The 221091-nt window shown below is 63.5% G+C and carries 203 protein-coding genes, 2 tRNA genes, 1 pseudogene and 1 riboswitch; of the genes and pseudogenes, 120 read left to right on the top strand and 86 right to left on the bottom strand.

The features are described from left to right. The first annotated feature begins 115 nt into the window (after positions 1 to 115). The 5 genes from rplS to FEZ63_RS14385 all read left to right on the top strand — a co-directional run bounded on the left by rplS (position 116) and on the right by FEZ63_RS14385 (position 3773). Positions 116 to 517, top strand: a complete 402-nt coding sequence (gene rplS / locus FEZ63_RS14405; RefSeq protein WP_150945601.1) for a 50S ribosomal protein L19 — start codon at positions 116 to 118, stop codon at positions 515 to 517. Between the two features lie 223 nt (positions 518 to 740). Beyond that, positions 741 to 2147 carry a 3-isopropylmalate dehydratase large subunit gene (gene leuC, locus FEZ63_RS14400; protein ID WP_150945631.1) on the top strand — a complete coding sequence of 469 codons (1407 nt, stop codon included), beginning with the start codon at positions 741 to 743 and terminating at the stop codon, positions 2145 to 2147. A 94-nt stretch (positions 2148 to 2241) separates the two neighbouring features. Beyond that, complete coding sequence (locus FEZ63_RS14395; RefSeq protein WP_150945600.1) at positions 2242 to 2499, top strand: hypothetical protein; 258 nt, start codon at positions 2242 to 2244, stop codon at positions 2497 to 2499. 14 nt (positions 2500 to 2513) lie between these two features. After that, complete coding sequence (locus FEZ63_RS14390) at positions 2514 to 2921, top strand: metallopeptidase family protein (protein ID WP_150945598.1); 408 nt, start codon at positions 2514 to 2516, stop codon at positions 2919 to 2921. A gap of 318 nt (positions 2922 to 3239) precedes the next feature. Continuing rightward, a complete protein-coding gene (locus tag FEZ63_RS14385) occupies positions 3240 to 3773 on the top strand; it encodes a YdcF family protein (RefSeq protein ID WP_150945595.1) in 534 nt (177 codons plus the stop codon). 15 nt (positions 3774 to 3788) lie between these two features. Here FEZ63_RS14385 and FEZ63_RS14380 read toward each other — a convergent pair whose 3' ends face one another. The 4 genes from FEZ63_RS14380 to FEZ63_RS25195 all read right to left on the bottom strand — a co-directional run bounded on the left by FEZ63_RS14380 (position 3789) and on the right by FEZ63_RS25195 (position 6640). Beyond that, entirely contained in the window at positions 3789 to 5096 is a 1308-nt protein-coding gene (locus tag FEZ63_RS14380) for an MFS transporter (RefSeq protein ID WP_150945593.1), read from the bottom strand. Positions 5097 to 5176: 80 nt separating this feature from the next. After that, on the bottom strand, positions 5177 to 5899 hold the full coding sequence (locus FEZ63_RS14375) for a hypothetical protein (protein WP_150945591.1): 723 nt from the start codon (positions 5897 to 5899) through the stop codon (positions 5177 to 5179). 26 nt (positions 5900 to 5925) lie between these two features. Further along, entirely contained in the window at positions 5926 to 6468 is a 543-nt protein-coding gene (locus tag FEZ63_RS14370; protein WP_150945589.1) for a disulfide bond formation protein B, read from the bottom strand. A gap of 13 nt (positions 6469 to 6481) precedes the next feature. After that, positions 6482 to 6640, bottom strand: coding sequence for a DUF5993 family protein (locus FEZ63_RS25195; RefSeq protein ID WP_201274175.1), 159 nt, complete (start codon positions 6638 to 6640; stop codon positions 6482 to 6484). Positions 6641 to 6950: 310 nt separating this feature from the next. Here FEZ63_RS25195 and leuD point away from each other — a divergent pair, with 310 nt between their 5' ends. The 3 genes from leuD (at position 6951) to leuB (ending at position 10084) form a co-directional block, all read left to right on the top strand. Beyond that, complete coding sequence (leuD, locus tag FEZ63_RS14365) at positions 6951 to 7553, top strand: 3-isopropylmalate dehydratase small subunit (protein ID WP_150945587.1); 603 nt, start codon at positions 6951 to 6953, stop codon at positions 7551 to 7553. Positions 7554 to 7637: 84 nt separating this feature from the next. Next, positions 7638 to 8828: a lytic murein transglycosylase gene (locus FEZ63_RS14360; protein WP_150945584.1), complete on the top strand. Its 1191-nt coding sequence runs from the start codon at positions 7638 to 7640 to the stop codon at positions 8826 to 8828. A gap of 149 nt (positions 8829 to 8977) precedes the next feature. Then, entirely contained in the window at positions 8978 to 10084 is a 1107-nt protein-coding gene (gene leuB, locus FEZ63_RS14355) for a 3-isopropylmalate dehydrogenase (protein WP_150945582.1), read from the top strand. Positions 10085 to 10127: 43 nt separating this feature from the next. Here the strand turns inward: leuB and FEZ63_RS14350 are convergent, their stop codons facing one another. After that, positions 10128 to 10454 (bottom strand): hypothetical protein, encoded by a 327-nt coding sequence (locus FEZ63_RS14350; RefSeq protein WP_150945580.1) that lies wholly within the window; start codon positions 10452 to 10454, stop codon positions 10128 to 10130. Between the two features lie 135 nt (positions 10455 to 10589). Here FEZ63_RS14350 and FEZ63_RS14345 point away from each other — a divergent pair, with 135 nt between their 5' ends. Next, entirely contained in the window at positions 10590 to 11705 is a 1116-nt protein-coding gene (locus tag FEZ63_RS14345; protein ID WP_150945578.1) for a sulfite oxidase, read from the top strand. A gap of 115 nt (positions 11706 to 11820) precedes the next feature. Continuing rightward, positions 11821 to 12198 (top strand): CopM family metallochaperone, encoded by a 378-nt coding sequence (gene copM / locus FEZ63_RS14340; protein ID WP_150945577.1) that lies wholly within the window; start codon positions 11821 to 11823, stop codon positions 12196 to 12198. Positions 12199 to 12225: 27 nt separating this feature from the next. Here copM and FEZ63_RS14335 read toward each other — a convergent pair whose 3' ends face one another. Further along, a complete protein-coding gene (locus tag FEZ63_RS14335) occupies positions 12226 to 13032 on the bottom strand; it encodes a hypothetical protein (RefSeq protein ID WP_150945575.1) in 807 nt (268 codons plus the stop codon). A gap of 382 nt (positions 13033 to 13414) precedes the next feature. Between FEZ63_RS14335 and FEZ63_RS14330 the strand changes: the two genes are divergently transcribed. After that, entirely contained in the window at positions 13415 to 14446 is a 1032-nt protein-coding gene (locus FEZ63_RS14330) for an aspartate-semialdehyde dehydrogenase (protein WP_150945572.1), read from the top strand. 177 nt (positions 14447 to 14623) lie between these two features. Here the strand turns inward: FEZ63_RS14330 and FEZ63_RS14325 are convergent, their stop codons facing one another. The 7 genes from FEZ63_RS14325 to FEZ63_RS14295 all read right to left on the bottom strand — a co-directional run bounded on the left by FEZ63_RS14325 (position 14624) and on the right by FEZ63_RS14295 (position 25130). Then, on the bottom strand, positions 14624 to 17698 hold the full coding sequence (locus FEZ63_RS14325; RefSeq protein WP_162419748.1) for a Calx-beta domain-containing protein: 3075 nt from the start codon (positions 17696 to 17698) through the stop codon (positions 14624 to 14626). Between the two features lie 242 nt (positions 17699 to 17940). Then, positions 17941 to 18912, bottom strand: coding sequence for a threonine/serine dehydratase (locus FEZ63_RS14320; RefSeq protein WP_420846279.1), 972 nt, complete (start codon positions 18910 to 18912; stop codon positions 17941 to 17943). A 59-nt stretch (positions 18913 to 18971) separates the two neighbouring features. Further along, positions 18972 to 21008: a TRAP transporter permease gene (locus tag FEZ63_RS14315; RefSeq protein ID WP_150945569.1), complete on the bottom strand. Its 2037-nt coding sequence runs from the start codon at positions 21006 to 21008 to the stop codon at positions 18972 to 18974. A gap of 108 nt (positions 21009 to 21116) precedes the next feature. Continuing rightward, positions 21117 to 22103 carry a TAXI family TRAP transporter solute-binding subunit gene (locus FEZ63_RS14310; protein WP_150945568.1) on the bottom strand — a complete coding sequence of 329 codons (987 nt, stop codon included), beginning with the start codon at positions 22101 to 22103 and terminating at the stop codon, positions 21117 to 21119. A 203-nt stretch (positions 22104 to 22306) separates the two neighbouring features. Continuing rightward, complete coding sequence (locus FEZ63_RS14305; protein ID WP_150945565.1) at positions 22307 to 22675, bottom strand: DUF488 domain-containing protein; 369 nt, start codon at positions 22673 to 22675, stop codon at positions 22307 to 22309. Between the two features lie 56 nt (positions 22676 to 22731). Beyond that, on the bottom strand, positions 22732 to 23739 hold the full coding sequence (locus FEZ63_RS14300) for a D-cysteine desulfhydrase family protein (RefSeq protein WP_244622801.1): 1008 nt from the start codon (positions 23737 to 23739) through the stop codon (positions 22732 to 22734). Positions 23740 to 23843: 104 nt separating this feature from the next. Then, on the bottom strand, positions 23844 to 25130 hold the full coding sequence (locus FEZ63_RS14295; RefSeq protein WP_150945563.1) for an NAD(P)/FAD-dependent oxidoreductase: 1287 nt from the start codon (positions 25128 to 25130) through the stop codon (positions 23844 to 23846). A gap of 238 nt (positions 25131 to 25368) precedes the next feature. Between FEZ63_RS14295 and dapF the strand changes: the two genes are divergently transcribed. The 14 genes from dapF to FEZ63_RS14225 all read left to right on the top strand — a co-directional run bounded on the left by dapF (position 25369) and on the right by FEZ63_RS14225 (position 39300). Beyond that, positions 25369 to 26175, top strand: a complete 807-nt coding sequence (dapF, locus tag FEZ63_RS14290) for a diaminopimelate epimerase (RefSeq protein ID WP_150945625.1) — start codon at positions 25369 to 25371, stop codon at positions 26173 to 26175. A gap of 9 nt (positions 26176 to 26184) precedes the next feature. Continuing rightward, on the top strand, positions 26185 to 26940 hold the full coding sequence (locus FEZ63_RS14285) for an amino acid ABC transporter ATP-binding protein (protein ID WP_201274174.1): 756 nt from the start codon (positions 26185 to 26187) through the stop codon (positions 26938 to 26940). A gap of 54 nt (positions 26941 to 26994) precedes the next feature. Beyond that, complete coding sequence (locus FEZ63_RS14280; RefSeq protein WP_150945561.1) at positions 26995 to 27786, top strand: ABC transporter substrate-binding protein; 792 nt, start codon at positions 26995 to 26997, stop codon at positions 27784 to 27786. A 60-nt stretch (positions 27787 to 27846) separates the two neighbouring features. Then, complete coding sequence (locus FEZ63_RS14275; protein ID WP_150945559.1) at positions 27847 to 28542, top strand: amino acid ABC transporter permease; 696 nt, start codon at positions 27847 to 27849, stop codon at positions 28540 to 28542. Between the two features lie 4 nt (positions 28543 to 28546). Next, positions 28547 to 29233 carry an amino acid ABC transporter permease gene (locus FEZ63_RS14270; protein ID WP_150945557.1) on the top strand — a complete coding sequence of 229 codons (687 nt, stop codon included), beginning with the start codon at positions 28547 to 28549 and terminating at the stop codon, positions 29231 to 29233. A gap of 4 nt (positions 29234 to 29237) precedes the next feature. Then, a complete protein-coding gene (locus FEZ63_RS14265) occupies positions 29238 to 30203 on the top strand; it encodes a 1-aminocyclopropane-1-carboxylate deaminase/D-cysteine desulfhydrase (protein ID WP_150945555.1) in 966 nt (321 codons plus the stop codon). A 189-nt stretch (positions 30204 to 30392) separates the two neighbouring features. After that, positions 30393 to 31430, top strand: a complete 1038-nt coding sequence (locus tag FEZ63_RS14260; RefSeq protein WP_150945553.1) for a LacI family DNA-binding transcriptional regulator — start codon at positions 30393 to 30395, stop codon at positions 31428 to 31430. A gap of 28 nt (positions 31431 to 31458) precedes the next feature. Further along, positions 31459 to 32229, top strand: a complete 771-nt coding sequence (locus tag FEZ63_RS14255; RefSeq protein WP_150945551.1) for a glucosamine-6-phosphate deaminase — start codon at positions 31459 to 31461, stop codon at positions 32227 to 32229. A gap of 54 nt (positions 32230 to 32283) precedes the next feature. Then, the gene (locus FEZ63_RS14250; RefSeq protein ID WP_150945549.1) at positions 32284 to 33471 is read left to right on the top strand and encodes an extracellular solute-binding protein; all 1188 of its coding nucleotides are present in this window, start codon (positions 32284 to 32286) and stop codon (positions 33469 to 33471) included. Positions 33472 to 33545: 74 nt separating this feature from the next. Further along, positions 33546 to 34604, top strand: a complete 1059-nt coding sequence (locus FEZ63_RS14245; RefSeq protein WP_150945547.1) for an N-acetylglucosamine-6-phosphate deacetylase — start codon at positions 33546 to 33548, stop codon at positions 34602 to 34604. 64 nt (positions 34605 to 34668) lie between these two features. Continuing rightward, positions 34669 to 35862 (top strand): ABC transporter substrate-binding protein, encoded by a 1194-nt coding sequence (locus FEZ63_RS14240; RefSeq protein WP_150945545.1) that lies wholly within the window; start codon positions 34669 to 34671, stop codon positions 35860 to 35862. A gap of 225 nt (positions 35863 to 36087) precedes the next feature. Further along, positions 36088 to 36816, top strand: coding sequence for a hypothetical protein (locus FEZ63_RS14235; RefSeq protein WP_150945543.1), 729 nt, complete (start codon positions 36088 to 36090; stop codon positions 36814 to 36816). 274 nt (positions 36817 to 37090) lie between these two features. After that, a complete protein-coding gene (locus FEZ63_RS14230) occupies positions 37091 to 37528 on the top strand; it encodes a universal stress protein (protein ID WP_150945541.1) in 438 nt (145 codons plus the stop codon). Between the two features lie 122 nt (positions 37529 to 37650). After that, positions 37651 to 39300, top strand: a complete 1650-nt coding sequence (locus tag FEZ63_RS14225) for an acyl-CoA synthetase (protein ID WP_150945539.1) — start codon at positions 37651 to 37653, stop codon at positions 39298 to 39300. Here FEZ63_RS14225 and FEZ63_RS14220 read toward each other — a convergent pair whose 3' ends face one another. Further along, positions 39301 to 40101, bottom strand: coding sequence for an enoyl-CoA hydratase (locus tag FEZ63_RS14220; protein ID WP_150945537.1), 801 nt, complete (start codon positions 40099 to 40101; stop codon positions 39301 to 39303). A 149-nt stretch (positions 40102 to 40250) separates the two neighbouring features. On the opposite strand from FEZ63_RS14220, the gene FEZ63_RS14215 reads away from it, so the two are divergent. Continuing rightward, positions 40251 to 41147 carry an HpcH/HpaI aldolase/citrate lyase family protein gene (locus FEZ63_RS14215; RefSeq protein ID WP_150945535.1) on the top strand — a complete coding sequence of 299 codons (897 nt, stop codon included), beginning with the start codon at positions 40251 to 40253 and terminating at the stop codon, positions 41145 to 41147. A gap of 58 nt (positions 41148 to 41205) precedes the next feature. Here the strand turns inward: FEZ63_RS14215 and FEZ63_RS14210 are convergent, their stop codons facing one another. Genes FEZ63_RS14210 through FEZ63_RS14195 form a run of 4 tightly spaced genes read right to left on the bottom strand, consistent with a single transcriptional unit; the run spans position 41206 to position 43623 of the window. Beyond that, positions 41206 to 41412 carry a Trm112 family protein gene (locus tag FEZ63_RS14210; protein ID WP_150945532.1) on the bottom strand — a complete coding sequence of 69 codons (207 nt, stop codon included), beginning with the start codon at positions 41410 to 41412 and terminating at the stop codon, positions 41206 to 41208. A 10-nt stretch (positions 41413 to 41422) separates the two neighbouring features. Continuing rightward, positions 41423 to 42094, bottom strand: a complete 672-nt coding sequence (locus FEZ63_RS14205; RefSeq protein ID WP_150945530.1) for an LON peptidase substrate-binding domain-containing protein — start codon at positions 42092 to 42094, stop codon at positions 41423 to 41425. 34 nt (positions 42095 to 42128) lie between these two features. Next, complete coding sequence (gene trxA / locus FEZ63_RS14200) at positions 42129 to 43034, bottom strand: thioredoxin (RefSeq protein WP_150945528.1); 906 nt, start codon at positions 43032 to 43034, stop codon at positions 42129 to 42131. Between the two features lie 37 nt (positions 43035 to 43071). After that, positions 43072 to 43623, bottom strand: coding sequence for a prolyl-tRNA synthetase associated domain-containing protein (locus FEZ63_RS14195; RefSeq protein ID WP_150945525.1), 552 nt, complete (start codon positions 43621 to 43623; stop codon positions 43072 to 43074). 170 nt (positions 43624 to 43793) lie between these two features. On the opposite strand from FEZ63_RS14195, the gene FEZ63_RS14190 reads away from it, so the two are divergent. The 6 genes from FEZ63_RS14190 to FEZ63_RS14165 all read left to right on the top strand — a co-directional run bounded on the left by FEZ63_RS14190 (position 43794) and on the right by FEZ63_RS14165 (position 49963). Then, a tRNA-Gly gene (locus FEZ63_RS14190) sits at positions 43794 to 43868 on the top strand. 126 nt (positions 43869 to 43994) lie between these two features. Then, on the top strand, positions 43995 to 45086 hold the full coding sequence (locus FEZ63_RS14185) for a type III polyketide synthase (protein WP_275552350.1): 1092 nt from the start codon (positions 43995 to 43997) through the stop codon (positions 45084 to 45086). Further along, a complete protein-coding gene (locus tag FEZ63_RS14180) occupies positions 45083 to 45625 on the top strand; it encodes an isoprenylcysteine carboxyl methyltransferase family protein (protein WP_150945523.1) in 543 nt (180 codons plus the stop codon). Before FEZ63_RS14185 ends, FEZ63_RS14180 begins: the two co-directional genes overlap by 4 nt. 39 nt (positions 45626 to 45664) lie before the next feature. After that, positions 45665 to 46486: a DUF72 domain-containing protein gene (locus FEZ63_RS14175; RefSeq protein ID WP_150945522.1), complete on the top strand. Its 822-nt coding sequence runs from the start codon at positions 45665 to 45667 to the stop codon at positions 46484 to 46486. A gap of 134 nt (positions 46487 to 46620) precedes the next feature. Continuing rightward, on the top strand, positions 46621 to 48033 hold the full coding sequence (locus FEZ63_RS14170; RefSeq protein WP_150945521.1) for a calcium-binding protein: 1413 nt from the start codon (positions 46621 to 46623) through the stop codon (positions 48031 to 48033). 127 nt (positions 48034 to 48160) lie between these two features. Next, positions 48161 to 49963: an ABC transporter ATP-binding protein gene (locus tag FEZ63_RS14165; RefSeq protein ID WP_150945520.1), complete on the top strand. Its 1803-nt coding sequence runs from the start codon at positions 48161 to 48163 to the stop codon at positions 49961 to 49963. Here FEZ63_RS14165 and FEZ63_RS14160 read toward each other — a convergent pair. Next, positions 49947 to 50669, bottom strand: coding sequence for a fused DSP-PTPase phosphatase/NAD kinase-like protein (locus tag FEZ63_RS14160; protein WP_150945519.1), 723 nt, complete (start codon positions 50667 to 50669; stop codon positions 49947 to 49949). The two genes, FEZ63_RS14165 and FEZ63_RS14160, sit on opposite strands and share 17 nt — an antisense overlap. Before the next feature lie 265 nt (positions 50670 to 50934). On the opposite strand from FEZ63_RS14160, the gene FEZ63_RS14155 reads away from it, so the two are divergent. The 6 genes from FEZ63_RS14155 (at position 50935) to FEZ63_RS14130 (ending at position 55834) form a co-directional block, all read left to right on the top strand. Further along, a complete protein-coding gene (locus FEZ63_RS14155) occupies positions 50935 to 51216 on the top strand; it encodes an acyl carrier protein (RefSeq protein ID WP_150945518.1) in 282 nt (93 codons plus the stop codon). Between the two features lie 149 nt (positions 51217 to 51365). Further along, the gene (locus tag FEZ63_RS14150) at positions 51366 to 51830 is read left to right on the top strand and encodes a 3-hydroxyacyl-ACP dehydratase FabZ family protein (RefSeq protein WP_150945517.1); all 465 of its coding nucleotides are present in this window, start codon (positions 51366 to 51368) and stop codon (positions 51828 to 51830) included. Then, on the top strand, positions 51830 to 52954 hold the full coding sequence (locus FEZ63_RS14145) for a beta-ketoacyl-ACP synthase (protein ID WP_150945516.1): 1125 nt from the start codon (positions 51830 to 51832) through the stop codon (positions 52952 to 52954). The genes FEZ63_RS14150 and FEZ63_RS14145 overlap by 1 nt, the downstream gene beginning before the upstream one ends. Before the next feature lie 11 nt (positions 52955 to 52965). After that, a complete protein-coding gene (locus tag FEZ63_RS14140) occupies positions 52966 to 54240 on the top strand; it encodes a beta-ketoacyl-ACP synthase (RefSeq protein ID WP_150945515.1) in 1275 nt (424 codons plus the stop codon). Further along, complete coding sequence (locus FEZ63_RS14135) at positions 54240 to 54986, top strand: SDR family oxidoreductase (RefSeq protein ID WP_150945513.1); 747 nt, start codon at positions 54240 to 54242, stop codon at positions 54984 to 54986. Before FEZ63_RS14140 ends, FEZ63_RS14135 begins: the two co-directional genes overlap by 1 nt. Before the next feature lie 41 nt (positions 54987 to 55027). Continuing rightward, complete coding sequence (locus FEZ63_RS14130) at positions 55028 to 55834, top strand: MBL fold metallo-hydrolase (RefSeq protein ID WP_150945511.1); 807 nt, start codon at positions 55028 to 55030, stop codon at positions 55832 to 55834. Between the two features lie 62 nt (positions 55835 to 55896). Here the strand turns inward: FEZ63_RS14130 and FEZ63_RS14125 are convergent, their stop codons facing one another. Genes FEZ63_RS14125 through FEZ63_RS14095 form a run of 7 tightly spaced genes read right to left on the bottom strand, consistent with a single transcriptional unit; the run spans position 55897 to position 62520 of the window. Beyond that, complete coding sequence (locus FEZ63_RS14125; RefSeq protein ID WP_150945621.1) at positions 55897 to 56946, bottom strand: ABC transporter substrate-binding protein; 1050 nt, start codon at positions 56944 to 56946, stop codon at positions 55897 to 55899. Further along, positions 56946 to 58118, bottom strand: coding sequence for an NAD(P)/FAD-dependent oxidoreductase (locus FEZ63_RS14120; RefSeq protein WP_150945510.1), 1173 nt, complete (start codon positions 58116 to 58118; stop codon positions 56946 to 56948). Before FEZ63_RS14120 ends, FEZ63_RS14125 begins: the two co-directional genes overlap by 1 nt. Further along, a complete protein-coding gene (locus FEZ63_RS14115; RefSeq protein WP_150945508.1) occupies positions 58115 to 59491 on the bottom strand; it encodes an FAD/NAD(P)-dependent oxidoreductase in 1377 nt (458 codons plus the stop codon). Before FEZ63_RS14115 ends, FEZ63_RS14120 begins: the two co-directional genes overlap by 4 nt. Continuing rightward, positions 59488 to 59778 carry a (2Fe-2S)-binding protein gene (locus tag FEZ63_RS14110; protein WP_150945506.1) on the bottom strand — a complete coding sequence of 97 codons (291 nt, stop codon included), beginning with the start codon at positions 59776 to 59778 and terminating at the stop codon, positions 59488 to 59490. The genes FEZ63_RS14115 and FEZ63_RS14110 overlap by 4 nt, the downstream gene beginning before the upstream one ends. Before the next feature lie 2 nt (positions 59779 to 59780). Then, positions 59781 to 60575: an ABC transporter permease gene (locus FEZ63_RS14105; RefSeq protein WP_150945504.1), complete on the bottom strand. Its 795-nt coding sequence runs from the start codon at positions 60573 to 60575 to the stop codon at positions 59781 to 59783. A gap of 5 nt (positions 60576 to 60580) precedes the next feature. Further along, positions 60581 to 61444 carry an ABC transporter permease gene (locus FEZ63_RS14100; RefSeq protein WP_150945502.1) on the bottom strand — a complete coding sequence of 288 codons (864 nt, stop codon included), beginning with the start codon at positions 61442 to 61444 and terminating at the stop codon, positions 60581 to 60583. Next, the gene (locus tag FEZ63_RS14095; RefSeq protein ID WP_150945500.1) at positions 61441 to 62520 is read right to left on the bottom strand and encodes an ABC transporter ATP-binding protein; all 1080 of its coding nucleotides are present in this window, start codon (positions 62518 to 62520) and stop codon (positions 61441 to 61443) included. The genes FEZ63_RS14100 and FEZ63_RS14095 overlap by 4 nt, the downstream gene beginning before the upstream one ends. 174 nt (positions 62521 to 62694) lie before the next feature. On the opposite strand from FEZ63_RS14095, the gene FEZ63_RS14090 reads away from it, so the two are divergent. From FEZ63_RS14090 to FEZ63_RS14010, 17 genes are all read left to right on the top strand, one after another. Next, positions 62695 to 63507: an IclR family transcriptional regulator gene (locus tag FEZ63_RS14090; protein ID WP_150945499.1), complete on the top strand. Its 813-nt coding sequence runs from the start codon at positions 62695 to 62697 to the stop codon at positions 63505 to 63507. Positions 63508 to 63662: 155 nt separating this feature from the next. Continuing rightward, a complete protein-coding gene (locus tag FEZ63_RS14085) occupies positions 63663 to 64805 on the top strand; it encodes an efflux RND transporter periplasmic adaptor subunit (protein WP_150945498.1) in 1143 nt (380 codons plus the stop codon). 27 nt (positions 64806 to 64832) lie between these two features. Further along, positions 64833 to 68015, top strand: a complete 3183-nt coding sequence (locus FEZ63_RS14080; protein WP_150945497.1) for an efflux RND transporter permease subunit — start codon at positions 64833 to 64835, stop codon at positions 68013 to 68015. Between the two features lie 283 nt (positions 68016 to 68298). Next, on the top strand, positions 68299 to 69054 hold the full coding sequence (locus FEZ63_RS14075; RefSeq protein WP_150945496.1) for a FadR/GntR family transcriptional regulator: 756 nt from the start codon (positions 68299 to 68301) through the stop codon (positions 69052 to 69054). Between the two features lie 26 nt (positions 69055 to 69080). After that, positions 69081 to 69983 carry an NAD(P)-dependent oxidoreductase gene (locus FEZ63_RS14070; protein ID WP_244622805.1) on the top strand — a complete coding sequence of 301 codons (903 nt, stop codon included), beginning with the start codon at positions 69081 to 69083 and terminating at the stop codon, positions 69981 to 69983. Between the two features lie 16 nt (positions 69984 to 69999). Continuing rightward, on the top strand, positions 70000 to 70683 hold the full coding sequence (locus FEZ63_RS14065) for an amino acid ABC transporter permease (RefSeq protein WP_150945495.1): 684 nt from the start codon (positions 70000 to 70002) through the stop codon (positions 70681 to 70683). A 10-nt stretch (positions 70684 to 70693) separates the two neighbouring features. Next, entirely contained in the window at positions 70694 to 71362 is a 669-nt protein-coding gene (locus FEZ63_RS14060; RefSeq protein WP_150945494.1) for an amino acid ABC transporter permease, read from the top strand. A gap of 1 nt (position 71363) precedes the next feature. Further along, positions 71364 to 72119 (top strand): amino acid ABC transporter ATP-binding protein, encoded by a 756-nt coding sequence (locus FEZ63_RS14055; protein ID WP_150945492.1) that lies wholly within the window; start codon positions 71364 to 71366, stop codon positions 72117 to 72119. 84 nt (positions 72120 to 72203) lie between these two features. After that, positions 72204 to 72953, top strand: coding sequence for a transporter substrate-binding domain-containing protein (locus FEZ63_RS14050; protein ID WP_244622804.1), 750 nt, complete (start codon positions 72204 to 72206; stop codon positions 72951 to 72953). Between the two features lie 124 nt (positions 72954 to 73077). Further along, complete coding sequence (rpiB, locus tag FEZ63_RS14045; RefSeq protein WP_150945489.1) at positions 73078 to 73524, top strand: ribose 5-phosphate isomerase B; 447 nt, start codon at positions 73078 to 73080, stop codon at positions 73522 to 73524. Between the two features lie 30 nt (positions 73525 to 73554). Continuing rightward, positions 73555 to 74472, top strand: coding sequence for a ribokinase (locus FEZ63_RS14040; RefSeq protein WP_150945487.1), 918 nt, complete (start codon positions 73555 to 73557; stop codon positions 74470 to 74472). Between the two features lie 119 nt (positions 74473 to 74591). Next, positions 74592 to 75404: an aldo/keto reductase gene (locus FEZ63_RS14035; protein WP_150945485.1), complete on the top strand. Its 813-nt coding sequence runs from the start codon at positions 74592 to 74594 to the stop codon at positions 75402 to 75404. Between the two features lie 146 nt (positions 75405 to 75550). Beyond that, entirely contained in the window at positions 75551 to 76693 is a 1143-nt protein-coding gene (locus FEZ63_RS14030) for a GGDEF domain-containing protein (RefSeq protein WP_150945482.1), read from the top strand. Positions 76694 to 76757: 64 nt separating this feature from the next. Next, a riboswitch (TPP riboswitch) is annotated at positions 76758 to 76869 on the top strand. Further along, a complete protein-coding gene (locus tag FEZ63_RS14025; protein ID WP_150945480.1) occupies positions 76860 to 77468 on the top strand; it encodes a YkoF family thiamine/hydroxymethylpyrimidine-binding protein in 609 nt (202 codons plus the stop codon). It overlaps the preceding riboswitch by 10 nt. A gap of 64 nt (positions 77469 to 77532) precedes the next feature. Beyond that, positions 77533 to 78117 (top strand): ECF transporter S component, encoded by a 585-nt coding sequence (locus FEZ63_RS14020; protein ID WP_150945479.1) that lies wholly within the window; start codon positions 77533 to 77535, stop codon positions 78115 to 78117. After that, entirely contained in the window at positions 78092 to 79780 is a 1689-nt protein-coding gene (locus FEZ63_RS14015; protein WP_150945477.1) for an ABC transporter ATP-binding protein, read from the top strand. Before FEZ63_RS14020 ends, FEZ63_RS14015 begins: the two co-directional genes overlap by 26 nt. Then, positions 79774 to 80508, top strand: coding sequence for an energy-coupling factor transporter transmembrane component T family protein (locus tag FEZ63_RS14010; protein WP_150945475.1), 735 nt, complete (start codon positions 79774 to 79776; stop codon positions 80506 to 80508). The genes FEZ63_RS14015 and FEZ63_RS14010 overlap by 7 nt, the downstream gene beginning before the upstream one ends. 12 nt (positions 80509 to 80520) lie before the next feature. On the opposite strand, the gene FEZ63_RS14005 is transcribed toward FEZ63_RS14010, so the two are convergent. Continuing rightward, positions 80521 to 81096 carry a cupin domain-containing protein gene (locus tag FEZ63_RS14005; protein WP_150945472.1) on the bottom strand — a complete coding sequence of 192 codons (576 nt, stop codon included), beginning with the start codon at positions 81094 to 81096 and terminating at the stop codon, positions 80521 to 80523. Between the two features lie 4 nt (positions 81097 to 81100). Further along, positions 81101 to 82543, bottom strand: a complete 1443-nt coding sequence (locus tag FEZ63_RS14000; RefSeq protein WP_150945470.1) for an FAD-binding oxidoreductase — start codon at positions 82541 to 82543, stop codon at positions 81101 to 81103. A gap of 508 nt (positions 82544 to 83051) precedes the next feature. On the opposite strand from FEZ63_RS14000, the gene FEZ63_RS13995 reads away from it, so the two are divergent. The 11 genes from FEZ63_RS13995 to FEZ63_RS13945 all read left to right on the top strand — a co-directional run bounded on the left by FEZ63_RS13995 (position 83052) and on the right by FEZ63_RS13945 (position 96389). Then, positions 83052 to 84698 (top strand): amidohydrolase, encoded by a 1647-nt coding sequence (locus tag FEZ63_RS13995; protein WP_150945468.1) that lies wholly within the window; start codon positions 83052 to 83054, stop codon positions 84696 to 84698. A 9-nt stretch (positions 84699 to 84707) separates the two neighbouring features. Beyond that, entirely contained in the window at positions 84708 to 85649 is a 942-nt protein-coding gene (locus FEZ63_RS13990) for an ABC transporter permease (RefSeq protein ID WP_150945466.1), read from the top strand. Between the two features lie 14 nt (positions 85650 to 85663). Next, a complete protein-coding gene (locus tag FEZ63_RS13985) occupies positions 85664 to 86545 on the top strand; it encodes an ABC transporter permease (RefSeq protein ID WP_150945464.1) in 882 nt (293 codons plus the stop codon). Positions 86546 to 86579: 34 nt separating this feature from the next. Further along, positions 86580 to 88166, top strand: a complete 1587-nt coding sequence (locus FEZ63_RS13980; RefSeq protein WP_201274173.1) for an ABC transporter substrate-binding protein — start codon at positions 86580 to 86582, stop codon at positions 88164 to 88166. 22 nt (positions 88167 to 88188) lie between these two features. Further along, complete coding sequence (locus FEZ63_RS13975; protein ID WP_150945460.1) at positions 88189 to 89625, top strand: amidohydrolase family protein; 1437 nt, start codon at positions 88189 to 88191, stop codon at positions 89623 to 89625. A 10-nt stretch (positions 89626 to 89635) separates the two neighbouring features. Next, positions 89636 to 90616 carry an ABC transporter ATP-binding protein gene (locus FEZ63_RS13970; RefSeq protein WP_150945458.1) on the top strand — a complete coding sequence of 327 codons (981 nt, stop codon included), beginning with the start codon at positions 89636 to 89638 and terminating at the stop codon, positions 90614 to 90616. Next, positions 90613 to 91695, top strand: a complete 1083-nt coding sequence (locus tag FEZ63_RS13965; RefSeq protein WP_150945456.1) for an ABC transporter ATP-binding protein — start codon at positions 90613 to 90615, stop codon at positions 91693 to 91695. Before FEZ63_RS13970 ends, FEZ63_RS13965 begins: the two co-directional genes overlap by 4 nt. A 28-nt stretch (positions 91696 to 91723) precedes the next feature. Continuing rightward, the gene (locus FEZ63_RS13960; RefSeq protein WP_150945617.1) at positions 91724 to 93277 is read left to right on the top strand and encodes an acetolactate synthase large subunit; all 1554 of its coding nucleotides are present in this window, start codon (positions 91724 to 91726) and stop codon (positions 93275 to 93277) included. Positions 93278 to 93558: 281 nt separating this feature from the next. Next, the gene (locus FEZ63_RS13955) at positions 93559 to 94581 is read left to right on the top strand and encodes a zinc-binding dehydrogenase (protein ID WP_150945455.1); all 1023 of its coding nucleotides are present in this window, start codon (positions 93559 to 93561) and stop codon (positions 94579 to 94581) included. Positions 94582 to 94650: 69 nt separating this feature from the next. Then, positions 94651 to 95610, top strand: a complete 960-nt coding sequence (locus FEZ63_RS13950; protein WP_275552347.1) for a lipid A biosynthesis lauroyl acyltransferase — start codon at positions 94651 to 94653, stop codon at positions 95608 to 95610. Between the two features lie 44 nt (positions 95611 to 95654). Further along, entirely contained in the window at positions 95655 to 96389 is a 735-nt protein-coding gene (locus FEZ63_RS13945) for a DUF1223 domain-containing protein (RefSeq protein ID WP_150945453.1), read from the top strand. 3 nt (positions 96390 to 96392) lie between these two features. On the opposite strand, the gene FEZ63_RS13940 is transcribed toward FEZ63_RS13945, so the two are convergent. The 4 genes from FEZ63_RS13940 to FEZ63_RS13925 are packed head-to-tail and all read right to left on the bottom strand — an operon-like array spanning position 96393 to position 99103. Continuing rightward, positions 96393 to 97022 carry a LysE family translocator gene (locus FEZ63_RS13940; RefSeq protein ID WP_150945451.1) on the bottom strand — a complete coding sequence of 210 codons (630 nt, stop codon included), beginning with the start codon at positions 97020 to 97022 and terminating at the stop codon, positions 96393 to 96395. Positions 97023 to 97072: 50 nt separating this feature from the next. Next, positions 97073 to 97681 (bottom strand): TPM domain-containing protein, encoded by a 609-nt coding sequence (locus FEZ63_RS13935; RefSeq protein WP_150945449.1) that lies wholly within the window; start codon positions 97679 to 97681, stop codon positions 97073 to 97075. A 2-nt stretch (positions 97682 to 97683) separates the two neighbouring features. Next, the gene (locus FEZ63_RS13930) at positions 97684 to 98481 is read right to left on the bottom strand and encodes a TPM domain-containing protein (RefSeq protein ID WP_150945613.1); all 798 of its coding nucleotides are present in this window, start codon (positions 98479 to 98481) and stop codon (positions 97684 to 97686) included. Positions 98482 to 98500: 19 nt separating this feature from the next. After that, positions 98501 to 99103, bottom strand: a complete 603-nt coding sequence (locus FEZ63_RS13925; RefSeq protein ID WP_420846280.1) for a LemA family protein — start codon at positions 99101 to 99103, stop codon at positions 98501 to 98503. Positions 99104 to 99246: 143 nt separating this feature from the next. Here FEZ63_RS13925 and FEZ63_RS13920 point away from each other — a divergent pair, with 143 nt between their 5' ends. After that, positions 99247 to 99888, top strand: coding sequence for a LysE family translocator (locus FEZ63_RS13920; RefSeq protein ID WP_150945445.1), 642 nt, complete (start codon positions 99247 to 99249; stop codon positions 99886 to 99888). Here FEZ63_RS13920 and FEZ63_RS13915 read toward each other — a convergent pair. The 4 genes from FEZ63_RS13915 to FEZ63_RS13900 form a co-directional block, all read right to left on the bottom strand. After that, positions 99860 to 100357 carry a hypothetical protein gene (locus FEZ63_RS13915; RefSeq protein ID WP_150945443.1) on the bottom strand — a complete coding sequence of 166 codons (498 nt, stop codon included), beginning with the start codon at positions 100355 to 100357 and terminating at the stop codon, positions 99860 to 99862. The genes FEZ63_RS13920 and FEZ63_RS13915 overlap by 29 nt on opposite strands. 44 nt (positions 100358 to 100401) lie before the next feature. Further along, complete coding sequence (gene rlmN / locus FEZ63_RS13910) at positions 100402 to 101727, bottom strand: dual-specificity RNA methyltransferase RlmN (RefSeq protein ID WP_150945441.1); 1326 nt, start codon at positions 101725 to 101727, stop codon at positions 100402 to 100404. An 88-nt stretch (positions 101728 to 101815) separates the two neighbouring features. Continuing rightward, positions 101816 to 102475 (bottom strand): invasion associated locus B family protein, encoded by a 660-nt coding sequence (locus FEZ63_RS13905; RefSeq protein ID WP_150945439.1) that lies wholly within the window; start codon positions 102473 to 102475, stop codon positions 101816 to 101818. Positions 102476 to 102882: 407 nt separating this feature from the next. Beyond that, positions 102883 to 103239 carry a YkvA family protein gene (locus FEZ63_RS13900; protein ID WP_150945611.1) on the bottom strand — a complete coding sequence of 119 codons (357 nt, stop codon included), beginning with the start codon at positions 103237 to 103239 and terminating at the stop codon, positions 102883 to 102885. Between the two features lie 131 nt (positions 103240 to 103370). On the opposite strand from FEZ63_RS13900, the gene FEZ63_RS13895 reads away from it, so the two are divergent. Further along, positions 103371 to 104156, top strand: coding sequence for an SDR family NAD(P)-dependent oxidoreductase (locus tag FEZ63_RS13895; RefSeq protein ID WP_150945437.1), 786 nt, complete (start codon positions 103371 to 103373; stop codon positions 104154 to 104156). Position 104157: 1 nt separating this feature from the next. Here the strand turns inward: FEZ63_RS13895 and FEZ63_RS13890 are convergent, their stop codons facing one another. From FEZ63_RS13890 to FEZ63_RS13865, 6 genes are all read right to left on the bottom strand, one after another. Continuing rightward, positions 104158 to 104463, bottom strand: a complete 306-nt coding sequence (locus FEZ63_RS13890; RefSeq protein ID WP_150945435.1) for a 4a-hydroxytetrahydrobiopterin dehydratase — start codon at positions 104461 to 104463, stop codon at positions 104158 to 104160. A gap of 69 nt (positions 104464 to 104532) precedes the next feature. Continuing rightward, on the bottom strand, positions 104533 to 105537 hold the full coding sequence (locus FEZ63_RS13885; RefSeq protein WP_150945433.1) for a YeiH family protein: 1005 nt from the start codon (positions 105535 to 105537) through the stop codon (positions 104533 to 104535). A 96-nt stretch (positions 105538 to 105633) separates the two neighbouring features. Next, positions 105634 to 106236, bottom strand: a complete 603-nt coding sequence (locus FEZ63_RS13880) for a histidine phosphatase family protein (protein WP_150945431.1) — start codon at positions 106234 to 106236, stop codon at positions 105634 to 105636. Positions 106237 to 106274: 38 nt separating this feature from the next. Continuing rightward, positions 106275 to 106811 carry an RNA 2',3'-cyclic phosphodiesterase gene (gene thpR / locus FEZ63_RS13875; protein ID WP_150945429.1) on the bottom strand — a complete coding sequence of 179 codons (537 nt, stop codon included), beginning with the start codon at positions 106809 to 106811 and terminating at the stop codon, positions 106275 to 106277. A 219-nt stretch (positions 106812 to 107030) separates the two neighbouring features. After that, a complete protein-coding gene (locus FEZ63_RS13870; RefSeq protein ID WP_150945427.1) occupies positions 107031 to 108074 on the bottom strand; it encodes an aldo/keto reductase in 1044 nt (347 codons plus the stop codon). Between the two features lie 67 nt (positions 108075 to 108141). Then, positions 108142 to 108804 (bottom strand): arylesterase, encoded by a 663-nt coding sequence (locus FEZ63_RS13865; RefSeq protein WP_150945425.1) that lies wholly within the window; start codon positions 108802 to 108804, stop codon positions 108142 to 108144. Between the two features lie 106 nt (positions 108805 to 108910). Between FEZ63_RS13865 and FEZ63_RS13860 the strand changes: the two genes are divergently transcribed. The 5 genes from FEZ63_RS13860 (at position 108911) to FEZ63_RS13840 (ending at position 114706) form a co-directional block, all read left to right on the top strand. Further along, positions 108911 to 109603, top strand: coding sequence for an ABC transporter ATP-binding protein (locus tag FEZ63_RS13860; RefSeq protein WP_150945423.1), 693 nt, complete (start codon positions 108911 to 108913; stop codon positions 109601 to 109603). An 8-nt stretch (positions 109604 to 109611) separates the two neighbouring features. Further along, complete coding sequence (locus FEZ63_RS13855; RefSeq protein ID WP_150945421.1) at positions 109612 to 112197, top strand: ABC transporter permease; 2586 nt, start codon at positions 109612 to 109614, stop codon at positions 112195 to 112197. Positions 112198 to 112419: 222 nt separating this feature from the next. Beyond that, positions 112420 to 113202: a Bax inhibitor-1/YccA family protein gene (locus FEZ63_RS13850; protein ID WP_150945419.1), complete on the top strand. Its 783-nt coding sequence runs from the start codon at positions 112420 to 112422 to the stop codon at positions 113200 to 113202. A gap of 100 nt (positions 113203 to 113302) precedes the next feature. Then, complete coding sequence (locus FEZ63_RS13845) at positions 113303 to 113833, top strand: GNAT family N-acetyltransferase (RefSeq protein WP_150945417.1); 531 nt, start codon at positions 113303 to 113305, stop codon at positions 113831 to 113833. Between the two features lie 66 nt (positions 113834 to 113899). After that, on the top strand, positions 113900 to 114706 hold the full coding sequence (locus tag FEZ63_RS13840) for a class I SAM-dependent methyltransferase (RefSeq protein ID WP_150945415.1): 807 nt from the start codon (positions 113900 to 113902) through the stop codon (positions 114704 to 114706). A 31-nt stretch (positions 114707 to 114737) separates the two neighbouring features. Here the strand turns inward: FEZ63_RS13840 and FEZ63_RS13835 are convergent, their stop codons facing one another. Continuing rightward, positions 114738 to 115133, bottom strand: coding sequence for a DUF2794 domain-containing protein (locus FEZ63_RS13835; protein ID WP_150945413.1), 396 nt, complete (start codon positions 115131 to 115133; stop codon positions 114738 to 114740). Positions 115134 to 115807: 674 nt separating this feature from the next. On the opposite strand from FEZ63_RS13835, the gene FEZ63_RS13830 reads away from it, so the two are divergent. The 3 genes from FEZ63_RS13830 to FEZ63_RS13820 all read left to right on the top strand — a co-directional run bounded on the left by FEZ63_RS13830 (position 115808) and on the right by FEZ63_RS13820 (position 122648). Continuing rightward, positions 115808 to 120649, top strand: a complete 4842-nt coding sequence (locus FEZ63_RS13830) for an NAD-glutamate dehydrogenase (protein ID WP_150945411.1) — start codon at positions 115808 to 115810, stop codon at positions 120647 to 120649. A gap of 105 nt (positions 120650 to 120754) precedes the next feature. After that, positions 120755 to 122149, top strand: a complete 1395-nt coding sequence (locus FEZ63_RS13825) for an MFS transporter (RefSeq protein ID WP_150945609.1) — start codon at positions 120755 to 120757, stop codon at positions 122147 to 122149. Between the two features lie 67 nt (positions 122150 to 122216). Beyond that, positions 122217 to 122648, top strand: coding sequence for a hypothetical protein (locus FEZ63_RS13820; RefSeq protein ID WP_150945409.1), 432 nt, complete (start codon positions 122217 to 122219; stop codon positions 122646 to 122648). Between the two features lie 7 nt (positions 122649 to 122655). On the opposite strand, the gene purH is transcribed toward FEZ63_RS13820, so the two are convergent. From purH to htpX, 4 genes are all read right to left on the bottom strand, one after another. Beyond that, positions 122656 to 124248, bottom strand: a complete 1593-nt coding sequence (gene purH / locus FEZ63_RS13815) for a bifunctional phosphoribosylaminoimidazolecarboxamide formyltransferase/IMP cyclohydrolase (RefSeq protein ID WP_150945407.1) — start codon at positions 124246 to 124248, stop codon at positions 122656 to 122658. A gap of 102 nt (positions 124249 to 124350) precedes the next feature. Then, entirely contained in the window at positions 124351 to 126111 is a 1761-nt protein-coding gene (locus FEZ63_RS13810; protein WP_150945405.1) for a heparinase II/III family protein, read from the bottom strand. Positions 126112 to 126330: 219 nt separating this feature from the next. Continuing rightward, positions 126331 to 127644, bottom strand: a complete 1314-nt coding sequence (locus FEZ63_RS13805) for an RsmB/NOP family class I SAM-dependent RNA methyltransferase (RefSeq protein WP_244622799.1) — start codon at positions 127642 to 127644, stop codon at positions 126331 to 126333. Between the two features lie 5 nt (positions 127645 to 127649). Continuing rightward, positions 127650 to 128576 (bottom strand): zinc metalloprotease HtpX, encoded by a 927-nt coding sequence (gene htpX, locus FEZ63_RS13800; RefSeq protein ID WP_150945401.1) that lies wholly within the window; start codon positions 128574 to 128576, stop codon positions 127650 to 127652. A 136-nt stretch (positions 128577 to 128712) separates the two neighbouring features. Between htpX and FEZ63_RS13795 the strand changes: the two genes are divergently transcribed. After that, positions 128713 to 128949 (top strand): DUF1674 domain-containing protein, encoded by a 237-nt coding sequence (locus FEZ63_RS13795; protein ID WP_150945399.1) that lies wholly within the window; start codon positions 128713 to 128715, stop codon positions 128947 to 128949. Positions 128950 to 129043: 94 nt separating this feature from the next. Continuing rightward, on the top strand, positions 129044 to 130345 hold the full coding sequence (locus tag FEZ63_RS13790; protein ID WP_150945397.1) for a class I SAM-dependent methyltransferase: 1302 nt from the start codon (positions 129044 to 129046) through the stop codon (positions 130343 to 130345). Between the two features lie 62 nt (positions 130346 to 130407). Here the strand turns inward: FEZ63_RS13790 and FEZ63_RS25940 are convergent, their stop codons facing one another. From FEZ63_RS25940 to tsaD, 9 genes and pseudogenes are all read right to left on the bottom strand, one after another. Then, positions 130408 to 130818, bottom strand: coding sequence for a DUF4166 domain-containing protein (locus FEZ63_RS25940; protein ID WP_275552349.1), 411 nt, complete (start codon positions 130816 to 130818; stop codon positions 130408 to 130410). A 913-nt stretch (positions 130819 to 131731) separates the two neighbouring features. After that, positions 131732 to 132064 (bottom strand): annotated as a pseudogene (locus FEZ63_RS26220) (saccharopine dehydrogenase NADP-binding domain-containing protein); the annotation flags it as partial. 88 nt (positions 132065 to 132152) lie between these two features. Next, complete coding sequence (locus FEZ63_RS13780; protein ID WP_150945395.1) at positions 132153 to 132653, bottom strand: L,D-transpeptidase; 501 nt, start codon at positions 132651 to 132653, stop codon at positions 132153 to 132155. 67 nt (positions 132654 to 132720) lie between these two features. After that, entirely contained in the window at positions 132721 to 132984 is a 264-nt protein-coding gene (locus FEZ63_RS13775; protein ID WP_150945393.1) for a DUF6356 family protein, read from the bottom strand. A gap of 157 nt (positions 132985 to 133141) precedes the next feature. Next, complete coding sequence (gene acs / locus FEZ63_RS13770) at positions 133142 to 135094, bottom strand: acetate--CoA ligase (RefSeq protein ID WP_150945391.1); 1953 nt, start codon at positions 135092 to 135094, stop codon at positions 133142 to 133144. Positions 135095 to 135193: 99 nt separating this feature from the next. Continuing rightward, positions 135194 to 135610, bottom strand: coding sequence for a DUF1761 domain-containing protein (locus tag FEZ63_RS13765; RefSeq protein WP_150945389.1), 417 nt, complete (start codon positions 135608 to 135610; stop codon positions 135194 to 135196). A 2-nt stretch (positions 135611 to 135612) separates the two neighbouring features. Continuing rightward, positions 135613 to 136038: an EVE domain-containing protein gene (locus tag FEZ63_RS13760; protein ID WP_150945387.1), complete on the bottom strand. Its 426-nt coding sequence runs from the start codon at positions 136036 to 136038 to the stop codon at positions 135613 to 135615. Between the two features lie 8 nt (positions 136039 to 136046). Beyond that, positions 136047 to 137033 carry an NAD(P)H-dependent glycerol-3-phosphate dehydrogenase gene (locus tag FEZ63_RS13755; RefSeq protein WP_150945385.1) on the bottom strand — a complete coding sequence of 329 codons (987 nt, stop codon included), beginning with the start codon at positions 137031 to 137033 and terminating at the stop codon, positions 136047 to 136049. Further along, the gene (gene tsaD / locus FEZ63_RS13750) at positions 137033 to 138088 is read right to left on the bottom strand and encodes a tRNA (adenosine(37)-N6)-threonylcarbamoyltransferase complex transferase subunit TsaD (RefSeq protein WP_150945383.1); all 1056 of its coding nucleotides are present in this window, start codon (positions 138086 to 138088) and stop codon (positions 137033 to 137035) included. Before tsaD ends, FEZ63_RS13755 begins: the two co-directional genes overlap by 1 nt. A gap of 125 nt (positions 138089 to 138213) precedes the next feature. Here tsaD and hemC point away from each other — a divergent pair, with 125 nt between their 5' ends. The 12 genes from hemC to FEZ63_RS13690 all read left to right on the top strand — a co-directional run bounded on the left by hemC (position 138214) and on the right by FEZ63_RS13690 (position 149959). Next, positions 138214 to 139140, top strand: a complete 927-nt coding sequence (gene hemC / locus FEZ63_RS13745; protein ID WP_150945381.1) for a hydroxymethylbilane synthase — start codon at positions 138214 to 138216, stop codon at positions 139138 to 139140. Then, positions 139140 to 139832 (top strand): uroporphyrinogen-III synthase, encoded by a 693-nt coding sequence (locus FEZ63_RS13740; RefSeq protein WP_150945379.1) that lies wholly within the window; start codon positions 139140 to 139142, stop codon positions 139830 to 139832. Before hemC ends, FEZ63_RS13740 begins: the two co-directional genes overlap by 1 nt. A 168-nt stretch (positions 139833 to 140000) precedes the next feature. Continuing rightward, positions 140001 to 141257 (top strand): COG4223 family protein, encoded by a 1257-nt coding sequence (locus tag FEZ63_RS13735; protein WP_150945377.1) that lies wholly within the window; start codon positions 140001 to 140003, stop codon positions 141255 to 141257. Positions 141258 to 141370: 113 nt separating this feature from the next. Continuing rightward, positions 141371 to 142912 carry a heme biosynthesis protein HemY gene (locus tag FEZ63_RS13730; RefSeq protein ID WP_150945376.1) on the top strand — a complete coding sequence of 514 codons (1542 nt, stop codon included), beginning with the start codon at positions 141371 to 141373 and terminating at the stop codon, positions 142910 to 142912. Positions 142913 to 143112: 200 nt separating this feature from the next. Then, positions 143113 to 143188 (top strand) — tRNA-Thr (locus tag FEZ63_RS13725). 256 nt (positions 143189 to 143444) lie between these two features. Further along, positions 143445 to 144356: a LysR family transcriptional regulator gene (locus FEZ63_RS13720; protein ID WP_150945373.1), complete on the top strand. Its 912-nt coding sequence runs from the start codon at positions 143445 to 143447 to the stop codon at positions 144354 to 144356. 135 nt (positions 144357 to 144491) lie between these two features. Then, positions 144492 to 145298, top strand: coding sequence for a carbon-nitrogen hydrolase family protein (locus FEZ63_RS13715; RefSeq protein ID WP_201274172.1), 807 nt, complete (start codon positions 144492 to 144494; stop codon positions 145296 to 145298). A 12-nt stretch (positions 145299 to 145310) separates the two neighbouring features. Next, positions 145311 to 145982: an RraA family protein gene (locus FEZ63_RS13710; RefSeq protein WP_150945369.1), complete on the top strand. Its 672-nt coding sequence runs from the start codon at positions 145311 to 145313 to the stop codon at positions 145980 to 145982. A gap of 40 nt (positions 145983 to 146022) precedes the next feature. Next, positions 146023 to 147063, top strand: a complete 1041-nt coding sequence (locus tag FEZ63_RS13705) for an ABC transporter substrate-binding protein (RefSeq protein ID WP_150945367.1) — start codon at positions 146023 to 146025, stop codon at positions 147061 to 147063. Positions 147064 to 147161: 98 nt separating this feature from the next. After that, positions 147162 to 148274, top strand: coding sequence for an ABC transporter ATP-binding protein (locus FEZ63_RS13700; protein ID WP_150945365.1), 1113 nt, complete (start codon positions 147162 to 147164; stop codon positions 148272 to 148274). Positions 148275 to 148306: 32 nt separating this feature from the next. Next, the gene (locus tag FEZ63_RS13695) at positions 148307 to 149155 is read left to right on the top strand and encodes an ABC transporter permease (RefSeq protein WP_150945607.1); all 849 of its coding nucleotides are present in this window, start codon (positions 148307 to 148309) and stop codon (positions 149153 to 149155) included. A 9-nt stretch (positions 149156 to 149164) separates the two neighbouring features. Then, a complete protein-coding gene (locus tag FEZ63_RS13690) occupies positions 149165 to 149959 on the top strand; it encodes an ABC transporter permease (RefSeq protein ID WP_150945363.1) in 795 nt (264 codons plus the stop codon). 33 nt (positions 149960 to 149992) lie between these two features. Here the strand turns inward: FEZ63_RS13690 and FEZ63_RS13685 are convergent, their stop codons facing one another. The 3 genes from FEZ63_RS13685 to FEZ63_RS13675 form a co-directional block, all read right to left on the bottom strand. Further along, positions 149993 to 151576 carry an adenylate/guanylate cyclase domain-containing protein gene (locus tag FEZ63_RS13685; protein ID WP_150945361.1) on the bottom strand — a complete coding sequence of 528 codons (1584 nt, stop codon included), beginning with the start codon at positions 151574 to 151576 and terminating at the stop codon, positions 149993 to 149995. Between the two features lie 189 nt (positions 151577 to 151765). Beyond that, positions 151766 to 152134 (bottom strand): hypothetical protein, encoded by a 369-nt coding sequence (locus FEZ63_RS13680; protein ID WP_150945360.1) that lies wholly within the window; start codon positions 152132 to 152134, stop codon positions 151766 to 151768. A gap of 83 nt (positions 152135 to 152217) precedes the next feature. Next, complete coding sequence (locus FEZ63_RS13675) at positions 152218 to 152595, bottom strand: PRC-barrel domain-containing protein (protein WP_150945357.1); 378 nt, start codon at positions 152593 to 152595, stop codon at positions 152218 to 152220. Between the two features lie 426 nt (positions 152596 to 153021). Between FEZ63_RS13675 and FEZ63_RS13670 the strand changes: the two genes are divergently transcribed. Beyond that, entirely contained in the window at positions 153022 to 153489 is a 468-nt protein-coding gene (locus tag FEZ63_RS13670) for a cupin domain-containing protein (RefSeq protein WP_150945356.1), read from the top strand. Positions 153490 to 153523: 34 nt separating this feature from the next. Then, positions 153524 to 153799 (top strand): DUF4242 domain-containing protein, encoded by a 276-nt coding sequence (locus tag FEZ63_RS13665; RefSeq protein WP_150945353.1) that lies wholly within the window; start codon positions 153524 to 153526, stop codon positions 153797 to 153799. Between the two features lie 13 nt (positions 153800 to 153812). Here the strand turns inward: FEZ63_RS13665 and FEZ63_RS13660 are convergent, their stop codons facing one another. Continuing rightward, complete coding sequence (locus FEZ63_RS13660) at positions 153813 to 154307, bottom strand: c-type cytochrome (protein ID WP_150945351.1); 495 nt, start codon at positions 154305 to 154307, stop codon at positions 153813 to 153815. A gap of 287 nt (positions 154308 to 154594) precedes the next feature. On the opposite strand from FEZ63_RS13660, the gene FEZ63_RS13655 reads away from it, so the two are divergent. Beyond that, the gene (locus FEZ63_RS13655; protein WP_150945349.1) at positions 154595 to 157051 is read left to right on the top strand and encodes a sensor domain-containing protein; all 2457 of its coding nucleotides are present in this window, start codon (positions 154595 to 154597) and stop codon (positions 157049 to 157051) included. Between the two features lie 21 nt (positions 157052 to 157072). Here FEZ63_RS13655 and FEZ63_RS13650 read toward each other — a convergent pair whose 3' ends face one another. From FEZ63_RS13650 to FEZ63_RS13635, 4 genes are all read right to left on the bottom strand, one after another. Continuing rightward, positions 157073 to 157960: a cation diffusion facilitator family transporter gene (locus tag FEZ63_RS13650; protein ID WP_150945346.1), complete on the bottom strand. Its 888-nt coding sequence runs from the start codon at positions 157958 to 157960 to the stop codon at positions 157073 to 157075. Positions 157961 to 158109: 149 nt separating this feature from the next. Continuing rightward, positions 158110 to 160080 (bottom strand): CHASE2 domain-containing protein, encoded by a 1971-nt coding sequence (locus tag FEZ63_RS13645; protein WP_244622797.1) that lies wholly within the window; start codon positions 160078 to 160080, stop codon positions 158110 to 158112. Between the two features lie 2 nt (positions 160081 to 160082). After that, on the bottom strand, positions 160083 to 163721 hold the full coding sequence (locus tag FEZ63_RS13640) for a FecR domain-containing protein (RefSeq protein ID WP_150945344.1): 3639 nt from the start codon (positions 163719 to 163721) through the stop codon (positions 160083 to 160085). A gap of 137 nt (positions 163722 to 163858) precedes the next feature. Beyond that, complete coding sequence (locus tag FEZ63_RS13635; RefSeq protein WP_150945603.1) at positions 163859 to 164233, bottom strand: response regulator; 375 nt, start codon at positions 164231 to 164233, stop codon at positions 163859 to 163861. A gap of 386 nt (positions 164234 to 164619) precedes the next feature. Between FEZ63_RS13635 and FEZ63_RS13630 the strand changes: the two genes are divergently transcribed. Together FEZ63_RS13630 and FEZ63_RS13625 are read left to right on the top strand one after the other, a co-directional pair. Next, the gene (locus FEZ63_RS13630; protein ID WP_162419747.1) at positions 164620 to 165087 is read left to right on the top strand and encodes a tellurite resistance TerB family protein; all 468 of its coding nucleotides are present in this window, start codon (positions 164620 to 164622) and stop codon (positions 165085 to 165087) included. Then, the gene (locus FEZ63_RS13625; protein ID WP_150945340.1) at positions 165080 to 165820 is read left to right on the top strand and encodes a glutamine amidotransferase; all 741 of its coding nucleotides are present in this window, start codon (positions 165080 to 165082) and stop codon (positions 165818 to 165820) included. Before FEZ63_RS13630 ends, FEZ63_RS13625 begins: the two co-directional genes overlap by 8 nt. A 2-nt stretch (positions 165821 to 165822) precedes the next feature. Here FEZ63_RS13625 and FEZ63_RS13620 read toward each other — a convergent pair whose 3' ends face one another. Next, complete coding sequence (locus FEZ63_RS13620) at positions 165823 to 167253, bottom strand: helix-turn-helix domain-containing protein (protein ID WP_150945338.1); 1431 nt, start codon at positions 167251 to 167253, stop codon at positions 165823 to 165825. A gap of 184 nt (positions 167254 to 167437) precedes the next feature. Between FEZ63_RS13620 and aceA the strand changes: the two genes are divergently transcribed. The 6 genes from aceA (at position 167438) to FEZ63_RS13590 (ending at position 173078) form a co-directional block, all read left to right on the top strand. After that, the gene (gene aceA, locus FEZ63_RS13615) at positions 167438 to 168754 is read left to right on the top strand and encodes an isocitrate lyase (protein ID WP_150945336.1); all 1317 of its coding nucleotides are present in this window, start codon (positions 167438 to 167440) and stop codon (positions 168752 to 168754) included. A gap of 28 nt (positions 168755 to 168782) precedes the next feature. Further along, the gene (locus FEZ63_RS13610; protein ID WP_150945334.1) at positions 168783 to 168992 is read left to right on the top strand and encodes a DUF4170 domain-containing protein; all 210 of its coding nucleotides are present in this window, start codon (positions 168783 to 168785) and stop codon (positions 168990 to 168992) included. A 230-nt stretch (positions 168993 to 169222) separates the two neighbouring features. Then, positions 169223 to 170134 (top strand): glycine betaine ABC transporter substrate-binding protein OsmF, encoded by a 912-nt coding sequence (gene osmF, locus FEZ63_RS13605; protein ID WP_150945332.1) that lies wholly within the window; start codon positions 169223 to 169225, stop codon positions 170132 to 170134. A gap of 57 nt (positions 170135 to 170191) precedes the next feature. Continuing rightward, a complete protein-coding gene (locus tag FEZ63_RS13600; RefSeq protein WP_150945330.1) occupies positions 170192 to 171391 on the top strand; it encodes an ABC transporter permease in 1200 nt (399 codons plus the stop codon). Next, entirely contained in the window at positions 171388 to 172326 is a 939-nt protein-coding gene (locus FEZ63_RS13595) for an ABC transporter ATP-binding protein (RefSeq protein WP_150945328.1), read from the top strand. The genes FEZ63_RS13600 and FEZ63_RS13595 overlap by 4 nt, the downstream gene beginning before the upstream one ends. Next, positions 172323 to 173078, top strand: coding sequence for an ABC transporter permease (locus FEZ63_RS13590; protein WP_150945326.1), 756 nt, complete (start codon positions 172323 to 172325; stop codon positions 173076 to 173078). The genes FEZ63_RS13595 and FEZ63_RS13590 overlap by 4 nt, the downstream gene beginning before the upstream one ends. A gap of 51 nt (positions 173079 to 173129) precedes the next feature. Here FEZ63_RS13590 and FEZ63_RS13585 read toward each other — a convergent pair whose 3' ends face one another. The 4 genes from FEZ63_RS13585 to FEZ63_RS13570 are packed head-to-tail and all read right to left on the bottom strand — an operon-like array spanning position 173130 to position 178200. Next, on the bottom strand, positions 173130 to 174248 hold the full coding sequence (locus tag FEZ63_RS13585; RefSeq protein WP_150945323.1) for an ABC transporter permease: 1119 nt from the start codon (positions 174246 to 174248) through the stop codon (positions 173130 to 173132). Positions 174249 to 174251: 3 nt separating this feature from the next. Then, complete coding sequence (locus FEZ63_RS13580) at positions 174252 to 175391, bottom strand: ABC transporter permease (protein WP_150945320.1); 1140 nt, start codon at positions 175389 to 175391, stop codon at positions 174252 to 174254. After that, on the bottom strand, positions 175388 to 177166 hold the full coding sequence (locus tag FEZ63_RS13575; protein WP_150945318.1) for an ATP-binding cassette domain-containing protein: 1779 nt from the start codon (positions 177164 to 177166) through the stop codon (positions 175388 to 175390). Before FEZ63_RS13575 ends, FEZ63_RS13580 begins: the two co-directional genes overlap by 4 nt. Further along, a complete protein-coding gene (locus FEZ63_RS13570) occupies positions 177163 to 178200 on the bottom strand; it encodes an HlyD family secretion protein (RefSeq protein ID WP_150945316.1) in 1038 nt (345 codons plus the stop codon). The genes FEZ63_RS13575 and FEZ63_RS13570 overlap by 4 nt, the downstream gene beginning before the upstream one ends. Before the next feature lie 92 nt (positions 178201 to 178292). On the opposite strand from FEZ63_RS13570, the gene FEZ63_RS13565 reads away from it, so the two are divergent. Next, complete coding sequence (locus tag FEZ63_RS13565; protein ID WP_150945314.1) at positions 178293 to 178991, top strand: TetR/AcrR family transcriptional regulator; 699 nt, start codon at positions 178293 to 178295, stop codon at positions 178989 to 178991. A gap of 180 nt (positions 178992 to 179171) precedes the next feature. Beyond that, entirely contained in the window at positions 179172 to 180860 is a 1689-nt protein-coding gene (locus tag FEZ63_RS13560) for an adenylate/guanylate cyclase domain-containing protein (protein ID WP_150945312.1), read from the top strand. A gap of 34 nt (positions 180861 to 180894) precedes the next feature. On the opposite strand, the gene FEZ63_RS13555 is transcribed toward FEZ63_RS13560, so the two are convergent. Continuing rightward, positions 180895 to 182586 carry an MFS transporter gene (locus FEZ63_RS13555; protein ID WP_150945309.1) on the bottom strand — a complete coding sequence of 564 codons (1692 nt, stop codon included), beginning with the start codon at positions 182584 to 182586 and terminating at the stop codon, positions 180895 to 180897. A 132-nt stretch (positions 182587 to 182718) separates the two neighbouring features. Beyond that, positions 182719 to 184086, bottom strand: coding sequence for an aminotransferase class I/II-fold pyridoxal phosphate-dependent enzyme (locus FEZ63_RS13550; protein ID WP_150945307.1), 1368 nt, complete (start codon positions 184084 to 184086; stop codon positions 182719 to 182721). 99 nt (positions 184087 to 184185) lie between these two features. Here FEZ63_RS13550 and FEZ63_RS13545 point away from each other — a divergent pair, with 99 nt between their 5' ends. The 6 genes from FEZ63_RS13545 (at position 184186) to FEZ63_RS13520 (ending at position 189844) form a co-directional block, all read left to right on the top strand. Beyond that, entirely contained in the window at positions 184186 to 185157 is a 972-nt protein-coding gene (locus FEZ63_RS13545) for a type 2 periplasmic-binding domain-containing protein (RefSeq protein ID WP_150945304.1), read from the top strand. 23 nt (positions 185158 to 185180) lie between these two features. Continuing rightward, the gene (locus tag FEZ63_RS13540; RefSeq protein WP_150945302.1) at positions 185181 to 185981 is read left to right on the top strand and encodes a deaminated glutathione amidase; all 801 of its coding nucleotides are present in this window, start codon (positions 185181 to 185183) and stop codon (positions 185979 to 185981) included. Between the two features lie 32 nt (positions 185982 to 186013). Beyond that, positions 186014 to 186907, top strand: coding sequence for an ABC transporter substrate-binding protein (locus tag FEZ63_RS13535; protein ID WP_150945300.1), 894 nt, complete (start codon positions 186014 to 186016; stop codon positions 186905 to 186907). Beyond that, entirely contained in the window at positions 186904 to 187866 is a 963-nt protein-coding gene (locus FEZ63_RS13530; RefSeq protein ID WP_150945298.1) for an amino acid ABC transporter permease, read from the top strand. Before FEZ63_RS13535 ends, FEZ63_RS13530 begins: the two co-directional genes overlap by 4 nt. Next, a complete protein-coding gene (locus tag FEZ63_RS13525) occupies positions 187863 to 188660 on the top strand; it encodes an amino acid ABC transporter ATP-binding protein (protein WP_150945296.1) in 798 nt (265 codons plus the stop codon). Before FEZ63_RS13530 ends, FEZ63_RS13525 begins: the two co-directional genes overlap by 4 nt. A gap of 293 nt (positions 188661 to 188953) precedes the next feature. Continuing rightward, the gene (locus FEZ63_RS13520) at positions 188954 to 189844 is read left to right on the top strand and encodes a LysR family transcriptional regulator (RefSeq protein WP_150945294.1); all 891 of its coding nucleotides are present in this window, start codon (positions 188954 to 188956) and stop codon (positions 189842 to 189844) included. Positions 189845 to 189852: 8 nt separating this feature from the next. On the opposite strand, the gene FEZ63_RS13515 is transcribed toward FEZ63_RS13520, so the two are convergent. The 7 genes from FEZ63_RS13515 to FEZ63_RS13485 form a co-directional block, all read right to left on the bottom strand. Further along, positions 189853 to 190821: an isoaspartyl peptidase/L-asparaginase family protein gene (locus FEZ63_RS13515; RefSeq protein WP_150945292.1), complete on the bottom strand. Its 969-nt coding sequence runs from the start codon at positions 190819 to 190821 to the stop codon at positions 189853 to 189855. Beyond that, entirely contained in the window at positions 190818 to 191882 is a 1065-nt protein-coding gene (locus FEZ63_RS13510) for a DmpA family aminopeptidase (protein ID WP_150945290.1), read from the bottom strand. The genes FEZ63_RS13515 and FEZ63_RS13510 overlap by 4 nt, the downstream gene beginning before the upstream one ends. Then, positions 191879 to 192769: a polysaccharide deacetylase family protein gene (locus FEZ63_RS13505; RefSeq protein ID WP_150945288.1), complete on the bottom strand. Its 891-nt coding sequence runs from the start codon at positions 192767 to 192769 to the stop codon at positions 191879 to 191881. Before FEZ63_RS13505 ends, FEZ63_RS13510 begins: the two co-directional genes overlap by 4 nt. 68 nt (positions 192770 to 192837) lie before the next feature. Continuing rightward, positions 192838 to 193593 carry an SDR family NAD(P)-dependent oxidoreductase gene (locus FEZ63_RS13500; RefSeq protein ID WP_150945285.1) on the bottom strand — a complete coding sequence of 252 codons (756 nt, stop codon included), beginning with the start codon at positions 193591 to 193593 and terminating at the stop codon, positions 192838 to 192840. Continuing rightward, complete coding sequence (locus FEZ63_RS13495; RefSeq protein WP_150945283.1) at positions 193590 to 194621, bottom strand: ketopantoate reductase family protein; 1032 nt, start codon at positions 194619 to 194621, stop codon at positions 193590 to 193592. Before FEZ63_RS13495 ends, FEZ63_RS13500 begins: the two co-directional genes overlap by 4 nt. After that, positions 194621 to 195316, bottom strand: coding sequence for a creatininase family protein (locus FEZ63_RS13490; RefSeq protein WP_150945281.1), 696 nt, complete (start codon positions 195314 to 195316; stop codon positions 194621 to 194623). Before FEZ63_RS13490 ends, FEZ63_RS13495 begins: the two co-directional genes overlap by 1 nt. Beyond that, positions 195313 to 196380 carry a GntR family transcriptional regulator gene (locus FEZ63_RS13485; RefSeq protein ID WP_150945279.1) on the bottom strand — a complete coding sequence of 356 codons (1068 nt, stop codon included), beginning with the start codon at positions 196378 to 196380 and terminating at the stop codon, positions 195313 to 195315. Before FEZ63_RS13485 ends, FEZ63_RS13490 begins: the two co-directional genes overlap by 4 nt. Positions 196381 to 196482: 102 nt before the next feature. Between FEZ63_RS13485 and FEZ63_RS13480 the strand changes: the two genes are divergently transcribed. The 6 genes from FEZ63_RS13480 (at position 196483) to FEZ63_RS13455 (ending at position 203519) form a co-directional block, all read left to right on the top strand. Next, on the top strand, positions 196483 to 198063 hold the full coding sequence (locus tag FEZ63_RS13480) for an ABC transporter substrate-binding protein (RefSeq protein ID WP_150945277.1): 1581 nt from the start codon (positions 196483 to 196485) through the stop codon (positions 198061 to 198063). A 77-nt stretch (positions 198064 to 198140) separates the two neighbouring features. After that, entirely contained in the window at positions 198141 to 199115 is a 975-nt protein-coding gene (locus tag FEZ63_RS13475) for an ABC transporter permease (RefSeq protein WP_150945275.1), read from the top strand. Then, positions 199112 to 200005 carry an ABC transporter permease gene (locus tag FEZ63_RS13470; protein WP_150945274.1) on the top strand — a complete coding sequence of 298 codons (894 nt, stop codon included), beginning with the start codon at positions 199112 to 199114 and terminating at the stop codon, positions 200003 to 200005. Before FEZ63_RS13475 ends, FEZ63_RS13470 begins: the two co-directional genes overlap by 4 nt. Beyond that, a complete protein-coding gene (locus tag FEZ63_RS13465) occupies positions 200002 to 201021 on the top strand; it encodes an ABC transporter ATP-binding protein (RefSeq protein WP_150945272.1) in 1020 nt (339 codons plus the stop codon). The genes FEZ63_RS13470 and FEZ63_RS13465 overlap by 4 nt, the downstream gene beginning before the upstream one ends. Beyond that, positions 200973 to 201977 (top strand): ABC transporter ATP-binding protein, encoded by a 1005-nt coding sequence (locus FEZ63_RS13460; protein WP_150945268.1) that lies wholly within the window; start codon positions 200973 to 200975, stop codon positions 201975 to 201977. Before FEZ63_RS13465 ends, FEZ63_RS13460 begins: the two co-directional genes overlap by 49 nt. Before the next feature lie 18 nt (positions 201978 to 201995). Continuing rightward, complete coding sequence (locus tag FEZ63_RS13455) at positions 201996 to 203519, top strand: carboxypeptidase M32 (protein WP_150945266.1); 1524 nt, start codon at positions 201996 to 201998, stop codon at positions 203517 to 203519. Positions 203520 to 203826: 307 nt separating this feature from the next. Here FEZ63_RS13455 and FEZ63_RS13450 read toward each other — a convergent pair whose 3' ends face one another. Both FEZ63_RS13450 and FEZ63_RS13445 read right to left on the bottom strand, forming a co-directional pair. After that, complete coding sequence (locus FEZ63_RS13450; protein ID WP_162419746.1) at positions 203827 to 204882, bottom strand: D-2-hydroxyacid dehydrogenase; 1056 nt, start codon at positions 204880 to 204882, stop codon at positions 203827 to 203829. 145 nt (positions 204883 to 205027) lie between these two features. Next, positions 205028 to 205435, bottom strand: coding sequence for a DUF1236 domain-containing protein (locus FEZ63_RS13445; protein WP_150945261.1), 408 nt, complete (start codon positions 205433 to 205435; stop codon positions 205028 to 205030). A 392-nt stretch (positions 205436 to 205827) separates the two neighbouring features. Between FEZ63_RS13445 and FEZ63_RS13440 the strand changes: the two genes are divergently transcribed. Beyond that, on the top strand, positions 205828 to 206526 hold the full coding sequence (locus FEZ63_RS13440; RefSeq protein WP_150945259.1) for a sigma-70 family RNA polymerase sigma factor: 699 nt from the start codon (positions 205828 to 205830) through the stop codon (positions 206524 to 206526). Positions 206527 to 206666: 140 nt separating this feature from the next. On the opposite strand, the gene FEZ63_RS13435 is transcribed toward FEZ63_RS13440, so the two are convergent. Further along, positions 206667 to 207170 carry a Ros/MucR family transcriptional regulator gene (locus tag FEZ63_RS13435; RefSeq protein WP_150945257.1) on the bottom strand — a complete coding sequence of 168 codons (504 nt, stop codon included), beginning with the start codon at positions 207168 to 207170 and terminating at the stop codon, positions 206667 to 206669. 607 nt (positions 207171 to 207777) lie between these two features. Here FEZ63_RS13435 and FEZ63_RS13430 point away from each other — a divergent pair. Beyond that, positions 207778 to 207987, top strand: coding sequence for a cold-shock protein (locus tag FEZ63_RS13430; RefSeq protein WP_150945255.1), 210 nt, complete (start codon positions 207778 to 207780; stop codon positions 207985 to 207987). A 297-nt stretch (positions 207988 to 208284) separates the two neighbouring features. Here the strand turns inward: FEZ63_RS13430 and FEZ63_RS13425 are convergent, their stop codons facing one another. After that, positions 208285 to 208755: an aminoacyl-tRNA deacylase gene (locus tag FEZ63_RS13425; protein WP_150945254.1), complete on the bottom strand. Its 471-nt coding sequence runs from the start codon at positions 208753 to 208755 to the stop codon at positions 208285 to 208287. A gap of 254 nt (positions 208756 to 209009) precedes the next feature. Between FEZ63_RS13425 and FEZ63_RS13420 the strand changes: the two genes are divergently transcribed. Beyond that, positions 209010 to 209828 (top strand): universal stress protein, encoded by an 819-nt coding sequence (locus FEZ63_RS13420; protein WP_150945252.1) that lies wholly within the window; start codon positions 209010 to 209012, stop codon positions 209826 to 209828. A gap of 67 nt (positions 209829 to 209895) precedes the next feature. Here FEZ63_RS13420 and FEZ63_RS13415 read toward each other — a convergent pair whose 3' ends face one another. Both FEZ63_RS13415 and FEZ63_RS13410 read right to left on the bottom strand, forming a co-directional pair. Continuing rightward, entirely contained in the window at positions 209896 to 210228 is a 333-nt protein-coding gene (locus tag FEZ63_RS13415; protein ID WP_150945249.1) for a hypothetical protein, read from the bottom strand. Positions 210229 to 210402: 174 nt separating this feature from the next. Next, positions 210403 to 211698: an amidase gene (locus FEZ63_RS13410; RefSeq protein ID WP_150945248.1), complete on the bottom strand. Its 1296-nt coding sequence runs from the start codon at positions 211696 to 211698 to the stop codon at positions 210403 to 210405. Positions 211699 to 211819: 121 nt separating this feature from the next. Between FEZ63_RS13410 and FEZ63_RS13405 the strand changes: the two genes are divergently transcribed. Next, entirely contained in the window at positions 211820 to 212602 is a 783-nt protein-coding gene (locus FEZ63_RS13405) for a HugZ family pyridoxamine 5'-phosphate oxidase (RefSeq protein ID WP_150945246.1), read from the top strand. 79 nt (positions 212603 to 212681) lie between these two features. Here the strand turns inward: FEZ63_RS13405 and FEZ63_RS13400 are convergent, their stop codons facing one another. Next, positions 212682 to 214466, bottom strand: coding sequence for a calcium-binding protein (locus FEZ63_RS13400; protein ID WP_150945244.1), 1785 nt, complete (start codon positions 214464 to 214466; stop codon positions 212682 to 212684). Between the two features lie 61 nt (positions 214467 to 214527). Continuing rightward, the gene (gspD, locus tag FEZ63_RS13395) at positions 214528 to 216558 is read right to left on the bottom strand and encodes a type II secretion system secretin GspD (RefSeq protein ID WP_150945241.1); all 2031 of its coding nucleotides are present in this window, start codon (positions 216556 to 216558) and stop codon (positions 214528 to 214530) included. A 340-nt stretch (positions 216559 to 216898) separates the two neighbouring features. On the opposite strand from gspD, the gene FEZ63_RS13390 reads away from it, so the two are divergent. Beyond that, positions 216899 to 221091, top strand: a 4193-nt coding sequence (locus tag FEZ63_RS13390) for an FG-GAP-like repeat-containing protein (RefSeq protein ID WP_150945239.1), incomplete at its 3' end; no start/stop codon positions are given.

The following is a 221091-nucleotide window of genomic DNA, read 5'->3' as shown; positions in this document are numbered from 1 at the left end:
CTTCCCAATCCCCCCAAAACCCTGTATAGCCGCCCACAATTCACAACAGGACGCCGAAATCCTGCGGGCATCGGGATCATCCCGAAAGCCACGCCACGGCTTGGAGTATCGACCCATGAACATCATTCAGCAGCTCGACAAAGAGCATATCGAGAAGCTCGGCAAGACCATTCCGGACTTTCAGCCCGGCGACACCGTGATCGTCAACGTGAAGGTCAAGGAAGGCGAACGCAGCCGCGTGCAGGCCTATGAGGGCGTCTGCATCGCCCGCTCCGGCGCCGGCTTCCAGGAAAGCTTCACCGTCCGCAAGATTTCCTACGGCGAAGGCGTGGAGCGCGTGTTCCCGGTCTATTCGCCCAACATCGATTCCATCAAGGTCGTGCGCCGCGGTCTCGTGCGCCGCGCCAAGCTCTATTACCTGCGCGATCGCCGCGGCAAGTCGGCTCGTATCGCCGAGCGCGTCGAGCGGCAGCCGGCCAAGGGCGGCAAGGGCAAGGCCCCGGCAGCCGCCGAGTAATTTTTTCGCGCAAGCTCCTGCGAGATTGAAAAAAAGCGCGGTCACGGCCGCGCTTTTTTGCATTCGCGATCACGGCGCCGCTCAGAATTTTATTGCGCCGGAAAGCCGATCCGCTATGCGATGATGTCCCGGCTCGCCCTGCGCCGCCAAAACATCTTTTCGCGTTGGCGCAGAACCGCTAAAACCTGAGCACAGTGTCCTGCAACGCGTTGGAATGAGAATGATGGCCAAGCCCCGCACCATGTACGACAAAATCTTCGACGAACACGTCGTCGATCGGCAGGATGATGGGACGTGCCTTCTCTATATCGACCGCCATCTCGTCCACGAGGTCACGTCCCCGCAGGCTTTCGAAGGCCTCCGCCTTGCGGGCCGCACGGTCCGCCAGCCGGCAAAGACGCTGGCGGTGGTCGATCACAACGTGCCGACGACCGACCGGACGCACGGGATCGAAGATCCCGAATCCGCCATCCAGATCGAGACGCTGGCGCAGAATGCGCGCGATTTCGGCGTCGAATATTTCGACGAGCTCGACAAGCGCCAGGGCATCGTCCACGTGGTCGGTCCCGAACAGGGCTTCACCCTGCCGGGCATGACCATCGTTTGCGGCGACAGCCACACCTCCACGCATGGCGCCTTCGGCGCGCTGGCGCATGGCATCGGCACGTCGGAGGTCGAGCATGTGCTCGCGACCCAGACGCTGATCCAGCAGAAGGCGAAGAATTTTCGCGTCACCGTTGACGGCAAGCTGCCCGAGGGCGTCACCGCCAAGGACATCATCCTGTCCATCATCGGCGAAACCGGCACCGCGGGCGGCACCGGCCACGTGATGGAATATGCGGGCGAGGCCATCCGGGCGCTGTCGATGGAAGGCCGCATGACGGTCTGCAACATGGCGATCGAAGGCGGCGCCCGCGCCGGCATGATCGCGCCCGACGAAAAGACTTACGCTTATCTGAAGGACCGTCCCAAATCGCCGAAGGGCGAGGCTTGGGATGCGGCCGTGCGCTATTGGGAAACGCTGCGTTCCGATGATGACGCGGTCTTCGATACCGAGCTCCGGCTCGACGCGGCGAGCCTGCCGCCGATCGTCACCTGGGGCACCAGCCCCGAGGATGTGATCTCGGTTGCAGGCGCGGTTCCGGATCCCGACCAGATCCCGCAGGAGAACAAGCGCCTGTCGAAATGGCGCGCGCTCGAATATATGGGCCTGAAGCCCGGCACGAAAATCACCGATATCACGCTCGACCGGGTGTTCATCGGCTCCTGCACCAATGGCCGCATCGAGGATCTTCGGGTCGTTGCCAAAATGGTCGAGGGCAAACGCGTGCACGACGCCGTCAACGCCATGATCGTGCCCGGCTCCGGCATCGTGAAGATGCAGGCGGAGGCCGAAGGGCTCGACGCGATCTTCAAGGCCGCGGGCTTCGACTGGCGCGAACCCGGTTGCTCCATGTGCCTTGCCATGAATGCCGACCGCCTGGCACCGGGCGAGCGCTGCGCCTCCACCTCCAACCGCAACTTCGAGGGCCGTCAGGGCTTCAAGGGGCGCACGCATCTGGTGTCGCCCGCCATGGCGGCGGCGGCGGCGATCGCCGGACGGTTTGTGGATATCCGCACCCGGGGCTGAGGAAGAGTGCATCGTCCTTCGAGACACCGCTCCATCAGGGTAAAGGTTGCGGGGCAAGCTCCACTCGACCAAGGGGGCACGTCAGGAGGCTTCGATGAATGACCCGGAGCGGGAATCCCGCGAGGCGCTGGAGCGTGTGAAACGGGATTCGGAAACCCTTGGCTCGTCGTCCCTCAACCGTATGAGCCGCCGCATGACCGACCATCTTGCGGGGCGGGACGCCGTTGGCGCCGCCGAGGATGGCGGCACCGACCCGATCGAGCTCTGGGGCCGTCGGATCGGCCGCAGCCTTTCGGTGGTGGGATTCGTCGTCCTGGTTTATTGGCTCGCCGTGCAGCTCCGGCTGATCTGATCACGGCAGGCGGCATGACCGATATTGCGAAGTTGCAAGCACCGTCGCTGGCGGATTTCGAGCTCCTGGCGCATGCGGCCTATGAGGGCTTGCCGGAGGCGTTCCGCCAGCTCTGCGACGGCGTCGTAATCCGGGTCGAGGATTTCCCCGACGACGAGACCCTGACCGAGATGGAATGCGAAACGCCGTTCGACCTGCTCGGCCTGTTTCGTGGCGTCGGCCTCGCGCAAGGTGGCGACGTCATGCAGACGGGCCAGTTTCCCAACATGGTCTGGCTTTATCGCCGGCCGCTGCTGGATTACTGGGCCGAGCACGAGGAGACGCTGGGTCACCTCGTCACCCACGTGCTCGTGCATGAAATCGGCCACCATTTCGGCCTTTCCGACGACGACATGGAAGCCATCGAGGCGGCGGCTGGGTAGAGCACAGCGAGAAGGGAGGGATCTCGCAGATGAGATCTGAAATCAAGGCGCTCGACCCGAGCGACGTGGCGGCCATCAACGCGATCGCGGGGTTTCTCGCCCTGAGTGATTTTTCGTCGTCGGCCGGATGCTCGGGGCTACCAACCGAGACGGCCGATAGCATTATCCTTGCTGGAAACAGCGTGTTGCATACCGCTCAAACCGCATTCCGGCTGTTAAACGAGGATCGTTGTCGGAACCTCCTGATCTCGGGCGGCGTCGGGCACTCGACCCACCTGCTTTGCAACGAGGTGAGCGAGCACAAGACCTACAAAAAATATTCCCACTTCCGATCGAACCGAAGCCGCGATCCTAAGGGATATTGCCGTGGAGTTCTGGGACGTGGATCCTGCGCGCATCATCGTCGAACCGGATTCATCGAATTGTGGAGAGAACGCGAGTCTGTCGCGTCGCGCACTTGATGCACAGGGTCTGGAGCCGCAACGGATCCTGTTAATTCAGGATCCGACGATGCAGCGGCGCACCGATGCTGCTTTCCGGCACGTCTGGCGCGACCGGCCCTCGGTTCGCTTCCTAAATTGGCCCACTTTCACACCGCGCGTGAGAGAACAAGGTGATCGCCTTGTCTTCGATGTCGAGAATGTCGCGGGATTATGGGCAATGAACCGCTTCCTGTCCCTGCTGATGGGCGAAATTCCGCGGTTGCGAAACGATCCGCAGGGCTATGGACCCAAAGGCAGGGGATTTATCGTCGCGGTCGACATTCCAGAGGAAATCGAAGGAGCCTATCGGCGGCTCGCGACCGGAGTTTGCGAGAAGTTCGGCGCGCGAGCGCCAGCCTTGGGCGCATGAGGATTCCGTCGACGCTTACGATGTTGCCGGTTCTCGTGGACGCGATGCCCGCCCGGTGGTGTTCGGATGGTCGAGCGTCCCGTGCCCGACTCCATGTTCCGTGATCATGTCCGGCTGCCGGGCAAGCCCGATTGCGGGCGAGGTCCAGATCACCAGCGCCTGGGCGACAAACCCCGCCACCGCCAGCAGCAGGCAAGCTTCGGCGCCGAACAACCCGCCGATGAGCGCGGCCAATGCGGCTCCGAGCGGGCGCGCGCCTTGCGTGAGGACGCTCACGGCCGAGACGCGGCCGAGAAGATCGCGCGGCGTCACTGCCTGCCTCAGCGTGGTGGTGCTGATGACCCACAGGATCGGACCGATTCCGAACAGAAACAGGCTCAACCCGGCCAAGGTCGGCGTCGGGACCCAGATGGTCAGCGCCATGACGAGCGAGGCGACCAGGCCGGCGATGGGGCCGATGCCGATCACGATGCCGAAGGGCAGCCGCCCCATCACGCGTGGTGCCAGGAGCGCGCCCGTCACCATGCCGGCGCCGTAAAGGCCCAGCGTCAGGCCGATACCCGCAGCGCTCAGTCCGAGATGACGCACCGCGTAGGGCACGAATACCGTGAGAACGAGAAAAAACGCGGTGCTGAAGACGAACTGCGTCACCAGAACCGGCCTCAGGAGGGAATGGCGCGCCACGAACCTGACGCCCTCCATCATGTCGCGAAGCGGCTGGCGATGGGTCGGTGCCGGACGGGGCGGCTCACGCAGGCCGGCGAGCAGCACCACGGCGACGATCGAGAGCCCGGTGGCGGCTCCAAAAGCGGGACCGGCGCCCGCCCATCCGATGAGCATGCCCCCAAGGGCAGGCCCTCCGGTGAAGGCGAGCGTACGGGCGAGTTCGATGCGCGCATTGGCGGTCGGGAGGAAGGCGGAGGGCACGAGGCTCGGCACGAACGATGGCGTGGCGACGCTGTAGGCGACGGTCCCGCAGGCGGCGATCGAGCCGAGGAGCGCCAGAAGCGGCCACGTGATGAGGCCTGCCTGCACGAGCGCGACGATCGCCAGCAAGGCTGCCGCGCGCGACACCTCCGCCCACACCATCAATTTCGGCCGGGAAATCCGATCGGCCAGGAGGCCCGCCGGGATGGCAAACAAAAGATAAGGCAGCGTCAATGCCATCTGGAGCAGGCCGATCTCGCCCTCGTTCGCCCCGAGGGCGAGCACGGCGACGATGGCGGCCGCCGCAAGGGCGATCTGTTCGGCGGATTGGGCCGCAAGGTTGGACCAGGCAAGGCGGATGAAGGTCGAGGGCAGGCGCGCGGCGTCCGAGGTCATGTGAGCATTCCGGCAATGGCGGGTTTTCATTGTGGAAGAGCCGGGAGTCCGGGCGCTATCCGTTTCTTGCGATCGCTGTGTCAGGAGCGGTGCCAGATCCGCAGCGATCCGATCCGTGTAAAACCGCACCGAAGGGCCGCAGTGAGATCGGGCTCCTGTTCGTAGCCGACCAGAGGCAGGCCGGGAAATGCCTCTGCGGCGCGCGCGACGAGGCTCCTCCAGACGATCTCGATCTCGATCTCACGGGCAAACAGATTGGAGAGGCCGACCACGCCGGCTCCTTTGTTCAAGACGCCGCCGCCAACGAGGCGTTCTTCCGAGATGATGGCCACGAAGATGATGCCGGGCTCCGACAGAAGGGAAGGTTTGAAGATGCGCCCGTCGCGCTCGCTTTCACCCTTCCAGGCGCATTCCCAGGCTGCCAATTCCGGTTCGTTGCGCATATCGGCGAGGCGGCAATCGGCCGGCAAGGGCGCGAACTCGGGGGCAGGCTTCAGTCCGATCCAGGCGGCATCGAACAAGGGCCGGAACCCGAGTACGCGCAGATCAAGGCTCGAAAAACTGTCCTTGACCGCCCAGCCTCCGTCGCGAGGAAGCTCTACGAGGGCGGACAGCGCGCGCCATTGCTCCGGAACAGCACTGGCACCGGCGAGCGTCACCGCGTCGGGATAGAACGGGGGCGTTCCCGACCGGTTGAACCAGAGCGTATCGTGGAACTCGCCGGGACGTCCATGAGCGCGGCAGACGGCATCGCACCAAAGCGCATTGTTGCGAGCTGCGAGCTCCACCGATGGGTGCGTCATGTGGTTCCTCGAGCGCGGCCCGTCGGCTACGGCAGCAACAGATAGGTCGTCGGATTATCCGGGCAGACATTGCCGCCGCATTCGACGAAGACGTTGAGCGCATTGACTGCAATCACCGCGACGACGAGCCAAAATGCGCCTTTCTCGAAAGGTCCGAGAATCGGCCTCTCGCGGCTGTCGAACTGCCGGTCGGACAAAAGCACCACGGCGATCAGTACGATCGCGACGACGAAACACACGAGCGCCCACGTGTAATAATGATAGCCGAAGATCGCCGAGCCATAGCCGGGATCGCCCGGCATGATGTGAAGCAGCACCTGGCGCATCGCAATTCCGGCGCCCATGACGGCAGCAATCAGCGAAAGCGCGTAATGGCTGGCCCGCGGCCCATAGCGCAGGTTGAGCACCGGCCCCATGGCGAGCGCCGCGAAAGCGACGCGCTGCAGCAGGCAGAGCGGACAGGGAAGTTCGTGCAGCATGAACTGGAACACGAAGGCGGCGAGCAGGAGCAGCGCGATGGCATAAAGGCCGAGCGCATTCAGGGTCACGGCGGAGCGCGGCGTCAGCATGTTCCCCAGGGCCTCAGAACGAGAGATTCAGCGTGTCGGTGGCGTGGTGCAGGTAATCCGCGACCGTGAGCACGACAGCGAGGCAGAAGAGCCCGATGGCCATTCGGCGCAAGCCTATCCAGGCGACCAGCATGGCGGCGCCGAACAACAGAAAGAGTGCCAGTTGATCCATGATGTCCCCCCGGAATCTTGTCTCGTGTAGCACGTTTTTCCGCAAGGGCAGTACCACAGGAGCTTCACCCCAAGCCTCACCTGAGGAGGGCGAAGCCCGCCTCGAAGGGCGGGGCGTTTCCAGGGATTACTGGAGGATCCTTCGAGACGCCGCTTTGCGGCTCCTCAGGACGAGGTGGGGAGTCCAAGAGATGAGGCGAGGAGTGCAAGCGCCGCATCCGACTCGTTTCATCAAACACTAGTGCTCGGCGGAAGGCTTTGATAAGACGCTTCGCGCGGCAGGTTGCGCATCGGTTTGAGGATGTAGGGCGATGGACAAATTTACTGTGCTGGAGAGCGTCGCGGCGCCGATGCGGATCATCAATGTCGATACCGACATGATCATTCCCAAGCAGTACCTGAAGACCATCAAGCGCACCGGCCTCGGCGTCGGTCTTTTCTCCGAAATGCGCTACCGGGACGACGGCTCCGAGAATCCCGATTTCGTGCTCAACCAGCCGGCTTATCGCAAGGCCGAGATTCTGGTGGCGGGCGATAATTTCGGATGCGGCTCGTCGCGCGAGCATGCGCCCTGGGCCCTGCTCGATTTCGGGATCCGCTGCGTGATCTCGACCGGCTTCGCCGACATTTTCTACAATAACTGCTTCCAGAACGGCATTCTGCCCATCGTGGTCTCGCCCGAGGATCTCGAGAAGCTGTTCGACGACGCCGAGCGCGGCGCCAACGCGACCCTGACGGTCGATCTGGAAAAACAGGAAATTCGCGGGCCGGATGGCGGTTCGGTGACGTTCGATATCGATCCGTTCCGCAAGCACTGCCTGCTCAACGGTCTCGACGGCATCGGCCTCACGATGCAGAAGGGCGTCGCCATCGACACGTTCGAGAACAAGCTGAACGAGCGCGCCTGGGTCTGAGGAGAAAGCCCGGCCTGACGACGAAGCGGTTCGATTTTTCGGGCTTTGCCCAATATTAACCAAATTGGTCGCACAATCGGGAGCATGATTCGTCATCTTGCTCTCGCTGTCCTTGCGATGACTGGTGTGGCTGCGGCGTTGCCGGCATCCGCCCAGGCCGATTTCCGTTCCTGCCTCTCCGGACTGCGCAGCCAGGCGGCCGCGAAGGGCATCTCGGGACAGGCCTTCGATACCGCCACCCGCGGCATCCAGCCCGATCTCAAGATCCTCGAACTCATGAACAGCCAGCCGGAGTTCAAGACCGAGATCTGGGATTATCTCTCGGCCCTCGTCGACGACCAGCGCGTGCAGGACGGCGCCGGCGCCATGCGGCAATGGGGCAAGGCCCTGGCCAATGCGGAGGCGCGCTTTGGAGTCGATCGCTACGTGATCGCCGGCGTCTGGGGCGTCGAGTCGGATTTCGGCAAGAATTTCGGTGACCGCCCGCTGGTGCAATCGCTCGCGACGCTCTCCTGCTACGCGCCGCGCCGTCAGGCCTATTTTACCGGCGAGTTGATGGCGACGCTGAAGATCGTGCAGGACGGCGATATCGATCCGGGTCTGCTGCAAGGGTCCTGGGCCGGCGCCTTCGGCCACACCCAGTTCATGCCCTCGACCTTCCAGCGCCTCGCGGTCGATGGCGACGGCGACGGCCGCCGCGATGTGGTCAGCTCCGTGCCGGACGCCGTCGCGTCGACAGCGAATTTCCTGAAGAAGGCCGGTTGGACCAACGGTCTGCCATGGGGCTACGAGGTGCGCCTGCCGTCGGATTTCAGCGCATCGCTCGCCGGCCGCAAAAAAAAGCGGGCGCTCTCATCCTGGGCCGCCATGGGCGTGACCCGCGTCGACGGACGCCCCCTCTCGGGCGATTACGCGGCGGCGGTGCTCATCCCGGCGGGCCTGAACGGGCCCGCCTTCATCGTCACCAAGAATTTCGACGCGGTCTATTCCTATAACGCCGCCGAATCCTACGGCCTCGCCATCGCGCTCCTGGGCGATCGGCTCAAGGGCCTGCCGGGCATCCGCACCGCCTGGCCCACCGACGACCCGCCCCTGTCGCGCGCCGAGCGCCGCGAGTTGCAGCGGCTTCTCACCGCCCGCGGCTACGATGTGGGCGAGCCCGACGGCAAGGTCGGCTCCAAGACTCGCGAGGCCATCAAGGATATCGAACGCCGCATCGGCCTCGAGCAGCGCGGCCGGCCGGGCGGCAAGGTGCTGGAGGCGCTGCGGAGCTGATCGCCCCGGAGTACCCTTTGCCCAACCACAAAGCCTTGCCAAGCATGGGCCCTCGCGCCTAAACCCCTGTCGTCATGGTCGGGCCCGTCCCGACCATCCATGTCTTTGGCGCCATGCGATGGCGCATCCGCGATCAGGGAAATCTTATCATGGCAACGCACAAGCTTCTCCTTCTCCCCGGCGACGGGATCGGTCCCGAGGTCATGCGCGAGGTCGAGAAGATCGTGAGCTGGTTCCGCAAAAGCGGCATCGGTTTCGAGACCGAGACGGATCTCGTCGGCGGCGCGGCCTATGATGCCCACAAGGTTGCGGTGACCGACGCCGCCATGCAGCGCGCGCAGGATGCGGACGCGGTCCTGTTCGGCGCGGTCGGCGGGCCGAAATGGGATGCGGTGCCCTACAACGTGCGGCCCGAGGCTGGCCTGCTGCGCCTGCGCAAGGATCTCGGTCTGTTCGCCAATATCCGCCCGGCGATATGCTATCCGGCGCTGGCCGATGCCTCGTCGCTCAAGCGCGAGATCGTCGAAGGGCTCGACATCGTGATCGTGCGCGAACTCACCGGCGGCGTCTATTTCGGCGAGCCGAAGGAACTGGTGACGCTGGAAGACGGTTCGCAGCGCGCGGTCGATACGCAGGTCTATACCACGGGCGAGATCGAGCGCATCACGCGGGTCGCATTCGAGATGGCGAAGACCCGCCGCAACAAGGTCTCGTCGGCCGAGAAAAGCAACGTCATGAAGACGGGCGTGCTCTGGCGACAGGTGGTGTCGAAAATCCACAAAGCCGAATACGCCGATGTCGAACTCGAGCATGTGCTGGCCGACAACGCCGCCATGCAGCTCGTGCGCAACCCGAAGCAATTCGACGTCATCGTCACCGATAACCTGTTTGGCGACATCCTGTCGGATATCGGCGCGATGCTGACCGGCTCGCTCGGGATGCTGCCGTCAGCCTCGCTCGGCGCCGAGGACCCCAAGACCGGCAAGCGCAAGGCGCTCTATGAGCCCGTCCACGGCTCCGCGCCCGACATTGCCGGCAAGGGCCTGGCCAATCCCATCGCGATGATCGGCTCGTTCGGGATGGCTTTGCGCTATTCGTTCGGCCTCATCGAGGAAGCGGACCGCCTCGACAAGGCGATCGCCAACGTGCTGGCCTCGGGCACGCGCACAAAAGATATCGCGGCTCCCGGCGCGAATGCGGTCGGCACGCAGGATGTGGGCGACGCGATCGTCCGCGAACTGGAGACGCTCCGATAGGAGCGTCAGGGCTACGAAATCGCACTCGCGGCCCTGCTCGTCGCTACCTGACCGAACCAGTCGATTCCACCTCGAAGGGAATCGGCGGGAAGGGATTGCGCGCGCCGACGAACGGGCCGCCGATCGGATCGGGCAGAACGCTCGCTCCGCCGAGACGTTCGTTGTTGTTCCAGGGCGGCGACGATACGATCGACATCTGTCCGGACGTCACGTAGCGATTCATGGACCCGACGGGGGCCACGTTGCCCGGATCGAGGAACGAGCGGGGCTGCACCCGCAGCACGAGCGGGCGGTCCTGCGCCTCGGCCGCGACCGAGAGGGCGGAACACACGGCGAGGGAAGCCACCGTAGTGAGAGCAAGGCGTCGCATGGTTCAAACTCCAGCGCCAGTTGCTGTCGCGAGGGGCCGGATGCCTCCCGAAAGACAGCGGAGTATCGGGACAAAACGGCTTCGCTTAAATTGTTCCGCCGCCACACGTCGCGCTGCCAAAAGGACATGTGACCGATGACAGACCTTCCGCACCCCCTTCTTCGACCCCACGGCAAGGACCGCCTCGCGGTTCTGGGCGAGACGCCGCTGGTTGCTGAGACACCGGAAGACCTGCTCGACGACGAGACGACGCCGGCCGCCCGCTTCTTCATCCGCAATAACGGCCTGCTCCCTCAGCCCGCCGGGGACGCCGAGTCCTGGACCTTCGTCATCGACGGCGAAGTCGAACAGGCGCTTCGTCTCAGCGTGGCCGATCTCAAGAACCGGTTCGAGACCAAGACCTTCCGGATGGTGCTGGAATGCGGCGGCAACGGGCGTTCGTTCTTCGCGCCGCAGGCGGAGGGCAATCCATGGACCAATGGCGGCGTCGGTTGCGCCGAATGGACAGGAATATCGCTTGCCGACGTGCTGACGGCGGCAGGCCTCAAGGCGAGCGCTTCGCACACCGCGCATTACGGCGCCGATCCGGACAAGCACGGCGATGCCGGCAAGCCTTCCATCTCCCGCGGCATGCCCTTGGCCAAGGCCCTGGACGAGCACACGTTGCTGGCATTCGCGATGAACGGCGAGGCGCTGCCGTTTCTGCATGGCGGTCCCTTGCGGCTGGTTGTTCCCGGCTGGCCGGGCTCGCTCAGCCAGAAATGGCTCACCCGCATCTGGATCCGCGACCGCGAACATGACGGGCCGGGCATGACCGGCCTGTCCTACCGCGTCCCCGTTCAGCCGGTCGCGCCGGGCGAGGAGGTCGGCGACATCCCGTCGCAAATTCTCGAATCGATGCCGGTCCGCAGCATCGTGTCCTGCCCGGCCGACGGCGCCGTGTACTCTGCGGGCACACGCTTGCTCGATCTTCGCGGCGCCGCCTGGGCCGGCGACGACGGCGTCAGCAAGGTCGAGGTCACCGTCGATGGCGGCGCGACCTGGATCGCCGCGACACTTACGCCGCCCCGCAACCGTTATGACTGGACGCGGTGGCGCGCCGACCTGCCGCTGGCGAGCGATGGTTTTTATGAGGTTCATGTCCGCGCGACGGATACGCGAGGGCGGTCGCAACCCTTCCGCGCCGCCAATTGGAACCCCAACGGCTATGGCTGCAACGTGATGCATCGGGTGGCGGTCAGGGTTGGCTAGGCGCCAGATCCGGCGAGCGGCCAGCGCTTGACCTTGCCATCGTGGGAAGGATTACACCCTCGCCATGGCACGCGGGGTCGCTGATCCCACCCGCTCGATCCAAAGGAGACAGCTGATGAAAACCCGATCTCTCGCCCTCGCCTTCGCCTTTGCGACCTTTCCCACGCTGGCCCTCGCGCAGGGTGCCGCTTCCGGCGGACATTCCGGTCACGCCGCTTCCGCAGTGACTGCATCCGACACGGCGGCCACCAAGGCCTACCGCGCGGCGAACGCCAAGATGCATCGCGCCATGGACATCCCGTTCTCGGGCGACGCGGATGCCGATTTCGTGCGCGGCATGATCCCCCATCACCAAGGTGCCATCGACATGGCGAAGGTCGCTCTGCAGCACGGCAAGGACGAGCAGATCAACAAATGGGCCGCCGACATTATTCGCGAGCAGGAGCGCGAAATTTCCGAGATGCGGGACTGGCTCAAGAAACGCGGGCTGTGAGACAACGGATGACGGTCGAATGCGCTTCTAGCGGGCGAATGTCCGCCCGCTAGGCGCTTTGGAAGCCTTCGCGCCGATCGAGGCCGTCCGCGCATTGGTGGCGCATTCTTCCGGCGGCGCGCGCCCGGCGCGGGCGAAAAGAGCCGTCAAGGCGGGGTCGCTCGCGCCCGACAGCGTCACCCCGTCGATGAAACAGGCGAGGCGATGGATATCGACGGTATCCGAGCCGCAAAGCCAACCCTGGAATCCGAAGGCCGCCTCGCCATCGTGGAAACGGAAGGCCTGGCAATTCTGCTCGCTCGATCCGGCGAGCGTGACGGCGGCGCTCTCGACCGGGCCGAATTTTGTCGGCAGCATGGCCGTCTGGGCGTTGCGCTCGACCGAGAGGCCTGCTTCTGCCGCGCGGCGCACGATGTCCACGTAGAAGCTGCGTGGCGTCGGCGGAATGCCGTGGCTGAAAACGACACGGACGTAACGCTGCTCCCCCAACGCGCCGACGATCAGCGTATCCTCGCGACCACCGCCGGAATGCTGGCGCGCCTCGGCGATCACCGGATCCAGGGTCTTGTCGAGGCCATAGGCCGTCCGGGCGGGAACCAGGGGAGCCCAGGCCGGCGGCGGCGCGACCAGGATTGTGGCTGGGATTGCTGTCTGCCCGCCCGATCGCTGCTCGGCCAGATCCTGCTGCGCCAGATAGGCAAGCGCCGCGATGCACAGGCCCGAGAACAGCGTCATGCGCAGCCAGGGCAGACGGCGACGCGCACGGGACAGCGGCCGTTCGTCCCTCAGGTCGAACACGTCGTCCTCATCCTCGTCGGCATAGATCGCTCGCATGCCACCCCTGCTCGAACGCGCCCGTCGCGTCGGAACCCATGTTCTACCGTATCATCGGCGCAGGATCGAAGGCTTTTACCCGGCAGCGTGAATCAGTCGTTACCGGGCCGTCCTGAAGAGATCGCTTGACAGGATGCCCGCCTTTGATGTGTTTCTGCCGGACCGGGCTTGAAGCGAGCCCCGGATGGACGCTGGCAATGACGGCTCTCAAACACACGACGAGCAAAACCAAAACCGTCATGGCGGCCGCCAAAACGGCCGCGACGGCTGTGAAAACGGCCGCCTGAGCCTCGTCGTCCCCGGTCCTCTCTCCCCACGGGGCGAGAGGCGATACCCGATCAGGGTTCCGCTATTTCCGGGGAGACACAACAGGAGAAGTTCAATGGGTTACAAGGTCGCCGTAGTCGGCGCGACGGGCAATGTGGGTCGTGAGCTCCTCAACATACTCGCCGAGCGCGCTTTCCCCGCCGATGAGGTCGTGGCTTTGGCCTCGCGCCGCAGCCAGGGCACCGAATTGTCCTTCGGCGACAAGACGCTGAAGACCAAGACGCTCGACCTGTACGACTTTTCCGATGTGGATCTGGTGCTCATGTCGGCGGGCGGCGAAATCTCGAAGGAATGGTCGCCGAAGATCGCCGCCCAGGGCGCGGTGGTGATCGATAACTCGTCCGCCTGGCGCTACGATTCGGATGTGCCGCTGGTGGTGCCGGAAGTGAATGCCGAGGCCGTGCGCGGCATGAAGAAAGGCATCATCGCCAATCCCAATTGTTCGACCGCGCAGCTCGTGGTGGCGCTGAAGCCCCTGCACGATCACGCCACGATCAAGCGCGTGGTGGTGGATACCTACCAATCCGTGTCGGGCGCCGGCAAGGACGGCATGGACGAACTCGATCGGCAGACCAAGGCGCTCTATTCGCTGCAGGACATCAAGGAAGAGAAGTTTCCGAAGCGCATCGCTTTCAACGTGATCCCCCACATCGACGTGTTCATGGAGGATGGCTACACGAAGGAAGAGTGGAAGATGATGGCGGAGACGAAAAAGATCCTCGATCCCAAGATCAAGCTCACTGCCACTTGCGTGCGCGTTCCGGTCTTCATCGGTCATTCGGAAGCCGTCAACGTGGAATTCGAGAATCCGATTTCAGCCGAGGAGGCGCGCACCATCCTGCGCTCCGCTCCCGGCGTCGTCGTGATCGACCGGCGCGAAGCCGGCGGCTACATGACGCCGCACGAGGCTGCGGGCGAAGACGCCACTTACGTGTCGCGCATCCGCGAGGACATCACGGTCGAGAACGGCCTGTCGTTCTGGTGCGTCTCCGACAACCTGCGCAAGGGCGCGGCTTTGAACGCGGTGCAGATCGCCGAAGCGCTGGTGAACCGCGGCTTGCTGCCGGGCAAGAAGCGCGCCGCCTGACATTCCACCGATCGCAGACAAAAAACCCCGCTGGCGACAGCGGGGGTTTCTGATTGTTCTGGTGCCGACCGCGTGGCGCTAGAGCTTGATCCGGCGAAGTGGATGCCGGTTCGCCGAAAGATCATGCGGCAACAAAAAAATGGAGCCGGATCAGATTCGAATAAACTGAATCCGACTCTAGATGACGAAAAAGTCCTTGTAGGTCATTTTCAGGTTCTTCTTGGTGGTGGCGATTTCCACAGCGGCTTTCGCGCCGGAACCGTCGATGTCGTAATACAGCACGCCCTTCTGCTTGTTGTAGACGAGATAGTCGTTGGCATCCTGCGCCTTGTCGCCGACCGTGAAGAACTTCTTGTTCAGCTTGGCGGGCGTCAATTCGGTGCCCTTCTTGCCGAGTTTCTTGAAGATCGCGTTGTCGAGCCAAATCGAATCGTCCCGGACGTTGAAGTCCTTGATGGCGTCCTTGTTGGTCTTCTTGTTCAGCTTGGTGTTGAACACGAACGTATCTTTGCCCAGACCGCCGGTCAGCGTGTCCTTGCCGAGCCCGCCCCAGAGGATGTCGTTGCCAAGGCCGCCGCCGAGTTTGTCGTTGCTCCTGCCGCCTTTGAAAACGTCGTCGAAGGCGCTGCCGAGGGTGTATTCCGGATTGATGTCGATGACCCCGATCGTGAGGGCCTTGTCGAAGACCGCGCCGGAATTGTCGGTCGCCCGAACCACGATCTGGTGGGCGGGGACCTGCTCGAAATCGAGCTTGAAGCCGTTCTTCACCAGCACCTGGTTGCCGACGATTTCAAAACGCTCGTCCGCGCCCAGCAGGGAGTACGAGAACGTGTTTCCGACGTCGGGATCGGACGCCGTCAGGGTGCCGATTGCGGTGCCCGCGCCCGCATATTCGATCGCCGCATTGGGGCCGGAGAGCTGGATGTCCGTCGGCGCCCGATTCGAGAAGGTCGGCTGATCGTCATTGGTGATGGTGCCGGTTGCCTGACCGCCATTGACCTTGATGGTTCCGCCCGACACGTCCTTCAACTTCACCGTGAAGGTCTCGTGTCCTTCGATCGCGAGGTCGCCCTTCACCTGCACGGTCACGGTCTTGGTGGTCTCGGTACCGGTGAACTGGACGGTGCCGGTGAGCAGATCGAAATCCGTCGCCTCGATCGCGCCGCCTGTCACCACCTCCCAATCCACTTCCGTGTCGCCCGCCGCGTTGGCGCGGGTGACCACGAAGGTGAAATCGGTGAGACCCGCATCGCCCTCCGCATGAGTCGCGCTGTCGGGCGCAATCGACAGAACGTTCGGCGTCGGCGGCGTGTCGCCGGGATTGAAGTTGATCAGGAAGTCCTTGTAGTACGAGGTCGCCCCCGGTCCGCCGTTCTTGTCCGTGACCTTGAGAGTCACGGTGTAGGATTCAGGATCCGTTGCCGAAGGAGTGCGGGCGAATTTCAGGGTGCCGCCCTCAAGCTTGAACAGGCCGCCGGCATTGCCCGCGCCGCTCGAGTTGCCGTTGCCGGTGCTATCGAACGAATAGACGAGCTGGGTATCGCCGTCGGGGTCGCTCGCCATCAGCGTGCCGACGATAGTGCCGTTGCCGACGACGCCGTCGATGGTGGCCGTCTGCGTCCCGTTGCTGAAGCTGAGCTCCGCCGGAGCCTCGTTCACGTCGTTGACGTAGACGGTGACGGAAATGCTCGCCGACGACAGGGCGAGGCCCTCCGACGTGACGGCCTTCACCTCCAGCACGTAGAACTTCCGCGTCCCGGCGATCTGAAGGTCCGTGTCGGTGGTCGATTCATAGTCAACCGCGCCGATGAGCGTGATCACGCCCGTATCGGCATCGATCGCGAGCTTGCCGTCCAGATCGTCGACCAGTTGATAGTGCAAGGCCTCGCCCGCGAGCGAACTGCTCTCAATCGTTGCCACGATGGTGTTGGCCGGTGCGTTTTCGTTGATGGGCGACACGCTGCCCTTGACGCTGGGCGTTGCCGGCGGGGCGATCGAGATCGTGCCGTCGGCGAATTCCGCCCATTCCATGTTGCTGAGCGTGTCCGAACCATCCTGGCCGATGAGATCGGTGACCGTGATGCTGCCGTCGCCGTTGTCGGCGAACGCATAATTCGCCTTCGCGCCCGAGAACACGGCGGTGTCGAGGCCGGCGCCGCCATCGAGGACGTCGCTGCCCTGCGCGCCGGCAAGCCGGTTGGCGCCGCGGTTGCCCAGGAGCATGTTGGCGCTCGCATTGCCGGTGCCTGACAGGTCGTCGGCGCCCGTGAGGATGAGCGCTTCCACCTCCGCGCTCAGGGTGAAGTCCACCGAGGCCCGCACTGTATCGGTGCCCGCATTGGCGGCCTCGGCGATCACGTCGCCGACATTGTCGACCACATAGGTGTCGTCATCGCCGCCGCCGTCCATCTGGTCGGCGCCCGCGCCGCCATCGAGCCAATCGGCACCCGTGCCGCCGAGGATCACTTCATCGCCCGCGCCGCCGTATGCGGTGTCGGCGCCATCGCCGAGATCGACCGTGCCGGTCACGCTGCCGCCGCGGCCGTCATAGGTGTCATCGCCCGCCTCAAGGACGACGTTGCCCTGCAGACTACCGGTATTGAGGATGATTTCAGATCCCACCCCGCCGCCGACTGCCGTGGCGGCCGTAATCGTCCCGGAATTGGTCAATCGGGCGACGTCGCCTGCGAGCGTCGAGAGCAACACACCATGTCCGGCAGCCGCGATCGATCCTTCGTTGGTCACGACACTGGAATTCGAGAACCAGACGCCGTGCGTGGTTCCGGAGACCGAGCCGAAATTGGCGAGAACCGTATGGTTTGCTTCATCGCCAACCGTCTGGTTTCCAAGGACGCCGACCGCTCCCGAGATGGATCCCGTATTGTGGATCGTGACGTTCTCAAGCGACGCCAGAACGCCGGCGAGCACACCGGTCACGTTGCCGTCGTTCAGAAGCCGGCTGCCCAGGTTGAGAGCGACCCCGTTCCTGCCCCCGCTCACGGTCCCGGTCGATCCGACGGTGATGACGGAATCGACGGCGCGAATAAAAATTCCATTCCATTGCGCGTGGACCTCGCCATAGACGGTGGCAGTGACGTGCCAGACGGTCGATTCGAGATCGCGGATGCCGTCATCCGGCGCCACAAATTCATCGATCAGAATCTGCCCCGTCTCGGTGACCACGATTTGATCTTGCTCACCGACAAGTTCCACGGATTTGGTTATGCCGCTTATGATTATAGTAGTGTCCATTTGGCGCCCCTTTGCTGGTTCACCAAACGTTATTACATCTCATTTTTTGGTCAACACCTAAACTGTTCAGATGCAGCGGCGAAGACGCGCGGGTGACGCTCTTAGTCAGTTAACCGCCTGGATTATAAACTAAAAATTGTATTGGGACGCCGCTGCAAGACCGTCTTGCATTCCCGCAAACACACACGCGATGCACTTGTGCGTGCTCGTAGTGTGAATACAATCACAAGGTGGGTAACGGTTTACGGATTCACCACGCCGTCGAGCTTCGTCAGCTCCACATTGGCCCCACAGAGCAGCACCCCGACCCGCTCCCCGGGCTCAGGGCGGTAGGCGCCGGAGATCAGAGCCGCCAGCGCGGCCGCGCCGCCCGGCTCGGAGGCGATGCGCCAATCGCGCCAGAGGGTCGCCTGCGCGGCGCGGATGGAGACGTCGCTCACCAGCGCCACGTGATCGACCGTGTCGGAGCAGATCGAGAAGACGAGGTCGCCCGTGTTGCGCGCCCCGAGTGAATCCGCCGCGACCGAGTCGATCTCCACGTCGACCGGCTCGCCGGCTTCGAGCGCCGCATGGAGCGCGCGCGAACCTTCAGGCTCGATGCCCACGACCTTGACCCGTCCGCCCCACCAGCTGCCGATGCCGCTGATCAACCCGCCGCCGCCGACCGCCACCAGCACCGTATCGATGGCAGGACCGTCCTGCTCCCACTCCAATCCGACCGTGCCCTGACCCGCGATGGTCGTGTCCGCGTCGAACGGATGGGCGCGAAGCGCGCCGCTTTCGGCAACATAGAGATCGCAGGCCGCCTGCGCGTCGGCGTAGCGGGCGCCGCCGATCACCACATCGGCCCCATGCGAGCGGATGACCGCCACCTTGGCGGGACTCGAAATCTCGGGCACGAAAATGCGGGCCTTCACCCCGAGCTGCTTGGCCGCGTAGGCGATCGCCGCGCCGTGATTGCCGCCGGACGCTGCCGCTACGCCTGCTGCGGGTATGGGCTGCGACAGGAGCGTGTTGAAGGCGCCGCGCGTCTTGAACGAGCCCGCATGCTGCAGGAATTCGAGCTTGAGGCTGACGGGTCCCTGATGCCCGAAGGCTTGCGGCAGGGTCCAGACCGGCGTGCGCCGGATATGGGGCGCGATGCGCGCATGGGCCTGTTCGATATCGGCGCGGGTGATGAGCATGGGAGCCGGGCAAAAAAGAGGGGAGGCCATCTCTAGCCTCCCCAACCGACACGGCCAACCCCGAATGGCTCGTTACGGGGCCGCGACAATCAAACTGTCGCCGGGACGCTCCCGGCACGCCAGGCCATCAGGTGCCTGATGATGATCGGCAGGATCATCAGTCCGCCGAGCAGCGACGAATAGATTTCCGGAGCGATCAGCAGAAGCGCTGCGATGATCAGCACGATGCGCTCCCAGGCGTGGGTCCGCACGAGGAACCAGCCCGACAGCGAGGCGCTGAGGCAGGTGATGCCGAGCGCGCAGCCGATGAAGGCCAGTGCGAAGTTCGCCCAGGTGAAATCCGACGTGACGAGAAGCAGCGACGGCGAGAACACGAAGACGAACGGGACCAGCACCTTGCCGAGCCCGAGCCGGAATGCGGTGTTGCCGGTCTTGAACGGATCGGCGCCCGCCATGCCGGCCGCCGCATAGGCCGCCAGCGCAACGGGCGGCGTGATATCCGCCAGAACGCCGTAATAGAAGACGAAGAAATGCGCCACGATGGGCTCGACGCCGAGTAGCACCAAGGCGGGCGCGGCGATCGTCACCATGATGATGTAGTTCGCCGTCGTCGGAATGCCGCAACCCATCAGGATGCAGACCGCGCCCGTCATGATGAGGGTGAACAGCAGCGTGAGGGTCGTGGGCGCGGCAAACCACGCCGGAAGGAAAGCTCCGACGCCAGAGGCGAGATCCGCCGCCGTCGAGGTGACGATGAAGGACAGCTTGAAGCCGACGCCCGTGAGCGTGACCACACCGACCACGATGCCGACCGTCGCGGCGGCGGCGCCGACCGCGAGTGCGTATTTCGCTCCGTCGCGGAAGCCTTCGAACAGCTCCCGGATGGACATGCGCCGGCGCGGATTGAGCAAACCGACGACGATGCACAGCGTGATGCCCCAGAACGCCGCCAGATAGGGCGTGTAGCCCGCAACCAGGATTCCGATGAGGGCCACGAGCGGGATGACGGTCGGCCAGTCGCGGCGCCAGGCGTCCTTAAGGTCCGGCATTTCGTCCCGGCGCAGACCGCGAAGTCCATTGCGCTTCGCCTCGAAGTGAACCTGCATGAATACGCCGAAGAAATGCATGAAGGCGGGCACGATGGCGGCCAGGATGATGGTGCTGTAGGGCAGCCCCAGGAACTCGATCATCAGGAAGGCGGCAGCCCCCATGATCGGCGGCGTGATCTGTCCGCCCGTGGACGCGGTCGATTCGACAGCGGCCGCGAAGTGCTTCTTGTAGCCGAGCCGGATCATGGCCGGGATCGTCAGCGATCCGACCGTCACGGTGTTGGCCACCGACGAGCCCGAAATCATGCCGAACAGCGCGGAGCCGAAGATGGAAACTTTTGCGGGGCCTCCCGCATAGCGGCCGGCGATCCAGGCGGCGTTGTCGAGAAAGAGCTGGCCCAACCCCATGCGGGTGGCGAAGACGCCGAAGAGCACGAAGTGGAACACGTAAGTGGCGACGACCCCGAGTGCGATGCCGTAGATGCCCTGGCTCGTCAGGTAGAGATGGTCGATGAGCTGCGAATAGGTTGCCCCCGGATGCACGAGGATGCCCGGCATGGATTGCCCGTAGATCGCATAGGCCATGAACAGGATGGCAATGATCGGCAGCGGCCATCCGACCGACCGGCGCGTGGCCTCGAGCAGGACGACGATCAGCACGCCGCCGAGAATGACGTCCGTCCGAGTGGGATTGCCGACGCGGAATGCGAGGTCGTCGAGAGGGATCAGCGGCACGTGGCAGACGGCGATCACCGCGGCGATCGCCAGCGCCCAATCGACCACCGAGATGCCGAGCGGGCGCAGGAGGGTCGATTTCGTCGGCTGGTCATAGCCGCGCTTGGAGAACGGAAAGACGAGGAAAACCAAGCCGAGGACGAAGGAGAGGTGGATGCCCCGGTGGATCATTTCCGGCAGAAGGCCGAACCCTGCCGTATAGTAATGGAACAGGGAGAGAATTACGAGAAGCCCACCAACGAGCTTCGCGGCGAGCGGCGCAAGCGGCCGGAAACGGATTTCCGAATCGAACTTTTCTTCGAGTTCTCTGGCTTTCGCCTCGTCGAGTTCCATTACGGGCATGAAAGTCCCCTTACGCGTCTGCGCGCGTCTTCAATCGATCAAAATGATGTCAAATAAGCAATGTGATGGGGAGGCGTGCCTCGGCCCGCCTCCCGGTCCGTGATGCTCTTACTTCAAGACGCCCGCTTCGCGGTAGAACTTTTCTGCCCCGGGATGCAGCGGAATGCCAAGGCCGCTGGTGGCGTTCTGAAGCGTGATCAACTTGCCCTTGGCATGGCCGGCATCGAGCAGCTTGCGGGAAGTCTCGTTCCACACCGTCTTGGTGATGTTGTAGACCAGATCTGCCGGCTGCTTGGCGCTGGTGACCCATTGCGCGTTGACCGAAATCGTCGGGGTCTCGCCCACGCCCTGGTAGACGCCGGTCGGCACCGTGTCCTTGGCGAAGAACTTGTAGGTGGAGAGCAGCTTGTCGACCTGCGGTCCGCTGATCGGCACCAGTTCGATGCCCGACGATGTCGCGAGCTCCGAGATGGCGCCGGTCGGATAGCCGCCAACGAAGAAATAGGCGTCGAGGGCGCCGTCCCGGAGGCGATCACCAGCCGGGCCGGGCTTCAGGTATTCGGCGTGAACGTCCTTCTCGGTCAACCCGAAGGCGCTCAGCACCAGGCGCGCATCGACCAGCGTTCCGGAGCCGGGCTCGTCGAGGGAGACGCGCTTGCCCTTGAGATCCGCCACGGACTTGATGTTCGCGCCCTTGCGCGCCACCAGGTGGATCGTCTCGGGATAGAGGGTGGCGATCAGCCGAAGATCCTCGACCTTGCCCTTGCCCTCGTAGAGGCCGGTTCCGGTATAGGCCCAGAACGCCACGTCCGACTGGGTGAAGCCCGATTCGGAGGCGCCGCCCTGAACCGCGTTGATGTTGGCAACCGAGCCGTTCGACGCCACCGCGGTCGCGACGAGACCTGGGACGCCCTTGCCTTCGGAGCCCGAGATTGCGTTGGCGAGCAAGCCGCCGATGGGGAAATAGGTGCCGGCGGTGCCGCCCGTTCCTATGCGGAAGAAGGTGGGTGCCTGCGCGGCGGCGACACCGGCGAAAGTCAGACCGAGTACGGCGGTCGCGCCCAATACCCAGCGCCGAGCGACATTGTTCTTCATGTTTGTTTCCTGATCTTGCAAGCGTGGCGCGGAGCCACCGGGGCGTAGTTCGCCAGACAGTGCATAAGTGCGGGCGCCTTTCAAGGCGACTTTCTCCCTACCGCTTCGATCGGCCAACGGAGGAGAGGCGGGCCCTCGGCACGTCGCCTACCACGTATCGCGATCGCCGTAGCTCCCGAAACGGAGGGTCCCTGGCGCGAATGTCAGCGTTCCAACAGAAAGTCTCTCAGGACGACCGCGTCATTGTGCAATTCGTCGCGCGCTGCATAAACCAGCGTCACCTGACCGCGGCGCGCGAGATCGCGCAACTGACCGACCTCCTCCGGATGGCGACGCAGCTCGTCCGCGTAACGTTTGCGGAATTCATCCCAGCGTGCGGGGTCATGGCCGAACCATTTCCGCAGATCGGTGCTGGGAGCGAGGTCTTTCGCCCATTGCTCGATCGCCGCGTCCTCCTTCTTGACGCCCCGAGGCCAGAGGCGGTCGACCAGAACGCGGACGCCGTCCGCTGGAGCAGGGTCCTCATAGGCCCGCTTCAATTTGACATTCGCCGCCGGAACTTTGTTGCTCACAGGAATTGCCAGTTCGGATCACACCCCCCCGAAGTCTGGCGCAAATGCACCCGGGGTCAACCGCCGGCAAAAACCTCCTCGTAAGCGAACAGGGCCACGCTGCCTCCGGTGTGCCAGAACAGAACCTTGTGCTCCGAGGTCAGCCGCCGCTCAACGATGAGCGCCATAAGCCCCGCCATGGCCTTGCCCGTATAGACCGGATCGAGCAGCAATCCTTCGGTTCGGGCAACCTGCCGTACGGCCGCCGCCATCGCGTCCGTTGGGAGCCCGTAGCCGGCGCCGATGAAACGATCGTCGATCCAGATCTCCGGCATCGGCCGATCGATGCCGAGAAGGACGAACGTGTCGCGGGTGAGATTGCGGACCCGGGTCTCGGCCTCCTCGCGCGCGCGACTGACGCTGATGCCGATGACCGGAATGACGGCGCGGCGGATCGCCAACCCGGCGATGAGCCCCGCATGGGTTCCGCCGCTGCCCGTCGCCAGCACCACGTGGCTGAAATCGGCATGGTGGGCCTTCGCCTGATCGAGCATCTCGCCGGCCGCATCCACATAGGCCTGCGCGCCGACGGCGTTCGATCCTCCGACCGGAATCAGATACGGCTGACCGCCCGTGCGCTCGCATTCGGCTGCGAGATCCAGCATCGCGGCAGCCGGATCCACATCGCCATCGAAGTGGCGGATCTCGGCACCGAAAAGGCGGTCGAGCAGGAGGTTTCCGCCGCGATGATAGGCGGCGCTTCGGTCCGGCACGGAATCCGTGAGAGCAAGAATGCATTTCAGGCCGAGACGGGCCGCTGCCGCTGCCGTCTGGCGTGCGTGGTTGGACTGGATGCCGCCGGCGGTGATGACCGTGTCGGCGCCATTCGCCACTGCGTCATGCATCAGGTATTCGAGTTTGCGCGCCTTGTTGCCGCCGCCCGCCAACCCCGTGCAATCATCCCGCTTGACCCAGATCTCGGGCCCTCCGAGCGACCGACTCAGGACGGTCAGCGCCTCGATCGGGGTCGGCAGGTGCGCGAGACTTGTCTTTCTCCGCATCCCGCTGCGCGCGAAATCTGTCATCGCCAGACCCTCTTGCCAAATTTTGTAAAGACGATTGTTCGAGTGCCTGCCGGCGGAGAGTCAAGCTTTTCCGCCGTCGCGCGGGAGTTCGCGAAAGCGCGCGTCTATTTGCGATGTTCGCGAACGTAGTCGGCCGCCTGATAGGCCCAATAGGTGAGCTGGACAGCCGCCGTACCGAAGATGCCGCCGTTCCACGCGAGTCCGAAGGGGGCAAACAGCTTCAATCTTTCGCTCTCGCCTTTGATCGCCTCGGCGATGACCCTGCCGCCGATCGCCGTGGTGTTCATTCCGTGGCCGCCAAAGGCCGTGCAGTACCAGATGCCGGGTTTGTATTGCCCGATCTGCGGCATCAGGTGGCGCGCGTAGGACATGAGGCCCGACCACGCGATCTCGACCTTGAGGTCGGCCAGTTGCGGAAATGTCGTGACCATCTCTTTTCGGAGTAGCTTGGAGATGTCGCGCGGGTCTGTCGTTCGCGTGGTGATACGGCCACCCCAGAGCAGACGCGAGCCGTCGTCCACGAGCCGGTAATAGTCGCTCGCGCGCCGGTCGTCGCCGACACCGGCTCTCGTCCGGATGGCGCTGCCGATGAGCTCCGGCGCCTTCTCGGTGAGAAGCACATAGGTGCTGATCGGGATGTAGGCTTTCTGCAAAGGCGCGAAGACCTCTCCGGTATAACCGCCCGTGGTGAACAGCACATGGTCCGCCTCGATCGTCGCATCGGACGTCTGCAGGCGCTTGCGTGCTCCCTCGAAGTCGCATGACAGCACGGGCGATCCCTCGCAGACCCGCCCGCCGAGACGGACGATCTCGCGCGCCAGGCCGCGAGCGTAGTTCAACGGATGAAAGTGGAATCCTTCTTCGTCCAGAAGAGCCGCGTGATATTTGTCCGAGAGCAGCAACGCACGCACCTCGTCCTTCGGCAAGTAGCGCAGCCGCCGCCCGAATTTCCGTTCCTGCAGGTCGCGAAAAGCCTCGAGCCCGGCGCCTCCGTCGTAGCGAACGACGCGCATGATGCCGGGTTTCGGCTGGGCCTCGCGGATATTCAGGTCATCGATGTTGCGCCTGACGATCTCCATTCCCTCGATAGAGAGCCGGTAGAGTTCATCGCTCTGTGCGGTCCCCACGGCGCGTTCGATGGCCGACAGGGAGGTGGCGTATCCCGGCGTGACGAAGCCGCCGTTGCGGCCTGAGGCGCCCCACGCCACTCGCCGCGCCTCCACGACCACGACCGATCGGCCGCTCCGCGCGAGCTCGAGAGCTGCGGTCAGCCCCGCAAGCCCGCCGCCGACGATGCAGATCTCGGTCGAGATCGAACCCTGCGCCGCCGGATAGACCTCGGGCGAGGCGAGCGTGCGACTATAGTATGAATCGATGTAGGATTCGGACATGTGATCTCACGCGGCATGACTCGGGAGCGAGACTATTAGGGCAAAGTTGTTACGGGCGCTATTTCCCGGCGAGTTGTCATACACGTTCCGTCCACAATGGAATCCGGCATTGCTTGACTTGCGCTCCGACAACTCCCAGTCTTCGACCCCGCTTGCCGAGGATCCGTTGGCAGGTTCTCTCTTCGCGCGGTCAATTCCTTTGTTTGCTGTCAATCCCGCCGGCCGGTCCTTCCTGAAGATGCATGGCCTGGGTAACGATTTTGTCGTCGTCGACGGGCGTGAGGAACCGTGCAATCCGCAGCCTGATATCATCAGGTGGGTTTGCGACCGGCATGTCGGCGTCGGTGGCGACCAGCTTCTGGTCATCGAACATCCGACGGTTCCGGGTCCTGCGGCGCGGATGCGCATTTACAATGTCGATGGCACCGAGGCGCAGACATGCCTGAACGCGACACGCTGCGTCTCGTGGATTTTGCTGCGCGAGAGCAACGCCGACCGAATCGTTCTCGAAACCCTGGGCGGCCTGATTGAGGCGACACCTTCCGGTCCGCACGGCGTCTCCCTGCGTCTTGCCGCGCCGCGCTGGGATTGGCAAAGCATTCCGCTCGCGTCCGCCGCCGACACGCTGGCGCTGGATCTCTCGTCGGGACCGCTCGCGCAGCCGACTGCGCTCAATCTCGGCAACCCGCACCTCGTGTGTTTCGTCGCCGACAGGGATGCGGTCGATGTGCCGCGTTGGGCGTCTGCGTTACAAGATCACGCGATGCTGCCTGAAGGCGCCAATATCGGCGTGGCGCAACTCGTCGCGCCGGACCGGCTTCGCCTTGTCGTCTGGGAGCGCCCCGGCATTCTGACTCAGGCCTGTGGCAGCGGGGCCTGCGCGGCCGTGCTGGCGGCACGGCGCCGGGGGCTGACGGACGAGACCAGCGTCACCGTTGACATGCCGGGCGGAGTCTTGCACGTGGAGATCCATGAAGACGAGAGCATCACGCTCACCGGGCCTGTCGCCATCGCGTTCTCGGGCAGGTTTCCGACGGATGTATAAGGTGGCTTGATGAGCGCAAATCCCATCGTCGTTGTCGACAAGATCTCGAAGACCTTTCCGTCCGCAGATGGGCGCGGCTCCCATCTCGCCCTCGACGAGGTGTCGCTGACCATCGAGCCCGGCCAGGTTCTCGTCATCATCGGCCCCTCCGGTTCCGGCAAGAGCACGCTTTTGCGCACCCTGAACGCGCTGGAGAAATTCGATACCGGCAACATCGTCGTCAACGGCGTGGCGTTGGCGGACAAGCGGACGGATCTCAACCGCATGCGCGCCGAGATCGGCATGGTGTTCCAGCACTTCAATCTGTTCCAGCACAAGACCGCCCTGGAGAATGTGGTGCTGCCGCAGGTGGTCGTCCGCGGACGACCGCGCAGCGAGGCGCTGGTTCGCGCCCGCGATCTCCTGGAAAAGGTCGGCATCGCCGATCGTGCCAATCATTATCCGAGTCAGCTCTCGGGCGGTCAGCAGCAACGCGTCGCCATTGCCCGCGCGCTCGCGATGGACCCGAAAATCATGCTGTTCGATGAGGCGACCTCCGCTCTCGACCCCGAGATGGTGGGTGGCATTCTCGATCTCATGCGCAAGCTCGCCCGTGACGGCATGACGATGGCGGTGGTGACTCACGAGATGGGCTTTGCCCGCGAAGTGGCGGACCGCATCATTTTCATGGATCAGGGGCGGATCGTGGAAGAAGGGGAGCCGGGCTCCTTCTTCGCTTCGCCGTCTCACGAGAGGACCCGGGCCTTTCTGGACCAAATTCTCTGACGCTTGTCACCGTCAAGGGAATGAAAAATCATCAACCAAGAAGAGGGAAGACCAATGAAGAGACTTCGGAATGCCATCATGGCCGCCGTGACGGCCTGCATGGGTTTTGCCGGCGTGGCGCATGCCGACGAGATGGATGAAATTCTCAAGCGCGGCGAGCTTCGCGTCGCCGTCCAGTCGCAGGGCGCACCCGTCAGCTTCGTCAACAAGAAGGGAGAGCGCACCGGCCTCGCGGTCGAGCTCGCCAAGATGATGGCGACCGATCTCGGCGTGAAGATCGTGTTCCAGGACTACGACTTCAAAGGCCTGATCCCGGCGCTCCTGTCCGGCAAGGTCGACATCATCGCGGCGGATATGACGCCGACCCCGCAGCGCGCCGCACAGCTCCTGTTCTCGCGTCCGATGTTCTACCAGGAAACCGTCGCGGTCTCGCTCAAGGATGCTCCCTACAAGACCTGGGAAGACCTCAACAAGGCGGGTCTCAATATCGGCGCCACCCAAGCCAGCTCCTACGGCGAAGCGATCAAGAAGTTCATGCCCAAGGCGACGCTCAAGGAATTCGCCGGCGGCACGGCGGCGGTCACCCAGGCGCTCTCGGGCGGCCGTCTCGACGCCGCGGTCTCGGACCTCGGCAACGTTTCGAACTTTGTGCGTGAATTCGGCAATCTCAAGATTCTCGACGGCATCATCACCCGCGAGCCTCTCGCTTTCGCCGTTCAGGCCAATGCCTTCCACCTGAAGCTCTGGCTCGACAATTATGTGGAGCTGATCACGGCCGATCGCCGGCTCGAGAACCAGGTGAATTACTGGTGGAACTCCACCGACTGGGAAAAAGACCACAAGTAACAGCATCAGCCGGCCCTCGGGCCGGCTGACTTCCTCCGGCAGGCGACCGATTGGGCAGGGATGAACTGGCTCCTCGACTTCTACAATTATCGGATTGTGGCGCAATATCTCGACCGCTTCGCGGCCGGTCTTGGCAACACGCTCACTGCTGCCGGCATCAGCCTCGTCCTGTCGATCATCTTCGGAACGTTTATCGCCGTCGCGCTGCTCTCTGATCGCCAGGCGCTCTACCGGCCGATCGCCGCCTATGTGGCGTTCATCCGCGCGACGCCGCTTCTGGTCCAGATCTACCTCGTCTATTACGGATTGCCCGCGCTGTTGCCGATCGCCAAGTCCTGGAGCGACATGTATTTCGGGATCGCCGCGCTCGTCCTCAACAGCGCGCCCTACATGGGCGAGATCATTCGCGCGGGCATCGAATCCGTTCCTCGCGGGCAGATCGAAGGCGCCAAGGCGGTGGGCATGACGTTCAACGAGCGGCTGCGCCATATCGTGCTGCCGCAAGCCTTCGCCAATACGTTGCCGCCGCTCATCGGCCAGACGGCGGTGCTCATCAAGGATACGTCGCTCCTGTCCATCATCACGGTGTTCGAGTTCACGAGCGCCGGCATTCTTTTGAACAGCGAGCGCGTCCGGCCTAACGAGAGCTTCATCACCATCGCGCTCGGATATCTGGCGATCTACGTGGTGATCCTTTTGCTCGCCCGGATGGTCAAGCAGCGGCTCGCCGGTCCCGCCTGGAACGCACAGGGCTGATGTAATGCTTGAACGTTATTGGGCCATCACCGTGTCGCTGTTCCCCTTCCTCTGGAAGGGATTCATCGAGACGCTCTACATTTCGCTGGTGGCCATCGTCGTCGGCTCGCTGATCGGATTTTTCATCGGCGTGGTGCGCAGCCAGCGCGTCCCGGTCCTGAATGGGCTGTTCGGGCTCTATATCCACACGCTCCGCGGCACGCCGTTTCTGGTGCAGCTCTATCTGTTCTATTTCGTGCTGCCCAATAGCGGGATCTCCTGGCTGAGCTGGGATTCGATCACGGCCGCTTTCGTGGCATTGTCGGTCTACACGTCAAGCTACGTCGCCGAGATCGTCAAGGCCGCGATCGAAGCCGTGCCGCGCGGGCAGTCGGAAGCCGCCACCGCACTCGGCATGACGCGCCTCGAGCGGCTCTGGTACGTGGTGCTGCCGCAGGCGCTGAAGCTCACGGTTCCGCCCATGAGCGGCGTCTACGTGATGATCATCAAGAGCACGGCGATCCTCTCGGTGATCGGCATCTCCGAGCTGACCCGGCAGGGCGAGATTTCCATTCTGCGCTTCCCCCGCGACGTCCTGTTCATCTACGGGCTGATCGCCGCGATGTATTTCGTCTATTGCTATCCGGTTCTTCGCTTTGCCCGCTGGGCCGAGCGTCGCGTCGGGGCGGCCCGAATCGTGGATCTGGATTGACGTGATGCTGAGCGCATTTCCGCGGGTCGATCTCGTGGGCGGCCCGACGCCGCTGGAGCCTATGCACCGCGTCGGTGCTGTCGCGGGCCATCCGCAGCTCTGGATAAAGCGCGATGATTGCATGCCGCTGGCATTCGGCGGCAACAAGGTCAGAAGCCTGGAATTCTGGATCGGCGAGGCGCTTGCGCAAGGAAGCGACATTCTCGTGGTGGCGGGTGCGCTCCCCTCGAACCAATGCCGTCTAACGGCAGCGGCGGCGGCGAAAACTGGTCTCGACGCGCTGGTGCTTTACGCCGGAGACGCGTCAGCGCCGCTGCGCGGCAACGCCCTGGTGACGGAGCGAATGGGCGCTGAGATCCGCAGGCTCGGTCCCGTCGGCGAAGAAGAGCGCGGGCGCCTGGCAAGACAGGCGGTCGCCGAACTCGCGGCTGCAGGGCGTCGGCCGTATCTGATTGGCGATCCTCTCACCGGAGCGCTTGGGTATGCGCGTGCGGCCGAAGAATTGTCCGAACAGGCATCGGCGCTGAACCTCGACCTCCGGCATATCGTGCTTCCAGGATCGATGGGCGTGACGGAAGCCGGCATGATCTTTGGTGCGGCGCTCCTCGATCTGCCCTGGACCTTCCATCTCATCAGCGTCGAATACGACGCTCCGGTACTTCGGCAGCGCCTCGACGCGATCCTGAAGGGCCTGTGGCGACACACCGGACGAGAGCCGAGACCCGATTTGCTCGACCTTGTCCGGATCGACGTGAGCCAACTCGGCGGAGGCTACGGCATCGCCACCGAAGCATCGCTGCAGGCAGCATCCGACTTCGCACGATATGAGGCGCTGGTGCTGGAGCAAACCTATGTGGCAAAGACGTTCGCCGGCCTCCTGAGTCGGGTGGCGCACCGCAGCATTCCGGTAGATGAAGCCGCGTGCATCCTGCATACCGGCGGCACACCGTCGATTTTCGAGACGGCGTAGACCCCAAGAAGAGCAGGCTTGCGAGCCTGCCTGCCGAACCCGATTGCGACGGGCGGCTCGATCGCTCCAGTTCCCCGTGCTTTCCCTGACCAACCCACGCTTCCTACCCGTGACGTTACGGCACGAATCGCTTGACAACGTCTCTGTGCAACCGGTTACATAGCGTCTCGGACCGGGAGGTAACGTGCCTTGACGACGCCGAAGAACAGAGTGCCGACGATCACCGAGGTGGCGTCCGCCGCCGGCGTGTCGCGTGCCACCGTCTCGCGGACGTTCAGCCGGCCTGAGCTTCTCACGCCGGAAACCACCGAGCGCGTGCGCGCTGTCGCAGCGCGCCTCGGTTATGTTCCCAACCAGGTCGCCAGAGCGTTGAGCACCGGCCGGGCCGGCAACATCGCGCTCATCGTGCCGGATATCGCCAACCCTTTTTTCCCGCCTCTCATCCGCGCGGCGCAAGCCCGTGCAGATGAGGCGGGCTACGCGGTGTTTCTCGGCGATTCGGACGAGAAACCCGAACGGGAGGACATCCTCCTGACGAAGATCGCAGCCCAGGTCGACGGCTTCATCCTGGCCTCGCCCCGTCTCGACGAGCAGCGCGTGCGCGTTCATGCGGCCCGCCGCCCGCTGATCCTCATCAACCGCGACATCGAGGGCCTGCCCCGTGTTCTCATGGATGTGGATGCGGGCATCACGCAGGCGATCGCGCATCTGGCCGAGCTCGGACATCGTCACATCGCCTATGTGAGCGGCCCGCCTGCCTCCTGGGCCAACCAGCAGCGGCAGAAAGCTGCGGTGAAAGCCGCCAAGCGACTTGGCCTCACGCTGGTGGCAATCCCCGCGAACCATCCGACCTATCAGGGCGGCCAGGCGGCCGTGCCTGAATTGCTGCGGACGGACGTCACCGCGACCGTGGCGTTCGACGACCTCGTGGCGCAGGGCATCATGGCGGGTCTCGCCGAACGGGGCGTGCAGGTGCCGCGGGACATGAGCATTGTCGGGTTCGACGATGTGCTCGCGGCCAGAACCTACCCGCCGCTCACCACAGTGGCGGCGCATTGTGCCGAAGCCGGCGCGCGGGCCGTCGAACTCCTGGGCGAGATCCTGCAAAGCGGCCGCCATCCGACCGCGCGCGTCGTCATCCCGACCGAGCTGGTCGTTCGCGCCACCACGTCACAACCCAGGAGGCGACAGGCCGGTCGAGGAAAGCCGCTCGCTGCCGCGTCGTAAAAAACCGATTTCAACAGAAGCGCAGGATATGATGGACGTTCAACTTTTTCACCGCAAGACAGACCTCGGAAAAGCCGCCGCCGCCGCGGGCGCGCAGGCCATCCGGTCCGCGATCGCCGCGACCGGCCACGCCAATGTGGTGGTGGCCACGGGCGCGAGCCAATTCGAGATTCTCGACGCGCTCGTCAACGATCCGGCGATCGACTGGTCGAAGGTCACCGGGTTTCATCTCGATGAATATATCGGAATGCCCGACACTCACCCGGCAAGCTTTCGTCGATATCTGCGCGAACGCTTCACCTCGAAGCTTCCGACCCTCAGTGCCTTTCACTTCATTCACGGCGACGCCGCCGACCTCGGCGCGGAATTGAAGCGCGTCTCGGATGCGATCAAGGCCCATCCGATCGACGTCACCTTCGCGGGCATCGGCGAGAACGGGCACCTCGCCTTCAACGATCCGCCGGCGGATTTCGACACGGAGGAGCCCTACATCGTCGTGTCGCTGGACGAGAAATGCCGCCGGCAGCAATTCGGCGAGGGCTGGTTTCCGACCTTTGAGGATGTGCCGCAGACCGCGATCTCCATGAGCGTGCGGCAGATCATGAAAAGCAAGCTTTTGGTCCTCTCCGTCCCCGATGCGCGCAAGGCCGACGCGGTGCGGGAGGCGCTGGAAGGTCCGGTGAGCAACCTGTGCCCGGCATCCATCGTCCAGCAGCATCCCGCGTGCCGGATTTTCCTCGACGATGAATCGGCCGGAAAGCTGTCGGAGGCCTTTCGCGCCGGGATCGCAAGAGACTGAGGCACGCACTGAAAGTTTCACGGGAAGCCAACAAACCGGAGGAGGAGTCAGATCATGGATGGGACATTCAAGAAGAGTTGCGGCATCGCGGGTTTCGCGGTTGCGGCGGCCTTTGCCACGGGCAGCTTTGCCCAGACCGCTCCGGCGAAACCCAAGGCGCCGCTGACGATCAGCGTCATCGACGTGGCGGGCGACCTCCAGGTGAGCCAGCCGGCGATCGAGAAGTTCAAGAAGGATCATCCGGAACTCGTCAGCCGCTTCGTGTTCACCAAGGCGACGGCGCCGGAGCTCGCCGCCAAACTGAAGGCGCAGCAGGATGCGGGCCGGGTCGACATCGATTTCGTTCTCACCGGCAACGACGCGCTGGCAGGCGGGATGGAGCAGGGCGTCTGGCTCGAGATTCTGCCCAAATATCAGGATCGCTTTCCCGATCTGTCGAAGCTCTACCTTCCGGGCGCCTATGCGATGCAGAAGATGGGGCGCGGCCAGGCCTTCGTGATCGACTGGTATCCGTCGGGCCCTCTGCTTGAATACGCACCGGATCGCGTGAAGGATCTGCCAACCACGGCCGAAGGCCTTCTGGCCTGGTGCAAGGCGCATCCGGGCAAGTTCATGTATGCGCGGCCGTCGAATTCCGGTCCGGGCCGCACCTTCGTAATGGGCTTGCCTTATCTGCTTGGCGACAAGGATCCGATGGATCCGGTGAATGGCTGGGACAAGACCTGGTCGTATCTCAAGGAGCTCGATACCTGCATCGAGTATTATCCGGGCGGCACCACCGCCACGATGAAGGAGCTTGGTGAGGGCACACGCGACATCATCGCGACGACCACCGGCTGGGATATCAACCCGCGCTATCTCGGCATCGTGCCGGAAGAGTTCAAAATCGGGACACTGAAGGGCTTTCACTGGGTTGGCGACGCCAACTACATGGCGATTCCCAAAGGTGTCGCGCAGGAAAAGGTCGATGTGCTGCTGCAACTGATCGCCTACCTGCTCAAGCCCGAGCAGCAGGCCTTCATGTACGATCACGGCTACATGTATCCGGGCCCGGCGATCCATAATGTGCCGCTGGAGATGGCGCCGAAGGACAGCCAGGACACCATCAAGAAGTTCGGGCGGCCGGAATATGCCGACCTGATTGCCAACAACCCGATCGAGCCGCCTCTCGATGCAAAACCGCTCGTCGCCATGTTCGACAAGTGGGATCGCGAGATCGGTGGATCGAAGGCGCGCCAATAACCGCACCGCACGTCAACGACGCGAAGGGCGGCGGCATCCGGCGCCCTTCTTTCCACGTAAAGCAGGACCGGCCGATGCAGAGCCACGGACTTGTCGATCTCCAGGTGAACGGGTTTGCGGGAGTCGATTTCAATACGGCAAGCCTCCAGGCGGACGCCTTCGACAAGGCTGTCGCCGCCATGTTCGCCACCGGCGTGACGACCTTTCTCCCCACCATCATCACGGCATCCACGGATGATCTCTCGAGCCGGTTTGCGGCGCTTGACCGCGCGGTTGCGCAGAGCCGGCTGGGTCGCCTCATGGTGCCGGGCTATCATCTCGAGGGGCCGTTTCTCAATCCGGCGGACGGCTATGCGGGATGTCATCCACCAGCGGTCATGATCGCACCCGATTCCGATCTGGTGTTCCGGCTGGAAGCGGGATTGTCGCGTCCCATTCTGCTGATCACGATCGCGCCCGAACTTCCCGGCAGCGAAGACTTCATCCGCACTATGTCGGCGGCGGGAAAGATCGTGGCGATCGGCCATTCGGCCGCCGATGCGCAGACCATCGAGAGGGCGGTCCAGGCGGGCGCCCGCATGTCGACCCATCTCGGCAACGGCATTCCCCAGATCCTGCCGAAACTCGACAACACCATTTTCGCCCAATTGGCTCACGACGGACTCCACGCCAGTTTCATCGGCGACGGCATTCATCTGCCGCAACCGGCCTTGCGGGCGATGGTCCGCGCCAAGGGGATCGCCCGATCGATCCTCGTCACCGACGCGGTATCGGCGGCAGCGACCGCGCCCGGAACCTATGCGTTTGCCGGAATGGTGATCGAGCACGGCACGGACGGATCGGTACGCAAACCGGGCGGTCGGACGCTGGCGGGATCCGCGCTCACGATGGACCGCGCCGTGCGTAAGATCGTGGAATGGCGGATCGCCAGCGCGAGCGAAGCATTCGCGATGGCGTCGGACAATCCCTTCGACCTGCTCGCGCCCGCTTTGCAGGCACACGGCGTCATGGCGCCGGATCGCGGGCGGGTGCGATGGTCGGAGGACGTGCGGGTTCTCGAGGTTCGCTCCGGCAGCGAAGTCTATTCTTCAAACGACAAGAGGGTCACAATCGCCGAAAGGACAGGTCACTGAATTTCTGAGCGCATCGGACATCACAAGAAAATCGACAAGATCCCTAAACCAGAGAGGAACCAACATGAATCGTGAATCAGGCCATATCCATCGTCGAGCATTCGTCGGCGGAGCAGCCGGCATCGCTGTGCTCGCGGCCACGGGCGCCCGCGCGCAAGGGCTGCCGTTGCCCAAATCGCCGGTCGCGCTGAATGTGATCGATGTGGGCGGCGCTCTCGCGCTGATGCAGAAGGCATTCGAGGAATATCGCAAGGCCAAGCCCGAACTGGTGTCGCGCATCACCTACGTGAAGGCGCCCGCGCCGGAACTCGCCTCGAAGATCAAGGCGCAGCAGGATGCCGGACGCGTCGATATCGACATGGTGCTGACCGGCAGCGACGGGCTGGCGGCCGGCCTCGAGCAGAATCTCTGGGTCAAGCTTCTGCCGACCTACAATGACAAATTCCCCGGGCTCGAGGAAAATTATGAGCCGGCCGCGCTCAACCTGCACAAGGCACAAGGGCAGGGCTTCGGCGTTGTCATCAACTATTATCCGTCCGGGCCGCTGATCGAATATGCGCCGGAACGCGTGAAGGATGTGCCCAAAACCGCCGAGGAGCTTCTCGCCTGGGCGAAGGCGCATCCGAAACGCTTCATGTATGCGAGGCCGGCCAATTCCGGTCCCGGCCGCACCTTCATGATGGGCCTGCCCTACATCCTCGGCGACAAGGACCCGATGGACCCGGTCAAGGGCTGGGACAAGACCTGGGAATACCTGCGCGAGATCAATCCGTTCATCGAATATTATCCGGCCGGCACCGGGGCGACGATGAAGGAATTCGGCGAAGGCTCCCGCGACATCATCATCAGCACGACGGGCTGGGACATCAATCCGCGCGCGCTCGGCATCGTGCCGGCAAGCGCCATGATCGGCACCCTCAAGGGTTTCCATTGGGTGTCGGACGCCTTCTTCATGACCGTGCCGAAAGGCGTGTCGAACGACAAGCTCGCCGTTCTGCTCGACCTGATGGCGTTTCTCCTCAAGCCCGAACAGCAGGCGTTTTCATATGACGAGGGCTATCTCTATCCGGGTCCGGCGGTGAAGAACGTTCCGCTCTCGATGGCGCCGAAAGAGAGTCAGGACGTGATCCGCCAGTTCGGCCGTCCCGAATATGCCGAGCTCATCGCCGGAAACCCGATCGAGTTGCCTCTGACCCCGGACAAGATGGTCCTCGCCTTCCGGCGCTGGGACGAAGAGGTCGGGTCCAAAAAGGGATAGGGCGCAACAACACTCAAACGACGACGACCGTTCGGCCGGTCGTCGTCGTGGCTGCCGGAGATGACCGGACAGATCGCTATCGGCTGGGGCGGCCGCGACAAAAATGGCCGAAACCGCACTTTGCGCGTCACAATGGGTGGCTATTTGGTCGTTTACCGGGCACTTGGACGTTTGCCGCGCCGAGCGCGCCAGTTCAAACATCACCGAGAGCGAGACTAAATTCATATGTCAGAGATTCAGCAGGGCGGCTACATTCGCGTTCCAAAAGGAACCACGGTCTATCCGACCGGAGATGGCGTCCAGTCGCAATCCGCGCGCGAGCAGGTCGTGAAGGTCAAGCGGATCTTCGACGTGGATGTGAAGAGCGACTCTTTCTACCTGCTGCTTCCCGACGACATGCGGCTTAGGTACTTCGAGGCAAGCGGCGGCAATCGCACGATCGATCCCGACATTCTGGAATTTACCGACCGGCTGACCAGGGGCGATTATCGCGCGGTCGAATGGACGGGCAAATGGGCCCTGATCGGCGACGTGCAGCACGCCGAGGCGCCTGCCAGCGCAAAAAACCGGAAGGAAACGGCGAAGGACAAGCCCCTCACCAAGCTGCAGCAGATGGTGCGGGGCTCGGTCTGGCGCTTCACCCAGGACGCCGAGCTTCGCTACAAGGTCGGCAACCCGGCCTATGCGGGCGTGCGCGACGACATCCAGAACAGCTTGCGGCAGCTCCCCTCTCACGCCCGCACGCTTGCGGTCGAGGAAAAGCTGAACGAACTCGGCATCGTCGACTTCATCGACCAGCCCTGGGGACGCGTTAAGGCCGGCGAGACCTTCACGGTCATCGGCAAGCTGACCTCCGGCTATGCAGGCGGACAGGACGTGCCGACGATGTTCCGCGGCGAGCGCTTCACTCTCCCCTACAGCAGCCTAGAACCCTTCATCGAACTGGTTTCATAGGGACTGGCCGACGGCACGACATGGCGACGCCCCTTGGCGTCCGGCTGATGACGAGTGAGCTCGGCAGCGGCGAGAAAGCATCGGGAATCCGGATCGCTCGTCGCAAAGCGAGCGACCGGATGTTCCCCCGGTGGGGCCGTCCTGCGCCATGAGGGCACCGATCGGGACCGCGGGGAGTTTGCGCCCGAAGCGATGTCGTCTAAGCTGAAGCGTTATATCCCAGCCGCCAGCAAGGGCCGGCAGGATAGCGGGGGCTTCGACCACGGAGGATGTCATGTATCAGAACATTCTTATCGCCACCGATGGCTCGTCTTTGGCCGCCCGTGCCGTCGATCACGGCGTCAACCTGGCAAAGACCTTGGGCGCGAAGCTCTTTCTGCTGACCGTCACCGAGCCGTTTCATGTCTTTGCGGTCGATGTCGAGCAAGTGGAGGAAACGCCGGCATCCTTCAAGCAGCATATGAAGAAGCAGGCGGAACGCACCTTGACCGAAGCCTCGGCCGTCGCGGCCGGCGCCGGTATTGAAGCCACCATCATCCACCTGGAGGATTCCGCGCCCTATCAGGCGATCATCCGTACGGCGGAAAACCAGCGCTGCGACCTGATCGTCATGGCGTCCCATGGACGCGGCGGCGTTTCGGCTCTTCTGTTGGGAAGCGAGACCATGAAGGTCCTCTCCCATTCGAAGATCCCGGTCCTCGTGGTCCGCTGACGGCCTCGTGCAGCCTCTTGTCGATTTCCCACGTTGCTGGTGAACGCGTGCGACGATTACTGTGCGGGTTCGCCAGGCGGTCGCCGGAACGCGCGCACGAATGAAAAGTCGGAGAAACCGCTGTGAGCCAGGCCGTCTACGACAAGGATCTCGAGAAAAATCCGGCCAATTTTCAACCGCTGACGCCGCTCGGCTTTCTTGAGCGCGCGGCCAGCGTTCATCCGGGTCAGACGGCCGTCATCCACGGCTCCTTGCAGCGCGACTACCGCGACCTTTATGCCCGCTCGCGGCGCCTCGCCTCGGCATTGGCGCGTCGCGGAATTCGACGTGGCGACACGGTCTCGGTCATGCTCGCCAACACGCCGGCCATGATCGAGTGCCATTACGGTGTGCCGATGGCGGGCGCCGTGCTCAATACGCTCAACACCCGCCTCGATGCGAAGATCGTCGCCTTCTGCCTCGGCCACAGCGACGCGAAGGTGCTGATCACCGACCGCGAGTTCTCGGGCGTGGTGAAGGCGGCGCTCGAACAGGTGGCGGTGAAGCCGCTCGTCATCGACTATGACGATCCGGAATTTGCAGGCGAGGGCGAACGCCTTGGTGCGACGGAATACGAAGAGCTTCTGGCCGAGGGAGATCCAGATTACGCGTGGAGCCCGCCGCAGGACGAATGGGACGCCATCTCGCTCAATTACACATCCGGCACCACAGGGGACCCCAAAGGCGTCGTGTACCACCATCGCGGCGCCTATCTCCTCGCCTTGGGAAACATCCTCACGGCCGGCATGGGTCAGCATCCGGTCTATCTGTGGACGCTGCCCATGTTCCACTGCAACGGCTGGTGCTTTCCATGGTCGCTGTCGATCGTCGCCGGCACTCATGTGTGCCTGCGCGCCGTGCGGGCAAAGCCGATTTACGACGCCATTGCGGATGAGGGCGTGACACATCTGTGCGGCGCGCCGATCGTCATGTCGGTGCTCCTGAATGCGCCCGCTGGCGAGAAGCGGCCCCTGCCGCGCAAGATCACCTTCCTCACGGCAGCGGCCCCGCCACCCGAAGCGGTGCTCGCGGCGATGAAGGAAGCCGGTCTCGACGTCACGCATCTCTACGGCCTGACGGAGGTCTACGGCCCGGCGGTGGTCAATGAATGGCATCAGGACTGGGACAACCGACAGGGAGCTGAATATGCGGCGCTCAAGGCTCGCCAGGGCGTGCGCTATCCGGTGCTGGAAACCCTCGACGTGATCGACCCGGAGACGATGCGCCCGGTGCCGGCGGACGGGACGACGCTGGGCGAAATCATGTTCCGCGGCAACGTGGTGATGAAGGGATATCTGAAGAATCGCGCAGCCACGGCGGCGGCCTTCGAGGGCGGCTGGTTTCATTCCGGCGACCTCGGCGTGAAGCACCCGGACGGCTATATCCAGATCAAGGATCGCTCCAAGGACATCATCATCTCCGGCGGCGAGAACATCTCGTCGATCGAGATCGAGGACACGCTCTACAAGCATCCGTCCGTGCAGGCGGCCGCGGTCGTGGCGATGCCGGACGACAAGTGGGGCGAGACGCCTTGCGCCTTCGTGGAGCTGAAGCCGGGCGAGATGGTTTCGGTCGAAGCCATCATCAGCTGGTGCAAACAGCACCTCGCATCGTTCAAATGCCCGCGCACCATCGTGTTCGCGGAATTGCCGAAGACCTCAACGGGCAAGATCCAGAAGTTCCGCCTGCGCGAAATGGCGCGTGAACGGACCGCCGAGTCCAAAACGGGCTGATCAGCGCCCTTTCCACACGGGCTTGCGCTTGGCGATGAAGGCGTCGATCCCCTCGGCGGCATCTTCGGCCATCATGTTGCAGGCCATGACATCGCCCGCATACGAATAGGCGTCCGCAAGGCTCATCGCGCGTTGACGGTGAAACATCGCTTTTCCGGTTCGCACCGCCACGGGGCTCTTTGCACAGATCTCGGCCGTGAGCGTCGTAACGGCGGCATCCAGATCGACATCCGGTACCATCCTGCTGATGAGCCCGTTCGACAAAGCCTCGGCGGCGCTGATGAAGCGCCCGGTGACCAACATGTCGAAGGCGTGCTTGGGCGCCACGTTGCGCGAGAGCGCCACCGCCGGGGTGGAGCAGAAGAGACCGACATTGATGCCGGAGACGGCAAAGGTCGCGCTCTCGGCCGCCACCGCGAGATCGCACGACGCCACGATCTGGCAACCAGCCGCCGTCGCCATGCCCTGCACCTTCGCCACCACCGGGACCGGCAGATCGACGATGCTCTGCATGACCCGGCTGCACGTCGCGAACAGGTCCTGGTAATACGCCTGATCGGGATTGGCGCGCATTTGCTTGAGGTCGTGTCCCGCGCAGAACGCCCGGCCCGCAGCCCCGAGCACGACACAACGGACGTTCGCATCACCCGCAATATCGTCGAGTGCCGCCTGCAGCGCCGTCAGCATCTCCTCCGACAGGGCATTGAAATGGGCGGGCCGGTTGAGGGTCAGGGTCACGACGCCGTCGGCGTCCTCGCGCAGCAGGATGTCCTCGTTCGCAGGCCCTGTGGACAGGCTCATCGGTTCGCTCCCAAAGGTTCGCCCCATCCGGCGCTGCCCGGCAGCATCGTCGATCCTCGCGGATCGCTCAAGCAAGGTCTCGACAGGCCGGTTTTCGGTTGGCATCGGGGGCGGGCGCGTTATGAAGATTTTACGTAGGCGAGATCGTCATGACCCCCATCACTCCGCGCCGCAGCGCGCTCTACATGCCCGGCTCCAACCTGCGGGCGCTGGAAAAAGCGCGTGGCCTGCCCGCCGATGTGGTGATTCTCGATCTCGAGGATGCGGTCGCGCCCGATGCCAAGGCGGCGGCGCGCGAGCAGGTCTGCGCCGCTGTTCGGCAGGGCGGCTATGGCGCACGCGAGGTGGTGATTCGCATCAATGCGCTGGATACGCCGTGGGGCCAGGACGATCTGGCGGCTGCGGCCGAGGTGGCGCCGGATGCGATCCTCATTCCTAAAGTGTCGAGCCCTGAGGCGCTGGTGGCGGTGGGCACGCGGCTTCGGCGATTGCGAACTCCTGTCCGCACGCGCGTCTGGGCCATGATCGAGACGCCGCTGGCGATCCTCGAGATCAACGCCATCGCGGGGGCGGCGCACGACGTGGATACACGGCTGTCCTGCTTCGTGATGGGCACCAACGACCTGGCGAAAGAGACGCGCAGCCGCGTGGCGCCCGGAAGAACTGCCATGCTGCCGTGGCTGATGACGGCGCTCGCCGCCGCCCGGGCTAACGGCCTCGATATCCTCGACGGTGTTTATAACAGCCTTGAGGGTGATGCGGGCTTTCGCGCCGAATGCGAACAGGGCCGGGATTGCGGCTTCGACGGCAAGACGCTGATCCACCCGAATCAGATCGCGGCCGCGAACGAAATCTTCGCGCCCTCCGTGGGTGATGTGGAGCGCGCCCGCGCCATCGTGGCGGCCTTCGCGCTGCCGGAGAATGCAGGCCGGGGCGCCATCGCCATGGAGGGGCGCATGGTCGAACGGCTTCATGCCGAAATGGCGAAGCGCGTTCTGGATCTGGCGGAGGCGATCAGGAGGCGCGAGAGCGACAGTCAGTCATGAATGCTCGAACGCTTCGCAATGTGCGGTCCTCTCGCACCATTACTCTTTCACCCTTCACCTACTCCCCTAACGGCCGTGCTTCCTCGGGCAGCATGATGGGGATTCCGTCGCGAATCGGATAGGCGAGTTTCGCGCCGCGGCTGATCAGTTCCTGGCGGGCCGCATCGTAATCGAGCGATTCCTTCGTCAGCGGGCAGACCAGCATTTCGAGCAGCTTCGGGTCGATCCGCGTGGCTTCGACGGGTTCGGGGAGAGGGTCGGTCATCGCATGGGTCCTATTGTAAGGTATTGTCGGTGCCGCTGCCGCCGCGCGCAAGCTCGATCTCGGTCAGCGCGATCAGCACCTCGGCGCGAGTCTTGAGATTTTCGGCTTCCAGCAAGGCCTGCTTCTCGCGCACACCAAAGGGGCTCATCATACACAGCGCATTGACCAGCGCTTCGTTGGGGGCGTCTTCGATGCCCTGCCAGTCGACCCGCACATCGGCCGCCTGCACGAAGTCGCGCAGGGCCTTGACGACACCGGCGCGATCCACCTCGTCTTCACCGGCGCGAGCGATGAAATCGGCCCGATAATCGGCAAAGTCGACGCGGCACTGGCGATAGAGCGTCGTGGTCCCCAGCTCTTCCTCGACCCGAAAGCGCGCGACCCCCACCAGCGTGATCAGGTAGCGCCCATCCCCGGTTTCGGCGAACTGGGTGATCCGGCCGGCGCAGCCCACATGATAGAGGCGCGGCACCGTCGCGGCGCCGCCATTGTCCGCATCCGGCTGGATGATGCCGATCATGCGGTCGCCCTTGAGCGCGTCATCCACCAGCGAGAGGTAGCGCGGTTCGAAGATGTTGAGCGGGATTTGGCCGCGGGGCAACAGCAAGGCGCCGGGCAGGGGAAAAACCGGAATCACCGCAGGGCAATCGTCCGGCCCCCGGTAAACCGCGTTCATTCCCATTCCGGTCTCCATTCGCCCAGTGAAAGGATCGGCGTCACGAGAACAGCGTCGACGAGAGCTTTCTCCGGCCGGCAAGCGTCATGTCGTCCGTCGGGCCCCAGGCTTCGAAGAACTGCACGAGCTGCTTTCGCGCGCCGTCATCGTTCCAATTGCGGTCGCGGCGGACGATTTCAAGAAGGTGATCGATGGCCTCATTGCGCTTTCCGTGCGCGTTCAGCCCGATGGCGAGATCGAACCGGGCCTGATGGTCCAGTGGATCGGCGGTGATCCGTTGCTGCAATTCGCTCAGGTCGCCGAGCGACCCTGCCTGCTCGGCAAGCTCGATGGCGGCGCGCGCGCCGGCGACGGCCGGATCGTTCTGCTTGGCGGGCGGCACCATCGTGAGGAAGCGTTTGGCGCCCTCGAGATCGCCGAGTTCGGTGTGAAGCTTCGCCAGGGCGGCAAGAGCGCCCACGTGTTGCGGATCCTGCGTCAGCAAGGCCGCGTAGAGCTCCGCCGCGCCTGCGGCATCGCCCTGATCGGCGAGTGAATCCGCCTCAGCCATGAGTGCATCGGCCGCACTCGGTCCGAGCGGTCCCACGAGACGCTCGATGAAGCCCTTGATCTGGCTTTCCGGCAGCGCGCCCATGAAACCGTCGACGGGTTGTCCCTTCTGAAACGCGAAGACCGCCGGGATCGACTGAACACCGAGCTGGCCTGCAATCTGCGGATGCTCGTCGATGTTCATCTTGACGAGCCTGACCTTGCCGCCCGCCTCGCGGACCGCTTTTTCGAGGACGGGGGTGAGCTGTTTGCACGGCCCGCACCAAGGCGCCCAGAAATCGACCAGCACCGGCTGCTGCATCGACACCGTGATGACGTCTTGGCGGAAATCCTTCGTCGTCGTGTCCTTGATGAGGTCGGAATCAGCAGTGCCGATGGCGGGACTATCGTTGAGCATGGCGGCCTCGAAGAGCGCTTGAGGGATCAGGTTCCAGTCAGATGGGACTTGGCTCGCCTTCTGACAATTCCGGCACGGGCAGGGAAATGGGTTCGGGCAGCCGCAGAATCAGAGGCTCGTGGCCCGTCGAGCGCAGAAAATGCAGCAAATCCTCGCGAGAGATCCCGGTCGTCATGGTGTTGACGAGGGGATGGAAGTTCACCCGCTCGTGCTGCATCAGGTTGGCATCGAGGATCATCGTCACGTCGCCGGCCCGGTCGTTGACGATGGCGAAGGGCGTCACCGAGCCCGGTTCGACGCCGAGGCGCGCGCGCAGCTGATCGGCCGAGCCGAACGAGAGCCGGCCCGAGGCGCCGATCGCCTCATGCACCCGCTTGAGGTCGATCGCGGTCTCGTCCTTGGCGGTGATCAGAAAGAATCGGCCCTTCTTGTCCTTCACGAACAGGTTCTTGGAGTGGGCCCCGGGGATTCGCGCCTTGACGGGCCGCGATTCCTCGACGGTGAAAACGGCCTGATGCTCGACGGTCTCGGCCTCGATTCCGAGTGCGGCGAGATGCTTTAGAAGTGCCTGGGGTGAAAGATGGGTCACGAAAAACTCCGCCTGTCGGGCCGTTCTAGAGGTCGGACCGGTTCGGCTCAAGCCGGTCCGGCGAAAACTCCGGAGCCGCCCGCGAGACAGTCTCTTGCACAGAAAGCCTCTTGCAATGTGAATCGATTTGGGGCAAATGAGCGGCCTCGCAACGGCGCAAGCCGTGGAGCGCGGGTGTAGCTCAGGGGTAGAGCACAACCTTGCCAAGGTTGGGGTCGAGGGTTCGAATCCCTTCGCCCGCTCCAATTTTCTCTCTCCGGAGAGACAGCAAAGGCCGCCTTCGGGGCGGCTTTTTGCGTTTCGGGGCGTCACGGCATTTTGTGCCGTTCTTCCCGTTGAACAAGCGGCCTTCCAGCCCAGATGACTCAGTTATCGACGCATCGGTCGAGGATGCGGCCAGAAGGCTCGCCTTGCAACCATCTGCTCACCTGATGTCGGTCGCGACGGCCGTTCCTCCCCACATCCTGAAGCAGGATGAAGCGGCGGCGTTGGCCCATGAGATTTTTGCCTCGCGCTATGGCGATTTCGTGCGCCTGTCCCGGGTCTTCGAAACCAGCGGAATCCGCCAAAGGCACGCCGTCCGGCCCCTCGAATGGTACGCCACAAGCTTGGGCTGGCCCGAGCGCACGGCGGTGTATCTGGAGGGCGCCGAATCGCTTTTCGTCGATTCCGCCACCAGGGCGCTCGCGGGCGCCGGATGTTCGGCTCAGGCGGTCGACACAGTCGTGACGGTCTCGTCAACCGGGATTGCGACGCCGAGCCTGGATGCGCGCGTCATGGGGCGGATGGGCTTTCGTCCCGACGTCTCCCGCGTCCCGGTCTTCGGTCTCGGCTGTGCCGGAGGCGTCACCGGATTGTCGATTGCGGCGCGGCTTGCCACCGCCCGGCCCGGCACAAACGTGCTGCTCGTGGTGGTCGAGCTCTGCACGCTCGCATTCCGCATGGACGAATTGACCAAGGCCAATGTGGTGGCCTCGGCCCTGTTCGGCGACGGCGCCGCGGCTTGCATTTTGAGAGCCGGAGAAGGCGGCCTGGCGCGCATTGACGGGGCGGGCGAATATACTTGGCCGGATACGCTCGACATCATGGGCTGGAACGTCGATCCGCAAGGCTTCGGCGTGGTCTTTGCCCAAGCCATCCCGCCCTTCGCGAAAGAAAACGTCGGTCCGGCTATCACGGCGATCCTGGCCCGCTCCGGCCGCAGGCTCAGTGACATCGACCGCTTCGTCTGCCATCCCGGCGGCCGCAAGGTGATTATGGCGCTGGAGAGTGCTTTGCGCCTGGACGCCGGCTCGCTCGACCATGAACGCGACGTGCTGGACAGCCACGGCAACATGTCGGCGCCGACGGTGCTTTTCGTGCTCGAGCGGGTCATCGCGAGCGGATTGCCGGAACTTTCCGCCGTCAACGCCATGGGCCCCGGCTTTTCGACGAGTTGCGTGGTGTTGACGAGGGTGCCGTGACGCTTGGCCTTGCCTGCCTTGTCGCCGTCACCCTGCAGCGCGCTGCCGAACTCCTGCTCGCGAGCCGCAATACCACCCGCCTGCTGGCGTGCGGCGGCGTCGAGGCCGCACCGGGCCACTACCCGCTCGTCGGTCTCCTGCACGCGTGCTGGCTCGCCGGGCTCTGGGGGCTGGGCTGGAACCAGCCGGTTCACCTCGGCTGGCTCGCGCTCTACGCGCTGCTGCAAGGTTTTCGCATCTGGATTCTGGTGACGCTCGGCGATCGGTGGACCACGCGGATCATCGTGCTGCCAGCCGAAAAACCGATCCGACGGGGTCCCTACCGGTTTTTCTCCCATCCGAATTACGCGGTGGTGGCGGGCGAGATCGCGGTCCTGCCGCTGGTCTTCGGCCTGCCGTGGTTCGCGCTCGTATTCTCCGTCCTCAATGGCGCGTTGCTGACCATCCGTATCCGGGCGGAAAACCGCGCGTGGTCGGACAACCTTGTCGGGGATGACAGCAAAGAACGGGATGCGAAGGCCGGCTTGCGGCGGCTATGATGAGGGCGTTGGAGTCGCCCCTGCGAAAGGATCTGCCGCATGCCAGCAACGAAAGCAAAGATCCGCGTCGGAATCGGCGGCTGGACCTTCGAGCCGTGGCGCGGGACGTTCTATCCCGACGGCCTGACACAGAAGAAAGAGCTCGAATTTGCGAGCCGACAGGTGACGTCCATCGAGATCAACGGCACCTATTACGGCAGCCAGAAGCCCGAAAGCTTCGCCCGCTGGCGGGAGGAAACGCCCGAGGAGTTCATCTTTTCGGTCAAGGGCCCGCGCTTTGCAACCAACCGGCGCGTGCTGGCCGAGGCGGGTCAGTCCATCGAGCGGTTCTTTGCCAGCGGGGTTCTCGAGCTGAAAGAGAAGCTTGGGCCGGTCAACTGGCAGTTCCTTCCGACCAAGCAGTTCGATTTGGCCGATTTCGAGGCATTCCTGAAGCTGCTGCCGCACGAGGTGGACGGCCGTGGCATCCGCCATGTGGTCGAGGTGCGTCACGAGAGCTTTCGTGTCCCCGAATTCGTCGACCTGCTCCGCACCTATCAGGTGGCGGTGGTGTTGACCGACAAGGAGAGTTTCCCGGAAATCCCCGATGTGACCGCGCCCTTCGTCTATGCGCGCCTGCAGCGGGCGTCGGAGACGGTCGAAACCGGCTACCAGCCCAAGGACCTCGACCGGTGGGGGAAGCGAGCACAAGCTTGGGCAGGAGGCAAGCACCCGGCTGATCTGGAGCCCGTCGGGAGCGCCGAAAAGAAAGCGCCCAAATCCCGCGACGTCTTCATCTACATGATCAACGGCTTCAAACCGAAGGCCCCCGCCGCCGCAATGGCCCTGATGGAGAGGCTGGCGAACGGCGCAGCCGGATAGTCGGCATCGACGCGATTCAAAAAAGCCTTCGCGAGGCGGAACTTTTGCAATGTTATTGCATTAAGCCCCTCGTTAGCCTTTTGATTCATCGCGTGGGCGCTCCTCAACGGCGGCTTCACGCTCAGGGAGCTTCCATGTCAACGTATTCTGCAGCCGACAATACCTTCCATCTCGATGCCGCCGAAGACAATTTCACCATCCCGGACACTCTGCCGAACGGCGACCCGACGCCTGACGATGCCGGCATCATGGGCAATGCGCGCGCCAATATTCTGACCGGCGACGAGACCGACAACGTCTTCTTCGGCGGCCTGGGCCTTGATCGGCTCATCGGCGGTCATGGCAGCGATACCTACGTTCTGGACGAGGATGCTGGGGATCAGATCGTGGAGGAGGCCAATGGTGGCTATGACTACGTCGAGTCCAACTTCACCCATATCCTCGCGGCAAATGTCGAAGGGCTGCAATTGTTGGGAACGGCCAACATCAATGGCTTCGGAAACGCAGGCAGCAACGCCATAGACGGCAATTCGGGCAACAACCTCCTCGATGGCGGTGAGGGGAACGATGACCTTTATGGCGGTGCGGGAGATGATGTTCTGATCGGTGGCGCAGGCGACGATCATTTGTCCGCATCGAGTGGCAACGATATGGCCACTGGCGGTTCCGGTGACGATTATATGACCGGATCGAGCGGCGACGATACGATCGATGGAGGCGCAGGTGCCGATGAACTCCACGGCGGCGATGGAAACGACACGCTGTCGTTCGTCTCGGCGGCAACCGGGGTGACCGTCTCTCTCATGGAGGAACATGGCGGCGAGAACGCTGGCGATTCCTACTTCGATTTCGAAAATGTCACCGGATCGGCATTCGCCGATAAGCTGACGGGGAATGCCGACAACAACATGCTCCAGGGCGGTGGCGGAAATGATACGCTCGACGGCGGCGCCAACTGGGACTTCCTCGAAGGCGGTGCCGGAGACGACACCTATATGGTCGATCACTATGCCGATTCCATCATCGATACCGCCGGCATCGACACCGTCAAGACAACGCTGGCCGGATACGTGCTGGCGGACGGTCTTGAAAACCTGATTGTTTCGGGCGTCAAAAACTACTCCCTCACCGGCAACGGAGTGAACAACGCGATCGTGGGCGGTGCCGGGGCGGACATCCTTTTTGGCAAGCTCGGCAACGACATGCTGACCGGCGGCCAGGGCCAGGACCAGTTCTGGTTCAACACCAAGCTGAACAAGAGAACGAACGTCGACAAGATCGTCGATTTTAACGTGACCGACGACACGATCTATCTGGATCGGGGGATCTTCAGCGCGCTCTACAAGATTTCAAAGAACGGTGACATCAAGTCTTCGAGCGTGAAGTTCGGCACCAAAGCGACCGACGCCAATGACCGCATCATCGTCAACAAGGACAATGGCGCGCTATTCTATGATTCAGACGGCAATGGCAAAGGAGCTGCCATCTGCTTCGCCAAGGTCGAGAAGAAGACTGCGCTCACTTTCAGGGATTTCGACTTTCTCTGAGAAACCTGGCCGCCGCACGGCCTGCTGCCAGAAGGGGAGCCAGCTCCTATCGAGCAGCCCCCTTTTTTGCTCGATTGCCGCTTGATCGGCACCATGCTACCGGGGCGGCTCATTTGGAAAGCTGCCGATGGCGCGAAAAGGCCTCTTTGCCCGGGGCGATACCCTTCCGCTGATCCGCCGGCTCTGGCGCGACTGGATGCGGCCGCATGCGCGGACGCTGGCGCTCGTGCTGCTTCTCGTGCTTCTCGTTGCCGGCGCCACCGGGCTCTATCCGGTGCTGATCAAGGCGGCGTTCGACGCCTTTGCGGCCAAGGACGAGACCGCGATCCTGCTCGCACCGCTCTTCGTCATCGGCGTCACGTCTGTCAAAGGCTTTTCCCTGCTGGCCCTGACGGTGCTCACCAACAAGGTGGTGACGCGGATCGAGGCCGACATGCAGACGGCGCTCTACGGCCACCTGATCGAGGCCGATCTGGCGCAGGTCGGGCGGGAGAGCCCGGCCGCGCTGACCCAACGCTTCACCACCGATTTCCTGTTCATCAAGGAGGCGCTGACCCGTCTCTCGACCGTGTTCCTGCGCGAGGTTGCCACCATCATCGCGTTGATCGGCGCCATGCTGTGGATCGATCCCGTCCTGACGCTGGTCGCCGGCGTTACCGTGCCGTTCATCGCCCAGCCGATCGGCAAGATCGGCAAGAAACTGCGGCGCGTGGCGATCTCGACGCAGGAGCAGACCGGCCAGATGGCGAGCCTCATCACCGAGAGCCTCGCGGGGACGCGAATCGCCAAAACCTACGGTCTCGAAGGTTACCTGAAGGCCAAGGCGGCCCGGACCTTCGACGAGGTGCGCAAGCTCAAGATGAAATCAGCCAATGCGCGCGGGCGGCTTGATCCGCTGCTCGAGGCCGGCGGCGGCTTCGCGGTGGCGGCGGTGCTGGTGCTGATCGGCCAGCGCATTGCCTCCGGCGGCTCGACCGTAGGTGATTTTACCGGCTTCGTCAGTGCGCTGATCCTTGCAGCGCAGCCGATCCGCGCGCTCGGAAATCTCAATGCCATCGTGCAGGAGGCCGCATCCGCCCTGCAGCGGACATTCGCCGTCATGGACGACACGCCCCACATCAACGACAAGCCGGACGCCAGGTCGCTCATGGTGTCGGACGGCGAGATCCGGTTTTCGAACGTCGAATTCTCCTATAACGCCGATCAGACCGCGCTTCATCACGTGGATTTCACGGCCGAGGGCGGGCGCACCACCGCTCTCGTAGGGCGGTCGGGCTCCGGCAAATCGACCCTGCTGTCGCTCGTGCCGCGCCTTTACGATGTGACCGCGGGGGGCGTGCTGATCGACGGGCAGGACGTGCGCCACGTGACGCTGAAATCCCTGCGCGCCGCCATCGCGGTGGTGAGCCAGGACGTGGTTCTGTTCGACGACACCGTGCGGGCCAACATCGCCTTCGGGCGCAGCAACGCGACGGACGAGGAGATCATGCAGGCCGGCAGGGCTGCGGCAGCACACGAATTCATCATGCGGCTGCCGCAAGGCTATGACACCGTCGTGGGCCCCGCCGGCGGGCGGTTGTCAGGCGGCGAGCGGCAGCGCGTGTCGCTGGCGCGAGCGTTTTTGAAGGATGCGCCGATTCTGCTGCTCGACGAGGCCACCAGCGCGCTGGATTCGGAATCGGAGCGGCTGGTGCAGCAGGCGATCAAGAAACTGATGCGGGGGCGCACCACGCTGGTGATCGCTCATCGCCTCTCGACGGTCCGCGATGCGGACCGGATCGTCGTGATGGAGGCGGGTCGCGTGATCGAGATGGGGTCGCACGATGCGCTGATCGCCGCAGCAGGCGCTTATGCGCGCCTCCACCGGCTGCAATTGTCGCACGACGCGGAGCCGAGTCCGGCGCCGCCGGCTGCTACTCCCGCCGCATGATCCGGTCGACCAGGACGTGGGACCAGAAGCCGGGGCGGAAATCGCGCTCGAGCGCTTCGGGGTCGTAAATCGTCTCGACCCAGGTGATGAACGGAATTCCCACGGCCTCCCCCTCGCGGCGGTAGCGCTCGAAGAACGCGTCGAGAATGCCGGTCTTCGAGAAGCGGAAATGGCCGAAACGGGCCGAAAGCTGGCGCATCGCCGCGTCGACGCTGCGGCCCTCATGCACGATGAGGTAGAGCACGGCGACGAAACCGGCCCGGTCGGCGCCCGATTTGCAATGCATGATGGCCGGATAGGCGAGATCGTCGAAAAACGCCTTTGCCGACAGGATCGTCTCGCGGTCCGGCGCACCGCGCGAGCGCACCACGAATTCGGCGAGCGTAATGCCGAGCCGGTCGCAGATGTCCTTCTGCAACTGCCACGATCCGTGTTCGCGTCCGCCGCGCAGATTGACGATAGTGCGGATGCCCTGGGCCTTCAGCCGGGCGATCTGGTGCGGAGCGGGCTGCGCCGACCGCCAGAGCTTCTCCGAGACCCGATGCTTGTTGAGGTAGAGAACCCGAAAAACCCCGTGATCGGCCAGCAGCATATGCAGCCACGCCCGCAGGCGATCGGCCCCGCTTGCAAGGGGTTTGTCCCAGCGGGCAATCCGCGCCATGCGTCGCGCATAGCGCGTTTCAGGCTTGAGATAACGGTTGATCACAGGAATCCCCGGGTGCGGCTTTGAGCCGAAACGACATTACGGCCGGAATTTTTCGGGTTATCGGCCATGGGGCTCGATTAATCAATGCGGGCAGTGCAGCCCCGCTGTCGCGCCCGCGCCGGGAGGGACCGGTTGCCGCCCCGCAATCGGTCGTGTAAGGGGTGCGTTTCGATACAACCCTCCTTGCCGTACGAGCCGCTGGGGACCGGGCCTTGGCCCGACAGCATCGCACGCCAAGGCCAACGCATTTCAGGAGAGCGGCGTCATGTCGTCCACTTTCGAGACCGTCGCCGGCATCATTTCCGAAACCGCCGACATTCCGCGCGACCAAATCACGCCGGAGAGCCATGCCATCGACGATCTCGGCATCGATTCGCTGGCGTTCCTCGATATCGCCTTCGCGATCGACAAGGCTTTCGGCATCAAGTTGCCGCTGGAGCAGTGGACGCAGGAAGTGAACGAGGGCAAGGCGCCCGCAGAAGAATACTTCGTGCTCAAGAACCTCTGCGCCCACATCGACACTCTGGTGGCGGCCAAGAAGGCGTAAAAAGCGACGACGACAGAAGCTTGAATCCCGGTGGGCTGACTTTTTCAAAGCCGGCTCGGGGAGGCGAACGGCGACAGATTGAGCCGCCCGGATCTCCTCCCCAGCGCCCGATCCCTCCGGGAACGACATGAGAATGGTTCGGACCCGGGATGCGCCTCGAATATTTTGAAATGATCGACAAGGTGACGCTCCTCGACCGCGACGCGCAGCGGATCGAGGCGACGTCCACGGTGCCGATGGAAAGCCCGGTCTTCGAGGGGCATTTCCCCGGCCACCCCCTTGTTCCGGGCGTGCTGCTCACCGAAGCCATGGCGCAGGCCTCGGGCTATCTTGTGCTCGGGATGATGAATTTCACCCACATGCCGTTTCTGATGGCGGTCGACAAGGCGCGCTTTCGCACCTTCGTCGGTCCCGGTACGGTTTTGACGGTAACCGCCCAACTGGAGCACGAAGGCTCCGGCTACGCGGTCACCAAGGCGAAGATTCTCGTCGAGGGCAAGCCGATCTGCGACGCGGAACTGCGCTTCCGCATCATGCCTTTCCCCCCGGGGATGGACGAGCAATTGCGGGCCCGGGGGCGCCAGATCGGGCTCCTTGCGGCGGAGGCTGTTTGATGCACGATGTTGTCATTACGGGTTTGGGGATCGTGTCCGCGGCCGGCGAGGGCGCCGAGGCGCATCTGGCGGGCCTGACCAGCGCCTCGCCGCGCACCGATATCGAGACTTTTGCGCCATATCCCGTGCATCCGGTCATGCCTCTCGACTATGACCGGCAGATCGCTAAGAAATCCGACCAGCGCCAGATGGAGCCATGGCAGAAGCTCGGCTGCTACGCGGCGGGCCTCGCCCTCGATGCGGCCGGCGTGAAGGACGATGCGGAGCTGAAAAGCCGCATGCACCTGATCGTGGCGGCAGGCGGCGGCGAGCGCGACTATGGGGTCGATGGCCAGATCCTCACCGGGCTCCGGCAGGCGGACAATCCCGGCGTTTTCCTCAACGAACACCTGATGGGCGATCTCCGGCCGACGCTGTTTCTGGCGCAGCTCTCCAATCTGCTCGCGGGCAATATCTCGATCGTCCACGGCGTGACGGGTGCGTCGCGCACCTTCATGGGCGAGGAATCGAGCGGCATCGACGCGATCCGCATCGCGCAGGCGCGTATCGCCTCCGGGCAGAACGACATTTTCCTGGTTGGCGGCTCCTACAATGCCGAGCGTCCGGATGTGCTGCTCATCTACGAGATGGGCGGTTTTCTCTGGAAGCAGCCGTTTCGTCCGGTCTGGAACCGCCCCGCTGAGGGTGGCGGCATGATCTTGGGCAGCGGCGCTGCCTTCCTGGTGCTCGAATCCAGGGAGCATGCGGTCGCGCGGGGCGCAAAAATTCTTGCGAGGATTGCCGGCGTGACCTCGGATCGGGGGCGACGTCAGCCCGGCGGCGTCACGCAAGCCTTGAAGGCCCAAGCGGACCAGCTCGGGGCGAAACCCGACGTGATCATCTCCGGCGCGACGGGCGTCGAAGGAATCACGGAGGACGAGCAGGCGGCCCTCACGGCGATTGCGCCCAATGCGGCCATTTACGCCACCGGCGACGTGATCGGCCACACGATGGAGGCCCAGGCCCCGGCCGGCATCGCCATCGCGGCCGCGCTGATCGCCAAGGGACAATCCAACGAGGCGCTCGTGACTTCCGTCGGCCATCGGCGCGGCGAGGGCTCGGTGCGCCTGACCAGGGCTTCGTGAGGAAAAACGGCATGGCGCTTCGCGACAATAAAGGCCGCCCACTCGTCGCCGTCACCGGCATGGGCGTGGTCACCTCCATCGGGCTCGGCAAGGACGAGACCTGGGGCGCGGTGACATCGGGAAAATCCGGCATCAAGCGAATCTCGCGGTTTCCCACCGAGGGATTGCGCACGACGATTGCCGGCACCATCGACACATTGGACGTCGAACCCATGAGCGCACCGCTGCTCTCCGAACGGTTGGCGATGCTGGCGGCCGACGAGGCCGTCGGCCAATCGGGGCTGCCGGAATCGGATTTCCCCGGTGCCCTGTTCATCGCGGTGCCGCCGGTCGAAATGGAATGGCCGCAACGCGAGGCGCTGGCCGAAGCGTCCGGACAAGATGGGGACATCACCTATCGGGACCTTCTCAAGGCCGCGTCGACGGGCAAGTTCAAGGCCTGGCACGACCTCTTCATCTTCGGCACGGTGGCTGACCGGGTTGCCGACAAGTTCGGCACCCGGGGCTCGCCGATCTCGCTTTCCACCGCCTGCTCGTCCGGCGCCACGGCGATCCAGCTCGGCGTCGAGGCGATCCGCCGGGGCGAGACCGACGCGGCGCTCTGCATTGGCACCGACGGATCGGTGAACCCGGAATCGCTCGTGCGCTTCTCGCTGCTTTCGGCCCTGTCGACGCAGAACGAAAACCCCGAAACCGCCTCGAAGCCGTTCTCGAAGAACCGGGACGGATTCGTGATGGGTGAGGGCGGCGCGGCTTTGGTGCTCGAAAACGCCGATGCGGCGCGGGCGCGGGGCGCAAAAATCCTCGGCTACGTGCTCGGTTGCGGCGAAAAGGGCGACGGCTTCCACCGGACCCGCTCAAGCCCGGACGGCGCTCAGGGGATCGCGGCGATCCGGGCGGCCCTCGACGATGCCGGTCTCGCGCCGGATGCCATTGACTACATCAACGCCCACGGGACATCGACACCCGAAAACGACAAGATGGAAGCGATGAGCTGCACCGCCGTCTTCGGCGAGCGCATGCAAAAGGTGCCGATCTCGTCCAACAAGTCGATGATCGGCCACACACTGACGGCCGCCGGTGCCGTCGAGGCCGTGCTGTCGCTGCTCACGATTGCGACGGGTCGCATTCCCCCCACCATCAACCATACGCTGCCTGATCCGACGATCCCGCTCGACGTGGTGCCGAACGTGGCGCGCGACGCCAACGTCCGGTACGTTCTGTCGAATTCCTTCGGCTTCGGCGGTCAGAATACCTGTCTGGTCTTCGGCGCGGAACCGAAGTGATGACGCGCATTCTCGTCACCGGGGGCGGCAAGGGTGTGGGCGCGGCGATCGTGCGCGCGCTTGTCGCCCAAGGCCACGATGTGGACTTCACCTACCGATCGTCAGGTGCGGCAGCGGCCGCCATCGCTGCCGAATTGACGAGCGCGCATCCGGGTCGGACCGTCACGGCGCATGCGCTTGACGTGGGCGACAAACAGGCTCTCGAGACCTTCTGCGACGCCATCGAGCAGGAAGCGTTTTTTGGCTTCGTGCACAATGCCGGCCAGTCCTACGACGCCCTTGCGGCCATGATGCAGCAGGACAAGGCGGAGGCGGCCATGCAGGTGAATTTCTGGTCGCTGACGCGCATCGCCAAATCGCTCATGCGCGGCATGATCCGTGCCAGGGCGGGACGCATTGTCGCCATCGGGTCGGTCGCGGCGCTGCAGGGCAATCCCGGCAATGCCGCCTATGCGGCCTCGAAAGGCGCACTGATCTCCTATTGCCGAACGCTCGCCATCGAGACTGCCAAGCGCGGCGTGACCGTGAACGTGATCGCGCCCGGCTTCATCGATACGGAGATGATGGCGCCCTACGCGGCTTATCGCGACAGCATGGAAAAGCAGATTCCCGCCGGACGCTTCGCCCAGCCGGAAGACATCGCCGGATTGGCGGCCTTCCTGATGAGCGCGCCGGCAGCCTACATGACCGGTACGGTGCTGCCCGTCGATGGCGGACTGACGGCGATGATGGGCGTGCATCGGTAGAGATTCGAGACCGGATCGCGAATTCGTTTGGAGGGCTCTTCATGTCGCGCTTTATCTGCGTGCAATGCGGTACGCAATTTTCCGAAACTCGCGAGCCGCCGGCTGCGTGTCCGATCTGCGAGGACGAGCGGCAATATGTGCGCTGGTCGGGCCAGGAATGGACGACGCTCGAAGCGCTCAGGGCGTCGCATCAAAATGCCTTCACCGAGGAAGACGGCCTGACGGGGATCGGCATCGAACCCTCATTCGCCATCGGCCAGCGGGCGATCGTGGTGCCGACGAGCGACGGCGCGATCCTGTGGGATTGCGTGTCGCTCGTGACGCCGGAGGCGGTGGCGCGGATCAATCGGATCGGTGGGCTTCGCGCCATCGCGATCTCCCATCCGCATTACTACACGTCGATGGTCACATGGAGCGAAGCGTTCGGCGGCATCCCCATTCATCTTCACGCGGATGACCGCCAATGGGTGATGCATCCGAACGATGCGATCCGGTTTTGGTCCGGCGAAACCCTTGAAATCGGCCCCGGCCTGACGCTCATCCGCAGCGGCGGCCATTTCGAAGGCAGCACGCTTCTGCACGATGCCAATGGCGCAGGCGGCGAGGGCATTCTCTATGTGGGCGACAACCTGCAGGTCTGTCAGGACCGCCGGTATGTCAGTTTCATGCGCAGCTATCCGAACTACATCCCGCTGAACGCTGCGGCCGTCGAGCACATCGCCGCCGTGGTGGCGCCGCTTTCGGTCGAGCGGATCTACGGCGCGTTCGCGCATCGAAACGTGCGCAGTGATGGGAAGGCCGCCGTCAAGCGTTCCATTCAACGCTATCTCGCGGCGATCCGGTCGTAAGAGCCGTCGACAATGGCGACGGACGCAATCTCCGCGTCCGCCGTTGCTATTGGATCGTCAGACTAGCGCTCGATCATCTTGTTCCAGCGGCTGTTCCATTCCGGCCGCTTCTCGTTGATGGCATCCCAGTCCAGCGTCACGGCTGTCTTCATGTAGCCGTGAAACTTGGCGAGCTTGGCCTCGGCCTCAGGTGTGGCGGCCTTGGCCTTGGTGTTGGACGGGACGATATTGCCGTGTTGCAACGCCTTGCTTTGCGCCTCCGGGGACAGCAGATAGGCGGCGAGCTTCTGGGACAGGTCCGGTTCGCTGTTATTGGCGATGACGCACTCGGCGACCATGAGCACGACGGAGCCTTCCTTCGGCTGCGCGTATTCGACCGGAATGCTCTTTTCCTGCAATGCCGCAACAGCAGTCGGCGTCAGCGGGAAGATGGCGGCCTCGCCGGTCTGCACCATCTCGGAGATCTTGGCGGAGCTCGGAATGAATTCGAGCACGTTCGGCCCGATGGTGGCGCGGAACTTGGAAAATCCCGGCTCGACGTCCTTCTCGGTCCCGCCCTGGATGCGGTTGAACATCAGGAAAGCATGCAATCCGAAGGATGACGCTGACGCGGATTGGAAGACGACCTTTTCCTTGTATTTCGGATCGGCCAGATCCATCCAGGAGGTTGGCGGCGCCCAGCCCTTCTCGTCGAACATCTTCTTGTTGTAGGCGAGCCCGGTCATTCCGAGATCGATGCCGACGGCCATGTCGCCCTTCATGCGCGTGCCGGGCGCCAGATCGGCCAGAGCCGGAGTGTCCTTCAGCTTCTGGCAGAGGCCGGCGCCGATGGCGCGCACCATCACGCCATCGTCCAGAAACATGACGTGCATCTGCGGATTGTCTTTTGCCGCGGTGGCTTTGGCGAGGATGTCGGACGAGGTGCCCGGCACGATGACGACCTTAACGTCATTGGCCTTTTCGAAATCGGGCAGGACATGCTGCGTAAAGGTCTTCTCGAAATTGCCGCCGTTCATGCCGACGTAGAGCGTCTTGGTCTGCGCGTGCGCAGCGCCGGCGGTCGCAAGCGCCGCGGTTGCAACGGCGCTCATCCAGAAATGTCGGTTCTTCATCATTGCGATGTCTCCCTCTGTTGTGGCTCGGTCATCAAGTCCGCACCTGAGCCTTCGTTGGTGCGGACAAATCGATCGATGGCGAATGCGTCGATCGGAGTCGTGCTGCGGCCGTCGCGGATGAGGTCGGCCACCACCTCGCCAACGCCGGGGGCGATCTGGAAACCGGCGCCGGAGAAGCCGAAGGCGTGGATCAATCCCGGCGTCGTGGCCGAAAAGCCAATGACAGGGTTGCGGTCGGGCATGTCGCCCTCGGTGCCGGTCCAGAAGCGGATGGCATGAGCGTGACGCAATGCCGGAAACAGCTTTGCGGCGCGATTCATGACGGAGATAGCCGGTGCGCCGACAGGCCGCGAAAAATCCGCGTCCGGAAGCGGCGCGCCGCGAACCCCGCCGACGATGCAGTTCCCGCGCTCCACCTGGCGCGCGTAGATGCCGCCACCTTCGGCGCCGATATTGACCGTCATGGCGGGCGCCACAGGCTCCGTGACGATCAGGCACGGATAGATGCGGCCGAGGGGCACCGGCTCGCCGAAAGCGGCGGCGAACGGCGCCGCCCAGGCGCCTGCGCTGTTCACCACATGGCGTGCCTTGATGTCGATCCCGGCACCGGTCGAAAGATGAAAACCATCGGGCATTCTCTCGACGTGATGGACGGGCGTATGTTCCATGACGTGAGCGCCAGCGCGCTCCGCAGCGCGCGCGAACGCGGCGGAGACAAGGCGGGGATTGGCGTGGCCGTCGCCCGGACAGAGCGACGCGCCCGCCACATGGCCGGCAATCCAGGGATAGCGCTCACGCAGCCCGTTATGCCCCATGAGTTCCAGATCGAGTCCGAGATCGGCCACGCGTGCGGCGTAAGTTTCAAGCGCCGCCATCTCGGCTTCCGTTCGCGCCAGCTTGAGGTGGCCGGAACGCAGGAATTCGCCATCAATGCCGATCAGTTCCTTGAGGCGCGGCCAGATGGCATGGGCGCGCTGCGAAAGGGGGATCTGCGCCAGTGGGCGGCCTTGCCGCCGCACGCCGCCGTAATTCACGCCGCTCGCCTGAGCGCCGCAATAACCCTTATCGAGGACGACAACGGATAATCCGCTACGCCGCAGCGCGAGCGCCGCCGACGTGCCGACGAGGCCGCCGCCGATGATCGCCACATCGGTCGCGAGCGTGCTCATGCGGCGTCCTCCTCGCCTGTGAGATCGAGGGGCAGCGGCTTGATGGGTGCCTGGGAGCGCAGGCGTCCCACGGCCTCCAGGGAGCGTCCGCAGGAAGAAGCCAGCACCTCCGCCGCCGCCGTGCCGCACATGCGGCCTTGGCACCGCCCCATGCCGATGCGTGTCAGCGCCTTGAGGCGGTTGATCTCGACGACGCTTTGCTGTCGCGCCGCGAGACGTGCATCCGCCACCGCGATCTCCTCGCAACGGCACAACACCACATCATCGGGGAGCCCCGCCGCCCACGCGGTCGGGAAGGGAAAGGCGCGCTCGAGAATCGAACGGAAGCGATCGATCGCGCCGAGTTTTTTCTCGAGCAGGCGGATGCGCATCGTGTCGACCGGAAGGTTCGCATCTTGAAGAATAGCCCAACCGGTCCGCTCGCCCGCAAGTTCGGCAGCGTCGGCCCCGGCCACACCGGCGCCATCGCCTGCCGCATACACGCCCGGAACGCTCGTGCGCCCGGCTGCGTCCCGCTCCGGCCGCCATGCGCGATCGCGTTCATCGAAGATGAAGTGACAGCCGGCGAGATCGGCGAGCTGCGTTTCCGATCGCAATCCAAGCCCGAATCCCACGGCATCGCAGGCGAGCCGGGATTCCTTGCCGGCCTCGCGCCACGCGATGCCAGTGACGCGGGCGCCGCCTTCGACACGAATGGGTGCAACGCCGTAGTGAACGGGAATACCGCGGGCCACGAGTTCAGCCGCGTAGCGGATCCCCCGCAAGACCACGCCTGGCTGAGACGGCAATCCAAGCAGCAGATTGAGTTTGGCGGCGAACGGCGCGGTGTCGAGGACCGCCGCGACCTGCGCGCCGGCTTTCAGGTATTGCCATGCAACGAGATAAAGCAGCGGCCCCGTGCCCATGAACACGACGCTGTCGCCGATCGCGCAGCCTTGCGACTTCAGCGCAACCTGTGCGCCCCCAAGGGTAAAGACGCCCGGAATCGTCCAGCCGTCGAATGGCAGCACGCGGTCGGTCGCGCCGGTTGCGAGCACGAGATGCGTGAAGTCTGCACGCCTGCTGCGGCCGTCGACCGCGATGTCGGCCACGGTGGGGCCGATGTTCCACACGAGCGCCTGCGGCCGATAATCGATGCAATCCGCAAGGGCCGCGAACGTCTGGTGCAACGCCGTCGCCTTGCTGGCTTCCGAGCCGTATAGATCACGCGGCGTGCGTTCGTCGGGAACGAAGCGCTGCCGATAGATCTGGCCTCCGCCGAGGGGGGCTTCGTCCACGACGAGCGGCCGTATCCCGGCATTCGCCAAAACTTCGGCCGCGCGAATCCCGGCGGGACCGGCACCGACGATCAGCGGGCGCAACTTTTTGCTCATGACTGGCCCTCCGGCCGGGTGCGAAGGTCCATACCCGGCACGAGAAGCGTCGTGCAGGCGCGCAATCGACGGCCGTCGGCCGTAACAACCCAGCAATCCTGACAGGCGCCCATCTGGCAGAAGCCGGCTCTGGGCCCGCCGGAGAACTCACTATGCCGGAGTTGTTCGGTGAGCGTGAGAGCGGCCGTCAGAATGGTATCGCCGGCGCGGCCCTCGCGGGGCACGCCGTCGAGCGTGAAAGGGATGATGGCGAGGTCGCGCCGGGCGAGACGTTTGAGGAGGGCCATGCTCAGCGTTGTCCGACGAGGATCTTGTCCAGCCCGAAGGCGCGGTCGAGCACCAGCATGGCCGCCGCCGTGAGGGCGATCATCAGGGCAGAGACGGCGGCCATCATCGGATCGATGGATTCGGTCGCGTACATGTACATGCGCACCGGCAATGTCACTGTCGCGGGCGCGGTCACGAAAATCGACATCGTCAGCTCATCGAAACTGTTGATGAAGGCTAGCAGCCAACCGCCGGTAATGCCGGGCAGGATCATTGGTGCGGTGATGCGCCGGAACGTGGTCCAGCTGCTGGCGCCGAGCGTCAACGCCGCCTGTTCGGCGCTGCGGTCAAGCCCTGACAATGCCGCCAGCACGAGGCGGAGCACGTATGGCGTGACGATGACGATATGCGTCGCGACGAGCCACGAGAAGCTGCCGGTGGCGCCGACGAGAGCAAAGAGCCGCAGAAACGCGACGCCCAGCACCAGATGCGGAATGATGAGCGGCGAGAGAAACAGCGCGTTGAGTGCATCGCGCCCTGCGAAAGTGAAGCGGCTGATGGCGAGCCCGGCCGGTACGGCAAACGCCACCGCCAATGTGGCCGACAGCGTCGCCAGCCAGATGCTGTTCCAGAACGACGCGACGAAATCGGGATGTGCGAAGACCGCCTTGAACCAACGCAACGACACTCCGCCCGTCGGAAGCGACAACGTGTTCTCGGGCGTGAATGCCACGAGGCAGATGATGACGAGCGGCGCGAGGACGAACGCGACGACGAGGCCATGGAAGAGGAGGGCGAGCGGTCCGTTTTTCTGCATCGCGACTACCCGAGCATCCGGCGCGCCCTGGTCTCGACCATGCGGTTGTAGGCCAGCATGATCAGAAGGTTCGCGACGAGAACGATGATGGCGATGGCGGCGCCGAGCGGCCAGTTCAGCTCGTGCAGGTATTCGTCATAGACGAGGGTCGCCGCCATCTTCAGCCGACGTCCACCGAGGAGGCCCGGGATGGCGAACGCACTGGCGGACAATCCGAAAACGATGAGGCATCCTGAAAGCATCCCGAGCGACACCTGTGGCAGGACGACTCGGCGGAGCGCGGTAAAACGCGACGCACCAAGGCTCCAGGCGGCTGCTTCCACCATGGGGTCGAGCTTCTGCAGCGCCGTCCAGATCGGGATGACCATGAAGGGCAGCATGACGTGGACGAGAGCGATGACGATCGCCGTCTCCGTGTAGAGGAGCCTGACCGGAGAAAGGCCGACGAGTTGCAGTGCCTGGTTCACCAGCCCTTGCGAGCCGAGGAGCATGCTCCAGCCGAAGGCGCGCACGACGACAGAGACCAGCAGCGGACCGATGATGACGAGCAGGAAGATCGAGCGCCAGGGATTGCGCATCCGCGCAAGGATATAGGCTTCGGGCGCGCCGATCACGGCGCAGATCAGCGTCGTCATTGCGGCGACGCGCAGCGTTCGCCAGAAGATGCCGAGATAATATTCGTCGGTGACGACGGCGATGTAATGCGACAGCGTATAGGCGTCCTTGATGCCTGTCGCATGGTCGTAGACGCGAAACGAGAGGATGACCGTCAGCGCCAATGGCAGCAGGATCATGCCGGCAAAAAACAACGCGCCGGGCCCCGCCAGAAGCCACGGAGAGGAAGATCGGGACGAGGGGCGTGAAATCATGCCGTCCCGCCTCCCGGATGCGCCATCGCAGATGCGATGACCCGCAAACTGGCCGGCGACCAGTCGAGGCCCACTGTTGCTCCCTCGGCCGGCGGTTCTTCGCCCTGGTTCGGGATCGAGACCGTTATCGTGCCGATCGGCGTTTCAAGCGTGAAAAGCCATTGGCTGCCAAGAAAGAAGCGGCTGGCGATGCGACCGTCGAGCTGGCCTTCGCCGGCTTTGCGCAGAAGGATTTTTTCAGGCCGGATCGAGAGGGTCACGGGCGTGCCGGCAGGAAAGTCGGCGGAGGGTGCCTCAAGACGGATACCGCCGATATCGACCGCACCGGCCATGCCATCGCGCCGCCATACGCCGGCGATGAGATTGGTCTTGCCGACGAAGGACGCGATGAACGCATTCGATGGCTGCTCGTAGAGCCGGTAGGGGGCGTCGACCTGGGTCATCCGTCCCTGTTCCATCACGACGACGCGGTCACTGATCGAGAGCGCCTCTGCCTGGTCGTGCGTCACCATGATGGTGGTTGTGCCGACCTTGCGTTGGATACGGCGGAGCTCGAATTGCATTTCCTCACGCAGCTTTGCGTCGAGATTCGACAGCGGCTCGTCGAGCAGCAGAACCGGCGGCGCGATCACCAACGCCCGAGCAATGGCCACGCGCTGGCGCTGGCCGCCCGACATTTCTCGTGGATATCGATCCGCGAAGACGGAGAGTTGGACCAGCGCCAGCATCTCCCGAACGCGCTCGATCCGCTCGGAGCGCGGCACCCTGCGCATTTCGAGCCCGAACGTCACATTCTCGGCAACCGTCATGTGCGGAAAAAGCGCGTAGCTCTGAAACACGACGCCCAAGCCGCGTCGGTTGGGCTTTTCGTTCGTGATGTCGCGGCCATCGAGCACGATGCGGCCCGCTGACGGCTCAACCAATCCGGCGATCATCTGCAACGTCGTGGTCTTGCCGCAACCCGATGGGCCGAGAAGCGAGACGAATTCACCCTTCTCGATGGTCAGGGCCGCATCGTCGACAGCCGCCATGGCGCCGTAATGTTTCGAAACGCGCTCGAGTGCCAGAAACGCCACGCGATCCTCCGATGCAATCAGGGCTGAACCGAGGGTTCGAGAAGCCCTTGGCGCAAACCTGATGACGAACCGAACGACCTGTAGAGTCAACGACTGACTTCCAGTATGAGGAATTTTTTTGATTTTTCTTCCGGTCAGTGGAATAACAAACGCGAAGAAGGGAGACGAATTCAGATGAATGACGCAGACAGCTCCGGAATTCGGCGGGTGCTGGCCGTTTTGAAGATCCTTGGAAGAGGCGATGGCGGCGGGATGCGTCTGACGGACGTGGCGGCTGCCATTGGCCTCAACCAGCCGAGCACGCATCGCGCCCTGAAGGCGCTGATCGCCGAAGGCTTTGTGGAACAGGTCGCCGGCAGCCGGAAATATCGGCTGGCTCTGGAGTTCTTTGTCCTCGCCGCCCGTGCCGGCCAATCGGACGGACTCAGGAATATGGCGCGACCCGCCCTGCTGCGATTGTCGGCGACGCTGGGCGACACCGTCTTCCTGCTCGTCAGGAACGGGTTCGACGCTGTCTGCCTCGACCGGGTCGAAGGCCCCTTTCCCATCCGATCGTTTACGGGAGATATCGGCGGCAAAGTGCCGCTCGGAATTGGCCAGGGCAGCCTCGCCATACTGGCCAATCTTCCCGATGACGAGCGCGAAGCGGTGATTCGGTTCAACATTCCCCGCCTGCTGGATCGCGGCTTCCTCGATGAGGTTGGGCTGCGCATGCAGGTCGATCACGTCCGGCAACTCGGGTGGGCAAGCCTCAATACCGGGCTCATTCCCGGAATGGCAGGGGTCGGCGTTCCCATCATCGACGCCGAGGGGCGGGCCGTTGCCGCACTGAGCATCGGAACCTTGGCCGAGCGCCTGCGGGAAGATCGTCTGCCGATCGTCGTGAAACTCCTGCAGAAAGAAGCGCAGGACATTGCTCGGCTTCTCAATCCGTTCGATGCCACTTTGCGCTACCCCGCGCGGAGCCTGAGCGGGGGCGCAGCCTGACGCGAGACAGCGTAGGGGACAAACTCGACGATCTTCGAACATCGTTTCAGATGTCGGCGCGTTCCTCCACGGGGTCGCAATCACGGGCGACCGCATTTCGCAGATGCGAAAATCGCCTATTATGCGATGCTGAGATTTTGGAGGGCGACATGGGCATGGTCCGGCTTTCTGGCATCGCGACTTGTTTTGCAGTCTTCGTCGGTCTTTGCGACGCTGTCGCGCTTGCACAAGCACCGCTTCCCCCGGCGGTGACGGTTGCCAAGCCGGTCGTGAAGGAAATCACCGAATGGGACGACTTCATCGGTCGTTTTGAAGCGATCAATCAGGTGGATATCAGGGCCCGCGTATCGGGCTATCTGGACAAGGTTCATTTCCAGGATGGCTCCATGGTCGCGGCCGGCGCCCCGCTCTTTACGATCGACCAGAGGCCCTATCAGGCAGCGCTCGAGCAAGCGGAAGCGACCGTTGCTTCCGGGCAGGTGGGCGTGGATTTCTCGTCCAGCGATCTGGAACGGGCCGAATCGTTGCGCCGTACGGGCAACATTTCCGAGCAGCTGCTCGACCAGCGACGTTCGACCTATCGCACGGCGCGCGCGGAGCTCGATCGCGCCCGGGCGGCGCTGCGGCAGGCGCGGCTCGACCTTGAGTTCACGAGCATCAAGGCGCCCATCGCCGGCCGCATCTCGCGCAAGCTGGTCTCCGAGGGCAATCTTATCAACGCCAATCAGACGGTGCTGACGAACATCGTCTCGCTCGATCCCATCCATTTCTACTTCGATGTCGATGAGCGATCCTATCTCGCCTATTCGCGCCAGGCAGCAGGCGGAACGCAGACGTCGACGGAGACCGCGCCGAACAAGGTCCAGTTGACGATGACGGATGAGGGCGAAGCCCGTCGCGAGGGCCGCCTCGATTTCCTCGACAACCGGCTCGACGCGGCAAGCGGCACCATCCGCGCACGGGCGATCTTCGACAACAAGGATCTGTTCCTCAAACCCGGCCTCTTCGGTCGGGTCAGCCTCAGCGGCTCGAATCCTTACCAGGGTGTGCTCATTCCTGACGAGGCGGTCGGAAATGATCAGGATCGGCGAGTGGTCTACGTAGTGGGCGCAGACAACTCCGTGTCGATCCGTCCGGTGCGTCCGGGCCCCAAGATCGATGGCTACCGCGTCATCCGGACAGGTCTCAAGGGCGACGAAACCATCGTCGTCAATGGCATCGTCCGCGTACGTCCCGGCATCAAGGTTGCTCCCCAGATGACGACTTTGCCGCCCATTCGAGAACGCAACGGCTCCTGAAACCCGTCCCGTCACCGGAGTGTTCTGATGCGATTTGCTCACTTCTTTGTGGACAGGCCGATCTTTGCCACTGTCCTGTCGATCGTGCTTCTGCTGGTCGGCGGCATCGCCTATACGACGCTGCCCGTCGCTCAATATCCCGAGATCGCGCCGCCGACGATCGTCGTGCGCGCCAGTTATCCCGGCGCCGACGCGCAGACAGTGGCGGCCACGGTCGCGACACCGCTCGAACAGCAGATCAACGGCGTCGAGAACATGCTCTATATGTCGTCCTACTCGACGTCGGACGGTTCGATGGCGCTGACGGTGACGTTCAAGCTCGGCACCGATCTCGATCAGGCGCAGGTGCTGGTGCAGAACCGGGTCGCGGTCGCGACTCCGCGGCTGCCGCAAGAGGTGCGGACCCTCGGCGTGACGACCCTGAAGAGCTCGCCCGATCTGATGATGGTCGTGCATATGCTGTCGTCGGACGAGACCTACGATCAGCTCTATGTGTCGAATTATGCGCGCAACAACTTGCGTGACGTTCTCCTGCGGCTGGAGGGAGTCGGCGATCTCATCATCTTCGGCGAACGGCAATATTCTCTCCGGGTCTGGCTCGACCCGGAGAAGCTCGCAGCGTTCGGCATGACGTCCGGAGATGTGGTGCGGGCCGTGCAGGAGCAGAACGTGCAGGTCTCGGGCGGCTCATTGGGCGCGCAGCCGGCCCCGAGCGACAATGCCTTTCAGCTCGTGGTGAAAACCCAGGGCCGCTTCGAGGATCCGCGGCAGTTCCGCCAGATCATCGTGCGCTCGACCGGCGACGGCAGACTGGTTCGATTGCAGGACGTGGCGCGGGTCGAACTCGGCGCTCAGGATTACGTCACGAACTCGTATCTCAATGGCAAGCCGGCCGTCGCATTGGCGATTTTCCAGCGCCCCGGCACCAATGCGCTCGCGGCCGCCGATGCCATCATCAAGACGATGGGCGACCTCAAACAGAGCTTTCCACCCGGTCTCGATTACGAAATCGTCTATAATCCGACGGAATTCATCGCGGACAGCGTCAGCGCCGTTTACACGACCTTGTTTGAAGCCGTGCTCCTCGTTGTCCTGGTAATCGTCGTCTTCCTGCAATCCTGGCGTACGGCGATCATTCCGATCATCGCGATTCCGGTCTCGCTGATCGGAAGCTTCGCGGTGATGGCGGCGCTCGGTTTCTCGATCAACACGCTGACGTTGTTCGGCATGGTGCTGGCGATCGGAATCGTGGTCGACGACGCTATCGTGGTGGTGGAAAACGTCGAGCGCAATATCGCGCTCGGGCTCAGTCCCTACGACGCCGCGCATAAGACGATGGACGAGGTCGGAGGCGCGGTCGTGGCCATCGCCCTGGTGCTCGCAGCTGTGTTCATTCCAACGGCTTTCATTCCGGGCATTACCGGCCAGTTCTACCGGCAATTTGCGCTGACGGTCGCGGTTTCAACCCTCATTTCGGCATTCAATTCCCTGACGCTTTCGCCCGCCTTGGCCGCCATTCTGCTGAAACCGCATTCAAGCGAGAGGCCACGCAACCGTCTGACGCGGGCTGGCAACTGGGCGGCCAACCGCTTCAACCGCGGCTTCGATTCCATGGCGCGGGGCTACGCCCGCTCGGTCGGGGTGGTGGTGCGGCACAAGCTTATCGTGTGGCCGATTTATCTTGGTCTCATCGGCGGTACCATATGGATCGCGAACGCCGTGCCTCGCGGTTTCATTCCCATCCTCGACCAGGGTTATGCCATCGTGGTCGTGCAGCTTCCCGATGGCTCCTCGTTGTCGCGCACAGATGCGGTGGTCCAGCGGGCCTCCCAGATCATGCGTGAAACACCGGGCGTGCAGGACGCGGTGGCGTTCGCAGGGTTCTCCGGCGCGACCTTCACCAATGCGCCAAATGCTGCTGCCATCTTCGCGCGGTTCCGACCGTTCGACGAGCGGATCGCCAACAATCAACCCGCTGACGCGATCATCGGCCAGTTGTTCGGCCGAATGCAGGAAATCGAGGAGGCATTCATCATCGCCATTCCGCCGCCGCCGGTGAGAGGCCTCGGCAATTCGGGCGGTTTCAGGATCCAGCTGCAGGAACGCACCGGGGACGACCTCGACCGCGTACTCGCCGCGACTTTCGAGTTGATGGGACGGGCACGACAGAACCCGAATCTCGCCGGCGTGTTCACGACGTTCTCGGCGAATTCTCCCCAGATCTATCTTGAAATCGATCGCGTCAAGGCTCGCATTCTCAACGTTCCCATCGCCAATATCTTCGAGACGCTGCAGGTCAATCTGGGCACCGCCTATGTGAACGATTTCAATTTTCTCGGCCGGATCTGGCAGGTTCGCGCGCAGGCCGACCAGCGCTTCCGGGTCGACCAGACCGATATCAACCGCCTTCGCGTTCGGTCATCGACAGGCGCATTGGTGCCGCTCGGAACGCTGGTGGAGATGCGGGACGTCACGGGGCCTGACCTCGTCCAGCGCTACAACATGTTCACGTCGGTTCCACTGCAGGGAAATGCCGCGCCGGGCGTTTCCTCCGGTACGGCACTCGACACGATGGAGACCTTGGCGCGCGACGTTCTTCCGCAAGGGGCGAGTTTCGAATGGACCGAACTGGCGTTTCAGGAGCGGCAGACCGGCAATACCGCCACGTTGATCTTCGCGCTCTCCGTCCTCTTCGTGTTCCTCGTTCTCGCCGCGCAGTATGAGAGCTGGTCGCTGCCAATCGCCATCATCCTTGTGGTTCCGATGGCGGTGCTCTCCGCTCTCATCGGCGTCATGATCCGCGGCATGGACAACAATATCCTGACGCAGATCGGGCTTGTGGTGCTTGTGGGCCTGGCGGCCAAGAACGCGATCCTGATCGTCGAATTCGCAAGGCAGGCGGAGGAGGAGCACGGTCTCGATCCCGCGGCCGCGGTCGTGGAGGCGTGCCGCCTTCGGTTGCGCCCGATTCTCATGACGGCGTTCGCGTTCATCCTCGGCGTGCTGCCGCTCGTCATCGCCACAGGACCCGGCGCCGAAATGCGGCAGGCCCTGGGTACGGCGGTCTTCGCCGGCATGCTGGGCGTGACGGTCTTCGGATTGTTCCTGACGCCGGTCTTCTATGTGACCATCCGAAAGCTCGCCATCTGGCTGAGTCGCAAGACGAAGCAGCCGATCGGCCACCTCAAGGAGCGAGAAGCCGGCGAGTAGTGCACAGCCTCATCCTGAGGGCCGCGCAGCGGCGTCTCGAAGGATGATCCGGCGGTCTCTGGAGACGCCTCGTCCTTCGAGACAGCGCTGTCGCGCTTCCTCAGGATGAGGCTGGGGCCCGGCTGATCCAACAGGGCCGCCGCTACCGTCGGTCAGACAATTCCGGCCGGACGCCCGCACAAGCCCCGGACCGCTGGTCTCGCATGACGAGAGCCCTCAAAAGCGATCCGCTCTTGACCGGTTTGGCGTGGTATGTATTCTGGTATGACCAAGGTATGAATAAATGACCGCTGATCTTGAAATCACGCGGCTTGGGGAGAGTGGCGGCAAGGGGTTCGAGAAGGTGTTTGCCTTCTTGCGCGAGCGTTTGCTCGCAGGCTCATTGCGTCCGGGCGACCGGCTTATCCCTGAACGCGATCTTGCCGCGCAGCTCGGCGTCAGCCGACCGATTCTGCGCGAGGCGTTGCGCGCCCTCACCGTGCTTGGGGTCGTGGAGATCCGCGACCGGGTCGGCACGATCGTGCGCCGGCCGGATCCGTCCGTCCTCAATGATTTCTTCACATTCGCCTTCGCGCAGCAGGCCGAGGTCATCGACGACGTGATGCAGGCACGCATCGCCATCGAATGCCAGGCGGTCCGCCTTGCGGCCGAGCGCGCGACCGTGTCCGATTTCGAGAAGTTGCAGCAGGCGCTCGCGCGCATCGTCGAGACGATCGACGATGCGGATGCCGGCGGCGTGGCGGATTTCGAGTTTCATCGCGCCGTCGTGACTGCGGGAAAATCCGAAACGTTGATCGTCCTGCATCAGTCCCTGTCCGGCATTCTGATGCGCTCGCATCGCGGCCGGCGCGAGCTGCTTCAGGTCTTCGACACGATGAAGACCTACCTGATCGATGACCACCGCCGGATTTTCGATGCCATCATCGGACGCGATCCGGAGCATGCCGAGAAGGTTCTGCGAGAGCATTTCGCGATCGGCGACGACTTCCGCCGTCGCGCCGCGATTGGCGAACCGGGGCGCCGGAGCGCCTCGTCGTGACCAAAATTCAGGAACAAGAGAATATGATGGGACGTGGCGATCAAAGGGGAAAAGTCGGCTTCATCGGGCTGGGAACGATGGGTCGCGAAATGGCAATCAACCTGCTCAAGGCAGGTCACGCTGTGTACGCCTATGACGTGCGCAAGGACGCCATTGGCGATCTTCTCCCCCACGGCGCCTCCGCCGCCGCGCATCCCGCCGATGCTGCGCGGGAGGCTGACATCGTCATCTCGATGCTTCCCGATACCCCGCAGGTCGAAGAGATCGTCTACGGCGAAAACGGACTCCTGGCGTCGCCGCCGCGCGGCCGCCTCGTCGTCGACATGAGCACGATCTCGCCCGTCGCGGTGCGGCGGATGCATGCGGATCTCAAGGCAGCAGGCGTCGATTTTCTCGACGCGCCCGTCTCCGGAGGACCGGTCGGTGCGAAGAACGCTTCGCTTTCCATCATGACCGGCGGCGACGCGGATGCGTTCGCGCGTGCCGAGCCCTATTTCGGCGCGATGGGAACGACGATCACCCATGTGGGCGAGGCGGGGGCCGGGCAGACGGTCAAATTGTGCAACCAACTCGTCTGCGCCATCAATCTCCAGGCGATCTGCGAGGCGCTGGCACTCGGCCGGGCATCGGGGGTCGATCTCGACCAGCTCCGCAACGTGCTGCTCGGCGGATCCGCCGCATCCTGGATGCTCGAGAAGCTCGGCCCGGCGATGATCGCCGGTGATCCTTCGGCCGGCTTTCGCATCGATCTGATGCTGAAGGACCTGCGCCTCGTGCAGGAGCAGGCGCTGTCGCTCTGCGTCCCGCTGCCGGCGACCGCGCTCGTGACAAGCCAGTATGTCGAGGCACGCGCCCATGGCGAAGGTACGAACGGCAATCAGGCGCTCTTCCGGGTCTATGACCGCATGACCAATCAGGCGGCGGCCTGACAGTGGACGGGCGCGCATGAACCTCAATCTGGATTTCGCCGCCATCCTCGAACGATGGCCGGTCTTCCTCGATGGAGCGCTGCTCACGCTTGAACTCGCCTTCATCGCCACGGTGCTGGGCGCGTTGATCGGCGCTCTCGGCGCCATCGGCCGGCGCAGCAGCCATCCGCTCATCGCACGGATCTGCGGCATCTATGTCGAGTCGATCCGCAACACGCCGCTGCTGGTGCAGATCTTCCTCGTCTATTTCGGTCTCGCCAGTCTCGGCATGAAGTTCTCCGCCTTCACGGTGGCGGCGGCGGCCCTGACCATCAATGTGGGCGCCTACACGACCGAGATCATGCGGGCAGGCTTCGATTCCATTCCCCGTGGCCAGATCGAAGCGGCCGAAGGCCTCGCGCTTTCACGCCCCCAGATCTACTGGCACGTCGTCCTGTGGCCGGCGATCGAGAAGGTCTACCCGGCGCTCACCAGTCAATTCGTTCTGTTGATGCTCGCCTCGTCGGTGACGTCGCAGATCTCGGCCGAAGAGCTGACGGCCGTCGCGAATTATGTGCAATCCGACACCTACCGCGCCTTCGAGACCTACATCCTGGTGGCCATCGCGTACGTTTTTCTCTCGTTGATCATGCGCGCAGGATTCTGGTTGCTCGGACTTGTCCTTTTTCCGCGCCGGCGGCGCCTCGGCACCCCGTTGTGAGGAGGCGAAGTTGGGCGGTTCGCTAAACATCAACCATCTCATGTTTCTCGGCCAAGGTGCGCTGTGGACGATCGGCCTATCGCTGATCGGGCTGATCGGCGGCGGCATCGCGGGCTTCATCATCGCGCTCTGCCGCATCTCGCCAAGCCGCGTGGTGCGCCTTCTCAGTGCCGGCTATGTCCAGCTCATCCAAGGCACGCCGCTCCTCGTCATCATGTTCCTGACCTATTTCGGCCTGCCGACTCTCGGCTTGACGGTCTCGCCGCTGACCGCGGCGGGCGCATCGCTCACGATCTATGTCGCAGCCTATCTCGGCGAGATCTGGCGCGGCTGCATCCAGTCCGTCCCCCGGCCGCAATGGGAGGCGGCCGAGGGGCTTGCGCTCAGCCGCGTCCAGCGGATGACGAAAGTGATCCTGCCGCAGGCGGTCCGCATCGCGACGCCGCCGACGGTGGGTTTCATGGTGCAGATCATCAAGAACACCTCGCTCGCATCCGTGGTCGGATTCGTGGAGCTCGCGCGGTCCGGACAGATCATCAACAACTCGCTCTTCGAGCCCTTCCTGATCTACGCGATCATCGCCGTCATCTATTTCGCCCTTTGCTATCCGGTCTCGCGCATCAGCCGTCGGCTCGAGGCGCGCGACGGCCCGGTTCGCCCCATCATCGAGACCGCCTGACATGCGCAAGATATCGAACCCGCCGACCAATTCGCCCGTCGTCTCGCTCAAGGACGTGCACAAGAGCTTCGATAAGTTGAAGGTGCTCGACGGCGTCGATTTCGAGGTCGATCGCGGCGAAGTCCTCGCCATTATCGGCCGCAGCGGCTCCGGCAAGAGCACCGCTCTTCGCTGCATCGACCGCTTCGAGACCATCGACAGCGGCGAGATCGTCGTGTGCGGCCACCGCGTCAACGATCCGAAGCTCAACCTGCGGGCGCTGCGCCAGGATGTCGGGATCGTCTTCCAAAGCTACAATCTGTTTCCTCACCTGACCATCGAGGAGAACATCATCCTCGCCCCCTGTTCGGTGAAGCGTGTCGGCAAGGCACAGGCGAAGGAACAGGCGCAGCAGGTCCTCGCTCAGGTCGGGCTGGAGGACAAACTTCACCAATATCCCGAGCAGCTCTCCGGCGGCCAGCAGCAGCGCGCGGCGATCGCCCGTTCGCTCGCCATGCAGCCCAAGGTGATGCTGTTCGACGAGGTGACCTCGGCGCTTGATCCGGAACTGACCGGCGAGGTGCTGAAGGTCATCGAGGCACTCGCTGCGAACGGCATGACCATGGTGATGGTTACGCACGAGATGGGATTTGCCAGGGGCATCGCCGACCGGGTGGTGTTCATGCATCGCGGCAGGGTTCACGAAATCGGATCCGCCGCGATCCTGACATCGCCGGCGACACCGGAACTTGCTCAGTTCGTGGGCACCGGGCTCTGATTAGACCAAGCAACAAACCAATCTAGGGAGAAAACGAAGATGATGAAGCGCTCGTTCTACACCGTCGCGGTCGCGACGGTCTGCATGGCCGCCCTCGGCTCCGTGGCCGCGCGTGCCGACCTGCTCGACGATGTCATGAAAGCCAGGAAGGTCCGCATCGCGACCGACCTCGCCATCCCGCCTTCCGGCATGGTGGACGGCAACATGAAGCCGACCGGCTCCGACGTCGAGACCGCTCAGCTGCTCGCGAAGGATTGGGGTCTTGAGCTCGAATTCGTGCAGACCACCGGCGCGACCCGCATCCCGAACGTTCAGACCAACAAGGCCGACATCATCATCTCGACCCTGTCGGTGACCCCCGAGCGCGCGAAGGTGATCGATTTCACGAAAGCCTATGCGGCCCTGCAATCGGTCGTGGGTTGCCTGAAGTCGCTCGAGGTGAAGAACTGGGAAGACCTGAAGGGCAAGACCATCGCGGTCTCCCGCGGCACGACGCAGGATACCGAACTGACGAACATGAAGGATCGGAACCTGACCCTCGCCCGCTTCGACGATGACGCCACGATGGTGACCGCCGCGCTCTCCGGCCAGGCCGATTGCGTCGCAACATCCGCAACGATCGTCAATCAGATCGGTGTCAAGAACGCGGCTCGCGCCTTCGAGCCAAAGGTTGTGATCCGCAATTTCGACCTCGCCATCGGCCTGCGCAAGGGCGAGCCGCGGCTCACCGAGAAGCTCAACGAGTGGATCACCACCAACCTGAAGAACGGCAAGCTGAACGAGATCTACAAGAAATTCCACGGCAGCGAACTGCCGGCGGACATGCGCGGATAAGCGTGTCATGACATGTGTCCTGCCGAAGCTCTTTTCGGCTCGGCGGGACACCCATGACGACAGCATTCGAGTGGTGCCCAGTGGCACCACTCTCCTGGAACCACTGCAACAAAGGTATACTACAATGCGTCTCGTGATCGGGTCGGACCATGCTGGATGGACCCTCAAGAAGACAGTTATCGAGCATGTACGCTCCCTCGGACACGAGGTTGTCGATGCCGGATCGTTCGATGAAAAACCCGTCGATTTCCCCGACATCGCCCGGGCGGTCGCGCAAAAGGTAACCTCGGGCGAAGCTGAACGCGGCATCATGGTTTGCGGTACCGGCGTCGGCGCATCGATTGCCGCCAACAAGATGAAAGGTATCCGTGCCGCCGTCTGCCATGACGTTCACTCGGCGCATCAATCGGTCGAGCATGACGACGTGAACGTGATGTGCATCGGTGCCCAGATCGTCGGGCCTTGGCTCGCACAGGATCTCATCTCGTCCTATCTCGAGGCTACCTTCTCGACTGACGAGGATTTCCGCCGCCGCGTGGAAAAGCTCCATGCCATGGACGCCGAAGGTTAGCGCACGACCGCGCGAAGAGGCACATGAGCCATGATCCTTGTCTTCGGATCGATTAACATCGACCTGGTCGCCCGCGTCGCGGCAATTCCCCGGCCCGGCGAGACGGTGCTGTCGCCGCGCTGCGACACGTTGTTCGGCGGCAAGGGCGCGAATCAAGCTGTCGCGGCCGCGCGCGCATCCCTGCCAGGGAGGGTCGCGATCGCGGCCTGCGTCGGCGACGATGCGTTCGGCCAGACCGCTCGCGACAACCTTCGTCGCAACGGGGTTGCGGTGGATTTCGTCGCTGCCAGCAGCGAGCCCACCGGTTGCGCCTTCATCACGGTAGATGAGCGCGGCGAGAACGCCATTACGGTTGCGAGCGGCGCAAACGCTGCGCTGACGGAAGCGGCGGTTCCCGCCTCGGCGATCGACGCCACCACGGTTTCGGTCTTCCAGATGGAGGTTCCCTTCGCGGCCGCCCTCAGCGTCGCCCGGCGCGTCCGCAACGCAGGGGGCCGCGTCATCTGGAATTTCGCGCCGGCACCGGCGGCATTTCGGGCAAGCGATCTCTCCGATCTTATCGGCACAACCGATGTGTTTGTCGTGAACGAACACGAGGCCGTCATGGCGGCGGCGATCCTCGGGCGCGCTACCACCGATATCGAGGAGGCGGGCGCCTTTCTGTCACGGACGGGCGGCGGCATCTGTGTGGTCACTGCGGGTGCGCGCGGCGGGTTCGCGTTCCATCCCGACGGACGGCACGAAACTGCCGCGGTCGCGCCGATCCAACCCGTGGACACAACGGGGGCCGGAGACACCTTCGTGGGCATCTTGGCGAGCAGCCTCGATGAGGATCTTGCGTTCAGCGCAGCTCTCGGAAGGGCCTGTCGTGGAGCTTCGCTGGCTTGCCTTGCGCATGGTGCGCAAACAGGGATGCCGACACGCAGGCAACTCGATCATAGCGCATGAGTTTTGAGCCCGCCGGACCGGCCGCGCAGATTTGCGGCAGACCCGCGTTTCGGCCATAAAAGCCCAACAGTGCTCTGACCCGCCAACGTCCTCCCATCGCCCCTGTTTGGAGTTCCGTCATGGTGCCTTCCATCACGCTCAATCAATCCATCGCCATTCCACAACTCGGCTTTGGCGTTTGGCAAATGGATAACGTCGATGTGGTTCGCCTGGTGAAGATCGCGCTGGATGCCGGATATCGCAGCATCGACACGGCAGCCGTCTACGGCAACGAGGAGGGCGTCGGGCGGGCAATCGCCGAGAGTGCGGTGCCTCGCGACCAGATTTTTGTGACCTCGAAGCTCGCCAATGACAGCCATGGCGCCGACAAGGCGCGCCGCGCCTTCGACGACACGATGCGGAAACTTGGTCTCGATATTCTCGACCTCTACCTGATCCATTGGCCGATGCCGAAACTCGACCGTTACATCGAAACATGGAAAGTTCTCGAGGCATTGCGCTCCGAAGGACGGATCAGGGCCATCGGGGTTTCCAACTTCCAGATTGCGTATCTCGAGCGGCTACTCGCCGAAACGGGAACGGTTCCGGCCGTCAACCAGATCGAGCTGCACCCGACGTTCCAGCAGAAGGATCTCGTCGCGTTTCATCAGGAGCACGGGATCGCGACCGAAGCCTGGAGCCCGCTGGCCAAGGGCGCGGTCGATGAACCCGCGATCCGGGTGATCGCCGGGAAACACAAAAAAAGCCCGGCGCAGATAATCCTTCGCTGGCACATGCAGAAAGGAAATATTGCGATTCCCAAATCGGCGACGCCGGCGCGGATCGTGGAGAATATTTCGATCTTCGACTTTGCGCTGGATCATTCCGACATGGCGGCCATCGAAGGCCTCGACCGTGGCAATCGCCTTGGACCGCATCCGGACCTGCGCTGAAGCGTCAGGCGTTGCGGAAATACCGGCCATCGCGATCGTGAAGTGGACTGACACCAAAATCACCGTGACAGCATCGTCATTCCTTGTATAGGAATTGACTGTAACCTTGCTATTCCAGCCTCTAAACGGGGCACAAAGCTCGCCCCATGCAGCTCAGTTTGGACGGCCCGACCATCGTCTTCACCACCACAATGACGTTGGTGACGCTTGGTCTCATGCTGATCTACAACAGCACTCCACGGCGTGGAGACCCTTCAGTTCGGTTCTGGGGTCTCGCCCTGTTGCTGGGAGCCATGGCGTCGTGGGGCTTCCACAAACGCGGCGAATGGGCAGACATCTGGACCATCGACGCAGCAAATGCGCTGGTCATATTTGCGTATGGGCTGCTTTGGTGCGGCATCCGGCTGTTCGCGAACCGACGAATTTTATATGGAATCGCCTTGGCCGGCCCTGTGCTATGGCTTGCGGCCTGTCAGATTGCCCCGTTTTACGATTCCGCCACCGCCCGCATCACGCTCTCATCGACCTTGAATGCCGGATATCTGATCGCCGCCTCGTGGGAACTCATTCGATTGAGAGAGGCGCTATCCTCCAAGATACCGCTTGTCGGCTTCTTTCTTCTTCACGCGGCGATCACTTTGGCGCGACTTCCCGCGGCGGCCTTTCGGCCTCTCGACGCGGACACAAACTTATTTCACACGCCATGGGTGATGGCCTCCGCGTTGGAATCGAGCGTGTTCCATATCGCTTCCTGCTTTCTTCTGCTCTCACTCGCCAAGGAGCGCTCGGAACACCGATTGCAAAGGCTTGCGGCTCTGGATTCGCTGACCGAGATTTCCAATCGGCGTGATTTCATGGGTGAGGCTGCCCGCCTCCTGCGCAAAGCACGCCGTGCGGGAAAGCCATGCGCCGTCCTGATGATCGACCTCGATCACTTCAAGAAGATCAATGACGAGAGCGGCCATCAGGCTGGCGACGAAGTCCTGAAGTCTGTTGCCATGGTGATGAAGGCAAATGTCAAACCCACGGACCTGTGTGGCAGGATTGGCGGTGAAGAATTCGCCTGTTTGTTGATGGATTGCACGCTCGACGAAGCCTTAGGCGTGGCCGAGCGGTTGCGCGGTGCCGTCAGCGACATGATACCGCGCGTGACCATCAGCATCGGGTGCGCATCAACCGATCACCATCCGCTCGCCGATCTCGAGATCTTGATCGGCGTGAGCGATCGGGCGCTGTACGCCTCCAAGAATGCCGGCCGCAATCGGGTGACCGCCGCTCTGGCGGCTTAAAGCGGCGCTGCGCCGTTCCTGGACATCCCGCTTGCATGGTAAAACAGAAGAGTGCTAAGCGTTGAGCCTTCCACAGGGGTGCTCCGTATTGCCGGGGCTGAGATGATGGCGCGACGCCATCGGACCCTAAAGCTGATCTGGGTAATGCCAGCGGAGCGAGGTGACGATGTTTTCCGGTGCACAGATTTCCCTTTACCCTATGACGGACGATTTCGTCGGGGTGATCCTCGGCGCGATCGAGGCGCTTGAGCCGTACAGACCGTCGTTCCGGATCGAGACTGACGATATCTCGACCCTGATCGTCGGGCCGCCCGAACAACTCTTTCCCGCCATGCGCGATTTGTTTGTCAAAGCTGCCGGCAGCGGCGTCCATTGCGTTCTCGCCGCCACCGTGTCGCGCGGCTGCCCGGGGGAACCGGACGATCCGATTTGCGCGCCGCTCGGGCCATCCGCCCATCAGCTGCCGCTTGCCGCACGCATCGACGCCGCGGTTGCCCACGTTTCGGCGGCTAACCGGACGGGCCAGGACGTTGCTGCCCAATTCTCGCTCTATCCGCTCGGCAACGGGCATCACATGGACGAGATCTACGGCTGTATCGCGTTCCTGAAACAATCGGGCGTGTTCGACCGCTCGAAGAATTTCTGCACCCGATTGCGCGGAGATGCGGGCCTGGTTTTCGCGACGTTGAGCGAGGCGTTCCTGCGGTTTGGCGCGCCCGAAGGCCATGTGGCGCTGGACCTGAAAGTGTCCGCAAACAGCCCAAGCGCCGCTTGAAGCGCAACGCGGATCGCCAGCGATCCCTTTCTGCCATCTTTTCCTCCAAAACCGGAAAATCGATATGTCTGACAAGCAAGGCTGGAGCCTACGTGAAACGCTCATCATCACGGTTCTGGGGGCGGTCTTCGCCGTCCTCTATCTCGGCTGGGTGCAGGTGTGGCTGATCGCTCAGGCGTTGTTCGGCTCGCTCACCATGGATGTCGTCATGGGTTTCTGGTTCGTCGTCTCGATCGTCGCGGCGGCGATCATCCGAAAGCCAGGTGTCGCCTTCACGGCGGAAGTCCTGGCATCGCTCGTCCAGATTCTCCTCGGAAGCCCTGCCGGGCTGCTGCTCCTCGTCACGGGCGCGGTGCAAGGCGCCGGCGCGGAAGTCGTGTTCGCCGCCACGAGATGGCGCAACTATTCGCTGCCGGTTCTGATGGCGGCGGGCGTCGGCGCGGCAATTTTCTCCTTCGCCTATACGTGGATCCGCTTCGATTACGGCGCGCTGCAACCCACGATTCTGATCGCCATGTTCGTGCTGCGGTGCCTGAGTGGCGCGTTGCTGGGGGGCCTTCTCGGTCATCTCATCGTGCGCGCCCTCTACAAGACCGGCGTGTTGGCGGGACTTGCGATCGATCATGACATTCGATCTGTCCACGCCTGAGGCCAGTTCGGCCGCGGAGTGGCGCGGCGTCGACGTGCGATATCCGTTCGCCGGGCGCAATGCGGTCGGGCCCCTCGATTTGCAACTCCGACCGGGCGAGCGGGTGCTTCTGCTCGGCGCCTCGGGGTCGGGCAAGTCGACATTGCTGCTCACGCTGACGGGACTGCTCCCCAACAGCATACCCGCGGAGGTCGGCGGCGAGATCACCATCGGGGGGATCGACGTCGGATCGCGGGAGCCGGCCGGATGGGCACCCGAGGTCGCGCAATATTTTCAGGACGCCGACCAGACGCTTTGCGGAATGCGGGTCGAGGACGAGATCGCCTTCGCGCTCGAAAATCGTGCGATGCCGGAGGCCGAGATCGCGGCGGTGATCGGGGATGCCATGCGTGAGGTCCGGTTGCCGGAGAGTTGGCGCCAGCGCCGCTCGTCGTCTCTCTCGGGGGGCGAACGGCAATTGGTGGCCCTGGCCGCGACGCTTGTGCAGGACGCTGGCATTTTCGTTGCCGATGAACCCACCGCACATCTGGCGCCCGAGGCGGCGAATCGCCTTCACGCCCTACTCGCGAAGGCGCCCGCAACCCAGACGATGCTGATCGTGGATCACCGGCTCGACGGCCTGATCGAGACCATTGATCGAATGGTCGTACTGGGAGCCGACGGCACCATCATCGCCGATGGTGTTCCGCGCACGATCTTTCGCGACAAGCGCGCGGTGCTGGCGACACTCGGCATCTGGCGTCCTGCGGCCGCGGAACTCGATGGAGAACTCACCAGGATAGGCCTCGCGCCGCCGATCGCGCCCCTGTCGATCGAGGAGGCACTGGCCCATCTCGATCCATCGCATGCGCCGCAATCTGCCATTGCACGGGCAAAGCCCGTCGTTGCAGCGTTCGTTGCCGCATGTGCGGCGCCTGCGGATGCGGCCGTCACCGACGCTCCCGTGGCGGCTGAATTGCTCGACGCCGCCTGCGCGCCGTTCCTCGGACCCGTCGTGTTGCGCAACGTCGATTTCAGGATTCGCGAAGGGGAAACCGTCGGCATTCTCGGCGCGAATGGCGCCGGCAAATCAACGCTTGGTTTGTGCCTTGCCGGATTGCTCCCGGTGAAAAGCGGAAAGCGGCAGGGTGCCACCGGCGGGGTCGCGTTTCAGCGTTCGGAGAACCAGTTCGTCGGCGGAACCGTCAGCGATGAATTGCGCGCCGCATTGCCACCGCGGATCGGTGACGCCGAACAAGCCCGGCTCGTCGCCGAGACGTTGGAGAAGTGGGGTCTTGGCGGATTGGGTCGGCAACACCCGTTCGAATTGTCACAAGGGCAGAAGCGCCGCCTTGCGCTGGCGACGCTCACCATCACGGATCGCTGGCCCTTGCTCGTTCTCGATGAGCCGATGGCCGGGCTCGATGCCGCCGGCGCGGCTGCTTTGACGGCGCAAATAGCCGGCTTGTGCCGACAGGGCCGCGCTGTGGCGGTGATCACTCACGACATGGATCTCGCATTGCGCCTTTGCCCGCGCTCCATCGTGGTGGGCGAAGGGCGCATCCTCGCGGACGGACCCACCGGCGAGCTATTGCGGGATGCCGACCTGCTCCGCCGAGCCGATCTGGCCGAACCGTCGTCAGCCGCCGCCAGGCGATGGCTGGACCGGGTCGCCGCGTGTTGAACGCGCTTAACCCTTTGAGCAAGCTCGCGGTCTGCGCGATCTGGCTCGCGGCGTCGGTGCTGATCTTCGACGCATGGTTTCAGATTGCCGCCATCCTTCTGGTGTGGCTCGTTCTGATCGTCTTCCAGCGCACATCGCCGTTGGTTCTGCTCGCTCTGATGGTGCCATTCTGCCTGTTCGGCCTTGGCTTTCTGACCACGAGCGTCCTCTTCCGCCAGGAGAGCGACTTCGCCGTGCAGGTCGCGAGCGAGACCCCATTCGGGTCGCGCGCCTTCTCCGCAGGCGTCAACTTGTTCCTGAGAGCCATCGCCTGCGGGATGATTTCCACCTTCTTTGCTCTGACGACCGATCCAGGTGCTTTTGTGAGGGCATTGATGGCCTATGCGAAGCTGCCGCCACGGATTGGCTACTCGCTCTTTGCGGTCATGCAACTGGTGCCCGATCTGGCAGCCGAGGCGCAGCAGATGCGATTTGCCCGAGCGATGAAATCAGGGCGCGCGCCGCGGCGTATCCCGGGACCGTTCGAGGCGGTCAGCCTCGTCATCCCGCTTCTGGCGTTCGGGATCCGGCGGGCCGGGCGAACCGCCATCGCCATGGAAGCGCGCGGCCTCGCAACGGGAACGCCACGCACGCTCACCAACGTGCCGAAATTCTCGGTCCGCGACGCCGCCTTCGTCGCCATTGCGCTTGCGATACTCGGTTCGCTTACGGTGGCGACCGGCCGGTGATCTGTCGTCCGGTCAAAGGTAAGGCGGAGTGCAGGCGCTGACGACTTCGCAAGGCTCGTCTCCGACATTGCAGAAACGATGGGGAATCCGGCTGTCGAACAAATAGGCATCACCCGAGCGGAGGATCTGGACCTGATCCCCGACGGTGATTTTCAACGATCCGGTGATGACGATGCCGCCCTCATGGGAGTTGTGTTCGAGCATCATCGGCCCGGTATCGGCGCCGGGCTCATAGCGCTCGTGCAGGATCTGCAATCCGTGCTCGCGCGAATTGCCGACCTGCCGAAGTGTCATCCGCTTGTTGTTCTGCTTGTTGATGTCGCTGAGCTTCGACGTCAGATCGATCAACTCGTGCGGGCTGAAGAAGACCTTGCTCTGCTCCTTCGTTTCCTCCTGGAAAAAGTCTGCCATCGTCATGGAGACGCCCCCCAGAATCTTGCGCAAGGACGCGACCGACGGACTGTTCCTGTTCTGCTCGACCATTGAAATCAAGCCGTGCGTGACCCCGGCGCGGATCGCCAGCTCCCTCTGGGAAAGGCGCGCCGCCGTCCTGATCTCCTTCAGTCGCGCTCCAACGTTGAAGTCCATCTGATTATCCAATGATTGCGGGTGCCGGTGCGCTCAAGATCGACGTCACATTGCTTCGATCACTCTCGGGCAGGATGCGCCCTCGATTGAGAATGTTCAGGGGGTCGACCGCCTGCTTGATCGAGCGCATGAAGGCGAGTTCCGACGGCGAACGACTGAGCGGCAGGTAGGGCCGCTTGAGGACACCGATTCCGTGCTCGGCCGAGACGCTGCCGCCGACCTCTGCCACGATGCCATACACGACCTCGTTGATCGCCTGCCCGATCATGTCGTCGAAGCCGGGCTTGTAGACGGCGATATGGATGTTGCTGTCGGCGATGTGACCAAACACGATCGGAATCGCGTCCGGCCATTGGGCGGCGACGCCTTCGCGGAGCAACGCGACGGCGTCAGACATACGGCCGAGCGGAATGCTGACGTCGAAATGCGAGCCTTTCGGCAGCACCCGCCCGAACTCGTAATTGGCCTCGCGATAGGACCAGAACCGTCGTCGGTCATTCTCGGATCGGGCGATGATGGCAGTCGGAAGAGTGCCGTCTTCCATGAACGACGCAAGCGTTTCGGCGAATGCCTCCTCGCCAGAAGGATCGTCGCCCATGGCGGCCTCCAGCAGGAGCGTCAATTCGAAGCCGTCTTCGAAAGGTTGCGCCAGCCCGAATTGGCCGGTGGCGACCTCCATATACTCCCGCCACATGGCCTCGAAGACGAGAAGGCGACCCGGCATCAGGGCGTCGAACCGGCGCAGAACCGCCAGGGCGTCGGAAAAGCTTGCGACGCCGCAGAGCGCCGACTGGATCCCGCGCGGGCGGGGGTACAAGGCGACGACCACCCGCGTGATGATCCCGAGGGTCCCTTCGCTGCCGATAAATAACTGTGTCCAATCGTAGCCGGCATTGTTCTTCAGCATCTTGTTGAGCGACCGCAACACCTGTCCATCCGGCAGCACCACTTCGAGGCCGAGCACGTTGCGCCGGGTCATGCCGTAGCGAAGAACCTGGTTGCCGCCGGCATTCGTCGCGACGTTCCCGCCGATGGTGCACGTTCCGCGCGCTCCGAGATCGATGCCGCACATGAGGTTCGCGTTTTCGGCTGCTGCCTGGATCGTCGCCAGCGGCGTCCCGGCGAGTGCCGTCAACGTGCCGCTTTCAACGTCGACCTCCTCGATCCCCACCAGGCGTTCGAGCGACAGGGCGATTTCACCGTGGCGGGGATGTGCACCGCCCGCGAGGCCCGTCATTCCACCCTGGGGAACCACCGGACAGGCAAAGGAATGACAGATCCGCAGGCAGGTGGAGACCTCATCGGTATTACGCGGGAGGAGAAGAGCATCTGGCGGCACAGGAACTTGCCCGCCGGCATCCGCATGATTTCGCGCCGGAATATTCCCGCCCGTCCTCACGACGTCGGCGCCAAGCGCGGTAACAAGGGCTGCGATCACGTTGCTCATGAGATGGTCCTTGACGGGCACTGCCGGTCCCTGAAGGCGGTGCCGCCCGCGTCCCGCGGTTAGTAACGGAAGTCTATTCTGCTTAAAATTCTATACAAGACGAGATCGGCTTTGTCAGCGCCGTGCCCATTGATGCCTGTCGATGAGGCAGTCATATGCCCTTGCCTTGGGCCAAAAGGCCAATCGGCGTGCAGTCCGCACGAAGGCCCGCGAAAGACCGTAAATTCTACCGCCGGTTGATTGCGCCGCTTAAAATCTTGAGCAAAGCTGACGCAAGGGAATAATCAATACCAAAAGCACAGGGAAGCTCCAATGAGGCAACTCCGATTGTCGACGTCCCGATCGCGGAGCGGTCGATTGCGCGCCTGATTGCCCCTCCGCTCAGGTCGGAACGCGCCACCGGAGCGCGCCCGCTTGTTTGAACCATTCGGCCGCACTGGCCTGGGCCAAAATTCCACGAAGCACAATGAAGCCTGTCGCGGGCGTCAGAGGAACGGAAACAGCCACCATGTCTAACGCCGACATCATCATTTCCGGAGGGCGCATCTTCTCCGGACTCGCGGAAGGTTTCGTGGCGGCGCTGGCCATCAGTGACGGTCGTGTGCTGGCGGCCGGAAAGGAAGCCGATATCGCGGCTCTTCGCGGGCCGCAAACCCGGATGATCGATCTCGCCGGCCGCGTCGCCATTCCGGGATTGAACGACGCTCATATGCACCTTCTGCCGGTCGGCATTGCGATGACCGAGGTGAATCTGCGGGTCGAAGAAGGCGTGCGAAGCATCGACGAGATTCTCCGGCGTCTTGCCGCAGAGGCAAAGAACAAGGGGCCCGGCGAATGGGTCGTGGGTCGCGGTTATGACCACAACGAGCTCGCCGAACGCCGCCACCCGACAATCGAGGAGCTCGATCGGATCGCTCCCGACAACCCGGTTTACATCAAGCGCACCTGCGGCCATGTGGGCGTCGCCAATTCACAGGCTTTGCGCGCTGCCGGGATCGGACACGACACGCCCAGCCCTGACGGCGGTCTGATTGAAAGACGCGACAACAAGCTGACCGGCCTCCTGGCCGAACTGGCGATGCGTCCCATCGTCAATGCGATGCCGAAGCCGTCCAAGGCCGAACTCATCCGCGCGATCGAGAAAGCCGGCCAGTTCATGCTCTCGCAAGGCTTCACCAGCGTCATGGACGCGGGCGTCGGCATGCTTGCGGGCATGGATGAGATTGCGGCGTACGAAGAGGCTGCCGAATCCGGCCGGCTTCCGGTGCGCACCTGGGTTTGCATCTATGGAAATCCGGACGGCATCGGCGATGAAGCGCATGCTGCCGGCTACCGGTTCGGCCGCGAGGTCGGGATCCTGCGCTACGGCGCGATGAAAGTCTTCGGCGATGGCAGTGCGGGCGGCCTGACGGCCGCGATGAGCGAGCCGTATCTCGTCGGCGATCCGGACAATCGGGGCATTTTCTGCTTTACCGACGAGGAGATGCACGGATACCTCGCGCATTATCACGCCCTCGGCTACCAGCTCGCGATCCACGCTATCGGCGATGCGGCGATCGAGCAGGTTCTGTCGGGGATTGAGAAAGCCGGCAGCCCGGAAAACCCGATCACCGGCCGCCGTCATCGCATCGAGCATTGCGGGTTTCTCTCCGACGATCAGCTCGCACGCATGGTCGCCGCGGGGATCGATCCCGTGCCGCAACCGCTCTTCATCTATGAATTCGGCGACCTCTACATTCGCAACGTCGGGCAGGAGCGCACCGACGCATCCTATCCCATGCGCAAGTGGCTCGATGCCGGCCTTCATCCGGCGGCAAGTTCCGACGCGCCGGTATGCAACACCGATCCGTTCAAGAACCTCTTCACCATGGTGACGCGCCAGTCCAAAAACCACACGGTGCTCGGCGAAGGCGAACGTCTCACCATGAAGGAGGCGGTCCACGCCTACACGTTCTGCGGCGCCTATACCCAATTCGCCGAGGACCGCATGGGCCGGCTCGTGCCGGGCCAGTTCGCCGATATCGCGATCCTGTCGGAAGACATCTTTGCCTGTGACCCGCAGACGCTCGAGACTGACGTGCGCTGCGACATGACGATTTTAGGCGGTGAGGTGGTGTTCGACCGAGCAGGCCAGCTCGTGCGCGCAGCGGAATAGGCCGGATCGATGCTACGCCACACTGCGGAGCGCTTGCTGCTCGCCATTCCTGTCCTGTTCGGGGTGCTTCTGCTCGGATTCGTCCTGATGCAGGTCGTCCCCACGGATCCTGCCATCGTGCGCGCGGGACCGACCGCCACCATGGACATCATCGAGGCGATCAGGCGCGACCTCGGACTCGATCAGCCTCTCTGGCGACAATTTCTGATCTATATCGGAAAACTCGTGCAGGGGGACCTTGGCGTTTCCATCATCAACAACGTGCCGGTGACGCAGGAACTCGGCGCCACCATCGGGCCGACGCTCGAATTGATGCTTGCCTCGCTGATCTGGGCGATCCCGCTCGGCATCCTGATGGGAACCATCGGGGGCTATTATCGCGGCACGTTCCTCGATCGGGCCATCATGGCGGTGTCAGTTGCGGGCGTATCGGTTCCGGTCTTCTTCCTCGGCCTCGTGCTGATCTGGTTGCTCGGTTTCCAGTACCAGATCTTTCCGTTTACCGGGCGCGGCGGGCCGCTTTGGACCTGGGAAGGCATCAAGGCGATCGTCCTGCCGGCATTGACACTCGGCGGCGTCTTTGTCGGCCCGGTCGCGCGCATGACGCGTTCGTCGGTGCTTGACGTGCTTGGCGCAGATCATGTTCGCACGGCGCGCGCCAAAGGTCTTCCCGAGCGCCAGGTGGTTTCGCGTCACGCCTTGCGCAATGCCCTTGTCCCGGTTGTGACGCTCATCGGCCTGCAGATCGGGTTCCTGCTTGGCGGCGCCGTCGTCACCGAGACCGTCTTCAGCTGGCCGGGGATCGGTCGCCTCGCGGTGGGAGCCATCCTGTCGAGCGATCTGCCGATGGCGCAAGGAACGATCATCGTCCTCTCCCTCGGCTTCATCATCGTGAACCTCGCCGTCGATGTTCTCTACGCCGTGCTTGATCCGAGAGTGAGGAACGCGTGAGCAAGAGCGCCACAATGCCACAAGCGGATGTTGCCGTTGCTGTCGCTCACCCGGAGGACGATGCGCGTCGCCCGTCCGTCCTGCTGCTGCTTGCCCGCGAGCCGAGCGCCTGTTTCGCGCTCGTGACCGTGGTGGCGGTGTTGCTGGCGGGGCTTTTCGCGCCCTGGCTTGCGCCCGGCGATCCCTATGGCGGCGACCTCGCCAATATGCTGAAACCGCCCGACACAACGGATCTTCTCGGGACCGACGGTCAGGGAAGGGACATGATCACGCGGCTGCTCTACGGCCTGCGGACGACCCTCTTCATGGGGTTCACATCGGTCATCTTCGGGTGCGGCATCGGCGGCGTCATCGGGTTTGCGGCCGCCTATTACACGCGCGTCTCCGGGATCCTGATGCGGTTGATGGACGTGCTCCTCTCGTTTCCGGCGATTCTCTTCGGCCTTGCGATCGCTGCCATTTTCGGCCCCGGGCTCACATCCGTGATCATCGCTCTCTCGATCGCGAGCGTTCCGCTGATGGCGCGGGTCGTGCGTGGTGCCGCGATCGTGGTGTTGCAGCAGGATTATGTGGAAAGCGCCCGCTCGCTCGGAATGAGCGACGCACGGCTGATCCTGAAGCATCTCTTGCCGAACTCGCTGTCGTCGATCTTCGTTTTCGTCACTCTGCGCTTCGGCCAGGTGATTCTGCTCGGGGCGGCCTTGTCGTTCATCGGGCTTGGCGCGCAGCCACCCACGGCCGAACTCGGCGCGATGGCCTCGGAAGGCCGCGACTTCCTGTTCTTCGCGCCGCATGTGTCGGTCCTGCCGAGCCTGCTCATCTTCATCGTCGTTCTCGCGTTCAACGTCCTTGGGGACGCGTTGCGCGACGCGCTCGATCCGAAGCTCCACAAATAATCAACTCAAAGAGGGAAAACAGAGAGTCATGCACATGTCATTGAGGACCGCGCTCATCGCCGGAACAGCAGCCCTTTGCGTTGGCGCCGTGCCCGCAATCGCGCAGCAGAAGAACCCGCTCGTGATCCTGCGCGTCATCGACGCCGACAATTACGATCCGATCAGATCGACATCAACCGCCGCCGCCGAAGTCGCCTACATGCTCGCCGACACTCTGGTGAGCATCGATTTCGACATGAAGACGATTCGCCCGCTTCTAGCCGAATCATGGGAGATCTCGCCGGACGGCAAGACCTATACGTTCAAGTTGCGCAAGGATGTGAAATTCTGCGACGGGCGGCCGATGAAGGCGGAGGACGTGGTCTATTCGGTCAAGCGCTGGACCAATCCGGCGAGCCGCTCGCCTGTCGCCAACCGCGCCGGTCCGCTCAAGGACGTCCGGGCCACCGATGATTACACGGTCGTCTACGAGCTGAAGGAACCCTACAGCGATTTGCTGGCCCAGCTGGGTCTCTCCTTTGCGTCGATCGTCGACAAGAACACAGTTGAAAAGCTCGGCGAAAATTTCGGCGTGCAAGGCTTCAACGCTACCGGCCCCTATTGCTGGGTAAGCTGGACGCCGCGCCAGGAAGTCGTGCTGAAGAAGAACCCCCACTACACATGGGGTCCGGACATCTACAAGGATCCCAAGCCGCAGATCGACCAGATCGTGTGGCGCGTCATCCCCGAGCAGAATACGCTGATGGCGGCCATGCAGGCGAAGCAAGCCGACATCACCTATTACATGCCCTACATCGCGCTCGATACGATGCAGCGCGTTCCCGGCACGCAGGTGCAGCAGCAAAAGAACTACGTCTATGACGCGTTCATGGGCTTCAAGGTCGACAAACCGGTCGTCAGCGACGAGGCTATTCGCCGTGCCGCCAACATGGCGATCAACCGGGACGCCATCGCAAAGGCGGTTTATTTCGGCAAGGGTACGGCGCTGCATTCGCTGCTGAACCCGAATGTTCTCGATTTCGATAAGAAATCCGCCGAGCTGATGCCGAAATTCGATCCCGCGGCCGCAGCGAAACTTCTCGACGACGCTGGCTGGAAGGTCGGTGCAGGCGGCATTCGTGAGAAGGACGGCAAGAAGGCGGCCTTCCTCGTCTACGGTCTGCGCAATGCGGTGAATCCAAGGATCTCCGAAGCGATGCAGGCCGACCTTCGCAAGGTCGGAATCGACATGAGCATCCAGCTTTGGGATGCGACTGTCGGCTGGGGCAAGCTTGCAACGCAGGAATTCGACGCCTTCCTCATGTCCTATCCGGCGGTGACGGCCAACGAGGCTCTGAACCTCTATTTCAGAAGCACGCAGGCTCCGACCCCGAACCGGATGAACTGGAAGAACGAAAGCACCGATTCGCTGATCGCCAAGTCGACGACTTCCACGGATGATGCGACGCGGACGCAGGCCAACGGCGCCGTGCAGCGCCAGCTGACCGAGGCGAACGTTTGGGTTCCGCTTGTGTCGGAACCCATGTGGCTGGTCTCGGGTGATCGTGTCGAAGGGGCCAAGCCGCACGGCCTCTATGGTGCCGGGCTCTACAAGGGCCTCGACATCAAGCTGAAGCGCTAAATCCATCATTCACGAGGCCATCATGACAAAAACCACCGTTATCCGGAACGCGTCCTTTGTTGTCGGTTGGGATGCTGACGAGAGCCGGCATACCTACATTCCCGACGGAGATGTCGCGTTCCGGGACGGAGCCATCGTGTTCGCGGGGCGGGGCTATGCCGGCCCCGCCGACGAGACGATCGACGGTCGTGGTTTTATGGTCATGCCCGGCCTCGTGAATATTCACTCCCATCCGTCGAGCGAGCCCCTCAACAAGGGGTTCCTCGATGAGTTGGGGTCGCCGGCGCTCTACAACTCGTCTCTCTACGAATATATGACGATCCTCGTCCCCGACGAGGATGCTGTCGCGGATTGCGTGCGAGTCGCCTATTCGGAGCTGATGCTCTCGGGCGTCACCACGTTGACGGACATGTCGGGTGCTCATCCGGCATGGCTCGATCTTGCTGCCGAGAGCGGATTGCGAATCTGCATGGCGCCGATGTTCCGCTCGGCTCGGTGGCTCACCCGGAACGGCTATGTGGTCGAATATGAGTGGGATGCGAAGGCAGGCGAAAAGGCGATGGCCGATGCGCTCTCGCTGATAGAGAAGGCGCAGGCTCATCCGAGCGGGCGGCTCACCGGCATGGTCAGCCCCTCGCAGATCGACACCTGCACGCCGGAACTGATCCAGCAGAGCCATGCGGAAGCCGAACGACGGGGATTGCCGTGGCAAATCCACGCCGCGCAATCGACGGTCGAATTTCACGAGATCACGCGCCGGCACGGGGTCACGCCGATCCAGTGGCTCGAGAAGCTCGGGGTGCTGGGTGATACCAGCATCGTCGGCCACGGGATTTTTCTCGACGATTACCCGCGGAATGCGTGGCATAGCCGAAGCGATCTCGCGCTGCTCGCCGAAACCGGTACCACCGTCGCCCATTGCCCGACGGTCTTCATGCGCCGCGGCATCGCGCTCAAGGACTTTGGCCGCTATCTGCGCGCCGGCGTCAAAATGGGGATCGGCACCGATACCTATCCGCACAACATGCTTGAGGAGATGCGCTCGGTCGCCTACGTGGCGCGGCTGATGGCGGAAAATCCGCGCACCCTGACCACCACGGACATCTTCAACGCCGCGACCATCGGCGGCGCCCGCGCCTTGTTGCGGGACGATATCGGACGTCTCGCCGCAGGCTGCAAGGCCGACATGGTGATGGTCGACGTCAAGCATCCGATGATGCAGCCTGGCCGCGATCCGGTCCGCAGCCTGATCTACGCTGCGGCGGAGCGCGCGGTCCACACCGTCTTCATCGACGGGCGCCGCGTCGTCGAAGACGGACAGGTGGTGGCATTCGACTATCCCGCCGCCGCGAGAAGATTGCATGAGGCGCAGAAGCGGACCGAGGCGGCAGCGCCCTCCCGCGACTGGCGCGGTCGTGCGGTCACCGAATACTCGCCGCTGACCTTCCCCGTTGTTTGACGGATACAGCATGTCCGCACCGATTCTCGATATTCGCGGCCTCACCACCGCCTTCAAGACCCGCAATGGGCCCATCAAGGCGGTGGACGGCATTTCGCTGACGGTTGAGCGAGGCAAGACGCTTGGCATCGTCGGCGAGAGCGGGAGCGGCAAGAGCATGCTGTCGCTCTCCATCATGGGATTGGTGCCGCCGCCGGGCCGGATCGCCACCGGCGAGATCGTCTTCCAGGGCTCCGACGTTCTCAAATATTCGCCCGCCGAAATCCGCGACATGCGCGGCAATCGCATCTCGATGATCTTCCAGGAGCCGATGACGAGCCTGAACCCCGTTCATACAGTCGGGTTTCAGATCATCGAGGCGATACGCGCCCACCGCAAAGGCTCGGAGCGCGAGTTGCGCAAGGAGGCGATCGAAGCCCTCCGGAGGGTGCAGATACCGTCTCCCGAGCGCCGCTTCGACGAGTTCCCCCATCAACTGTCCGGCGGCATGCGCCAGCGCGTGATGATCGCCATGGCGCTGGTCTGCGAGCCGGATCTTCTGATCGCCGACGAGCCGACGACGGCTCTCGATGTGACGATTCAGGCGCAAATTCTCGATCTCCTGCGCGAGTTGCAGGCCGAGACCGGCATGGCGATCATCCTCATCACGCATGATCTCGGCGTGGTGGCGCAGGTCGCCGACGACGTCGCGGTCATGTATGCGGGCAAGATCGTCGAGCGCGCGCCTGTCGGCGCCATCTTCGACGATCCGCAGCATCCTTATACGATCGGCCTCATCGGTTCGATGCCGCGCATGGAAGACGATGTCGAGCGCCTGGTCGCGATCTCGGGCGTCGTGCCGCCGCCGTTTCGGTTGCCTGTCGGCTGCCGGTTCAACCCACGCTGCCCCTTCGCCGATGATGAATGCCGCGCCAGCCAGCCTGCGCTTGTCGAAATCTCCAGCTCGCACGCCGTCGCGTGCTGGAACGCCCCGCTGGAGGAGCACGCATGACCAAGCCGCTGTTGGAGCTCAAGGGCATCAAGAAGCTCTATCCGGTCCGCAAGGGCTTGATCATCCAGAAGCAGATCGGAACAGTCCGTGCCGTCGACGGCGTCAGCTTCCGCCTGATGCCCGGCGAGACGCTTTCGGTCGTGGGAGAAAGCGGCTGCGGGAAATCGACGACGGCACGTCTGGCCATGCGGCTGATTGAGCCCTCGGAAGGGACGATCCACTATGACGGGCAGGACATCACCCACGCGCCCCGCGCCGAGTTGCGTCGGTTGCGCCGCGAGATGCAGATCATTTTCCAGGATCCTTACGCGAGCCTGAATCCGCGCATGACGGTGGAAGAGATCATCGCGGAACCGATGGTGGTGCACAATGTGGGCGACAACGCTTCCCGCCGCGACCGGGTCCGCGAGCTGCTTCGGCTCGTCGATCTCGCGCCCTACCACGCCTCGCGCTATCCGCACGAGTTCTCCGGCGGTCAACGTCAGCGCATCGGCATTGCGCGCGCGCTTTCGGTATCGCCGCGTCTCATCGTCTGCGACGAGCCGGTCTCGGCTCTCGATGTGTCGATCCAGGCGCAGATCATCAACCTCTTGAAGGATCTGCAGCAGGAATTCGGGCTGACCTACCTGTTCATTTCCCACGGCCTGGCGGTCGTGAAGCACGTATCCGACCGGGTCGCGGTGATGTATCTGGGCCAGGTCGTCGAGACGGCCGACAAGGCAACCCTCTACGCCAATCCGCGCCATCCCTACACCCAGGCGCTTCTGGCCGCCGCGCCCGAGCCCGATCCGACCCGACGGAGCGCCGGACGCACGCTGGGAGGCGATATTCCAAGCCCGTTGAACCCACCGAGCGGCTGCCGCTTCCATACCCGTTGCCCGTTGGCGCAGCCCCGGTGCAGCGCGGAAATTCCGGCCCTTCGCGAAATCGGCGCCGGTCATCTCGCAGCCTGCCACTTTGCCGAAACCGTGCCGGACTTCACCCGCTTCCGCGATGGCTACGGCATCAGGCCGCGCCTTCAGGCGAGACTTGACCTTTATGCGCGCAAGCGCGATGCGGTCGCGTCCGCGATCCAATGATCCTTCCCGACGACGAAACGAGAACATGATGAACGGTGCAGATCGCCTCTGCGACGAGTTGCTGGCTAACGACGTCGACGTATGCTTCGCCAACCCTGGCACGTCCGAGATGCATTTCGTCGCGGCGCTTGATCGCAAGCCCCGCATGCGGTGCGTGCTCGGCTTGTTCGAGGGCGTGGTGACGGCGGCGGCGGACGGCTACGCACGCATGGCCGACAAGCCGGCGGCGACCTTGCTGCATCTCGGTCCAGGTCTTGCGAACGGTCTTGCCAACCTCCACAACGCCCGGCGCGCGCGCACGCCGATGATCAACGTGGTGGGCGACCATGCGACCTATCACCTGGAACACGATGCGCCGCTGACGAGCGATATCGAGAGCCTTGCGCGGCCCATGTCGCAATGGGTGAAGAGAATCGACAATTCCGAGAGCGTCGGGCCGGATACGGCCGCGGCCTATCGGGCCGCCATGTCCATGCCGGGCGTTGCGACGCTGATCCTTCCCGCCAACGCCGCATGGGGCGAGATTTCCGCTTCGCCGGTGACTCGCGCGGAGTTGCCGGCACCGGATCCGATCGTGGCCGGGACGGTGCGCGCCGCGGGCGACGCGATAAGGTCCGGACGGCGCGTCGGGCTTCTCCTGACGGGCCGCGCGTTGCGGGCCGACGCTCTGGCGATTGCCGGGCGCATTGCCGAATCGCACGGAATCCGGCTGCTGGCCCAGACCTCCAACGGACGCATCGAACGCGGTGCCGGCCGAGTCCCGGTGACGCGGGTTCCTTATCCGGTCGATCAGGCGCTCGCGACCCTGCGCGACATCGACGTGCTCGTGCTCGTGGGCTCCAAGGTGCCGGTTGCCTTCTTCGCTTATCCGGGCAAGCCCGGGCTGCTCGTGCGCGAGGATTGCGACATCATCGAGCTGGCGCGCGCGGGCCAGGATCTGAAACAGGCGCTCGCCTGGCTTTCGGACGAAATTGGCACAAAGGCCGGAGGATCGACGTACAGGCCGAAATTGTCCGCCAAGGACGAAATCTTGCCGACCGGGACATTGACCGAGGACGCCATTTCGATCGCGGTCGCCAGAATGATGCCCGAGAATGCGATCATCTGCGACGAATCGCTGACCTCGGCGCGCCGGTTCTTCGAACTTTCGGAGACCGCCCCGCAGCACGATTACCTCGCGCTGACCGGTGGCGCGATCGGCATCGGCACCCCGCTTGCCGCCGGCGCGGCGGTGGCGTGCCCCGACCGGAAGGTCATCGGCCTCCAGGCCGACGGCAGCGGCATGTATACGGTGCAGGGGTTGTGGACGCAGGCGCGCGAGAATCTCGATGTCGTCACCATCGTGTTCGCCAACCGGACCTACGCGATCCTGCACGGCGAAATGCGCAACGTTGGTGTCAACGAGTTCGGCCGCAATGCCCAGCGGATGCTCAACATCGACGATCCGGCGCTCGACTGGGTCAGCCTTGCCAAGGGCCTGGGGGTCGAAGGCGGGCGCGCGACGACGGTGGAAGAGTTCGTCAAGCTCTTCGAAGGCGCGCTGGCACGCCGGGGTCCGTTCCTGATCGAGGCGGTCATCTGAGCGATTCGACGGCCGGACCACCTTCAAGCCGCCGCCTAGCCCCTAAGACGGCCTCGCCGGACGCAGCATCCCCGGCGGGGGTACCGCGCCCTCTGATGTCTCGCCGGAAAAGTGGCGAGGGCGGCCGGAGCTTGTCATTCTCCGGCCAGCCCATTAAGTCGCCGCAATCAGCTTTTCTCCGTCATGGCCGGGTTCGACCCCGGCCACCCGCGCTCCCGGCACGCTGCCGGGGCAGGGGCTCCGGACCAGATCCCGGCATGGCGCTCATCGTGGATTCTCTCATGCGTGCCCTTCAGCTCTTCGGCGACCGCGATCTTCGCCTCACCGAGATGGATGCCCCTCCGCCTCCCGCCGCGGGTGAAGTGCAGGTGAAGGTACGGGCGCTGGCGCTCAACTACCTCGATGTCTGGGGCTTTCGCGGCATGGCGTTCGCCAAGCGCAAGATGCCGCAGGCGGTCGGCGTCGAGGCCTCGGGCGAAATCGCCGCTTTGGGTGAGGGCGTGACCCGGTTCAAGATCGGCGATCCGGTTACGATGTACGGGGCCGAGACCTGCGGCCATTGCAAGGCCTGCCTCGAGGGACGCGACAACCTCTGCGAGAACGTCGCCGGCATCATGGGCTTCCATATCGACGGCTTCGCCCGCGAATACCTCAACCGCCCGGAGCGGCTGGTGATCCCGGTGCCGGAGGGCGTGTCGTTCGAGCAGGCAGCCTGCGCGCCGATCGGGTTCGGCACCGTGCAGCACATGCTGTTCGACAACGCCAAGCTGGAACCGGGTGAATCGATCCTCGTCCATGCGGGCGGATCGGGCATCGGCACGGCCGCCATCAAGATGGCAAAGGCGATCGGCTGCACCGTCTATACGACGGTCGGCGACGACGAGAAGGGCGCCAAGGCCAAGGCGCTCGGAGCCGATTTCGTGATCAATTACCGTACCGAGCGGTTCGAGGGCGAGGTCCGCCGCCTCACCAAGCGGAAGGGCGTCGACGTGGTGTTCGAGCATGTGGGCGCGGAGACGTGGAACGGTTCGCTGCTGTGCCTCAAGCGCGGCGGTCGTCTCGTGACCTGCGGCTCCACCTCGGGCGTCTCCACCACCATGAACCTGATGCAATTGTTCCAGCAGCAATACCGGATCTTCGGCTCCTTCGGCTGCCGCATCGAGAATATCAGCCAATCCCTCGACAAGATCGCGGGCGGCATGGCCCCCGTGATCGATTCGGTCTTTCCGCTGGCTGATTTTCAGAAAGGTCTGGAGCGACTGGAAAGCCGAAAGGCCTTCGGCAAGGTCGTGGTGAAGTTCTGATCATGGCCCCGGGATCGACGAAAGGACGCTCGGACCGAACGACCCACGCCAGAAAGCCAGGATAAACTCGTGGTTCATCAAAAAAAGCGTCGCGGTATCCTTTCCCGGTTGACTGAAATCGTCATGGTCGGGGTCGTGCGCGGCGTTTTTGCCTTTGCGCGGGCCTTGGGGCCGGAGAAATCCGGAGGGCTTGGGGCCGCCATTGCCAAGCGCGTCGGCCCGCTGCTGCCGGCCCACAAGACCGCCTTGGCCAACATCCGCGCGGCCTATCCGGAAAAATCCGACGCCGAGGTCAGGGCGATCGCCCGCGGCGCCTGGGACAACCTCGGGCGGACGGGCGGCGAGTACCCGCATCTGGGGACGTTGTTCGACTACGATCCCGACAGCGAGACGGTCGGCCGGACGGAAGTCGACGGCATCGAGCATTTTCTCGCGCTCCGGGACGACGGCCGACCCGGCATCATCTTCTCGGCCCATCTCGGCAACTGGGAGCTGCCGGCCATTTGCGCCGCTCGCTTCGGACTCGACGCGACGGCGGTGTTTCGCGCCCCCAACGATCCAGCCATCGCCCGCGTGCTCCACGAGATCCGTTCCGGCACCATGGGAGGCCTCGAGGCGGCGCGGCAGGGCGCGGCCTTTGCCATGCAGGGGGCGCTGGAAAAGGGCGGCCATCTCGGCATGCTCATCGACCAGCATTTTACCCGCGGGGTCATCGTCGACTTCATGGGGCGGCCGGCACTGGTCAATCCGATCCTTGGTAAATTCGCCCGCCGTTTCGACTGCCCGGTCCACGGAGTGCGGGTGATTCGCCTCTCCAACTATCGTTTCCGCCTGCAACTGACGCCCGCGCTCGACCTTCCACGTGACGCGGATGGGCAGATCAACGTCCAGGGCGCCATGCAGGTGATGACGCGGGTGGTCGAGGGCTGGGTTCGCGAAAACCCAAGCCAATGGCTCTGGATGCACCGCCGCTGGCGCGCGCCAGCGACGAAGCCCGCTTCCGGCGCGTCAGGTGCCGCCTCAAGCTAAAGTGAGTTTCCCTCAAGGGTGATTTCGTGTTCCATGGCGCCATCATGGTCTCACGCCTAACATTGTCCGTGGCCGCCCTCGGCCTCGCCCTCTTCTCGCGACCCGCTTTAGCCGAGCCGCCGCGCGCCGTTCTGGAGCTCTTCACCAGCCAGGGCTGCTCTTCGTGCCCGCCGGCGGATGCGGTGTTGGCCGATCTGGCGCGCCAGCCTGGGATTGTCGCCCTGTCGTTCCCGGTCGATTACTGGGATTACCTCGGCTGGAAGGATACGCTGGCCCATGCCACCTTCACGGCGCGCCAGAAGGCCTATGCGCAATCGCGCAGCGACCGGCAGGTCTACACGCCGCAGATCATCGTCAACGGCACGAAGCCGTGCATCGGCTCGGACCGCGCCCGTGTCGAGGCGTCCATCAAGGCGACCACCAATGGTGGGCTGCTCCCGGTGGACATGGACATTTCCGAGGCGAACGGCACCGTCACCATCGCCGTCAAGGATACGCCGCAGACCATTACGCGCGTGGCCGAAATCTGGGTGCTGCCGGTCTCTCGCAGCCAGACCGTGCAGATCGGACGCGGCGAGAATCGTGGCCGCACCGTGACTTACGCCAATGTGGTGAGGGGCATGAACCGGATCGGCGAATGGCGCGGTGGCGCAGCGCGATATCAGCTTCCGCTAGAGGCTGCCCGCGGCAAGGGCGACGGCTACGTGGTTCTGCTGCAGACGGTGGAGGAGAATGCTCCCAGCGCGATTCTCGGCGCCGCCAAGAGCAAGAATCTCTGACGCTCACCCTGTGCGACGCGCCAGTGCGAGCGAAGCGCCGAGGCCGCAAATCACGATTCCCGAGGTTTCCCGCAGGCGGCGGATCAGCCCCGGCCTCTCGGCAAGACTATCCCGCGCTCGCGATGCCATGAACGCCACCACCACGTCGGCGCTCGTGTTGAGCACAATGGAGATGAGACCGAGGGTGACGAACTGGAATGCCACGCTGCCGTGCGACGCGTCGACGAATTGTGGGATGAACGCCAGGAAGAAGGCGGCTGTTTTCGGGTTCAGGGCCTCGACGAGGATCCCTTCGCGGAAAGCGCGGCCCGATCCGGTCGCCCGAATGCCAGCCGGAACTTCAATGCGTGCCTCGCGGAACGTCTTCACACCGAGCCAGATCAGGTAGACGACGCCCGCCCATTTGAGGACCGCGAAGGCATCGGCGCTGGCCATGACCAAGGCGGAAACGCCGAACGCGCCGGCAAAGACATGCACAAGACCTCCAAGGCCGGTGCCGAAGCTCGAGGCAAGGCCTTCATCCCGGCCACCCGCCAATGAGCGCGCCGCAACGTAGAAGATGCCCGGTCCCGGTGTGATCGCGATCACGAAAGCCGCCGCGAGAAACAAGAGCAAGCTGCTGGTGCTGGACATGGCCAGGTCCTTTTCAAGAAAGGTGCCGCAAAGCGGCAAAAGCGGGAAGTCTAGATCACGATCACTTTGTTGGGCAGTTCGTCAACGTCGTCGAACCGCGCCGGCGCGTGAATCTCCAGGATCGCGCCCACATCCTGGATCGCTTTGAGCAATCCGGCGGCCGGCTTGCCGGTTCGGATGTTCTCGATCAGCGCCGCCACGATCTCTTTCCAGGCGTCTTCGCCGACCCGGTCGGCAATGCCCGTATCGACGAGAATTTCGGCATAGCGCTCGGCGCGGGCCACATAGATCAGCACGCCTGAACGATGCCGCGTCCGCGTGAGGCCGTGCGCCATGAACTCGTGCATCGCCGCCGCATGGGCGCGCGCCCGTTTCACCGGCTCGGGAATCAGTGTCCACCGCATGCCCGGAAGGGAGAAAAGCAGCGCGAGGGCAAGCGCCGTCGCGGCTTGGATCAGGAAGATGGCGGCCGGTCCCAGTTGGGTCAGCCAGATCAACGGCCAGGGCACGAACAAACTGGCGACCAACGCCCAGAGCACTGGAAACAGCCGATAATCGTCCGCTTGCGAGGCGACCACAAGAACGATCTCGCCATCGGTAGCGCCCTCGATTTCGCGGATCGCCAGGGCGAGCCTGTCCTGCTCTTCGGCTGAAATCACGGCTACCAACTCCCCGATGCGCCGCCGCCGCCCGACGAACCGCCCCCGCCGGAAAAGCCGCCGCCGCCGCCGAAGCCGCCGCTTCCTCGGCTCCAGCTGCTCCCGCCGCCGAGGATCGACCCGGTGGTGATCCAGCGGCCGTCCCGCCTGCGGTGCCGGTGGATGCCGGCACCATTGCGCATGGAGCGCGCGATCAGGACGATCACCACCACCATGATGACGAAGTGCAGCAGCGAGATCGGCACCGACTTGTCGTCGCTCCGCACCTCCGCGCGCCGTTGCCATTCCTCGGCGTCGCCGGTGAGGATCGACAGCATGCCGTCGACGCCCGCATTGATGCCGGCCGCATAATCGCCTTTCTGGAACTGGGGCGCGATGGCAGTGGCGATGATCACCCGCGACAGGGCGTCCGTCAGCGCTCCTTCGAGGCCATAGCCCACCTCGATGCGCACCTTGCGCTCGCTCGGGGCGACAAGCAGAAGCGCGCCGTTATTCGTCTTCGCCTGACCGAGCTTCCAGTGGCGGAACAGGCGGTTGGCGTAATCCTCGATCCCGTAGCCTTCGAGCGACGGGACGGTGGCGACCACCACCTGATCGGTGGTCTTGTCTTCATGAGCCTTGAGTTTTGCCGCGATGGCGGCCCGATCCTCCGGGGCGAGGATGTTGGCGGCATCGACCACGCGATCGCTCAGCGGCGGGAATGTCTGGGCAAAGGCTGGCGCGGGGATGAGCCCCAAACAAACGACGAGCGCGGCGCAAAGCGTCCCCCACGGGCAGAGGCGATGCGACGAAACGTTCATCCGGAGGCGATGGAGCACGCTAGAACTTCACCGCGGGCGGCTGCTCCGACCCGGCGGTCGCCGTAAACGTCTCCATCGGCTTGGCGTCGGGATACATGACGGCGGCGATCCAACGGCCGGGGATGGTTCGAAGCTCGGTGTTGTAGGCCCGCACCGTCTCGATGTAATCGCGCCGCGCCACCGCGATGCGGTTCTCGGTGCCTTCGAGCTGGGATTGCAAGGCAAGGAAATTGGCGTTCGATTTCAGCTCCGGATAGCGCTCGACGGTGACCAGAAGCCGGCTCAACGCGCCCGAGAGCTGGTTCTGCGCCTCTTGGAACTGCCGGAATTTCTCCGGATCGGTGATGGTGGAAGCATCGACCCGCACCTGGGTCGCCTTGGCGCGCGCCTCGACGACCTGCGTCAGCACCTCGCGCTCCTGCTGGGCGAAGCCCTTCACCGTCTCCACGAGATTGGGAATGAGGTCGGCACGGCGCTGGTACTGGTTCTGCACCTCGCTCCAGGCCGATTTCGCCTGTTCTTCGAGGGTCGGCACGTTGTTGATCCCGCAAGCGGAAAGGCCGAAGCCCAGGATCAAGCCCATCAAGGCCACGCGGAGCGGGTTCGGCAGAGCCATCGCCATCATGGGATTTCGACTTTCGAATCGTTTGCGGCCTCAAGACGCACCACAAATGGGGCAAGAGGGGCCGTTCAACAAGTCGCTTTTGACTGGTTCGCCTGCCTCGGCTGGGGCATGATCGGCAAATCGTCCCTTGAAGGTATCCGATGACGTTCCTGCCCGATCTCAGCACTCTGGTGACCTACTCGCTCGCCTGCCTGGTGCTTTTCATCACGCCGGGGCCCGATATGAGCCTGTTCCTGGCCAAGACCATGGCGGGTGGGCGCAAGGCCGGGATCGCCTCGATGCTCGGCGCCATGACGGGCTGCTGCGTCCACACGCTCCTCGCCGCTCTCGGCCTGTCAGCGCTGCTTGCGGCCTCGGTAACGGCCTTCATGATCCTGAAGATCGTCGGTGCGCTCTATCTGCTCTGGCTCGCCTTCGATGCCGTTCGCAACGGCTCGGCCTTGAGCGTCCGGGATGAGAAAAAGGCCGAGCTGCCGTTCTGGAAGACGTTTTTCGTCGGTGTCGGCATCAACCTGACGAACCCGAAAATCGTGCTCTTCTTCGTGACCTTCCTGCCGCAATTCGTGCAGGCGGGCGACCCTTATGCGGCCGAGAAGCTGGTGTTTCTGGGCGTTTATTTCATCGTGCTGACGGCGCCGATGGCGGCGGTCATGATCGTTTTCGCGGACAAGGTGATCTCGCTGCTGCGCAATCGCCCGAGGGTCATGCGCGCCATCGACTACACCTTTGCGGGCCTGTTTTCAGCCTTCGCCATCAGGATCCTGGCGACGTCGGCGCGGTAGCAGCGGGGCTGCGGCCTGAATCCCGGCCGGCGATCGCCCAATAGACGAGGCCCGCCACCGCGCCGGTGAGGCCCAGAACGAAGCTGACGTGCAATTCGCCCGGTGACCCCACCCGGGCCGATCCGCGAAGGATCCACGGGATCGCGGCGGTCAGCACACCTGTCGCTCCCGCGTACCACAGCCCGCTCCGGGCGCGGATCACCTCGCTCAGAACTGCGACCAGCAGCGGGGGGAACACCAGCAGGGTAAAGACGATCCGGCCGACCGCCTCGAAGGCCGCGACCACGATCGGGCCCGGATCCTCCGCCGAGAAGACCTCGTCGACAAAGGCCCAGAACCCCACCAGCAGCGTATCGCCGGTCAGCACCGCCATGACGGGGTCGACGACGGAGGCGATCAACAAAAACAAGGAGCTCGCGCCAATGGCGATGAGCAGCGCGAACGGGATGAGGAGGATGTAGCGGATCATGTGCTGGCTATACCACGGGAGCTTCCGTGTCCGCCATTCGGTCCCTACTCCCTGTCCCCCAGCGCATACACGCCTTCCGCGCCGATGCCCTGCTCCAGCATCAGCCTTGCGCGGGCACGCAGCTTTTCGGTCTCGCTCTTGAGCTGGCCGCAGGCGGCGAGGATATCGCGGCCGCGGGGGGTGCGGACCGGGGAGGCGTAGCCGGCGCGGTAGACGATGTCGGAGAAGCGCTCGATGCGGTCCCAGTCGGAGCACTCGTATTTCGAGCCGGGCCACGGATTGAACGGGATCAGGTTGATCTTGGCCGGGATGCCCTTGAGCAGGCGCACCAGTTCGCGCGCATCCGCATCCGAATCGTTGACGCCCTTCAGCATCACATATTCGAAGGTGATGCGGCGCGCATTCGACAGGCCCGGATAGGCCCGGCAGGCGTCCAGCAGCGTCTGGATCGGGTATTTACGGTTGATCGGCACCAGTTCGTTGCGCAGTTCGTCGCGCACCGCATGCAGCGAGATCGCCAGCATGGTGTTGGCCTCGGCCCCGAGCCGCTCAATCTGCGGCACGACGCCGGAGGTGGAGACGGTGATGCGTCGGCGCGACAGGCCAAGGCCCTCGTTGTCGGCGATGACTTCGATCGAATCGATGACGCCCGACGTGTTGTAGAGCGGTTCGCCCATGCCCATGAACACGATATTGGTGATGAAGCGGGGCGCCTCCCGGGGCAGGAAGCCGTCATCGGGCGGGGTCTGGTCGGGCCAGTCGCCGATACGGTCGCGCGCCACGACGAGCTGCGCGACGATCTCGGCGGAGGTCAGGTTGCGCACCAGACGCTGCGTGCCGGTGTGGCAGAACGAGCATGTCAGCGTGCAACCGACCTGACTTGAGACGCAGAGCGTGCCGCGATCGGTCTCGGGAATGTAGACGCACTCGATCTCCGCACCCTTATCGTGCGGGCCCGTCGGCGCCATGCGAATCAGCCATTTGCGGGTGCCGTCCTTCGACACCTGCTCGGACATGACTTGCGGCCGATCGAGCGTGTAGGCCTCGGTCAGCGCCGCGCGCAGGCCCTTGCCCACGTTGGTCATCTCGGAAAAGTCGCGCGCGCCGCGCAGGTAGATCCAGTGCCAGAGCTGGGCCGCTCGCATCTTCTGCTCGCGCTCGGGAACGCCGATCAGCCCAAGCCTCTCCTTCAGCTGATCGCGCGTCAGACCGAGCAGGGATGTGCCGCCAAGAGCGGTGCCGGGAGCAACGCTCAGCTCGGCCTTCTTCTCGATCGCGAGAGGATCGAGGCCGGCGGCGCGAGCGGCATCGCTCACGGCCAAGGAAGCCGCATTGGAGTTATGTTTGGCGATGTCGAGCGCCGTCGCCATGGGAGATCATGCCTTCGTTATGGGAGCGAGCGCGCTCTATATCACGATTGCGTCCGAAACGTGAAAGCCCGGTCTCGTTCGACAAGGCTCAGGAGCATTCCTTGCGGGCGCGTTCGAGGGCCGCCGAGAAACCGCTGAGGGAATATTGGTCGGTCAGGTTGTTGCCGCGTGCCGACTGCGTCTTCACGGAGACGGTCTGAGCCTTGGCCATGGCGGTGATCGCCTGGCCTTCCTCGGCGGGGTTCTTGAGCCAGGCGTTGGCGTCCTTGGTGATGAGCGCAAACGACGTCGCGCCGATGGAGGCGCTGGCCGGGCCGTTGTCCTTCGCGGTGAAGCCAAGGACAAGCGCGACTTCGTTCTTGACGTTCTCGGCCGGACGGAACGACACGAACAGGTAGGCGGGATCGCGGTTGAGGTTCTTCGGCAGCCGATCCTTCGGTTGCGTCAGCGCATAGCAGATCTTCGACCGGCCGGACTGGGCCGTGTAGACGCCCCACTCGCCCATCGAGGCCAGCAGGGAGGCGCCACCAGGTCCGGTGGCTGCCGCCGTCTGCAGGTTGGCCGCCGCCGGCTTTGCGGCCGGTTTGCCGGCGACGGGCTTGGCCGCGGCCGGTTTCGCCGTGGGCTTGGCAGGCTTCGAGGAGGTTGAACGCTGAGTCTGGGCGCGGGCCTCAGGGGCCGCGCCCAGGGCGGTGAGGGCGCAGAGAACGCCGGCGGCAAGGCCGCGCTGAAGAGATGCGAGATTCATGAGACGCAGCCTATACACCGGATGGTTAAGAACTCTTCACCAGGGACGCCGTGGTGACCTGCGGCGAAATGACGATGCGGGGCCGTTTTCTAGATGGTTCGCCGGCGGCATTCCCGGTCCCCGGGGAAGGGGCAAAAAGAAAAAGGGGCCGTCGATAAACGGCCCCTTAGTTTGGGAGGAAATCGTCAGGTGCTGAAAAGGAACGGGAAGCAACGAAGAAACATTATATCGTACAATACGAAAACGCAATAAGACTAAAGAGAAAAATTTTTGGATGATAATCCTAGAGGGGTGCGCCAATACAGGCTTGAGGGAGTCGTGACGCTGAATAGCGACGTTTAGAAACGAATGGAAGGTCGGCCAGCCTTGCGTCAGCTGGCGGTCGGTGGAGTGGGATGGCGCCGCGTTTACAGCGGCTCCGCAGCGGAAGTTTTGATGTCCAATGTGGCTCGCGCTCGGGCGCGATGGGCGGGCGTGATGGAACCTGCAACCTGCGTGACGGCGGCGGCGAGAACCGCCGCATCGTCGGCAAAACCGAGCAGCGGAAGGAAATCCGCAACCGCGTCCGCCGGCAGGATGAAATACGCGATGGCGCCCATGAGAATCAGCCGTACCCGGTTGGGCGTGGTCGGATCCATGGCGCAGTAATAGGCCGCAACAAGATCCTCGGCGAAGGGAATCCGGCCGCCGAGGCGCTTCAGCTTGGTCCAGAAATCCCGCCGCACCGCCGCGTCGTCGCGGGTCGCGCCGCGCATGGCGTCCATCTCGGCCTTCGTGAACGGCTTGGTGAATGTGTCGTCCAAAACCCAAAACTCCTTCGACATTCCGCCGGCGCCGGGCATATGTGCGCCTTGCGGCGGTGCCGCACAGAATCATCTGTTGCAGGAGAAGACCCATGAAGCTCGACAAATCTATGGCAGCCATCGTGACCGGCGGTGCTTCCGGGCTTGGTGCGGCGACAGCCCGCATGCTGGCCGTCGAGGGCGTCAAGGTGGCGATCTTCGACATGAATGCGCAGACCGGCGAGGCCATGGCCCGCGAAATCGGTGGAATCTTCTGCCTCGCGGACGTGACGGACGAGGCCTCGGTCGATCGGGCCATCGAACAGGCGCGCGCGGCCAATGGCGTCGAGCGCATTCTCGTAAACTGCGCCGGCATCGCGCCGGGGAAGCGCACTGTTACAAAGAAACGAGAAACCGGCGAGTTGCTGGCCCACGACCTTGCGAGCTTCCGCCGCACGATCGAGATCAACCTCATCGGCACCTACGGCATGATCGCCAAATGTGCGGCCGCGATCGCGGGGCTGGAGCCGGTGACGGCCGATGGCGGGCGCGGGATCATCATCAACACCTCGTCGGTGGCGGCGCAGGACGGTCAGATCGGGCAGGCCGGATATTCGGCCTCCAAGGGCGGCGTGCTGGCGCTGACCTTGCCGGTGGCACGCGATCTTTCGAGCTTCGGCATCCGCGTGATGGCGATCATGCCCGGCCTGTTCCACACGCCGCTTTTCGACAATATCGCGGAGGATTACCGCAAGTCGCTGGAAGCCAACGTGCCATTCCCCTCACGGCTGGGGCGGCCGGAGGAATACGCGACGCTGGTGCGCAGCATCATCGAGAACGACATGCTCAACGGGGAAGCCATCCGTCTCGACGGTGCGCTTCGCATGCAGCCAAAATAGGTCAGCGGCGCTGAGACATTCCGGCGGCGAAACGGTCCATGTCCTGCGCCAGTTCGACGTCATTTCGCGTCAGCCCCTTGGCCGCATGGGTCGTGAGCGTCACCTCGACCCTCCGGTAGGTGTTGGACCATTCGGGGTGATGATTGCGCTTCTCCGCCGCGATGGCGACGCGCGTCATCCAGCCGAACGCCTCGTTGAAATCCCCGAACACGAAGGTCTTGTGAATCGCGTCGCGGCCTTCGACAAGCGCCCAGCCCTCCAACGCCGGCAGCATCTCGGCGCGTTCCTCGTCGGTTAGCCTTGGCATTGAAAAACCCTCGGTTGGTGCGTTGCCCGAAAGGGTCATGTCGCCGCGAGGCGCGATTTCAAGTGCAGCTCAGGCAAGCCCGAGCAGGCGAATCAACCCGAGGCTGATGGCGATCAGGACGATGAGCGACAGGGTGACGGCGAGCGTGACGCGCCCGCCCACCCGGGCTAGCACCTTCAAGTCGACCCCGAGGCCGAGCGCCGCCATGGAGATGATCGTCAGTGCGGTGGCGATCGGCAGAATCGCGCCGAGAATCATGTCCGGGATCAGCCCGGCGGACCTAAGGGCTGCCAGCAGCAGAAACCCGACGATGAACCATGGCACGAGGCGACTGAGCGACAATCCGCGCGACGAGCGGCCGACGGCGAGCGAGAGGCCGAGCACGACCGGCCCCAGCATCAGCACGCGGACGAGTTTCACCAGCGTGCCGATTTGCGTGCTGACGAGGCCGACCGGCAATGTGGCGGCGAGCACCTGCGGCACCGCATAAACGGTCAAACCCGCGAGCACGCCATATTGGATCTCCGACAATCCGAGCATCGGCACGAGCAGCGGCAGCCCCAGGACGACGATCACGCCGAGAATCGCCGTGAAGGCAATCGACGAGGCGATATCCTCGGGCTTTGCGCCGATCACCGGCGCCACGGCGGCGATGGCGGAATTGCCGCAGATCGAGTTTCCGCACGCGACCAGAACCGCCATGCGTTTCGGCAACCCGACGAAGCGGCAAAGGCCATAGCTAGCGCAGATGGCAACGGCGACGACGGCGGCGATCCCCACCAGCAAGGCGGGGCCGGCCTGCATCACCGCCTGAAAGCTGATGGACGCGCCGAGCAGCATCACGGCGACCTCGAGCAGCGTTCTGGCCGAGAAACCGATGCCATGTGCGAAGTGCTCACCGGGAGTCCAGGCGGTCCGCAAGACGGTCCCGAGGAGAATCGCGATCACCAGAGCTTCGAGATAGGGCTTTCCGGTCCAGTGCTCTTCGAGCATCTGCAGACCCACGGCGAGGGCCGACAGGACCGCGCACAGGGCGATTCCGGGCGCAAGCTGCGCGATACGCGTTCTGTTCATATCCGTGCCTTGAAGCCGACCGTGGCGCGAGCACGTATGGGGCGCTCTTCCCGCCGCCCAAGGCTCTTCCCACCGGCCGTCCGTCGATGCAAGCGTTTATGGGGAAAGACCGTCCTCGATCGTCCGCCAATCGTGCCGGAGGGCAATCGGATCGCGGTCCATCACCAGAATACAGCCGCCGCCGGGATGGGAGGGTCGCGTCTCCTGGCCGATCGTCACCCCCTGGAGATGAGCGGTCAGCAGGCATCCGACGCCGCCGTGCGAGACGATAACGATATCGCCGCTCCCCGGGTGCTTCCCGGCGATCTCCCGGACGGCATTCACGATGCGGGTTTGCGCATCGATGGCGCGCTCCCAGCCGCGGATGCTCCGCGTCGGGTTCGCGAAGAACTCGTCGACCACCTGCCAGAATTCCGGCGGTGCGATGTAGCCGGTGGAGGAGCGGTCGTTCTCCCCAAGCTCCTCCTCGGTGCACCAGGGCAAGCCGAGGGCATCGGCCACGATCTCCGCCCCGTCCATGGCCTTGCGCTCGCCGCTTGCATAGACGGCGGCGATGTCACGGCCTGCCAATAGCGCGGCAAACCGGCTCATGCGCGCTCGCCCGACCGCGGAAAGCGGCCATTCCGGAATGGGCTGGCGCGGGTCGATGACGACTTCCGGATGAGTGACGAAGATCAGTGATGACATGGGGAGTGACATGGGCAATGTCGTAACGGAGCCTGGCCGTTTCGTCGAGATCACCCCAATGGGTAGGCGGCCTCGACGATATAGGGGCCGCCGCCGACCGAATCCTTGGCCGAGAACAATGCGACTCGCGGCGCCGTGAAGGTGAGTTTCGGAAAGTGCCCGCGCGCGACGAAATAATCGGCCACGTCCAGCGGGGAGGCGACCCGCAGCCGGGCCAGCGTCACGTGCGGGGTGAATTTGCGGGCCTCCAGCGGAAGCCCGATCCGCCGCATCAGGCGCTCCTGCTCGGCTTGCAGATCCACGATCTCGGGGGTGGGCGTCACCCGGGCAAAGATGGCGCGCGGCTTCCCGCCCCCGAAGGTGTCGAGCCCCTCGATCGTCACCTTCAGCGGCTCGCGCTGGCGCGCTTCACCGAGGATTGCATAGACCTCGCGGGCGGTCCGCTCGTCGATGTCGCCGATGAAGCGCAGGGTGATGTGATAGAATTCAGGATCGATCCAGCGCGCACCCGGCAGACCGCCGCGATAGGCGGCCAGCGCCTGGCCGATTTCTGCCGGAATCTCGATGCCGGTGAACAGGCGTGGCATGGGGACCTCCCGGACATCGCGTGATCGTTCGGGCGATCATGGGGTCGAAGGCTCCGGCCCCACAAGTGGCGATTGCGACGATCAACAGCCGGGTTGGTGCTGGCCCGGCATTGCCGGCCCTAGAGTCGGATTCAGTTTCTTCGAAACTGATCCGGCTCTATCCTTTTGTTTGCCGCATGATCTTTCGGCGAACCGGTGTCCACTTCGCCGGATCAGGCTCTAAGGGCACGGATTGCAATGCTCGACGTGGATCGTGTTGATGCGTGCCTCGAGCTCGGGCGAGATCTTCACCCCGAGGGCGGCGATATCCGCTTTCAGCTGATCCATCGATGTGGCGCCGATGATGTTGGCGGTCACGAAGGGTCGCGAGTTAACGAAGGCGATCGCCATCTGGGCCGGGTCGAGATCGAATTCGCGGGCGAGCGCGAGATATTTGCGAACGGCCTGCTCGGCGACGGGATTCTCGTAGCGCTGGCCGCGCTCGAACAGCGTCGTGCGCGCTCCTGCCGGCCGGGCGCCGTCGAGGTATTTGCCCGTCAGGTAGCCCTGCGCCAGAGGCGAATATGCCAACAGGCTGACCTGCTCCCGCGTGCTGATTTCCGCAAGCGCGACCTCGTAGGTGCGGTTGAGGAGGTTGTAGGCGTTCTGCACCGATTGCACGCGCGGCAGGCGACGAGCCTCGCCGTGCTTCAGGAACGTCATGGTTCCCCACGCGCTCTCGTTGGAGAGGCCGAAATGCCTGATTTTACCGGCCTTCACGAGGTCGCCCATGATGTGAAGCGTTTCTTCGATCGGGTGGGAAGGTCCCTCTTCGACGCGAAAGATGGTGGGATTCGAGCCCCACGGCATGGGCCGGTCGGGAAAGTGGATCTGGTAGAGATCGAGATAGTCGGTCTGGAGCCGCTTGAGGCTCTTGTCGATCGCTTCCTCGATTTGCGCGCGAGACAATTCGGTGGTCGAGCCGTCGTCCCGGAACCAGTCATTGGCCGAGCGGCCGACGACTTTCGATGCCAGGATGACCTTGTCGCGGTTGCCCCGCGCCTTGAACCACGAACCGATGATGCGCTCGGTCGAGCCTTGCGTCTCCCGCCGCGGCGGAATCGAATACATCTCGGCCGTGTCGATGAAGTTGATGCCTTGATCGAGGGCGTAATCCAACTGGGCGTGGCCCTCGGCCTCGGTGTTCTGCTGGCCCCAGGTCATGGTGCCGAGGCAGATGAGGCTGACATTCAGATCGGTGCGGCCGAGACGGCGATATTCCATCGATAAGGCTCCTCGCGAAAGGCTTGGTTCTTCCGCGTTTCAGTCAAGGTGAAGGTGCTGACGGATATCAGCGTTTGGGAAGGCTTGCGAGAAAGGTCTCGACCGTGGGCAGGATACGCGACACGATCACCCCAACTCCCGCGGCCGTCGGATGAAGGCCGTCGGGCAGATTGAGGTTGGTCTCGCCCGCGACCCCGTCCAGGAAAAACCGATAGAGCACAACGTCGTGCTTCTTCGCAATGTCCCGATAGAGCCCGTCGAATTGCCGGCCGTAATCCGCCCCGAGATTGGGCGACGCAAGCATGCCTGCGAGCATCACCGGAATGCCGCGCGCCTTCAGCCGCTCGACGATGGTCTCGATGGCCCGGCGCGGCACCGCGGGATCGAGCCCGCGCAGCATATCGTTGGCGCCAAGTTCCACGATGACGCCGTCCGTGCCCTCGGGCACCGACCAGTCGAGCCGGTCGAGGCCGGCCGAGGCAGTGTCGCCGGAGACGCCCGCATTGACGATCTGCACATGATGGCCCCGGGCCTTGAGCGACTTTTCCAGCACCGCCGGAAATGCGGCTTCGGCCGGCAGGCCGTAACCCGCGCTCAGGCTGTCGCCCAGCACCACGATCGTGAGCGGTTTGCCTTGCGCGAAGGCCGATCCGGTGCCTGGCAGCGCGGAGGCGAGAATGGCCGCACACGCAAAAATGATCGTCATGAATGGGCCTGATTGGCGCTTCATCAAATGGCTTCCCATATGCTTCGGACTGGGCCGGCGGAATTTTGCCGGACTTCTTTTGTCGAACTTTCAATTCTAATCGAACTTCCAACAGATCGGGTGACCGGGCATGCAGGACAAGGCCATTTCGCTGCACGATGTCGATTTGAGCCTCGGACGCGGTGCGGCCCGGGTGCACATCCTGAAGGGCCTGACCCTCGATATCGCGCCGGGTGATGCGGTTGGCCTCGTCGGGCCGTCGGGCTCGGGCAAATCGACGCTTCTCATGACCATGGCCGGACTGGAGCGCCCGGATAGCGGCCGGATCATCGTCGAAGGGACCGATCTCGCCGCCCTCGATGAGGACGCGCTGGCGCGCTTTCGCGGCCGCCGCATCGGCATCGTGTTCCAGTCCTTCCATCTCGTGCCCACCATGACGGCGCTCGAAAATGTCGCGCTGCCGCTCGAGCTCGCCGGGAATGGGGAGGCATTCGAACGCGCCGAGGCGGAATTGCAGGCGGTGGGATTGGGGCACCGGCTGCACCATTATCCAGCGCAACTCTCGGGCGGCGAACAGCAGCGGGTCGCGATCGCCCGCGCCATCGTGCCCAACCCGGCCATTCTGGTGGCCGATGAGCCGACGGGCAATCTCGACGAGGCGACCGGGCAATCGATCATCGACCTGCTGTTCGCGCTCAAGCGCGATCGCGGCGCGACCCTCGTCCTCGTCACCCACGATCTCAATCTCGCCCGCCTCTGCGACCGGACGGTGCGGCTGCGCTCCGGCCGCATCGAGGCCGATCCGACCTCGGTCTCGGCTTAGAGGCGATCATGCACGGCACGCTTTCCCGACCCCACCCGCGCCCCAGGCGCTTGCCCGCCTCGCCCTTGATCCTGCGGCTTGCCTTCCGCGAGTTGCGCAGCGGCTTGCAGGGCTTTGGCATTTTCCTCGCCTGCATTGCGCTCGGGGTCGCCGCCATTGCGGGCGTCTCGTCGCTGTCGCGCTCGCTCACCGAGGGCATCGGGCATGAAGGCCGGCGGATCCTCGGCGGCGACATGGCGTTTTCGCTGCTGCAACGGGAAGCCAACCCGGCCGAGCGCGCCTTTCTGGCCCGCGCCGGGCAGGTCGGGACCGTGGCGGGCCTGCGCGCCATGGCGATTGCGGGCGACAAGGGTTCGGCGCTGGTCGAACTGAAAGCCGTCGATGGCTCCTATCCGGCCGTCGGCGTGCTGGAGACCGATCCGCAACTGGCACCAGTCGATCTTCTGGCGGAACGCAATGGCGCCTTTGGCGCGGCGGCCGACCCGGTGCTGCTTGCCCGTCTCGACATGAAGGTGGGCGACCGGGTCACCGTCGGGGACGCCACCATCGAATTTCGCGCCAGTCTCCGGTCGGAACCCGACAAGATTGCGAGCGGCATCGGCCTTGGGCCGCGCCTTCTCGTTTCGCAGGATGCGCTCGCGGCAACCGGTCTCGTGCAGCCCGGCAGCCTGGTGCGCTGGACCTACCGCCTGATCCTGCCGCCCGCCCTCGCAACGGAAGACGGCTTGACGCGGATCGAGGCGGAGGCCGGCCGGGTGCTGCCCGAAGCCGGCTGGAGCATCCGCACCCGCATGAACGCCGATCCGCGCTTCGCCAAGAATATCGAGCGATTTACCCAGTTCCTCACCCTCGTCGGCCTGACCGCCCTTCTCGTCGGCGGGGTCGGCGTCGCCAATGCGGTGCGCGGGTTCGTCGACCGCAAGCGCGCTTCCATCGCCACCCTGAAAAGCCTCGGCGCCCCGGGTGGGCAGGTGGTGGCGCTCTACCTGACGCAGGTCATGGCGATGGCGGCCATCGGGATCGTCATCGGGCTTGTCGTCGGCGGCGCGCTTCCATTCATCGTCACGGCCCTCTTCGGCCACCTGCTGCCGATACCCATCGAACCGACGCTCGCCTGGGGTCAACTCGGGATCGCGCTTCTGTATGGCCTCCTGACGGCACTCGTCTTCGCGCTCGGGCCGCTGGGTCGCGCCCATGATATTCCGGTCTCGGGTCTTTTTCGCGACCAGATCGAACCCGGGCGGGCTTGGCCGCGCAAGCGCTACCTTGTCGCGCTGGCCCTCACTGTCACGGCCCTCGTCGGGCTTGCGGTCTTCGCCGCCTATGACCGCCGGATTGCGCTGATGTTCGTCGGTGCGGCGGTCGCGTCTTTTGCACTTCTGCGGCTCGTCGCTCTCGGGATCATGGCGCTTGCCCGACGCCTGCCGCGGCCGCGCTCGACCGGTCCGCGCCTGGCGCTCGCCAACATCCACCGTCCGGGCGCGCTCACGCCCTCGCTGGTGCTGTCGCTCGGCCTCGGCATCACCCTGCTGGTGACGCTGGCGGTGATCGACACCAATCTGTCTCGCCAGCTCCGGCAGACGTTGCCGGAGCGCGCGCCGAGCTTCTTCTTCCTCGACATTCCCAATGCGCGCGCCGACGATTTCGAGAAGTTCCTGACGCAGGAAGCGCCCGGCGCGCAGGTGGAACGGGTGCCGATGATGCGCGGACGACTCGTCACCCTGGGGGGCATTCCCGTCAGCCAGGTCAACGCCAGCGAAGAGGTCTCGTGGGTGCTCGATGGCGATCGCGGCATTACCTACGCGGCGAAGATCCCCGAAGGCTCGAGCCTCGTCGCGGGCGAGTGGTGGCCGGCGGATTATCGCGGCAAACCGCTGGTCTCCTTCGAATCGAAAGTAGCCGAGGGCCTGGGCCTCTCCCTCGGCGACGACATCACCGTGAACGTTCTGGGCCGCAACATCACGGCCACCATCGCCAATCTGCGGCAGGTGGAATGGCGCTCGCTCGGCATCAATTTCGTCATGGTGTTCTCGCCCAACGCCTTCGCGGGCGCGCCGCACACCCATCTCGCCACCGTGACGTTTCAAAACGGCTCGGACGCGAAGACCGACGCGCAGATTCTCCGTCAGGCGGCGCAGACCTTCCCGATGGTAACGAGTGTGCGGGTGAAGGACGCGCTGGAGGCCGTCAACGACATCGTGTCGCAACTCGTCATGGCGATCCGCGGCGCGAGTTCGATCGCCCTCGTTGCAAGCCTGCTGGTTCTTGCCGGTGCGTTGGCGGCCGGTCACAGGGCGCGGCTTTATGATGCGGTGGTGTTGAAGACCCTCGGCGCCACCCGCACGCGGCTGCTCTCGGCCTATGCGCTCGAATATGGAATTCTTGGCGCCGCCAGTGCGGTGTTCGGGCTCCTCGCCGGCACACTCGCGGCGTATCTCATCATCACCCAGGTGATGAATCTGACCTTCGCGCTCGATCTATCGGGGGCGTTGCTTGCATCGGCTCTCGCCGTTTTCGTGACGGTTGGTCTAGGGCTTGCCGGAACATGGCGGATCCTGAGTCAAAAACCGGCCCAATACTTGAGAAGTCTTTGAGGAGGGACACGTGGTGGAGAGAACATCTCCCTCCCGCGGCATTTACCCTCTCGATTTTAAACTTCACTGTTCTTGCTTGCGGGGCTTGAAGCTTGACCTTGCCCCTTGCGCAACGGTGCGCGACATCTCATATTCCGGGCGTGGCCATCAGGATGGCAACCGAAGGTCGAGATCTCGACCTTTTCGAGGGAACACAACGGGACACCGTGAGAAAGGGCTCCGATGCAACCGTATGAGCAGAATCAATACGCCGCCGGCACCGGCTTTGCCCGGTCGGCCGCGCAAGTCGATCAGGGGCTTCGCGCCTTCATGCTCGGCGTCTACAACAACATGGTCCTGGGCCTGGCCATTTCGGCCGTGATCGCCCTGGGCGTCAACATGCTGGCTGTCACGAGCGATCCGTCGCAAGCCGCCGCCCAATTGGGCAGCGTCTATCTGACCTCGTTCGGCCGGACGCTTTACACCACGCCCCTGATGTGGGTCGTGGCTTTGGCGCCGCTCGCCTTCATCTTCATGTTCTCGTTCCGCATGGACAAGATGTCGGCCGCGACGGCTCGCATGACGTTCTTCGCCTTCGCGGCGGTCATGGGCGCGTCGCTCTCGACGCTTCTCATCCGCTACACGGGCGCAAGCGTCGTACAGGTCTTCTTCATCACGGCGGCGTCCTTCGGTGCGCTGTCGCTGTGGGGCTACACCACGAGCCGCAGCCTGTCCGGGATGGGGTCGTTCCTCATCATGGGCGTGGTCGGCCTGATCATCGCGTCGATCGTCAACATCTTCGTGGCGTCGAGCATGCTGCAGTTCGGCATCTCGGTGATCGGCGTTCTGATCTTCGCGGGCCTCACCGCCTACGACACGCAGAAGCTGAAGGAGATGTACCTCTACGGCAACTACGACACCGAGGCGGCCGCCAAGGTCTCGGTCTTCGGCGCGCTGACGCTGTATCTGGACTTCATCAACATGTTCCAGTTCCTGCTCGCGCTGTTCGGAAACCGCAACCAGTAACGACCGCGGATCGATTGCCTTTCAGCAAGCCCCGGCTCTCTGCAGCCGGGGCTTTTTTCGTTGCTTGCGGCGCCGCTCGCGCCGCTTTACGAAACGCCCCATGAGCATCCTCCTGCGACCGTCGATAGAGGCGGACATTCCCGCCATCACTGCCATCTACGCCGATGCGGTCGTGCATGGCACCGCCTCCTTCGAACTCGTGCCTCCGACCGAGGCCGAAATGGCCCGGCGGCGGGCGGCGCTCGTCGAGGCGGACTTTCCCTATCTGGTGGCGGAACGGGATGGCGCCGTGCAGGGCTATGCCTATGCGGGCGCCTATCGTCCGCGCCCCGCCTACCGCTCGACTGTCGAGGATTCGATTTACGTGGCGCCGGACGCGCAGGGCTCCGGCGTCGGCCGCCTGCTCCTCCGGCGGTTGATCGACGAGGCTGAAGCGCGCGATTTCCGGCTGATGGTCGCGGTCATCGGCGATGCGGAATCGCACGGTTCGATCGGCCTCCATCGCAGCCTCGGATTCGAGATGGTCGGCACCTTGCCGGGCATCGGCTACAAGCATGGCCGATGGCTCGCGAGCGTGCTCATGCAGCGGCGGCTTGGCCCCGGCATGGCGACGCCGCCGACGCGAGCGTGATCTGATTGTCGAGATCCGCTATGGTGGGCGCGTTACGACGCGCAGAGATGACCGGAGGATCACGCGATGACCGGGACGTCGCGCCACGATGCCTGGCAGGCCGGCGATAGTTACGATCTCTATATGGGACGATGGAGCCGGCAGATTGCGCCGCCCTTTCTCGACTGGCTCGACCTGGCCGATGGCCTGAATTGGCTTGAGGTCGGATGCGGCACCGGCGCGCTATCCGCCGCCATCCTGGCGCGTTGCCGGCCGAAATCCCTGATCGCCATAGACCCGTCGGAAGGATTTCTCGCGAAGGCTCGCGCCAACCTCCCGGACGGGCGCGCGGCGTTTCAGGTCGGCGACGCACAGGCGCTAGCGCTGGAGACGGGCAGCCGGGACGCTGTCGTGTCTGCGCTCATGCTGAATTTCGTGCCCGACAGGGACAAGGCGCTCGCCGAAATGAAACGGGTCGCTCGCGTCGGAGGCACCGTCGCGTTCTATGTGTGGGACTATCCCGGCGGTGGTGTGGAGTTCATGCGCGCCTTCTGGAATGCCGCCACTTCCCTCGATCCCGGTGCTGTGGATCTCACGGAGGGCCAACGCTTTCCGTTTTGTACCCCGGATCGATTAACCGATCTGGCACGGAGCGCCGGTCTGGCGTCGGTCGAGCACACCGCGATCGAGGTGCCGACGGTGTTCAAGGATTTCGACGATTATTGGCACCCGTTCACCCTCGGCGCGGGGCCGGCACCGGGCTATTGCATGAGCCTTGCCCCAGAGGCCCGGCAGCGCCTGAAGGAGATTCTGCGCGCCTCTCTTCCACGCGCCAACGATGGCTCGATTCCACTGAAGACGAGGGCATGGGCGATCAAGGGCGTGATTGTCTGATGTTGCCCATGTGGCGGCACCATCCCGCGCCCTAGTTCGACACGACCCGGAGCGGCTTGTCGATGACGCGTAGAACGGCACTCAAGTCGTTGCCGCGCTTGAGGATGAGCCCGCTCGCCACCACCACCGAATAGGCACCCTGCTTGCGCGCCAACCGGGGGTCCTTCTCGACCCGGTAGAGCGGCACTTCGGAGCTCCGCCGGTAGATCGAGAAAACGGCCTTGTCGACTAGGAAATCGATGGCGTAATCCCGCCACTCGCCCTCCACGACCTTGCGGCCATATACGCTGAGGATCGTCTGCAACTCGGCGCGGTCGAACGCGACCTGCTTCTGCGCGACCGGGAAGGACAGAACAGGGGCCAGAACCTGGCCTGACCCCTGAAACGGGCTGCCGCGTCGCGGCTCCGCGGTGTCACCTTCGCTCATGTTCCCTCCCGCGAACATCGTGCTTCCCTGATGATGGGACCGCGGAGCGACCGGCGCAACCCGCCCTCTTGCGGTTACTCACGGCTTCGTCAACCAAACCGCAATCTTGCCGCAATCGCGCCGTGCGGCGGCCCCAGTGCGGCGCGAAAAACAGAGTGTTGCCTCGACGGCCCGGTCCATTGTCCTTTCGGATAAGTCAGCCCCCCAGCCCCCCGGACGTATGGTGGGCCGGGCCAATTTTCCAAGTCGGGGCAATCCTTTTCCCCATCGTCGCGAGCCGCCTTCAGGGCGGCTTTTCTTTTGCGAGGGGCTTTCTGATCCCGTCAGGCTGGCAGAATTTTTCTGGAACCGTCACGCGGATCGGATAATGCCCCCACAGCCTCAGCCTAGGAAGCGCGGAGCGCTGTCTCGAAGGGTGAGGCGTCTCCAGGGCGCACTGGAGGATCCTTCGAGACGCCGCTTTCGCGGCTCCTCAGGACGAGGCGGACACCTCGTTGCCACAAGCGTTCCGCTCAGCCTCTGACGACGGAACGTCGCGGCAGCCGAAAAGGCTGCGCTTTCAGGATAAGCATCCTATTTTCGCTCTTCTTGGCTGTTTCCGTGGGGCGAGAGTTGCGCGGGTCACGGACCTGTGCCAACGCTCCCCAAGGATCGTCGATTGAGGGTTTAGGCGCATGAAGCTGGAAACGCCAACCAGCGGCAGCGAATTGACAGCGCAAGCCGTAGCGATGCTGGAAACCAGGCATAAAATGGTTCCACCCACCTTCGTGCCGGTGCTGTTCGGGCGCGTACCTGCCGAGGATCTCGCGCCTTATTCGTCATTGGCGCTGGCCGATCTCGCCGCTGCAGCCTATGCGCATCTGCGTTCACCGCGATCAAAGCACGCGGATATCCGCCTGCTCGATCTCGAAGTCGAACGCGACGGACGCAGCCGGGAAGTGACCATCCTTGAGGTCGTCAACGACAACATGCCGTTCCTGCTCGATTCGACGCTCGCCGAGATCGTCGATGAGGGCTATGAGCCGCTGCTGGTTGCCCACCCGATCCTGGCGGTCGAACGCGATGAGGCAGGCCATCTGGTGCGCTTCTTCGGCGAAGCCCTGAAGACCGCGCGGCCTCCCGAGGCGGGCGTCAGGCGCGAGAGCTTTATCCACATCCATTTGCCCCGCATCGACGATCCCGAGGCGCGCGAGCGGATCGTGGAGGCCATGAGACGCGTTCACGAAGATGTGTCGCTCGCGGTGCAGGATTTCCCGGCGATGCAGGCGCAGGTCGCGGCCGTCGTCGAGAACTACCGGCTTCACCCGCCGCCGTTGCCACCCGACGAGGTCGGCGAGGCGGTGGCCTTCCTCGAATGGATGTCGCGCGACAATTTCACGTTCCTCGGCTTGCGCGAATATCGATTGCCGGCCGGCGATACGGCCGCGGATCCCGTCGAAGGCTCGGGTCTCGGCCTGCTGCGCGATCCCTCCGTGCGCGTTTTGCGGCGCGGCCGTGAACTCGTTGCGATGACGCCGGAAATCCGCGCATTTCTTGAGCTGCCGAAAGCGCTCATCATCACCAAGGCGAACGTCAAATCCCGCGTTCATCGCCGCGCGCATCTGGATTATGTCGGGGTCAAGCTTTTCGACGGACAGGGGCGGCTCGAAGGCGAATTGCGCATCGTCGGCCTGTTCACCGCGAGCGCTTACACCAACACTACCGGGGAAGTTCCTTATCTGCGGCACAAGGTCGAGAAGATCATTGCCCGCGCAGGATTCGACCCGTCGAGCCATGCCGGGCGGGCGCTGCGCAACGTCCTCGAGAGCTATCCGCGCGACGAACTCTTTCAGATCGACGAGAACACGCTCTACGATTTCGCGCTCGAGATCATGAACCTCTCGGAGCGTCCGCGCGTCAGGGCGCTGGTGCGCGCCGACGAATTCGACCGCTTCGTGTCGGTGCTCGTTTACGTGCCGAAGGAACGCTACGATACGGATGCCCGTCGGCGCATCGGCGAGTTTCTTGCCGGTATTTTCGAGGGCCGGCTTTCCGCCGCCTATCCGGCCTATCCGGAAGGGCCCCTGGCGCGAACCCATTACATCATCGGCCGCGACGAGGGCGAGACGCCACAGGTCCCGCGCGAGACGCTGGAAAAAGGTATCAGCACGATTGTCCGCACCTGGGCGGACGCATTGCGCGAGGCGCTCGATCTCACCGTCGGCGGACCGCGTGCGCGCGCGCTTGCGACCCGCTACGCGAACGCCTTCAGCGCGGCCTATCGCGAAGCCTTCAGCACCGAGGAGGCCATCGTCGATGTGGGCATTCTCGAACAGCTCTCCGAAGCGCGGCCACGGGCGGTCGATCTGTTTCGCCGCGAAGGCGACGACGAGAAGCGCGTTCATCTGAAGGTGTTTTCGCGCGGCTCATCCCTGCCGCTGTCGGAGCGCGTGCCGCTGCTCGAAAATCTCGGCTTCCGTGTCGTCAATGAGCGGACCTATCGCGTCGCATCGACCGGCGTATCGGGCATGGACCGGGTCTGGCTGCACGACATGACTTTGGAACGCGCCTCGGGCGGCGCCATCGATATCGTGGCGATCCAGGACCTGATCGAGGCCGCGTTGCTGGCGCTCTTCCGCGGCCTTGCGGAATCGGACGCCTTCAACCGCCTGGTGCTCGAAGCAGGCCTTGGATGGCGCGATGTCGCGATGGTGCGGGCCCTTGGCCGCTACCTGCGCCAGACGCGCATTCCCTACGCGCAGGATTATCTTGCCGAGACACTGGCGCGGCACAGCGCCATCGCCATCAAGCTTGTCGAGTTGTTTTATGCCCGTTTCGATCCACGCACCGAGAACGGAATTTCGCGCGAGAAGGCCGAAGCAACCGTCCGGGCGGAAATCGAGGAGTTGTTACGCAACGTAACCAGCCTCGACGACGATCGCATCCTGCGCCGCTTCATCAATCTGGTCGAAGCCGCGATCCGCACCAACTACTTCCAGCTCGAGGAAAATGGCCTGCCGCGCCAGACCATCGCATTCAAGTTCGAATGCGCCAAGGTCGATGGCTTGCCGTTGCCGAAGCCGCTCTACGAGATCTTCCTCTATTCGCCGCGGGTCGAAGGCGTCCACATGCGCTTCGGCAAGGTGGCGCGCGGCGGCTTGCGCTGGTCCGACCGACCGCAGGATTTCCGCACCGAGGTGCTGGGCCTGGTCAAGGCGCAGCAGGTGAAGAACGCCGTGATCGTGCCGGTCGGCGCGAAGGGCGGCTTCGTGCCGAAGCATTTGCCGCCACCGGGCGACCGGCAGGCCTGGCTTGCGGAAGGGACCGAGAGTTACCGCATCTTCATCCGCACCCTGCTGCAACTCACCGACAACATCGTCGGCGACCATGTGGTGCCGCCGGTGGACACGGTGCGGCATGATGGCGACGACCCGTATCTCGTGGTCGCGGCCGACAAGGGCACGGCGACGTTCTCCGACACCGCCAACGAATTGTCGAAGCAAAAGGGCCATTGGCTCGGCGACGCCTTCGCGTCGGGCGGCAGCCAGGGCTATGACCACAAGAAGATGGGCATCACGGCGCGCGGCGCCTGGGAAGCGGTCAAGCGCCACTTCCGCGAGATCGACATCGACATCCAGTCCGAGCCGGTGACCGTGGCGGGCGTCGGCGACATGTCGGGCGACGTGTTCGGCAACGGCATGCTGTTGTCGCGCAAGCTCAAGGTGGTGGCGGCGTTCGACCACCGCGACATCTTCCTCGATCCCGATCCCGATCCCGAAACCTCATTCATCGAGCGCGAGCGCCTGTTCGGCCTGACGCGGTCGAGCTGGCAGGATTATGACAAGGCGTTGATCTCGAAGGGCGGCGGCATCTTTTCGCGCAGCGCCAAATCCATCCCGCTCTCCGAGGAAGTCCGCGCCCTGCTTGGCATCGACAAGACCGAGGCGACGCCCGCCGAAGTCATGAGCGCAATTCTGAAGGCTCCCGTGGGGCTGCTGTGGTTCGGCGGCATCGGCACGTATATTCGCGCAGCGACGGAAAGCGACGAACAGGTCGGCGACCGCGCCAATGATCCGATCCGCATTACGGGCGGCGAGGTCCGCGCGAAGGTGATCGGCGAGGGCGCCAATCTCGGCATGACGCAACGGGGCCGCATCGAGGCGGCGCGCGCGGGCATTCGCCTCAATACCGACGCGATCGACAACTCGGCCGGGGTCAACACCTCGGACGTGGAGGTCAACATCAAGGTCGGGCTTGCGGTGCCCGAGCAGGATGGTCGCCTGACCGACGCGGACCGCAACGCGCTTCTGGTCGAGATGACCGACGACGTGGCGAGGCTCGTCCTGCGCAACAACTATCTGCAGACGCTCGCCCTGTCGCTGTCGGAGCGGCGTGGCGTCGGCGATCTCGGTTTCGCGCGGCGGCTGATGCACATGCTCGAAGCCCAGGGGCGGCTTGACCGCAATGTGGAATATCTGCCGGACGACATCGCGCTGGCGGAGCGCGCGCGCCGCGGCGAAGCGCTGACACGGCCCGAACTGGCGGTGCTGCTCGCTTACGCGAAGCTCTCCCTGCATGACGAGCTTCTCGACAGCCCGGTGCCGGACGATCCCTATCTGGGCAAGGAGCTGGAGCGCTATTTCCCGGAGGCGATGCGCGACCGCTTTCCCGACGCGATTGCGAACCATCGCCTGCGCCGCGAGATCATCGCCACGCAGCTCGCCAATGCGATCATCAATCGCGGCGGGCCCACCATGGTGGCGCGTCTCGTCGATCAGACGGGCGCCGACGCCCCGACGATCGCAGCAGCCTATGCGGCAACGCGCGACGCGTTCGGCCTCACCGAACTCAACATCGCCATCGACGCCCTTGACGGGATCGTGCCGGGCGCGGTGCAGCTCGGACTCTACGCCGATCTTCAGGAACTCCTGATGAACCGGATCGTCTGGTTCATCCGCAACGTCGATTTCACCAAGCAATCGCTTGCGGAGATCATCGGCGCCTATGCGGCCGGAATCTCTGAGGTGGAGCGCGGCTTGCCGAAGACGCTGTCCGAAGATGCGCTGGCCCAATGGCACGCGCGCACGAACGCCCTCGTGGAGCAAGGCACGCCCGCCGATCTGGCTCGCCGGATGGCGGCGATCCCCGATCTGGTGGCGGCTCCCGATATCGTGCTCACTGCCCAGAGAACGGGCAAGCCCGTGGAAGACATCGCGCGGACCCATTTCGCCATCGAGGCGGCATTCCGGCTCGGCTCGCTGATCAACACTGCGCGCGAGATTGGCGTGAGCGATTATTTCGATCGTCTCGCTCTGGATCGCGCCATCGACAGCATCGCGACGGCCCACCGCAATCTCACCGCCGAGGTCGCCGCTACCGGCGCGTCGGGTGTCGTCGGCGTGGGAGCCTGGGGCGAAAAACGCGGCGCCGATGTGACGCGAATCAGAAGCGCCGTCGATAACATCGTCCTGTCTGGCCTCAACCTGTCGAAAGTCACCGTGGCGGCGAGCCTGCTCGGGGATCTCGCGCGCGGGTAAGCGTGATCCGGCGAAGTAGGCACGGTTTGGTTAGACATGCGGCGAGAAAGCCCGGCCGACGAGGCTGAAGGAGAGCGGGTGAACAAGCAAGACGCGCTGCCATCGATGTCGGCCGCCACAAGCGTCAAAGCCCCTGGCGGTAATCGGAGCGACACCGCCATGGCGTCGAAACCTGCCATCTTGGGCTGGTTGCTCTTCGACTGGGCCTGCCAGCCGTTTTTTACCCTGGTGACGACCTTCGTGTTCGCGCCCTATTTCGCCGCTTCCCTCGCGCCCGATGCGGTCACCGGTCAAAGCCTGTGGGGGTTCGCGACCGCCGCCGCCGGCCTCGTGCTGGCGTTCCTGTCGCCGATCCTCGGGTCCGTCGCCGATGCGACCGGGCCGAAGAAGCCGTGGATCGCGTCGTGCGGGCTGGTGCTCTTCATCGCCTCCTTCGCCCTGTGGTTCGCCGCTCCCGGCCAGCCCTATGCGATTCCCATCGCCCTCCTGGGCTTTGCGGTCGGCACCGTCGCCGTCGAGGTCGCGGCCGTGTTCAACAACGCGATGATCCCCCGCCTCGTCCCGCCAAGCCGCTATGGCCGCCTGTCGGGCACGGGCTGGGCCATCGGCTATTTCGGCGGATTGATCTCGCTGGTCATCGTGCTCGGATTCCTCGCCGCCGATCCCAGGACCGGGCTGACCCTCGCGGGCTTCGAGCCGCTTCTCGGGCTCGACCCTTCGCGGCGGGAGGGCGACCGCGCCACCGGGCCGTTCTCGGCGATCTGGTTCCTGCTTTTCATCCTGCCGCTCTTCATTTTCACCCCCGACGTGGCGCGCTCGGCGCTGAGCTTGCGCGATGCGGTGAAAAGGGGGCTCGCCCAGGTCAAGAGCACCATCGCGGATGCCCGCCGCCACCACAGCGTCGGCCGGTTCCTCCTCGCCAACATGGTGTATCAGGATGCCCTCGTGGCGCTGTTCGCCTTCGGCGGCATCTATGGGGCGGGCGTCTTCGGCTGGCGCGCCACCGAGCTTGGGATCTTCGGCATCATGCTGACGGTCACCGGCACCATCGGTGCCCTCGTGGGCGGCCGGCTCGACGACCGGTTCGGGGCGAAACCCGTGATCATCGGTGCCATCACGGTCCTTGCGGTCGTCAGTTTCGGCATCCTGTCGCTCGGCGCCGATCACATTTTCTTCGTCGTGCCGACAGCCCCGCCGGGCGAGGGGCTTTATGGCAGCGTGCCCGAAAAGCTCTTTCTCGGGCTCGGGCTCTTCATCGGCGCCGTCGCCGGCCCGCTTCAGGCCTCATCGCGCAGCCTGCTCGCGCGCCTCGTACCGGCCGCGGAGGCGGGGCGATATTTCGGTCTTCTCGCACTGTCGGGCAAGGTCACGTCGTTCCTTGCACCATTGACGGTGGCGGTGGCGACGAGCCTGTTCCAGACGCAAGCGGCCGGCCCCGCCGTGCTGATCCTGTTCTTCTGCGCTGGCGGATGGCTTTTGAGCGGCGTGAAGCGGGTTTGACGACAAACAACCTCCCCCACTTGTCTGAAGCCAAAATGCCGGTGCGCATCTCAAATATTGAGGTACAATGTTCGCAATGGACAAAATCTGGCTTCAAGACACGCGGGGGAATTGCCTCTCGTTTGACCTAAAGGACGTGCTGGCGGCCATGGGCAAGGCCGCGCTTGAGGCATTCTGGACAGTGAGCGGGGTCGAGGCCCATGGCGAGGCTCTCTTCGTGACAGGAGAGTGCGAACCCCTTCTTGAAGAATTGGCTGGGTCAGGTCGACGGGTGCGCGGCCAACGCCTCGCAGAAATCGCGGCGGGCATCCAGCAGACGATATGGGGGGAATTCAAGGGATACGAAAGCGAAAGCGCAACAGCACCTTTCGTTGTCGTGATTGCTCTGGATAGTACGTGGTTTGAGGTTCATTCGAACGATGCGGAGATGCTGGCATCCGTGAGATCGAAGTTTGTGAACACTGACCCGCCTACCTGGTCGAAGGCTTGGTCACCATAATCCTCGTTCAATGCCGGAAGTGGCGATGTCCGGTGAACACCATCGCGAGCCCGGCCTCGTCGGCGGCCTTGATCACCTCATCGTCGCGCATGGAGCCGCCGGGTTGGATGATGGCGGTTGCGCCCGCCTCGGCTGCCGCCAGCAGGCCGTCGGCGAAGGGGAAGAAGGCGTCGGACGCAACCACCGAACCGCGGGCGAGCGTTTCGGGCAGACCTGCGGCCTTCGCGGCCTCGGCGGCCTTCCATGCGGCGATGCGCGAGGAATCGACGCGGCTCATCTGCCCGGCTCCGATGCCGACCGTTGCGCCGTCCTTCACATAGACGATGGCATTCGACTTGACGTGCTTGGCGACGCGAAACGCGAAGCGCAGGTCGGCAAGTTCACGCTCGGTCGGCGCGCGTTTGGTCACCACCTTCAGGTCCATTGCATCGACCACGGCGTTGTCGCGGTTCTGGGCGAGGAATCCGCCCGCAACGGTCCGCAGGGTCAATCCGCCCTGACGCGGATCGGGCAGGCGGCCCGCGAGCAGCAGGCGGAGGTTCTTTTTCGCCGCCACGATGGCGATGGCATCCTCGGTCGCATCGGGGGCGATGATGACTTCGGTGAAGATATCGACGATGGCCTTTGCGGCGTCCGCATCGAGGGTGCGGTTCATGGCCACGATCCCGCCGAAGGCCGAGACGGGATCGCAGCGCAGGGCCTTCTCGTAGGCTTCCCGCAACGTCGCGCCCTCGGCAACGCCGCAAGGGTTGGCGTGCTTCACGATGACGATGGCGGCCGAGCGAGCGGCATCGAATTCGGCCACGGCCTCATACGCCGCGTCGGTGTCGTTGATGTTGTTGTAGGAGAGCTGCTTGCCCTGCACCTGCCGGGCGGTGGCGACCCCGGGGCGCTGCTCGGGCGTGCGATAGAAGGCGGCCGTCTGATGCGGGTTTTCCCCGTAGCGAAGTACCTCGGCGATGGCGCCGCCAAGCGCCCGGAACGGCGGCGTCGGCTCGCCGAGTTCGGCTGCGAGCCAATTGGAGATCGCCGCGTCGTAGGCAGCGGTGCGCGCATAAGCCTTCTGGGCCAGACGGCGGCGAAGGGTGCGTGTGACCGCACCCTCATGGGCTGCGAGCTCATCGAGCACCGCGGCGTAATCGGCGCCGTCGACCACCACCGCCACGTCGCCGTGATTCTTCGCCGCCGCGCGGATCATTGCCGGTCCGCCGATATCGATATTCTCGATGCAATCGTCATGCGGACGGTTCGCCGCCACCGTCGCCTCGAACGGATAGAGATTGACCACCAGCAGGTCGATCTGCGGGATGCCGTGCGCCAGCATTGCCGCCTGATGTTCCGGATTGGCACGAATGCCGAGCAGACCCCCATGCACCGCCGGATGCAGCGTCTTCACCCGACCGTCCATCATTTCGGGAAAACCCGTGAGATCGCTCACGTCTCGAACCGGCAGGCCGGCCTCCGCCAAAGCCTTCTGCGTGCCGCCGGTCGAAACCAGCTCGATCCCACGCGCCACAAGCGCTCGCGCAAAATCGACGAGGCCGGTCTTGTCGGACACGGACAAAAGAGCGCGTGTGACGCGCTTGAGATCGCTCGGCATGGCGGCGGCTCCATTGGGCGGGAATTGAAGCGCGCGCGATAGCACGCCGGGGGCCGCATGGAAACCTCAGGCGCGTCTCCCGTCCTCGCGGAGGGCGGAGAGTCAGAGCAGTTCCGGCTCCGGCTCCGTGCGCGGGCTCGGGTTGAAACTGCGGGCCAGGCGCTCGAAGCGCCACCGCACGGAGGGCGTCTCGTGGGGTCGCAGCGCGAGCACGATCTGCTCGGTGCGCCGCATGCCGTCCGGTGTCGCGAGAAAGATGCTGTCCTCGACGAAAGCGTCGCCCGGGCTTGCCGTGAACTGCCAGGCTTCGCGGTTGGGCAAAACCAGCATCACCACCCGTCCGCCCTGCGCCCGGCTCGCCTTGATCCCCGGCGCGAGATGAAACCGGATGATCGCCTCATGGGTGGGATTGGCGGAGCCTTCGCCCCAGAAGAGATCCTCGCCCTCCAGACGATCGCCATCGGGCGAAAGCTGCCAGCGGCGCTCGTGGGTGAGGCCAAAACGCCGGGCATAGCCGTCATGGGTCGCGTTGAGGGTCTGCACATGGTCGCGTTCGGCCCGCTCCGCCGTCACGCGCTGCGGACCGCTGACGACGATGGGGCCGATCCGGTCGAGCAGCCAGCGGGCGGCGAGCCTGTCGGGTCCATGCCCCTTCAGCGCCACCATGTGGCTCGACGACACGTCGTTGATCGAGGCGGTCGAATGCGCCACCGTCGAGCGCGACGCCTGCAGGATGGCATCGTTGGCAATGCGCGGCGTGCCGCAATTGACCACGACACGTTGTGTGCCGCTGGAGAATTCGAACGACAGGCAACCGCCGCCCGCTTCCGTCGATAGCGGGGTTGGCGGCGCGGCGCCGACATCCGCCACCAGAAGGGTGCGTCCGGCCTCCATGCGCTCATAGCCGGAATGCGGCGCATGGTGGATCGGTTGGCTGCGCATGTCGTCATAGGTCAGGAGCGTCGCCAGATGGTCGGCGGCGGTCACGCCCATGCCGTTGAAATGCGAGAGGGTGCCGTCCCCGTGCCGGAACAGGCGCACCATCGGCAGCATGCGGTCGATGGCGTGGAGAAGCGCCTCCGGCGTGTCGACCTCGCGGCTGGCAAACATCTGACGCAGCGGCAGCAGATCGAACAGCAAGTCCACGAGAACCCGCGGATTGCGGCTGGCATGACCGCCATCGGCCAGGATCTGTCGGTCGAGTTCACGCGCCAGAAGGCGCGAGGAGCGCCGCAGGGTTTTTTCCAGCCCTTCGCAGCAGAGGCCAGCATAGGAAAGCGCAATCGCCGCCATCAACTGCTGTTGCGGCAATGCTCCGGCGCGCAAATGGCGCTCGAGATCCCGCACCAGATTTCCGACGATGCGCAGGAAGCGCTGGTAGAAAGCGTGGTCGGCACCCTCGAGGATCAGAGGCGACTGGCTGATGAACGAGATCAGCCGACGCGCCACGACCTGGGTCTCGTGCGCCGTGCGTCGGTCGCCGAGACGCGAACTGACGAACTCGTCCACGAGCGAGCGCGCATTGGCCTGCGCGAGAGCGGTGCCGGCCGCGCGCAGGTGTCGGAGCCAGCCGAAACCGTAGAGCGCCTCGGCCCAGGCCCGGCTCGGCGGCACAAAACCGAAGGGCGAGCGACCGCTGGTCGTGATCGAGCGGCCGGCGAAGGCGAAGAATCCCGAATAGATGTCGGTGGCGATGGTCGGATCGGCAGTGCGAAGATCCTGCGGGGCAAACAGCAGTCGCGTCGGCGACGGCGATCCCATCCGGATCGTCGACAGACCCCAGGAAAGGCTCTCGCGCATGGCACGGCCAGTCTCGCGCAGCGCGAGACCATACAGCCGCCAGCGGTCCGGCCCCCAATTCACGCGGTGCGCTCCTTATTGCTCTGCCACATCCGGTCGCAGCTTATGAAGCTCTGCTCGCCGTTTGGTTAAGATCGGGTAACCGTTAGCCGTTTTTGCGAGAGCATGATGCCGAAAAGTGTGGAGCGGTTTTCGGCCGACATCATGCTCCGGATGGTTTGAGCATGATGCCGAAAAGTGTGGAGCGGTTTTCGGCCGACATCATGCTCCGGGCGCTGGGGTTCAGGATCCGCTGCGGACAAACCGCGCCGCGAAGAATCCGTCGACGCCGCCGCGATGTTGGTCGGCTCCGTCGAGATGGAACGGCAAGGTGCGCAGATCGCCTTTTTGCGTGATGCAGTCGCTCAAGCCGCCGATCTCCGAAGGCTCGATCGGCTCGCGGACGAAACCGGGATGCCGAATGAGAAAGGCATCGGCCTGCTTCTCGCCCTCATCCGCTTCCAGCGAACAGGTGCAATAGACCAGGCGGCCGCCCGGCTTCAACAGGCTCGCGGCCTTGTCGAGCAGCCGGCTCTGAAGGGCGGTGAGCTTCCTCAGGTCGTCCTCGCCCTTGGTCCAGGTGACGTCGGGATGCCGCCTGATCGTGCCGGTGGCCGAGCAGGGGGCATCGAGGAGGATGCCGTCGAAGGGCTCTGCATCGAGCTTTTCGGCCGCGATGGCGCGGGTTTCGACCGACAGCTTGAGACGGGCGAGATTTTCCGTCAGCCGCTCGAGTCGTTTGGCCGATCGGTCGACGGCAAGAACCTCGGCGCCCGCCGCTGCGAGTTGCGCGGTCTTGCCGCCGGGCGCCGCGCAGAGATCGGCGATGCGCTGCCCCGGCTGTGGCTTCAGAAGGCGGGCGGGCAACGCCGCGGCGGCATCCTGAACCCACCATGCGCCCTCATCGTAGCCGGCCAATTCCCGGATCGGCGCGCGCTCCACCAGACGAATGCTGCCGGTCGGCAGCAGCACCCCGCCCAGACGCTCGGCCCAGCCGGCGGCATCCTTCTTCACCGACAGGTCGACGGAAGCAGTCGAGCGGTGCGCCTCGGCGATCCGCTTGGCGACATCCTCGCCATATTGGGCAATCCAGCGATCTTCCAGCCAATCGGGAGTGTCGAGCCACGGTTCGGCCCCTTTCAGAATGGCATCCCGCTCCCGCGCCACGCGCCGCAGCACGGCATTGATCAGGCCGTCGGCGTGTTTGAGCTTGTAGTCGCCTTGCGCGAGCTGCACGGCGGTATCGACCGCCGCGTGATCGGGCACGTCGAGAAACAGGATCTGCGCTGCGCCGATGGCGAGAAGGTGCAGCAGGCGCTCGTCGCGCTGCCCCTTGTTGAGCCGCTCGCGCAGTGCGTTGCCGATGGTGCCGAGGCGACGGAACGTGACGACGCAGATGGCACGGGCGAGCGCTTCGTCTCGCGGCGAGAGGTTCGCCGCCGGCGACAGCTCGTCCATCACGTCGTCGAGGGGGACGCGTCGCTTCAGCGTCTCGGAGACGACGTCCCATGCAAGGCGGCGGGGGCCGAGGCCCGCCTGCGTATCCGGCTGATCCACGGCGCTCAACCCCACGGACCGCGACGGGTGGTGGCGCTCCACGGCCCGGATGTGGGCGGGCGCGTGAAGCTCGGAGCCGCGGTTGCACCTTGGCCCATTTCCTGAGCGAGCGCCTGCAGGGCGGCGATCCGGTTTTCGGTTGCCGGGTGAGTCGAGAAGAGATTGTCCATGCCGCGCCCTGAAAGAGGGTTGATGATGAAGAGGGAGGCGGTGGCGGGATGCCGTTCCGCGTCCTCGTTGGGAATGTGCGAGACGCCGCCGGCGATCTTGGCGAGCGCCGTGGCAAGCGCCATCGGCTTGCCGAGAAGTGCCGCGCCCATCCGATCGGCGTCGTATTCGCGCGAGCGGCTGATCGCCATCTGGATAACCATCGCGGCCAGCGGCGCGATGATGGCGGTGAGCAGCATGACGATGGCGTTGGGCCGATCTTCACCCCGCCCGCCGAAGAGAAAGCCGAATTGCGCCAGGCTCGCGATCGCGCCCGCGATGGTGGCGCTTACCGTCATGATCAGCGTATCGCGATTCTTGATGTGGGCCAGTTCGTGCGCCATCACGCCCGCCACCTCGTCGGGCGACAACATGGCGAGCAGGCCGGTCGTCGCCGCCACGGCGGAATTTTCCGGGTTTCGACCCGTCGCGAAGGCATTGGGCTGCGGATTGTCGATGAGATAGACGCGCGGCGGGGGCAGCCCGGCGCGCGCTGCGAGTTCGTGCACCATGTGAACGAGATCGGGCGCCGTGCGCTCATCCACCTCCGTCGCATGGTGGGCAGAGAGGGCGAGCCGGTCCGAATTCCAGTAGGCGAACAGGTTCGTGGCAACGCCGAACGCCGACGCGATCAACATGCCTGTGCCGCCGCCGAGCATGTAGCCGACAACGCCGAAGAGGGCGGTCAGGGCCGCCAGCAACATTCCGGTCTTGACGGTATTCATCCGGGTCTCCACCTCGTAGGGGTTCGCGGGTCGTTGAAAAATCGCTCCGCACGAGGTCTATGTGGGCATGGTCCCGCTCTCTCCCAAGAGGACCCTCAGTGGTGCGAGAGGCATCAGAATTGACGGAAGGCGCTTCATGAGCACGAACGACACCCCCGATACAAGCCCCGAGGCTCCGATCGTTGGCGCGGCTCCCGGAAAGGCGCTGACGCCGGAGGCCCAGCGCGCTCTCGCGGAGGCCGTAGCGCGCCGCCAGGAGATCGACGCACGGGCGGCCGAACTCGGCAAGGCCAAGGAACATCAGGGCAGGGGCGGCCTCGATCCCGTCCGCTACGCAGATTGGGAGATCAACGGTCGGGCAGCCGACTTTTAAAAGGCTCGGCCGGCCGGATTTCCCCGCCTGATATTCGTCCGATTGTTGTTTCGCCCGACAGCCCCGCTTAGTGTTCGGCAAACGAGGGCGGGGCATGAGTGGGGCGAAACGGCTTGAGTTGTTCCGGAACCTGCTGGAGGAGGCCCACCGCGCCCTCGAACTCCAGTTCGGTTTCGAGCTGTGGGACGGTTCCACGGTCCCACGCGAGCTTCCCTCCTACGCCATGTGCCTCGTCATCAAGCGCGAGAGCGTGATCGCCGCGATCATGCGGCGGCCCAATCTCGATACGCTGATCAACGCGCATGTGGCGGGACTGCTCGATCTCAAGAACGGCACCCTCTTCGATCTCGCGGCGCAGCGCCCTCATGGTAAGGTTTTTCGTCGCCTGAAGACCTTGAGCAAGCGCAAGACCCTTGAAACAGCCTGGAATTTCTGGCGCGCGCCGGCCAACATGCCGCGCCCCCTCGACCGCGTGAAAGACAATTCGCAGGCTCGCGACGGCAGGCCCCAGACCAACAAGCAGAACGTCGCCTACCATTACGACGTCTCGAATGCGTTCTATCGGCTCTTTCTCGATCCCGAGATGGTTTATACCTGCGCGTATTTTCAGCCTGAATGGCATGACGATCTGGCCCGCGCACAGACCGACAAGCTCGACATGATCTGCCGCAAGCTGAGACTCAAGCCCGGCGATCGGTTCCTCGATATCGGCTGCGGCTGGGGCGCTCTCATCTGCCACGCGGCGCAGCATTACGGCGTCAAGGCGACCGGGGTGACGCTCTCGGAGGAACAGGCCGCCCTCGCGCGTGAAAAAATCGCCGCCCTCGGCCTGCAGGAGCGGGTCGAGGTGGTGCTGCAGGATTACACGCAGATGGATGGCGAGTTCGACAAGATCTCGTCCATCGGCATGTTCGAACAGGTTGGCATCCGCAATTATCCGGACTATTTCCGCTCCGTGCACCGCTTGCTGCGGCCGCGCGGATTGTATCTGCACCACACCATCGCGCGCCGCGCCAAGCGCTCCGAGCGCGCCTTCCGCAAGCTCAAGCCGGAATATCGCGCGCTGACCCGATACATCTTTCCGGGCGGCGAGCTTGATCACTTGGGCATGTCGGTGTCGAACCTCGAACGCTACGGTTTCGAGGTTCACGACGTGGAGGCATGGCGCGAGCATTACCAGCGCACCACGCGGCTTTGGTGGGAAAAACTCAATGCCCGCCGCAGGGAGGCCGAGGCCGAGGTCGGCCCGGAAAAGACGCGCATGTGGCTGCTCTATCTCGCCGGCTGCTCGCTCGCTTTCGAGCGCGGTGCCGTGGGCGTGAATCAGACGCTGGCCTCAAAGCGCACCCGCGGCCCCGCCGGCCTACCGCCCTCGCGGGCGGATTTGTATCGGTAAAAGGACCTTGCGGTTTTCCGACGGAGGCGAGCGTGAGGCGGGGCAGATTTGGCAACTGCCCTTCACGGTTCCGCCACCAGCCAGCCCCGGTAGTGAACGAGCGTTCCGATGAACGGCAGGGTAACCGCCACATCGAAACGGTAGCAGCCATCGTCATCGACGAAGGCGTGCGCCTTTGACCGCGGCGCTAGAATAGCCGGAAGCGGCAGTGGCCCGAGGCGCCATCCCACAATGGTGAGATCGAAGCCTTCCTCGTGCGCGGCAATTCGCAAAAGAATCACGAATGGTCCGAATTGCTCCGTCAGGCGACCGGGCCGCGGCGTCGGCGCGAAGGCGGCTCCGGAATGTGGTGCGCCCGAACCGGCGGGACCAGATTTCTTCGCCCTCTTGCGGCACAAGAGTGACCGTGGCGATAAGGGCGCCCTGCTGACGCGCAAACCCGAATGCTCGCGCCACGAGGCGACCCGCAACATGGCTCGCCCCTCTCACATCGACCCGTCCGCGCAGAAGCCGGGTTCGCAGGCCGTCATGAATATCCCTGATGAGCGCCGGCATGACGTTCATCCGGGCGCCGAGGGCGGAGGCGAACATCCCGACGTTCCGCTGGCGTCGCTCTTGTCGGGTGGTGATGGCGAAGCGACGGAATTCGGTTTCGATGGCCGCGAGGTCGATCAGCCCGACGGCCGGCATCGCGCCACGGACGGTGAGGTTGTTTGCCAGCAGCGCTCTCACGATGGCAAGCGCCGGCAGAACCGGAACATTGGGGCCGTCGCCGGCTTCCGCCACCAACGACCATTCGGCCTCGACCGCTATGCCATCACCATCTACGCCCGTTGCCGAAACGCTCATGCCGCCGCGGTCGCTACCGAACGCCGCGACGCTGTCGGCGACCCGCCCCAGGGGATAGGCGTAAGAGCTGAGCGACTGTAACAAGCCCAAGCGCACCGCCTGCATGAGGACGTATAGGCCGAGATGCAGGGCGGAGAGTTCAAGGCCGGCGCGAAAGATCGCCGTTTGCACGGTCGGGAAGCGCGCCGGCACGAGATCGAGATCGGGCGTCTCGCAGAGCGACAGCCAGCGCCGGCCGAGACCGGGCATGTCTCGCCGCACCAATTCGCTCCAGCCGGGCCGTGTCGTCCACGCACCATTGCGCCGCAGCCGCACGGGCCTGCCCACATAGCTCAGGATGGCCTTCAGGACGGAACGGCCGCGTGGCGCGCGGTTGCCGGGCGAGATGGCGATTTCCACCACATCCACCATCCGCCAGCCGCGGGTTATATCATCGAGCACCGCGTGCGAGAGCGCCGGCGTGGAACTGGCGCCAGCCACGGCCAGGACACCGGCGGTGCGAGCGGCCGCGTCAAGCTCTGGAAACGCCGCAACGAAATCGCGTGCATCGGCGATGTCCACATAGTGGCACCCGGCCGCGATCGCCGCCTTGGCGACGCAAGGCTCCGCGCCCTGAAAGGGTCCCGCGGCATCGATGACGCAGAATGGGCCGAGGGCTTGGATCGCCGGCCCCGTATCTGCGCGGTCGAACGTGGCGGCGCCGATTCTGAGCGGACCGTAAAGCCGCACGAGGGCTGCGACGATTGATCGGTGTCGATCCGAGCGACCCGCCACCACCACCCGGCAGGCGGTCGTTGCGAGCAGAGCTTTCGTCAACCGGAGCCCGAAGGCACCTGCACCGCCAATGACGAGAATCGTTGCGGGAGGCACACCGGTCCCAATGCTGTCGACCACTTCGCATCCCTCCTGAGAACAGGAGGAACTTTATTACATCGGATCGAGAGAATTCAAAAACCGGCTACCGTTCCACCACCACCCGCGTCCCGATCGCCACATGGTCGTAGAGATCCAGGATGTCGGCATTGAGCATGCGGATGCAGCCATAGGAGGCGTAGGTGCCGATGGAATCCGGCCGGTTGGTGCCGTGAATGGCGTATTCGTCACGATCGAGGGTGAGGGCGCGTACGCCCATCGGGTTGTTGGGTGCGCCGCCGGGAATCACATTCGGCAGACGGGGATTGTCCCGCTTGACGTCCCTTGGCGGCGCCCAAGCAGGCTTGACGTATTTGCCGTCGATGCGCGCCTCGCCGAACCATTGCTTGCCGGGCTTGCCGACGGCGACCCGGTAGCGCAGCGCGGTGCCGTCGCCGCGCACGAGATAGAGCCGCCGCTCCCCGGTCCTGATCAGAATGGTCCCGGGCGCGATGCCGGTCTCAAAGGGGACGAGTTCCCGCGCGAAGGCGCTGCCGCCCGTCGGGACGAGGAGCAACGCCACCAGAAAGCCCGTTCGCAGACGCATGTCTCAACCCTCCTTGTGGATTGAGACTCCATTGGAACGGCTACGGTTCCGTCGCAAAATCAGGAGATCAGATGACCGGGTCCCAACCCAGCATGCGGTCTGCCGAATTGTGAGCAGCCGTGTGAGGCGTGCGGTTGGTCATGCGCGCATAGAGGCGCTTCACGGTGACACTCGCGCTGGTGACGCAGAGAAACGGCAGAAATGCGTGGACGAGCGCTGCCAGACCCGCAGCCAGCAGTGGCCCGGCGAAGCTTAACGCGACACCCATATGCTCGAAATAGGACTCGCCCACGGCGTCGGGGTGTTCGGTAAACAGCTTCTTCAGGGACATAGTGGCCTCCATTGCGGCCGCATAGTAGCGTTCAAGGCTCGAAGCCTCAAGCCGCAGCGCCGATCAAGCGCATGGTTTTCCTTCGCAGCGTCGGGACACGACGTGGGTGGCCGGGTCAAGCCCGGCCATGACGGCGTGTGTATGCTGAGATCTTGCCTCAGGCGGTCGCGACGCGCTTGTTCTGGCGGTTGGACACCAGATCATCCACCACGGTTGGATCCGCCAGGGTCGAGGTGTCGCCCAGATTGCCGAACTCGTCCTCGGCAATCTTGCGCAGGATGCGGCGCATGATCTTGCCTGAGCGGGTTTTCGGCAGGCCGGGGGCGAATTGCAGGAGGTCGGGCGACGCGATGGGGCCGATCTCCTTGCGGACCCAGGCGACGAGCTCCTTGCGCAATTCCTCCGACGGCTGCTCTCCCGCCATCAGCGTCACATAGGCGTAGATGCCCTGGCCCTTGATGTCGTGCGGGTAGCCGACGACGGCCGCCTCGGAGACCTTGGCGTGCGCCACGAGAGCGGATTCGACTTCCGCCGTGCCCATGCGGTGACCCGAGACGTTGATGACGTCGTCGACGCGGCCGGTGATCCAGTAATAACCATCGGCATCCCGCCGGCAGCCGTCGCCGGTGAAATACTTTCCCGGATAGGTGGAGAAATAGGTCTGCACGAAGCGGTCGTGATCGCCATAGACGGTGCGCATCTGGCCCGGCCACGAATCGGCGATCACCAGATTGCCCTCGGCCGCACCCTCGAGCACCTTGCCGTCCCCATCGACAATCTGCGGCACGACGCCAAAGAACGGGTGCGTGGCTGAACCGGGCTTGAGTTTCGTGGCCCCTGGAAGCGGCGCGATGAGGATGCCGCCGGTTTCCGTCTGCCACCAGGTATCGACGACCGGGCAGCGGCTGTCGCCGACGACACGATGGTACCATTCCCACGCTTCCGGATTGATCGGCTCGCCGACGCTGCCGAGCAGGCGCAGGGACTTGCGCGAGGTCTTCTTTACTGGCTCCTCGCCCGCCTGCATGAGGGAACGGATGGCGGTCGGCGCGGTGTAGAAAATGTTGACGTTGTGCTTGTCGATGACGTCCCAGAATCGGGAAATCGACGGATAGGTCGGCACGCCTTCGAACATCAAGGTCGTGGCGCCATTCGCCAGCGGTCCGTAGAGAATGTACGAATGCCCGGTGACCCAGCCCACATCGGCGGTGCACCAGTAGATGTCGCCGTCATGATAGTCGAAGACGTATTGGTGCGTCATGGCGACGAAGACGAGATAGCCGCCGGTGGTGTGGAGCACGCCCTTCGGCTGACCGGTCGAGCCCGAGGTGTAGAGCAGAAACAGCGGATCTTCCGCGTTCATCTCCTCGATCGGGCATTCATGGGTCACCATTTTGGCAGCTTCGTCGTAATAGACGTCGCGACCGGGAACCATGTTGACCGCAGCACCGGTGCGGCGCACCACCAGAACGTGATCGACATTGCCGACCCGCTCGATGGCGGCGTCCACGTTCACTTTCAGCGGGACCTTGCGGCCGCCGCGCAGGCCTTCATCCGCCGTGATGACGAATAACGATTTCGCGTCGGCAATTCGGCTTGCCAGCGAGTCGGGCGAAAATCCGCCGAACACCACCGAATGGATGGCGCCGATTCGCGCGCAGGCCAGCATCGCGTAGGCGGCCTCGGGAATCATCGGCATGTAGATGGTGACGCGGTCGCCCTTGGCGACGCCGCGATTGCGCATGACGTTGGCCATGCGGCAGACTTCGTCGTGCAATTCGCGGTAGGTGATTTTCTTTGATTCCGACGGATCGTCGCCTTCCCAGATGATCGCGACCTGATCGCCGCGCGTGTCGAGATGACGGTCGATGCAATTATACGCCACATTGGTGATGCCGTCCTCGAACCAGCGGATCGAGACGTTGCCGGGGCCGAAACTGGTGTTCTTGATCCGGGTCGGCTCCCTGAACCAGTGAATGCGCCGGGCTTCCTCTGCCCAGAAGGCATCGGGGTTCTTCACCGAGGCCGCATATTTCGCCTGGTATCCCGCCTCATCCAGATAAGCGCGACGGCTCCATTCCGCCGGAACGTCGTAAATCTTCTCTTCCATAGCGCGTCTCCCAGACCTTTGCGAGCTACTTTGCCCTAGCTTTACGGAAAGAGCGAGGCTGCGGGCAAGGGCGGCAGGCTCGGACTTTGGTCGTTACGGTTAGCGACCAAACCAGCCGATCACGGCTCCTTCGACCAGAAGCACGGCCAGCCAATGGCCTGAATCAATGACGGTGAGCATCGGGCGCGCGCCGCCAAAGCCGTGATTGACCACCATGCTGGTGGCGACGAATCCGAGCCACGCCATGAACGCGACCGCCATGCCATGAGCGACATCGACCGTTCCAATCTGGACGATGAAGCCGGCGAGCACGACGGCCATTACGAGTTCGGCGAGGAACGAGGTGACGAAGGGCACTATCGAGGGTTTGCCGGAAGGGCCGACAAGCTCCTCGCGCGTCTTGCCGATGGCTGCCATCCAAGGCTTGGCCAGCCCCATGTACCAGACGGCGCCGACGAGCCACGCAGCGATCGCGGCGAGGAAAACCGACAGGGCACTGATGCCGGTGAGCGACATGGTCAATCCTTCTGCTTGAGCCCGCCCATCCGGCAGATGATTGCCCATTCCGCATCCGTCACAGGCTGGACCGACAGGCGGGAATTGTTCACGAGGATCATGTCCTTCAACTTCGGCTCGACCTTGATTTCCTCGAGAGTGACGGGGCGTTTCAAGGGTTCTACGGCCCTGATGTCGACCATGCCGAACTTGCCGGTCGGGTCGGTGTGATCGGGGTAGTATTCCTTGGTCACCTCGACGATGCCGACGATCGCCTTGCCCTCGTTCGAATGATAGAAAAAGCCGCGATCGCCCTTTTTCATCGCCATCAGGTTCAGCTTGGCGGAATGATTGCGAACGCCGCTCCAGAACGTGCCTTTCTTGCCCGCCGCCACCTGGTCGTCCCAGGACCAAGTGGAGGGTTCGGATTTGTACAGCCAATGCGCCATTGCGGTCCTCACTGCTCGGATTTGACAGGACGGTTCATGAGCGAGTCCACGGCTGCATCGATGGTGCAGAGGCCGCCCAGCACTTGATCGACCGCTTCGGCAACCGGCATGTCGACGTTGCGGGCGCGCGCCAGCGTCACGAGGGCGTGGGCGCTTGCGGTCCCCTCCACGAGTTTGCCGGCGGCGGCATCCTGCAGGCTCATGCCATGCCCGAGCCGCAGGCCGAATGCGAAGTTGCGCGACTGCGCGGACGAGCAGGTGAGTACGAGATCGCCGAGGCCCGAGAGACCCATCAGCGTTTCGGCCTCGCCCCCATAGGCGCGGGCAAAGCGCAGCAACTCGGCAAAGCCGCGCGCGATCAGGGCGGCCTTTGCGCTCTCACCCAGGCCGCGCCCGGCGACTGCTCCGCACGCGATGGCCAGCACGTTCTTGGCAGCGCCACCGATCTCGACGCCGCGCAGATCGGTGCCGTGATAGACGCGGAAGGTCGGACCGGAGAGGACCGTTGCGAGTGTGCGCGCGAGCTCCCCGTCCCGGCATGCCAGCGTCACCGCTGTCGGCAATCCGCGCGCCACATCGTCGGCGAAACTCGGGCCGGACAGAACGGCGACCGGCGCATCGGGGCGGACATCCTCGACCACGTCGCACAGAAAGGCGTTCGTTTCCCGCTCGATTCCCTTGGCGCACAGCACCAATGGCGTGTCGGCGGGGAGGATTTCGGCAAGCTGCCCTGCCATCGTCCGCGTGGTTTGGGACGGTGTGACGAGCAGAACCGCCGCGGCCGAAGTCAGCGTGGAAAGGTCGGCGATCGGGCGCACCCGGTCATGCAGGCGAATTCCGGGCAGGAAGCGTTCGTTGGTGCGCGAGCGGGCAATGGCCTCGGCCTGTTCGGCGGTCCGCATCCAGAGGATCACGTCCTGGCCGGCAGCGGCCGCTACGTTGGCCAGCGCCGTGCCCCAGGCGCCCGCTCCAGCGATGCCGATGGGAGCGGGCATCAGGCCTTGGCTCCAGCCTCGTCGCGAGTCGAATCGAGCGGCCAGCGCGCCCGCGCCGGAGCCGAGATGTCATCGACAAGACCCAGCCGAAGGCGTTCCAAGCCGGCCCAGGCGATCATCGCGCCATTGTCGCCACAGAGGGCCAGCGGGGGCGCCACCATGCGCAGCCCCGTCTCGACCGCCATCCGCTGCAGCGCTTCGCGCATCGCCTGGTTGGCGGCGACGCCGCCCGCCACCACGATCGCCTTTGGATCGCCCGCGATTTCGCGAAATGCGCGCAGACCGACCCGCGTCCGGTCGATCACCATATCGACGACGGCGGCCTGGAAGCTGGCGCAGAGGTCGGCGACATCGCTCTGGGTCAGGGGCGCGATCTTCTCCGCTTCGAGCCGCAAGGCGGTCTTCAACCCGGAGAGCGAGAAATTCGGTTCGGGCCGGCCCATCAGCGGGCGAGGCAGGTTGAAGCGCTCCGGATTGCCCTTTTGCGCTTCGATTTCCACGTGCGGACCGCCCGGATACGGCAGGCCGAGGAGCTTCGCCACCTTGTCGAAGGCCTCGCCGATGGCATCGTCGATGGTGGTGCCGATGCGCACGTAATCGCCGACGCCGCGCACGGCGACGAGTTGGGTATGGCCTCCCGAGACCAGAAGCAGCAGATAGGGGAACCCAATGCCGTCGGTAAGGCGCGCGGTGAGCGCATGGGCTTCGAGATGGTTGACGGCCATCAGCGGCTTGCGCGTCACGAGCGAGATGGCCTTGGCGGTGGTGAGCCCGACCAGCACGCCGCCGATCAGGCCGGGACCGGCCGCGACCGCGATGCCGTCGAGTTCCTTGACGGTGCAATTCGCATTCTTGAGCGCCCGCGCGATCAGCCGATCGGTCACCTCCACGTGGGCGCGGGCGGCGATCTCCGGTACGACGCCGCCGTAGCGCGCGTGCTCGGCGATCTGGCTCAGGACCTCGTTGGACAGAATCTCGCCGCGTCCATCAAAGCCGCTGCTCACCACGGAGGCGGCGGTCTCGTCGCAGGTGGTCTCAATCCCGAGAATACGCATGTGGCTTTTGGCGTCCTTCGAGCTGATCTTTCGGGCTTCACGACCCGCGTCTCCTCCCCCTATAGTCCGCCCCGCGCTCGGAGATCAAACGCCGATCCTGCTTTTCATCGGAGAACACGCCCAGAATGCCCGATCCTTCCCGCCTGATCATCGGCACGAGAGGCAGCCCGCTGGCTCTTGCACAGGCTCATGAGACCCAAAGCCGCCTGATGATCGCGCATGGCTGGTCCGACGAACGCTTGCCGCTCGAACCGATCAAGACCACCGGCGATACGATTCAGGATCGTGCCCTGTCGGAGGCCGGCGGCAAGGGGCTCTTCACCAAGGAACTCGATCTCGCGCTTCTCGCGGGCGCCATCGATATCGGCGTTCATTCGGCCAAGGATCTGCCGACGAAGCTGCCCGACGGGGTCGTGATCGCCGGCTATCTGCCGCGAGAGGATGTGCGCGACGCGTTCATCAGCCGCGACTTCAAGAATATCGGCGATCTTCCCCAAGGTGGCATCGTGGGCTCCGCGTCCCTGCGGCGACAGGCACAGATTCGCCGCCTGCGGCCCGATCTGCAGGTGACGCTGTTGCGTGGGAACGTGCAGACGCGGCTGGCAAAGCTCGAACATGGTGAAGTGCACGCAACCTTGCTGGCGATGGCCGGCCTGCGCAGGCTTGGGCTGACCGACCACGTCACGACGATTCTCGACACCGACGATTTTCTTCCCGCGGTCGGACAAGGCGCCATCGCCATCACCATCCGGACGGATGACGCCGACATTCGCAAGTCCCTCGGACCGATTCTCGACGCCCCGACGGGATACGCGCTCGCAGCCGAGCGTGCGTTCCTGACCGTGCTCGATGGGTCCTGCCGGACGCCGATCGCCGGGCATGCGCGCCTCATCGGCGACCAACTGGAGCTCCGTGGGCTGGTGCTGCGTCCGGACGGATCGGAAGCCCTCGATGTGCTGCGGCGCGGCGCTGTTGCGGATGCGGCGGCGCTCGGGCGTGAGGCCGGACTCGATCTTCGCGGCCGGATGCCCGCCGGGTTTCTGGCGCCCTGATGCACGTTCTGGTCACGCGCGCGCCGGCCGATGCTGCACGGACTGCGACCGAGCTGGAAGCACTGGGTTTTCAGGCCGTCCTCGCACCGGTGACGCGGATTGTCGCGACCGGGGTGACGCCACCGACAGGGCTGTGGAGCGCACTCATCGTCACCAGCCTGCATGCGGCGGAGGCGCTGTCTCTGCTGCCCGACCGTAGCATCCCGGTCTTCGCCGTCGGGCCCCGGACGGCCGAGGCGGTGCGGGAGGTCGGTTTTGCGCACATTCGCATTGCGGAAGGCGACGCCATCTCCCTGTCGGCGCTGATCCGTGGCCAACTCGCACCTGCTGCGAGCCTCCTGCACATCACCGCGCGACACCACAAGGAGGAACCTGCCGCCTCGCTGCGCGCCGCCGGCTACTCGGTCACGCTGTGGGAAGCCTATGAGGCGGAGGCAGTCGAGAGCCTGCCGGCAACTGGCAAGGATGCCCTGCGGGCCGGCCGAATCGCTGCCGTGCTCCATTACTCGCGCAGAAGCGCCGAGCTCTTCCTGGGGCTTGCGACGGACGCCGACCTGATCGCCTCGCTCCGCGCCGCGCAGCATCTCTGCCTCTCGGACGATGTGGCCGAACCCTTGCGCGCTATGGATTTGCAGGTCCGCGTGGCCTCTACGCCGGACGAGCCGGCGCTGCTCCGGCTGCTCGCCCGATGAGGCGTTTATCGCTTCTTTGACAAACTCGGCTTACATCTAGCGCTGTCCGGCCAGATCGGCACGATCCGGCCGGCACGACCTTCGCTCGGGGTCTCGCTGTCTCGAGCCATGCACCAGGAACGAAACACTGCGCTCAAGCTTGCCCTATTTTAATACCAAGAGTGACCCGTGACCGATCAATCCAATCCTTCCGCTCCCAAAATCCCGCGCAAGAAGCCCCGTCGCGACCCCGCGACCATCGACCTGCCGTCGAAAGTGGTCGAAGAGAGCCGGCAGCCGGAGGAACCGAGTGCGAGCGAGGCGGAGCGGATCAGGGAAGCGGTTGCGATCGAGATGGCGGCTTCCGCTCAGCCTGAGCCTCCCATGGGCGGCGACATTGAGCCGCCCGAAACTCTCGCTGGATCGGGTGACGATTTCATCGAGAATCCGAGGCATCCCGGTGGTCCGTCCTCCCGCGCGACCTCCTTCGCGCCCTTGATCGCCGCGGCGCTGCTAGGCGGCGTGGTGGGGGCGGGCCTTTTGTTCGCGTTGCAGGGCCTGCAGGCGCCGCCCGAGAATCCGCGCCTGACGGTGCTTGAACAACGGGTCGCCGCCCTGCCGCAGCTGGGTGCACAGGCCGGGGCGGTGCAGGCTTTGTCGACGAGAATCCAGGCTCTGGAAGCCGCCCGGGCGACGACGGAGCAACGGCTAGCGGCGGCGCAGAGCGCGGCCGAACAAGCCCTCAACCGGCCTCCTGCGCCTGAATCCGGCTCTCAGGATCAAGGCGCCGTCACAGATCTCGCGCAACGCCTCGCGGCCCTCGAGGGACAGCTCCAGTCGAGCCAGCAGGCATCGGCCGATGCCCGTCAGGCCATCGAGACGCAAGTCGCGGATCTTTCGAAACGCGTCTCGCAAGGCCCCGACGACAGCACCAGGGCGGTCGTCCGAATGATGCTGGTGCAGCGTCTGGGTGACTCGTTGCGCGCGGGAAGTCCTTACGGAGACACGCTCCAGGCCCTGCGCACAAATGGCGCCGATGCCGCCCGCCTTGCCGCCCTGGAGCCTTTCGCCGAGAAAGGCGCTCCCACCGCGACCGCCCTGGCGCGCAGCTTCGAGCCGCTCGGCGCGGCGATCCTTCGCGACGACCGCGCGGCTGCGGGAAGTTTCACCGATCGCCTCCTGCGGATGGCCGACAGGGTGGTCACCATCCGGCCCGTCGATGAGCCCGGCGCCAAAGACGTGCCGAGCCTCATTGCCCGGATCGAGCAGGCGCTCGAACGTGGCAATGTCCAGGAGGCGGTGGCGGCCTGGGAGGCGCTGCCCGAACCTGCGCGACGGCTCTCGGATGAATGGGCCGCACGCGCCAAGGCAAGGGCGTCGGCCGATGCCAGCGCTCAGGCGATCGCCAACGACGCCGTCGCGGTGCTGACCCGTCCGGCACAATAGGTCGAACGTCATCGGCGGTTCGCAAGCCGCGAGCGAATTGTTTAACTGATCTGTCGTGTGCAGGGAGCCGGTTCGGGTCTTTCCAGACGATGCTCTAAAAGGACAAAGCCAGCATGTGGCGTGCTCTCGTTTTCCTCGGTCTTCTCTGCGTCGCAGCCTTTGGTGCGGTCTGGCTTGCGGATCGTCCCGGCACCGTGCTGGTGACCTTCGGCGGCTATGAGTTGCAGACCTCCGTTGCGGTCGCGACGATTGCCCTGGTGGCGCTCGCGCTGGCGCTGGCGCTGCTTTGGGCCGGGATCACCGCGCTCCTCCGCCTTCCCTCGCGCCTGACCTTCGCGTCTCGGGCACGACGCCGCGCACGGGGATATCAGGCCGTCTCCCGCGGCATGGTCGCCGTGGGAGCAGGCGATCCCATTGCGGCACGGCGATACGCGAGTGAGGCCGAGCGGCTTCTGGGCCGTGAGGCCCTCACCCTGCTGTTGAAGGCGCAGGCGGCCCAGGTTTCGGGCAACCGGGCGGCGGCGGAGGCCGCCTTCACCGAGATGATGGACGAAGACGAGACCCGCGTCCTCGGCCTGCGCGGCCTCTTCGTCGAGGCGCGCCGCCGTGGCGATGCGGATGCGGCCCGCGAATATGCCGGTGAGGCGATCCGCATCGCACCCGCCGCCACGTGGGCGAGCGACGCGGTTCTGGAGGCGCGGTGTGCCGATCGGGACTGGCGTGGCGCGCTCGAATCGGTCGAGCGCCGGGCCTCGCTCGGGCTCCTCGACAAGCCCACGGCCCGACGCCACCGCGCCGTGCTGCTTGCGGCCGACGCGCTCGATCGCGCCGAACACGATCCGGAGCGCGCGCTCGCCAGCGCCCAGGACGCCGCGCGGCTTGCGCCCGGCCTCGTTCCAGCCGCGGCTCTGGCCGGACGGCTCTTGTCGCGCAAGGGCGATCTCCGGCGCGCCGCTAAAATCATCGAGGCGGCCTGGCGGATCCAGCCGCATCCGGATCTGGCGGAGGTCTATCTCAATCTTCGCCGCGGCGATTCCGGCCTCGACCGCCTCAAGCGCGCCGAGACTTTGTCCAGAATGTCCCAAGGATCGGCGGAGGGCCGTCTGGCGGTCGCCCGTGCGGCGCTGGAATCGCGGGAATTCGGCCGCGCCCGCGATGCGCTGGAGCCGCTGCTGGCGGAACGGCCATCCATGCGCGTCTGCCTCCTGATGTCGGATCTCGAGCAGGCCGAGCATGGCGCCACCGGCCGGGGACGCGAATGGCTCGCCCGCGCCACCCGTGCGCCGCGCGACCCCGCCTGGATCGCCGACGGGATCGTGTCGGATCAATGGGCGCCCATTTCCCCGGTCACCGGACGTCTCGACGCCTTCGTCTGGCAAGCGCCGCCGGACGTGCTGGTGGCGCCCGAACTGACCATGAGCGACGACGTAACGGCAGATCTCGACGATGAGCCGAGGGCGCTTCCCGTCGCGGATGAAGCAACGACCGTGTCTCCGGCGCCGGTCGAGCCTGTCGGCGGCGGCGCTGAACCGCCGAGCGAGGCCGCGCCCGAGCCACCGAAGCCAAAGCCGCAGCCGGTCGTGTTTCCAGCCGGCCCGCCAGATGACCCCGGATTGCGCGACGAACCCACCACACGTCGCAGCTTTTTTGGATAGGCCGTGGGGCGAGCGTCCCTTGCCAAGCGCCGGCCTTGCGGCTATGAGGTCGCGCTCCGCCCCGCGATGGGCGCGAGGCCGCAATAGCTCAGCTGGTAGAGCACCTCATTCGTAATTAGCTGCTCAGGCGCTAAAAACGTTTAAGATGCAACGGGTTGGGTTACCGTACAGAATTATAGTAGGGTCTTAGTAGGTCCTGCGCCGCAATAGCTCAGCTGGTAGAGCACCTCATTCGTAATGAGGGGGTCGGGGGTTCGAATCCCTCTTGCGGCACCATTTCTCCCAATCATTTTGAGATGCTCCCCGCCAAGGTCTAGCCATCAGCGGGCTGGTGAAGGCGGCTGTGACCAATCGCCGAGGTTCCCGTCCGGGCACGGCCGGCGATGATCGCGCGAGCGGGATGTGCTTGACCGGGAGATGCGCAGGGCTCCTCATCGACTCTACCGTGTCGCTTGCAAAAAGCGGACAATCGGATCACCGAGAGCGTAGTTCGAAACCGCTTCGGCTATGCCGTGAGGAGAAGCTCGACAGCATGAATCTTCGCTTTGTGGAAACCTTCCTGTGGGTCGCGCGGCTGGGGAGTTTCAGCGCCGCAGCCGAGCGACTCAACACGACGCAGGCCGCCATTTCCAACCGGATCGCCACCCTCGAGCGGGATCTCGGGGTGCGGCTTTTCGAGCGCGATTCGCGCAGCATCCGGCTCAGCGCCGTCGGTCAGCAGGCCGTGAGCAAGGCAGAAGAACTGGTTCGCGTCGCCAACGCGTTCCGGGAGGCGGCCAGCGATCCGACCTCCTTGCGGGGTTCGATCCGCATCGGCACCATCGATTCCATCGTGCATGCGTGGCTGCCGCAACTGATCGAACGGATTCGCGAGCGCTACCCAAGCGTCGCGATCGACCTCAACACCGATACGAGCCTCAACCTCTCGCGCGAAGTTGCCGACCGGAGGATCGATCTCGCGTTGATCATGGGCCCTGTCATGGACCCGGACCTCGTCAACCTCGACCTGTGCACATTTGCCTGCACCTGGCTCGCAAGCCCCAAGCTGCATCTTCCTGCCGAACCGCTGAGCCTGGCGGAGATCGCACACCACCCCTTCCTCGCTTATTCGAAGGACAGTCTCCCGCATCACCGGGTTTTGAGGCTGCTGGCGGATGTCGGGATCGAGGACCCGACGATCTACAATTCCAATTCGCTGGCGACGATCATCCGGCTCGCCAAGGACGGAATCGGCGTGACGCCGCTCCCGACCGTGATCGTCCGCGACCACCTCGAGGCCGGAACTCTGGTCGCGTTGGACGTGCAGCCGGCTTTCCCCCCGCTCGTCTTTTACGCCGTCTATTCCGACCACCCTGACAACCTGATCCCGGCCGTCGTTGCCCGGATGGCGCAGGAAGTTGCGCGGGGCTTCTCCGAAGCGCAGACTGATGGCGCGTCATGGTAGCGGGATCGAGGGCAGCTATAACGTTCTGTGATGGATCGGATAACGAAAACTTGGGCTCCAGCCAAAGTATTTCGCGTTTGTGAAATTGTCCCCCGGACGCTCTGTTCGCTTTCTGTTTTTCAAGGAGGCCGGGACGTGAAAGTCAGTCTAGTTCAGATGAATTCGGGCAGCGACAAAGCGGAGAATCTCAAGACCGCTGCGGCGTTGATCGACAAAGCCGTGAGGGATGAGGCGCCCGATCTCATCGTTCTGCCGGAATACTACGCGTTCCTCGGCGAGGGCCGGGAGAACATCCACGCGAGCGCCGAGACTTTTCCCGATGGCGAATCCTACCGGCTGATGTCGGATCTCGCCGCTCGTCACAAGGTGACGATCCATGCGGGAAGCGTGGTCGAGCGCGACGGCAACAATCACTACAACACCACGCTGGTCTTCGGTCCCACCGGCAAGGAGATTGCCCGCTACCGCAAGATGCATCTCTTCGATGTCGATATCGCGGGCGGCATCAGCTACCGGGAATCCGACACCATCAGCCGGGGCGAAGAGGTCGTGACCTACAAGGTCGGCGACACCACCGTCGGCTGTGCGATCTGTTACGATATTCGTTTTCCCGAATTGTTCCGCAAGCTCCGCGACAAGGGTTCCGACGTCATCGTCCTGCCGGCGGCTTTTACGCTGATGACCGGCAAGGATCACTGGGAAGTTCTCGCCAGGGCGCGCGCGATCGAAACGCAAACCTACTTTCTCGCGGTCGGCCAGGTCGGCTCTCATTCGGGCGGCAAGAAATGGTGCTGGGGCCACACGATGGTCATCGATCCCTGGGGTCACATCGTTGCGCAATGCTCGGATCGCGTGACCACCACGACGGCGCGCCTGGACCTCGATTACAACGGCTTCGTGCGGGCAAACGTGCCTGTCGCGCAGCACCACGTTCTGGCTTGAGGAGGCCCGCTCATGTTTATCGTCAATGACATGCCGGCGCAGATTTCTTCGGAGCTCGTGGCCCTGCTCGAAAAAGTCGAGACTGCCACCGTCGGCCACTTCCTGCATTCGGGGTTCGTGGACCGGGAATTGCGCGCCGTCCTGCCCGAGAAACGCGTTGCCGGAACGGCCGTCACCATTCGGCTTCCCCACGCCGACAGCACCGCTCTGCACTACCTGACGAAGTTCGTTCGTCCCGGCGATATCGTGGTGGTGGAACGCTGCGGCGACACACGCCATGCCTGCTGGGGTGGCGTCATCACGCATGCGATGAAGATTGCCGGCGTGAAGGCCGGAATCGTCGACGGACCGGCGACGGATTTTTCCGAAATCCGCAATGTCGAGATGCCGATGTGGTGCCGCGGCCCGTCGCCGATCACCACCAAGATCCTCGGGCTGGAGGGCGCCATCAACGTGCCCGTCACCGTTGGCGGACAGGTGATCGAACCGGGCGATGCGGTGCTTGCGGATGAGAGCGGCGTGATCGTGTTGAAACCGTCGCAGGCAAAGGCCGTCGCCGAGCGCGCTCTGGGCATGCAGGAGGCGGAAATCAAATTGCTTGAGCGCCTTCGGAACGGCGAGAAGCTGCCCGACATTTCCGGCGCCACCCGCCTCGTGGAAGAGAAGATTCTTCGCGTCGCCTGACGCGGAGGTTTCGATCAAAAAACAGAGGGAGATAAAAACGATGTCGAAACTGTGCACGCTGCTCGCCGTCTCCGGCGTGGCGCTGGCGATCTCTTCGCCGGCCTTCGCCGAAACCGTCACGCTCGCCGCCTATAGCGGCATCTTTCAGGACCATTATACCAAGGCGGTCGTCGAGCCGTTCATGAAGGCGAACCCGAACATCAAGATCGAGTTCTACGGCATGCCCAACTCGGCGCAGATGCTCGGGACCTTGCGTGCGCAGAAGGCGGCGCCGCAGATCGACATTGTCATCATGGATGTTTCCGTTGCCAAGGCGGGGACCGACGAAGGCCTGTTCGACAAGATCGACGAGAGCGTTTCCAAGAATGTCGCCGACCTTTATCCCGCCGCCCGCGCCGAGGGCGTCGGCGGCGTCGCGGTGACGTTCGACAATCTCGTTCTGCTCTACAACAAGGAGCAGGTGAAAACCGCCCCCACATCGTGGAATGCGCTGTGGGACAAGCAATATGCCGGCAAGGTGACGATCCCGGCGGTGCCCGATATTCAAGGCACGACCCTGACCATCATCGCCAACAAGATGGCCGGCGGTGACGACTATAAGAAGAGCGTGGAGGCGGGCATTAAGAAGCTCGGCGAGCTTGCGCCGAATGTCCAGACCTGGGACCCGAAGCCTGACGTCTACACGCCCATCGCGAACGGGCAGGCGGCGCTCGGCATCGGCTGGAATGCGCGCGCGCAGGTCTATGCCGACACCTCCGGCGGGAAACTCGGCGTCGTGCTGCCGCAGGAAGGCAGCGGCTTTCAGATCAACATGATCAATCTGGTGAAGAACGCACCGCAAAGCGCCGCTGCCAAGACCTTCATCGACTACGCGCTCAAGCCGGAAACGCAGGCCGCATTCACCGAGGAGATGTTCTACGCACCGACCAATTCCAAAGCGAAGATCTCGCCGACGGCTCTTTCCCGCACGGCGGCTGGCGCTATGGACAAGATGATCGCTATCGATTGGATCGCAGTCGCGGGCATTCGCGATGCCATCACCGAGCAATGGCGCCGTCGCATCATACCTCTCAGCCGGTAGAGCCTCTTCGTTGAGACGCATCCGGCGAACGAAGTTCGTTTCCCGGATGCGTTCCAGAACAGACTTGCCGCAGCCTCGATGGCTGCAGGGAGCACGCAATGATGCAACACAAGAATCTCTCGGCGGCGCCCTCGGCGTCGACCGAAAGCAACGCGCACCTCCGCCTCGACGGCCTAACGAAACGCTACGGCGAATCGTTCGCCGTCGCGTCCCTCGATCTCGCGGTGCCGAAGGGAGAGTTGGTGGCTCTCCTCGGCCCTTCCGGCTGCGGCAAGACCACGACCTTGCGCATGGTCGCGGGGCTGATCACGCCGAGTGAAGGACGGATCGTCGTCGGCGGCAACGACATCACCGCCATGCCGCCCTATCAGCGCGATATGGGCCTAGTCTTTCAGAGCTATGCGCTTTTCCCGCATATGAGCGTGGCCAAGAACGTCGCGTTCGGGCTCGAAATGCGGAAAGTCCCGAAGACCGAGATCGCCACGCGCGTGAAAGACGCATTGGCGATGGTCCGCCTGGAGACGCTGGCCGAACGCAAACCGCGCGAGTTGTCGGGCGGGCAGCAGCAGCGGGTCGCGCTTGCGCGGGCGCTCGTCATTCAGCCCTCCATCCTGTTGCTCGACGAACCGCTGTCCAATCTCGACGCCAAACTGCGCGACGAAATGCGTAATGAGATCCGCGACATTCAGCAAAACCTCGGCATCACCGCGGTCTTCGTCACGCACGATCAGGTCGAGGCCCTGAGCATGTGCGACAAGGTCGTCGTGATGAAAGCCGGCAAGCTCGAACAGATCGGCACCCCGGTCGAGGTCTATGAGCAGCCCGCGTCGCCCTTCGTCGCGTCCTTCGTCGGGCGCACCAATCGGCTGGAGGGAATGGCCAAGGGCGACGGCACCATTCAGGTGGGTACGATAGCACTCAAGGTGCCGACGCGCACCCGCGGCCCGGTTGACATCATGATGCGCCCGCACCGCATCCGGCTTCTCGAGGCGACGCGGGATCCGGCCGACGACAGCACCAACCAGATCCACGGCACCATCAAGCGCGTCACCTTCGTGGGCGATCTTCTGCAGTATCATGTGGATGTCGAAGGCTCCGAGATCATTGTCGAGGCCGCATCCGATCACGGTCGCGGAATCCGCAATGTCGGGATGCCGGTGACGCTTTCCTGGCGGGTCGAAGACACGATGGTGTTCGGGAGGAGCGCATGAGCACCGCCGCTGCCGCGCACCCGCCCTATTCCATGCCGCGGGTGACGCTTGGCAGAGCCGGCACCGCGACCCTGCTGTTGCTGCCGATCGCGCTCGTCAACGCCATGGGATTCATTGTCCCGGTGTTGAACCTCCTGCGCATGTCGTTCTACGAAGCCCTGGCCGGAGGCGGCATTCGCGAGACATTCACACTTGCGAGCTGGAGCGGGCTGTTCCGCGACGCCTTCTATGTCGATCTGATTGTCAATTCGATTGTCGTCAGCCTGTCGATCACCTTCGCCACCTTGCTCGTGTCCTACCCGATCGCCCTTTATCTGCACCGCAGCAGCGGCCGCTGGCGGACGTTTCTGACCGTGTTGGTGATTTCGCCGCTTCTCACGTCGGCCGTGGTCCGCACCTACGGCTGGATCGCATTGCTGGCCGATCAGGGCCCGATCGTCGGTTCGATCGCGGCGCTTGGTTTTACGCCGCCGCGCCTGATGTTCAACACGACCGGAGTGGTCATCGGCCTCACCGAAATTCTGATGCCGTACATGATCCTGTCGCTTCTCGCCGGGTTCGGGCGTCTCGACCCGCGCGTGGAGGAGGCCGCCATGACGCTTGGGGCGCGCCCGAGCCAGACGTTCTGGCGCGTGATCCTGCCGCTGACGGTGCCGGGGATCGCGCTCGGCTGTCTGCTCTGCTTCGTCCTTGCGGTGTCGTCCTTCATCACGCCCAAGCTGCTCGGCGGCGGGCGGGTCTTCCTGCTGGCGACTGAAATCTACGACCAGGCGATCGTCACATTGAACTGGCCGCTCGCCGCCACATTGTCGATGCTGGTGCTCATCATTTTCGGCGCCGCACTCGCCGTCTATGCCCGCGTCCTGCGGGTCATCGAATAGGGGGCCGTGATGGAAGCCGGTCAGACATCCGTGCCGATGAAAATCGTCGTTTTCATCCTGTTTCTCTTCCTGCTTGCGCCCGTCTTGCTGGTGATACCGATCTCGTTCAGCGGCGAGCAGATTTTGACGTTTCCGCCAGCGAGCTGGTCGTTTCGCTGGTACGTTGCGCTGACGCAAAACTCGGCGATGATTTCCGCTTTCTGGACCAGTCTCCTGCTCGGCACGATCGTCACGGTGCTGTCGCTCCTGGCTGCGATCCCGGCCGCCTACGTGATTGTTCGGATGCGCACGAAAGGCTCCGAGTTCCTGTACAACCTCTTTACCGCGCCGTTGCTGCTTCCCACGATCGTGCTCGGTCTCGCGATCCTGATCGTGTTCGCGTCCGCCGGCTTCCTCGGTAGTTTCTGGGGCTTGGTGATCGGCCATCTCGTCATCACGCTGCCCTATGCGCTGCGCGTGCTCGCAACGACGCTGGGCAACATTTCGCTTGCCTGCGAAGAGGCGGCATCGACCCTGGGCGGGCGGCCGTTCACGGTCTTCCGGCGCGTGACATTGCCGATGATGGCACCCGGGATTGTCGCTGCGACCGCGCTCTGCTTCCTGGTGTCATTCGACGAGGTCGTGATTACGCTGTTCCTGACCGGGCCGCGGCTTACCACCTTGCCGGTCGAGCTCTTCCACCATGTCGAGAGCCGGGCCGACCCTCTCGTTGCCAGCGTGTCGGTGCTGCTGATCCTGCTGACGCTCGCGGTGGTGATGGTCGTCGACCGCAGCGTCGGATTGTCGAAAACCTTCGTCAAATAGGTGGCGCGGCACCCGGCGGCCATCCTGGGTGGATCAACGCGGACGCGGTTCACTTCGCGTGGTGAGCGCCGAGAGAGCCTCCATCAGCCGCGTCTTTGCCCGCTCGACGCCGCTCTCGTCGAGCGCATCGAGGTCGAGGAAGAGGTCGAGACCGCTCGAGTGCTCGCTGATCACGGGAGTGCCTTGTGCCATTTCCCCTAAGAGACCTTCCACTTCGTAGGGAACCACCTCGCGGCTTATCCCTTTCATGGCGATGGGAGGCAGGGGACGGGCCCGGACCATCTCGCGAACCAGCGCGTAGGTCTCGAAACTCAGGCAGATTCCGCCAGGCTCGGTAATCGCCTGAAGGCGAGCCGCCAAATTCGCCTCGGCTCCGATGATCGTGTAATCCATTCGGTCATCACTGCCGAAATTCCCCACGTTGCAGAATCCGGTATTGATGCCCATTCGGGCCCGGAACGGCTGTTCGATCCCGCGCTGGCGCCATTGGCTGTTCAACTGCTCCAGCCGCCTCTGCATATCGACCGCCATGCGCAGGCACGCCTTTGCGTCCTCGGCCACCCCTTTTGTCTCCGGGTCTCCGAAGAACACCAGCACGGCGTCGCCGATGAACTTGTCGACCGTGCCCCCGTGGGCGAGGGCGATCTTCGACATTTCGGTGAAGTATTCGTTCAGAAGGCCGGTCAGGTCTTCGGGCTGCAGCCGCTCGGAGATGGCCGTGAAGTCTTTGATATCGGAGAAGAAAATGGTGAGTTTCTTGCGCTCGGTGGCGATTGTGACGTCCTTCTGGCCGCTGAAGATGCTCTTGTAGACCTGTGGCGACAGGTACTTGGCAATCTTCAATGAAATTCCTGCCAGAAAGTCGTTTGCTTCGGTGAGTTCGTGGTTCATGTCGCGGACGAGAGCAGATTGTCGGCGTTGGAGGATGATGAACGTCAAGCCCGCGATGGCCGCGAGAATGAAGTAGAGAATCAGATACTTGAAAGAAAGAATGTTTGCGGCGATCGGCTGGATGACCGAAATCTCCTGAATTCCGCGCACGTCTCCCACCTTCCAGTCCCTTTTCGGGCTGTCTGGATGGGAATTGTGACAAGCCACGCACACCTGACCCATGATCACGGGAGCGGCAGCACGCACATGCCGATTGAGCGAACCGGAAACCTCGACGATCGATGCTTCCGGATCCGCCCGAAAACTTGAAATCGCCTTTTGTTCGAAAGCATCGAGTTGATGCGGCTCTCGTCCTCGGAAGGGAAGATCCGAAATGAACCGATATTTGACGGAGCCATCATGCGCGCTGATTCGCTTGCCGAGCTCGATCGAGAGGGTTGCGGGAATCGGAATGCCGCCCGGCACCTCCCGGTAATTGTGCGTCGGCGTGGCGGAACCTTTGGATTCCAAGACCCGTGCGACCACATCGCTGCCGTAGAACCCGCGCATGTCGTCGATAATTCGACTGATCTCTTCAGCTTGCGTGCGCAGCATCCGCTCCGACAGGTCGCGCAGGTCGAGCCAGGCTGCGATCGGCAAACCGATCAGCCCTACGACGACTGCCGTGATGAGGAGGGGGCCGATCCGTTGTTGGTGCCGCGCGACCCGCTCACCCAATCTCGCCATGACTCAGTCCCGTCGCCTGTCCAGCTGGGCTTTGGCTCGTTCGGCGGTCAGTATAGCACCAGTCTTTCCAACGTGCGGTTTAGTTGTGGTGCGCTCGACAGGGGGGTGGCCCACGGAAACATTCTTGTGAAATAGGAAACTTGACCGAAGAGGCATCGGACAATCCGGCACCATTCAACGCGGCAGTCATCAGCTCCGCTTTTCTGCATTCCAATCGCCGGAGCAGACGCGCCCGCCGGACGTCGTCCACGTACCGGTGCCGAATTTGCCCGAAAGCCGGCCCGTGACGTTCGCCCTGTCCTGGCCTCGCGAAATACTGGCGGACACGGAGCCGTTCGGTCGAACTTGGCCTCGGATGTCGAAGTTCTCCGGTCCGCCGTAGCGGGCGCGACCGTTCTGAACGATGACCGAATAGCGATACGCCCGGTCACAGGCGCCTTTTTCAGTGACGACCTCGACGCTCCAGGTGCCGTCGAACCTGGTGCTTTGAGCAACGGCCGAAGCTGGAGCGAGTGAGCCCGCGATGAGCGCCAATCCAAGCCACGGTTTGGGAGGCATCGAACCCTCCAACATCAGAAGACCGTAATAACGTGCACGTCTCCGAGCGGTTCCGGCTTGTCCGGCGCCAGGAGCCACCCCTCTCAGAAGCCGTAATAGGGCGGGATCTTCCAGTAATCGTGCACTTCCTGCTCGCGCTTGCGGTCGCGCCAGAGTTTCTCGTCACCGCCAGGAGCCCCGCTGAGTTGCGCCTCCGTAATGTCGGTGCGATACCCACCGAGACTGGTGTCATAGTGGAGTTTCTCCCAAGGGATCGTGTGCGCCTGAGCTCCAATTCCGAGAAAGCCCCCGAAGGTCATGATGGCATAGACCACGCGCCCGCTGACCTTCTCGATGATCAGGTGCTGGATCGTCCCGATGTGCTTGCTCGTGGAGTCATAAACCGGCGTTCCTTCGACCCGGCTGCTTTCGATGAGCGGATGAACGGGTGTTGTCGTGTCCGGTGCTGTCGATTGCGCCATGGCGAATCCTCCTGCACAGGCAGAATGACCTCAAGGTAAATCCCGGCGAGGCAGGAGGAGTTCCGCGCCCGCGCCGTCGCGACAGGAGACGTGCCCAACCTGCCGCGGATTGCGGCATCCTCCCTTTGTGGCCCCCCTTTGTTGTGGCTTGACAGAGATTCTCGATAGGCAGAGCCTTTTGTTGCTGCATTGAGGCAGCATGCCGGCGTTGCTCGGCATATTCGTGCTGAAGGAGGTTCACCATGGAACCACCTGGACGCTCTACCGCGACGACCGCTGCGGCAACCGAACGGGCTGCAGCGTAGCGGAAGTTTACGGGCGCCATGCCGGGAGTGCCTTTGCGAGCCGCGCACCCGCAGCACGGCACTGCCGGCATGAATCCGTATATCCCGATCGACGCTTTGCGTCGGCAGAAGGAGAATCCTCATGCGCGTTTTGGTCATAACGACTGCAATACTTTTGGCCACGGGGGGCAGTTCGCTGGGCCAGGAGCATCGGGCCGCTCATGCGATGCAGGCTGACCAGTTGCAATGGATGCCGGCCCCGCCCGTTCTGCCCAAAGGCGCTCAATTTACCGTCCTGTCAGGGGATCCGGCCAAGGCCGGGCCCTTCACAATCCGGCTGAAGGCACCCGCCGGCTACAAGATTCCGGCACACAATCACCCGACAGCCGAGCGGGTAACGGTTATCTCGGGCAATTTCCATTTTGGCATGGGCGACAAGCTCGACGAGGCTAAAGCGGACAAATTGGGCACCGGCGGGTTTGTCGATCTGCCAGCCAGCATGAACCATTATGCGTTCATGAGCACGGAGACCGTTGTGCAAATCGACTCGGAGGGGCCGTTTGTCATCAAGTACGCGAACGCGGCGGACGATCCGAGCAAATCACAGTGAGAAGCTGGTCAGCAAGACGTTGAGGGAGGCCGCCATGCCCAAGTTCGTGATTGAACGGGAAATGCCGGGGGTCGGCAGGTTGTCGGATGAAGATTTTCGCGACGCGGCTCAAAAATCCTGTGATGTTCTCCTCGCGCTGGGGCCCGAAGTGCAGTGGATCGAAAGCTATGTCACCGGCGACAAAATCTATTGCGTCTACCGCGCTCCGAATGAGGAACTGATTCGCGAGCACGCCGAGCGCAGCGGTTTTCCCGCCAACCGGATCAGCAAAGTCGAGCGCGTCATCGATCCCGTTACCGCCGAGACCTGACGGGAAGGCTGGGTTACTGCGGCATGACAATAGTGAGGTATGGCGCTTTGGCCTTTTCGGTCGGACCGGTCGGCGCAGGCACTTGATTGGGGACCGGCTTCAGGGACTTGAGGTATCCGGCAAGCGCCTTGGCGTCTGCGTCCGTCAGCTTTGAATAGGCGTGCGATGGCATCGCAGCGGCAAGTTGGCGTCCATCAGGCCGGACGCCGCCTCGAACAGCCTTGATGATGTCGTTCTCGCTCCACTTGCCCAGTCCGGTTTCGGGATGAGGCGTCAAATTCGGCGGGTGGAAAATTCCCAAGCCCGGAATCTGGAAACCGGCTTCGGATCCGGCGAGGGGCCGCTCGTTGTCGGGTTTTCCGAACAGAGCGCCAGGTGTATGGCAGCCGGCACAATCCATGATCGCCGCCAGATATTCGCCCCTGGCTGGCGCGCTTTGGGCGGCGGCCGATGTGACGCCTGCAACCGCAAGAGATGCCGCCAGCATCGCTTTCAAAACATAATGCATATCCTGCCTTCCTTGTGAAACTCCGTGTCGAGAATGCGGATATTGTTTCGTCGCGCAAGAGAAAATCGGTATAGTCATGATGGGCATCCGGTTCCGAGAGCGGCAATCGCGCGAAATACTCCCGCGTCGCGCAGGCCGCCGAGGAGAGGTTTTGCCCGGCCGGAATCCGGATTATCATCTACGAAAGACCTCGCTTGTTGCGCGTCTTGCCCTAGGGTGAGGGCGTACAAACTGCGGACTGCGTTGAGGCGGGTCCCCCACAACGCTCAGGGCAGAGACAGCAAACAGTGCCAGACGGTATCGGTTTTTCAGTGCTCAACAATGTTCCGGCATTGATGGCTTACGCGGATCGGAACGAGCGGTATCGATTCAACAACAATACTTATCGAGAGTGGTACGGGGTCGAGCCGGAAGCCATTTTCGGGAAGACGATTCGCGCGGTTGTCGGCGAGGCGAATTACGCCCGGTTAGATGGCTATATCCAGCGGGTACTCGCGGGCGAAGCGATCATCTACGAGGAAGAACTGAAAACCGTCGGCCGACCCCGTTACGTGCAGGGCAGCTACTCACCCGATTTCGCGCCTGATGGCTCGGTGCGGGGCTTCTTCATTCTCGTCCTGGACATCAGTGAGCGCCGTGCGCTGGAGCTGCGGTTGACGGAGAGCGAGGCTCGCTTTTCAGGGGCATTCCAATCGGCCGCCATCGGCATGGCGATCGTCAGTCCGGAGGGTCGCTATCTCCAGGTGAACGCGGCCCTTTGCCGAATGCTCGGTTATACGGCGGACGAGTTTCGCGCCATGTCGTTCCAGGACATTACCCATCCGGACGACCTGGCGGGCGATCTGGCTCTGAGCGACGCAACGCTCGATGGTCGGTGGTCGATCTATTCTGTCGAAAAGCGCTATCGGCACAAGAATGGCTCCGACGTGAGCACCGTGCTCAGCGTATCGCTCGTTCGCGACGAGGCGGGCGTCCCGCTCTACTTCGTCTCGCAAGTGCAGGACATTACGGACCGCAAACTCGCGGAGGAGAGGCTCTTCAGGGAACACGAGCTTTCCGAGGTGACGCTCAGATCCATCGGCGACGCGGTCATCACCACCGACGTGACAGGCCGCATCACCTATCTGAACCCCGTCGCCGAAACGCTGACGGGATGGTCGCTCGATGAGGGGTGCGGAAAAAACATCGACGAGGTGTATCGGGCGATTTCCTACGATCAGGGCGGGCTGGTCCTCAATCCGGTGACCATCGCGATGGAAGAGGATCGCGTCGTATGGCTCGGAACCAACACCACGCTTCGGCAGCGGCATGGAGGAGAAGTACCGGTCGAGGATTCGGCGGCACCCATCCGCGATCGGTCCGGTGCCGTGGTCGGTGCTGTGCTCGTCTTCCATGACGTGACGCAGCAGCGGGCGCTTGCGAGCCAGATGGCGCACATGGCGCATCATGACGCGCTGACCGATCTCCCGAATCGAACGCTGTTCCGGGATCGCCTCGAACAGGCGGTGAGCCAGGCGCAGCGCACCGGTGGAGAACTTGCGGTGCTGTTCGGCGATCTCGATCGCTTCAAGCACGTCAACGATACGCTTGGCCATGCAGTGGGCGACCAGGTGATGGTCGAGGCAGCCAATCGGCTGAAGCATTGCATCGGCGAGGGCAATACCGTCAGCCGTTGGGCTGGAGACGAATTCGGCATTCTTCTGCCACGGGCGGACACATCGGCCACAACGGTGAACGACCTTGCTGAGCGCATCGTCTCGGCGCTCGCCGAGCCAATCCACGTGGAGGGCTATCCCGACCCGGTCGAGATCGGGATCTCTCTCGGCATCTCGCTTTATCCGCTGGACGCCAGCGACAGCGATGCGTTGATGCAATCCGCGGATGTTGCGCTCTACGACGTGAAACGCAATGGCCGGGGCAGCTATCAGTTCTTCTCCGAGGCGATGAACGAGGGCGCTCGCGAGCGCGTGGGGATGGAAGCCATCCTCAGGCAGGCGATCCGAAACGAGAACCTCGAGCTGCAATATCAACCGCGAGTCCGGCTGTCGTCCGGGCACGTCACGAGCCTCGAGGCTCTCGTGCGGCTGCGCCACGGCGGTGAGCAGATCTCCCCGACGCGGTTTATTCGCATCGCCGAGGAAAGCGGCCTGATCAGTCTGGTGGGGCATTGGGTCATCGAATCGGTTTGCCGCCAGCTTCGCGCCTGGTCCGGCACCGGCCTGCGCAACCTCAGGGTGTCGATCAACGTCTCGCCCATGCAGGCGCGCCGCGAGGATTTCTCCGCTACGCTGTTGGCCGCAACCCGGCGGCACGGCATCTGTCCGTCGCAGATAGAACTGGAAATTACCGAGAGCACGCTGGTCGAGCCGAAACAGCGCATCACGGCCAATCTCAGCAAGTTGCGGGAGGCGGGTTTTACCGTGGCGCTCGATGATTTCGGCACAGGGTATTCAAGTCTGTCCTATCTCAATCGCCTGCCGATCGACACGCTCAAGATCGATCGGACATTCGTCACCGATAGCGGCTCGCTGGAAGGCGGCGCCGTCGTCGCGGCGATTGTGGCGCTCGGAAAAGCGCTCGGAAAAGGCATCGTGGCGGAAGGCGTCGAGACGCAAGAACAGCTGGATTGGCTGCGGACCATCGGATGCGACGAAGTGCAGGGCTTCCTGTTTGCGCCGCCACTCGAGGTCCGCGATCTTGAGGGCGTTCTGCGCGCCGGCGGACTTCTGCCACGGGACACGTGAGGCCGCGAGCCGGGTCAGTTGCTACAGAACAACAATTCCCGCATGCTTCGCCTTGTTGTCGGGTTCCACATGGATGGTGATCTGGGCCTCGCCGATCTCCGCCTTGAGCGCACGCTCCAGCCGGTCACAAATGTCGTGCGCCTGCGTCACGCTCATGCCGCCTTCGACCACCAGATGGAAATCGACAAAGACAAGCCGACCGGCATGCCGGGTGCGTAGATCGTGGGCTTCGATCGCGCCCTCGGCGTTGATGGCGATCACTTCGCGGACACGGCTCAACATGGTTTCGGGCAACGCTTCGTCCATCAATCCGCCGATGCTCTCCTTCATCAGCATCCAGCCCGACCAGATGATGTTGATGGCAACGAACGCTGCCAGAACCGGATCAAGCCAATTCCAGCCGGTCAACGGCACGAGCAGGAGCCCCACGATGACGCCTGCGGACGTCACGACATCGGTCATGAGATGGCGGCCATCCGCGGTGAGAGCCGGCGATCGCAGCCTGCGCCCTTGCCGGATCAGGATCCACGCCCACCCGGCATTGATCAGGCTCGCCAGCCCGTTGATGGCCAGACCGAGCGCTGGTGCGTCGATAACCTTGGGATTGAGGAAGCCCGCATAAGCCTCACGCAAGATGGCGAGTGCCGCGACGATAATCAGCACGCCTTCCAGCACCGCCGAAAAATACTCGACCTTGTGATGGCCGTAGGGGTGGTTCTTGTCAGCGGGTTCAGCGCTGAGACGAACCGCCAGCAGGGCCGCGATAGCCGTGACGACGTTGATGATGCTCTCGAGCGCGTCCGAGTAGAGCGCGATACTGCCCGTAATGCGGTAAGCGGCGTATTTCAGCGCGAGAACGACCGTCCCGACGAAAATGCTGCCAATGGCAAGTTTCTGGATCTTGTCCATCGTTTCACGATAAAAGCGGGCGGTTCGGTTGCTCGGGTGGACCTTATAGACGCCCGCTACGTCAGCGCAAGTTATTGCGTCGCTTTGCAAATCGCTCGCAGGAGCACGAGATCGCCTGTGCCTGACCGGCGATGAGGATGCGTCGCACCTCACGCTGCGGCCGCAATCTTTTCCTTGAGCTTTCGATAATAGGTCGAGAGCGACGGGGCCAGGAGGACGCAGCGTTCGAGATGCCGCGACGCGAGCGCGCTGTCGCCGCTGCGATATGCGGCGAGCAGACGCGGATGCAGTTCTTCAAGCTCCCGAAGATCAGCATCGTGCCCTTGCGCGGCAGGCGGAATGACCGTGTAGATGGCAGATTCCTCCGCGCGACCGCGCACGGCGATCCGATCGAGCTCGATCAGCACGTGGTTCGGACGGACTGCTTGCGCCGTGTCGGGCCCGAGGATGATGGATACGCCATATTCCTTGGACAACCCCTCCAGCCGCGACGCGAGGTTTACGGTGTCGCCCAGCACCGAATAGTCGTAGCGCCAGCGCGAGCCCACATTGCCAACGACGCAGTCGCCCGTGTTGATGCCGACCCCAACGGCAAAGACGGGGGCCGAATCGCCCTCTTCATTGCGCAGCACCCGGTTCAATCCGGCGACGGCGTCCAGCATGCGTTCGGCCGCGCGCACGGCCCGGGACGCGTGATCCGGACTTGGCAGCGGCGCGTTCCAGAACGCCATGACGCAATCGCCCATATATTTGTCGATGGTGCCGCCTTCCGCGAGGATCGCCTCCGAGAGCGGATCGAGGAGGCGGTTGATCAGCGCGGTCAGCCGTTCGGGCTCATCCTTCAGCCGCTCGGACAGGCTGGTGAATCCGCGCACGTCGCAGAACAGAATCGTGAGATTGCGCCGCTCGCCACCGAGTTTCAGTGCCGAAGGATCATGAGCCAGTTGGGCCACGAGGTCGGGCGAAAGATAGCGTGAGAAGGCGTGGGATACGGCCCGACGCAAACGTCGTTCGCGCGCGTAGTCGATGCCGAAACGGGCGCCGATGATCAGTAGGGCAGCCGACACGGGAAGGACCGGCGGCGCCCAGATTCGGCCGAACCGCAAGAGCAGCCAGCTGCCGACCAGCAATCCGACGAACATCAGGACGGCGCCCGACCCGGAGCGCCAGTTGACCCCCCGGCGGCAGAGATAGGCGGCCAGCAGGGCGACAGTGCTCACGAGCGCGAGAGTCCAGGGTCGCGAGATCGGCACCACGTAAAAACCGTGGAGCAGGTTGTCGATGATCGTCGCCTGGACTTCGACGCCCGCCGTCAGGCTCGCGCTTGTCAGCGTGTAGGGCGTCGGAAACGCATCGACCGAGCCGCTATCCGGCGCAGCCGAAGCCTTGAGGCTCAGTCCCACCAGCACGACGCGATCCTTGAACCTGTGGGGCGGTAGAAAGGCCTCGGGATCGAGCGCCTGATAATAGGAAACCGTCGGGTAGGATCGCGGGGGGCCGAAATATTGGATGAGCGAACCGGCCGGCGGCGGCTCGACCGTGACGCCGGCTTTCCGCAGGACCTGCGCCGCAAAGCTGTCGCGGGCGATCGGCATGTTGCGCAGGGCGGCGTCGCCGTCGAGTGCGACGGAGGTGAGCCCGGCGCTCGCCCCGGCATCGAGGAAGATGTCGAGCGGTTCGACGCGCGTGACCTGGAGGCCCTGATCGAGACGGGTTGCCACCTCGTCGGACGCGAGAACGACATCGGGCCCGATTGCTTTGGCAAACACCGCATCTGCCTCAGGCGTGGAGGGCTCCGCGAAGATGATGTCGAAGGCGATCACTTTGGCGCCGGCTTGTCGCAATCTCTCGACAAGCCGCGCATGAAGCTCTCGCGACCACGGCCAGCGGTGGCCGATTTCCGAGAATGACGGCTCGTCGATCGCCACCACCAGCGCACCGGGTTCCACCGGGCGAAGAGGAAGGAACGTGGAGAAGATATCATAGAACCGGGCTTCGACGAGTTGGAAAGCCGGGACAAGCGACAGGGGCAGCAGAAGCCCCGCCACGAGAGCAGCGATCGCCAGATGCTGCCAGATCGCCTCTCGCGCCACCCTGTGCTGTGGTGCCGCCTTGACCACCGTCAGAAACGCGCCTTGACGGTGGCCGCGACTGCGCGTGTGGGGCCAGGAATGCCGGGGGTGATCTCGTAATCGGCACCGAACATATTCAGCACGGTGACGCCCATCATGAGACGACGATCCGGAGTTTCCCACGTGATGGCCGCGTCGGCGGTCCAGTAATCCTCGAGCACGATGCCGACAAGGTCGCCTGTACGTTCTCCCACATAGGTCGCCGCAACCGTGAGCTTGATCCGGCTCGGATGCACAAAAGTCACACCGCCGCGCGCGAACCGATCCGCGATGAACGGCACGTCACGTCCGAGGGCTTCCTCGGACCGGATCTCCGTCGTCGTCGTGCCGAGCGTGCCGAAGACGCCGATGCCATGGCCGAGCCACAGATTGGCGGTCGCGGCCAGTCGATCCACGCGGGCCTTGCCAATCGACACGGTGTCGAAGGTGTTGGCGATGGGCAAAGTGAGCGCGCGCAGATCCTGCCGCTGATACTCGACGGCCGTGAACAGATGCTGCGACCATTCCGCATCCCACCGCAGTGCCAGTGTATCGGTGCGGCCGCCGAGCGAAGTCGGGATTGCGTTGGGAACGAGCCCGACCGTGGTCACCGGCGCCAGCGTAAAGCTCAAGGGCAGGTCGCCATCACGGCGATAGGCCGCGCGCAGCCAATGTCCCTCGAAGGGAGATATACCGAGCCCGAGACGCGGCGAAATCGCGATGTCCGATGGCAACGCGCCGATCTCGACGGATGTGCGCTGCACGCCCACCTGCGCCTCGAACTTGTCGGACGGACGCCAGAACGCGTCTGCATAGAGGCGATTGGCGCTGAAATCGGCGTTCGCGCGGTTGGTCAGGTCGAGGATCTGGCTCTCGCCTGTCACGCGGTTGAACAACACTCCTTGTCCGAATGTAGCGTCCAGGGTCTTGCCGGTCTGGCCTTCGACACCATAGCGCAGCGTGAAGTCGTTGATGCCGATGCTGTGATTGATGGCCGCAACGACACCTTCGGTGCGGTTGCGCTCCCAGCTCTCGCTGGCAGCCACGATCGGATCGAGCTCGGAACTCCCCGCATTGGTATATCGCCGGTCGAGGCCGCGATTGGCGTAGACGGCGCCGGTCAGCACGTTGCGGTCGGCGAAGGAGTGGCTCCAACCCGCGCCGGCCTGCATGGCGGTGAAATCGCGCTGGCCCGTGAAGTAGCGCGTCGGCGTGTTGATGCGCGCGAGTCCCGGCTCATCATTGGTGGCGGTGCCGAAGATCAGGAAGCGGTTCGAGGCGTTCGGCGTCATTCCGACAAAAAACGAAGCGTTTGAGGCGCTCTCGTTGTCGAGCGACTCGCGCCCATCGGCGCGCACCCGACCGGCCGATAACGAGAAGGAGGTGGGCATCGGATCGTTGCTGAAGCCCTGCACGGTTGCGTCCCCCCCCCAGCCGGCATGCCCGTTGCGGACGAGCAGGCTTCCGCCGATCTCGGTGTCGATGAACGGGCGGCGGACAAGATCCTGGCGACCAACGCGGGAAGACACCGCCAAGGGATCGAAGAACAGGCCCTGGATCGTCAACGTGTAGGCGGTGAGGTCGGCCTCGGCGCCGAACGCGGTTGCGGCGGTCGGACGGTTGACAAGCAGGCTTTGGCGCCGCGCTGCCGCCTGGTCAAAATAGCTCGATGCGGTGAAGGGGTCGAAAACGCGGTCGCCGTAGAAGCGCGCCCATTCGTCGAGGTCGAGAAAGCGATAGGCCTGTGCCGGATAGGAGCCCGCCTGCCGGTTGACCGCGAGACCCGCATAATCGCCGCCGCGCAAGCGGAAGCGCCTGACGCTTTCGCGCGCCGCGCGAACTGCCTCGTCGGCCTGGTAGGCGTCGAGGGCGATGGCGGTGCGCGCGATGGCAACGACCGGATCATTGGGATCGAGTCTGTCGGCATTTTCCAAGGCCTGCATGGCGAGATCATCATCGCCGGCCTGATAATAGGCGATCGCCGTGACGAGCAGTCCTTGCGAATAAGCGGGATTGGCCGTGGAGCCGGCAAGGGCCGCCTCGATACCCTTGGCGGTCTCGCCCTTCTGAAGCAGATAGCGACCGCGCGCGATATACCCGACGCTGAACGAAGGATCGAGTTCGAGCGCCTTGTCGATCAGCACTCCGGCTTCATCCACGCGGCTTTGATCGAGCAGCAGGATTGCCAGATTGGCGTAAGCGACCGGGCTCTCGGGATCCTCGGCGATCGCGCGCCTGAGAGCCTGTTCGGCCGCAATGGGCGCGTCGCGTTCCGATTCATAGAGGCCGATCATGTTCCAGATATCGGACTGCCCCGGCGCCGTGGCGGCAGCCTGGCGCAATTCGGCAATGGCGCGGCCGACTTCGCCGTCGATATCGCCGCGAACCACGCCACTGACCAGCAGCACATCCGGATCGTCGGGATCAATCGCACGGGCGCGGGCAACCGCCGCCCGCATGGCCTCCCGTTCGTTCAGCGCCAGCGCCATCTGCGCGGAGAAGACGGCAAGCCGTGTGTCGCCGGGAAAGCGCTTTTCCGCTGCTCGCGCCGCCTCGGCTGCCGCTTTGAGATCTTGCTTGAAGCCCAGCACGTAAGCGCGCGCGAGCGCTGCCGCGGCGGAGTTCCGGCCGATCTTGGGCTCGGGCTGAACGCGTTTTGGGTCGGCGAGCGATGCTGCGATGTAGCGGCCATAGACGGCGCTCGCCCGTCGCTGTTCATCCAGCCCGTTTTCTGATTTGGCGAAGAACGCGGCCGCGTCGGCCCAGCGTCTCTCGGAACCGGCAATCAGCCCGGCGATCAGATCGGCGCGGGCGCGCTGCTGATGGTTCAAGGGTCGGCGACGCGCCTCCGCGAGCGCGCTGATGGCGACCGCGCGGCCGTCGAGCGCGAGTGCCGTCTCGGCCTGGTTCAGCCAATCTTCCGCATTGCGAGCATCCGGCGGCACGGCCTCAAGTCGCACACGCTGCGTACGCAGCGACCGGTTATCGAGGGGAGAAGCCGGCAGCCAGGTGAAAGCATCCCGCAAGGTCAGGTAGAACAGCATCTGCTCGCGGTCGTTGGAATTCACGAGCACGAATTTCGTCGGCTTCTGACCGATGGAGGCGACCGCCCCTTCACCCTGCCGAACGGTAACCGAGCCCTGAGCGTTCGTCAGTTCCACCACGCCTTCGAGCACGACGAGGCCGGTCTTGCCCGAGCCATCAACCGTCAACGACCAGTCCGTCCCTCGGATGGCCGCCACGGCCGCGGGGGTCTTTACGTCGACCCCGCTGCCGCCGCGCGCCGCGCGCGCCCAAATGGTTCCGGCCTGCAGGCTCAGGTCGGTCGTGCCCGCATCGTTGCTTGCAACCTGGTTGACGGTGAGAGTTGAATTGCGTCCGACCCGGATCTGGGTCCGGTCGGCAAACAGAATCGCCAGATTGCCGAGAGCGTTGGTGCGAAGCACGTCACCACCGACGACGTCCTGCCGGACTTCGACGGCGCGCCAGTTGCTTTCCCGGACGAAGCGCAGTTCCTCGCCGCCCTTTGCCGCCACAATCGAGCCCGCGGCCCATGTGGTGCGGGGCACAGGCGACTGCGCGCGCGCAGCACCGAGCGTCAGGACCAGCGCGCCGATCACTGTCAGAGGCCGAAGAGTGCGGAGGACCATTGGGTGTCGATCATTGAAGGTTACAACATATCTTTGAGGCGGCGAAGCTTACTCAAGGATAGTGTGACTTCAAAGAGGATTCAGCTCCCAACTGCGGTGTTTCACCGCACATCGTAAAGGAGCGAGGCGGCGGAAGCCTAGGGTACGGCTCGCGCCAGGAGCAGCTTTTGCTTGAGATCGTTCTGCGCAAAGGGTTTTTGCAGGACAGGCCGATCCCGGTAGGCGTCGCGAATGCCGGCGCTGCCATAGCCTGTCGAGAACACGAACGGGATGGCGCGCTGCGCCAGCGCCTCGGCCACCGGATAGATCGGCTCGCCGGCCACGTTCACATCCAGAATCGCGAGATCGACCTTCTCGCGAGCCAGGGTTTCCAACGCAGCAGCAAGCCGGGCCGCCGGTCCAATGACCTGACAACCAAAATCGAGCAGCATGTCCTCCAAAAGAAGCGAGATCGCTGCCTCGTCCTCGACGACAAGGACACGAAGGCCAGTGAGGTCGCCGCCGCTTGCCATGATTTCGCTCACAGGTTCACCTCGGAGAAGTTGGATTTGCAGGCCCCGGCGGACCTGCTTGCAGGAAATATGTCTCCGCAACGCTTTGATGTCATGAAGAATCGACAGGTTCTAGCATTCTCGCGGCGAAGCGCAAAAGGATTGCCGGCAAAGCGCGGCCCGTGGCGGGCACGCTTGTCGCCTCGGAGAAACGTGATTAGCCCTCAAGTCGGGATGCAAGCGTGTGAAATCCCTTCAAGATAGGCCAGAAAGCTGCCCGTCGGGCAGTCACGCTGCGACGTTTCGCCTTTGCGGTCATTGGAAGAGACGCAATCTTAGGCTCCATTCACGGAGGTTTCATGCGACCGCCCTTGCGAAAAGCGACCGGTTTCTTGAATAATTGGCGCATGTCAGTGATTTCTGCCCTCCGGAATATCCTCCGTCCTGCTGCCGATGGACCTTCTCCCCAGCACGAACAACACCTCACCGTTGCGGCGCTCCTGATCCTGGTGGCGCACGCGGATGGACGGGTTCTGCCGGTGGAATCGAAGGGGTTGAAGGTCCTCCTCGGCTCGCGATTCGGGTTGTCGGCTGAGGACGCGGCGCGAATTCTGCAAGAGGCGGTGGAGATCGAGGCTCAGACCGATCCTGCGACGCGCCTGATCGACCGTATCGTCAGCGATGTGCCCTCCGACGACCGCGCTCCCCTGCTGGCGCTTGCCTACAGGCTCGCGGCGATCGATGGCACGGTCCACGAATTCGAGGACGATCTGATCTGGCGCACGGGGCGATATCTTGGCTTCTCCGACGATGATCTCGCCGCCATCAAGGCGGATGCGATCAAGAACCTCGTGGCGGACCGAGCCAATGGCTAGAGGCGAGAAAGCGCCGATCCTGATCATCCTTCATCAGGAGCATTCGACGCCCGGCCGGGTCGGCCGCTTGCTGCAGGAGCGGGGTCATCGCCTCGACGTGAGGCGTCCGCGGTTTGGCGATCGGCTGCCGAACACCCTGGAGCACCACGCGGGCGCCATCATTTTCGGCGGTCCCATGAGCGCCAACGATCCCGAGGACTTCATCAAAGCGGAGATCGATTGGCTGGATGTGCCCTTGCGGGAAGGCAAGCCCTATCTTGGCCTCTGCCTGGGGGCGCAGATGCTCGCAAAGCATCTCGGCGCCTCCGTGTGGGCGCACCCGGAGGGCCGCGCGGAAATCGGCTATTACCCCTTGCTGCCGACCGCGGCCGGCGAAGCCTTGAGCGAGACCTGGGGGACATGCTGGCCGAGCCACGTCTACCATTGGCATCGGGAGGGTTTCGATTGCCCCTCCGGCGCCGATACGCTGGCGACCGGAGACGATTTTCCGACCCAGGCCATTCGCGTCGGAACGGCGGCGTTCGGCCTACAGTTCCATCCGGAAGTCACCCACGCCATGATTTGCCGTTGGACGGTTGTGGCGGCCGAACGCCTTGCGATGCTGGGCGCGCAAGATCGCACGCGACAGATCGAAGGGCGGTTCCTCTACGATCCGCATGTGGCGCGCTGGCTCGACCTGTTCCTCGATTCCTGGCTCGCCGGAACGCCTGCAAAACAGCAGGCAATCGCCTGACCTCAGGTCGCGTCGAACTCGAATGGTGACACACCACGCTTCATCTCGTCGACGATCAATGGGTGCATGAGCGGGGGCGCGGCGCGTTGCGGGCACGCCACTCTTTCGCAGAGGCGACAATTGATGCCGATCGGTGTCGGGTCGGGAGCCGTGAGGTCGAACCCGCGCGCGTAGACAAGGCGAGCGGCGTATTTCAGCTCGCAGCCCAGACCGACGACGAATTGCGGATCGGGCATGCCCCACGGATTCGAGGCCCGCTTGACCGCACGGGCGATCGAGAACCAGCGCGAATTGTCCGGCAATTCGACGATCTGCGTCACCACCTGCGCGGGCGTGCGGAAAGTCGCATGCACGTTCCAGAGCGGGCAGGTGCCGCCATATTGCGAGAATGGAAAGCGGCCGGACGAAAAGCGCTTCGAGACGTTGCCGGCTGAATCGACGCGGACGAGAAAGAACGGCACGCCGCGGGCCCCGGGGCGCGCCAGAGTGGTGAGACGGTGGGCGACCTGCTCGAAGCTCGCGCCAAACCGGGCGCCCAGCACGTCCACGTCGTAGCGCAGGGCTTCGGCCGCGGCGTGGAATTTTCCGTAGGGCATCATGACTGCGCCGGCGAAATAATTACCCAAGGAAATCCGCAGCAGCCGGCGCGCCGGGCCGTCTTCCGGTTCAAGCCGCGCCGCCAACCCGTCGATGACCGGCCTCATCTCGGTGAAGGCGAGTTGATAGGCGGCCTGAAAGGTGCGGCCGGATGGGTCGACGATCTCCGAGATGAGCAATTGGCGACGATGGTGGTCGTAGCGCCGCAGGCTGTCCGACATGACATCGATGGGCATGACGCGGACGCGGATCCCGTGCTTTGCCCGCAGCCGCTCGCAGATCGCGAGAAAGAGATCGTGGCCCGGCTCCTGGAGCTCGCTCGCCAAGGCCTCGGCGGCTTCATCGAGATCGGGAAAGTAATTCTTGGCTTCTTGAATGTGATCCCGCACCCGATCGACCGGATTGTCCGCAGCGCCTTCGGCGCGATCGCGATCGTTGAGATCGGGAGTGCGCATCTCGCGCGCGCCACGCATCGCCGCGTAGGCGCGATAGAGACGGGTGACGGCGTCCACGAGGCCGGGGGCGCTCTCCACCGTCTCGCGCAGTTCGAGCCGCGGCACCGGTGTGTTGCGAAAGAGCGGGTCGGCGAAGACCTCGTCGAGCTCGGTGAGCGTGCGCTCGTGATCGTCCGTCGCGAATTCCCGCGGGTCCAACGAATAGGCATGCGACAGACGGATCAGCACCTGGGCGGTGATCGGGCGCTGATTGCGCTCCATCAGGTTCAGATAGCTCGGCGAAAGCCCGAGTTCCTCCGCCATGCCGGCCTGGGTCAGGTTCTTTTCCCGCCTCAGGCGCTTGAGGCGCGGGCCAACGAAAAGTTTGCGGGCATCATCCATTGTAATTTTCTTTACAGCCTTACAAAATACGTCGTGTCTTGACGTGACAACACAACTTTTCTTCTCGTCCTCAGGCATTGCAACGCGGAGAGCAGCAGTCAACATTCATGACAGACGCCGGGAGACGCGAGCAATTGTGAGTTCTCGGTTGATTTTGTCAAGAAATGTAAATGGAAGGACGATCATGACCGCCGCCACCCCAGGTTCATTCGACGATCTGCATCATCTCGCCCCGGCGGGTCGGTTCGATGGCATCACCCGGCCTTATTCCCTTGGGGACGTGCTCCGCCTTCGCGGCTCGGTGCCGATCCGTCAGACGCTAGCCGAGCGCGGTGCCGCAAAACTGTGGCAGCTCCTTCAGGATCGGCCCTACGTCCATTCGCTCGGCGCCATGACGGGCAATCAGGCCATGCAGATGGCCCGCGCCGGCCTTGAGGCGATCTATCTCTCCGGGTGGCAGGTGGCGGCGGATTCGAACGTGGCCGGCGCCATGTATCCCGACCAGTCGCTCTACCCGGCGAATTCCGGTCCCGAACTCTGCCGCCGGATCAACCGGACGCTTCAGCGCGCGGACCAGATCGAGCACGCGGAAGGCGGCGCCAAGCGGGACTGGTTCCTGCCGATCGTGGCCGATGCGGAAGCCGGCTTCGGCGGGCCGCTCAACACCTTCGAGATCATGAAAGCCTATATCGAGGCCGGCGCCGCGGGCGTTCATTTCGAGGACCAACTCGCATCGGAGAAAAAGTGCGGCCATCTCGGCGGCAAGGTCCTGATCCCGACCTCTGCCCACGAACGCAACCTGATCGCCGCGCGGCTTGCCGCCGACGTGATGGGCACCTCGACCCTGATCATGGCGCGCACGGACGCGGAATCGGCGATGCTCATCACCTCGGACGTGGACGAGCGCGACCGGCCCTTCATCGAGCCCGACAGCCGCACGCCCGAAGGCTTCTTCCGTCTGAAGGAAGGCACCGGTCTCGACCATTGCATCGCTCGGGGTCTTGCTTATGCGGAATACGCCGACCTGCTCTGGTGGGAGACCTCCCATCCCGATCTCGACGATGCGCGCAAATTCGCCGAAGCCATTCACAAGCGCCATCCCGGCAAGCTGCTCGCCTATAACTGCTCGCCGTCATTCAACTGGAAGAAGAAGCTCGACGACGCCACCATCGCCCGCTTCCAGCGCGAACTCGGTGCCATGGGCTACAAATTCCAGTTCGTCACACTCGCGGGCTTCCACCAGCTCAACTACGGCATGTTCGACCTGGCGAGCGGCTACCGCGACCGCGGCATGGGAGCCTATTCCGAACTCCAAGCGTCCGAATTCGAGGCGGAAGCCCTCGGCTACACCGCCACTCGCCACCAGCGGGAAGTCGGCACTGGTTATTTCGATCAGGTGTCGCTTGCGATCACGGCCGGCAAGTCCTCGACGACGGCCATGAACGATTCGACCGAGACCGCGCAATTCCACCCTTCGCCGAAGCTTCACGCGGCAGAGTGAACCCAACCTTCATTGACGGAGAGAGACCATGCAACAAGCTCGATTCTGGGTCATCGGAGGCGAATACACCTCCACCGAGTTCGAAACCCTGATCCGCGGCACCGAGCGCCTCGTCGGCCCGTTCGAAAGCAAGGGCGACGCCGAGCGCACCTGGCGCTACCTGTCCGAGGACCATCGGCCGCAGGCGCAGGTGCGGTTTACGATCGCGCAGGAGCCGTTGAGCGCTCTCGCGCTCTGAGGCAGATTTTCGCTCCACCTCCGTTTTCCGAACCGGGCTTATGGGAAGGTCAAGCGGGGGTGGAGGCGCGATCCTCGACCGGCTATGATATGCAGGCAGCGATCTTCGGCACGCGCCCGCACAACTTGAGTCTCTCGCTTGGTTTTGCGGGGCGTTGGCTCTGTCGAACGGCCCAAATAGCCCTAGATCGTGGAAACCGGATTGACCGGGCTGTCCAAGAGGGTCGTTTGATGAACGTGACTTTGAAATCCCTGACCGTTGCCCTTGTCCTTGGTGCCTCGACTTTGGCCGCCCACGCTGATGTGGTCGTCTCATCCAAGATCGACACGGAAGGCTCGGTACTCGGCAACATCATCCTGCTGGCGCTCAACGCCAACGGCATCAAGACTCAGGACCGGGTGCAACTCGGCGCCACCTCGGTCGTTCGCAAGGCGATCACGGCCGGCGAGATCGACGTCTATCCCGAATATACGGGCAACGCCGGATTCTTCTTCAACAAGGCGGACGATCCGCTCTGGAAGGATGCCGCGAAAGGCTACGACGCCGCAAAGAAACTTGATTACGATGCCAATAAGATCGTCTGGCTCGACCCTTCGCCCGCCAACAACACCTGGGCGATCGCGGTGCGCAAGGACGTGGCGGAACCGAACAAGCTCGCGACCATGTCCGATCTCGGCAAATGGATTGCCGGTGGAGGCGCGATCAAGCTTGCGGCTTCGGCGGAATTCGTGAATTCCGCCGCCGCGCTCCCGGCCTTCCAGGCCGCCTATGGCTTCAAGATGAAGCCCGAACAGCTCATCGTGCTGTCCGGCGGCGACACGGCGGCGACCATCAAGGCTGCAGCCGACAAGACCAATGGCGCCAATGCCGCGATGGTATATGGCACCGATGGCGGCATCGCGCCGTCGGGCCTTGTGGTGCTGGCGGACGACAAGAACGTTCAGCCGGTCTACGCGCCTGCGCCGATCATTCGCGAATCGGTGCTCCGGGAGAATCCGAACATCGCCAATATCCTGAAGCCGATTTTCCAGTCGCTCGATCTCACGACGCTGCAAGGCCTCAATGCGCGTGTCCAGGTCGGCGGCGAGGCAGCGAAGTCGGTTGCCACCGACTACCTGAAGTCGAAGAACTTTTTGAAGTAGGCCACGGCCTGAAAGAGACCGCCGCCTGTGCCTGACCTTGGAGAGGGCGCGCCAGCCATGCACGTTTCGCCCAAAGCGCGCGTGGCCCGCGAGCGCCCGGGATTTCTCGCGTTGGCGTTCGATCGCCTCGGCGCTCTGGTGGCATTGATGATGGCGCTGGCTCTGTTCGCGTCGCCGTTCGTCACCTATCGCCCCAACAGGATCGCCGGAGGTGAACCGCGCGGGTTGCTGGAGGCACTACCGGCACTGGCGGGCATCGGTATTCTCGGCCTGATGATCGGCATCGCGTTCGTGGCGGTGTGGCTGCGAAAGCCTTTGATCCGGCTCACCGCGGCGAGTTTGGGTCTGGCATTGCTGCTTCCGGCCATCGGATGGGCCGCACGTTTCGTCTCGCCCGCGACCAACACCTTTGCGCGCGTTTCGCCGGCCCTCGGCTTCTGGCTCCTTGCTCTGGCACTCGGGCTTCTTCTTGCGGATTCGCTCACCCGTCTGCGCTTCGGTCCGTGGGAGCGACTGGTGTCGCTCGCCATCGCCACGACCCTGCTAGCAATTCTGCTGATGTCCGGAGCCTGGGACGACGTTTCGCTCGTGAAGGAGTATACCGCTCGCGCCGAGAGTTTCTGGCGCGAGGCGGAGCAGCACCTGTTTCTGGCGCTCGGCTCCCTCACGGCCGCCGTGCTGGTCGGGCTGCCGCTCGGCATTCTCTGTCACCGCATCCCGGTGCTGAAAAGTGCGACGTTGCAGATCCTGAATATCGTGCAGACTATTCCCAGCATCGCGCTGTTCGGCATCCTGATGGTACCGCTGGGCTATCTCGCCGCCACGGTGCCGTTGGCCTTTGCTATCGGCATTCGCGGCATCGGCGCCGCGCCGGCTCTGGTGGCGCTGTTTCTCTATTCGCTCCTGCCTGTCGTGGCGAACACCGTGGTGGGGCTCGATCAGGTGCCGGCCCTCGTTGTCGATGCGGCGCGCGGCATGGGCCTGTCCCGCCGACAGCAACTCACGCAGGTCAAATTGCCGTTGTCATTTCCCATCATCCTGACGGGGATCCGTATCGTTCTGGTGCAGAATCTGGGTCTCGCCACGGTGGCGGCCCTGATCGGGGGCGGGGGCCTGGGCACGTTCATCTTTCAGGGCATCGGCCAGACCGCGATGGATCTCGTGCTGCTGGGAGCAATTCCAATCGTCGTCATGGCGTTCGCCGCCGCCGTGATCCTCGATGCCGTCATCGATCTCACGAGCGGAGCACGCGCATGATCGAGATCGACCGTCTCACCAAGCGCCTCGGCGACACGTTGATCGTCGACGACGTGTCGATGGTCGTGGAGGCGGGCACGATCGCGGTTGTCGTCGGCACGTCAGGGGCCGGAAAATCGACCCTCCTGCGCATGATCAATCGCCTGATCGCCCCGACCTCCGGTCGCGTGCTCATCGACGGCCAGGACACGATGTCGATTCCCGAGGACGTGTTGCGTCACCGCCTCGGCTACGTGATTCAGGGGAACGGGCTCTTCCCGCATAGAACGGTTGCCGGCAACATCGCGACGGTGCCGAGACTTCTGGGGTGGGACGCCAAGCGGATTGCTCGACGTGTCGATGACCTGATGACGCTGTTTCAGCTTGATCCGGCGGAATTCGCGAAGAAGTATCCCCACGAGTTGTCGGGAGGGCAGCAGCAGCGCGTGGGTGTAGCCAGAGCGCTTGCGGCTGAACCCGCGCTCCTTCTCATGGATGAGCCGTTCGGCGCTCTCGATCCCGTTATCCGCAACAAGGCGCAGGAAGATTTGCTTTCGATTCAACGGCGCTTTGGCACCACCATCGTGCTTGTCACGCATGACATGGAAGAGGCGTTTCGTCTCGGGGACCGGATTGCCGTGATGGACGATGCGCGCCTTCTCCAATACGGCACGCCAGCCGAATTGCTGACACGCCCTGCGGGAGAATTCGTCGAACGTTTGGTCGGGACTACCGAACGGCCGTTCCGCCTGCTGTCCCTGACAAAGGTCAAGGACGTGGTCGAACCGGGGACGTCCGCTGGCCAACCGCTCGACGCTGCGACCAATCTGCGGGACGCCCTCTCGCACCTGATGTGGTGTGGGCGGGACACGCTCCCTGTCTCGGATGAAGGGGGGGCGCTCTTGGGCCGGATTACTGTCGAGGGCATTCTCGCGCACGCCCGGCAACCCGCATGATGCGCTGGGGAAACATCGCTTGGTTTTTGGCCTTGGCGCTGCTTCTCGCGTTCATTACCGCGCCTGACCTTTTTACGTTCGTGTTTGCGCCGTTGACCGAGCACAATGCTCCGCCAATCTACAATCAGGGCAGCCTGCTCTCGCTGACGCTTTCGCATCTCCTCATCGTTTTCGGCGCAGCCTTTGCCAGCACCATCATCGCAGTCTCGCTGGGGATTTTTGTCACGCGCCCCAGCGGGGTGGAATTCCTGCCGCTGTCGCGAAGTCTGGTCAATATCGGCCAGACCTTTCCGCCCATCGCCGTTTTGGCCGTAGCGGTGCCGCTGGTGGGATTCGGCGAGACACCGACATTCATCGCGCTTTTTCTCTACGGGCTTTTGCCCATTTTCGAGAACACGCTGAGCGGGATCACGCAGGTGTCGCCGCTGACGCTCGAGGCCGCCAAAGGCATGGGGATGAGCCCGCGCGGGCGTCTTTTCGGAGTCGAGTTGCCGCTCGCGCTGCCGGTGATTCTCGCCGGAATCCGGCTTTCGATCATCATCAATCTCGGCACGGCGACCATTGGGTCGACGGTCGCCGCCAAAGGCCTCGGCGAAGTGATCATCGCCGGGCTGCAATCGAACAATCTCGCCTTTGTGCTGCAAGGCGGATTGGTGGTGGCGCTGCTGGCCATCCTGATCCACGGCGTCCTGACGCGCATCGAGCGTTCCGCCAGCGCGCGACTCGGCGGTAGGGGAAGCGAGTCGCTCTAGCGAGGGCGCCGGCGGTTTGGCGATCGGCGCAAGACCGCGCCGCTGAAAAAACTACGTCAGCCGGTTGCGGAACATCCATGCGGCGAAGGGCAACGTGACCGCCGCGATGGCGACCAGCGCGAGCATTTCAGGCGCGAGCTGGGCAAGGCCCGCCCCCTCCAGATAGACCTGATGGGTGATGCTGATGGCATAACGCAAAGGGTTGATCAGCGTGAAGTACTGGAGGGCGGCAGGCATGTTGCTGATCGGGGCGGTCAGGCCCGACAGGAGCATGAAGGGCATCAGCACCACGAACGTCAGGATCATCGCCTGCTGCATGTTGCCGACGATCGAGGACAGAAACAGCCCGATGCCGACCGCCGCCGCGAGGAAGAGGACCAGGCCCAGATAGAGAATGACATAGGAGCCGGCGAACGGGATCTGGAACCAGAACTTTGCCACCAGAAGGATCAGGGTCGATTGGGTCACGCCGACCATCATCGACGGCACGGCCTTGCCGATCATGATCTCCGAGGGCCGGAACGGCGTCACGAGAAGCTGATCGAACGTTCCCTCCTCACGCTCACGCGCCACCGACATCGCCGTCAGCATCATCGTCATCATCATGGTGATGGTGCCGATCAATGACGGGATCATGTTCCAGCGCGTCTCCAGCCCCGGATTGTACCAGGCCCGCGTCGTCACCTGCACGGCGGCGCCGGGGAGGCCCTGCGACGCGCGCCATTCCTGACCAAAAGCGGCGAGAATCGTGCCGACATAACCCTGGGCCGTGCCGGCCGTGTTGGAATTGCGCCCGTCGGCGATGACCTGCACCGGCGTCTGGCGCCCGGCGGAGAGATTCTTCTGGAAATCACGGTCGATGACAATGACCAGCACGGCCTGCTGGTTGTCGATGAAGGGCGCCGCCTGCGCGGCCTGGTCGAGCGTCGCGACCCGCGTAAAGATGCGTGAGCCGTCGAGCTTTGCGACAAGCGCCTGCGAGGCGGCGCTGCGATCCTGATCCACGAGGGCGTACGGCACATTGTTCAGATCATATGTGGCCGCATAGCCGAAGATGAGGCACTGGAGGATCGGCGGCAGGATCAGGCTCACGCGGCTTTTCGGATCCTTGAACATTGCCAGCATTTCCTTGCGCATCAAAGCGAGGATCCTGAACAGGGACTCGATCATCTCTCAACCGATCCGCTTGCGCGTGAAGACGACCGACAGGCCCATGAGCACGGTCGCCATCGTCGCCAGAACGGCAGCGTTGGGCAGGATGACGGCCCAGATGTCGCCGGCAAGAAACAATGTCTGGAGAAGGCTCACGAAGTAACGCGCCGGGAAGATGTAGGTGATGACCTGGATCGCCCACGGCATGCTGCGCAGGTCGAACATGAAACCCGACAGCATCATCGCCGGCAGGAAGGTCGCCACCAGGGTGATCTGACTCGCCACGAACTGGCTCTTCGTCACCGACGAGATCACCAACCCGATCCCAAGCGCCACCAGGAGATAGAGCATCGACACGACAATGAGGATGGCAAGCGAGCCGCGGAGCGGAACGCCAAACAGGAGCTTGCTGCCGACGACGGAAAGAGCAAGCCCGATCATCCCCAGCACGAAATACGGAACGATTTTGCCGAGCAGCACCTCGCTCGATCGGACCGGCGTCACGAACAGCGCTTCGAATGTTCCGCGCTCCCATTCGCGCGCCATCACGAGCGAAGTGAGAAGGGCGCCGATCAGCGTCATGACGAGGACGATAAGCCCCGGTACGAGGAAGTAGGTGCTCTCGTTGGCCTCATTGAACCAAAGCCGGCTGTCGACGCTGATCGGAGCGCCTGCGAGCATGCGCCCCCTCGCAGCCTCGCGCGCCAGCCACGTGGCGATTGCGCCCTGGGCGTAACCGAGCGAGATGCGCGCGGTATTGGCATCGGTTCCGTGCACCAGGACCTGGATTTCGGCATTGCCGAGTTCGATCCGGCGCGCAAAATCGGGCGGGATGCGTACGATGGCGTTCACGGTCTTGTCGAGCAAGAGCCTTTGGGCTTCCGCCATTGTCTTGACTGGGACGGCATCAAAATAGTCAGACAGCTCGAAACCGGATACGGCTCCTCGGGCGTCGGCGGACGAATCCTCCATGACGAGCGCCACCGGCACGTTCTTGACGTCGAACGAGAGGCCGTAGCCGAAGAGGACGAGCAGCAGCATCGGCATCACGATGCCGACCGCGATGCTGCTCGGGTCCCGAAAGACCTGCAGGGTCTCCTTGCGGACCAGCGCGAAAATCCGCCGCAGACCTCCCGAACGCCTGGTCGGGATGTTTGTCACGCGGCGCTCCTTGCGATTGGAGAATCCTGCTCGCGCCGCGATTCCTCAACGATGGCGATGAAGGCGTCCTCCATCGTCGGTTCGCGACCCTCGGTCGGGTGGGCATGCGCGCGGATTTCGGCCGGCGTGCCTTCGGCCAGCGTCCGCCCCGCATCAAGGATGACGACGCGATCACAGTACTCCGCTTCATCCATGAAATGCGTCGTGACGATCACCGTCACGCCTTGTTCGGATAGCGATGTGATGCGGCCCCAGAACTCGCGCCGCGCCATCGGATCGGCGCCGCTCGTGGCCTCGTCGAGAAAGAGAATCTCGGGCTCGTGGAGAAGGGATGCGGCCATCGCGAGGCGTTGCTTGAAACCGCCCGGAAGCTGACCGCTCGGAAGATCGGAAAATCGATCGAGTTCGAATTGCTGCTTGGCCCAGGCAATGCGGTCGCGCTTTCGGGTGCCGCGCAGGCCATAGGCGCTGGCAAAAAAGTCGAGGTTTTCGTCGACGCTCAGTTGCCCGTAGAGCGAGAATTTCTGCGCCACATAGCCTAGCCGTTGACGGGCCTCGGCGCGCGAGGTGCGAAGGTCCGCGCCTGCAACCCGCAAAGTTCCGCTGGTCGCGGGCAAGAGACCGCACAGCATGCGGAAAGTCGTGCTCTTTCCCGCTCCGTTTGGTCCGAGCAGGCCATAGATCTCGCCCTTTCGAACCTCGAAGCTCACGTGGTTGACCGCCGTGAAATCGCCGAAGGTGCGCGTGAGGTCGTGCACTTCGACCGCGATGGTATCGCCGTCACCCGTCGGCGGATGATCGAGCGTCATGACATTGCGAAGTCCGCCTCCGGCGACTGCATGAAAGAGCATCATGAAGCCGTCCTCAAAGCGGGCAGGAACCGCTTCCAGCGGAATGGGTGCTCCGTTGAGCGCCAGAGGATTCCGTTCCTCGGCGAAGGCACGCACAATGCGCACTTTGCCAGCCTCGGGCACGGCATCGATCACCTGCGGCAATTGAAACAAGCGGGCCTGAAGCGAACGCGCCGGCATCCCATCCGGAGGCGTCGCCATGAACGTGCATCCCTCAGCCTTCGCGGTAATCTCGCCCGGCATCCCTTGCGCGAGCACCTGCCCGGCATGCATGACGACAGCGTGGTCGCAGCGCTCGGCTTCGTCGAGATAGGAGGTCGTGACGATGACCGTCAGGCCCTCGTCCCTCACCAGCTTAAGCACGATCTCCCAAAGCTCGCGGCGCGAGAGCGGGTCGACGCCAACAGTCGGTTCGTCGAGGAGAAGCAATTGCGGAGAGCGGACGAGGGTGCAGGCGAGCCCGAGCTTCTGCTTCATACCGCCTGACAACTTGCCTGCAAGCCGACCCGTGAAACTTCCCAACTGGGTCATTTCCATCAGCCTGGGATAGATCGCCTTTCGCTGCTCCGGCGTGACGCCATGGAGCTCCGCGTAAAGATCGAGGTTCTCCTGAACGCTCAAGTCTTCATAGAGCCCGAACTTCTGCGGCATGTAGCCGATGCGATCCTGAACCTCCTGAGGGTTTGCGGCGACGTTGATGCCGATGACGTCGAGGTCTCCTGAATCCGCAGTCATCAGCCCGCACACGAGGCGCATCAGTGTGGTTTTGCCGGCGCCGTCCGGTCCGACGATCGCCGTTAAAGTCCCTTGTCGGGCGCTGAAAGAGATGCCGTCGAGAGCAACGACTGTTTCACCGGTCGCTCGACGAAACACCTTTCGAAGGTTTGCCGCCGCGACCGCAACCGGTGGCTCGACGGTCGTCACTGTCGCTGGCCCGTTTGGTGGGCGACCGGGGCATTCTCGCCATTGCCAACCAACAGCTTGACGGTCGTCGGCATGCCAAGGCGCAACTGGTTGTCCGGATCGGTCACGAACACCCGCACCTCGTAGACGAGGCTGGTGCGCAGGTCCTCGGTCTGGATGTTCTTGGGCGTGAACTCCGCCACGGGCGAGATAAACCCAACCCACCCCTCGAACGGCTGCCCTGGGAAGCTGTCCACCGTTACCGTCGCCTTCATGCCGGGGCGGACATGGCCGAGTTGGGTTTCCGAGACGTAGGCGCGAATCCATTTCGGATCCTTCGTTGCCAACGAGAAGGCCGGCCGCGTGGTGGATGCCATTTCGCCGGGCTCCATCAGGCGCGAGCGGACTACCGCATCAACGGGAGATTTCAGCTCTGCATCCGCAAGCTGCTGGCGCAGAAGCGCAAGCTGCGCCTGGCTCATGCGCAATTGCGCCTCCGCCTGCGCGATGTCCTCGGCGCGCGGCCCTGCAATCGCGAGTTCGAGGGCGCGTTGGTTTACGACCACCTTCGCGTCGGCGATGTCGGCCGCAGCTTTCGCGATGTCGGTTTCCTGTTCGCTCGCGATGGATCTTGCGGCGAGCGCTTCACGGCGGTCCCGTTGCCGCCGGGCGTTCAAAGCCTCGGCTTGGGCCGCTTCGAGTTGAGCCCGAGCCTGCGCAATCTCCTCAGGGCGGCTCCCATTGCGCAAGCGGTTGACAACCGCCTGCTGGCTCGCGAGCTGTGCTTCCGCCTGAGCTACCTGCGGCGCAAGGCGGCTGGTGTCGAGACGGGCGAGAACTTGGCCCTTGTGGACAAGACTTCCTTCCTCGACGAGCACCTCCGCGATCCGCTCGCTGCCGTTGAACGCAAGCGTCACCTGCCGTAGCTCCACATTGCCGAACAGGATGAGATCATCGGACGCGGGACGTCGATGAAGGTACCACCACGCGGCGCCCCCGGTCGCGGCGGCAAGCAGGATCACGAGGACGACGCGGATTGCGGTCAATTTTCTCATGGGCTCATAGCTAGGCACGCCCTCCGCTATTGTCAAATTCGAATTTAAAGTTTGAATTTGATCTTCGGGCCGCGTCTGTTAGATAAGCTGGCATGAAAGCTGCCCGTTCCATCCGAAAAATTTCGAATGCCAGAGGTCGGCGTGACGATGGAGCAAACACGAGGGCTCAGATTTTGCAGGCTGCCGGCGAAGTCTTTGCTGAGAAGGGCCTTGATCGGACCACCGGAAAGGAAATTGCCGACCGCGCTGGGACCAATTCGGCCGCCGTCAATTATTACTTCGGCGGAGTAGCTGGGCTCTACGAGGAGGTTCTGGTCGAAGCCCATCGGCGCTTCGTCAGCTACGAGGCTCTCACAACCATCGCTACCCGAGAAGGCACCGCGGAAGAAAAGCTGCGCAGCTTTATCGAGTTGGTCGTGACGACGCTCACTGGTCCCGCGTCGTCATCATGGGCTTTTCGCGTTTTGAGCCGTGAAATTCTGTCACCGTCCCCGTTCATCGAGGCTCTCAGGATGCGGGAGCTTCAGCCCAAGAAGCTTCTCATCAGCGCAATCGTCGGGGAAATCATGGATCTCCCGGCAGATCATCCTGCCGTCGCCAGCGGTTGCTTCAGTGTCGTGATGCCATGCGCGATGCTTCTGGTGGCCGACCGCCACCTCCTCACGCAACTGTTTCCTATCTTGGGCGGGGGGCCAGGAAACACCGAATCGCTCGTGGATCACCTGGTGCGCTTTTCGCTCGCCGGTCTCGTTGCGGTGGCCGAACCGTACCGACAACGTGCACCGAAGTGACATATGAGCGGTGGTCCTGCTGTGCGGCCAGCCACAGAGCGACTTCCAAACGCCGGCGGGTCTCCGTGGTAATGGTAATGTCCATCTTTGCGGTCGCTCCCGGTTGGGCGCAAAGTCGGCCGTAACAATCATAGACCAGGAAAGACACATGTTCAGGCGCTTCAAGGGAACCGGCAACTCATGAGCCGCCGCCGACCGAAAGCATATCCGGGTCCGAGCCACGTCGACCGAACCATCTCGTTGCGGGATGTCCGGCTGGTTTCCGGTCTGGTGCTCGGGGCGTTCCTCCTTACCCATTTCAGCAATCATGCGTTGGGTCTTTTTTCGATCGACGCCATGGAGAGTGGACGACGCGTCTTTAACCTCCTCTGGCGAAATCCGGTTGGCTCGGCTCTGCTTTATGGATCGTTGTTCCTTCACTTCGCGCTCGCCCTCGAGGCGCTGTTCAAACGGCGCACTCTGCGCATGCCAGTGAAAGAAGCAGCCCAGCTGGTCCTGGGACTTTCACTTCCGTTCCTGCTGATCCCGCACGTGGTCGCAACGCGGATCGACTACTCGTTGACAGCCCGTGATCTGGGTTATCCGGACGTCATCCGCAGTCTCTGGATTCAGAATCCAGAGAACGGCGTGCGCCAAGCTCTTGCTCTCCTGATCGCATGGCTTCATGGCTGCCTTGGCGTCTACTTCTGGGTTCGCGCAAAGGACTGGTTCCCCCGCTACGCCATGCTGCTCTACACAGGCGCTCTTTTGGTTCCAGTGCTGGCGCTGCTGGGATTCGCTGAAGCCGGGAAGCAGTTTACATCGGATCCCGCGCGCTTTGCTCTGTCATCCACATCCGTCGCTGACCTCCTGGCCGAGATCAATGTGGGCCTCTATCTGGCCTTTGCGTGTCTGATCGGCGCTGTCCTTGCTGCACGGGGGATGCGTGCCTATCGAAACCTCTCGACGCGCGTTCGCGTGATATATCCGGGTCACCAGGTGGTGACAATTCCCCGCGGCTTCAGCGTGCTCGAGGGAAGTCGGATTGCCGGGATTCCGCATCAATCCGCCTGCGGCGGACGCGGTCGTTGCTCGACCTGTCGTGTCCGCGTCATCGCAGGTCTCGATGTTCAGCCCACGCCAACCGCGCAGGAACTCACAACGCTCGCGAGAATCAAGGCGGGACCTGATATCCGGCTCGCATGTCAGCTCAGGCCGGTCCATGGCCTTTCAGTCGTACCGGTTCTATCTGCGGCGCGCGCGAAGCAGATGGATCGCATCGGCGACAGTCATGTGGCCCGCGGAACCGAGCACGAACTTGCGGTCTTGTTCTGCGACCTGCGCGGGTTCACGCGGCTGACGGAGCATCGTCTTCCCTTCGACACTGTCTTCATTCTGAACCGGTATTTCGAGATCGTCGGCAAGGCGGTGGAGGATACCGGCGGGCATCTCGACAAGTTCATCGGAGATGGGGCTCTTGCGCTATTCGGACTCACGACCACGCCCGAGCAGGCAGCCAACAGAGCTTTCGATGCCGCTCTCCGCATCGTCAAAGGGGTCGAGGGCCTGAACGTTTCGTTCGCAAGCGAATTGGAGCATCCGCTGCAGGTCGTCATAGGCCTTCACGCAGGACCCGCGGTGGTGGGAGAGATGGGATATGGCCAGGCCCGTGGACTAACCGCAGTCGGTGATACCATCAATTCCGCGAGCAGGCTCGAGAACCTGGCGAAGGAGCTTGGCGTCGAACTCGTCATCTCTGACGAGTTGGCCCGAAGGGCTCGTCTCGACCTGTCTCGTTACGAGCGGCGGACCGTGACGGTAAGAGGTCGGGCCGCTCCGATTGATGCGTGGATTGTCAATCATGCGAGCGAAGTCACCCTCGGCGAATGAGCAATGCGATCAGCAACTAACGATCGCCTCGGCATCATTTCGCATCGCGTGCCGGCGAGGCGAAAGCCGTCGGCAATGAGCCGGTCTGACGTTCGATCATGCGATGGACGTGCGGAGGGTTCGGTCCGCGATGCAGAGATCGAAGACGCTCACCGATCACCGCATCGGCTTGCGTGATGCGCTGGTTGTGGCGCACGTAATCGAGCCAGGTCGGGGTGTGGTAGCGTTCCATCCAAAGCTCCGGGTCCGACAAATCGCGAAGCAGCGTCCAATGGCGGGCGCCATCGCGGCGGCGAACACGTCGGCGCTCCGCCATGGCGGTCAGGAACGCCATCACATCCTCCTGCCGGATGATGTATTCGATGGTGATCACCACCGGCCCGCTCCGCGGCTTGATGTCGAGGGCGATCTTCGGCACGGTCCACCGGCTGAGCGGATCAAGATTCGAGAGCGTGTGATCAGGCAGCGTGAGATAGAATCCAATCGCAATGCCGATAAGGTGAACGGCGGCTGAGATCTGCAATGCGGAGCCCGTCCCAACCTGCTCGGCGAGCACGCCCCAAACCGCGCTGCCGAGCGCCATGCCTCCGAAGGTCGCCATTTGATAAAGGGCAAGCGCGCGACCCACGACCCATCGCGGCGCGGATAATTGCACCGTCACATTGAACGTCGAAAGAGCGAGCACCCAGCAGGCGCCGCCCAGGCCCATTGCAAGCGCGGTCAACGATGTCGTCGAACTCATGGCGGTTGCGATCGCGCTTACCCCGTAGCCCGCGAACGACCACCGGACGAGCCATTCGACGTGCAGAAGGCGACGCAGGCGGGCGCTGAGCAACGCCCCCGCGACGGCGCCGATTCCGAACGCACCAAGCAACAATCCGTAAGTGAGCGGTCCACCGTGCACGAGATCGCGGGCGACGAGAGGCGTCAGCGCCGGTACCGCGATTGATGCGAGCCCGAACGTGAAACTTCGCAGAAGCACCGCCCTGATGGCGGGCGACATTGCCACGTAGCGAATGCCCGCTCCCATGGCGTCGCCAAGAGCTTCGGGGGGCAATGCCCGCGGAACACGGACCGGCCGCCAGCGAAAGAGCACGATGATCAGGGCCAGATAGCTGACGGTATTGACCGCAAAGGCCGCGGCGACCCCGGCGGCAGCCACGATCAGCCCACCGATGGCGGGCCCGAAACTCCGCGCGATGTTGAATCCCATGCTGTTGAGGGCGACGGCCGCCGGCAGATCTGGTCGCGGAACCATCTCGCCAACCGACGATTGCCAGGCGGGGCCATTCAAGGCGGTGCCGCAGCCGATGAGAAACGTGAACGTCAGCAGGGACCATGGGGTGACGAGCCCGAGGAACGCCGAGGCCGCAAGCCCGATCGAGATCACAACGAGAAAGATCTGCGCCACCAGCATGATCCGACGGCGGTCGTAGTTATCGGCGATCGCGCCGGCAGCAAGCGAGAACAGCATGATCGGCAATGTCGTCGACGCCTGCACGAGAGCGACCATGTCGGCCGAGTCGGCAATCGAGGTCATCATCCACGACGCGCCGACGGATTGAATCAGCCCGCCGAAATTGGAAGCGAGACTGGCGAACCATACGGCGCGGAAAATGCCGTGTCTAAGTGGGGCCAGAGGTGAGGCGCTGAAACTGCGGGAGCCATCAAGATCGTCACCGGCCGTGTCGTCGGGAGATGGCAGAATGGGCGAGTCGTCAGGCATGAGCGGGCACAAGTTCCTGAAACGCGGTGCGCCGGCAGTCCACGATTCACCTCCCGATGCGCGTGGCGAGCGTATCACCCCTGATAGCCAGCTGCTAGCTTGCGAGAACCGATCCGATGCGCCGGGGGGCCGTCACACCGAATATCTTCCGAACCCCTCTCGCTGATCAGAGGCGCCCGTTGGATGGACGAGCGCCAGCGCATCGGCGACGGCATCGACCTGGTCAGTCAGCAGGCTGGTCGCGACGCGGATATGCTGCGTGTCCGTGATGGAGCATTTCTTCCCGGGCAAGACAGCGATGCCTCGCGCCGCTAGAGTGACCAGCGCAAACTGCTCGGAGCGAACCGGAAGCCACAGGCACAATCCGTCCCTGTCGGGAATGTGCAGGCCACGGTCCTTCATTCGATCGATCAATGCGCGGCGGCGTGTTCCATAGACCGTCTTCGCGTGGTCCACCGCAGCATTGCTCGCGAGGTCGGCGATCAGCCAGGCACCGGCGGCCTGAAGAATGCGGCTCGTCCATCCGGCGCCAAAACTACGGTAGGCCTGGATCTGGTCGACGATGCTGGCCGAGCTCGACAGGACAGCAAGCCGCAGATCCGGACCGAACGCTTTTGACAGTGAAAGAATGTGAACGGTGCGCTCCGGATAATGAGCACCGAGGCTCGCCGGCGGAAGGCTGGAAAGGTCGCCGATGCCGTCGTCCTCAACGATGACGAGATCGCTATCCTTCAGAACGCGCGCCAACTCCTTGAGCCGCTCGGATGAAACCTGGTGTCCGGTAATTGCATGCGTACGGGGCTGGTAGAGGAAGGCGGATGGCTTCTTTTGAAGCGCCTCGGCAAGAGATTTCGGGCACGGACCATGCTCGTCGCAGTTCACGGGGATGATATGGGCCCGGAGATTGTCCAAGATATCGAGCAATCTCATCGCCGTCGGATTTTCGATGGCCACGACGGACCCTGGCATGACCAGCGCCTGCAGGGTCACGTTGACCGCATCGTATCCGCCGTTGGTGGCGAGGAACGCCTCTGCGGCATAAGGCCAGCGTGGCCGCATGACAGCCTGGAGCGAATCGAGGATCGGAACCCGCAGGTAGCTGTTCAGCATCGCAACCTCTGCGCCGTGCAGCAGCGCGTCGCCAAGGGGCGGCAACAATGCCGGGTCGGGGACCGCCACCGTCAGGTCGATGACGTGCTCGCCGAAATTCCCGATGTTCTCGAAGCGTGACGGCCTTGGCGCGATCTTATCACCGCAGACCCAGACCCCGTTACGTCCGCGACCGCTGATCACGTTGTGCCGGCGCAACTCGCTCCAGGCGGAGGAAATCGTCGCCGGACTGACCCCTAGAGCCCGCGCGATCTCCCTGACCGGCGGTAATTGCGTGCCGACCGGAATCGCGCCCGAGCGAATAAGCGCGCTCGTTTCAAGGGCGATGCCGCGCATCGTCCGTTCGGTGAGCCGATCCTTCAGCCACGCAGTCGAGAAAAATGCTGACATGTTCGTTTTCTTTGTTCAGTAACAAAACTATAATTGTACAGCCACTATTAAACAATTAATATTTGGCTAACCGACGACAAACATGCCGAGGGAGCAGCCTTGACCATTACGATTCGATTGGCGGTGCGGGATTGGGATTACATTGTTCCTCTCGCGGTGGGCGACCTTCGCGCCAAGGACTTCAACCTCGAAGTTCATCGCGTCGAGACGCTTCCGGAAGATCTCGCGAGCGATCCGCTTTACGATGCCGGAGAGGTGTCGTTCAGCCGCTACTCGCTTGCACGTGCAAAGGGCGAGACGTCCATTGTCGGCGTGCCTCATTTCCTGATGCGGGCCTTTCGGCATCGCTGCATCATCACCTCCAAGAACAGCGGCGTCACCCGGCTCGATGAGCTCGCGGGGAAACGTATCGGCCTCACCGGCTGGCAGGATTCCGGCAATACCTGGACGCGCGCTCTGTTGAGGCGCGAAGGTGTCGGCATAGAGGAAGCAAGCTGGTTCGTGGGCCGGCTTACGAAATCCCACCCTATCGTCGACCGCCTCGGGGGCTATGGTCGCCCCGGGCGCATCGAGGCCGTTCCGGGGGAGCGGCCGATGATGGAATTGCTGCGGGAGGGTTGGCTTGACGCGGTCTTCACGCCCTTCATGCCACCCGGCTTTTTCGACGCCGATTCCGCGTTTCGTCAATTGGTGCCGGACTTTCGACAAGCCGAGCGCGCCTATTTCAACGATGTGGGCTACGTGCCGGGAATTCATCTGCTGGGGATCAAGCCCGAGATCGTCGCCGCGCATCCCTGGTTACCCGGCGCCTTGAGCGACATTCTCGATGAATCCGCCCGCGTCTGGCTCGAGAAGCGGGCGAAATATGCCGACACCACACCTTGGATCATCGACGAGATCCGACAGGTGGCGCAGGATCTGCCTGCCTCGTGGAACCGCAACGGCCTTGAGGCCAACGAGCGCATGATTGCCGATTTCGGCATCGAACTGCACGCCCAGAAACTCACCGATAAGCTTCTCACGCCGCACGATCTCTTTCCCGACGCCGCAAGCGCCTTAGGTCAGTCATGAAACCGCAGCCAGGAACACCGACGATGAAAGTAGCACTTGGACAATTCGCGGTAAGTCGCGAGTGGCAGGAAAATGCCGACACATGTCTGCGCCTGATGAGCGAGGCGCAGGTGGGCGGTGCGGATCTGCTGGTCCTGCCCGAGGGCATTCTGGCGCGCGATATCGCCGATCCCAACCTCGTGCTTAAGGCAGCCCAAGAGCTCGACGGCCCTTTCGTGACGCAGTTGCTCGCGGCCAGTCGTGGCAACAATCTGACGACAATGACCAGCGTTCATACGCCGGCGGGCGACGGCCGGGTCTGGAATGTGCTGATTGCCATCCGCAACGGCGAAATCCTCGCCGAGTACCGCAAGCTCCACCTTTACGACGCCTTCTCGGCCAAGGAATCCACCAACGTCACGCCTGGCGGGGACGTGCCCGCGCTGGTGGACGTGGCTGGGTTCAAGGTGGGTCTGATGACCTGCTACGACGTACGCTTTCCCGAATTGGCGCGACGGCTCGTGCTCGATGGGGCCGATCTCCTCGTGCTCCCCTCCGCCTGGGTCAAGGGACCGCTCAAGGAGGCGCATTGGGAAGTGCTCGTCACGGCACGCGCGCTCGAGAATACCGCCTACGTGGTGGCCGTGGGTGAATGCGGGGAACGCAATATCGGCAACAGCATGGTGGTCGATCCGCTCGGCGTCGCAATCGCGCGGGCAGCGGAAGCGCCCGCCCTGGTGTTCGCCGAGGTCGACGCCGCGCGCATTGCCTATGCGCGCAACGTCCTGCCGGTTCTCGCAAACCGTCGCTTTGCCAAGCCTGAACTCAACCAAACAATCGCCTGAACAGGCTCGCCACCAACAAAGGGAATGTCGCTATGAATTCAAAAGTTCTTGCCCCCGCCTTGCTCGCTGCGGCGCTTTTCTCCAGCCCGTCGTTGGCCCAGGACGCCAAAATTCCGGTGCAGACGGCCGATGCCACCTTGCACGCGAAGTTGCCTAAGGAAATCCGGGACGCCGGCGAGATGATCACCGTGAACAGCGGCTCGTTTCCTCCTTATGAAATCGTCAGCGATACGCGCAGCATGAGCGGCGCGAGCGCGGACCTGGCGCATGCTCTGGGCGAGGTTCTTGGCGTCAAGGTCAAGCACGAATCCGTCAGCGGATTGTCGAGCCTGCTGAGCGGCATCAAATCCGGCCGCTATCAGTTTGCGATCGGTCCGGTCGGCGACTTCCCCGAGCGCCAGGCCGCCAACGATTTTGTCGATTGGGTGCAGGAATACGTCGTGTTCGCAGTGCAGATCGGCAATCCCAAAGGCATCAAGTCGCTCGCCGATACCTGCGGCCTCAAGATCGCCGTGCAATCCGGCGGCTCCGCCGAACGCGTGATCAAGCAGCAGGCCACTAAGTGCACCGAAGAGGGCAAACCTGCCGTCGAGGTTCAATCTTTCCCCGACCAACCCACGTCGATTCTTGCGGTCCGCTCGAAGCGCTCGGACGGTTTCTTCTCGTCCCAGGCGCCCCTGACCTACTTTGTCCAGCAATCGAACGGGCAGCTTGAACTTGCGGCGGTCGGGCAATCGAACGGTTTCGACGACCTGTTTCAGGGCACGGTGGTGCCGAAGGATTCTCCCCTCGGACCGGTGATCCTCGAAGGCTACAAGAAGCTGTTCGACAATGGCACCTACGCGACCATCATGAAGAAGTGGGGCCTCGACAATAACATGCTCAAGGCGCCAGGCATCAACCTTGCAGGAAAGCGACCGCAGTGACGGATCGCGCGCTTACACCCGGGGCACTCCCCGGTGATGACGTCGCGGAGCTCAGGCTTCGCGACGTCGCTCATGCCCACCGGCCCATCAACTATGGCGGCTGGATCCTTTGGGTCGTGACGATCCTCATCACGGTCGATTTTCTTTGGGTCATCGCCCACAACAAGAACTTCGAATGGTCGGTCGTTGCACAATGGTTCACCGCTGAGTCGATCATGCGTGGCCTGTCGGTCACCCTCGGCCTCACCGTGGTGGCGATGCTCATCGGCGTTGTGATCGGTCTCTTCCTCGCCATCGCGCGCCTCTCCGAGACGAAACTGCTGGTCGCCCTATCCAGCATCTACATCTGGTTCTTTCGCGGCACGCCGCTGCTGGTGCAGCTGATCTTCTGGTACAATCTCTCCACCCTGTTTCCGGTCATCTCGATCGGTGTTCCTTTCGGCCCGGAACTGGCGCGCTGGAACACCAACGATCTTATTACCCCACTGACGGCGGCGATTGCCGGATTGGCTTTGAACGAGGCCGCCTACATGGCGGAGATCATCCGCGGCGGCCTGTTGTCGGTGGATCCCGGGCAAGTTGAGACGACGCAGGCCTTTGGGATGACGCGGGGACGCGCTTTGCGCCGCATCATCATTCCGCAAGCGATGCGTTCCATTATCCCGCCCACCGGAAACCAGCTCATCAGCATGATCAAGGCGACCTCGCTGGTCAGCGTCATTGCCATGGGCGATCTGCTGTATTCGGTGCAGGCGGTCTATAACCGCACTTTCGAGGTCATCCCTCTGCTGATGGTCGCAGTCCTGTGGTATCTCCTCATCACCTCCATCCTGAATGTCGGCCAATCCTTCATCGAGCGCTACTACGCGCGCGGCGAGAAGGGCTCATCCACGAAAGCGCGTCGCGCAACGGATGACGACGTCATCAGTGATGCGATCCACATGGGAGATGCGCGATGACCGCACCGATCCCTACAAAAGCCATCACCGCAGCCAGACCTCTGGTGGTCGCCCGCAACGTGCATAAGTCGTTTGGCGACAACGAGGTTCTCAAGGGCATCGATCTCGATGTCTGGCCCGGCGAGACCGTCGTCGTCCTCGGCCCGTCCGGCTCCGGAAAATCCACGTTTCTGCGATGCATCAACCATCTCGAGGCGATGGATCGCGGCTCGATCATGGTCGGTGGCGAGCAGATGGGCTACCAGCTGCGCGGACGACGCCTGCAGAAACTGTCATCGCGCGCCATCGCTCGCCAGCGCCAGCAGATCGGCATGGTGTTTCAGCAGTTCAATCTCTATCCGCATCTCACCGTGCTGCAGAACATCATCGAAGCGCCCATCGGCATTCACGGTGAAAGCAGACGAGAGGCAGAAGCCTACGCGCTTGCCTTGCTGCAGCGCGTGGGTCTCACCGAGAAGGCCGACGCCTATCCGCGGCAATTGTCGGGCGGACAGCAGCAGCGCGTTGCGATTGCTCGCGCGCTGGCGATCAAGCCGAAGCTCATGCTCTTCGATGAGCCCACCTCAGCGCTGGATCCGGAGCTGGTTGGTGAAGTCCTCGCCGCGATGCGCGATCTTGCCGATCAGGGCCTCACCATGATCGTCGTCACGCATGAAATCGGTTTCGCCAAAGAAGCCGCCGACCGCGTCGTCTTTATGGATGGGGGACACATCGTCGAGCAGGGAAAGCCCGAGGATGTGCTGGTCAATCCCGCGCACCCTCGCACCCGGGCCTTCCTCGGCAGGTTCATCTAGCGAGCGGAACGACACGCGCGGCGGCGAGCTCCTAGTTGAGCATGCCGCCGTGTTCTATAACTTGGATCACCAACACGTGAACCGAATCGGTCCAAACTCAAGAACGTGACCGATTTTTCCGTCTGTCGAGCACGAGGTTCACAAAAACGGCGCTCCACTTTGCCTCGTCATGCTTTAGGATAAAGCCGTTGTCACACGGCTGCATCGGGAGTAGGGGCTGAATTGCTGCGGAACGTCTCGCGTTCTCCGCCCGTGCACCAAAAGGTTGCAAATCGGCACAATGAGGGTCCGCCTTGGATTGGGACAAGATCCGACTTTTCTACGAGGTTGCGGAAGCCGGGAATTTCACCCGGGCGAGTGAGAAGCTCGGACTGAACCAATCCTCGGTGAGCCGTCAGATCAGCGCGCTCGAGCGCGATTTAAAAGTTCCCCTCTTCCATCGCCACGCCCGCGGCCTCATCCTGACCGAACATGGTGACGTGCTCCACAGAGCAGCCCGCGACGTGCATCTGCGACTTGAGGCGACGCGCCAGCGTCTCACGGAAACCAGCGACCGACCCGCTGGCGATCTCAAGATCACTGCGACTGTCGGGATTGGCGGAATTTGGCTTGCCCAGCGCATCACCGAATTCCTCGATGCTTATCCCGAAGTGAACATTCAGCTGATTCTTACAAACGACGAACTCGACCTCGCTATGCGGGAAGCGGACGTGGCGATCCGGCTGCGACGCCCGGCTCAGCCGGATCTGATCCAGCGGCGCCTGTTCACCATTCACTATCATGCCTACGCGTCTCTCGCGTACGTGGATCGCTTCGGTGAGCCGGAGAGCGTGGCGGATCTTGATCGCCACCGCATTGTCTCTCTGGGGGGTGATCAGCCTGCGTTCATCCTGAACCTGCACCGATTGACCAGCCTGGGACGCAACCCAAAGGATCCGCGCCCCAATCGCCTCATGGTCAATGACAGCCTCGCTCTCCGGCGAGCGATCGAGACCGGCACCGGAATCGGCATGGCACCGGATTATGCGATGGGCGGCAACCCGAACGTGAAGCGAGTCCTGCGGGAGGTCGAGATGCCGACGCTCGACAGTTACCTCGTCTATCCGGAAGAAATGCGCTCGGTCGCAAGAGTGCAGATCTTCCGGGACTTTCTCGTCGCGAAGGCACAACGCTGGGCTTATTGAGCGACCGTTTAGCGAAAGTCGACGAGAGGTTCGTCGTAGATCGCGGTACGCAAAACTCCGTCACCGGTGACGACACCGCGATACATTCCGGAGCAATTGAAGGTCAACGAGAACGCGCCGCTTCTATCGACCGCGATGACTCCGCCTGAACCTCCAACTGGCGCCAGAACGTCGACGACGACACCGTGCACGGCTTGTTGGAGATTTTGCCCCGCATAGCGGAGGCGAGACGCGATTTCGTGACCGGCAGCGTAGCGGATGAAAATTTCGCCGTGGCCGGTGCCGGAGACGGCGCAGGTCTCGTCATCGGCCCATGTGCCCGCGCCGATCACGGGGCTGTCGCCAACACGGCCGGGAGCCTTCGCCGTCATGCCCCCGGTCGAAGTCGCAGCCGCCAGATGGCCATTGCGGTCGCGCGCCACGGCGCCGACCGTGCCGTGCTTGCGGGATTCGTCGTGATCCTCCCCGCCGCTCCGTCGCATCGCCAGTGTTTCCTGCAACGCGTCCCAGCGTTGATCGGTGAAGAAATAGGACGCGTCCTCAAACGCGATGCCGTTCTGGCGGCAGAAGTTCAGGGCGTTGTCGCCGATCAGAAACACGTGGTCGGATTTCTCCATCACGGCGCGGGCTGCAAGGATCGGATTGCGTGGACCGCAGATGCCGGCGATGGCCCCGGCCGCGCGATCACGACCATCCATGATGGCGGCGTCCATTTCCTGCAGGCCCGCCGATGTGTAGACCGCGCCGCGCCCTGCGTTGAACAGCGGCTCGTCCTCCAGCGTCATCACGGCCGCGGTCACCGCGTCGATGGCCGTTCCGCCATCCGCCAGCACGACGCGCCCTGCTTCGAGCGCCCGGCGTAGCCCGGCATGATAGGCTGCTTCGCGTTCAGGCGTCATCTTCGTACGCAGAATCGTACCGGCGCCGCCATGAACGGCGAGGGTGAAATCGGTTTTGGACGACAAGGCGCTTGTCATGAGCGTGGTGTTCCCGTTGAACGAAGCTGGATCAAAGTGTCTGCGAGGCCGGGCCGGTGATGGCCGTTGCGACCGGTCATGGGACCGGCGGCGACGAGAGCATCCAGTACCGCCTCCTGCGTCGCGTCGGCCATTGCCTCGAAAAGAAGATCGATGCGGTCCTCGTTGAGTACGCGTTGGTCGATGAGCGCGGCGCGCTCGTCGTGAAGCACCGTGTTCGCCGTCGTGAATCCAAGTGCAATATCGCCGCTTCCATGCCCCCAGAATGAGCCAAGGCGCGCCAAGCCGGCGCCGGCGCGGCGAATGACGCGCTTGAGCTGGCGGTCGCCCAGCGGAATATCGGTCGCCATAACGATAATGACTGAACCCTTCTCCGTGGTCTCGCCGTCGACCGCCGACGGCGGCCGCACAAGCGTTCCATCGGGAAGACGAAGATCTCCGGCGCGCCCGAAATTGGCGAGCACCAGAACGCCCAGATGAAAACTCTCGTCGTCGAGGGCGATCCGGCGGGAGGATGTGCCGATGCCGCCCTTGAACCCGAACGCACTCATCCCGCAACCGGCCCCGACCGCGCCGGATACGAAATCCGCCGATGCGGCGTCCAGTGCCGCGGTGGCGTCCGCTTCGGTCACGGCAAGTGCCTGAATGTCGTTGAGAAAGCCGTCATTGCATTCGAGCACCACCGGATTCACGGTCGCCGTCTCCCGTCCAATGTCCGGGTTGGCGCCGATGGCATGACGGACGAGGGCGGTGCAGCAGGTGCCGACCGCGAGCGTATTGGTGAGGAGCAAAGGTGTCTCGATCGTTCCGAGTTCCTCGATTTGAACCAACCCGGCGCTCTTGCCGAAGCCGTTGAGGACATGGACCGCCGCGACAGGCTTCTCGCGATAGGCATTTGACGCTGGGGGAACGATCGCGGTCACACCCGTGCGAATGCCGCCGTGATTGAGAGTCCGGTGACCGACGCGAACGCCCGGCACATCCGTGATGCTGTTGCGGACGCCCGTCTCCGTACGACCGCAGGCGAGTCCCGCATCGCGTGCACGAAAAAGCGACGTCATGCGGGGCACTCCGCCTTCACGTATGCGGCGATCTCGGCATGTGTTGCGATCCACACGTCGGCGCGCCGCGTGATCTCCGCCAGCAGTTTCTCGAGAATCCAAATGCGCGAGCGGTACCCGGTGACGTGCGGATGCATGGTCAGCAGAAAGAGGCCGCCTTCCTCGTAGGCTCTCTCGAACTCGCGGAAAAAGATATCATAGACATCCGCTGGAGCGGTATGCGGGCGCAATCCGTTGAACCGGTGCATATTGAAATAGACCGCGTCGTCGCGAATCCATTCCACCGGCAATTCCACGATGCCGGTCGCCTCACCCTTTTCCACGAGTTCGTAGGGATCATCGTCGGCCATGAGCGAGGAATCGTAGAGCAGGCCGAGTTCACGCTCGATCCGCAGCGTATCGGGGCTGAAATCCCACGACGGCGTGCGCATGCCGACGGGTCGTGTTCCACTGACGCGTTCGAGCGTGTCGGCTGCCCGGAACATGAGATCGCGCTCGGTCTCATAGGGAAGCTGACTGTTGAGTTCGTGAATCCACCCGTGAATTCCGAGTTCATGACCGGCCGCAGCAACCCGCCGCTGCTCATCTTCATAGAGCAGGGCGGTCACCGCCGGCACGAAGAATGTTGCCCTGACGTCGTGCTTTTCCAGCGCGTCGAGAATTCGCGGAACCCCTTTTCGGTTGCCATATTGGCCCTGGGACATGCGCCCGATCGATTGTCCGCCGTCACGCAATTCATTGGTTTCGTGGTCAGAATCGAACGAGAAGGCGACTGCACAACGCGCACCGTTCTTCCACCGTGCAGGCTTCATCGATCGTCCGGCACGCACGTGATTGACCTTGTCGCGCCAGACATCGTCCTGCCAGGCCCAAGGTTCCTGCTGCATCTCGTCCAAACCGCTTGCTCCCTTAGAAATTTCCGTTGGTGGAGGCCACCGCGACCTCGAAACTCAATCTACGATCGCCCGCCATCCACCGAGAGGATCTGACCAGAGATCCAGCCGGCAGCATCGGATGCGAAAAACATCACCGTGTCGGCGATATCCTGCGGTCGGCCGAGGCGCCGGGTGTGAATGCTCTCGAGCAGACGTTGCTGTCCCTCGGCGCCATAGCTTTCCCACTGACGTTGGGTGGCGGGGTTCGAGAGCACGAATCCCGGCGCGATGCTGTTGACGGTAATGCCGAAGGGGCCGAGTTCGAAACTCAACTGCTTGGTCAGGCCCACCAGCGCATGCTTCGACGCGGTGTAGGCCTGGATGCCCGTGAGGCTCGGGCGCAATCCGGCGCCCGACGCAATGTTGACGATCCGGCCAAAGCCCCCGGCCTTCATGTGCGGAGCCGCGGCTTGCGAGCACCAGAACGCGCCGTGCACATTGGCCTCGAACAGCACCAGCCAATCCTGTTCGCTGACCTCTTCGATTGGCCGACCGACCTGCCCGCGGACGCCGCCAGCACAGTTGATCAGAATGTCGATGCCGCCGAGCTTTTCGGCCGTACCCCGCACCGCCTCGCCGACAGCATCGCGGTCGGAGAGGTCCAGAGTGTGCGTGATTGTTGCGCCCGCCTCTGCGGCGTGGCGCAAGCCGGCCTCGTCGAGATCGAAGGCTGCGACGCGGACTCCATCGGCGGCAAGCGTCTTCACGATGCTGCGACCGATGCCTTGTGCCGCCCCGGTGACGATGGCACGACGGTGGGAGAGGTCAATTTTCATGGCTGCAGCATCAAATCCAGCGTGACCCAGGATTGCTCGCGCCGGCCGTCCTCGATGTCGTGGATCAGCTCGACCAACCTGTCGATCGTGGGCGTCTTGACGCGGGCCTCCGCGCCCAGTGTTGCGATGATGGCAATTTGCGCATCCACTTCCGTTTTCCGCTTACGGACCGCAAGATCGCGCCAGATGCCCGAATGGGTTTTGGCAGTATGCCGGTTGAACTCCTCCATGTCGGCGACCGAGCGGCGCGCCGCGTTCTCATCAGCGTCGGGCATGAACGCGGCGGGATCGAAGCCGTTGAAACCCAGAGGTGTGACATGGCGCGCGAGGGCCACGGCCATCACTTCGCGGCCGAGGCGGTTGAAGACCTGAAAGTGCCGCTGCGACGCAAGGTTGTCCGACATTGACTCGTTCGTCAGCGCAGTTGCAAACAGGATGGCGCCGTAACCAAGCTTGCCCCAGAGATAGCCCCAGATGTTGTCGGTGAGCACCGCATCGGGTTCAAAGATCGACAGCAGCCGGTGATAATCCCGGGCCGCACGCGGTTCGCTGTCGCTGATTTCGCCGACCGCCACGGTTGCGCGATTACCGAAGAGAATACGGCCTGGCTCCAGCCAATCCGCGCCGAAATTCACAAAGCAGCCAACCGTGCGTTCCTGGCCAATTTCTTCGGCGATGACGATCTCGTTCAGACCGTTCTGCGCAGAGAGCACTGAGCCATCTTTCGCCAGGTGCGGCTTGAGCGCGCGCACTGCGTCCCGAGTGTGGTGCGCCTTGACGGCGAGGATGATGCGCTTGAACTGGCCCCGCACGCCTTCAGGCGTCGTGGCGCGGACCCTTTGGGTGAAAGCTTCGACGGGCCCATCGATGACGAGTCCGTCGCGGTTCATGGCCTCGACGTGTTGCTCGACGATGTCGACGAGCAACACGTCCTCGCCCGCGCGCGCCAGATAGGCGCCGAGCGTGCCGCCGATGGCGCCAGCACCCCAGATCAGAATGGTGTTTTGATTTGTGACGGAGTCCTGCATCACCAGGTCTCGATCAGCGCGCGGGTTTCCTCCAGTGCCACCGACCAGATAGCGTTCATGTCTTCGTCCGGGCGCTGGTAGCGGCCGCCGAAATTGCCATCACCGAGCATCTCGCGGACGCCTTCGGGTCCGAAACTCCGCATGCGCTCGAGATCCACCATCGGCTTTTGATGGTCCGGCTGTTCGATGCCGGCCAGCCGCGTCCACGGGAAATTTTCCATCCAGGAGGCGTGAGACGCGACGGGATCGATCTCCTTCACCTTCTCGAAGGTGCGGGGCGCGTTCCACCAATTGTGGAAGCGGACGCGGCAATCGGTGTTCCTGCCCATCCATTCGAGCGCCGCGCTTTGACCAGGCGAATTGCCGCCATGACCGTTGACGAAAAGAATGCGGCGAAAGCCGGTGCTGCGCAGGCTGTCAAGCATATCGGTGAGGATACGCAGGTATGTTTCAGCCTTCAGCGAAACCGTGCCGGGATAGGCCATGAAAGATGGCGTGATGCCATAGGCAACGACTGGAAACACTGGAACGCCCAAAGGTTCCGCGGCCTCGACGGCGACGCGCTCAGCCAGGATGCTGTCGACCGAGAGGCTCAGGAAGGCATGCTGTTCGGTGCAGCCGAGCGGCACCACCGCGCGGTCGTCCGACTTCAGGTATTGTTCAACCTGAAGCCAGTTCATGTCGCTGATCTTCATGAAGGCTTTTCCTCTTTGGTGACGGCTTCGGTGCGCAGACGCTCCAGCGCCGGGATCAGGGTTTGCCGAATAGCGTGCGGGTCGGGCACGTATCGGAACTCGATGGCCTGCCGGCCGGACGGCAGGTCCTTCAAAATGGGTTCGGCGCCACTGGCATAGACCAGCACATCCAAGCCTAGCAGAAATTCCTTGAGGTCCGGAGCGGTGACAAGTCGGACTTCGGCATCCGAGACGTGCGGCGTAAAACGCAAGACGCCCGGTTTCATAAGCGCCATGAATTCTGGAAAAATCGACACGATGCCGATGCGAGCCATCGGATCGATGACGGCGAGGAGTGCGCGAGTCTCCTCCGCGGGAATGAAACTCAGGCCCACCACTGGTATGCCGGCGGGCAGCAGGTTTTCGACCTCACCGCGACGATGGGCCAGCGTCACGCACAAATCATAGGGAAGGGGTTCGGATACGGCCTTTTCGATTGCGCTGACCGTGGTGGCCACAATGGTATCGCCGCCGCCGAGGTGCCCGCGGATGCAATCGACATATTGCTGCGTCGTGTCGATGAAGTTCCCCACCATGACGATGCGCAACGGACGCAGGGATGAGCGGCCCCGCGCCGCGCGGGCATTCACCAAGGAGGCGACCAGGGACGGCGCGAGGCCGAGTTGTTCAGCCTCATTGAACAACCCATCGATGCGGCGCTGCAGCTTGCGCATCGCGGAGGAGCGCAGGCCGTCGCTGCTATGACCGTCGCCCACATAGGTGCCGGCACCGGGCTTCGATTCGATCAGTCCGGATTCGCGCAATTCGCGATAAACCGTCGCAACGGTCATCGGCGCGATGCCGGCTCGTTCGGCGAGTTCGCGTACCGACGGCAGGCGCACGCCCGACGGCAATTCGCCGAGCGCGATGCCGAACTCGATCAAACCGCGGAGCTGCACGCCCAACGGAACGGGGAGCGTGCGATCAAGCGATCCGGCAAGCCCGACAAGAATCGTCTCGCCGTTGGACCGTTCTATCGGGCTGTCACAGTCGGCATTTGCAACAGTAGAGTTATTATGTGTCATCTATACGTTGCTGTTGACTTTTGCGGGTTTGGCGACCTACCGTCATAATCGATAAGAACACATTGGACGAAAAGACCGGTTCTTAGCAAGAGGGGATATTTGATGAAACAAACGTTCAAGCTTGGCGGGGCGCTCGCCGCTGCTCTTCTTCTCGGGACCATGCTCGGCGGCACGGTTTCGGCTCAGACGCTGACCATGGGCGTTCGCGCCGGCCCGGACTCGATCGACCCGCATTGGTCGACCCTAGGCAGTCAGGCCGAAGCCCTTCGCCACGTGTTCGACACGCTGGTGATGGCCGACGAAAACCTGCAGATGAAGCCCGGTCTTGCGGTCTCGTGGAAGCCCGTCGATGAAACGACGTGGGAGTTCAAAATTCGCGAAGGTGTGAAGTTTCACGACGGTTCGGAGCTGACCGCAGAGGACGTGAAATTCTCCATCGACCGCATTCCGGTGGTCACCGGCCCGATGAGCATGACCATCTACACCAAGCAGGTGAAAGAGACGGAAGTCAAAGACAAGTACACCCTGCATGTGAAGACGAAGGTTGCCGCGCCGACACTGCCGAACGACTTCATCCGCCTGTTTGTCGTGTCGAAATCGATCGGCATGGATGCGCGCAACGAACAGTTCAATTCCGGCAAGGCCGCCATCGGCACAGGCCCGTACAAGTTCCTCTCGTGGGAGCCGAAGGGTGATCTGGTCGTCGAGCGCTTCGATGGCTATTGGGGCGACAAGCAGCCCTGGCAAAAGGTCGTCCGCAAGGAGATCCCGAACGATCCGGCCCGCATGGCGGCGCTGAAGTCCGGCCAGGTCGATCTTGTCAACTATGTGCCGGCGACCGACTACGCGTCGATGCAAAAGGACAAGAGCGTCGACACCTTTGTGGCCGATTCCGTCTACTTTCTGAACATCACGCCGAACGTGAAGGAAACGTTGCCGAAACCGGTGAAGGTGGACGGCAAGGAAATCACCGCCAACCCGCTCCGTGACCCCAAGGTTCGCGAGGCGATGGACCTTGCCATCGATCGCAAGACGCTCGTGCGTGTCGTGCTTGAAGGCCTCGGGCGTCCGGCGAACCAGTTGATGCCGACAAGCTTCTTCGGTGGCAGCAAGAGCCTGCCGGAGCGCCCTTACGACGTCGCCAAGGCAAAGCAGCTTCTGGCCGATGCCGGATATCCGAAGGGTTTCGAGATCGACTTTCACTGCACCAACAATCGCCTGCCCGGCGACTCGGCGGTTTGTGAAGCGCTCTCGCAGATGTGGGCGCGCGCTGGCCTGAAGGTGAACGCCAATGCCCTCAACGGCACAGTGTTTTTCCCCGCCCAGCAGAAGGGTGAGTTCAGCCTCTGGATGAGCGGCTGGGGTACGCTGACGGGTGAGGCAAGCTACACCTATGGTTCGCTGGTTCACACGGCCGATCCGTCCACCGGCCTCGGCGCGTTCAACAAGCAGGGCTACTCGAATCCGGAAGTGGACAAGCTTCTCGAGGACGGCAGCCGCACCATGGACGACGCCAAGCGTCGCGCCTTGTTCGAGAAGGTAACCGACGTTTCCATGACGGACCGGGCGCTGATCCCGACAGTGCAGCTCCAGACCGTCTGGGCTGCCAAGAAGGGCACGATGACAATCCCGGCGCGGGTCGATCAGGAGACGCTCGCCTACGAGATCAAGCCCAAGAGCTGATCGCCACCCTGCGGCCGGCCCTGGCAAACGGCCGGTCGTTCCTTGACTGACGTGTCTTCAACCCCGCATGGGCAAGTATGATCGGCTTCTTTATTCAGCGCATCCTGCAGGCGCTTCTGGTGATCATCGCGATGTCGGTGATCGTGTTCGTTGGCGTCTACGCCATCGGCAATCCGATCGACGTGATGATCGATCCCGCGTCCGACCAAGCGTTGCGTGAGGCACTCATTCAGCGCTACGGCTTCGACAGGCCGCTAATCGAGCAATATTTCATCTTCATGGGCAATATGCTCAGAGGAGATCTCGGCGAATCCTTCATCTACCGGCTGCCGGTGATAGGACTGATCTTCTCGCGCATGCCGGCGACCCTCGAACTGGCCGTCAGCGCGATGCTGATCGCCACATTGCTCGGCATTCCTCTCGGCCTTTGGGCCGGCTACAAGCCCGATGCGATCTCGTCGAAATTCATCATGGGCCTGTCGGTTCTCGGCTTCAGCGTGCCGACCTTCTGGGTCGGCCTGCTGCTCATCATGGCCTTCGCGGTCGAATTGGGTTGGCTGCCATCGGGCGGGCGCGGGCCGGTCACCGATTTCCTCGGGATGAAGCTTTCCATCGGGTCGATGGAGGGTTTGAGCTACATCATCCTGCCGGCATTCAATCTCGCGCTGTTCAAGCTCGGACTTCTGATTCGCCTGACGCGTTCTGGCACGGTGGAGGTGATGAGTTCCGATTATGTGCGGTTCGCGCGCGCTCAGGGCCTTTCCGAGCGCAAGGTCGTCGGACTTCACGTCCTGAAAAACATTTCGATTCCGATCGTCACCGTCTTTGGGCTTGAACTTGGTTCGACGCTCGCCTTCGCGGTCGTGACCGAGACCGTGTTCAACTGGCCCGGCATGGGCAAGCTCATCATCGATTCCATCACCGTCCTCGATCGTCCGGTGATGGTCGCCTATCTCATTCTCGTGGTATTTCTGTTCGTGTTGATCAACCTCGTCGTCGACCTGATCTACGGCCAACTGGATCCCCGCATCCGCGTGAGGGCCGCATCATGAGCCTCGCCCCCGAAACCCGCTGGAGCAGGCTTTTCAACTTCTGGCAGGATTACAAGCAGAGCCCCGTCGCGTTGGCGGCGCTCATCATCATCGTGTCGGTCGTGCTGATGGCGATTTTCGCGCCGCTGATCGCGCCACAGGATCCCTACAACCAGGAAACGCTCGATCTGTTCGATGCGCGGTTGACGCCGGGCGAAACCGGGTCGGGCGGCTATGTTCACTGGCTCGGCACGGACGCTGCGGGACGGGATGTCTTCTCGGCCATTCTCTTTGGCCTGCGCACGAGCCTCATTGTCGGCGTCCTTGCGGGCACGTTCGCGTTGCTGCTCGGCGGCGTGGTCGGCCTGATGGCCGCCTATTACGGTGGACGGATCGAGGCGGTGATCATGCGCATCATCGATCTCCAGCTTTCTCTACCGGCGATCCTGCTCGCCCTGGTGCTCGTTGCCATGCTGGGACAGGGGTTGCCGCAACTCGTGACGGCATTGACGTTGGCGCAATACGCCTACTTTGCGCGTACCACGCACGGGGCGGCCAGCGCCGAACGCAGCAAGGATTATATCGAGGCCGCGCTCTCGACGCCGTTGCCTGCGCGACAGGTGCTGTTTCGCCATCTGTTGCCCAATGCGCTGCCGCCCCTGATCGTGGTGGCGACGGTGCAGGTTGCGAACTCCATCGCGCTGGAGGCCACGTTGTCGTTTCTGGGGCTGGGGCTGCCATTGACCCAGCCGTCGCTAGGGTCGCTGATTTCCAACGGCTTTCAGTTTCTGCTTTCGGGCCGGTACTGGATCTCGATCTACCCGGGCATCGCCCTGATGCTCACGGTGGTGGCCATCAATCTCGTGGGCGATCAGGTTCGCTACGTCCTCAACCCTAGGCGCAGCCGATGAGTGAGCCAGTTCTTCGCGTCAAGGACCTGCGAACCGAGTTCGCAGTCCGCGCCGGCATCGTCAAGGCCGTCGACGGCGTGACCTTCGAGGTTGGCCGTGGCCGCATCCTCGGCCTCGTTGGCGAATCGGGTTCGGGCAAAAGCGTCACCGGCTATTCCATTCTCGGCCTCATCGAGCTGCCGGGGCGAATCGCGGGCGGCGAAGTGCTGCTCAACGGCGTCGATCTGACAAAGCTCAAAGGCGAGCAGATACGCCGCGTCCGGGGCGCGCAGATCGCGATGGTCTTCCAGGACCCGATGATGACCTTGAACCCGGTGCTCAAGGTGTCGACGCAAATGATCGCGGCGGTCCGCGCCCACGATAATGTTTCGCGCAAAGTTGCGCGGAGCCGCGCCCGCGATGCGCTTGCGACGGTTGGCATCCCTAGTCCCGAGGAACGCCTCGACGCCTATCCGCACCAGCTCTCCGGTGGCATGCGCCAGCGCGTGGCGATTGCGATTGCGCTGTTGCACAAGCCGGCCGTGATTATCGCGGACGAGCCGACCACAGCCCTCGACGTTTCGATTCAAGGGCAGATTCTCGCCGAAGTGCGCCGCCTTGCAGACGAGACCGGCACCGCCTTCGTGTGGGTCACGCACGATCTCGCGGTCGTATCAAGCCTCGCCGATGATATCTGCGTCATGTATGCGGGCCGCGTGGTCGAGACGGGTGCGGCAGCGGACGTCATCGCGTCGCCGCGGCATCCCTACACCGCGGGTCTTCTCGCATCCGTGCCGGCCGAGCACGAACCGGGCGAGCGATTGCCGCAAGTTCCCGGCTCGGCGCCGTCGCTTGCCAATCTGCCGCCGGGTTGTGCTTTCGCGCCTCGCTGTTTCAAAGCGGGGCCGGCCTGCAACACCACACCGCCTGTCCAGCATTTCGAAGACGGACGCACCGCCCTCTGCCATTATCCGATTGAGCCCGATTCATGTCAGCCGCTCTCCTCGACATCGACCACGTATCAAAACGCTTCATAAAGCGTCCGAGCATCGGCGAGCGCATCGCGGGTCTGCTCGGGGCCGGGCGCACGACTGAAATCGTCCGCGCGGTCAGCGATGTCAGCCTGACTGTCCGCAAGGGCGAGGTGGTCGGTCTGGTCGGCGAATCCGGTTGCGGCAAGTCCACGCTGGGACGGATTGTTGCCGGGATCTACACACCGAGCGACGGCAAAGTGCTGTTCGACAAGGGACCGGTGGCGCGCGAGAAGGGCCGGCGTACGGACAAGCTCACCACGCGCATCCAGATGGTGCATCAGGACCCGTTCTCGAGCCTCAACCCTCGCATGCGCATCGGCGATACGGTCGGTGAAGGACCCGTCGCCCATCGCATCGTAAGAGCGCGCGACGCCGACGCCTATGTGGCGAACACGCTTGAACGCGTGGGACTAGACCCAAGCTATCGTCGCCGTTTTCCGCACCAGTTCTCGGGTGGACAGCGTCAACGCATCGCGATTGCGCGTGCCCTCGCCATGAAGCCGGATCTCCTGGTGCTGGACGAGCCGGTAGCTTCGCTCGATGTCTCGATTCAGGCGCAGGTGCTGAACCTGTTCATGGACCTGCGGCGCGATCTCGACCTCACGGCCATCTTCATCAGCCATGATCTGGGGGTTGTGCGGCACGTCTCCGACCGTGTCGCGATCATGTATCTCGGTCGCATCGTCGAACTCGCGCCGACGCCTGAACTTTATGCGGCGCCAAACCACCCCTACACGCGGGCCTTGTTCGAGAGCGTGCCGCGGGTCGGTGTCGGCCGAAAGAATTTCCGGCCGATCGCCGGAGAAATTCCTTCGCCGCTGCACCCGCCCGCCGGTTGCCATTTTCATCCGCGCTGCCCCTTCGCAGGGCCGCGCTGCAGACACGAGGTTCCCGCCTTGCTGCCGGTCGGTGAAGGTCGCCTTTCGGCATGTCACCTCAATACCGGCGGAACCGGCTGACTTCCTGGATCGGCAATCATGATACAGCAAACTCCTCTCGCCGCGCTGAATGAGCGTGTCGCGGCCGTCAACGATGTGTTGAATTCCACATCGGTGCTGACATGGGATTCACGCACGATGATGCCGGCCGGTGGCGCCGAAAACCGTGGACACCAGATCGCCACGTTGACTCGCGTCGCCCGCGACCTTCTGCTTTCTGCCGAGACGGCGGACGCGCTCGCCGCCGCGGAAAGGTCGGTCGAGTCATCGGCGCCGGACGCGGCCGAGCGCCGGATGGTCGCGCAGACTAGGCAGGCCTTCGAACATCACCGCCGTGTGCCAGCCTCCCTGATACAGGAGCGCGCGGCCCTTCGAACGATGGCGCAATCGGCCTGGATCGAAGCTCGCGCCAAAAGCGATTTCTCCATTTTCGCGCCACATCTTGAGAAAACGGTAGCGTTGGCGCGCGCCTATGCCGATTGCATCGGCTGGAGGGAGCACCCCTACGACGCCATGGTGTCGATCTACGAGCCAGGTGAAACTGCAGCCAGCCTTGGAAGGCTCTTTGATGTTCTTCGAGCCGGCATGCAACCAATCCTTGAGACTGCCCGGTCGCGGCCTGCGCCCCGATCAGACTTCTTGTGTCGCGATTTCCCGGAAGCCGAGCAGCGTGCATTTGGCCTGAGCATGGCCGGAAAGCTCGGCTATGATCTCACGCGGGGGCGGCTGGACACCGCGGTGCATCCCTTCGAGGTCTCATTCACGCGGGACGACGTGCGGATCACGACCCGCTACAGCAGAAATTACCTGCCGGCCTCGCTGTTCGGTACCGCGCACGAGACGGGTCACGCCCTCTATGAACAAGGAGTTGATCCGGCCTATACCCGCACCACGTTCGCGACCGATCTTATCGGGCTCTACGCGGTTGGCGGCACGAGCTTTGGGGCGCATGAATCGCAATCGCGCCTATGGGAAAACCACGTCGTGCGGAGCCGCACTTTCTGGCGCCTGCATTTTCCGGAATTGCAACGCCGTTTCTCCGATCAACTCGGAGATGTAAGCGCGGAAGAGTTCTATTGCGCCGTCACACGGGTCGAGCCAGGCTTCATCCGCGTCGAGGCCGACGAACTCACTTATGATTTCCACATCATGCTGCGTGTGGAGCTTGAATGCGCATTGATGGACGGTTCACTGACCGTGACTGATCTGCCCGCCGCGTGGAATGCTGCGATCAAGCGCGATCTCGGCCTCGACGTTCCCGATGATTCCAGGGGCGTGCTCCAGGACGTCCATTGGTCGACGGGCTATATCGGCTCGTTCCCGACCTATACGATCGGCAACGTGATGGCGGCACAAATGATGGAAGCGTTGCGCCGGGATCAATCCTCGCTCGATGCTGAAGTCGCCGCAGGGGACTACACCGGACTAGCGGATTCCCTGAGGACAAGGATCTGGCGGCACGGGCGACGTTTCACGCGGGACGAACTGCTCCGACGGGAAACCGGCCGCAGTCTCGACCCTGCACCATATCTCGAATACCTGCGGGCCAAATACGCAACCTAGACTTGGATAAGGTGCCTTGGCCTTGCCGCCTCATTTTCGGACGGCGCAGCCCCGCCAGAAAAAAGGCCGCCCTTGCGAGCGGCCCGAAGTTTAGGGAGGAAACGCCCAAGAAGGGCAACAGCACCGCGACGCCAATCGCCGTGCTGCAGGCCAATAGGTAGTTTTCGGGCAATGCTTTTGCAAGATGAGAAGGACAGCACCGCTGCCCCTTTTTTCGCCACTGTGCTCGTCCGTCGGCTTCGCAGCACAGAACCGGCGAAAGTCCGGACGATACGCGAATACGCGTTTTTGAGTGTTCGCCTAGCCTTCAATACATGCGCGGCTTGTCGAGCAGGTTGATCATCCGCTCGAGGTCGCCATCCACATAATGTGCGATATTCCTGCAGAAAATGTCGGTGATCTTCCGGTTCTCGCTCGGCGCTGTGCTGGCGGAATGGGGGCTGATCAGGACGTTCGGAAGGGTCCAGAGGGGTGAATCCGGTGGCAACGGTTCAACGGTGGTGACGTCGAGGCCGGCAAATCCGATCCGTCCGTCTTTCAGGGCGTCGATCATCGCCTTTTCATCCACGACCCGGCCCCGGGCGATGTTGACCAGAACGACCCCGCGTTTCATGGCCGAGATCACATCCCGGTCGATCATCCGATCGGTCAGGGGGGTGTGGGGTGTCGAGAGCACGACGTAGTCAGCCTGCGCCACAGCGCCTTGCAGGTCCGATTGACCCACCACGTCATCGGCGAACAATTCGCCCCGACGGTCCGGTGATGGTCGATTGACGACGGCAATCACTTTCATTTGGAACGCGCGCGCGATCGCGCCGATGCGCGCGCCGATCTGACCGGCCCCAACAACCGTAATCGTCTTGCCGGATAGCTCTCCGCCGCAATAACGATCCCAACGCTTTTGTGTCTGGTCGCGCAGCAGCCGCGGCAGATTCTTCGTGTGGCCCAGGAGAATGAGGAAGACGAATTCGGTAAGCGCATCCGCATGAACGCCACGGGCGGTCGTGACGATCAGATCGCTGTCGGCAAGTCCGAGTGCATGAACGCGCTGTCCGACCCCCGAACTTGTGGTCTGCACCCATCCGACATTCGGCGCGAGTGCCAGGCCGCGCTCGGTCTCGGAGCCTGCCGGAAAATCCCACAGGATGGTGGCCCTTGAAAGCCGGTCACGCCAACGGCTTTCCTGCTCGCTCGTGCGTCGGAAGCTCTCATCTCCCTCGTGATCTCCGAGATAGCGCGCCGGCGGAAGAAGATCGGGCTCGAAAATCACCTCGACGCGGTCAGGCGCCACGGCTCGAATGCGCTCGACATGCTCGTTCTCGAGAAAGGAGGTGATGAAAATTGTGTGCGGGGTGGTGGTCATGATCGAGGACTGCATCCGGCGGGCGATGACCCCGGGAGTATCACGAGCATAAGACTCCCCACAAGAAGCGTCGGCCGCAAGGTGATCGGATAGGATGTCATCGTGTCCGCCTCCGCCGACGCGGCGGACACGATGAGGCTTCTGATTATGGAATGATCTGAACGATCCGGCGCGTCCCCGGTTCGACGAGAACCGGTGTGTCGTTCACGACGGTGTAGCGGTAGCCCTGCACGTTGTATTCGGCCGGAACCTCGTAATAGGTCACGCCATCCGCAGGCAGCACCGTACCGACGCTCACCTCGTTGGTATAGGCATAGGACGCGGGCCTCTGCGTCACCACGTATTGACGGAACTGCGGCTGCTGCTGATCGGCGATCCCGCCGACGATCGCACCGGCGACGCCGCCGACTGCAGCGCCTATCGGTCCGCCAATGACCGCTCCGCCGACCGCGCCGGTCGTTGCACCTGCGGCGACGCCGCCACCCGATTGCGCAAAAGCACCCGTTGAGGCAACGCAAGCAACCGTAACAGCCATGAGAAGTTTCTTCGACATGTTCGTCTCCTAGCGGAACAGACATATTCCGAGAGACAGAACAACGTGGCTCCCAAAAGGTTCAGATCAGCTTTGCTTCCTTAGCGGAATCAGAACCCGATTACATTAACAGCACATGAACATACTATTAATCGATGGATCAGCCCGCATCATCGATACTCTACGAATTGCGCTCGCCGTGAATGCCTCACGAGAGGGACCGCGGGAGCAGCATGCAGACGACCAACGGGCTCGAGACTTTAAGTGAGAAACTCATTGGAATCTTTTCAACGTGGTCACATAAACCTAAATTACTGTCAGGGTTGCGGGGGCTGACCCGAGCCAAGGACGGCAGCTGTCGCGGCGCGGCGATCACGGCGAAGAACCTTTGTAGAGAACTCGGATCCACGATCATGACGAGCGACACGGACTTTCCCGCCATAAGGCTTGGTTCCTTAAGTCGGTATGTGCAGGACCACCTCGGCGAGGCGCTGCGCGCCGTTTACGGCGACCCGTCGGACCAGCGCGTGCCACGACACCTTGCTCAACTGATCGCCAGAACAAGTCAGATCATTCGCGCCCATCAGGAGCCGGTCAGCCAGGTCTTTATCGACGGCATCATGACCAGCATCCCGTCGCTGCGAGCGTTTGCGATCTCGCTGACACGAAACGCCGATCGGGCGGAAGATCTGGTTCAGGACACGGTCCTGAGAGCGCTCAGCCGCCGAGAAGGGTTCGAAGAAGGCACCAATATGCAGGCGTGGCTCTTCACGATCCTCCGGAACAGTTTTTTCACCTCTCACCGATCGAAAGGCCGCGAGGTGGAGGATGCCGACGGCTACCATGCCGCCACCCTGGTCACCATTCCGGATCAGGACGACAGGCTGGCAATCAAGGATCTCGAATCCGCCCTCGCACAACTTTCATCGGAGCAGCGCGCAGCCATCATGCTGGTGGGTGCGGACGGGCTGACCTACGAGGAGGCGGCCGAGGCTCTCGATTGCGCCGTGGGGACCGTGAAGAGCCGGGTCAACCGGGCGCGCACCCGGCTCGCGGTTCTGATGGGCCTGGTCGAGGACGGAGCGTCTGGGCCGTCGGAGGCAAGCGCGTAGGATCCGCCGTCGACTCAAGTTCCGGCCGCCCAACATAAGAAAACCCGGCTCGGCCTATTGGACGAACCGGGTTTTCAAGAATTCGCGACCGCTCACGGAGAGGCGACCCAGGAGGATCGTGCCCCGGGTCATCCTCGCCGTTACGCCTTGGCTTTCGCCTTCTTGGCGGCAGGGCGGCCCTTGGCCTTTGCGGCAGGGCTGCTCACGCTGTCCGGCGTGGAGGCTTTGGGGGCGGCGGCCTTCTTGCGGATTTGTCCGAGACCGAGGCTCTTTGCGAGATCCGACCGGCGTTTGGCATAGTTTGCCGCGACCATCGGATAATCGGAGTGGAGGCCCCATTTCTCGCGGTACTGCGCGGGGGTCATTCCGAGGATCCCAAGATGACGCTTCAGGGTCTTGTAAGGTTTGCCATCCTCAAGGCTGAAGATGAAGTCGGGGGTCACTGATTTGCGGATGGCGACAGCCGGCTCTTGCTTGGGCGGAGCGGGCTGTGCCGGCGCCGTAAGATTATGAAGGGCCCCGTAGACGGACAGGATGACTTCGGCGAGATCGCCGCGCGCCACAGAATTGTTTGCCACGTAGGCTGAAACAATGTCGGCGGTCAGTTCCGTGAGGTCGGGCATCTGCGGTTCGAGTACGTTCATCGTATTTCCAAGTTCATCTTCGGGCCAAGAATTCTACATCTTCCAATCATCGCATGCGGTCAAGCCGTTGTTCAGCTGTCTTTTCAATTAAAGCCGGAATTAAACCTCGGAGAAACACGCCTGCCGTTCCGGCTTGGCCATCTTCACCTTTTCTTGGGGAAACGAACGAAGGGGCTGCGGGACAAGAAGCAATACCGCTTGCCGGGCATCAACCCAACAAGATCCTCATTGAAATAACAGTCCATGAGAGAAAAAATGACTTCAACGACACTCCCCGTTCTTTCCCAACTGGTGTTCCCACGAGTTGCCGGCTGTGGCTTTCCGGAAGGGAGCGAGGGAGAGGGGGCGGGAGGCCCACCTGCACAGGGCGACCCGCGGGAATTCCATGCTCCCGGGCGCCAGCAACCCGGCCGATTCCGCACGACGGCGCCAAAACCACCATGGTTCGCTTCAGGCGAGGGGTTCGACCAGCTGGCGTCCCCTCGCACATGCCAGCCGCCCGGAACACGCGAGAATGACGCCAATCGGAGTGTTCTACTCTTGACCTGAATGCCAAACACTGCACGGTATAGCGCGTCACGCATAAATAAGGGCTTAGAGACATCAAATGGCTACTGGTACGGTGAAGTGGTATAACGACCAAAAGGGTTACGGATTTATCCAGCCCGACACAGGCGGCAAGGACGTGTTCGTGCACGTCAGCGCTCTGGAACGCGCCGGCATGCGCGGTTTGGTCGAGGGACAGAAGATCTCCTATGAGGTCGAGCAGGACCGCCGGTCCGGCAAAGAATCCGCCACCAATTTGCAATCAGCCTGATTAATCTGCGGGCGCCAGCACCCTGGCGCCTCGCTCTCAAGCCGCCCCTCGGGGCGGCTTGAGATTGCGCGCCTCTGCCCGATCGGCGCTTCCCGCCGCCGGCAGTCCGACGGTCTGCCGGACGCTCTCTGCTGTAATTGCCTGGGGGACCGCAGCACTTCGTGCGCTGAGGATCGTCGCGATCCGGCTCGACGAACGCGGTAGCGGCTCGCGCGCTTGTCACGCGGGGACTCGGCCAAGCCGGAGCGTGAGGCCGCCGAACTCCGTCTACCTCGCCTACCGCCGCCTACGTCCGCCTCATTGGCGCGCGCTGAACGAGCCGTGCTGCGCCTGCGGGTTCAACCGGGCAAATTCCGACCCTGTCATGTGGACAAGCGTCGTGTGATCACCGCCTTCGATATAGAAGTCCGAGTGTTCGTTCAGGCTGTTGTCGATGATCACGTCGAGCCCATAGCATTCACCCACGGGCGGGATTGCGCCACGGACGCAGTCGGTGAAAATCTCTTCCACTTCCGCCTCGCTCGCCAAATGGACCTCCTGCCCGAGTTCCACCCGCAGGTCAGACAGCCTCAGGTGGTGGGATGCGGGCAACACTGCCATCATATAACGATCGCCATCGCTGAGAACGACGCCCTTTGCCAGGCGATCTTCGGGTATATGCCCCGCGTGCGCGGTGCCGAGGGACGACATCGTCGGCTCGTGCGCGACCACGTCATACTGGACGCCTTGGTCGGCTAGAAATCGTTGTAGTCTGGGTGCGATGGCCATGGTGAACCTCCTGGCGCGCCTAAACCTGCGCGGGAAGGACGGCGCTTGACAGGCGGCCGTCGGGACGCGCGGCTGCTGGATCACCGGTGAATGCTACACCCGCCATGAGAAACCGACAATTGTCGGGAGGGGAGCCTGATTTCGGGGCGGCCGGAACGGCGCCACCACTACAAAGACCGAATTTTGTGTCACCGATGAGCCGAATCGGCGCGGCGACGGAACAGAGGACGCGTCGAGCCTGACAGGAGATCGTCATGGCCATCAAGGACTTGCTGAACATCGTCGGTCGAGGCACGGAAGCGAGCGCACCCTATGCCTTTTGGCTCGCGGAGACTTGCGGCGCCACGTTGACCGCATCTGCCCTCGTGATCGAGCCTGACGTGCCACTGCACGTTTCGCTGGAATTGCCCCAAACCTGGCTCGACCGCATCCGGGATGAAGCCTCTCAGGAAGCGGCGAGCGTGCTTCAGGGTGTTGCGGAAACCGCCAAGTTTCGGGGCCTGTCCGTCGAAACGCTGGCTTGGAAGACGTCCACAGGAGACGCGGATCGGGACGCCGGGCGACTGGCGCGGTACTACGACCTCACGATTCTGCGGCAGCCGGACCCTGACGGCGTTGATACATCCTCGACGATCGAATCGGTCCTGTTCGAGTCAGGTCGGCCTGTGCTGATCGTGCCGTATATTGCCGTGCGTCCGCAGCTCAACACGGTTCTCATTGCGTGGGATGCCGGGCCGACAGTTGCGCGCGCGGCCGGAGATGCCTTGCCGCTTCTTGCGCTCGCGGGGACCGTCGAGGTCCTGACAGTGGACAGGAACGAAACTGAATTCAGGCGTCGCTCAAGCGAGAAGCTGGTGCAGCACTTGAAACGTCACGCAATCGGGGCCGAAGCGAAACACATCGCGAGCGACATGGATATCGCCAGTACGCTGCTGTCCTACGCCGCAGATGTGGATGCCGACCTCCTGGTGATGGGAGCCTATGGGCATTCGCGGCTGCGCGAAATCATCCTCGGCGGCACGACCCATAATGTGCTGCATTCCATGACGCTCCCGGTGATGATGGCGCATTAGACTCGGACTCGGCTGGCCGGCATCCCCCGCGCCGGCTATTCCCCTCGGTCGCCGGCTAAATTCACCGTTATCGCGTCAGCCCGAGTTTCAGCGCCTGCTGGCTCGGGATTGCCGAGCGCAACCTCTCGCGGAAACGCATGTTGGCTTCGTTCATGATGCGCTTGTGCCGAACGCCCGAATCGCCATCGTCGACGACCCGAACGACAGCCGCGGACGCATTGAAGAGATCGTCTGCCGCCGCCTCAATTCCCGGATCCCGTTCGACCAGCCACAGGATGCTGAGAATCTGCGCCCGCAGATTTCCGAGACCCGTTTCGCTATCAGGTGTTCGCTCGAGCTGCCCAAGAATCACCTCGATCGCCTCGATGGCTTCGTCCAAGGCTTCGGTCATAAGCGGCATCGCTAACTCTCCTGAGCTGACACATCCTCTTTCTGGCAGACGGTGGTTCGGATGCCTGCGGCACGACCACCTCGACCTCACCTCCACGGTGACCTGATTCACTCTACCGGTGTCGGCGCCCGATGTGAATCCTTGCCGGTGGATAAACGTCCAAGCGGCGGCTTCGTAACTCTGCTACGTCGATGCGAGGAGTTTCTCGACAGCCGCGGCAATCTCCAGCAGCCGGCGGTCCCCGCCGTGTCGCGCCATCAGCATCAGGCCGACAGGCCGCTCCGTGCCGGGGATCGGCAGCGTGATGCTGGTGAGGTCGAACAAGTTGGCCACCATCGGATTGCGCAGGAGAAGCCAATCTGTCCGGTGATAGAGTTCGACATCCTCAAGCAGCGGCGCGATTTCAGGCGCTGTCACCGGGGTTGTCGGCAGCATCAACACATCGATGTGGGCGAGGCGTTCGTTCATCGCGGCGACGAGCTCGTTTCTGCGCCGGATCATCCTGATATAGGTCGGTGCGGGAATGCTGCTGCTTCGAACGATCGATTTTCGCACCAGCGGATCGATATCGTCCGCTCGCGTGTCGATCCAGTCCGCATGAACGGCGGATGCCTCGATCGACGCGATCGATGCGGCAGCGGTCGCCTCGCGCATGTCTTGCAGCAACGGTTCGATCGAGAAATCGACGATCCGCGAGCCGCCCTTGGACAAAGCCGTCATGACCTTCGCGAAAGCACTCGCCACCATCGGCTCGACGCCTTCGAACAATCGTCCGTGGGGGATCCCGATCTGCAGATTCGCGAGCGGGTAGGGGCGAAGGGCGAGCGGCGCATCTCCCGCCATGATCGCGTCGGCGGCAGCGCATTCGGCAACCGAGCGGGCGAGCGGGCCGAGGGAATCGAGAGTGTAGGAAAGCGGAAAAGCGCCCTTGAGCGGCACGCGATGTGCCGTCGGCTTGAAGCCAACCACGCCGTTGAGCGCTGCCGGGATGCGGATCGATCCGCCCGTGTCGCTGCCGATGGAGATGTCGCTGGTTCCTTCTGCGACCGTCACGCCGGCGCCGGAGGAGGAGCCACCGGGGACCCGGCTCGCATCCGTCGCGTTGCCCGGCGTGCCGAAATGCGGGTTGATGCCGAGCCCCGAATACGCAAATTCTACCATGTTGGTTTTGCCGAGAATGACGGCGCCCGCCTCGCGAAGCCGCGTCACGACGGTTGCGTCCTCGGGTGCCGGATCGGCGTCCCGCAATACCATCGAACCAGCCGTCGTCGGCTCGCCCTTGACGTCGAGAAGGTCCTTCAGTGACACGACGGCGCCGTCCAACGGTCCAAGACTGCTGCCGGCCCGCAATCTGGCATCGGCCGCATCCGCGGCGTCTCGTGCTTCTTGTCGATAAAGGCGCACGAAAACGCGCTCGTCGCGGGCGCGCGCATCGAGGCGAGCCAACGTGGTCTCAAGTCTGTCTCGGACGTTGTTCATGATCATCCCGGTTAGATCAGGCGATGGTGAGGGCAAGCAGGACGGCAATTGTGACACCGCGGTGCTCGCTGGTCATCCCACGTCGGCGCATGCTAGTCGAGAACCCCCGAGGGAGACTTCGATGATGCCTTCGTCCAAAGACCCGACCTTGCCTGTCGATGACGACGCGCGCCTTCTCGCGAAGCGTCTGCTACGCACCGCCCGGTCCGGCGCCTTGGCGACGAACGACGGCATCAGCGGAATGCCTTTCGCCAGCCTCGTTGCAGTCGCCACGGAAATGGACGGGACGCCGATCATTCTCACGTCTCAATTGTCGACGCATACGCAATTGCTCGAAGCCGACGCGGCCTGCTCCCTGCTCGTTGCGGCAAGCGGCAAGGGCGATCCGCTGGCGCATCCCCGTCTCACCCTCCTAGCGACGGCACGCAAACTCGACCGCGACGGACCGGAGACTGCGCGCGCACGGCAGCGATATCTGGCGCATCATCCCAAGGCTGAGTTGTACGTCGATTTTCCCGATTTCGCATTCTGGCGGCTGGCAATTGAGGGCGCGAGCCTGAATGCCGGCTTCGGACGCGCCTATCGCATGGCGGCCACCGACGTGCTGACGCCGATGGAAGGTCTCGCTGACCTCGCCGCCATGGAGGCGGATGCCCTCGAGCACATGAACACTGAGCACGCCGATGCGGTGGCTCTCTACGCGACGCGACTCTGCGGCGGCGCCCCCGGGCGCTGGAAGCTGACGGCAATCGATCCGGAAGGCGCGCAACTCATTTCGGGTGACACGGTCCTGCGGCTCAATTTCCCGCGCCCCCTCGCCAGCGGGGAGGAACTGCGCCCGATGCTCGTGAGCTTGGCAAAGCAGGCGAGGCAGGATGCAGATTCGAGCCGCCCAGCCGGATGATCTGAGGAGGACCGCATGGGGATCTAGGCTCACTCACAGGGATCAAATTCAGGCGTCGACACTTCTCTCAGAGATCTTCTCAGATATAGAAATCCGCCTCTGTCAGCTTCAGGTTTTTCTTAAGCTTTGCGAATAAAATGGCCCTCATGCTGCCGGTTCCATCTTCGTCGTAATACAGTCCCCCGGTTTTGGGATTGTAAATAATCCGATCATCAGCGCCGACTGCACTTGGGCCTATATAGAAAATATTTTTGTCTAAAAATTTATCACCTTCGAGCTTCTTGAAAATATCTCGGTCGAGACGAAAGGAATCGTCCTTCACTTTGAAGTCGATGATCTTGTCGACAGCACGTTTCGACAAATTCGTGTCGAATACAAAGACGTCCCGGCCGCGTCCGCCCTTCAACTTGTCGGCTCCACCAAGTCCGTTGATGATGTTGGCGCCCGCATTGCCCTGAATGAAGTTCGCGAAGTTGTTGCCCTTCAGTTGAATGGCTGCTTTTCCTTTTGGATCTGCCGTGCACAAGAGCTCGATTGCGGCTGTGGGGGTGAGGCTGTAGTGCGTAAAGGTATAGACGGAATCGTATCCCTCGCGGGTCGCCTCGGACAGAGTATCGCCCGCGCTATTGACCCAGTAGCGATCATTCCCTAGCCCCCCGGACAATACGTCCGGTCCAGCACCACCGTCGAGAACATCGTTTCCGAAACCGCCTTCAATATAATCCGTACCCAATCCGCCGATCAGTATGTCGTCGCCGTCGCCGCCGAAGATGTTGTCAGACTGCATGCCCCCATCGATGGTGTCGTTCCCGCCGCCCCCATCCAGAATATCAATTCCGTCGTCACCGGTGACCAGATCGTTTTCCGATCCTCCGTTGACGTTGTCCGCGCCTGCGCCGCCGTAAAGGAGGTCGTTGCCGGATCCGCCGTCGACATTGTCGGCGTCGACACCGCCGCTCAAAGCATCGTCGCCGTCGCCTCCAGACAAATTATCCGCTTGCGCGCCTCCGTCGATGGTGTCGCTGCCCCCGCCGCCATCCAGAGCGTCGACGCCCTCATCGCCGGTTATCGCATCATCGCCCGCTCCGCCGTCGATGTTGTCTGCGCCGCTGCCTCCCGACAATGTATCGTTGCCGTCCCGGCCGCTGACGCGATCGCTTCCGTCACCCGCGCTGATGAAATCGGCGAGACGTCCCCCGGCGAGTTGATCGCTGCCGGGGCCGGAGCGAAACTCCATTTGTTCGAACCCGCTCAGGCGCGTGCCATCGAGCATCGCCGTGACGTCATCGACCATGATGTCGAACATGAAAGCGAGCGCCTGGTCGGATCGATCGATGACCAGCCGGTCGGTCCCATCGCCGCCGATCAAACGCTCGGCCGCTCCGCCCCTTGGGCCTTGCCCCAGACCGCTGATCACGAGATCGTCTCCATCGCCGGCGATGATATAATCCGCACCAACGCCTCCATCGAGCGTGTCATTGCCGCCTTCGGAAATGATGACCTGGTCGCCAACTCCGCCAACGGCGACATCGTTGCCGGCTAGAAGATATCTCAGCAAAGCGCCTGGAGCGCCTGCGAGGCGCAGAGCCTCGGCTTGGGGCAATGCCAGAAGAGACGGCAATCCGGTTACGGTGACGGTCGTCATGCCTCCTTGCAAAAGAGAAAAGCCCGTGAGCGTACCGGCGCTCGGCACACCCGGGGCCGAATAGGTAAAGCCGGTTCCCTCAAGCCGCAGGAGGGTGAACCGCTGGTCTCCGACCTCGAAGACCGTAGAGCTTGTCGCCGCGACAGAATCGATCTCGGTCGGAATACTCAGGAACGCGTTGTTAGGGTCCACATTCGCGTTAAACGTGATCGTCGCCATTTGTCGGTCCTCTGATGCTGCTGACAGTGCGGGTGCTGCTGATGCGTCCTGTGGAAGAGCCTTAGCGGCTCTTGATGTTTGCAATTCCCGTCATGCCTGCCTTGATCTCTTCGGTGATACGAAACAGATCGACGCGGTTTGCGATCACGGTCGGCCTGATGATGACCAAAAGTTCGCTCTTGCGGCGATCGTTGACGGCATTGCTGGTGAAAACGGCACCGAGGATCGGAATGTCCTTCAAGCCCGGAATGCCCTCCTTGCCGGCCTGACGGTTCGACGAGATGAGACCGCCAAGAACGATTTCAGCGCCGCTTTGCACGGCGACCGAGCTGTTGATCTTGCGCTGCCGGATCGTCGGCGAGTCGATGGCGGAAGTGGATGTGGGAACCACATCGCTGACCTCCTGCGAAATATCGAGCATGACGAGACCGCTCGCGTTCACGCGCGGCGTGACGGTCAGGATGATGCCCGTATCCTTCAGTTCAATCTCGTTGACGACGGGCGCCTCCGGGTTCGTGACGCTGCGGGCGGACCGCGTCGCAATCGGAACCTGATCGCCGACCTTGAGAGTCGCGGTCTCGTTATCGAGGACGGTGAGGGCTGGGGAGGAGATGACCTCGAGGTTGGTGATCTTCTCGAGAGCGTTGACCACAAGACGCCCTTGCGGGACGTTGAACACGTAGTTGAAGCCCGGCAGGTTCGCGCCGGGGTTCGGGCTTCCGTCATTGAGAGAAACGCCATGGGCCCCCTGCTGAAAATACCAGCGCACGCCGTAGCGTAGGGCATCGTTCAATCCGACCTCGGCGATAGTGGCCTCGATTAGGACCTGCGTCGGCAGGACATCGAGCCGGCGGATCGCCGACTCGATCAGCCCGTAGGTTTCAGGGCGCGCCATGACGACAAGCGAATTGGTTGCGGTATCGGCGCGGACCTGGACGCCCTGCAGGGGGTGGCCCGTCTCCGGGCTCGCGGGCTCGTGAGCCGCGCTGAGTGCTGCCGGCTCGATCTTTGCCGCGCCGTTTGCGCCGAGGGCGCCTGCGTTGCCGGACGGAGCCTCGCCGGCGGGACCGCCTTGTCCGGCCAGCATTCCGCTAAGAATCTTGGCGAGGTCGGCGGCGCGGCGGTTCTGAATCTGAAACACCCTCATCTGCCGACTGTCGTTGCCGGTCTGGTCGAGACGTTCGACCCAATCCTTGGCGCGCTTGAGCGCTGCCGTCGATCTGGTCATCAGCAGGACCGCGTTCATTCTCTGAATCGGGAGCACCCGGAAAGCGCCCTCATTTTCCCCTCCGAACATCTGGGCTGCTTCCGTGGCGACGGTTGCGGCGCTCGCATCCTTGAGCGGGACGAGAGCAAAGAACATACCCAGCATCTGGTCGACATCGAGCGTGTCGAGGAGTTGGGCCATCGGGTCGAGGTCGGCCGGGGACCCGGCCAGAATAAGATAGCGTCCTTCGGTGCTGGCGACGATCTGAGTGCCGGCGGTTGCGAAGGGCTGCAAGGCCGCACGCGCTTGCTCCGCCTTCAGGAATCGAATCGGGACGATGCGAATGTTCTCGCCGACCGGTCCCTGTTCCGAGCCATTGCCGCGACTGGCGACCCGAAAAACACCATCGGCCTTGACCAGGGCTGCTCCGTGAAGCTGGAGAACGTTGCGAACTAAAGACAAAGCCGCCTGTCGCGTCACCGGCTCGGTGGTGCGGAGCGTCACCCGACCGGTCAGGGCAGGGTCGACGATGACGTTTTCCTTCAGCACGTCGTCGAAAACCACGCGCACGAAATCCTGCAGATCCGCGTTTACGAAGTTCACCGTGACTTTCGTACCGTTCTCCGTGATGAGGATCGGCTCGCTTGTTTGGCCGCCGGTTCCGGCCGCCTCGCTGCCGAGATCCGTGTAGCCGGCTCGCCGATTGGGTCCGCTCGCGGGAATCGGCCCGTCGCTCCCCAATTCCGGGCGCCCCGAGGTTAGGTATCGCGCATTCGGCCCCAGGAGACTGTAACGGCCGTCGCCGTCGGGTGACGAAGATTGGGATGCGCACCCCGCCAATGCGATCGTCCCGGCGATGGCAGCAATGCCGATGGCGCCTTTCATTGAAGTACCTCGAGACGATTCTAATCTGCGCCCCGCGTTTCCGGCGGTAGGCTGATTATCTCATCCCCGAGTAGCTTGTGGTTTTCCATCCGGAGTTGCCAGAAGCTTGTGGATAAAAGCAACGATATATCAGTAAAGATACCTAAAGCGGCTGGCCGGTGTCAGTCTAGGATTATCGACCTCGACCGCCCCACAACCACAAAGTGTACTTCCTGTGCCCGCCTTCCGCCTCTTTCCTCCTGTCGTCCTTCTGTTTTGCCTCGCCGGTTCCATAAGTCTCTTCCAGACGGTTCCGCTCCGGGCGCAGACGCCGGCGCAGACCGCGCCTTCCGAGGATGTCGTGATCTCTGACGACGCGGACCCGGCGGAGGCGGCCAGCGGGACCTTGGATACGGAGGGCCGGACGGGTCCGCCGGTGCCGATGAATCCCACGGGTGGGCTTTCCCCCGAGGACACGGCTCCTGAGCCCGCCCATGCCGAATCGGCATCGTCCGGTGGCGAGGCTCCCAGCGTCACGACGTCTGGTGCCGCGAAATCCAGCACCATGACCACCAACGCCAGCACCACCCCGGAGCCGGCCGCCGGGGCGGTGGACGACACATCGGCGCTCCTGCCGGACGCGTCCTATAGCGGCAGCTACACCACTTCGATCCCCATCGCGGTCCCGAGCTTTCGGGGCCTCGAGCCGAAGCTGCGCTTGGTCTACGATTCAGGCCGCGGCCTCAGAGCCGGCGGACCGCTCGCCGGCTTTTTCGGCACCGGATGGTCGTTGGATGGGATCTCGAGCATCGTGCGCGTCTCGAAGGGCCGCGGCACGCCGCGCTTCGACGACACGGACGTCTTCCTGCTCGACGGGGAAGAGATCGTGCCCTGCCCGAAGCCATCGAAGGCTCCGAGCTGCGCGAGTGGGGGCAACCGCATGTCCAAGGTGGAGAGCTATCGACGCTTCGCCTATTCGGGCAGTGCCAAGCGCTGGAGAATCACGGCGCGGGATGGGACCGTCTATATCTATCAGGCTTCGGGGCTCGTGAACCCGACCCTTTCCGGGGACCCCAACCTCAAGGACAAATATCTTTTCGTCCTCACTTCGGCCACGGACCGGCACGGAAACGTGGTCAAGTACAGCTATCACTGTGCGTCCGGCTCCGTCTGCTATCCGACCAGGATCACCTATAACGGCACCGAGATCGTCCTCTACCGGCACAAGCTGTCAACGCCCGCCATGTCGATCGCCAATGGCGGCGGAAGCATCGGGCGGGTTTCCGGCCGCCTGAAGACCATCCTGGTGCGTACCGGCGGCCAGAAGGTGCGGGCCTACAAGCTCGTCCACGACATTTCGGCCCTCACCGGCTCCGCCCGGCTAACGAGCGTGCAGGAATTCGGCAACAACGTTGTCATCGACGCCACCGGCACGGTTACCGACGGCGCGCGGCTGCCAGCGACGACCTTCGCTTATTCGTCCAGCGCCCTCGGCTTCCGGGCTTCCGGCGCGACCATCGCTGCCGGCCACGAACGCCTGGTCCTCGACCTTAACGGCGACCAGCGCAGCGACGTGTTCGGCTACACATGTGCGTCCACGGCTGACAAATGCACCTTCGTCTATTCGACCAACCCGGCCCAAGGCGCCTATGCGTCGGCTTGGCTTGCCAACATCGCCTACGGTCATACCGTGACGGGCGGCGACCGCTGGCTTTCCGGCGACTTCCTCGGCCTGGGCCGGCAGCAGGTGATGCGGATCGTCTCCTGGGCAGACGAGACCTGCAATACGAACACGAATGAATGCACCACGGTCACCGGCACGAAGGCCGTGCTCTACCGCCTCGATACGATCGCCGGGAAAACGCAACTCACCGCCACTGATTGGTTCTCCCTGCCCCATGGCGGTCTCGCAGGCCGCGCCATCGCCGGCGATTTCGAGGGTAGCGGAACCAGCAAGATCTTCTTCGACAGCACGCTCTTATCCACCCCCAGCCCGCGCTACATTGTGGGCGCACTTCCGCTCTGCAATACCCTGCGTAACTACCTCGTCCAGACCGGCGATTTCGACGGCGACGGACGCACTGATCTCATTTGCCATGAGCCTGACTTGGTCTGGGGTACCCATGCGGCGATCCTGTTGTGGGACAAGGCCGGCAAGAGATTCAAGGCGCAGGAGAAGGTGCTCATCGCCGGTGGCCTTGAGCCCGTCGCGGAGCTCGTGGTCGGGGATCTCAACGGCGACGGCAAGAGCGACGTCACCCTTCTGAACAAGGATCACAAGACCGCCCGCGTGATGCTGTCGAACGGCAAGATCCTGATCAAGGGTCCGATGACCGCCCTGTCGAGCGCCGCCCCCGGCGCCCTGGTGGGAGATTTCGACGGGGATGGACGTTCGGACGTCTACGTCCCCTCAGCCCCTAATGCCGCCGGCGGCACGATCCTGCGCTACAAGGGCTCCGCCTTCGTGCGCCGGAGCCTGCCGGATGTCACCAACGTCTCCCCGCTTCCGATCGCGCTACGCGCGGGGGATTTCAACGGCGACGGCAAGACCGATGTCTTCACCAACAAGGTCTGGACTTCCACCGGGGTGCCGCAGGACCTCCTCACTGGCGTCGCCAACATCTGGGGCGGCACCGCCACCATCGCCTACGAGCCCTCCTCGACCACGCCGAACGATCGCATGCCGTTCGTGCTGCAGCGCGTGTCCTCCATCGAACGCGACGACGGTCGCGGCGGCCGCACCAAGACCGGGTTTGCTTATTCGGGAGGGTTTTACAGCCATGGCCAGCGCCGTTTCTACGGCTTCAAGACGGTCACCATGAAGCTGCCGTGCATCACGGGCGAGACCCAGTGCCCGGTGCGCGAATACCAGTTTCTGCAGAACGTGGCTGCGGCCGGCAAGATCGAGAAGCTCACCGTCAGGGCCGGCGCGGGTGCGAGCGCGCCGGTGCTGCGCGTGGTCGACGAGACCTGGACCGTCAACATCGGCAGCGCGCCCTACTGGGCCCACAACACCGCCACCACCACGACGGACATGCTGGTGGATGGATCACGTACCCGCAAGGTCGAGCGCGAGTTCGACAAGGTCCACGGCAACCTGATTCAGCTCAAGGAGCATGGCCGTCTCGACATTTCCGGCGACGAGCGCGTCACCGCCTGGAAGTTCTACCCGAACACGACCGCCTACATCGTGAAACGGCCCGCCAATGAGCGCGTCTATGAGGGCACCGCCGTCGATTCGAATCGCGAAATTGCCCAAACCCTGTTCCATTACGACGGCCAGGGCGGAACCATGCCTCCGGCAAAGGGCGATCTGACCCTGACCCGTCGCTGGCTCAAAGAGGCGGGGACCTATGCGGACCGCGCTGCCACCTATGATCCCTACGGCAATCGGATCACGGTGACGGATGAGATCAACCGCCAGACGGTGACCACGTTCGATCCGACCTACCACCTCTTTCCCACCAATGTGACCACCGCCGGCGTCACGGTTCGATCGGCAGAGTGGGATTTCCGGTGCGGCAAGTCCGCCAGCACCAAGGATCTCACCGGCCAGGCCACCACCTACGGCTACGACGAACATTGCCGCCCTAAATCCGTCGTCAAGCCGGGCGGCGAGACCACCGCCTGGAACTATCACAACATCGGCGACCCGTACCGGCAGCGCATCGAGACCGTCACGCCGCTGGGCGGCGGCACGCTGAGCGCCTCCGTCTACCGGGACGGGCACGGGCGGGTGCGGAGCACGCTTCGCAGCGCGCCCGGCAACGCCATCCAGGTCGATGTGGACTACAATCGGCGCGGGCAGCCGGAAAGCCGCACCTTGCCGTTTTATGCGGGCGGGCCGCGCGAGCTGACGCGCTTTGCCTATGACGGTCTCGACCGGGTCGTGAAGATGACGCGTCCGGACCAGACCATGGTGACGAGCGCCTACAAGGCAAGCCCGGTCGGCTTCGACCTGATCGAGACGCGGGACGAGCTGTCCCGTGTCGCGCGCGCCCACCGGGATGCCTATGGCCGCACGATCCAGGCGGATCGCCCGTATGTCGGCGGCGCCTTCCTGACCACCACCATGACCTATGACGGGCTCGGCCGGATGACTGGCGTTCGCGATCCCCGCGGCAGCGCCTGGTCCTACACCTACGACACCTTGGGGCGGCGCATGCAGGTGAACGATCCCGACCGGGGCCTGTGGCACTACCGCTACAACCTGGCCGGGGAGCTGGTGGAACAGACCGACGCCCGCGGCGAGAAGACCGCCTTTGCCTATGACGATCTTGGCCGCCTCAAGACCAAGACCGTGCGGGCCAACATGCCGCGTCCGGAGGTGACGACGAGCACCTACGGGGCGCCCGGAAGCGGCCCCGACGGGGGACGCCTGATCAGCCTGGCGAACGCGGCGGCGACGATCTCTTATGGCTATGACGGCAATGGTCGCCAGGTGCGGAGCACCTACGAAACCAAGGGCGCCAACGGCACGCAGACGCACCATCTCAGGACCGTGTACGAGCCGGGTGGGCGGGTGAGCGGCCGGGAATGGGACCTGCAGGAGGG

The sequence above is a fragment of the Microvirga brassicacearum genome, from assembly GCF_008757455.1.
Taxonomy (GTDB): Bacteria; Pseudomonadota; Alphaproteobacteria; order Rhizobiales; family Beijerinckiaceae; genus Microvirga; species Microvirga brassicacearum.
The sequence above is the reverse complement of the archived record's forward strand: the minus strand, read 5'-3'. Positions and strand labels throughout refer to the sequence as shown.

Excerpts from the sequence above, each read along its gene's own strand:
- rplS (WP_150945601.1), top strand. The coding sequence starts at position 116 with ATGAACATCATTCAGCAGCTCGACAAAGAGCATATCGAGAAGCTCGGC.
- leuC (WP_150945631.1), top strand. The coding sequence starts at position 741 with ATGGCCAAGCCCCGCACCATGTACGACAAAATCTTCGACGAACACGTC.
- FEZ63_RS14395 (WP_150945600.1), top strand. The coding sequence starts at position 2,242 with ATGAATGACCCGGAGCGGGAATCCCGCGAGGCGCTGGAGCGTGTGAAA.
- FEZ63_RS14390 (WP_150945598.1), top strand. The coding sequence starts at position 2,514 with ATGACCGATATTGCGAAGTTGCAAGCACCGTCGCTGGCGGATTTCGAG.
- FEZ63_RS14380 (WP_150945593.1), bottom strand. The coding sequence starts at position 5,096 with ATGACCTCGGACGCCGCGCGCCTGCCCTCGACCTTCATCCGCCTTGCC.
- FEZ63_RS14375 (WP_150945591.1), bottom strand. The coding sequence starts at position 5,899 with ATGACGCACCCATCGGTGGAGCTCGCAGCTCGCAACAATGCGCTTTGG.
- FEZ63_RS14370 (WP_150945589.1), bottom strand. The coding sequence starts at position 6,468 with ATGCTGACGCCGCGCTCCGCCGTGACCCTGAATGCGCTCGGCCTTTAT.
- FEZ63_RS25195 (WP_201274175.1), bottom strand. The coding sequence starts at position 6,640 with ATGGATCAACTGGCACTCTTTCTGTTGTTCGGCGCCGCCATGCTGGTC.
- leuD (WP_150945587.1), top strand. The coding sequence starts at position 6,951 with ATGGACAAATTTACTGTGCTGGAGAGCGTCGCGGCGCCGATGCGGATC.
- FEZ63_RS14360 (WP_150945584.1), top strand. The coding sequence starts at position 7,638 with ATGATTCGTCATCTTGCTCTCGCTGTCCTTGCGATGACTGGTGTGGCT.
- leuB (WP_150945582.1), top strand. The coding sequence starts at position 8,978 with ATGGCAACGCACAAGCTTCTCCTTCTCCCCGGCGACGGGATCGGTCCC.
- FEZ63_RS14350 (WP_150945580.1), bottom strand. The coding sequence starts at position 10,454 with ATGCGACGCCTTGCTCTCACTACGGTGGCTTCCCTCGCCGTGTGTTCC.
- FEZ63_RS14345 (WP_150945578.1), top strand. The coding sequence starts at position 10,590 with ATGACAGACCTTCCGCACCCCCTTCTTCGACCCCACGGCAAGGACCGC.
- copM (WP_150945577.1), top strand. The coding sequence starts at position 11,821 with ATGAAAACCCGATCTCTCGCCCTCGCCTTCGCCTTTGCGACCTTTCCC.
- FEZ63_RS14335 (WP_150945575.1), bottom strand. The coding sequence starts at position 13,032 with ATGCGAGCGATCTATGCCGACGAGGATGAGGACGACGTGTTCGACCTG.
- FEZ63_RS14330 (WP_150945572.1), top strand. The coding sequence starts at position 13,415 with ATGGGTTACAAGGTCGCCGTAGTCGGCGCGACGGGCAATGTGGGTCGT.
- FEZ63_RS14325 (WP_162419748.1), bottom strand. The coding sequence starts at position 17,698 with ATGGACACTACTATAATCATAAGCGGCATAACCAAATCCGTGGAACTT.
- FEZ63_RS14320 (WP_420846279.1), bottom strand. The coding sequence starts at position 18,912 with ATGGCCTCCCCTCTTTTTTGCCCGGCTCCCATGCTCATCACCCGCGCC.
- FEZ63_RS14315 (WP_150945569.1), bottom strand. The coding sequence starts at position 21,008 with ATGCCCGTAATGGAACTCGACGAGGCGAAAGCCAGAGAACTCGAAGAA.
- FEZ63_RS14310 (WP_150945568.1), bottom strand. The coding sequence starts at position 22,103 with ATGAAGAACAATGTCGCTCGGCGCTGGGTATTGGGCGCGACCGCCGTA.
- FEZ63_RS14300 (WP_244622801.1), bottom strand. The coding sequence starts at position 23,739 with ATGACAGATTTCGCGCGCAGCGGGATGCGGAGAAAGACAAGTCTCGCG.
- FEZ63_RS14295 (WP_150945563.1), bottom strand. The coding sequence starts at position 25,130 with ATGTCCGAATCCTACATCGATTCATACTATAGTCGCACGCTCGCCTCG.
- dapF (WP_150945625.1), top strand. The coding sequence starts at position 25,369 with ATGCATGGCCTGGGTAACGATTTTGTCGTCGTCGACGGGCGTGAGGAA.
- FEZ63_RS14285 (WP_201274174.1), top strand. The coding sequence starts at position 26,185 with ATGAGCGCAAATCCCATCGTCGTTGTCGACAAGATCTCGAAGACCTTT.
- FEZ63_RS14280 (WP_150945561.1), top strand. The coding sequence starts at position 26,995 with ATGAAGAGACTTCGGAATGCCATCATGGCCGCCGTGACGGCCTGCATG.
- FEZ63_RS14275 (WP_150945559.1), top strand. The coding sequence starts at position 27,847 with ATGAACTGGCTCCTCGACTTCTACAATTATCGGATTGTGGCGCAATAT.
- FEZ63_RS14270 (WP_150945557.1), top strand. The coding sequence starts at position 28,547 with ATGCTTGAACGTTATTGGGCCATCACCGTGTCGCTGTTCCCCTTCCTC.
- FEZ63_RS14265 (WP_150945555.1), top strand. The coding sequence starts at position 29,238 with ATGCTGAGCGCATTTCCGCGGGTCGATCTCGTGGGCGGCCCGACGCCG.
- FEZ63_RS14255 (WP_150945551.1), top strand. The coding sequence starts at position 31,459 with ATGATGGACGTTCAACTTTTTCACCGCAAGACAGACCTCGGAAAAGCC.
- FEZ63_RS14250 (WP_150945549.1), top strand. The coding sequence starts at position 32,284 with ATGGATGGGACATTCAAGAAGAGTTGCGGCATCGCGGGTTTCGCGGTT.
- FEZ63_RS14245 (WP_150945547.1), top strand. The coding sequence starts at position 33,546 with ATGCAGAGCCACGGACTTGTCGATCTCCAGGTGAACGGGTTTGCGGGA.
- FEZ63_RS14240 (WP_150945545.1), top strand. The coding sequence starts at position 34,669 with ATGAATCGTGAATCAGGCCATATCCATCGTCGAGCATTCGTCGGCGGA.
- FEZ63_RS14235 (WP_150945543.1), top strand. The coding sequence starts at position 36,088 with ATGTCAGAGATTCAGCAGGGCGGCTACATTCGCGTTCCAAAAGGAACC.
- FEZ63_RS14230 (WP_150945541.1), top strand. The coding sequence starts at position 37,091 with ATGTATCAGAACATTCTTATCGCCACCGATGGCTCGTCTTTGGCCGCC.
- FEZ63_RS14220 (WP_150945537.1), bottom strand. The coding sequence starts at position 40,101 with ATGAGCCTGTCCACAGGGCCTGCGAACGAGGACATCCTGCTGCGCGAG.
- FEZ63_RS14215 (WP_150945535.1), top strand. The coding sequence starts at position 40,251 with ATGACCCCCATCACTCCGCGCCGCAGCGCGCTCTACATGCCCGGCTCC.
- FEZ63_RS14210 (WP_150945532.1), bottom strand. The coding sequence starts at position 41,412 with ATGACCGACCCTCTCCCCGAACCCGTCGAAGCCACGCGGATCGACCCG.
- FEZ63_RS14205 (WP_150945530.1), bottom strand. The coding sequence starts at position 42,094 with ATGGGAATGAACGCGGTTTACCGGGGGCCGGACGATTGCCCTGCGGTG.
- trxA (WP_150945528.1), bottom strand. The coding sequence starts at position 43,034 with ATGCTCAACGATAGTCCCGCCATCGGCACTGCTGATTCCGACCTCATC.
- FEZ63_RS14175 (WP_150945522.1), top strand. The coding sequence starts at position 45,665 with ATGCCAGCAACGAAAGCAAAGATCCGCGTCGGAATCGGCGGCTGGACC.
- FEZ63_RS14170 (WP_150945521.1), top strand. The coding sequence starts at position 46,621 with ATGTCAACGTATTCTGCAGCCGACAATACCTTCCATCTCGATGCCGCC.
- FEZ63_RS14165 (WP_150945520.1), top strand. The coding sequence starts at position 48,161 with ATGGCGCGAAAAGGCCTCTTTGCCCGGGGCGATACCCTTCCGCTGATC.
- FEZ63_RS14155 (WP_150945518.1), top strand. The coding sequence starts at position 50,935 with ATGTCGTCCACTTTCGAGACCGTCGCCGGCATCATTTCCGAAACCGCC.
- FEZ63_RS14150 (WP_150945517.1), top strand. The coding sequence starts at position 51,366 with ATGCGCCTCGAATATTTTGAAATGATCGACAAGGTGACGCTCCTCGAC.
- FEZ63_RS14145 (WP_150945516.1), top strand. The coding sequence starts at position 51,830 with ATGCACGATGTTGTCATTACGGGTTTGGGGATCGTGTCCGCGGCCGGC.
- FEZ63_RS14140 (WP_150945515.1), top strand. The coding sequence starts at position 52,966 with ATGGCGCTTCGCGACAATAAAGGCCGCCCACTCGTCGCCGTCACCGGC.
- FEZ63_RS14135 (WP_150945513.1), top strand. The coding sequence starts at position 54,240 with ATGACGCGCATTCTCGTCACCGGGGGCGGCAAGGGTGTGGGCGCGGCG.
- FEZ63_RS14130 (WP_150945511.1), top strand. The coding sequence starts at position 55,028 with ATGTCGCGCTTTATCTGCGTGCAATGCGGTACGCAATTTTCCGAAACT.
- FEZ63_RS14125 (WP_150945621.1), bottom strand. The coding sequence starts at position 56,946 with ATGAAGAACCGACATTTCTGGATGAGCGCCGTTGCAACCGCGGCGCTT.
- FEZ63_RS14120 (WP_150945510.1), bottom strand. The coding sequence starts at position 58,118 with ATGAGCACGCTCGCGACCGATGTGGCGATCATCGGCGGCGGCCTCGTC.
- FEZ63_RS14115 (WP_150945508.1), bottom strand. The coding sequence starts at position 59,491 with ATGAGCAAAAAGTTGCGCCCGCTGATCGTCGGTGCCGGTCCCGCCGGG.
- FEZ63_RS14110 (WP_150945506.1), bottom strand. The coding sequence starts at position 59,778 with ATGGCCCTCCTCAAACGTCTCGCCCGGCGCGACCTCGCCATCATCCCT.
- FEZ63_RS14105 (WP_150945504.1), bottom strand. The coding sequence starts at position 60,575 with ATGCAGAAAAACGGACCGCTCGCCCTCCTCTTCCATGGCCTCGTCGTC.
- FEZ63_RS14100 (WP_150945502.1), bottom strand. The coding sequence starts at position 61,444 with ATGATTTCACGCCCCTCGTCCCGATCTTCCTCTCCGTGGCTTCTGGCG.
- FEZ63_RS14090 (WP_150945499.1), top strand. The coding sequence starts at position 62,695 with ATGAATGACGCAGACAGCTCCGGAATTCGGCGGGTGCTGGCCGTTTTG.
- FEZ63_RS14085 (WP_150945498.1), top strand. The coding sequence starts at position 63,663 with ATGGTCCGGCTTTCTGGCATCGCGACTTGTTTTGCAGTCTTCGTCGGT.
- FEZ63_RS14080 (WP_150945497.1), top strand. The coding sequence starts at position 64,833 with ATGCGATTTGCTCACTTCTTTGTGGACAGGCCGATCTTTGCCACTGTC.
- FEZ63_RS14075 (WP_150945496.1), top strand. The coding sequence starts at position 68,299 with ATGACCGCTGATCTTGAAATCACGCGGCTTGGGGAGAGTGGCGGCAAG.
- FEZ63_RS14070 (WP_244622805.1), top strand. The coding sequence starts at position 69,081 with ATGGGACGTGGCGATCAAAGGGGAAAAGTCGGCTTCATCGGGCTGGGA.
- FEZ63_RS14065 (WP_150945495.1), top strand. The coding sequence starts at position 70,000 with ATGAACCTCAATCTGGATTTCGCCGCCATCCTCGAACGATGGCCGGTC.
- FEZ63_RS14055 (WP_150945492.1), top strand. The coding sequence starts at position 71,364 with ATGCGCAAGATATCGAACCCGCCGACCAATTCGCCCGTCGTCTCGCTC.
- FEZ63_RS14050 (WP_244622804.1), top strand. The coding sequence starts at position 72,204 with ATGGCCGCCCTCGGCTCCGTGGCCGCGCGTGCCGACCTGCTCGACGAT.
- rpiB (WP_150945489.1), top strand. The coding sequence starts at position 73,078 with ATGCGTCTCGTGATCGGGTCGGACCATGCTGGATGGACCCTCAAGAAG.
- FEZ63_RS14040 (WP_150945487.1), top strand. The coding sequence starts at position 73,555 with ATGATCCTTGTCTTCGGATCGATTAACATCGACCTGGTCGCCCGCGTC.
- FEZ63_RS14035 (WP_150945485.1), top strand. The coding sequence starts at position 74,592 with ATGGTGCCTTCCATCACGCTCAATCAATCCATCGCCATTCCACAACTC.
- FEZ63_RS14030 (WP_150945482.1), top strand. The coding sequence starts at position 75,551 with ATGCAGCTCAGTTTGGACGGCCCGACCATCGTCTTCACCACCACAATG.
- FEZ63_RS14025 (WP_150945480.1), top strand. The coding sequence starts at position 76,860 with ATGTTTTCCGGTGCACAGATTTCCCTTTACCCTATGACGGACGATTTC.
- FEZ63_RS14020 (WP_150945479.1), top strand. The coding sequence starts at position 77,533 with ATGTCTGACAAGCAAGGCTGGAGCCTACGTGAAACGCTCATCATCACG.
- FEZ63_RS14015 (WP_150945477.1), top strand. The coding sequence starts at position 78,092 with ATGACATTCGATCTGTCCACGCCTGAGGCCAGTTCGGCCGCGGAGTGG.
- FEZ63_RS14005 (WP_150945472.1), bottom strand. The coding sequence starts at position 81,096 with ATGGACTTCAACGTTGGAGCGCGACTGAAGGAGATCAGGACGGCGGCG.
- FEZ63_RS14000 (WP_150945470.1), bottom strand. The coding sequence starts at position 82,543 with ATGAGCAACGTGATCGCAGCCCTTGTTACCGCGCTTGGCGCCGACGTC.
- FEZ63_RS13995 (WP_150945468.1), top strand. The coding sequence starts at position 83,052 with ATGTCTAACGCCGACATCATCATTTCCGGAGGGCGCATCTTCTCCGGA.
- FEZ63_RS13990 (WP_150945466.1), top strand. The coding sequence starts at position 84,708 with ATGCTACGCCACACTGCGGAGCGCTTGCTGCTCGCCATTCCTGTCCTG.
- FEZ63_RS13985 (WP_150945464.1), top strand. The coding sequence starts at position 85,664 with ATGCCACAAGCGGATGTTGCCGTTGCTGTCGCTCACCCGGAGGACGAT.
- FEZ63_RS13980 (WP_201274173.1), top strand. The coding sequence starts at position 86,580 with ATGTCATTGAGGACCGCGCTCATCGCCGGAACAGCAGCCCTTTGCGTT.
- FEZ63_RS13975 (WP_150945460.1), top strand. The coding sequence starts at position 88,189 with ATGACAAAAACCACCGTTATCCGGAACGCGTCCTTTGTTGTCGGTTGG.
- FEZ63_RS13970 (WP_150945458.1), top strand. The coding sequence starts at position 89,636 with ATGTCCGCACCGATTCTCGATATTCGCGGCCTCACCACCGCCTTCAAG.
- FEZ63_RS13965 (WP_150945456.1), top strand. The coding sequence starts at position 90,613 with ATGACCAAGCCGCTGTTGGAGCTCAAGGGCATCAAGAAGCTCTATCCG.
- FEZ63_RS13960 (WP_150945617.1), top strand. The coding sequence starts at position 91,724 with ATGAACGGTGCAGATCGCCTCTGCGACGAGTTGCTGGCTAACGACGTC.
- FEZ63_RS13955 (WP_150945455.1), top strand. The coding sequence starts at position 93,559 with ATGCGTGCCCTTCAGCTCTTCGGCGACCGCGATCTTCGCCTCACCGAG.
- FEZ63_RS13945 (WP_150945453.1), top strand. The coding sequence starts at position 95,655 with ATGGTCTCACGCCTAACATTGTCCGTGGCCGCCCTCGGCCTCGCCCTC.
- FEZ63_RS13940 (WP_150945451.1), bottom strand. The coding sequence starts at position 97,022 with ATGTCCAGCACCAGCAGCTTGCTCTTGTTTCTCGCGGCGGCTTTCGTG.
- FEZ63_RS13930 (WP_150945613.1), bottom strand. The coding sequence starts at position 98,481 with ATGAACGTTTCGTCGCATCGCCTCTGCCCGTGGGGGACGCTTTGCGCC.
- FEZ63_RS13925 (WP_420846280.1), bottom strand. The coding sequence starts at position 99,103 with ATGGCGATGGCTCTGCCGAACCCGCTCCGCGTGGCCTTGATGGGCTTG.
- FEZ63_RS13920 (WP_150945445.1), top strand. The coding sequence starts at position 99,247 with ATGACGTTCCTGCCCGATCTCAGCACTCTGGTGACCTACTCGCTCGCC.
- FEZ63_RS13915 (WP_150945443.1), bottom strand. The coding sequence starts at position 100,357 with ATGATCCGCTACATCCTCCTCATCCCGTTCGCGCTGCTCATCGCCATT.
- rlmN (WP_150945441.1), bottom strand. The coding sequence starts at position 101,727 with ATGGCGACGGCGCTCGACATCGCCAAACATAACTCCAATGCGGCTTCC.
- FEZ63_RS13905 (WP_150945439.1), bottom strand. The coding sequence starts at position 102,475 with ATGAATCTCGCATCTCTTCAGCGCGGCCTTGCCGCCGGCGTTCTCTGC.
- FEZ63_RS13900 (WP_150945611.1), bottom strand. The coding sequence starts at position 103,239 with ATGGACGCCATGCGCGGCGCGACCCGCGACGACGCGGCGGTGCGGCGG.
- FEZ63_RS13895 (WP_150945437.1), top strand. The coding sequence starts at position 103,371 with ATGAAGCTCGACAAATCTATGGCAGCCATCGTGACCGGCGGTGCTTCC.
- FEZ63_RS13890 (WP_150945435.1), bottom strand. The coding sequence starts at position 104,463 with ATGCCAAGGCTAACCGACGAGGAACGCGCCGAGATGCTGCCGGCGTTG.
- FEZ63_RS13885 (WP_150945433.1), bottom strand. The coding sequence starts at position 105,537 with ATGAACAGAACGCGTATCGCGCAGCTTGCGCCCGGAATCGCCCTGTGC.
- FEZ63_RS13880 (WP_150945431.1), bottom strand. The coding sequence starts at position 106,236 with ATGTCACTCCCCATGTCATCACTGATCTTCGTCACTCATCCGGAAGTC.
- thpR (WP_150945429.1), bottom strand. The coding sequence starts at position 106,811 with ATGCCACGCCTGTTCACCGGCATCGAGATTCCGGCAGAAATCGGCCAG.
- FEZ63_RS13870 (WP_150945427.1), bottom strand. The coding sequence starts at position 108,074 with ATGGAATATCGCCGTCTCGGCCGCACCGATCTGAATGTCAGCCTCATC.
- FEZ63_RS13865 (WP_150945425.1), bottom strand. The coding sequence starts at position 108,804 with ATGAAGCGCCAATCAGGCCCATTCATGACGATCATTTTTGCGTGTGCG.
- FEZ63_RS13860 (WP_150945423.1), top strand. The coding sequence starts at position 108,911 with ATGCAGGACAAGGCCATTTCGCTGCACGATGTCGATTTGAGCCTCGGA.
- FEZ63_RS13855 (WP_150945421.1), top strand. The coding sequence starts at position 109,612 with ATGCACGGCACGCTTTCCCGACCCCACCCGCGCCCCAGGCGCTTGCCC.
- FEZ63_RS13850 (WP_150945419.1), top strand. The coding sequence starts at position 112,420 with ATGCAACCGTATGAGCAGAATCAATACGCCGCCGGCACCGGCTTTGCC.
- FEZ63_RS13845 (WP_150945417.1), top strand. The coding sequence starts at position 113,303 with ATGAGCATCCTCCTGCGACCGTCGATAGAGGCGGACATTCCCGCCATC.
- FEZ63_RS13840 (WP_150945415.1), top strand. The coding sequence starts at position 113,900 with ATGACCGGGACGTCGCGCCACGATGCCTGGCAGGCCGGCGATAGTTAC.
- FEZ63_RS13835 (WP_150945413.1), bottom strand. The coding sequence starts at position 115,133 with ATGAGCGAAGGTGACACCGCGGAGCCGCGACGCGGCAGCCCGTTTCAG.
- FEZ63_RS13830 (WP_150945411.1), top strand. The coding sequence starts at position 115,808 with ATGAAGCTGGAAACGCCAACCAGCGGCAGCGAATTGACAGCGCAAGCC.
- FEZ63_RS13825 (WP_150945609.1), top strand. The coding sequence starts at position 120,755 with ATGTCGGCCGCCACAAGCGTCAAAGCCCCTGGCGGTAATCGGAGCGAC.
- FEZ63_RS13820 (WP_150945409.1), top strand. The coding sequence starts at position 122,217 with ATGTTCGCAATGGACAAAATCTGGCTTCAAGACACGCGGGGGAATTGC.
- purH (WP_150945407.1), bottom strand. The coding sequence starts at position 124,248 with ATGCCGAGCGATCTCAAGCGCGTCACACGCGCTCTTTTGTCCGTGTCC.
- htpX (WP_150945401.1), bottom strand. The coding sequence starts at position 128,576 with ATGAATACCGTCAAGACCGGAATGTTGCTGGCGGCCCTGACCGCCCTC.
- FEZ63_RS13795 (WP_150945399.1), top strand. The coding sequence starts at position 128,713 with ATGAGCACGAACGACACCCCCGATACAAGCCCCGAGGCTCCGATCGTT.
- FEZ63_RS13790 (WP_150945397.1), top strand. The coding sequence starts at position 129,044 with ATGAGTGGGGCGAAACGGCTTGAGTTGTTCCGGAACCTGCTGGAGGAG.
- FEZ63_RS25940 (WP_275552349.1), bottom strand. The coding sequence starts at position 130,818 with ATGTTGCGGGTCGCCTCGTGGCGCGAGCATTCGGGTTTGCGCGTCAGC.
- FEZ63_RS13780 (WP_150945395.1), bottom strand. The coding sequence starts at position 132,653 with ATGCGTCTGCGAACGGGCTTTCTGGTGGCGTTGCTCCTCGTCCCGACG.
- FEZ63_RS13775 (WP_150945393.1), bottom strand. The coding sequence starts at position 132,984 with ATGTCCCTGAAGAAGCTGTTTACCGAACACCCCGACGCCGTGGGCGAG.
- acs (WP_150945391.1), bottom strand. The coding sequence starts at position 135,094 with ATGGAAGAGAAGATTTACGACGTTCCGGCGGAATGGAGCCGTCGCGCT.
- FEZ63_RS13765 (WP_150945389.1), bottom strand. The coding sequence starts at position 135,610 with ATGTCGCTCACCGGCATCAGTGCCCTGTCGGTTTTCCTCGCCGCGATC.
- FEZ63_RS13760 (WP_150945387.1), bottom strand. The coding sequence starts at position 136,038 with ATGGCGCATTGGCTGTACAAATCCGAACCCTCCACTTGGTCCTGGGAC.
- FEZ63_RS13755 (WP_150945385.1), bottom strand. The coding sequence starts at position 137,033 with ATGCCCGCTCCCATCGGCATCGCTGGAGCGGGCGCCTGGGGCACGGCG.
- tsaD (WP_150945383.1), bottom strand. The coding sequence starts at position 138,088 with ATGCGTATTCTCGGGATTGAGACCACCTGCGACGAGACCGCCGCCTCC.
- hemC (WP_150945381.1), top strand. The coding sequence starts at position 138,214 with ATGCCCGATCCTTCCCGCCTGATCATCGGCACGAGAGGCAGCCCGCTG.
- FEZ63_RS13740 (WP_150945379.1), top strand. The coding sequence starts at position 139,140 with ATGCACGTTCTGGTCACGCGCGCGCCGGCCGATGCTGCACGGACTGCG.
- FEZ63_RS13730 (WP_150945376.1), top strand. The coding sequence starts at position 141,371 with ATGTGGCGTGCTCTCGTTTTCCTCGGTCTTCTCTGCGTCGCAGCCTTT.
- FEZ63_RS13720 (WP_150945373.1), top strand. The coding sequence starts at position 143,445 with ATGAATCTTCGCTTTGTGGAAACCTTCCTGTGGGTCGCGCGGCTGGGG.
- FEZ63_RS13710 (WP_150945369.1), top strand. The coding sequence starts at position 145,311 with ATGTTTATCGTCAATGACATGCCGGCGCAGATTTCTTCGGAGCTCGTG.
- FEZ63_RS13705 (WP_150945367.1), top strand. The coding sequence starts at position 146,023 with ATGTCGAAACTGTGCACGCTGCTCGCCGTCTCCGGCGTGGCGCTGGCG.
- FEZ63_RS13700 (WP_150945365.1), top strand. The coding sequence starts at position 147,162 with ATGATGCAACACAAGAATCTCTCGGCGGCGCCCTCGGCGTCGACCGAA.
- FEZ63_RS13695 (WP_150945607.1), top strand. The coding sequence starts at position 148,307 with ATGCCGCGGGTGACGCTTGGCAGAGCCGGCACCGCGACCCTGCTGTTG.
- FEZ63_RS13690 (WP_150945363.1), top strand. The coding sequence starts at position 149,165 with ATGGAAGCCGGTCAGACATCCGTGCCGATGAAAATCGTCGTTTTCATC.
- FEZ63_RS13685 (WP_150945361.1), bottom strand. The coding sequence starts at position 151,576 with ATGGCGAGATTGGGTGAGCGGGTCGCGCGGCACCAACAACGGATCGGC.
- FEZ63_RS13680 (WP_150945360.1), bottom strand. The coding sequence starts at position 152,134 with ATGCCTCCCAAACCGTGGCTTGGATTGGCGCTCATCGCGGGCTCACTC.
- FEZ63_RS13675 (WP_150945357.1), bottom strand. The coding sequence starts at position 152,595 with ATGGCGCAATCGACAGCACCGGACACGACAACACCCGTTCATCCGCTC.
- FEZ63_RS13670 (WP_150945356.1), top strand. The coding sequence starts at position 153,022 with ATGCGCGTTTTGGTCATAACGACTGCAATACTTTTGGCCACGGGGGGC.
- FEZ63_RS13665 (WP_150945353.1), top strand. The coding sequence starts at position 153,524 with ATGCCCAAGTTCGTGATTGAACGGGAAATGCCGGGGGTCGGCAGGTTG.
- FEZ63_RS13660 (WP_150945351.1), bottom strand. The coding sequence starts at position 154,307 with ATGCATTATGTTTTGAAAGCGATGCTGGCGGCATCTCTTGCGGTTGCA.
- FEZ63_RS13650 (WP_150945346.1), bottom strand. The coding sequence starts at position 157,960 with ATGGACAAGATCCAGAAACTTGCCATTGGCAGCATTTTCGTCGGGACG.
- FEZ63_RS13640 (WP_150945344.1), bottom strand. The coding sequence starts at position 163,721 with ATGGTCCTCCGCACTCTTCGGCCTCTGACAGTGATCGGCGCGCTGGTC.
- FEZ63_RS13635 (WP_150945603.1), bottom strand. The coding sequence starts at position 164,233 with ATGGCAAGCGGCGGCGACCTCACTGGCCTTCGTGTCCTTGTCGTCGAG.
- FEZ63_RS13630 (WP_162419747.1), top strand. The coding sequence starts at position 164,620 with ATGTCAGTGATTTCTGCCCTCCGGAATATCCTCCGTCCTGCTGCCGAT.
- FEZ63_RS13625 (WP_150945340.1), top strand. The coding sequence starts at position 165,080 with ATGGCTAGAGGCGAGAAAGCGCCGATCCTGATCATCCTTCATCAGGAG.
- FEZ63_RS13620 (WP_150945338.1), bottom strand. The coding sequence starts at position 167,253 with ATGGATGATGCCCGCAAACTTTTCGTTGGCCCGCGCCTCAAGCGCCTG.
- aceA (WP_150945336.1), top strand. The coding sequence starts at position 167,438 with ATGACCGCCGCCACCCCAGGTTCATTCGACGATCTGCATCATCTCGCC.
- FEZ63_RS13610 (WP_150945334.1), top strand. The coding sequence starts at position 168,783 with ATGCAACAAGCTCGATTCTGGGTCATCGGAGGCGAATACACCTCCACC.
- osmF (WP_150945332.1), top strand. The coding sequence starts at position 169,223 with ATGAACGTGACTTTGAAATCCCTGACCGTTGCCCTTGTCCTTGGTGCC.
- FEZ63_RS13600 (WP_150945330.1), top strand. The coding sequence starts at position 170,192 with ATGCACGTTTCGCCCAAAGCGCGCGTGGCCCGCGAGCGCCCGGGATTT.
- FEZ63_RS13595 (WP_150945328.1), top strand. The coding sequence starts at position 171,388 with ATGATCGAGATCGACCGTCTCACCAAGCGCCTCGGCGACACGTTGATC.
- FEZ63_RS13590 (WP_150945326.1), top strand. The coding sequence starts at position 172,323 with ATGATGCGCTGGGGAAACATCGCTTGGTTTTTGGCCTTGGCGCTGCTT.
- FEZ63_RS13585 (WP_150945323.1), bottom strand. The coding sequence starts at position 174,248 with ATGATCGAGTCCCTGTTCAGGATCCTCGCTTTGATGCGCAAGGAAATG.
- FEZ63_RS13570 (WP_150945316.1), bottom strand. The coding sequence starts at position 178,200 with ATGAGAAAATTGACCGCAATCCGCGTCGTCCTCGTGATCCTGCTTGCC.
- FEZ63_RS13565 (WP_150945314.1), top strand. The coding sequence starts at position 178,293 with ATGAAAGCTGCCCGTTCCATCCGAAAAATTTCGAATGCCAGAGGTCGG.
- FEZ63_RS13560 (WP_150945312.1), top strand. The coding sequence starts at position 179,172 with ATGAGCCGCCGCCGACCGAAAGCATATCCGGGTCCGAGCCACGTCGAC.
- FEZ63_RS13555 (WP_150945309.1), bottom strand. The coding sequence starts at position 182,586 with ATGCCTGACGACTCGCCCATTCTGCCATCTCCCGACGACACGGCCGGT.
- FEZ63_RS13550 (WP_150945307.1), bottom strand. The coding sequence starts at position 184,086 with ATGTCAGCATTTTTCTCGACTGCGTGGCTGAAGGATCGGCTCACCGAA.
- FEZ63_RS13540 (WP_150945302.1), top strand. The coding sequence starts at position 185,181 with ATGAAAGTAGCACTTGGACAATTCGCGGTAAGTCGCGAGTGGCAGGAA.
- FEZ63_RS13535 (WP_150945300.1), top strand. The coding sequence starts at position 186,014 with ATGAATTCAAAAGTTCTTGCCCCCGCCTTGCTCGCTGCGGCGCTTTTC.
- FEZ63_RS13525 (WP_150945296.1), top strand. The coding sequence starts at position 187,863 with ATGACCGCACCGATCCCTACAAAAGCCATCACCGCAGCCAGACCTCTG.
- FEZ63_RS13515 (WP_150945292.1), bottom strand. The coding sequence starts at position 190,821 with ATGACAAGCGCCTTGTCGTCCAAAACCGATTTCACCCTCGCCGTTCAT.
- FEZ63_RS13510 (WP_150945290.1), bottom strand. The coding sequence starts at position 191,882 with ATGACGTCGCTTTTTCGTGCACGCGATGCGGGACTCGCCTGCGGTCGT.
- FEZ63_RS13505 (WP_150945288.1), bottom strand. The coding sequence starts at position 192,769 with ATGCAGCAGGAACCTTGGGCCTGGCAGGACGATGTCTGGCGCGACAAG.
- FEZ63_RS13500 (WP_150945285.1), bottom strand. The coding sequence starts at position 193,593 with ATGAAAATTGACCTCTCCCACCGTCGTGCCATCGTCACCGGGGCGGCA.
- FEZ63_RS13495 (WP_150945283.1), bottom strand. The coding sequence starts at position 194,621 with ATGCAGGACTCCGTCACAAATCAAAACACCATTCTGATCTGGGGTGCT.
- FEZ63_RS13490 (WP_150945281.1), bottom strand. The coding sequence starts at position 195,316 with ATGAAGATCAGCGACATGAACTGGCTTCAGGTTGAACAATACCTGAAG.
- FEZ63_RS13485 (WP_150945279.1), bottom strand. The coding sequence starts at position 196,380 with ATGACACATAATAACTCTACTGTTGCAAATGCCGACTGTGACAGCCCG.
- FEZ63_RS13480 (WP_150945277.1), top strand. The coding sequence starts at position 196,483 with ATGAAACAAACGTTCAAGCTTGGCGGGGCGCTCGCCGCTGCTCTTCTT.
- FEZ63_RS13475 (WP_150945275.1), top strand. The coding sequence starts at position 198,141 with ATGATCGGCTTCTTTATTCAGCGCATCCTGCAGGCGCTTCTGGTGATC.
- FEZ63_RS13470 (WP_150945274.1), top strand. The coding sequence starts at position 199,112 with ATGAGCCTCGCCCCCGAAACCCGCTGGAGCAGGCTTTTCAACTTCTGG.
- FEZ63_RS13465 (WP_150945272.1), top strand. The coding sequence starts at position 200,002 with ATGAGTGAGCCAGTTCTTCGCGTCAAGGACCTGCGAACCGAGTTCGCA.
- FEZ63_RS13460 (WP_150945268.1), top strand. The coding sequence starts at position 200,973 with ATGTCAGCCGCTCTCCTCGACATCGACCACGTATCAAAACGCTTCATA.
- FEZ63_RS13455 (WP_150945266.1), top strand. The coding sequence starts at position 201,996 with ATGATACAGCAAACTCCTCTCGCCGCGCTGAATGAGCGTGTCGCGGCC.
- FEZ63_RS13450 (WP_162419746.1), bottom strand. The coding sequence starts at position 204,882 with ATGACCACCACCCCGCACACAATTTTCATCACCTCCTTTCTCGAGAAC.
- FEZ63_RS13445 (WP_150945261.1), bottom strand. The coding sequence starts at position 205,435 with ATGTCGAAGAAACTTCTCATGGCTGTTACGGTTGCTTGCGTTGCCTCA.
- FEZ63_RS13440 (WP_150945259.1), top strand. The coding sequence starts at position 205,828 with ATGACGAGCGACACGGACTTTCCCGCCATAAGGCTTGGTTCCTTAAGT.
- FEZ63_RS13435 (WP_150945257.1), bottom strand. The coding sequence starts at position 207,170 with ATGAACGTACTCGAACCGCAGATGCCCGACCTCACGGAACTGACCGCC.
- FEZ63_RS13430 (WP_150945255.1), top strand. The coding sequence starts at position 207,778 with ATGGCTACTGGTACGGTGAAGTGGTATAACGACCAAAAGGGTTACGGA.
- FEZ63_RS13425 (WP_150945254.1), bottom strand. The coding sequence starts at position 208,755 with ATGGCCATCGCACCCAGACTACAACGATTTCTAGCCGACCAAGGCGTC.
- FEZ63_RS13420 (WP_150945252.1), top strand. The coding sequence starts at position 209,010 with ATGGCCATCAAGGACTTGCTGAACATCGTCGGTCGAGGCACGGAAGCG.
- FEZ63_RS13415 (WP_150945249.1), bottom strand. The coding sequence starts at position 210,228 with ATGCCGCTTATGACCGAAGCCTTGGACGAAGCCATCGAGGCGATCGAG.
- FEZ63_RS13410 (WP_150945248.1), bottom strand. The coding sequence starts at position 211,698 with ATGAACAACGTCCGAGACAGACTTGAGACCACGTTGGCTCGCCTCGAT.
- FEZ63_RS13405 (WP_150945246.1), top strand. The coding sequence starts at position 211,820 with ATGATGCCTTCGTCCAAAGACCCGACCTTGCCTGTCGATGACGACGCG.
- FEZ63_RS13400 (WP_150945244.1), bottom strand. The coding sequence starts at position 214,466 with ATGGCGACGATCACGTTTAACGCGAATGTGGACCCTAACAACGCGTTC.
- gspD (WP_150945241.1), bottom strand. The coding sequence starts at position 216,558 with ATGAAAGGCGCCATCGGCATTGCTGCCATCGCCGGGACGATCGCATTG.